Origin of the sequence: Caulobacter sp. AP07 (assembly GCF_000281955.1) — a bacterium.
GTDB lineage: Bacteria > Pseudomonadota > Alphaproteobacteria > Caulobacterales > Caulobacteraceae > Caulobacter.
The window spans coordinates 1-189,850 of record NZ_AKKF01000122.1; the positions used below are offsets into that span (position 1 = coordinate 1).

The 189,850-nt window shown below is 69.7% G+C and carries 191 protein-coding genes; 98 read left to right on the forward strand and 93 right to left on the reverse strand.

The window, feature by feature from the left end:
• The coding region (locus PMI01_RS06460; RefSeq protein ID WP_007665839.1) for a cytochrome b at positions 1–776 on the reverse strand (776 nt) is incomplete at its 3' end.
• A 40-nt stretch (positions 777–816) separates the two neighbouring features.
• On the reverse strand, positions 817–1,446 hold the full coding sequence (locus tag PMI01_RS06465) for a YceI family protein (RefSeq protein WP_007665840.1): 630 nt from the start codon (positions 1,444–1,446) through the stop codon (positions 817–819).
• Positions 1,447–1,616: 170 nt separating this feature from the next.
• Between PMI01_RS06465 and PMI01_RS06470 the strand changes: the two genes are divergently transcribed.
• The gene (locus PMI01_RS06470; protein ID WP_007665841.1) at positions 1,617–3,389 is read left to right on the forward strand and encodes an acyl-CoA dehydrogenase; all 1,773 of its coding nucleotides are present in this window, start codon (positions 1,617–1,619) and stop codon (positions 3,387–3,389) included.
• 163 nt (positions 3,390–3,552) lie between these two features.
• Here the strand turns inward: PMI01_RS06470 and PMI01_RS06475 are convergent, their stop codons facing one another.
• Positions 3,553–4,035: a peroxiredoxin gene (locus PMI01_RS06475; protein ID WP_007665842.1), complete on the reverse strand. Its 483-nt coding sequence runs from the start codon at positions 4,033–4,035 to the stop codon at positions 3,553–3,555.
• 111 nt (positions 4,036–4,146) lie between these two features.
• Between PMI01_RS06475 and PMI01_RS06480 the strand changes: the two genes are divergently transcribed.
• From PMI01_RS06480 to PMI01_RS06490, 3 genes are all read left to right on the forward strand, one after another.
• Complete coding sequence (locus tag PMI01_RS06480; RefSeq protein WP_007665843.1) at positions 4,147–4,746, forward strand: YqgE/AlgH family protein; 600 nt, start codon at positions 4,147–4,149, stop codon at positions 4,744–4,746.
• A gap of 112 nt (positions 4,747–4,858) precedes the next feature.
• Positions 4,859–5,752: a slipin family protein gene (locus PMI01_RS06485; RefSeq protein WP_007665844.1), complete on the forward strand. Its 894-nt coding sequence runs from the start codon at positions 4,859–4,861 to the stop codon at positions 5,750–5,752.
• A 210-nt stretch (positions 5,753–5,962) separates the two neighbouring features.
• Positions 5,963–6,961 carry a hypothetical protein gene (locus PMI01_RS06490; protein WP_007665845.1) on the forward strand — a complete coding sequence of 333 codons (999 nt, stop codon included), beginning with the start codon at positions 5,963–5,965 and terminating at the stop codon, positions 6,959–6,961.
• Here PMI01_RS06490 and PMI01_RS06495 read toward each other — a convergent pair.
• The 3 genes from PMI01_RS06495 to PMI01_RS06505 all read right to left on the reverse strand — a co-directional run bounded on the left by PMI01_RS06495 (position 6,912) and on the right by PMI01_RS06505 (position 9,692).
• Positions 6,912–8,579 carry a putative bifunctional diguanylate cyclase/phosphodiesterase gene (locus PMI01_RS06495; RefSeq protein WP_007665847.1) on the reverse strand — a complete coding sequence of 556 codons (1,668 nt, stop codon included), beginning with the start codon at positions 8,577–8,579 and terminating at the stop codon, positions 6,912–6,914. The genes PMI01_RS06490 and PMI01_RS06495 overlap by 50 nt on opposite strands.
• Before the next feature lie 72 nt (positions 8,580–8,651).
• Positions 8,652–9,239: a GNAT family N-acetyltransferase gene (locus PMI01_RS06500; protein WP_007665848.1), complete on the reverse strand. Its 588-nt coding sequence runs from the start codon at positions 9,237–9,239 to the stop codon at positions 8,652–8,654.
• An 87-nt stretch (positions 9,240–9,326) separates the two neighbouring features.
• Positions 9,327–9,692, reverse strand: a complete 366-nt coding sequence (locus tag PMI01_RS06505; RefSeq protein ID WP_007665849.1) for a GFA family protein — start codon at positions 9,690–9,692, stop codon at positions 9,327–9,329.
• Between the two features lie 139 nt (positions 9,693–9,831).
• Here PMI01_RS06505 and PMI01_RS06510 point away from each other — a divergent pair, with 139 nt between their 5' ends.
• From PMI01_RS06510 to PMI01_RS06520, 3 genes are all read left to right on the forward strand, one after another.
• The gene (locus PMI01_RS06510) at positions 9,832–10,371 is read left to right on the forward strand and encodes a DUF1993 domain-containing protein (protein ID WP_007665850.1); all 540 of its coding nucleotides are present in this window, start codon (positions 9,832–9,834) and stop codon (positions 10,369–10,371) included.
• 114 nt (positions 10,372–10,485) lie between these two features.
• Complete coding sequence (locus tag PMI01_RS06515) at positions 10,486–13,800, forward strand: ATP-binding protein (RefSeq protein ID WP_007665851.1); 3,315 nt, start codon at positions 10,486–10,488, stop codon at positions 13,798–13,800.
• Positions 13,801–13,805: 5 nt separating this feature from the next.
• Complete coding sequence (locus tag PMI01_RS06520; RefSeq protein ID WP_007665852.1) at positions 13,806–14,195, forward strand: response regulator; 390 nt, start codon at positions 13,806–13,808, stop codon at positions 14,193–14,195.
• A 98-nt stretch (positions 14,196–14,293) separates the two neighbouring features.
• Here PMI01_RS06520 and PMI01_RS06525 read toward each other — a convergent pair whose 3' ends face one another.
• Both PMI01_RS06525 and fdxA read right to left on the reverse strand, forming a co-directional pair.
• Positions 14,294–14,809: a CarD family transcriptional regulator gene (locus PMI01_RS06525; RefSeq protein WP_007665853.1), complete on the reverse strand. Its 516-nt coding sequence runs from the start codon at positions 14,807–14,809 to the stop codon at positions 14,294–14,296.
• A gap of 314 nt (positions 14,810–15,123) precedes the next feature.
• Positions 15,124–15,465, reverse strand: a complete 342-nt coding sequence (gene fdxA / locus PMI01_RS06530) for a ferredoxin FdxA (RefSeq protein ID WP_007665854.1) — start codon at positions 15,463–15,465, stop codon at positions 15,124–15,126.
• Positions 15,466–15,765: 300 nt separating this feature from the next.
• Between fdxA and PMI01_RS06535 the strand changes: the two genes are divergently transcribed.
• Positions 15,766–17,820 (forward strand): putative bifunctional diguanylate cyclase/phosphodiesterase, encoded by a 2,055-nt coding sequence (locus tag PMI01_RS06535; protein WP_051989921.1) that lies wholly within the window; start codon positions 15,766–15,768, stop codon positions 17,818–17,820.
• A gap of 124 nt (positions 17,821–17,944) precedes the next feature.
• On the opposite strand, the gene PMI01_RS06540 is transcribed toward PMI01_RS06535, so the two are convergent.
• The gene (locus tag PMI01_RS06540) at positions 17,945–18,226 is read right to left on the reverse strand and encodes an RNA-binding S4 domain-containing protein (RefSeq protein ID WP_007665857.1); all 282 of its coding nucleotides are present in this window, start codon (positions 18,224–18,226) and stop codon (positions 17,945–17,947) included.
• Entirely contained in the window at positions 18,223–20,781 is a 2,559-nt protein-coding gene (locus tag PMI01_RS06545; RefSeq protein WP_007665859.1) for a helicase-related protein, read from the reverse strand. Before PMI01_RS06545 ends, PMI01_RS06540 begins: the two co-directional genes overlap by 4 nt.
• Positions 20,782–20,876: 95 nt before the next feature.
• Here PMI01_RS06545 and PMI01_RS06550 point away from each other — a divergent pair, with 95 nt between their 5' ends.
• From PMI01_RS06550 to PMI01_RS06560, 3 genes are all read left to right on the forward strand, one after another.
• Positions 20,877–21,116 (forward strand): antitoxin, encoded by a 240-nt coding sequence (locus PMI01_RS06550; protein ID WP_007665861.1) that lies wholly within the window; start codon positions 20,877–20,879, stop codon positions 21,114–21,116.
• Between the two features lie 12 nt (positions 21,117–21,128).
• Positions 21,129–21,515: a type II toxin-antitoxin system VapC family toxin gene (locus PMI01_RS06555; protein ID WP_007665863.1), complete on the forward strand. Its 387-nt coding sequence runs from the start codon at positions 21,129–21,131 to the stop codon at positions 21,513–21,515.
• Between the two features lie 75 nt (positions 21,516–21,590).
• Positions 21,591–22,190, forward strand: a complete 600-nt coding sequence (locus PMI01_RS06560) for a hypothetical protein (protein WP_007665866.1) — start codon at positions 21,591–21,593, stop codon at positions 22,188–22,190.
• Here PMI01_RS06560 and PMI01_RS06565 read toward each other — a convergent pair.
• Positions 22,187–22,825, reverse strand: coding sequence for a DUF1349 domain-containing protein (locus tag PMI01_RS06565; protein WP_007665868.1), 639 nt, complete (start codon positions 22,823–22,825; stop codon positions 22,187–22,189). The two genes, PMI01_RS06560 and PMI01_RS06565, sit on opposite strands and share 4 nt — an antisense overlap.
• A gap of 7 nt (positions 22,826–22,832) precedes the next feature.
• Positions 22,833–24,470: an amidohydrolase gene (locus PMI01_RS06570; RefSeq protein ID WP_007665872.1), complete on the reverse strand. Its 1,638-nt coding sequence runs from the start codon at positions 24,468–24,470 to the stop codon at positions 22,833–22,835.
• Between the two features lie 77 nt (positions 24,471–24,547).
• Here PMI01_RS06570 and PMI01_RS06575 point away from each other — a divergent pair, with 77 nt between their 5' ends.
• On the forward strand, positions 24,548–25,120 hold the full coding sequence (locus PMI01_RS06575) for a methylated-DNA--[protein]-cysteine S-methyltransferase (RefSeq protein ID WP_007665873.1): 573 nt from the start codon (positions 24,548–24,550) through the stop codon (positions 25,118–25,120).
• Positions 25,121–25,131: 11 nt separating this feature from the next.
• Here the strand turns inward: PMI01_RS06575 and PMI01_RS06580 are convergent, their stop codons facing one another.
• Positions 25,132–26,052 (reverse strand): LysR family transcriptional regulator, encoded by a 921-nt coding sequence (locus tag PMI01_RS06580; protein WP_238537013.1) that lies wholly within the window; start codon positions 26,050–26,052, stop codon positions 25,132–25,134.
• A 71-nt stretch (positions 26,053–26,123) separates the two neighbouring features.
• Between PMI01_RS06580 and PMI01_RS06585 the strand changes: the two genes are divergently transcribed.
• Positions 26,124–26,540: a nuclear transport factor 2 family protein gene (locus tag PMI01_RS06585; protein WP_007665877.1), complete on the forward strand. Its 417-nt coding sequence runs from the start codon at positions 26,124–26,126 to the stop codon at positions 26,538–26,540.
• 139 nt (positions 26,541–26,679) lie between these two features.
• Here PMI01_RS06585 and PMI01_RS06590 read toward each other — a convergent pair whose 3' ends face one another.
• From PMI01_RS06590 to PMI01_RS06600, 3 genes are all read right to left on the reverse strand, one after another.
• On the reverse strand, positions 26,680–27,000 hold the full coding sequence (locus PMI01_RS06590; RefSeq protein ID WP_007665879.1) for a hypothetical protein: 321 nt from the start codon (positions 26,998–27,000) through the stop codon (positions 26,680–26,682).
• A 1-nt stretch (position 27,001) separates the two neighbouring features.
• Positions 27,002–27,385 (reverse strand): RebB family R body protein, encoded by a 384-nt coding sequence (locus PMI01_RS06595; protein WP_007665881.1) that lies wholly within the window; start codon positions 27,383–27,385, stop codon positions 27,002–27,004.
• A 107-nt stretch (positions 27,386–27,492) separates the two neighbouring features.
• On the reverse strand, positions 27,493–27,942 hold the full coding sequence (locus tag PMI01_RS06600) for a DUF3617 domain-containing protein (protein ID WP_007665884.1): 450 nt from the start codon (positions 27,940–27,942) through the stop codon (positions 27,493–27,495).
• A gap of 220 nt (positions 27,943–28,162) precedes the next feature.
• Between PMI01_RS06600 and rpmB the strand changes: the two genes are divergently transcribed.
• Both rpmB and PMI01_RS26990 read left to right on the forward strand, forming a co-directional pair.
• Entirely contained in the window at positions 28,163–28,468 is a 306-nt protein-coding gene (gene rpmB / locus PMI01_RS06605) for a 50S ribosomal protein L28 (RefSeq protein ID WP_035035111.1), read from the forward strand.
• Between the two features lie 143 nt (positions 28,469–28,611).
• Positions 28,612–29,133, forward strand: a complete 522-nt coding sequence (locus PMI01_RS26990) for a hypothetical protein (protein ID WP_157223700.1) — start codon at positions 28,612–28,614, stop codon at positions 29,131–29,133.
• A gap of 129 nt (positions 29,134–29,262) precedes the next feature.
• Here the strand turns inward: PMI01_RS26990 and PMI01_RS06610 are convergent, their stop codons facing one another.
• The 5 genes from PMI01_RS06610 to PMI01_RS06630 all read right to left on the reverse strand — a co-directional run bounded on the left by PMI01_RS06610 (position 29,263) and on the right by PMI01_RS06630 (position 34,568).
• A complete protein-coding gene (locus PMI01_RS06610) occupies positions 29,263–29,553 on the reverse strand; it encodes a hypothetical protein (protein ID WP_007665912.1) in 291 nt (96 codons plus the stop codon).
• Positions 29,554–29,777: 224 nt separating this feature from the next.
• On the reverse strand, positions 29,778–30,854 hold the full coding sequence (locus tag PMI01_RS06615) for an esterase-like activity of phytase family protein (RefSeq protein WP_007665915.1): 1,077 nt from the start codon (positions 30,852–30,854) through the stop codon (positions 29,778–29,780).
• Entirely contained in the window at positions 30,851–32,779 is a 1,929-nt protein-coding gene (gene cobT, locus PMI01_RS06620) for a cobaltochelatase subunit CobT (protein ID WP_007665919.1), read from the reverse strand. Before cobT ends, PMI01_RS06615 begins: the two co-directional genes overlap by 4 nt.
• Positions 32,780–32,901: 122 nt before the next feature.
• Positions 32,902–34,068, reverse strand: coding sequence for a DUF3089 domain-containing protein (locus PMI01_RS06625; RefSeq protein ID WP_007665922.1), 1,167 nt, complete (start codon positions 34,066–34,068; stop codon positions 32,902–32,904).
• Between the two features lie 185 nt (positions 34,069–34,253).
• On the reverse strand, positions 34,254–34,568 hold the full coding sequence (locus PMI01_RS06630; RefSeq protein WP_007665924.1) for a hypothetical protein: 315 nt from the start codon (positions 34,566–34,568) through the stop codon (positions 34,254–34,256).
• Positions 34,569–34,669: 101 nt separating this feature from the next.
• Between PMI01_RS06630 and PMI01_RS06635 the strand changes: the two genes are divergently transcribed.
• Positions 34,670–35,647: a nitrilase family protein gene (locus PMI01_RS06635; protein WP_007665927.1), complete on the forward strand. Its 978-nt coding sequence runs from the start codon at positions 34,670–34,672 to the stop codon at positions 35,645–35,647.
• Between the two features lie 9 nt (positions 35,648–35,656).
• Here the strand turns inward: PMI01_RS06635 and PMI01_RS27770 are convergent, their stop codons facing one another.
• The 3 genes from PMI01_RS27770 to groES form a co-directional block, all read right to left on the reverse strand.
• Positions 35,657–35,785, reverse strand: coding sequence for a hypothetical protein (locus PMI01_RS27770; protein WP_007665929.1), 129 nt, complete (start codon positions 35,783–35,785; stop codon positions 35,657–35,659).
• Between the two features lie 407 nt (positions 35,786–36,192).
• Entirely contained in the window at positions 36,193–37,839 is a 1,647-nt protein-coding gene (groL, locus tag PMI01_RS06640) for a chaperonin GroEL (RefSeq protein WP_007665931.1), read from the reverse strand.
• A 60-nt stretch (positions 37,840–37,899) separates the two neighbouring features.
• On the reverse strand, positions 37,900–38,190 hold the full coding sequence (gene groES, locus PMI01_RS06645) for a co-chaperone GroES (protein WP_007665932.1): 291 nt from the start codon (positions 38,188–38,190) through the stop codon (positions 37,900–37,902).
• 205 nt (positions 38,191–38,395) lie between these two features.
• Here groES and PMI01_RS06650 point away from each other — a divergent pair, with 205 nt between their 5' ends.
• The 3 genes from PMI01_RS06650 (at position 38,396) to PMI01_RS06660 (ending at position 39,760) form a co-directional block, all read left to right on the forward strand.
• Positions 38,396–38,800, forward strand: a complete 405-nt coding sequence (locus tag PMI01_RS06650) for a protease inhibitor I42 family protein (protein ID WP_007665934.1) — start codon at positions 38,396–38,398, stop codon at positions 38,798–38,800.
• Positions 38,800–39,210 carry a VOC family protein gene (locus PMI01_RS06655; protein ID WP_007665936.1) on the forward strand — a complete coding sequence of 137 codons (411 nt, stop codon included), beginning with the start codon at positions 38,800–38,802 and terminating at the stop codon, positions 39,208–39,210. Before PMI01_RS06650 ends, PMI01_RS06655 begins: the two co-directional genes overlap by 1 nt.
• A 118-nt stretch (positions 39,211–39,328) precedes the next feature.
• Entirely contained in the window at positions 39,329–39,760 is a 432-nt protein-coding gene (locus PMI01_RS06660) for a DUF4345 family protein (protein WP_007665938.1), read from the forward strand.
• Between the two features lie 124 nt (positions 39,761–39,884).
• Here the strand turns inward: PMI01_RS06660 and PMI01_RS06665 are convergent, their stop codons facing one another.
• The 3 genes from PMI01_RS06665 to PMI01_RS06675 all read right to left on the reverse strand — a co-directional run bounded on the left by PMI01_RS06665 (position 39,885) and on the right by PMI01_RS06675 (position 45,816).
• Positions 39,885–43,286, reverse strand: a complete 3,402-nt coding sequence (locus PMI01_RS06665; protein WP_007665939.1) for an error-prone DNA polymerase — start codon at positions 43,284–43,286, stop codon at positions 39,885–39,887.
• A gap of 165 nt (positions 43,287–43,451) precedes the next feature.
• Complete coding sequence (locus PMI01_RS06670) at positions 43,452–45,002, reverse strand: DUF6504 family protein (protein WP_007665941.1); 1,551 nt, start codon at positions 45,000–45,002, stop codon at positions 43,452–43,454.
• Between the two features lie 34 nt (positions 45,003–45,036).
• A complete protein-coding gene (locus PMI01_RS06675; protein ID WP_007665942.1) occupies positions 45,037–45,816 on the reverse strand; it encodes an ImuA family protein in 780 nt (259 codons plus the stop codon).
• A 108-nt stretch (positions 45,817–45,924) separates the two neighbouring features.
• Here PMI01_RS06675 and PMI01_RS06680 point away from each other — a divergent pair, with 108 nt between their 5' ends.
• The 6 genes from PMI01_RS06680 (at position 45,925) to PMI01_RS06705 (ending at position 52,115) form a co-directional block, all read left to right on the forward strand.
• Complete coding sequence (locus tag PMI01_RS06680) at positions 45,925–49,140, forward strand: acetyl-CoA carboxylase family protein (RefSeq protein WP_007665945.1); 3,216 nt, start codon at positions 45,925–45,927, stop codon at positions 49,138–49,140.
• Entirely contained in the window at positions 49,137–49,730 is a 594-nt protein-coding gene (locus PMI01_RS06685; RefSeq protein ID WP_007665947.1) for a DNA-3-methyladenine glycosylase, read from the forward strand. The genes PMI01_RS06680 and PMI01_RS06685 overlap by 4 nt, the downstream gene beginning before the upstream one ends.
• Entirely contained in the window at positions 49,731–50,273 is a 543-nt protein-coding gene (gene mug / locus PMI01_RS06690; RefSeq protein ID WP_238537014.1) for a G/U mismatch-specific DNA glycosylase, read from the forward strand.
• Positions 50,270–51,040 (forward strand): crotonase/enoyl-CoA hydratase family protein, encoded by a 771-nt coding sequence (locus PMI01_RS06695; protein ID WP_007665952.1) that lies wholly within the window; start codon positions 50,270–50,272, stop codon positions 51,038–51,040. Before mug ends, PMI01_RS06695 begins: the two co-directional genes overlap by 4 nt.
• A gap of 123 nt (positions 51,041–51,163) precedes the next feature.
• A complete protein-coding gene (locus tag PMI01_RS06700) occupies positions 51,164–51,373 on the forward strand; it encodes a hypothetical protein (protein ID WP_007665955.1) in 210 nt (69 codons plus the stop codon).
• Between the two features lie 64 nt (positions 51,374–51,437).
• A complete protein-coding gene (locus tag PMI01_RS06705; RefSeq protein WP_007665959.1) occupies positions 51,438–52,115 on the forward strand; it encodes a peptidylprolyl isomerase in 678 nt (225 codons plus the stop codon).
• Here PMI01_RS06705 and PMI01_RS06710 read toward each other — a convergent pair.
• Both PMI01_RS06710 and PMI01_RS26020 read right to left on the reverse strand, forming a co-directional pair.
• The gene (locus PMI01_RS06710) at positions 52,112–53,458 is read right to left on the reverse strand and encodes a surface lipoprotein assembly modifier (RefSeq protein ID WP_007665966.1); all 1,347 of its coding nucleotides are present in this window, start codon (positions 53,456–53,458) and stop codon (positions 52,112–52,114) included. The genes PMI01_RS06705 and PMI01_RS06710 overlap by 4 nt on opposite strands.
• A complete protein-coding gene (locus PMI01_RS26020) occupies positions 53,455–54,471 on the reverse strand; it encodes a transferrin-binding protein-like solute binding protein (RefSeq protein ID WP_157223701.1) in 1,017 nt (338 codons plus the stop codon). Before PMI01_RS26020 ends, PMI01_RS06710 begins: the two co-directional genes overlap by 4 nt.
• Before the next feature lie 177 nt (positions 54,472–54,648).
• On the opposite strand from PMI01_RS26020, the gene uvrB reads away from it, so the two are divergent.
• Both uvrB and PMI01_RS06730 read left to right on the forward strand, forming a co-directional pair.
• Positions 54,649–56,934, forward strand: a complete 2,286-nt coding sequence (gene uvrB, locus PMI01_RS06725; RefSeq protein WP_007665970.1) for an excinuclease ABC subunit UvrB — start codon at positions 54,649–54,651, stop codon at positions 56,932–56,934.
• A 920-nt stretch (positions 56,935–57,854) separates the two neighbouring features.
• On the forward strand, positions 57,855–58,046 hold the full coding sequence (locus PMI01_RS06730) for a helix-turn-helix domain-containing protein (RefSeq protein WP_007665971.1): 192 nt from the start codon (positions 57,855–57,857) through the stop codon (positions 58,044–58,046).
• Positions 58,047–58,050: 4 nt separating this feature from the next.
• Here PMI01_RS06730 and PMI01_RS06735 read toward each other — a convergent pair whose 3' ends face one another.
• The gene (locus PMI01_RS06735; protein WP_007665973.1) at positions 58,051–58,272 is read right to left on the reverse strand and encodes a helix-turn-helix domain-containing protein; all 222 of its coding nucleotides are present in this window, start codon (positions 58,270–58,272) and stop codon (positions 58,051–58,053) included.
• 80 nt (positions 58,273–58,352) lie between these two features.
• On the opposite strand from PMI01_RS06735, the gene PMI01_RS06740 reads away from it, so the two are divergent.
• The 3 genes from PMI01_RS06740 (at position 58,353) to PMI01_RS06745 (ending at position 59,487) form a co-directional block, all read left to right on the forward strand.
• On the forward strand, positions 58,353–58,781 hold the full coding sequence (locus tag PMI01_RS06740) for a helix-turn-helix domain-containing protein (protein ID WP_007665976.1): 429 nt from the start codon (positions 58,353–58,355) through the stop codon (positions 58,779–58,781).
• Complete coding sequence (locus PMI01_RS26995) at positions 58,765–58,938, forward strand: hypothetical protein (protein ID WP_007665978.1); 174 nt, start codon at positions 58,765–58,767, stop codon at positions 58,936–58,938. Before PMI01_RS06740 ends, PMI01_RS26995 begins: the two co-directional genes overlap by 17 nt.
• Before the next feature lie 78 nt (positions 58,939–59,016).
• Positions 59,017–59,487, forward strand: coding sequence for a Rid family hydrolase (locus PMI01_RS06745; protein WP_007665981.1), 471 nt, complete (start codon positions 59,017–59,019; stop codon positions 59,485–59,487).
• A gap of 45 nt (positions 59,488–59,532) precedes the next feature.
• Here the strand turns inward: PMI01_RS06745 and PMI01_RS06750 are convergent, their stop codons facing one another.
• The gene (locus PMI01_RS06750) at positions 59,533–60,402 is read right to left on the reverse strand and encodes a dienelactone hydrolase family protein (protein ID WP_007665983.1); all 870 of its coding nucleotides are present in this window, start codon (positions 60,400–60,402) and stop codon (positions 59,533–59,535) included.
• Positions 60,403–60,510: 108 nt separating this feature from the next.
• Positions 60,511–61,107, reverse strand: a complete 597-nt coding sequence (locus PMI01_RS06755; RefSeq protein ID WP_007665985.1) for a hypothetical protein — start codon at positions 61,105–61,107, stop codon at positions 60,511–60,513.
• A gap of 229 nt (positions 61,108–61,336) precedes the next feature.
• Here PMI01_RS06755 and PMI01_RS06760 point away from each other — a divergent pair, with 229 nt between their 5' ends.
• The 5 genes from PMI01_RS06760 (at position 61,337) to PMI01_RS06780 (ending at position 65,653) form a co-directional block, all read left to right on the forward strand.
• Entirely contained in the window at positions 61,337–61,837 is a 501-nt protein-coding gene (locus tag PMI01_RS06760) for a bactofilin family protein (RefSeq protein ID WP_007665992.1), read from the forward strand.
• A gap of 80 nt (positions 61,838–61,917) precedes the next feature.
• Entirely contained in the window at positions 61,918–62,418 is a 501-nt protein-coding gene (locus PMI01_RS06765; protein ID WP_007666000.1) for a hypothetical protein, read from the forward strand.
• Between the two features lie 223 nt (positions 62,419–62,641).
• Complete coding sequence (locus PMI01_RS06770; RefSeq protein WP_007666011.1) at positions 62,642–62,956, forward strand: hypothetical protein; 315 nt, start codon at positions 62,642–62,644, stop codon at positions 62,954–62,956.
• 178 nt (positions 62,957–63,134) lie between these two features.
• Positions 63,135–64,217, forward strand: coding sequence for a glycerophosphodiester phosphodiesterase (locus PMI01_RS06775; protein WP_007666013.1), 1,083 nt, complete (start codon positions 63,135–63,137; stop codon positions 64,215–64,217).
• Between the two features lie 125 nt (positions 64,218–64,342).
• Positions 64,343–65,653, forward strand: a complete 1,311-nt coding sequence (locus PMI01_RS06780; RefSeq protein ID WP_007666015.1) for a hypothetical protein — start codon at positions 64,343–64,345, stop codon at positions 65,651–65,653.
• Positions 65,654–65,688: 35 nt separating this feature from the next.
• Here the strand turns inward: PMI01_RS06780 and PMI01_RS06785 are convergent, their stop codons facing one another.
• Both PMI01_RS06785 and PMI01_RS06790 read right to left on the reverse strand, forming a co-directional pair.
• Positions 65,689–66,744 carry a DUF2855 family protein gene (locus tag PMI01_RS06785; RefSeq protein ID WP_007666017.1) on the reverse strand — a complete coding sequence of 352 codons (1,056 nt, stop codon included), beginning with the start codon at positions 66,742–66,744 and terminating at the stop codon, positions 65,689–65,691.
• A gap of 176 nt (positions 66,745–66,920) precedes the next feature.
• On the reverse strand, positions 66,921–68,306 hold the full coding sequence (locus PMI01_RS06790) for a carotenoid oxygenase family protein (RefSeq protein WP_007666019.1): 1,386 nt from the start codon (positions 68,304–68,306) through the stop codon (positions 66,921–66,923).
• A gap of 145 nt (positions 68,307–68,451) precedes the next feature.
• On the opposite strand from PMI01_RS06790, the gene PMI01_RS06795 reads away from it, so the two are divergent.
• Together PMI01_RS06795 and PMI01_RS06800 are read left to right on the forward strand one after the other, a co-directional pair.
• A complete protein-coding gene (locus tag PMI01_RS06795) occupies positions 68,452–69,009 on the forward strand; it encodes a TetR/AcrR family transcriptional regulator (RefSeq protein ID WP_255348030.1) in 558 nt (185 codons plus the stop codon).
• A 47-nt stretch (positions 69,010–69,056) separates the two neighbouring features.
• Positions 69,057–69,953, forward strand: coding sequence for an EamA family transporter (locus PMI01_RS06800; RefSeq protein ID WP_007666022.1), 897 nt, complete (start codon positions 69,057–69,059; stop codon positions 69,951–69,953).
• A 4-nt stretch (positions 69,954–69,957) separates the two neighbouring features.
• Here the strand turns inward: PMI01_RS06800 and PMI01_RS06805 are convergent, their stop codons facing one another.
• Entirely contained in the window at positions 69,958–71,766 is a 1,809-nt protein-coding gene (locus PMI01_RS06805; RefSeq protein ID WP_007666024.1) for a PD40 domain-containing protein, read from the reverse strand.
• A gap of 139 nt (positions 71,767–71,905) precedes the next feature.
• On the opposite strand from PMI01_RS06805, the gene PMI01_RS06810 reads away from it, so the two are divergent.
• The 7 genes from PMI01_RS06810 (at position 71,906) to PMI01_RS06840 (ending at position 79,020) form a co-directional block, all read left to right on the forward strand.
• Entirely contained in the window at positions 71,906–73,063 is a 1,158-nt protein-coding gene (locus PMI01_RS06810) for an epoxide hydrolase family protein (protein WP_007666026.1), read from the forward strand.
• A gap of 92 nt (positions 73,064–73,155) precedes the next feature.
• Positions 73,156–74,874: a serine hydrolase domain-containing protein gene (locus PMI01_RS06815; protein ID WP_007666027.1), complete on the forward strand. Its 1,719-nt coding sequence runs from the start codon at positions 73,156–73,158 to the stop codon at positions 74,872–74,874.
• Between the two features lie 94 nt (positions 74,875–74,968).
• Positions 74,969–75,376, forward strand: a complete 408-nt coding sequence (locus PMI01_RS06820) for a GFA family protein (protein ID WP_007666029.1) — start codon at positions 74,969–74,971, stop codon at positions 75,374–75,376.
• A gap of 7 nt (positions 75,377–75,383) precedes the next feature.
• Positions 75,384–76,430, forward strand: a complete 1,047-nt coding sequence (locus PMI01_RS06825; RefSeq protein WP_007666031.1) for a beta-eliminating lyase-related protein — start codon at positions 75,384–75,386, stop codon at positions 76,428–76,430.
• A 57-nt stretch (positions 76,431–76,487) separates the two neighbouring features.
• Positions 76,488–77,180, forward strand: coding sequence for a hypothetical protein (locus PMI01_RS06830; RefSeq protein ID WP_007666032.1), 693 nt, complete (start codon positions 76,488–76,490; stop codon positions 77,178–77,180).
• Complete coding sequence (locus PMI01_RS06835) at positions 77,180–78,430, forward strand: M48 family metallopeptidase (protein WP_007666034.1); 1,251 nt, start codon at positions 77,180–77,182, stop codon at positions 78,428–78,430. Before PMI01_RS06830 ends, PMI01_RS06835 begins: the two co-directional genes overlap by 1 nt.
• On the forward strand, positions 78,427–79,020 hold the full coding sequence (locus PMI01_RS06840) for a hypothetical protein (protein ID WP_007666036.1): 594 nt from the start codon (positions 78,427–78,429) through the stop codon (positions 79,018–79,020). The genes PMI01_RS06835 and PMI01_RS06840 overlap by 4 nt, the downstream gene beginning before the upstream one ends.
• Before the next feature lie 29 nt (positions 79,021–79,049).
• On the opposite strand, the gene PMI01_RS06845 is transcribed toward PMI01_RS06840, so the two are convergent.
• The 5 genes from PMI01_RS06845 to PMI01_RS06860 all read right to left on the reverse strand — a co-directional run bounded on the left by PMI01_RS06845 (position 79,050) and on the right by PMI01_RS06860 (position 84,222).
• Positions 79,050–81,254: a putative bifunctional diguanylate cyclase/phosphodiesterase gene (locus PMI01_RS06845; RefSeq protein ID WP_007666038.1), complete on the reverse strand. Its 2,205-nt coding sequence runs from the start codon at positions 81,252–81,254 to the stop codon at positions 79,050–79,052.
• Positions 81,255–81,413: 159 nt separating this feature from the next.
• Positions 81,414–82,391 carry an NAD(P)H-dependent flavin oxidoreductase gene (locus PMI01_RS06850; protein WP_007666040.1) on the reverse strand — a complete coding sequence of 326 codons (978 nt, stop codon included), beginning with the start codon at positions 82,389–82,391 and terminating at the stop codon, positions 81,414–81,416.
• 150 nt (positions 82,392–82,541) lie between these two features.
• Positions 82,542–82,976, reverse strand: a complete 435-nt coding sequence (locus PMI01_RS06855; RefSeq protein WP_007666041.1) for a carboxymuconolactone decarboxylase family protein — start codon at positions 82,974–82,976, stop codon at positions 82,542–82,544.
• Between the two features lie 71 nt (positions 82,977–83,047).
• Positions 83,048–83,257, reverse strand: a complete 210-nt coding sequence (locus tag PMI01_RS27000; RefSeq protein ID WP_157223702.1) for a hypothetical protein — start codon at positions 83,255–83,257, stop codon at positions 83,048–83,050.
• A gap of 2 nt (positions 83,258–83,259) precedes the next feature.
• Complete coding sequence (locus PMI01_RS06860; protein WP_007666043.1) at positions 83,260–84,222, reverse strand: acetyl-CoA carboxylase carboxyltransferase subunit alpha; 963 nt, start codon at positions 84,220–84,222, stop codon at positions 83,260–83,262.
• 254 nt (positions 84,223–84,476) lie between these two features.
• Here PMI01_RS06860 and PMI01_RS06865 point away from each other — a divergent pair, with 254 nt between their 5' ends.
• Both PMI01_RS06865 and PMI01_RS06870 read left to right on the forward strand, forming a co-directional pair.
• Positions 84,477–84,674: a hypothetical protein gene (locus PMI01_RS06865; RefSeq protein ID WP_007666045.1), complete on the forward strand. Its 198-nt coding sequence runs from the start codon at positions 84,477–84,479 to the stop codon at positions 84,672–84,674.
• Between the two features lie 86 nt (positions 84,675–84,760).
• Positions 84,761–85,177 (forward strand): OsmC family protein, encoded by a 417-nt coding sequence (locus PMI01_RS06870; RefSeq protein ID WP_007666047.1) that lies wholly within the window; start codon positions 84,761–84,763, stop codon positions 85,175–85,177.
• 138 nt (positions 85,178–85,315) lie between these two features.
• Here PMI01_RS06870 and PMI01_RS06875 read toward each other — a convergent pair whose 3' ends face one another.
• The 4 genes from PMI01_RS06875 to PMI01_RS06890 form a co-directional block, all read right to left on the reverse strand.
• Positions 85,316–86,365: an HpcH/HpaI aldolase/citrate lyase family protein gene (locus PMI01_RS06875; protein ID WP_007666049.1), complete on the reverse strand. Its 1,050-nt coding sequence runs from the start codon at positions 86,363–86,365 to the stop codon at positions 85,316–85,318.
• Between the two features lie 68 nt (positions 86,366–86,433).
• Complete coding sequence (locus tag PMI01_RS06880) at positions 86,434–87,612, reverse strand: hypothetical protein (protein ID WP_035035131.1); 1,179 nt, start codon at positions 87,610–87,612, stop codon at positions 86,434–86,436.
• Positions 87,613–87,704: 92 nt separating this feature from the next.
• Entirely contained in the window at positions 87,705–88,733 is a 1,029-nt protein-coding gene (locus PMI01_RS06885; protein ID WP_007666054.1) for a mechanosensitive ion channel family protein, read from the reverse strand.
• A 209-nt stretch (positions 88,734–88,942) separates the two neighbouring features.
• Positions 88,943–89,947 carry an aldo/keto reductase gene (locus tag PMI01_RS06890; RefSeq protein ID WP_007666058.1) on the reverse strand — a complete coding sequence of 335 codons (1,005 nt, stop codon included), beginning with the start codon at positions 89,945–89,947 and terminating at the stop codon, positions 88,943–88,945.
• A gap of 138 nt (positions 89,948–90,085) precedes the next feature.
• On the opposite strand from PMI01_RS06890, the gene PMI01_RS06895 reads away from it, so the two are divergent.
• Positions 90,086–90,970 (forward strand): LysR family transcriptional regulator, encoded by an 885-nt coding sequence (locus PMI01_RS06895; RefSeq protein ID WP_007666061.1) that lies wholly within the window; start codon positions 90,086–90,088, stop codon positions 90,968–90,970.
• 795 nt (positions 90,971–91,765) lie between these two features.
• Here PMI01_RS06895 and PMI01_RS06900 read toward each other — a convergent pair.
• Positions 91,766–92,380, reverse strand: a complete 615-nt coding sequence (locus PMI01_RS06900; protein WP_007666065.1) for a glutathione S-transferase family protein — start codon at positions 92,378–92,380, stop codon at positions 91,766–91,768.
• A 114-nt stretch (positions 92,381–92,494) separates the two neighbouring features.
• Between PMI01_RS06900 and PMI01_RS06905 the strand changes: the two genes are divergently transcribed.
• Complete coding sequence (locus PMI01_RS06905; RefSeq protein ID WP_007666066.1) at positions 92,495–92,965, forward strand: Lrp/AsnC family transcriptional regulator; 471 nt, start codon at positions 92,495–92,497, stop codon at positions 92,963–92,965.
• 6 nt (positions 92,966–92,971) lie between these two features.
• Here the strand turns inward: PMI01_RS06905 and PMI01_RS06910 are convergent, their stop codons facing one another.
• Together PMI01_RS06910 and PMI01_RS06915 are read right to left on the reverse strand one after the other, a co-directional pair.
• A complete protein-coding gene (locus PMI01_RS06910; RefSeq protein WP_007666067.1) occupies positions 92,972–94,039 on the reverse strand; it encodes a ThuA domain-containing protein in 1,068 nt (355 codons plus the stop codon).
• Positions 94,040–94,173: 134 nt separating this feature from the next.
• A complete protein-coding gene (locus tag PMI01_RS06915) occupies positions 94,174–94,671 on the reverse strand; it encodes a TetR/AcrR family transcriptional regulator (RefSeq protein WP_007666070.1) in 498 nt (165 codons plus the stop codon).
• 179 nt (positions 94,672–94,850) lie between these two features.
• Between PMI01_RS06915 and PMI01_RS06920 the strand changes: the two genes are divergently transcribed.
• Positions 94,851–95,081, forward strand: coding sequence for a hypothetical protein (locus PMI01_RS06920; RefSeq protein WP_007666072.1), 231 nt, complete (start codon positions 94,851–94,853; stop codon positions 95,079–95,081).
• Here the strand turns inward: PMI01_RS06920 and PMI01_RS06925 are convergent.
• Positions 95,078–96,223 carry an aminotransferase class I/II-fold pyridoxal phosphate-dependent enzyme gene (locus PMI01_RS06925; RefSeq protein WP_007666074.1) on the reverse strand — a complete coding sequence of 382 codons (1,146 nt, stop codon included), beginning with the start codon at positions 96,221–96,223 and terminating at the stop codon, positions 95,078–95,080. The two genes, PMI01_RS06920 and PMI01_RS06925, sit on opposite strands and share 4 nt — an antisense overlap.
• A 58-nt stretch (positions 96,224–96,281) precedes the next feature.
• Positions 96,282–96,983: a glutathione S-transferase family protein gene (locus PMI01_RS06930; RefSeq protein WP_007666076.1), complete on the reverse strand. Its 702-nt coding sequence runs from the start codon at positions 96,981–96,983 to the stop codon at positions 96,282–96,284.
• 119 nt (positions 96,984–97,102) lie between these two features.
• On the opposite strand from PMI01_RS06930, the gene PMI01_RS06935 reads away from it, so the two are divergent.
• The 3 genes from PMI01_RS06935 (at position 97,103) to PMI01_RS06945 (ending at position 98,594) form a co-directional block, all read left to right on the forward strand.
• Positions 97,103–97,438 carry a winged helix-turn-helix transcriptional regulator gene (locus PMI01_RS06935; RefSeq protein ID WP_007666080.1) on the forward strand — a complete coding sequence of 112 codons (336 nt, stop codon included), beginning with the start codon at positions 97,103–97,105 and terminating at the stop codon, positions 97,436–97,438.
• Positions 97,439–97,689: 251 nt separating this feature from the next.
• On the forward strand, positions 97,690–98,016 hold the full coding sequence (locus PMI01_RS06940) for a DUF1330 domain-containing protein (RefSeq protein ID WP_007666081.1): 327 nt from the start codon (positions 97,690–97,692) through the stop codon (positions 98,014–98,016).
• Positions 98,017–98,120: 104 nt separating this feature from the next.
• Positions 98,121–98,594 carry a VOC family protein gene (locus PMI01_RS06945; RefSeq protein ID WP_007666084.1) on the forward strand — a complete coding sequence of 158 codons (474 nt, stop codon included), beginning with the start codon at positions 98,121–98,123 and terminating at the stop codon, positions 98,592–98,594.
• Between the two features lie 38 nt (positions 98,595–98,632).
• On the opposite strand, the gene PMI01_RS06950 is transcribed toward PMI01_RS06945, so the two are convergent.
• Together PMI01_RS06950 and PMI01_RS06955 are read right to left on the reverse strand one after the other, a co-directional pair.
• The gene (locus PMI01_RS06950; RefSeq protein WP_007666085.1) at positions 98,633–98,854 is read right to left on the reverse strand and encodes an alkylphosphonate utilization protein; all 222 of its coding nucleotides are present in this window, start codon (positions 98,852–98,854) and stop codon (positions 98,633–98,635) included.
• 69 nt (positions 98,855–98,923) lie between these two features.
• On the reverse strand, positions 98,924–99,856 hold the full coding sequence (locus tag PMI01_RS06955; RefSeq protein ID WP_007666088.1) for a LysR family transcriptional regulator: 933 nt from the start codon (positions 99,854–99,856) through the stop codon (positions 98,924–98,926).
• Positions 99,857–99,951: 95 nt separating this feature from the next.
• Between PMI01_RS06955 and PMI01_RS06960 the strand changes: the two genes are divergently transcribed.
• On the forward strand, positions 99,952–100,824 hold the full coding sequence (locus PMI01_RS06960) for an NAD(P)H-dependent oxidoreductase (protein ID WP_007666113.1): 873 nt from the start codon (positions 99,952–99,954) through the stop codon (positions 100,822–100,824).
• A gap of 177 nt (positions 100,825–101,001) precedes the next feature.
• Here PMI01_RS06960 and PMI01_RS06965 read toward each other — a convergent pair whose 3' ends face one another.
• Together PMI01_RS06965 and PMI01_RS06970 are read right to left on the reverse strand one after the other, a co-directional pair.
• Positions 101,002–101,919, reverse strand: a complete 918-nt coding sequence (locus PMI01_RS06965; protein ID WP_007666114.1) for a site-specific tyrosine recombinase XerD — start codon at positions 101,917–101,919, stop codon at positions 101,002–101,004.
• Positions 101,916–103,373, reverse strand: coding sequence for a hypothetical protein (locus PMI01_RS06970; protein WP_007666115.1), 1,458 nt, complete (start codon positions 103,371–103,373; stop codon positions 101,916–101,918). The genes PMI01_RS06965 and PMI01_RS06970 overlap by 4 nt, the downstream gene beginning before the upstream one ends.
• Before the next feature lie 121 nt (positions 103,374–103,494).
• On the opposite strand from PMI01_RS06970, the gene PMI01_RS06975 reads away from it, so the two are divergent.
• The 5 genes from PMI01_RS06975 to PMI01_RS06990 all read left to right on the forward strand — a co-directional run bounded on the left by PMI01_RS06975 (position 103,495) and on the right by PMI01_RS06990 (position 107,563).
• Positions 103,495–104,124, forward strand: coding sequence for a shikimate kinase (locus PMI01_RS06975; RefSeq protein ID WP_007666116.1), 630 nt, complete (start codon positions 103,495–103,497; stop codon positions 104,122–104,124).
• Positions 104,121–105,230 carry a 3-dehydroquinate synthase gene (aroB, locus tag PMI01_RS06980; RefSeq protein WP_007666117.1) on the forward strand — a complete coding sequence of 370 codons (1,110 nt, stop codon included), beginning with the start codon at positions 104,121–104,123 and terminating at the stop codon, positions 105,228–105,230. The genes PMI01_RS06975 and aroB overlap by 4 nt, the downstream gene beginning before the upstream one ends.
• Positions 105,231–105,352: 122 nt before the next feature.
• Entirely contained in the window at positions 105,353–105,517 is a 165-nt protein-coding gene (locus tag PMI01_RS27450) for a hypothetical protein (RefSeq protein WP_007666118.1), read from the forward strand.
• 53 nt (positions 105,518–105,570) lie between these two features.
• A complete protein-coding gene (locus tag PMI01_RS06985; RefSeq protein ID WP_085954848.1) occupies positions 105,571–106,854 on the forward strand; it encodes an HlyC/CorC family transporter in 1,284 nt (427 codons plus the stop codon).
• Between the two features lie 340 nt (positions 106,855–107,194).
• On the forward strand, positions 107,195–107,563 hold the full coding sequence (locus PMI01_RS06990; RefSeq protein WP_007666121.1) for a response regulator: 369 nt from the start codon (positions 107,195–107,197) through the stop codon (positions 107,561–107,563).
• Positions 107,564–107,809: 246 nt separating this feature from the next.
• On the opposite strand, the gene PMI01_RS06995 is transcribed toward PMI01_RS06990, so the two are convergent.
• A complete protein-coding gene (locus tag PMI01_RS06995; protein WP_007666123.1) occupies positions 107,810–110,878 on the reverse strand; it encodes a TonB-dependent receptor plug domain-containing protein in 3,069 nt (1,022 codons plus the stop codon).
• Positions 110,879–111,201: 323 nt separating this feature from the next.
• On the opposite strand from PMI01_RS06995, the gene PMI01_RS07000 reads away from it, so the two are divergent.
• On the forward strand, positions 111,202–113,232 hold the full coding sequence (locus PMI01_RS07000; RefSeq protein WP_007666127.1) for an alpha/beta hydrolase family protein: 2,031 nt from the start codon (positions 111,202–111,204) through the stop codon (positions 113,230–113,232).
• 67 nt (positions 113,233–113,299) lie between these two features.
• Here the strand turns inward: PMI01_RS07000 and cdd are convergent, their stop codons facing one another.
• Both cdd and PMI01_RS07010 read right to left on the reverse strand, forming a co-directional pair.
• Positions 113,300–113,716, reverse strand: a complete 417-nt coding sequence (cdd, locus tag PMI01_RS07005; protein WP_035035135.1) for a cytidine deaminase — start codon at positions 113,714–113,716, stop codon at positions 113,300–113,302.
• A gap of 89 nt (positions 113,717–113,805) precedes the next feature.
• Complete coding sequence (locus PMI01_RS07010; RefSeq protein ID WP_007666131.1) at positions 113,806–114,078, reverse strand: BolA family protein; 273 nt, start codon at positions 114,076–114,078, stop codon at positions 113,806–113,808.
• Between the two features lie 59 nt (positions 114,079–114,137).
• On the opposite strand from PMI01_RS07010, the gene PMI01_RS07015 reads away from it, so the two are divergent.
• Positions 114,138–114,788: a J domain-containing protein gene (locus PMI01_RS07015; RefSeq protein ID WP_007666133.1), complete on the forward strand. Its 651-nt coding sequence runs from the start codon at positions 114,138–114,140 to the stop codon at positions 114,786–114,788.
• Between the two features lie 19 nt (positions 114,789–114,807).
• On the opposite strand, the gene PMI01_RS07020 is transcribed toward PMI01_RS07015, so the two are convergent.
• Positions 114,808–116,256, reverse strand: a complete 1,449-nt coding sequence (locus PMI01_RS07020; protein WP_007666135.1) for a serine hydrolase domain-containing protein — start codon at positions 116,254–116,256, stop codon at positions 114,808–114,810.
• Positions 116,257–116,374: 118 nt separating this feature from the next.
• Complete coding sequence (locus PMI01_RS07025) at positions 116,375–117,142, reverse strand: phosphatase PAP2 family protein (RefSeq protein WP_007666137.1); 768 nt, start codon at positions 117,140–117,142, stop codon at positions 116,375–116,377.
• Positions 117,143–117,343: 201 nt separating this feature from the next.
• On the opposite strand from PMI01_RS07025, the gene PMI01_RS07030 reads away from it, so the two are divergent.
• The 4 genes from PMI01_RS07030 (at position 117,344) to PMI01_RS07045 (ending at position 123,290) form a co-directional block, all read left to right on the forward strand.
• Positions 117,344–117,727 carry an RcnB family protein gene (locus PMI01_RS07030; protein ID WP_007666139.1) on the forward strand — a complete coding sequence of 128 codons (384 nt, stop codon included), beginning with the start codon at positions 117,344–117,346 and terminating at the stop codon, positions 117,725–117,727.
• A 123-nt stretch (positions 117,728–117,850) separates the two neighbouring features.
• Entirely contained in the window at positions 117,851–118,858 is a 1,008-nt protein-coding gene (cobS, locus tag PMI01_RS07035; RefSeq protein ID WP_007666140.1) for a cobaltochelatase subunit CobS, read from the forward strand.
• 459 nt (positions 118,859–119,317) lie between these two features.
• The gene (locus tag PMI01_RS07040; protein WP_007666142.1) at positions 119,318–122,560 is read left to right on the forward strand and encodes an autotransporter outer membrane beta-barrel domain-containing protein; all 3,243 of its coding nucleotides are present in this window, start codon (positions 119,318–119,320) and stop codon (positions 122,558–122,560) included.
• 4 nt (positions 122,561–122,564) lie between these two features.
• Complete coding sequence (locus tag PMI01_RS07045) at positions 122,565–123,290, forward strand: response regulator (RefSeq protein WP_007666146.1); 726 nt, start codon at positions 122,565–122,567, stop codon at positions 123,288–123,290.
• A 96-nt stretch (positions 123,291–123,386) separates the two neighbouring features.
• Here the strand turns inward: PMI01_RS07045 and PMI01_RS28115 are convergent, their stop codons facing one another.
• The 6 genes from PMI01_RS28115 to PMI01_RS07075 form a co-directional block, all read right to left on the reverse strand.
• Positions 123,387–127,424 (reverse strand): beta strand repeat-containing protein, encoded by a 4,038-nt coding sequence (locus PMI01_RS28115; RefSeq protein WP_007666148.1) that lies wholly within the window; start codon positions 127,422–127,424, stop codon positions 123,387–123,389.
• 150 nt (positions 127,425–127,574) lie between these two features.
• Positions 127,575–128,471 (reverse strand): flagellin, encoded by an 897-nt coding sequence (locus tag PMI01_RS07055; protein ID WP_007666150.1) that lies wholly within the window; start codon positions 128,469–128,471, stop codon positions 127,575–127,577.
• Positions 128,471–130,195, reverse strand: coding sequence for a flagellar hook-associated protein FlgK (gene flgK / locus PMI01_RS07060; protein WP_007666152.1), 1,725 nt, complete (start codon positions 130,193–130,195; stop codon positions 128,471–128,473). The genes PMI01_RS07055 and flgK overlap by 1 nt, the downstream gene beginning before the upstream one ends.
• A gap of 5 nt (positions 130,196–130,200) precedes the next feature.
• Positions 130,201–130,500: a hypothetical protein gene (locus tag PMI01_RS07065; RefSeq protein WP_007666154.1), complete on the reverse strand. Its 300-nt coding sequence runs from the start codon at positions 130,498–130,500 to the stop codon at positions 130,201–130,203.
• 5 nt (positions 130,501–130,505) lie between these two features.
• Positions 130,506–131,783, reverse strand: a complete 1,278-nt coding sequence (gene flgE, locus PMI01_RS07070) for a flagellar hook protein FlgE (protein WP_007666156.1) — start codon at positions 131,781–131,783, stop codon at positions 130,506–130,508.
• Positions 131,784–131,792: 9 nt separating this feature from the next.
• The gene (locus PMI01_RS07075; RefSeq protein WP_007666157.1) at positions 131,793–132,086 is read right to left on the reverse strand and encodes a flagellar hook assembly protein FlgD; all 294 of its coding nucleotides are present in this window, start codon (positions 132,084–132,086) and stop codon (positions 131,793–131,795) included.
• Between the two features lie 225 nt (positions 132,087–132,311).
• On the opposite strand from PMI01_RS07075, the gene PMI01_RS07080 reads away from it, so the two are divergent.
• The 8 genes from PMI01_RS07080 (at position 132,312) to PMI01_RS07115 (ending at position 139,552) form a co-directional block, all read left to right on the forward strand.
• On the forward strand, positions 132,312–133,136 hold the full coding sequence (locus PMI01_RS07080) for a flagellin (protein ID WP_007666158.1): 825 nt from the start codon (positions 132,312–132,314) through the stop codon (positions 133,134–133,136).
• A 109-nt stretch (positions 133,137–133,245) separates the two neighbouring features.
• On the forward strand, positions 133,246–134,940 hold the full coding sequence (gene fliD, locus PMI01_RS07085; protein ID WP_007666160.1) for a flagellar filament capping protein FliD: 1,695 nt from the start codon (positions 133,246–133,248) through the stop codon (positions 134,938–134,940).
• Positions 134,927–135,298, forward strand: a complete 372-nt coding sequence (locus PMI01_RS07090; RefSeq protein ID WP_007666162.1) for a flagellar protein FliS — start codon at positions 134,927–134,929, stop codon at positions 135,296–135,298. The genes fliD and PMI01_RS07090 overlap by 14 nt, the downstream gene beginning before the upstream one ends.
• Before the next feature lie 129 nt (positions 135,299–135,427).
• The gene (locus tag PMI01_RS07095) at positions 135,428–136,078 is read left to right on the forward strand and encodes an RNA polymerase sigma factor (RefSeq protein WP_238537015.1); all 651 of its coding nucleotides are present in this window, start codon (positions 135,428–135,430) and stop codon (positions 136,076–136,078) included.
• Positions 136,026–136,253, forward strand: coding sequence for a hypothetical protein (locus PMI01_RS07100; RefSeq protein WP_007666166.1), 228 nt, complete (start codon positions 136,026–136,028; stop codon positions 136,251–136,253). The genes PMI01_RS07095 and PMI01_RS07100 overlap by 53 nt, the downstream gene beginning before the upstream one ends.
• A 54-nt stretch (positions 136,254–136,307) precedes the next feature.
• On the forward strand, positions 136,308–137,030 hold the full coding sequence (locus PMI01_RS07105) for a response regulator (protein ID WP_007666169.1): 723 nt from the start codon (positions 136,308–136,310) through the stop codon (positions 137,028–137,030).
• The gene (locus PMI01_RS07110; protein ID WP_007666170.1) at positions 137,027–139,108 is read left to right on the forward strand and encodes a sensor histidine kinase; all 2,082 of its coding nucleotides are present in this window, start codon (positions 137,027–137,029) and stop codon (positions 139,106–139,108) included. The genes PMI01_RS07105 and PMI01_RS07110 overlap by 4 nt, the downstream gene beginning before the upstream one ends.
• Positions 139,109–139,306: 198 nt before the next feature.
• Positions 139,307–139,552 (forward strand): DUF2188 domain-containing protein, encoded by a 246-nt coding sequence (locus PMI01_RS07115; RefSeq protein WP_007666172.1) that lies wholly within the window; start codon positions 139,307–139,309, stop codon positions 139,550–139,552.
• Positions 139,553–139,555: 3 nt separating this feature from the next.
• On the opposite strand, the gene PMI01_RS07120 is transcribed toward PMI01_RS07115, so the two are convergent.
• A complete protein-coding gene (locus PMI01_RS07120) occupies positions 139,556–139,771 on the reverse strand; it encodes a hypothetical protein (RefSeq protein ID WP_007666174.1) in 216 nt (71 codons plus the stop codon).
• 273 nt (positions 139,772–140,044) lie between these two features.
• Here PMI01_RS07120 and ychF point away from each other — a divergent pair, with 273 nt between their 5' ends.
• From ychF to PMI01_RS07155, 7 genes are all read left to right on the forward strand, one after another.
• The gene (ychF, locus tag PMI01_RS07125) at positions 140,045–141,145 is read left to right on the forward strand and encodes a redox-regulated ATPase YchF (protein WP_007666175.1); all 1,101 of its coding nucleotides are present in this window, start codon (positions 140,045–140,047) and stop codon (positions 141,143–141,145) included.
• A 4-nt stretch (positions 141,146–141,149) separates the two neighbouring features.
• A complete protein-coding gene (locus PMI01_RS07130) occupies positions 141,150–141,686 on the forward strand; it encodes a L,D-transpeptidase family protein (protein WP_007666177.1) in 537 nt (178 codons plus the stop codon).
• A gap of 26 nt (positions 141,687–141,712) precedes the next feature.
• Positions 141,713–142,393 carry a dienelactone hydrolase family protein gene (locus PMI01_RS07135; protein WP_007666179.1) on the forward strand — a complete coding sequence of 227 codons (681 nt, stop codon included), beginning with the start codon at positions 141,713–141,715 and terminating at the stop codon, positions 142,391–142,393.
• 74 nt (positions 142,394–142,467) lie between these two features.
• Positions 142,468–143,157, forward strand: coding sequence for a hypothetical protein (locus tag PMI01_RS07140; RefSeq protein WP_007666181.1), 690 nt, complete (start codon positions 142,468–142,470; stop codon positions 143,155–143,157).
• On the forward strand, positions 143,150–143,854 hold the full coding sequence (locus PMI01_RS07145) for a dienelactone hydrolase family protein (protein ID WP_007666183.1): 705 nt from the start codon (positions 143,150–143,152) through the stop codon (positions 143,852–143,854). Before PMI01_RS07140 ends, PMI01_RS07145 begins: the two co-directional genes overlap by 8 nt.
• Positions 143,855–143,939: 85 nt before the next feature.
• The gene (locus PMI01_RS07150; RefSeq protein ID WP_007666185.1) at positions 143,940–144,554 is read left to right on the forward strand and encodes a peptidylprolyl isomerase; all 615 of its coding nucleotides are present in this window, start codon (positions 143,940–143,942) and stop codon (positions 144,552–144,554) included.
• Between the two features lie 91 nt (positions 144,555–144,645).
• Positions 144,646–145,329: a hypothetical protein gene (locus PMI01_RS07155; protein ID WP_035035140.1), complete on the forward strand. Its 684-nt coding sequence runs from the start codon at positions 144,646–144,648 to the stop codon at positions 145,327–145,329.
• 105 nt (positions 145,330–145,434) lie between these two features.
• Here PMI01_RS07155 and PMI01_RS07160 read toward each other — a convergent pair whose 3' ends face one another.
• On the reverse strand, positions 145,435–146,013 hold the full coding sequence (locus PMI01_RS07160) for a hypothetical protein (protein ID WP_007666189.1): 579 nt from the start codon (positions 146,011–146,013) through the stop codon (positions 145,435–145,437).
• Positions 146,014–146,147: 134 nt separating this feature from the next.
• On the opposite strand from PMI01_RS07160, the gene PMI01_RS07165 reads away from it, so the two are divergent.
• On the forward strand, positions 146,148–146,930 hold the full coding sequence (locus PMI01_RS07165; RefSeq protein ID WP_007666191.1) for a hypothetical protein: 783 nt from the start codon (positions 146,148–146,150) through the stop codon (positions 146,928–146,930).
• 22 nt (positions 146,931–146,952) lie between these two features.
• Here PMI01_RS07165 and PMI01_RS07170 read toward each other — a convergent pair whose 3' ends face one another.
• Genes PMI01_RS07170 through petA form a run of 3 tightly spaced genes read right to left on the reverse strand, consistent with a single transcriptional unit; the run spans position 146,953 to position 149,704 of the window.
• Positions 146,953–147,822 (reverse strand): cytochrome c1, encoded by an 870-nt coding sequence (locus PMI01_RS07170; RefSeq protein ID WP_007666193.1) that lies wholly within the window; start codon positions 147,820–147,822, stop codon positions 146,953–146,955.
• Positions 147,823–147,827: 5 nt separating this feature from the next.
• Positions 147,828–149,147: a cytochrome b gene (locus tag PMI01_RS07175; RefSeq protein ID WP_007666195.1), complete on the reverse strand. Its 1,320-nt coding sequence runs from the start codon at positions 149,145–149,147 to the stop codon at positions 147,828–147,830.
• A gap of 5 nt (positions 149,148–149,152) precedes the next feature.
• Positions 149,153–149,704: a ubiquinol-cytochrome c reductase iron-sulfur subunit gene (petA, locus tag PMI01_RS07180; protein WP_007666197.1), complete on the reverse strand. Its 552-nt coding sequence runs from the start codon at positions 149,702–149,704 to the stop codon at positions 149,153–149,155.
• 204 nt (positions 149,705–149,908) lie between these two features.
• Between petA and PMI01_RS07185 the strand changes: the two genes are divergently transcribed.
• Both PMI01_RS07185 and hemF read left to right on the forward strand, forming a co-directional pair.
• Positions 149,909–150,370: a tRNA (cytidine(34)-2'-O)-methyltransferase gene (locus PMI01_RS07185; protein ID WP_007666199.1), complete on the forward strand. Its 462-nt coding sequence runs from the start codon at positions 149,909–149,911 to the stop codon at positions 150,368–150,370.
• Between the two features lie 259 nt (positions 150,371–150,629).
• Positions 150,630–151,502, forward strand: coding sequence for an oxygen-dependent coproporphyrinogen oxidase (hemF, locus tag PMI01_RS07190; protein WP_007666201.1), 873 nt, complete (start codon positions 150,630–150,632; stop codon positions 151,500–151,502).
• A gap of 87 nt (positions 151,503–151,589) precedes the next feature.
• Here the strand turns inward: hemF and PMI01_RS26395 are convergent, their stop codons facing one another.
• The 7 genes from PMI01_RS26395 to PMI01_RS07225 form a co-directional block, all read right to left on the reverse strand.
• Complete coding sequence (locus tag PMI01_RS26395) at positions 151,590–151,964, reverse strand: DUF559 domain-containing protein (RefSeq protein ID WP_238537016.1); 375 nt, start codon at positions 151,962–151,964, stop codon at positions 151,590–151,592.
• A gap of 173 nt (positions 151,965–152,137) precedes the next feature.
• Positions 152,138–152,785, reverse strand: coding sequence for a hypothetical protein (locus PMI01_RS07200; protein ID WP_007666202.1), 648 nt, complete (start codon positions 152,783–152,785; stop codon positions 152,138–152,140).
• A gap of 41 nt (positions 152,786–152,826) precedes the next feature.
• Positions 152,827–153,540, reverse strand: a complete 714-nt coding sequence (locus tag PMI01_RS07205) for a type 1 glutamine amidotransferase (RefSeq protein WP_007666204.1) — start codon at positions 153,538–153,540, stop codon at positions 152,827–152,829.
• Between the two features lie 120 nt (positions 153,541–153,660).
• Entirely contained in the window at positions 153,661–154,914 is a 1,254-nt protein-coding gene (locus tag PMI01_RS07210; RefSeq protein WP_085954846.1) for a CCA tRNA nucleotidyltransferase, read from the reverse strand.
• 97 nt (positions 154,915–155,011) lie between these two features.
• A complete protein-coding gene (locus tag PMI01_RS07215; protein ID WP_035035202.1) occupies positions 155,012–155,650 on the reverse strand; it encodes a CoA pyrophosphatase in 639 nt (212 codons plus the stop codon).
• A gap of 2 nt (positions 155,651–155,652) precedes the next feature.
• Positions 155,653–156,243 (reverse strand): DUF1285 domain-containing protein, encoded by a 591-nt coding sequence (locus tag PMI01_RS07220; RefSeq protein WP_035035204.1) that lies wholly within the window; start codon positions 156,241–156,243, stop codon positions 155,653–155,655.
• A 46-nt stretch (positions 156,244–156,289) separates the two neighbouring features.
• On the reverse strand, positions 156,290–156,808 hold the full coding sequence (locus PMI01_RS07225; protein ID WP_035035206.1) for a GNAT family N-acetyltransferase: 519 nt from the start codon (positions 156,806–156,808) through the stop codon (positions 156,290–156,292).
• Between the two features lie 261 nt (positions 156,809–157,069).
• On the opposite strand from PMI01_RS07225, the gene PMI01_RS07230 reads away from it, so the two are divergent.
• Positions 157,070–158,356, forward strand: a complete 1,287-nt coding sequence (locus tag PMI01_RS07230) for an MFS transporter (protein ID WP_007666211.1) — start codon at positions 157,070–157,072, stop codon at positions 158,354–158,356.
• Between the two features lie 51 nt (positions 158,357–158,407).
• Here the strand turns inward: PMI01_RS07230 and PMI01_RS07235 are convergent, their stop codons facing one another.
• Positions 158,408–158,899 carry a GNAT family N-acetyltransferase gene (locus tag PMI01_RS07235; RefSeq protein ID WP_007666212.1) on the reverse strand — a complete coding sequence of 164 codons (492 nt, stop codon included), beginning with the start codon at positions 158,897–158,899 and terminating at the stop codon, positions 158,408–158,410.
• Between PMI01_RS07235 and PMI01_RS07240 the strand changes: the two genes are divergently transcribed.
• Positions 158,898–159,230 (forward strand): TfoX/Sxy family protein, encoded by a 333-nt coding sequence (locus PMI01_RS07240; RefSeq protein ID WP_051989920.1) that lies wholly within the window; start codon positions 158,898–158,900, stop codon positions 159,228–159,230. The two genes, PMI01_RS07235 and PMI01_RS07240, sit on opposite strands and share 2 nt — an antisense overlap.
• On the opposite strand, the gene PMI01_RS07245 is transcribed toward PMI01_RS07240, so the two are convergent.
• The 7 genes from PMI01_RS07245 to PMI01_RS07275 all read right to left on the reverse strand — a co-directional run bounded on the left by PMI01_RS07245 (position 159,231) and on the right by PMI01_RS07275 (position 165,162).
• The gene (locus PMI01_RS07245; RefSeq protein ID WP_007666215.1) at positions 159,231–160,334 is read right to left on the reverse strand and encodes a Fic family protein; all 1,104 of its coding nucleotides are present in this window, start codon (positions 160,332–160,334) and stop codon (positions 159,231–159,233) included.
• Between the two features lie 88 nt (positions 160,335–160,422).
• The gene (locus PMI01_RS07250) at positions 160,423–161,280 is read right to left on the reverse strand and encodes an SDR family oxidoreductase (protein WP_007666218.1); all 858 of its coding nucleotides are present in this window, start codon (positions 161,278–161,280) and stop codon (positions 160,423–160,425) included.
• Between the two features lie 49 nt (positions 161,281–161,329).
• Positions 161,330–162,307 carry an SDR family NAD(P)-dependent oxidoreductase gene (locus PMI01_RS07255; RefSeq protein ID WP_007666219.1) on the reverse strand — a complete coding sequence of 326 codons (978 nt, stop codon included), beginning with the start codon at positions 162,305–162,307 and terminating at the stop codon, positions 161,330–161,332.
• Between the two features lie 37 nt (positions 162,308–162,344).
• Positions 162,345–162,755 (reverse strand): DUF3995 domain-containing protein, encoded by a 411-nt coding sequence (locus PMI01_RS07260; RefSeq protein WP_238537017.1) that lies wholly within the window; start codon positions 162,753–162,755, stop codon positions 162,345–162,347.
• A 4-nt stretch (positions 162,756–162,759) separates the two neighbouring features.
• Positions 162,760–163,542 (reverse strand): enoyl-CoA hydratase, encoded by a 783-nt coding sequence (locus tag PMI01_RS07265; RefSeq protein WP_007666223.1) that lies wholly within the window; start codon positions 163,540–163,542, stop codon positions 162,760–162,762.
• Positions 163,539–163,982 (reverse strand): MarR family winged helix-turn-helix transcriptional regulator, encoded by a 444-nt coding sequence (locus PMI01_RS07270; RefSeq protein ID WP_007666225.1) that lies wholly within the window; start codon positions 163,980–163,982, stop codon positions 163,539–163,541. The genes PMI01_RS07265 and PMI01_RS07270 overlap by 4 nt, the downstream gene beginning before the upstream one ends.
• A gap of 97 nt (positions 163,983–164,079) precedes the next feature.
• Entirely contained in the window at positions 164,080–165,162 is a 1,083-nt protein-coding gene (locus tag PMI01_RS07275; RefSeq protein ID WP_007666227.1) for an MBL fold metallo-hydrolase, read from the reverse strand.
• Between the two features lie 133 nt (positions 165,163–165,295).
• On the opposite strand from PMI01_RS07275, the gene PMI01_RS07280 reads away from it, so the two are divergent.
• Complete coding sequence (locus tag PMI01_RS07280; protein WP_007666229.1) at positions 165,296–166,636, forward strand: hypothetical protein; 1,341 nt, start codon at positions 165,296–165,298, stop codon at positions 166,634–166,636.
• Positions 166,637–166,756: 120 nt separating this feature from the next.
• Here PMI01_RS07280 and PMI01_RS07285 read toward each other — a convergent pair whose 3' ends face one another.
• From PMI01_RS07285 to PMI01_RS07300, 4 genes are all read right to left on the reverse strand, one after another.
• Positions 166,757–167,299, reverse strand: coding sequence for a hypothetical protein (locus tag PMI01_RS07285; RefSeq protein WP_007666231.1), 543 nt, complete (start codon positions 167,297–167,299; stop codon positions 166,757–166,759).
• Positions 167,300–167,499: 200 nt separating this feature from the next.
• Positions 167,500–168,282, reverse strand: a complete 783-nt coding sequence (proC, locus tag PMI01_RS07290; protein ID WP_007666234.1) for a pyrroline-5-carboxylate reductase — start codon at positions 168,280–168,282, stop codon at positions 167,500–167,502.
• Between the two features lie 183 nt (positions 168,283–168,465).
• Complete coding sequence (locus PMI01_RS07295) at positions 168,466–168,972, reverse strand: YbjN domain-containing protein (RefSeq protein WP_007666236.1); 507 nt, start codon at positions 168,970–168,972, stop codon at positions 168,466–168,468.
• 128 nt (positions 168,973–169,100) lie between these two features.
• Positions 169,101–169,367 carry an accessory factor UbiK family protein gene (locus tag PMI01_RS07300; RefSeq protein WP_007666239.1) on the reverse strand — a complete coding sequence of 89 codons (267 nt, stop codon included), beginning with the start codon at positions 169,365–169,367 and terminating at the stop codon, positions 169,101–169,103.
• 115 nt (positions 169,368–169,482) lie between these two features.
• Here PMI01_RS07300 and lgt point away from each other — a divergent pair, with 115 nt between their 5' ends.
• From lgt to PMI01_RS07340, 8 genes are all read left to right on the forward strand, one after another.
• Complete coding sequence (gene lgt / locus PMI01_RS07305; protein WP_007666242.1) at positions 169,483–170,391, forward strand: prolipoprotein diacylglyceryl transferase; 909 nt, start codon at positions 169,483–169,485, stop codon at positions 170,389–170,391.
• Positions 170,378–171,547, forward strand: a complete 1,170-nt coding sequence (locus tag PMI01_RS07310) for a class I SAM-dependent methyltransferase (RefSeq protein ID WP_007666245.1) — start codon at positions 170,378–170,380, stop codon at positions 171,545–171,547. Before lgt ends, PMI01_RS07310 begins: the two co-directional genes overlap by 14 nt.
• Before the next feature lies 1 nt (position 171,548).
• Positions 171,549–172,340 carry a peptidoglycan editing factor PgeF gene (gene pgeF / locus PMI01_RS07315; RefSeq protein ID WP_007666248.1) on the forward strand — a complete coding sequence of 264 codons (792 nt, stop codon included), beginning with the start codon at positions 171,549–171,551 and terminating at the stop codon, positions 172,338–172,340.
• 101 nt (positions 172,341–172,441) lie between these two features.
• Positions 172,442–173,380, forward strand: coding sequence for a ribose-phosphate pyrophosphokinase (locus PMI01_RS07320; protein WP_007666251.1), 939 nt, complete (start codon positions 172,442–172,444; stop codon positions 173,378–173,380).
• A 135-nt stretch (positions 173,381–173,515) separates the two neighbouring features.
• Positions 173,516–174,592, forward strand: a complete 1,077-nt coding sequence (locus tag PMI01_RS07325) for a hypothetical protein (protein WP_007666254.1) — start codon at positions 173,516–173,518, stop codon at positions 174,590–174,592.
• A 178-nt stretch (positions 174,593–174,770) separates the two neighbouring features.
• On the forward strand, positions 174,771–175,370 hold the full coding sequence (locus PMI01_RS07330; protein ID WP_007666257.1) for a 50S ribosomal protein L25/general stress protein Ctc: 600 nt from the start codon (positions 174,771–174,773) through the stop codon (positions 175,368–175,370).
• Positions 175,371–175,466: 96 nt separating this feature from the next.
• Entirely contained in the window at positions 175,467–176,087 is a 621-nt protein-coding gene (gene pth / locus PMI01_RS07335; RefSeq protein ID WP_007666260.1) for an aminoacyl-tRNA hydrolase, read from the forward strand.
• Positions 176,088–176,153: 66 nt separating this feature from the next.
• Entirely contained in the window at positions 176,154–176,891 is a 738-nt protein-coding gene (locus PMI01_RS07340) for a tetratricopeptide repeat protein (protein WP_007666263.1), read from the forward strand.
• On the opposite strand, the gene PMI01_RS07345 is transcribed toward PMI01_RS07340, so the two are convergent.
• Positions 176,888–177,244: a phage holin family protein gene (locus tag PMI01_RS07345; RefSeq protein ID WP_007666266.1), complete on the reverse strand. Its 357-nt coding sequence runs from the start codon at positions 177,242–177,244 to the stop codon at positions 176,888–176,890. The genes PMI01_RS07340 and PMI01_RS07345 overlap by 4 nt on opposite strands.
• Before the next feature lie 371 nt (positions 177,245–177,615).
• Here PMI01_RS07345 and rpoH point away from each other — a divergent pair, with 371 nt between their 5' ends.
• The 3 genes from rpoH (at position 177,616) to PMI01_RS07360 (ending at position 181,799) form a co-directional block, all read left to right on the forward strand.
• Positions 177,616–178,503 carry an RNA polymerase sigma factor RpoH gene (gene rpoH / locus PMI01_RS07350; protein WP_007666268.1) on the forward strand — a complete coding sequence of 296 codons (888 nt, stop codon included), beginning with the start codon at positions 177,616–177,618 and terminating at the stop codon, positions 178,501–178,503.
• A gap of 58 nt (positions 178,504–178,561) precedes the next feature.
• Positions 178,562–179,263 (forward strand): alpha/beta fold hydrolase, encoded by a 702-nt coding sequence (locus tag PMI01_RS07355; RefSeq protein WP_007666270.1) that lies wholly within the window; start codon positions 178,562–178,564, stop codon positions 179,261–179,263.
• A gap of 238 nt (positions 179,264–179,501) precedes the next feature.
• Positions 179,502–181,799 carry a TonB-dependent receptor plug domain-containing protein gene (locus tag PMI01_RS07360; RefSeq protein WP_007666273.1) on the forward strand — a complete coding sequence of 766 codons (2,298 nt, stop codon included), beginning with the start codon at positions 179,502–179,504 and terminating at the stop codon, positions 181,797–181,799.
• A 211-nt stretch (positions 181,800–182,010) separates the two neighbouring features.
• Here PMI01_RS07360 and PMI01_RS07365 read toward each other — a convergent pair whose 3' ends face one another.
• Together PMI01_RS07365 and PMI01_RS07370 are read right to left on the reverse strand one after the other, a co-directional pair.
• Positions 182,011–182,811, reverse strand: a complete 801-nt coding sequence (locus PMI01_RS07365; RefSeq protein WP_007666274.1) for a response regulator — start codon at positions 182,809–182,811, stop codon at positions 182,011–182,013.
• 351 nt (positions 182,812–183,162) lie between these two features.
• On the reverse strand, positions 183,163–184,305 hold the full coding sequence (locus PMI01_RS07370) for a hypothetical protein (RefSeq protein WP_007666275.1): 1,143 nt from the start codon (positions 184,303–184,305) through the stop codon (positions 183,163–183,165).
• A gap of 265 nt (positions 184,306–184,570) precedes the next feature.
• Between PMI01_RS07370 and PMI01_RS07375 the strand changes: the two genes are divergently transcribed.
• The gene (locus PMI01_RS07375) at positions 184,571–185,233 is read left to right on the forward strand and encodes a peroxiredoxin (RefSeq protein ID WP_007666276.1); all 663 of its coding nucleotides are present in this window, start codon (positions 184,571–184,573) and stop codon (positions 185,231–185,233) included.
• 59 nt (positions 185,234–185,292) lie between these two features.
• Positions 185,293–186,321, forward strand: a complete 1,029-nt coding sequence (locus PMI01_RS07380) for an MBL fold metallo-hydrolase (protein ID WP_007666277.1) — start codon at positions 185,293–185,295, stop codon at positions 186,319–186,321.
• A 16-nt stretch (positions 186,322–186,337) separates the two neighbouring features.
• Here PMI01_RS07380 and PMI01_RS07385 read toward each other — a convergent pair whose 3' ends face one another.
• Together PMI01_RS07385 and PMI01_RS07390 are read right to left on the reverse strand one after the other, a co-directional pair.
• A complete protein-coding gene (locus tag PMI01_RS07385; RefSeq protein WP_007666279.1) occupies positions 186,338–189,328 on the reverse strand; it encodes a VIT domain-containing protein in 2,991 nt (996 codons plus the stop codon).
• A gap of 134 nt (positions 189,329–189,462) precedes the next feature.
• A partial coding sequence (locus PMI01_RS07390; protein WP_007666280.1) for an adenylosuccinate synthetase occupies positions 189,463–189,850 on the reverse strand: 388 nt, incomplete at its 5' end.

Sequence of the window (189,850 nt, forward strand, 5' to 3'; positions counted from 1 at the left end):
GGCTCGACGCTCGGCGCCGGGGCCTGGACGTCGGCGATCTCGGCCGGGGCGGCGGTCGGGCGCTTGACGGCCGGCTTGTAGAGATAGCCGGCGGCGATCACCGCGATCAGGCCGGCGGCGGCGAGCCAGGCGCGCGGCTCCTTCCAGCCCGGCTTGGCGCCGGGGGCCATGTGGCCCAGCACCTCGTCGCGATCGAGGACCTGGTGCTTGGCCACCGCGCCCAGGTGCAGGGCCAGCAGCAGATAGGTCGTCTTGACCAGCAGGCCATGGCTGATCTCGCCGGCCTTGTACCAGAGGTGCTTGGGCCCCGTGGCCAGTTCGGGCAGGAACGGCAGGTGCGGCCAGGGGACGGTTCCGTACAGCAGGGTCGGGATGTTCAGCTTGCTGGCCGAGACCATGATCCAGCCGGTGACCGGCAGGCCGATCATGATCACGTAGAAGGCCACGTGCACGATGTGCGAGGCGATCGTCTCCCAGCGCGGCTGCCCGACCGGGTGCGGCGGCGGCTTGTTGAACAGCCGCCAGGCCAGCCGCGCCAGGCTGAGCAGCAGGATGGTGATGCCGATCGACTTGTGCAGCTGGAAGATGGCGTAGGTGGCCGGGCCCTTGGGCTCGTCGCCCATCCGCCAGCCCAGGATGACCTGGAAGATGATGGCGGCGGCGATCAGCCAGTGCAGGATGATCGCCACCGTCGTGTAGCGTTTGCGCGCATCTGGGCGCGCGGGATTCGGAGCGGCCGCCGCCGAGGCGGTCTCGTGGGTCGTCTCGGCGGTCATGGCCGTCCTCGTCTCTGAAGCTTACTGGCTCGGCCGAATCTTACTTCTTCGGATTGAACTCGGCTTCGATCGCCAGGTCGACATCGTCGCTGACCATCGGCACCAGGTGGGTGAAGCCGAAGTCCGAGCGCTTGATCTTGCCGGTCGCCGAGAAGCCCATGATCTGCGAGCCGAACGGGGTCTTGGCGAAGCCGTTATAGGTGACGTCCAGGGTCACCGGCTTGGTCACGCCGCGGAAGGTCAGGTCGCCGGTCAGCTTGCCCGGCTCGACCTTGGTCGAGACGAAGGTGATCTTCGGGAACTGGGCGCCGTTGAAGAATTTCGGGTCCGTGCCGATTTCCTTGTCGAAGTCCGGCAGGCCGGTGTCGACCTTGGTCGCGTCGATGGTGATCGACACCTTGGTGGCCAGCGGCTTGGCCGGGTCGTAGGCGTAGGACCCGTCGATGGCGCCCTGGGCGAAGCGGAAGGTGTAGTGCGACGTGCCGAAGTGCGTGACCTTCATGGTCAGGCTGGCGTGGCGCTTGTCGAGCGTCCAGTTGCCGGCCGGAGCCTGGGCCGGATCGGTCGCGACCTGGGCGGAAGCCACGGCCGGGATGGTGACGGACGCGGACAGAAGCGCGCCGGCCAGGATGGCGCCCCTGAAGAGCGAGGGGGCGAAACGGCGGTTCATGAAAGTCTCCAAATTGTTACAGCTGCAGTTGCTGAACCCCCGACTTAAGAAGCTTGGCGTGTAGAAGAAGGGGGCGGGGTTCACGAAGCCGTGATCACCCTCACTTTGCACGCCGGCCGCATGTCTCTAAACGAGGGCCATAAACTCAAGAGTCGAGATCGGAAACGACCATGTCCTACCGCGCGCCCGTTCGTGACCTAGCCTTCACCCTGCGCCATGTGGCCGGCTTCGACAACCTGGCCGCCGCCTTTCCGGAGGCCGACGCCGACACGGTCGAGGCGGTGCTGGAAGCGGCCGGCGTGTTCGCCGGCGAGGTGCTGGCCCCGATCAACCGGGCCGGCGACCTCAACCCCGCCAAACTGGAAAACGGCGTGGTGCGCACCTCGCCGGGGTTCGCCGCCGCCTACAAGGCCTTCGCCGAAGCCGGCTGGAACAGCCTGGCGGCCGATCCCGAGCACGGCGGCCAGGGCCTGCCCAAGTCCCTGGAGATCGCGGTTTTCGAGATGGTCCACGCCGCCAACATGGCGTTCGGCCTGTGCCCGATGCTGACCCTGGCGGCCATTGAGGCCCTGGCCCACCATGGCTCCGACAGCCAGAAGGCCAACTACCTGCCCCGGCTGGTGTCGGGCGAATGGACCGGGACCATGAACCTGACCGAGCCCCAGGCCGGTTCGGACCTGGCGGCCCTGACGACGATGGCCACGCCGGACGGCGCGGGCGCGTACACGCTGAACGGCCAGAAGATCTTCATCACCTGGGGCGACCACGACGTCGCCGACAACGTCTGCCACCTGGTGCTGGCCCGCACGCCCGACGCCCCTCCGGGCGTCAAGGGCATCTCGCTGTTCCTGGCCCCGAAGGTGCTGGTCGACGCCGACGGCAAGCTGGGCCAGGCCAACGCCCTGCGCGTGGGCAGCCTGGAGCACAAGCTGGGCATCCACGGCTCGCCCACCTGCGTGATGCTGTACGAGGGGGCCAGGGCCGAGCTGGTCGGCGAGCTGGGCAAGGGCCTGGCCCACATGTTCACGATGATGAACGCCGCCCGCCTGCAGGTCGGGACGCAGGGCGTGGCCATCGCCGAGCGCGCCTACCAGCAGGCCCTGGCCTTCTCGCTGGAGCGCGCCCAGGGCCGGTCGGCCTGGACGGGCGCCTATCCGGCCCGGCTGTTCGACCATCCCGACATCCGCAAGACCCTGATGCTGATGAAGGCCCGGATCGAGGCGGCGCGTGGCGTCTGCCTGTCGACCGCCGTGGCCGCCGACCTGTCGCGCCACGGGGCCAACGAAGCCGAACGCGCCGCCGCCAAGCTGCGCGAGGAACTGCTGACCCCGATCGCCAAGGCCTGGTCCACCGACATGGGCGTCGAGGTCGCCTCGATGGGCGTGCAGATCCACGGCGGCATGGGCTTCATCGAGGAGACCGGCGCGGCCCAGCACTATCGCGACGCCCGCATCAACCCGATCTACGAAGGCGCCAACGGCATCCAGGCCATCGACCTGGTCGGCCGCAAGCTGATGCTCGGCGAGGGCCAGGCGATCGGCGACCTGATGGACGACATGCGCGACACCGTCGAGGCGATCGAGGCCGCCGGCGACCCGGCCCTGGACCTGGTGGCCTCGCGGCTGAAGACCGCCCTGGACGCCGCCAGCGGGGCCACCGCCTGGCTGATCGAGCGCCGGGCCCGGGCCATGCCGGACGCGCTGTCCGGCGCGACGGCCTATCTGAAGCTGCTGGGCGACGTGGTCGGCGGCTGGATGCTGGCCAAGGGGGCGCTGGCGGTGTTGGCCATGGAAGGCGGCGACGCCGACTGGAAGGCCGTGAAGATCGCCCTGGCGCGGGTCTACGCCCAGAACGTGCTGGCGGGCGTACCCGGCCAGGCGGCGGCGGTGACGGCGGGGGCGGAGGATCTGGCGGCGGTGACGGCGGAAGCGCTGGGGGCGTGATCAAAAAAGGCGGCGGAGTGATCCGCCGCCTCTCAAAAATCACGTCATCCCCCGACTTGTTCGGGGGACCCAAGCGGCGCCAACCGATAGTCCTCGATCAACTCTGCTTGGGTCCCCCGCATAAAGCGGGGGATGACGAAATTGGGTTGTGGCTGAACAGCCCCTACAGCTGGCCCAGCATGTAGTCGGCCGACGACACCTTGAACTCACCGCCCTCTTCGACGTTCAGCGTCTCGACCACGCCGTCCTTGGCGATCAGCGAGTAGCGCTGCGAGCGCAGGCCCATGCCGAACTTGCTGCCGTCGAACTCCAGGCCCAGGGCCTGGGTGAAGGCGCCGTTGCCGTCGGCCAGCAGCAGGACCTCGTCGGTGATGCCCTGGTCGGCGGCCCAGGCCTTCATCACGAAGACGTCGTTGACCGAGACGCAGGCGATCGCATCCACGCCCTTGGCTTTCAGGTCCGCCGACTTCTCCTTGAAGCCCGGCAGATGCTTGGCCGAGCAGGTCGGGGTGAAGGCGCCGGGCACGGCGAACAGGGCCACGGTCTTGCCCTTGAACAGCTCGTCGCTGGTCAGCGGCGCGGGGCCTTCGGCCGTGAAGGTCATGAAAGTCGCCGAGGGAAGGGTGTCGCCAACCTTGATCGCCATGTGCGGGATTCCTGTTCGTTGAGGGAGCCGATCGGAGATAAAGCCCCGAAGGCCGATCGCCAAGGAAAGGTTGGACTTGAAACCGGCGCCTTCCAGCCTGATCCTCTCCTTATGGACCCGACCCACACTGACCTTGGCGTGAAATCCGAGCCCGCGTTTCTTGCCGGACAGATGCTGGTGGCCATGCCGGGTATCGAGGATCCCCGTTTCGAGCGCGCGGTGCTCTATCTGTGCGCCCACGACGCCGAGCAGGCCATGGGCCTGGCGGTCAACCGCCCGGTCGAGGGCCTGACCCTGTTCGAACTGCTCAACAATCTGGGCGTCCATCCCGACACCGGGGCCCTGAGCGACCTGGTGATGCTGGGCGGACCGGTCGAGCGCGAGCGCGGCTTCGTCCTGCACACCGACGACTTCGTCTCCCCGGACTCCACCGTGCCGGTGGCCGACGGCCTGGCCCTGACCGTCACCCGCGACGTGCTGGACGCCCTGGGCAGCCGGCTGCGGCGGCCGCGCCACGCGATCCTGGCCCTGGGCTATTCCGGCTGGGGCCCGGGACAGCTGGAGCAGGAACTGCGCGACAATGTCTGGCTGATCTGCGAGGCCGACGAGACCCTGCTGTTCGGCGACGACTACGAGAACAAATGGACCCGCGCCCTGGCCAAGATCGGGATCACCGCCGATCACCTGTCGGCTCAATCGGGGCGGGCCTAGGCGGCGAAACCCCTCCCCGCCGCAACCTTCGCTTTGGATGAGCGTTTAATGGGGTGATGCAAGTCGCGGCGCGCCGCGCCGGGGCCTCCGCATCCATCACGGGAGCAGGCCCATGCGCCAGCCCAGTGCTATTCCCCTCACCCTCTTCTTCCTCGTCGCCGGCGTGGGCGCGGCGATATCCTGGCCGTTCCGCGACGACGCCACCACGGCGGGCGCCCTGATGGCCATGTTCGTCGTCGCGGCGACCTTGCTGGCGGCGGCGATCAAGGTCGCCAGCCAGTGGGAACGGGCGGTCGTCCTGCGCCTGGGACGGTTTCGCGCCCTCAACGGCCCGGGCCTGTTCTGGATCATCCCGATCGTCGACGTCATCCCCTACTGGATCGACGTCCGGGTGATCACCTCCACCTTCAAGGCCGAAAAGACCCTCACCAAGGACACCGTGCCCGTCGACGTGGACGCGGCGCTGTTCTGGCGGGTGGTCGATCCGCAGCGGGCGGCGCTGGACGTCGAGGACTACCACAGCGCCATCGCCTGGGCGTCCCAGACCGCCCTGCGCGACGTCATCGGCAAGACCGTGCTGGCCGCCATGCTGGAGGGTCGCGAACAGATCGGCAAGGAACTGCGCAGGATCATCGACGAACGCACCGAACCCTGGGGCGTCGAGGTCATCTCGGTGGAGCTCAAGGACGTCCTGATCCCCGAGGCCCTGGAGAACGCGATGTCCATGCAGGCCCAGGCCGAGCGCGAGCGCCAGGCCCGGATCATCCTGGGCGATTCCGAACGCCAGGTGGCCGAGAGCTTCCAGGAGGCGGCCCGCGGCTATGCGGGCAATCCCACCGCCCTGCACCTGCGGGCGATGAACATGCTCTACGAAGGGCTGAAGCAGAACTCGACCTTCGTCATCGTGCCCAGCACGGCGCTGGATTCGATGCAGTTGGGCGGCATCGCCGGCCTGGCTCGCGAACCGGTGGTCGCGCAGGTTCCGGTCTCGGCGGCCGCTCACTAGTCCGGCCGAAACGCCGCGGCGCGGGTCGTCGACATCGTCGCGATTCGACGCCGCGGAAGCGCGTCCGGAGCCCACGCTGCGGCCAATCTTCGCGTCCGATCAAACACTCACGGCAACGCTTGCATTCCCCGGAATACGGGCTTTTCATTCTTAAGCTGGGTTCAGGTCTGCTGTTCGTTCGCGCGGGCAGGTGACCCCTGGCTGACGCTCATGACCTCCCTGCGCGTGATATCGCCGGACGTGGAAAACTGGGCCCCGCGGCGCCGTGAGCCGTCGCCCGCGCGGCCCCCGCTTCCGATCCTCTCGCTGTCGATCGCCGTCCTTTTGGGGCTCTACGGCATGCAGTTGATGCTCAGCGAGGCGCGCGACGTTTCGCCGGCCGTCCCTTCGGTTCGCGAGCCCGAACGCTTCGAACCCGATCCGCCGCCGACGTCGGCGCAGCGCCTGAAGATCGTCCTGACCCCGTCGGCCGCCATCACCACCCATCCCGAGACCTGGGCCGTGCTGCCTACCGCCCTCGACGGCCCGGTGGTCGCCACGCCCCTGGCCGACCCCCGCACGGCGACGCAACAGGCCGCCGCCTGCCGCGAGGCGCACGGCATGGCCACCCAGATGGTCTGCGTCGATCCCATGCTGGCCGCCGCCGACCGTCAGGCCTCGGACGCCTACGAAGCGGTGCTGGCGGCGGGTGCGTCGCAAGCCGCCCTGGGGCGGTCGCAGGCGCGCTGGATGCTGGTGCGGGAGGCGGCGGCGCGGTCTTCGCCGGAGGATCTTCTGGCGGCCTATCAGGAGCGGATACGGCGCCTGCGGGCGACCGCGACGGCGCTGCTGTTGCAGGATGAGGCGCTCACGAACCCTCCCCCCGAGAGCGAGCCGATCGTCCGCCCATCGGCGAGCCCCGTGAAGGCGGCGATCACGCCACCGTCGGCGGGCCCTGTGAAGGCGGCGATTGCGCGGCGCCCGGCGCGCCTTGTGAAGGAGACGATCGTGCGGCGACCGGCGGGCCCTGCGAAGGAGACGATCGTGCGACGGCCGACGCGCCCCGCGAAGGAAGTGATCGCGCGGCGACCGGCGGAGGAGAAAATGGGCGTGAGGGGGTCCCGTTCCCCCCGGTCGCCTTCGGCGACACCGCCCCCACGGAAGAAGGCGTCGGGAGTGTCTAGCCCCGCGCCTTCACCGGCGCCGCGCCGTCCACATAGGCCTCATTGAGATAGACCTCGGCCTCCTGCGGCGACAGGGCCGGCGCGTAGCCGAAGCCCTGGCCGTAGTCGCAGCCCAGCGACTGCAGGGCCCGGGCCATCTCGGCGTTCTCGACGCCCTCGGCGACGACTTCCAGGTCCAGGTCCTGGCCCAGCTTGACCACCGAGCGGACGATCTTGGCCGAGCCGGCGTTGGCGCCCATGGTCCGCACGAAATAGCGGTCGATCTTCAGCGTGTCGAACGGCAGACGGGTCAGGTAGGACAGCGACGAGAAGCCGGTGCCGAAGTCGTCCAGCGCCAGGCCGGCCCCGGCGTCGCGCAGGGTCTTGAGGATCACCGCGGCCCGCTCGGGGTCGCGCATGATGTCGCTCTCGGTGACTTCCAGCTTCAGCGCGCCGCGCGGCAGGCCGTTCTCGCGCAGCACCTGGGCGACGTCCTGCACCAGGCCCGGACGGTCGATCTCGCCGGTCGACAGGTTGACGCTGACGGTCAGGGCGCCGACCGCCGGGTGGCTGGCGCGCCAGGCGGCCAGTTGCCGGGCCGAGGTGCGCATCATGTGCTCGCCCAGCTCGCTCATCAGGCCCATTTCCTCGACCAGCGGCAGGAACTCGTCGGGCGGCAGCATGCCGCGACGCGGATGGATCCAGCGGGCCAGGGCCTCGAAGCCCGACAGGGCGCCGGTCGACAGGCGCACCACGGGCTGGAAATAGGGAGTGATCTCGCCGCGGCCGATGGCCCCGCGCAGGTCGGCCTCCAGGGCCAGGCGCGACAGGCCGTCGGTCTCCATCGAGCGGCCGTAGGCGGCGGCCCCGCCGCGTCCGCCGGCCGCGGCGGCCTCGACAGCCAGCTCGGCGCGGCGCAGCAGTTCGGCCGCCTCGGGGGCGTCCTCGCCGCCCTCGGCCGCCACGGCGCCGATCGACAGGGTGGGATGGATGTCGAAGCCGGCCACCCGCAAGGGCTGCTCCAGCGACGCGCGCAGCAGCTCGGCCGGCTCGAAGCCGGTGGGGTCGCACAGCACCGCGAACTCGTCCTCGCCGATCCGGCCCAGCAGGGCCTCGGACGGGAAGGCGGCGGCCAGGCGCGAGCCCAGGGCGGCTAGCACCAGGTCGGCGCGCTCGTGGCCCAGGGCCTCGTTCAGGCGGCGCAGGCGGTCGACGTCGGCGACCACCAGCTCGTGGACACCAGGCCGCGCCAGGCGCTCGCGGGCCTGGGCGATGAAGCTCTTGCGGTCGAGCAGGCCGGTCAGGCTGTCGCGCTCGGAGGCGGCGAACTTGGTCTCGGGCACCGCCACGCCGGCGGCGCGCACGCCGTCCTCCAGCCAGACGCCGCGCCAGATGCAGGTGCCCGCGCCGCGCAGGCGCAGGCGGGCGACGATCTCGCTGCCCGGCTCGCGGACCTTGAGGATGTCTTCGGCCTGGGCGCGGTCCTGGGGCAGGGTCAGGGCGCGGAAGGCGGCGGAGGAACAGTCGGGGGCCAGCGGCCCCATGCCCAGGGCGCGCGCCGCGCCGTTGACCCGCAGCCGGTCGAGCTCGGGCTCCCAGAGCCACAACGCCACCTCGGCGGCGCCCAGCGCCTCCAGCGTGGCCGTGGCGTCCCAAACGCGTCGCTGACTAATCTTAAACGACATGCCCTGATCCCGCGCCCGAGGGCGCAATGTCCGGGCCCGCGCTAGGATTCCTCCCCGAAGGGTAAGACCGGCCTAAACAGCCGGAGGGGGCGCGACCATCCCGAACAGACGATGATCTCGCCATTCGCCGTTAATTTTCAGATAAGCGGGCGCGTATCCCTCCTCGACGAAGCCAGATTTCAGCAAAAGCGCCGCCGACGGGCCGTTTTCCGGCATGCAGGCCGCCTCCAGCCGATGGAGCGCCAGCTCGCCGAACGCGAAGGCGATGGTCGCCTTGACCCCGTCCAGCATGTGGCCGCGGCGGGCGTGGGGCTGGCCGATCCAGTAGCCCATCACCGCGCTCTGGGCGACGCCGCGGCGGATGTGGAACAGCCGGACGCCGCCGATCAGCGCCCCGTCGTCGCGGCGGAACATGAAGAACGGAAAGGCCTCGCCGGTCTCCAGCTCGCGGGCGTAGGCGGCCAGCCGGGCGCGGAAGGCGGTCCGGGTCAGGTCGTCCTCCGGCCAGGTCGGCTCCCAGGGCCGCAGGAACGGGGCCGACTGGGTGCGCAGCTCCGACCACGCCTTGTAGTCATGCAGCCTGGGCAGGCGCAGGAACACCTTGTCGCCCTCGAGACGCGGGCCGGGATCGGTCTGGAAAAGGCGAAGGAAGGCGGACAAGACAGGTTCCTGGGCAACACCGCACCTTTGAGCCTCCCGCGCCGCAAGACAAGAGGGCGGTCTCGCCAAGCGCGCCCCGGCGAAGGATCAGTAGCTTCGCCCGTCGGTCTTGCGCACCGGCACGGCGCCCAGGTCGAAATCCTCGAACAGGCGGGCGTTCAGGCTGATGCGGGGGGCGTCGTAGTCGACGACGCCGTTCTCGAAGCTGGGGAACTGCGAAAAAGTGCCGCAGCCGCAGACCCCGCAATGGTGGTGCGTCCCGAAATAGCCGCCCCACTGATAGGTCGAGACCCGGTCGCGGGCCGTCGTCAGCTTGAACTGGTCGGGCGTGTAATAGGCCCACAGGGCGCCCCGCTTCGAGCAGAACGAGCAGTTGCAGTCCGACACCCACTCCGGAGCGTGGGTGACTTCGAACTGGGTCGCGCCGCAGTGGCAGCGGGCCTTGAGGGTCATGGGAGAACTCCGTTCGGTGGGACGATGCGGCGTGTCTAGCGCCACCCTGCTGACAGCCTGCTGTCAGCAACGGGACCAGGCGTTGTCGCCACCGATCCGCTCGGGTTAGGAATGAACGCCGTTCTCACGAGGCCTTGAGATGAACCTCCACACCCTGGCGATCCCGACCTTCACCCAGATGCTGCGGGCCCTGTCGGCCCAGTTGGACAAGGGGGTCGAGCTGGCCCGCGCCAAGGGCTTCGAGCCTTCGGTGCTGCCGCAGTCGCGCCTGGCGCCCGACATGTTCCCGCTGGCCGCCCAGGTGAAGTTCACCTGCTTCCAGGCCAGCGACGCGGTGGCCCGGCTGACCGGCCAGGCGCCGCGGGTCATGCCCGGGGACGAGACCACGATCGAAGGGCTGAAGGCCGTCATCGCCGGGACGATCGCCGACCTGGAGGCCACGCCCGAGGCGGCCTTCGCCGGCGCCGAGGATCGGATGATCGAGCTGAAGATGGCCAACGGCCTGATCTTCGACATGAACGGCCTGCAGTTCCTGCGCGACTGGTCCCTGGCCCAGTTCTATTTCCATCTGGTGACCGCCTACGACATCCTGCGCCACAACGGCGTGCCGCTGGGCAAGCCCGACTACGTCCCCCACGCCCTGCCCTATCTGCGCCCGGGGACGGCGCCGGGCGCCTGACCACCGCCATGCCCGCCATTGCGGCCTGCGCACAACTCTGCGTAGACTCTCAAGTTCAGGCTATCGCCACGCACATCGGTTTTTGACGACCCAACGAGTCAAGGGCTTGCCGTCATGAACAAGCGGATCGACGCTCCGGCGTTCAGGAATTCCGACTTTCTGTCCGGTGGCGGCGAAATGGCGGAGCTGATCGCCGCCAGCGACTGGTCGCAGACCCCTCTGGGCCCGATCGAATCCTGGCCGCAGAGCCTGCGCACGACGGTGAGCCTGTGCCTGGCCTCGAACTTCCCGATCAACATCATCTGGGGCCCGCACTACAACCAGATCTATAACGACGGCTATCGGGTGATGTGCGGGGCGGCCCACCCCCAGTCGCTCGGCGAGCCCTATGACGTGACCTGGGCTTCGGCCTGGCCGGCCATCGGCGATCCCTTCCATCAGGCCCGGGCGGGCGCGACCTCGTTCCTGGATAACCAGCGGATGTTCCTGTTCCGCAACGGCTATCTCGAGGAAGCCTTCTTCACCTTCTCCCTCAGTCCGATCCGCGACGAAAGCGGCGGTGTCGGCGGCGTCTTCCTGCCGGTCATCGAGACCACGGCCAGCACGCTGTCGGAGCGACGGACGCGGTTGCTGCGCGACCTGAACGCGCGATTGGGCGAGGCGCGCACCACGGCCGAAGTCTACGCCCGCGCCATCGAGACCTTCGCCGAGCACCCGTTCGACCTGCCGTTCGTGCTGCTCTACGAAGCCGGTCCGGACGCCGAGACCTATCGCCTGGTCGGTCATGTCGGCCTTGCGGCGGAAACGGCCGGCGCGCCGGCCGTCCTGTCGTCGGCCCCTGGCGAGCCCTGGCCGGTGGCGGCGCTTTGCGAGACGCGCGAACCGATCCTGCTGGAGGATGTTTCGGCGCGTCTGGGCGGAGCGCCTTGCGGGCCCTACGAGGAGCCGCCGGCCATCGGCCTGGCCTTTCCGATCTTCGTTCCCGGTTCGCCACGACCGACGGCGCTGCTCATCGCCGGCGCCAGCCCGCGATTGCCGTTCGACGCGCCCTATCGCGATTTCCACAGCCTGCTGGCGGCGGCCCTGGCCGCGGGCCTGGCCAATGCCAAGACCTTCGAGGAAGAGCGCCGCCGCGCCGAGATGCTGGCCGCCCTCGACCAGGCCAAGACCGCGTTCTTCTCCAATGTCAGCCATGAATTCCGCACGCCGCTGACCCTGATGCTGGGGCCGATCGAGGACGCCCTGGACGAGGCCGCCGGCCTGCCGCTGGCCCAGCGCGAGCGGCTCGACGTCGCCCATCGCAACGCCCAGCGCCTGCTGAAGTTGGTCAATTCCCTGCTCGACTTCTCCCGTGTCGAGGCGGGCCGGATCCAGGGCCGCTTCGAGCCGACCGATCTTGGCGCGCTCACCGCCGAGCTGGCCAGCAACTTCCGCTCCGCCTGCGAGCGGGCCGGCCTGGCGCTGGTCGTCGACTGCGAACCGTCGATGGCGCTGGTCCATGTCGACCGGAACATGTGGGAGAAGGTGGTCCTCAACCTGATCTCCAACGCCTTCAAGTTCACGCTCGAGGGACAGATCACCGTGGCCTTGCGCACCGTCGCGGGTTTGGGGGCGGGGGCGGAGGCGGTCGAGCTCACCGTCAGCGACACCGGCCTGGGCATCGCCGAGGCCGAACTGCCTCGGGTCTTCGAGCGCTTCCATCGGATCGAGGGGCAGAAGGGCCGCACCCACGAGGGCACCGGTATCGGCCTGGCCCTGGTCGATGAGCTGGTCAAGCTGCATGGCGGCGCCGTGGGGGTGCGCAGCCGCCTGGGCCAAGGCTCGACGTTCCAGGTGACGATCCCGCGGGGGACGGCCCACCTGCCGCCGGAACGCCTGTCGGCCGCAGGCGTCCCGGCCTCCACCACCGTGCAGGCCAGCGCCTATGTCGCCGAAGCCTTGCGCTGGTTGCCCGACGCCGACCTCCAGGGGCATGAGGCCACCGAAGCGACAGCCCCGATCGACGGCCAGCCGCGCGTGGTGCTGGCCGACGACAACGCCGACATGCGTGGCTATGTGAAGCGGCTGCTGGAGGATGGCGGCTACCAGGTCGAAGCCGTGGCGAACGGCCAGGCGGCGCTGGCCGCCGTCCAGCGGGGACCGCCGCCCGATCTGGTGCTGAGCGACGTGATGATGCCCGAGCTCGACGGGTTCGGCCTGCTGGCCGCCCTGCGCGCCGACCCCGCCCAGGAGGGCCTGCTGGTCATCCTGCTGTCGGCCCGGGCCGGCGAGGAGGCCCGGGTCGAGGGCCTGGCGGCCGGAGCCGACGACTATCTGGTCAAGCCGTTCAGCGCCCGCGAGCTGCGCGCCCGGGTGGACGGCGCCGTCAAGCTGGCGCGACAAAGGCGCGAAGCGGCCAAGCGAGAGCAGGATCTGGGCGCGCGACTGGTCGCGGAGCAGGGCAAGGCCGCCCTTCGCCAGACCCAGCAGCAGCTGGAATTCGCGCTCGACGCCGGGCGCCTCGGGAGCTGGGAATTCGACGTCGCGTCCGGGATGTTCTCTTCATCCGCCCATGCCCGCGCGATCTTCGGGCTTGGCCCGGACGATCCGTTCGAGCGCCTGGAAGACGTCGTCGCGCGGGTTCACCCCGATGACCGCGAGCGGCGCCAGGCGGCGATCGATCGGACGCTCTCCACGGGAGAGGATTTCGAGATCGAATATCGCACGCTCAAGCCGGACGGCCGGATCGGCTGGATTCTCGCGCGCGGCCGGGCGGCGTTCGAAGATGGAAGCGCCGTGCGGCTGGCGGGCATCTCCCTCGACATCACCGCCCGCAAGTCCGCCGAACAGCGCCAGCAGCTGCTTCTCGACGAAGTCGACCATCGTGCGAAGAACACCCTGGCCAGCGTCCAGTCCATCGCCATGCAGACGCTGCGGCACGCCGAGCATCCCTCGACCTTCACCACCGCCTTCGTCGAGCGCATTCAGGCCCTGGCCCGGGCCCACGAGCTGTTGACCGAGGCGTCCTGGCAGGGCGCGGCCCTGGCCGACGTCATCGATCGCACCTTGAAGGTTCACGCGCCCCCCGGCTCGGGTGCGCGGGTCTCGCTGTCGGGGCCGGCGGTTCGACTGGGACCCAACGCCGCCGTCACCCTCAACATGGCGTTTCACGAGCTGGCGACCAACGCGATCAAATACGGCGCGCTGTCGACGCCGGACGGCCGCGTGGACGTCGAATGGACAGCCGACGCCGGAGCGATCACCATAAACTGGCGGGAGTCCGGAGGACCGAAGGTGGCGGTCCCGTCGCGGCGCGGCTTCGGTTCGCGATTGATCGAGCAGGCCCTGGCGCGGGAAATGGACGGCGAGGCCCGATTGGTCTTCCTGTCGGAGGGCCTGTGGTGCCATCTTCGCCTGCCGCTTTCGGCCAAGCTGAGTCTGGTGACGTGAACGCGATGACCGCTTCCTTGACCGGCGTCCGGCTGCTGCTCGTCGAGGACGAGGCGATCGTGGCGATGATGATCGAAGCGATGCTGACCGATCTTGGCTGCGTGGTGGTCGACGTCGCCGCCACCCTGTCGCGGGGCCTGGCGCTGGTCGACAGCACGGCCGGCGCGCTCGACGCGGCGGTCCTCGACATCAATCTGGGCGGGGAGAAGGTCTATCCGGTCGCCGAGCGGCTCGCGGCCGGCGGCGTGCCCTTCGTGTTTTCCACCGGCTACGGGCTGGCGGGAATCTCGCCCGACTTCGCCGACGTGCCCGCCCTGGCCAAGCCCTATACGCCCTACGCCCTGGAGCAGGCCCTGCTGTCCGTTCTGGGCGCCGCGCCATCCAGGACCCAATAGGACCAGGACCGATCGCCGGCGGCGAGGATGACGGCCAGAACGAAAAACGCCCCCGGACCGGGGTCCGGGGGCGCTTCGTGTAGCTCGGCCGATAAGGCTTAGGCGGCGGCCGCCTGGGTCTTGACCAGCGACTTGGTCAGGATGCCGATGGCGGCTTCGCGGTCGATGCGCTCGATCGCGGCCACTTCGCGGGCCATGCGGTCCAGGGCCGATTCGTACAGCTGGCGCTCCGAATAGGACTGTTCCGGCTGGTTCTCGGCGCGGTGCAGGTCGCGCACCACCTCGGCGATCGAGATCAGGTCGCCCGAATTGATCTTGGCTTCGTATTCCTGGGCGCGACGCGACCACATGGTGCGCTTGACGCGGGCCCGGCCCTTCAGGGTGGTCAGGGCCTGGCTCACGACATTGCCCTCGGCCAGCGGACGCAGGCCGGCCGTCTTGGCCTTCTTGGTCGGAACGCGCAGGGTCATCTTTTCGTGGTCGAAGGTGATGATGTAGACCTCGAGCGACATCCCGGCCACTTCCTGGGTCTCGACGCCCTGGATGCTGCCCACGCCGTGCGCGGGATAAACGACGTGATCGCCGACCGAGAATTCCAGACCGCTCTTGCTCATTCGTTCGTCCTCAATAAGTTCGGGCCGGGGCCCAAAACACCATTCCACTCAGGCTTCCAAAGGGTGTCCAAACGGCGATAAGGACCCGACCGCGAAAGAGGTGCGGGGCCAAGACCGTTCGGATTTGGAAATAGCTGCTAAGTCACCCTTCGCCTTCGATCGGGCGCGCCGGATTAACGGCTGACATCGTCCACATGACGGGCAGGCGCGAGCAATCGCGACCGTTACGTCGAAAACGACAATATCATAAAATTCAGCTTGATGAAAGGCTTGCGGCCTGTTTAGCCGCCTGAGTCAACGCGATATGGAGGCGACTAGGAGCCTTTTCCGGGCTTTTCGCTGAAATATTTCTCGAATTTGCCGGTCTCGCGCTCGAACTCTTCGCGGTCCGCCGGGGGCACGCCCTTGACCGTGATGTTGGGCCAGATCTTGGCGAATTCGGAGTTGATCCGCAGCCACTTGCCGTCCGGCTCGTCCTCGGTGTCGGGCTTGATGGCGTCGATCGGGCACTCGGGTTCGCAGACGCCGCAGTCGATGCACTCGTCCGGATTGATCGCCAGGAAGTTCTCGCCCTCATAGAAGCAGTCGACCGGGCACACCTCGACGCAGTCCATGAACTTACATTTGATGCAGGCGTCGGTAACGATGTAGGTCATCGAGGGCTCGGCAGTTTTCGACTTAAGCGCGGAGGCCGCGTTTTCGAAGCCATGGGCCCGCTTGTCAATGCGGCATGGCTGCGCGCGGGGCGAGGAATTCTCACAGCGGGCCTCAGCATATCATCTTGCCTGGCAAGGCGCGTGCGACGGATCGTCGGAGACCGTTGTTACGTTACCAATTCTTATCGAAGCTAGGTCACAACCAAGTCGAGGAAAATAAACAAGAAGTCGGGAACCCGACACAGGATGAGAGCGGCCGTGCGAACCCAGGTCTCGACCCCGATCGGACATGCCGACCCGATGCGGGACGCCCAGGCCCCGCACCTGATGATGGACGCCTTCGAGACGTTCGTGCGCCACGCGCCGTTCGCCGCGGCGCTGGTCGACAGCGCCTTCCGGCTGACCGCCGTCAGCCCCGACTGGGCCGCCCACGGCGTGATCCCCGACATTGAGATCGGCGACGACTTCCGCCGCGCCCTGGTCAATCCCGAGGACATCGACAGGCTGGAGCGTTGCGTGGCGTTCGGGGAGGCGTTCTCGCGCTACCGCTCGGTCAGCGTCGCCGGGGCCGCGCCGCGCATCTGGCGCACCGAATTCGCCGCCACCCGCGCCCCCGGGGAAGCGGGGGAGCTGGGCCGGACCCTGGCGGTGATCGTCACCGCCCGCGACGTCAGCGGCTTCGCCGAGACCGCCCTGAAGGCCGAGCGCGACCAGCAGCGCCTGAAGATGGCGCTGGAGCTCGACGACCTGATGGTCCGCGAATACGACCTGCGGACCGGCGAGATCTATTGCTCCAACACCTCTCCCGAGCTGGAGAAGTGGTGCATGTTCAAGGACGATCCGCTGGAGATCGTCCACCCCGACGACCGCGAGAGGATGGCCGAGCTGGTCCGCAACCGTAAGGACGGCGAGGCCCAGGTGTTCGAGTTCCGGCTCAATCGCGACGACGGGGTCGAGACCTGGGTGCGCTCGGTCGGAAAGAAGTTCCTCGGGGCCGACGGCAAGCCGGAACGCCTGGTCAACCTGTTCAAGGACATCACCGACCGCCGCCGCCAGACCGAAGCCGTCGAGAACCTGGCCTTCCGCGACCCGCTGACCGGGCTTCCCAACCGCGCCTATTTCCAGCGCAAGTTCCAGGAGGCGGTCGACGCCTCGGAGCTGATGGGCGAGCTGTTCGGCCTGATCATGATCGATGTCGACCACTTCAAGGACATCAACGACACCCTGGGCCACGACGCCGGCGACGCCCTGCTCAAGCGGCTGTCGGAGATGCTGCACGCCGCCTTCCGCGCGGGCGACACCGTGGCCCGACTGGGCGGCGACGAGTTCGCGGTGATTCTGCGCGGCCTGCATTCCGAGGCCGACATGATGCGGCCGGTCAGCGCCCTGCAAGAGCTGCTGCGCCGGCCGATCGAGCATGGCGGCCGCAGCTTCTCGGTCAGCGCCAGCATCGGCGCGGCCCTGCATGGCGACCTCGACGCCGACCCCAGCCACATGATCAAGAACGCCGACATCGCGCTCTATCGGGCCAAGGACGAGGGCCGCAACCGCAGCGTGGTGTTCGATCCCTCGATGCGCTCGGCCCTGGAGCAGCGGATCGAGCTGCTGCGCGACGTGCGCGCGGCGATCACCGCCAAGGAGTTCGTGCTCTACTACCAGCCGGTGGTCGATATCGACTCGCACACCGTCGTCGGCTTCGAGGCCCTGATGCGCTGGGACCATCCCGAGCAGGGCGTCCTGACCCCCGACCGCTTCATGGCCGCCTTCGAGGACCAGGACCTGTCGCTGAAGCTCGGCGACCTGGCCTTCGAGAGCGCGCTCAAGCAGATGCGCGATTGGATGGACGCCGGGGTCGAGTTCGGCCGGGTGGCGGTCAACATCTCGGCCGCCCAGTTCCGCAGCGGCCAGCTGGCCGAGGAGGTGCAGGCGCGCCTGGCCCGCTGGAACGTGCCGTGCGACCGCCTGACCATCGAGGTCACCGAGAACGTCTATATGGGCTGGGGCTCGGAGATGGTCAGCGACACCGTCCGCCAGCTGCACACGGCGGGGGTGATGATCGCCCTGGACGATTTCGGCACTGGCTACGCGTCCCTGGCCAACCTGCGCCAGTTCCCGATCGACCGGCTGAAGATCGACAAGTCCTTCGTCCAGAACGTCGAGGACGCCGCCATCGTCAAGGCGGTGATCACCCTGGGCTCCAGCATGGGCATGAAGGTGGTCGCCGAGGGCGTCGAGGACCAGAGCCAGCTGGACGCCCTGGCCGGCTACGGCTGCGACCAGATCCAGGGGTATCACTTCTCGCGGCCGATGCCGGCAGGGATGGTGCCGGAGTATTTGCGGGGGTTTGGGCGGTAGCGGCGCACTTGCCCCCTCCGCGCCTTCGGCGCTCCTCCCCCATAGGGGGAAGAGCCTCGCGGTTTAGGCTCCGCCCCCTATGGGGGCGGACAGACCGCGAAGCGGTCAGGTGGGGGCAAGTGCGTCACCCCTCCACCGCCTCGTACAGCTCCCGCGCCTCGCTCGCCGGCCCGCGCCGCTCCCCGAACCCCATGATCCGTACGTTGATCAGCCGCCCGCCGATCGCGAACACCAGCACGTCGCCGGTCTTCAGCCCGCGCGACGGTTTGTCGACCCGGCTCTCGGCCCCGGCCCGGGTCAGGCGGATGCGGCCTTCGTCGACGAAGCGGCCGGCCAGGGAGCGGGTCTTGAAGAACCGGGCGCGCCACAGCCAGACGTCGGCGCGGCAATGGCCTTCGTCGGTCACGAGACGGCCTTCATGGGGTCGGGCTTCCTCCGGCGCGGACGCTTGCGGCGCGGCGGCGGCTCGGTGAGCTGGGCCAGGGCGGCGAACGGCGAGTCCGGGCGGGCCACGACCCGGGGCTCCGGCTTGGCCGCCCCGCGCCGCTTCCAGACGATCGGGTCGCCCTCCTTGGGACGGATGGCCGGGGTGTAGTCCAGGGCCCGCAGCACCGCCGCCGCCTCGGCCGCGGTCCAGCCCAGGGCGTCGCGCGCCGCGTCGGTCAGCACCACCCCGCCGGGCCTCTGGCCCTCGCGCAGCAGAGTGTCGAGCCGCTCGAGCATCTCGACCGGCGCCACGTAGCGGCCGACCAGCCGCAGGCCGTTGGCGGCCAGGGCCCGCGCGTCGGGGGCCGGGTCGGGGGCCAGGGCCAGCCGCTCGGACTGGCCTCGCCAGCCGCCTGGGGTCAGGGCCCGGACGCAGGCCGTCGCCTCGTCGCGCAGGACCGACGGCAGGAACAGGCTGAACGCCCCGATCCGCACGCCCAGGGCCTTCAGGGTTCGGCGCTCGGCCTGGCTCATGGCCTTCAGGTCGGTGTCGAGGCTGCGCTTGTCGAGCACGCCGCCGGCCTCCAGCAGCCGGTGGGCCAGGCCGCGCGGCAGGCCCTTCAGCGCGCCGCCGGACAGGGCCTGCTCCAGCCTGCGCAGGCCGGGCAGCTTGCGGTCGACCTCGCCGGCGAGAAAGGCGTCCAGCCGCCGCTCGGCCCGCTCGCGCGCCGAGGCGTCGCCCAGCTCGCCCAGCAGCCGGGCGCGGGGATGCATCAGGTCGCCGCCCCCGCCTCCAGAAAAGGCCCGCACCGCCCCGGCCGCCTCGCCGTTCCACAGCACCGCGCCGTCGGGGGTCAGGGTGAAGGCGGTGTCCGGTTCGCTGGCCAGCTTGCCCAGGCGCCGGGCGATTTCGGGGGTCACGGCCCGCTGGGCGGTATTGCGCAGGGCCTTCTCCTCGAGCGCGCTGGCGCCCTTTTCCGGGACGAAAGTCACGCCGGTCAACCGGCCGACCACGTGCCCCTCGACCGTTACCGCCCCGTCGGCCCCGACCCCGGCCAGCAGGGTCGAGCGGTCGCCCAGCGAACGCATCAGCACGCTGGTGCGCCGGTCGATGAACCGGGCCATCAGCTTCTCGTGCAGGGTGTCGGACAGCCGGTCCTCCAGCTGCCGCGTCGCGCCCTGCCAGAGGGCGGGGCTGGCCAGCCAGTCGCCGCGGTTGGCGATGTAGCTCAGCGTCCGAACCCCCGACAGCCGGGCCGCCAGGCTGTCGATCTCGCCGTCGGTACGGTCCAGGGCCTTGAACTGGCCGGCGATCCAGTCCTCCGGCAGGCGCTGGCGGCCGGTGGTCAGGTCGTCGAACAGGGTGCGGACCATGCGCTGGTGGTCGTCGTCGGTGGTCTTGCGGAAGTCCGGCGTCTGGCAGACGTCCCACAGCCGGATCAGGGCCGAGCGGTCGGCCTTGCAGCGGGCGACCACGTCCTCCTGCTGGGCCAGCTTGCGCAGGGTGCGCTCGTCCAGCGCCTCGGCCGACAGCTTCAGGCCCGCGCGGTTCGGCGGCTCGGCCAGCGAGCGCAGAAGGCTCGTCAGGTTGCCGAAGTCGAGGCGAGCGTTGCGCCACTCCGCGCCCAACACCGGCTCGAACCGGTGATTGACCACGCTCTCGACCAGGTCCTCGTCCATCTCCTCGCAGTCGCCGGTCACCCCGAAGGTGCCGTCGCGGGTGTGGCGCCCAGCCCGGCCGGCGATCTGGGCCACCTCCTGCGGATAGAGCCAGCGGGTGCGGCGGCCGTCGAACTTGCGCAGGCCGGCGAAGGCCACATGGTCGACGTCCATGTTCAGGCCCATGCCGATGGCGTCGGTGGCCACCAGGAAATCGACCTCGCCGCTCTGGTAGAGGGCCACCTGGGCGTTGCGGGTGCGGGGGCTCAGCGAACCCATGACCACCGCCGCCCCGCCCCGCTGGCGGCGGATCAGCTCGGCGATGGCGTAGACGGCGTCGGTCGAGAAGGCGACCACGGCGCTGCGGCGCGGCAGGCGGGTCAGCTTCTTGGACCCGGAATAGGTCAGGCTTGAGAACCGCTCGCGGGTGACGATCTCGGCGTCGGGCAGCAGGCGGCGGATCAGCGGGGCCATGGTCCCGGCCCCCAGCAGCATGGTCTCGTACCGGCCCCGGGCGTGCAGCAGCCGGTGGGTGAAGATGTGGCCGCGCTCGGGGTCGGCGCACAGCTGGATCTCGTCGACGGCCAGGAACTCGACCTCGCGGGTCAGGGGCATGGCCTCGACGGTGCAGACGAAATAGGCGGCGCGCGGCGGGGCGATCTTCTCCTCGCCGGTGATCAGGGCCACCGAGGCCTTGCCGCGCAGCTTGACGATGCGGTCGTAGATCTCGCGGGCCAGCAGCCGCAGCGGCAGGCCGATCATCCCCGAGGCGTGGCCCAGCATCCGCTCGACGGCCAGATGGGTCTTGCCGGTGTTGGTGGGGCCGAGAACCGCCGTGAGCTTGGAGGGGGCCAGTCCGGTGGAACGGTCGCTCATGATCTAAAGGTGGGATGGGAATCGGGGCGAGGCAAGCGGCGGCGTGGACGGCGAATGTCAATAGATGTATATACACGTGATGACGGAGGATCGAGATGACGATCGTGACCAGCCGCACCTTCAAGAGCGGCAATAGCGAAGCGGTTCGCCTGCCGCGCGATGTCGCCTTCGGGGCCGATGTCGAGCTTACCCTGGTGCGCTCCGGCGATGTGCTGACCATCTACCCCGCCCGCGTATCGGTCGGCGATCTGGTCAGTCGTCTGGCGGCCTTGCCCCGGCCCGCCGCCATCGAGGCGCGCGACGAGGAGCCGCCGCCAGAACGGCCCGGTCTCTAGGCGGTCCAGCCGGTGACCTACATTCTCGACACCAACGTCGCGATCCACCTGCGCGACGGCGACCCGCTGGTCACCGCGAAGATCGCGGAACTCGACGGCGCCATCCTGCTGTCGATCGTCACGCGCGTCGAACTCGAAGGCGGGGTCTATCGCGAGCCGTCGGAGGCCGGGCTTCGGCGGGCCCGCCTCGACGTCATGCTGGACGCCCTGCCCGTCCTGGCCTTCGACGCCGAGGCCGCGGACGCCTACCGCACGATCCTTGAGACGGCGGGCTATTCGCGACGCAAGATCCTCGACCGGATGATCGCCGCCCAGGCGCTGGTTCACCGCGCGACGTTGATCACCCGCAACGCCGCCGACTTCCGGGATGTGCCGGGCCTGTCGCTGCTGGAATGGTGAGCGGGCGCGGGGAGGACTTCAGAGCGGTGGCGCCGTAGCGAGCTCGGGCGTACCGTGGCCCTCGCGGAGGACGCGATGGGCGACAGGCCATCCACGGCCGTCCTGGGATTTCGGCCCCACACCTATTGGACCGCGGTCGTCGCGCTCGCGGGACCGTTTGACGCGCCGCGCGTCGTCGCGCGTCGGCGGGTCGTCTTCGCCGCCGGCCGGGAACGCTTCGTCTATCACCAGGCCGCGACGCTGGAGCCGGCCCGGGCCCACGCCCTGATCGCCGAGGTTCACGCGGCGACGCAAGCCAACGCGGCGCGTGAAATCGGCGACCTCGTCGCCGACCTGCGGCGCGACGGCGTCGAGGTCCGCGTCGCCGTCGCCCCGACCGGAACCGCGAAGCTTCCACAGGACCTGGAGGACATCCTGCGGGTCCATGCCCGCATCCACGCCGCCGAGGGCGAGTTCTATCGCGAGGTCGTCGCCTCGGCGTGCGCCGGGCTGGGGCTGGAGGTCCGCCGGGTGGTCGAGCGCGACCTGCCCGCCCGGCTGGGCCAGGCGCTGCGGATCGACGGCGCGACGCTGGAGGCGCGGCTGAAGGCCCTGGGCGCGGCGCTCGGCCCGCCGTGGAACGCGGACTACCGGCTCGCCACCCAGGCCGCCTGGCTACACCTCGGCGCGCCCTAGCCGGCCTTCAAACCCAGGTCGGTGAACCGCGCCTCGAACCCCTTGCCGGTCGGGGCGGCGCACATCAGTCCGACCTCGACGCCGGCGCCCATCGGCAGGTGGCCGATCCGGCTGTCGACGAACTTGCCGTCGGCCAGGGCGTAGGCGCAGGCCAGGGTCTGGCCCTTGCGGCTGATCCGGACCCGCACCGGGCCGGCCTGTCCATCCAGGGGCTGGGACGAGCCGTCGGACCAGTCGCGGGTGAAGACGCTGGCCGCGTGCAACCGGCCGCCCAGCCATTCGACGCCAGTCTTCATCCAGTTGGCGGCGTCGACCCGCACCATCAGCCCCGTCTGGTCGGCGTCGGCGGCGTAGTCGCCCGCCAGGGTCACCGACGCCTCGAAATCGCCCCCCACCAGGCAGTGGAAGAAGTGGCCGCTGTCGATTCGCCCGGCCCCGGCCGTCAGTCGCCAGAAGTCCGAGCCGGGCTCGGCGGCGCAGACCAGGCCGTCGGCGGTCCGCCGCCAGGTCTTCGGCGCGTTGAGCCAGCGCCACCCCTGAGCCTGGGCCTCGGCCTGGGCGCGGGCGGTCAGGGGCGTCGCGGCGGCGGCAAGGGCGCCGGCCAGGACGGCGCGGCGATCGGGAAGAAGGGTCATGGCGGCCTCAGCGCTTCTCGAACACGATCTTGCCGTCCACCACCGTCAGCACGGCGTCGGCCTTGAGAATCTCGGCCGGGGCCACCGTCATCAGGTCCTTGCTGAACACCGTCACGTCGGCCTTCTTGCCCGCCTCCAGCGTGCCGCGATGCTGCTCGGCGAAGGCGGCGTAGGCCGGCGCCCAGGTCAGCATGCGCAGGGCCTGTTCGCGGCTGACGGCTTCTTCCAGATGCCAGTCGGCGTTGGCGAAGCCGTCCAGGCCGTGGCGGTAGACGGCGGCGTAGAACTCGATGCGCGGGTCGCCGACCTCGACCGGGGCGTCCGAGCCGGCGGCCACCACCGCGCCGCTGTCCAGCATGTCCTTCCAGCGATAGCCCTCGTGCAGGCGGTCCTTGCCCAGGCGGGCAGGCGCGAAATAGAGGTCGCCGATGGCGTGGCTGGGCTGCATCGAGGCGACGACGCCCATCTGCGAGAAGCGCGGCAGGTCCTGGTCGGCGACGATCTGCGCATGCTCGATGCGCCAGCGGGCGGCCGTGTCGCCGCCCAGCGCCTCGCCGAACCAGTCCAGCACCATGCGGTTGCCGCGGTCGCCAATGGCGTGCATGGCGACCTGGGCGTTGACCTTGCGGGCCGCCTTCATCAGTTCCAGCCCCTTGTCGTGCGGGGTCAGTTGCAGGCCCAGGCCCTCGGCGTCGCTGTAGGGTTCGAGCAGGGCCGCGCCGCGCGAACCCAGGGCGCCGTCCATGTAGAGCTTGATCCCCCGCACCCGGATCAGGCCGGTGGGGTCGGCGCTCGGCCCCTTGGCCAGCACTTCGGCGGCGCCGCTGGGGTCCATGTAGTTGTCGACCCGCAGGCTGAACTTCCGCTCCGCCGCCAGCGACAGCAGGATCGCCAGGTCCGGCGCCTCGACGCTCATATTGCCCAGGCCGGTCCAACCGCGCGAGGCGTAGAGGGCGCCGGCCTTCTCCAGGGCCTGGCGCTTGATCATCTCGGACGGCGGCGGGATGACCCCGGCCACCAGGCTCTGGGCGTGATCGACCAGCATGCCGGTGGGCTGGCCGTCGTCGCCCTTGAGGATCTGGCCGCCGGCCGGGGCGGCGGTGTCCCGGGTGACGCCGGCCTTGGCCAGGGCGGCGCTGCTGGCGACCACGGCGTGGCCGTCGGCGCGCTCCAGCACCACGACACGGCCGGGCGCGGCGCGGTCGAGGTCGGCGCGGCCGGGGAAGCGCTTCTCCGGCCAGTGGGTCTCGATCCAGCCGCGACCGTAGATCGGACCGTCGGGATGGACGGCGGCATAGGCCTTCACGGCCGCGACCAGGTCTTCCACCGAGGCGGTCCTGTCGAGATTGAGGGTCAGTTCGCGCAGGCCGATCCCCGTCAGGTGGGCATGGGCGTCGACGAAGCCGGGAAAGGCGGCGGCGCCCTTCAGGTCGATGTCGCGAGCGCCCTTGGCGGCCTTGGCCCGGGCCGCCGCCAGGTCGCCGACGAACAGGACGCGGTCGTCGCGGATCAGCACCGCCTGGGCGGCGGGGGCGGCGGCGACGCCGGTGTGGATCGGACCGCCGTGGATCAGCAGGTCGCCGGCGGTCGCATGCGCCAGGCTGGTGGCGGCAAGCAGGGCGGCGAGGGCGAGGGTGCGGCGCAAGGCGATCTCCCGACAGCAAGAAACGGAAATCGTAGGGCGCCGCTCGAACTCCGCAACAGCGATGCTATGTTTAAGGAATGGAACAAGGGTTCGCGCTCTTCGAAACGCCGATCGGGCTGTGCGGCCTGGCCTGGGGCCCGCAGGGGCTGGTCGGGGCCCAGCTGCCCGAGGCCGCGCCCGGCGCCGCCTGGGCCCGCCTGCGTCGCCGCTATCCGGACGCCGCCGAGGCCCCGCCGCCGCCGTCCATCCAGCGGGCCATCGAGCGGATCAACGACCTGCTGGCCGGCGGCCGCGACGACCTGACGGACATTGTCCTGGACTTCAGCATCGTCGCCCCCTTCAACCGCCGGGTCTACGAGATCGCTCGCGCCATCCCGCCGGGCGAGACCTCGACCTACGGCCAGATCGCCAAGGCCATGGGCGAGCCCGGCGCGGCCCGGGCCATCGGCAAGGCGCTGGGCGAAAACCCCTGGCCGATCATCGTGCCCTGCCATCGGGTGCTGGGGGCCGACGGCAAGCCCGGCGGCTTCTCGGCGCCCGGCGGGGTGGAGACCAAGGCGCGGATGCTGACCATCGAGCGGGCGAAGACCAGCGCGGTCCCGACGCTGTTCGACATGGATTTCTCGGTGGCGCCGGCGCGGGGACGCTGACCCGAGGGGGTCTACAGCCCCCGCCCCACCTTCAACACCAGCTCCCGCAGCCACGCCGCGCCCGGGTCGAACTGGGCCAGGACCGGGTGGAACAGGTACTGCCGGTCCTCGCCCGGATCGATCGGCGGTTCCACGGTCACCAGGTCCAGCGGCTCCGCCAGCGCCGCGATCAGCCGGCGGGGCACGAAGGCCACCAGGTCGGTGCGGGCGGTCATCCGCAGGGCCTGCAGGTAGCTGGGCACGGCCAGGGCGATGCGGCGCTCGATCCCGGCCTGGCGCAGGAACGGCTCGATGGCGTCGTCGCGCTCGCCCGCCCCGACCACCGCCACGTGGCGCGCGGCGTTGAACACCGCCAGGTCCGACAGCCGCCTGGCGTCCGGATGGCCGCGTCGCACGGCCAGGGCGTCGCGGTCGACATAGAGCGACTGGCGGTGGAAGCCGGGATAGGCCTCGCCGGTCCAGGCGATCACCAGGTCGACCGTGCGGGCGAAGTCGGGCGTCATCACCGCCGGGCCGCGCCAGGGGATGACGTCCAGCCGCACGCCGGGCGCGGCCGCCGCGACCTGTTGCAGCACCGTCGGCATCAGCAGGTCGACGCAGAGGTCGGGCATCATCAGCCGGAAGCCGCGCGGGCTGGTCGCCGGGTCGAAGCCCTCGGCCACGAACAGGCCGCGCACCTGGTCCAGCGCCTGGGCCAGAGGCGCGCGCAGGGCCTGGGCCCTCGGCGTCAGTTCCATGCGCGGCCCGATCCGCACCAGCAACGGGTCGCCGGTCGCCTCGCGCAGCCGGCGCAGGGCGTGGCTGACCGCCGGCTGCGACAGGTTCAGCCGCAGGGCGGCGCGCCCGACGCTGGCCTCGGCCAGCAGGGCGTCCAGGGCGACCAGCAGGTTGAGGTCCAGGCCGGCGAGGTTCATCTGGAGAATATAGATCATCATCAGCATCGATTGGATGAATGATCGTCATCGGCGGAGGATGAGGCTCCACTTCAACGGAGACAGCCGCCATGAGCGCGCACGACAACAAGCTTCTGATGCAACGGATCTTCGATGGCCTGGCGCGCGGCGACGCCCGCCCGTTCCTCGACGCCCTGGACGAGACCACCGTCTGGACCCTGGGTGGCACGAACGCCTGGTCGGGCGCCTATGTCGGCAAGACGGCCATCCGCCGCGACCTGCTGACCCCGCTCTTCGCCCAGTTCGCCGACCCGTACCTCAACGTCGCCGACACGATCATCGCCGAGGGCGACACGGTGGTGGTCGAATGCCGGGGCAAGGTCACCACCAAGGCCGGCCAGCGCTACGACAACCACTACTGCTGGGTATGCCGGGTGGCGGGCGACAAGATCGTCTCGCTGACCGAATACATGGACACCGAACTGGTGGCCAAGGCCCTGGCGGCGCCGGAACGGGTAACGGGTTAACGCAGCTTCACCGTTCGCCGAACACGAGCGAAACGAATCATGACCGAATCAGCGACTTCGCCGGATTCGGGATTTGTTCCCTACTATCCATGGTAGCTTAATTCGCATTAACCACAAACGGGGTTGTCGGGGCGGCGGTTCAGGACCTCGCCGCCCCGGTCAGGTCGCCCACGACGGCGGAAACCTCCTGAAAGGCCTCGATGGCCCCGCGCATGGCCTGTTGCGAGGCCCGCAGGCCGCCGGACCAGTCGTCCGGATCCGCCCCCGGCCGCAGCGCGCGGACCAGGCTGGCCGCCATGGCGGCCTCCACCAGGACCGTGGTGCGCTGCAGGTGCTGGACGGCGTTCAGCAGGGCCAGGCCGGCGGCCTGGGCCGAGGCCGCCTTCAGGACGCCGTCCAGCATCGGATCGTTCCCGGCGGGGGGCTCGGGCGGCGCCTCGGGCGAGCGCTTGAAGGCCATGTCAGGCGGCCGGGCCCGACTCGGCAGGCTTGGCCGCCGGGGCCGCGGCGAGGTCGACCGGCGAGGCGGTGATCGGGCCGGTGGCGGCCCGCAAGGCGGCGAGCAGGGACAGCAGGTTGTCCGGGACGTCGGACTGGGCGATCTTGCCCGCCTCGGCCGCGCTCATGCCGTAGAGCTGCATGACGCCGACATTGGTCGCCGCCTGGGCCAGGATGGCCTGCTGCTGCTGGGCCGCCACCGCGTTCTCGAACAGCAGGCCGGTCGAGTGCGCCAGGCTTTGATAGATCGAGCCCATGGCCATGGCCGGGGCCTCGCCCATCACCTTGACGTTCGACTGGGTGACGGCGTCGGTGATCTGCGGATTGACGGTGGTGTGGTCAGACATGAGTGCTTCCCCCCGCATCGATCGGGAACCATCCCCGCCGACGGCGCGAACAGTCTTCGCAGCGCCCGCCAGGGTTGGCAATCGACGTTCAGCGAACGCGCGAGCGCCTATCCCGCCGTGCAGGTGGCGCTGAGCCGCTTGGCCTCCACGGTGGCGACCATCGGGATGCCGTTGACGGTCTTGCCGTTGACGTTCAGCCGGAAGCTCTCGGGGGTGTAGGAGCCCTTGGCGGTCACCGGGGCCACTCGGCCCTTCTTGTCGGTCCAGGTGCCCTTCAGGGCGATCTTGCCGTCCTGCACCACGCGGGTGTCGTAGTCGCAGGTGTAGCGCTTGAGGCAGATGCCCCGGTTGAAGTTGTCGACGTCGACCTGCTTGATGCAGTGCTGGTCGCTGCCGATCGGGATCGGCCCGAAGCGGGTGTTGTATTCCCATTGGCCGGTCAGGATGGTTTCGGCCTGGGCCGGCTTGGCGGTCGCCACGGAACTGGCGGCTCCGGCCGCGGCGAGGCTCGCGGCGGTCAGGGCTCCGGCGGTCAGAACACGGGCGAGCAAGCGCATGCGGTCGGTCTCCTTGTGAGCCGTCTCTATATAGGGGGCAGATGAACCCGGCTTGAAGGCGATGTTTGGGCGGCGCTCAAGCCCCTCGGATCTGTCGGGGCGGCTTGACTCGGCAAGCCGCCTTCGCCTATATCGCCCGCTCTCGCGCGGCGGTCCGTCCCTCGCGTGCCCGAATTTATGTTTGCGGAGCCGTCGGCTTCGCCCAGCCAAGGTATCCGCCATGTCGCGCCGTTGCGAACTCACCGGGATCGGTCCGATGGTCGGCCACAATGTGAGCCACTCGAACATCAAGACCAAGCGCCGCTTCCTGCCGGCCCTGTCGCCCGCCACCCTGCAGTCCGAGTCGCTGGGTCAGACCTTCAAGCTGCGGATCAGCAACGCCGCCCTGCGCACCCTGGACTTCCGTGGTGGCCTGGACGTGTTCCTGCTGGGCGCCAAGGATGAGCAGCTGTCGCCGCGCGCCCTGAAGATCAAGGCGCAGGTCAAGGCCAAGGCCAAGGCCGCCGCGACCGCCGTCGCCGCCTAGGACTTTCCAGCTTCGGCTGAACGGCAAGGCCCGCGAGGTTCGCCTCGCGGGCCTTTCTGCGTCTGGAGCCAAGCGCCCTTACCCACACAGCTGCTCTTGATCGGCAACTCTACTGAACGGGCAACTTATGCTACGCCCTTCACATGGACCTGCTAAACGAACTTCAGAAGAACTGGTCGGTAATCACCGCAGCACCGTGGGCGGTACTAAGCCTTATGGCTCTGTCGGCCGCTGCGGGATGGGGCGGCGCATACTTTCTGCTGCGCCATCAGATCGATACGCTCAAAGAGCGCCTCACGCTAAAGGACGATAAGATCACCGATGCCGAGAAGCGCATTGCATCGTTCACCGGAACTGCCGTTGATAAGAAACGCGAAATTAGAATTAGATTGGCCCAGCTCCTCTCGGAGGGCGAGAGCCTCCAAAGCGAATGCACAGCCGCCAACAAAGATATTCCTGAGGATAGGATCAATCTTTGGGCCCAAAATGCTGGCGAATACCTGAAAAATTCCCTGGATGAATCATACAGCAATCGCCTGTTCAGCGACTCTGGCGTTCCAAATATGGTGGCTGTTGGGTTCTTGACGGAAAACCAGCGGAACGCATGGAGATGGGTTTACGCCAGAACCTTTCGCCTAGAACAGTTCCTTCAGGAACTCACGTAGTCCACTAAAACGCGCTGCACTTGGCCCCATCTAGCGCCAACGAAGAAGCCCTCCCCGTTTCCGGAGAGGGCTTCCTGTATTCACCGAAAAGGCGGGAGAGGGCCGGTACGCCGCCCCCTCGAACAGGCCTTAGCGCGAATAGACGACCGGGGTGGCGGCGTTGTAGGCGACCAGTTCCGGGTTGTTCAGCTTGCTGACCGCGTCGTTGACCGAGGCGCGGACGCACGCCGGGTACAGGTAGGTGGCCAGCGACTCGCCGCGCACGTTCTGCCAGCAGACGCTCGAGGCGGCCTTGACGATTTCGGCGCGCAGCTCGGCCGGGGCCTTGCCAGCGGTCTTGATGCGGATTTCGGCGGCGCCGGCCGGAGCGGCGGCGAACAGGGCGATGGCCGAGGCGGCCAGGACGAACGAGCGGATCATGGGACGGATTCCAGGATAGCGGTTGAATTTTCAACCCGATCCCGACGCGTTCCCCCTCAAGCGACTGGTCCGGGATCTCGCCCGCTCTGCCGCCTTGTCCAGCATATAGCTTTCCGCCGGTTACTTATCAACGGTTATGTTGCGGCGCACGCATTGACTCATCAAACCCCACCCGACCCCTTCGGGGCCACCCTCCCCACAGGGGAGGGACATCGGGGTCAGGGTCAGCGTCTCCGCGCCGGCTTCTTCGGCGGGGCCGGCGGCGCGGGCGGCGGCGGGGTCCAGTCGAAGGCCATCAGCAGGGTGCGTTGGCCGGCGATGGCGTTGTCATCGGTCAGCAGATAGATTCGCGTAGCCCCAGTCGGCGACTTGACCAGGGCGATCCCCTCGAAATTGTCGCGGGTGGTCGCGCCGTCGAGGTTCAGGGTCGCGGCCACCGCCTGCCTGGCGGCGGGCGCGCGGGGGTCGACCACGAACCGCACCTGGCCACGCCAGCCACGGATCGGGTCGAAGGCCCGGTAGAGGGCGGCGATCGCCTGGCCGTCGAAGGCGGCGAAACCGGTCAAGCCCCAGGTGAAGTCGGGCGGCGACTGCGGGGCCAGGCTGGCGCACGGCGCCGACAGCCTGCACAGCCAGACCTCGCCCTCCTCGCCGCCCACCAGATAGGCGTCGGGACCGGCCACCGGATAGGCGGTCAGGGCCTCCATGCCCTCGTTCTCGGGGAAGGTGGTGGCCGGCTTGTTGACGGCGCGCGGATTGCCGAAGCTACCATCGGCCAGTTTCGGATAGAGCCAGATGCGGTGGTCGCGCTCGAAGCTGACCAGGCGGTCGCCGTTGGGCAGGATCGCCAGGCCCTCGGCGTCGCCCTGCTCCTTGCCCTGCAGCGGCTGGCCGTCCAGACCCTTGAGCGGCGAGAGCTTCCCGTCGGTCAGGCCGACCAGGCGACCGGCCTCGTCCAGCTTCAGCCGCGCCTCGAACAGGTCGCCGTCGTCGCTGACCGCGATCAGGGCCCCGTCGCCGCCGATCCTCAGGTCTGACAGGCCGTGCAGGCGGCTGGTGTCGGCGCTGGTGATGGCGACTCCACCGGCATAGACGAAACGGCCGATGGCGCCCCCAGCCAAGGATGGCGGGGGTGGGTTGGTCGAGCTGAGCGGCACGGGCGTGGTGGTCAGCGAAATCTCGGGCCCGACCTTGACCGGCGCGACCGGCAGCACGGCCGGCTGCGGCGGGGCCTTGGCGCACTGGCCCAGCATGGCGGTCGCCAGGCCCAGGACCAGCAGCGACCGCAGACCTCCGATCACGCGGAAACCTTGCGGACGGCTTTCGGCGCGGAAGGCTGCACGGTGGGCAACGGGCCCAGCAGCCCCCGCGCCCGCTTCACCGCCTTGGGTTCCTCGTCGAACAGGTCGGCCAGCTGGTCGACCAGGGCGCCGCCCAGTTGCTCGACATCGACGATGGTCACCGCGCGGCGGTAATAGCGCGTCACGTCGTGGCCGATGCCGACGGCGATCAGCTCGACGGGGCTGCGGGTCTCGATCTCGGCGATGACCTGACGCAAGTGGCGCTCCAGATAGTGGCCCGAATTGACGCTGAGGGTGGAGTCGTCCACCGGCGCGCCATCGGAGATCACCATCAGAATGCGGCGAGCTTCGGACCGGCCGATCAGCCGCTGATGGGCCCACATCAGGGCCTCGCCGTCGATGTTTTCCTTCAGCAGCCCCTCGCGCATCATCAGGCCCAGGTTCTTGCGGGCCCGCCGCCACGGGGCGTCGGCGCTCTTGTAGATGATGTGGCGCAGGTCGTTGAGGCGGCCCGGCGCGGGCGGCTTGCCGGCCTTGATCCACTCGTCGCGGGCGCTGCCGCCCTTCCAGGCGCGGGTGGTGAAGCCCAGCACCTCGACCTTGACCGCGCAGCGCTCCAGGGTGCGGGCCAGGATGTCGGCGCAGACGGCGGCCACCATGATCGGCCGGCCGCGCATCGAGCCGGAATTGTCGATCAGCAGGGTGACGACGGTGTCGCGGAACTCGACATCCTCCTCCTGCTTGAACGACAGCGGGGCGGTGGGGTCGATGATCACCCGGGTCAGGCGGGCGACGTCGAGCATCCCCTCCTCCAGGTCGAAGGTCCAGGCGCGGTTCTGCTGGGCCAGCAGCCGGCGTTGCAGCTTGTTGGCCAGGCGCGAGACCACGCTGGAGAACGCCGCCAGCTGCTGGTCCAGATAGGCCCGCAGCCGGGTCAGCTCGTCAGCGTCGCACAGCTCCTCGGCCGGCACCACCTCGTCATAGGCGGTGGTGAACACCTTGTAGGCCGGCTCGAAGGCCCCGCCCTGGCCGGTGTCCGGACGGGCCGGCTTGGCGCCGTCGCCCATCTCCGGGGCCTCTTCGGTGTCCTCGGCCTCGCCCTGCTCCTCGGACTGGACCATCTCCTCGTCGCCGGCCTCGCTCTCGCGGTCGGAGCTCTCGGCCTCCTCGGGCGAGGCGCCGTCGGCCTGCTCGCCCTCGCCTTCGCCCTGGTCGTCCTCGGAGGCCTCGGTGTTCTGGTCTTCGTCGCCGGTGTCCTCGTCCGACTGCTCGGTGGCCTCGGACATCTCCTCGCCCAGGTCGAGGTCGCGCAGGATTTCGCGGGTGACCCGGGCGAAGGCGGTCTGGTTGTCGATGGCGGCGGCCAGGCGGTCGAGGTCCTTGCCGGCCCGGGCCTCGATGTCGGCGCGCAGGATGTCGACCAGGGCCTTGACGCCCTCGGGCGGCGCGTCGCCGGTCAGGCGCTCGCGGACCATCAGCGACAGGATCTCGGCCATCGGGGCCGACTGGCGGTCGGTGGCGATGTTGCGGGTCAGGCCCTGCTTTTCGAGGCGGGCCTCCAGGGCGGCGGTCAGGTTGAGGCGGACGCCGCCCAGGGCGTTGGAGCCGATGGCTTCCAGCCGCGCCTGCTCGATGGCCTCGAAGGCCGCCTGGCCGTCGGGCGAGCTGGGGCGGGCCCGGGCGTGGGAGGCCGCGTCATGGTGGGCCAGGCGCAGGGCCATCTGGTCGGCCAGGCCCCGGATGCGGCTGGCTTCCTTGGGGTTCAGGTCGCGCGGCGGATGCGGCAGCACCGCCCGGTTGCCGACCAGGCTGGGGCCCTCGCCGGAGAACACCACCTCGAGGTCGGGCGTCTCGGCGAGCGAACGCGCCGCGTGGGCCAGGGCGCGCTTGAAGGGTTCGGTCGGGCTTTCGGGCTTGGACGCCATGGGAATGGGTTACCGAGCCAGGGCGGCGGTGACAAGGGCGACCGAAGGGAAGTCGTTTGGGCGCGCCGTTTGGAGGCGGCCGGGGACATGCACATGTGCATGTCCCCGATCGTGAACGCCGGCTATTTCGCCGCCGCGTAAGCCTTCGACTGCGTCCCCACCACGCTCACCAGGTCGCCCATGGTCAGGTTGACGTCCACCAGGTGCAGGCCCCAGTCCTTCAGCGGCACGCCCATCACCAGCAGGTCGCCGGGGATGTTGTCGGCGCGGGGGTCGGCCGGGTCGGGGCGCACGGTCACGGCCAGGTAGTCGAACGCGCCGTTGCTGACGCACTCGGCGGAGACCAGACCCGGCAGCTCCACATAGGGGGTCGCCACCTCCACGCCCTTGGCCCAGACCGTGGCCGGACGCATCGCCGTGCCCATGATCGTCCGATCACTGAAATAGCTCTTCACCGTCGCCGAGCCGCCGGCCAGGGCCGCCGGGTTGACGCAGGCGGCGCGCATTCCGGGCTGGTCGACCTTGCCGAACCGACTGGTGGCCGGGGGCGGGACGTCGGCGCGGAACGAGACGTAGGAGATCACGCAGCCGACCTGGCCGGCCTTGCGGCACAGGGGCAGCGAGCCGTAGGCGTCCTTGGCCGGGTCGACGGGCGTGTTCATGCCCAGGATCAGGGCCGAGACGATCTGCTTCTGCACCGGCTTGCCGTCGATCTCCTTGGCGATCAGCTCCAGCAGGATGTGCGAGCCCTGCGAATGGCCGATCAGCACCACGCCGCGGCCGTGGTTGTCGCGGGTCAGGTAGTCCTTCCAGGCGGCCAGCACGTCGGCATAGGCCAGGGCGCCGTCGCCGGGCGAGGCCTGGCCCATCATCACCTTGCGCAGGGCGGCGATGGTCACCTGGCGGTAGCTGGGCGCGTAGAGCTTGCAGACCTGGCCGAAGCGGGCGAACTGCTGGTCGGCGACGGCCTTCTCCGGCAGGTCGGGGGTCATGTCGCTGTTGCCGCCGGGGTCGCTGGACACGGTGGGATAGACGTAGAAGCAGTCGATCGGCGCGTTCGGATCGGCCTTGAAGGCCTCGACGCTGGCCTTGCCGTCGGCCTGGATCACCGTGGCGGTCTGGTCCCGGGCGCAGGCGTCCTGGCGGCCGGGACGGCACAGCCAGTTCTCGTCCTTCGTATAGTCGTTCGGCGTCGGCGGCGCGGCGGGGGCCGGCTGCTGCGCGCAGGCGCTCGCGCTCAAGCCCAGCCCCATGACCAGGCCCAACGCGGCCCACAGCTTGCGTGACATTCTTGCCCCCGTCCGAACGCTTGTTTCGCGGGAGGATGACGTGGCGGCGGTGAGAAAGGAAGGGGGCTTCCAAAACGGTCGTCATCCCCCGCTTTATGCGGGGGACCCAAGCCGAGTTCATCGAGTGTTATCGGTCAGCGCGGCTTGGGTCCCCCGAACAAGTCGGGGGATGACGGAGGAGGGGTTCAGCTCGGCAACCACCGCCGCGGGAACTTGTCGCCCAGCGCCCGCGACTCCCCGACCTTCAGGCCCAGTTCGCGCATCCGGTAGGCGACCAGTTCCCGCAGGGCCTCGACGGGCTCGCGGCCGCCGGACGGGCTGGAGGCGACGGGGCCGGTCTGCATGGCCAGGTCGACGGCCGCCCATTCGGCCTGGGCGCGGTCGGGCCGACCGACGGCGAAGTAGTGGCGGATCGGCAGCCGCTCGCCGGCGATCTCGACCATCACGCCGACCACCCAGCCTTCGACGAGTAGATCGGAGTCGGGGCGCTGGCGGAACATGGCCGCCTGTCTAGCCCCCGGGCGCTCCGGCGCAAAGGCCTGACAGAATCGGAAACGCCTTGTGACCCCAGCCTCGCGGCCGCTGCGTCTAGAAGGGCCCCATGACCTCCCTTCGCGCCGCCACCGTCCAGTTCCACCACGCCGCTGGCGACAAGGCCGCCAACCTGGCCACCGTCCAGGCCTTCGTCGCCCGGGCCGCCGCCCGGGACGTCAAGATCCTGGCCTTTCCCGAGATGTGCCTGACCGGCTACTGGCACTGCCGCGACCTGTCGCTGGACGGCTGGCGGGCCCTGGCCGAGCCCGTGCCCAGCGGGCCGTGCAGCCAGGCCCTGCTGAGCCTGGCCCGCGACCACGACATGGCCATCGGGGCCGGGCTGGTCGAGGTCGCCGACGACGGCCGGCTCTACAACACCTATGTCGTCGCCCTGCCCGACGGCCGGGTCGAGCGGCACCGCAAGCTGCACGCCTTCGAGAGCCCGCACGTCAGCAGCGGCGACGGCTTCACGGTGTTCGACACCCCGTTCGGCGTGCGCCTGGCCGTGCTGATCTGCTGGGACAACAACCTGGTCGAGAACGTCCGCGCCACCGCCCTGCTGGGGGCCGACGTGCTGCTGGCCCCGCACCAGACCGGCGGGACCGCCTCGCGCAGCCCGCACGCCATGGGGGTGATCGATCCGGCCCTGTGGCGGAACCGGGCCCGCGACCCGGAGGCCCTGCGCGCCGAATTCCAGGGCGACAAGGGGCGCGGTTGGCTGTTGCGCTGGCTGCCGGCCCGGGCCCACGACAACGGCCTGTTCGTGCTGTTCAGCAACGGCGTGGGCGAGGACGCCGGCGAGGTGCGCACCGGCAACGCCATGATCCTGGACCCCTACGGCCGCATCGTCGCCGAGACCGACGCCATCGACGACGCCATGGTCGTCGCCGACCTGGATCTGGACCTGTTGCCGCTGTCGACCGGGCGGCGCTGGATCCGCGGCCGCCGGCCCGAACTCTATGGCGTGCTGACCCAGCGCCAGGGCCACGAGCTCTCGCCGCTGGAGGCGCGGTTCTCGACCGAGCCGGTGGCGCGTTCGTTCTAGCCCAGCGGCCTAGCCCAGCAGCTGGAACGCCGCCTGGCTGACCAGGCCCAGGGCCAGCCACAGCCCAAGCCCGAGGATGATGAACACCGGGCGCGGCGGCCGTCGGCCCCGGTAACCTTGAAGTTCATGTCGCGCCATGCCCAACCCTCCGGGAACGCCATCGCGTTCAACGGAGTCAGCAACGAGCGCGGCCACAAAAAAGCTGCAAGTGTTAACGCGACCGTGATCGGTTATCCCCAACTGGGGGTAGATGCTCGGCGCGCTTTGAGGCCGCCCCACACGCGCTCCCCCCCTTTTTCACCGTCATCCCGGGCCTTGTGCCCGGGAACCCTGGTTCAGCCGACGGTGAAGTAAATTGGCGCGCCAGCGCCCACCCCTCCGCACCTGCGGCGGAGAGAGGGTTCCCGGGCACAAGGCCCGGGATGACGGTCGTTGAGGGGGTGAGAATGACTTCGAATCTCTCCGCCCTTGCCGCGGACAAAGAAAAAGGGCGGGACCTCGCGGTCCCGCCCTCTCTTTGTTTCAGCCTAAGCCGACAGGACTTCTTAGAAGTCCATGTCGCCCATGCCGCCCATGCCGCCGCCGGGAGGGCCGCCAGCGCCGCCGCCCTTCTTGGGGGCTTCGACGATCGCGGCTTCGGTGGTGATCAGCAGGCCGGCCACCGAGGCGGCGTCTTGCAGCGCGGTGCGGACCACCTTGGCGGGGTCGATGACGCCGTCGGCGATCAGGTCGACATACTGCTCGGTCTGGGCGTTGAAGCCGAAGGTGGCCGAGTCGTTCTCGAGCACCTTGCCGACCACGATCGAGCCTTCGACGCCGGCGTTTTCGGCGATCTGACGGATCGGGGCCTGCAGGGCGCGACGAACGATCGCGATGCCGGCGGTCTGGTCGTCATTTTCGCCGACCAGGGTCGCCAGGGCCTTGGAGGCCTTCAGCAGCGCCACGCCGCCGCCGGGGACGATGCCTTCTTCCACGGCCGCGCGGGTCGCGTTGAGGGCGTCGTCGACGCGGTCCTTCTTTTCCTTCACCTCGACTTCGGTCGAGCCGCCGACGCGGATGACCGCGACGCCGCCGGCCAGCTTGGCCAGACGCTCTTGCAGCTTTTCCTTGTCGTAGTCCGAGGTGGTGTCTTCGATCTGCTTCTTGATCTGCGAGATGCGGGCCTCGATGGCGTCCTTCTCACCGACGCCGTCGACGATGGTGGTGTCGTCCTTGGTGATGGTGACCTTCTTGGCCTTGCCCAGCATGTCGAGCGACACGTTCTCGAGCTTGATGCCGAGGTCTTCGCTGATGACTTGAGCGCCGGTCAGGATGGCGATGTCTTCCAGCATGGCCTTGCGGCGATCGCCGAAGCCCGGAGCCTTGACGGCGGCGACGCGGAGACCGCCGCGCAGCTTGTTGACCACCAGGGTGGCCAGGGCTTCGCCCTCGACGTCCTCGGCGATGATCACCAGCGGACGGCCCGACTGGACGACGGCTTCCAGCACCGGCAGCAGCGGCTGCAGCGACGAGAGCTTCTTTTCGAACAGCAGGATGAGCGGCTCTTCGAGCTGAACTTCCATCTTGTCGGCGTTGGTGATGAAGTACGGCGACAGGTAGCCGCGGTCGAACTGCATGCCTTCGACGACGTCGAGTTCGGTCTCGGCGGTCTTGGCTTCCTCGACGGTGATGACGCCTTCGTTGCCGACCTTGTCCATGGCCTTGGCGATCATCTCGCCGACGTCCTTGTCACCGTTGGCCGAGATGGTGCCGACCTGGGCGATCTCGGTGTTGGTGGTGACCTTCTTCGACGACGCCTTGATGGAGTCGACGACGACGTGGACGGCCTTGTCGATGCCGCGCTTCAGGTCCATCGGGTTCATGCCGGCGGCGACCGACTTGAGGCCTTCCTGCACGATGGCTTGCGCCAGGACGGTGGCGGTGGTGGTGCCGTCGCCGGCCTTGTCGTTGGTCTTCGAAGCGACTTCGCGGATCATCTGCGCGCCGAGGTTCTCGAAGCGGTCAGCCAGTTCGATTTCCTTGGCGACCGAGACGCCGTCCTTGGTCGAGCGCGGGGCGCCGAAGGACTTTTCGATCACGACGTTGCGGCCCTTGGGGCCCAGGGTCACCTTCACCGCGTTGGCGAGGATGTTGACGCCGCGCAGCATCTTGTCGCGCGCGTCCGAGGAGAAATAAACGTCTTTAGCGGCCATGTGAGAGCCCTTCTAAAAGAGAAACTTAGGAGTCGAGAGCGGGTCGAACGGGAGAGGCGGTTAGGCCTCGATCACGCCCAGGACGTCGCTTTCCTTCATGATCAGCAGGTCTTCACCGTCGACCTTCACTTCACTGCCCGACCACTTGCCGAACAGGATCTTGTCGCCGGCCTTCAGGTCCAGAGCGACGACGTCGCCCTTGTCGTTGCGGGCGCCGGGGCCGACGGCGACGACTTCGCCTTCCTGCGGCTTTTCCTTGGCGGTGTCGGGGATGATGATCCCGCCCTTGGTTTTGGTTTCTTCTTCGACACGCTTCACGAGGACGCGGTCGCCAAGAGGACGAAACTTCATTGGGGTCTTCTCCGTCGGGACGGTTAGAATTACGGTTCGCCGGCAGGGGGAGCGTTGCTGTTAGCAGTCGCTCCCGCCGAGTGCCAGCGCCGGGCAGGAGTTAGGACCGGGGGTTGGGGGAGTCAAGGACGACGCCTGCCGATTTGCTGTGGGTGAATCACACCCGCCCGAACCGACCATCAGGATAGGGATCAAAGAAGACGCCATGAAGACGCTCCGCCCCTTCGCCATCGTCGCCCTGGCCTCGGCCGGCCTGCTCGCGCTGAGCGCCTGCGCCACGCCCGGCGCCCCTCCGCCGGCCCGGACGGTCACCGACACCGACGCCGGCCCGATCGAACTGACGCCCGGCCAGGGGCTGGAGATCGCCCTGCCGCTGAACGCCGGCACCGGCTACGCGTGGCGGCTGGACCGCGAGGCTCCGGCCTGGATCCTGGCCGGCGGCTCCAGCCGGGTGACCGACGCCAAGATGCCCGGCGGGCCGGTGACGACCCTCTACAGCTACCACGCGGCCGGGCGCGGCAAGACCGACCTGTCGTTCACCCTCAAGCGCCCGTGGGAACCCGACAAGCCGGACGACCGCAAGGTGGTGTTCCAGGTCAAGGTGCGGTGATGATCGACCATGTCAGCCTGACCGTCCGCGACATCGACGCCAGCCAGGCCTTCTACGACGCCGCCTTCGCCCCGCTGGGGATCGCGGTCGTCTATCGGGTCAGCGCCGAGGAAAGCGGAAGCGTCGCCTATATGGGCTATGGCCCGGCCGCCGACGGCCGCGACGTCCAGGCCGGCAAGCCCAGCTTCTGGATCGCCGGCGGCGCCGAGCAGGTCGGCCCCATGCACATCGCCTTCGTCGCCAAGACCCGGGCGGCGGTCGACGCCTTTTACGCCGCGGCCCTGGCGGCCGGCGGAACCGACAACGGCCCGCCCGGCGTTCGGCCTCACTATCACCCCAACTACTATGGAGCCTTCGTGCTCGACCCGGACGGCCGCAACGTGGAAGCGGTCTGCCACGCGCCCGCCTAGAGCATTTTCGAGTGAAGTGGATTCCGGTTCGCGTGAAGAAAATGCGCCAAAACAAAAATCTAGAGCCCCGGCCTGATGCAATCAGGTCGGGAAACGCTCTAGTGGGCATGGAGAGATGATGTCGAGCTACGGTCTTTCGCTCGTCCTGGCGGTGGTCGCCTGCGTGATCGGCGGCGTGTTGGGCGGGCTGGCCCTGGCGCGGCCGGGCTCGGCGCCGGGCCTGGCCGGCGGCGACGCTCCCCCGAGCGCTCCCGACGCCGGCGCCCTGGCCCAGGGCCGGGCGTTCGGCGGCCTGCTGATCCTGTCGCACGCCACGGCGGCCCTGTTCCTGGGCTACCAGTCCAGCGTCGGGGCGGCCATGGCCTTCGCCCTGGCCATGGCCTGGCTGGGCGCGGCGCTGGGTCGGACCGCCTCGCTGCTGATCGACAAGGCCGGCGGCCGCCTCAACCTTAGCAACCTGGCCTTCGAGGTGCTGATCGCCGCCACCCTGTCGCTGCCGTTCTTCAACGCCGGCCGCCTGGTGGTGCGCGGCTCGGGGATGCTGGTGTAGGGCGCCAGATTCACCATCGTCGTCATCCCCCGCTTTATGCGGGGGACCCAAGCCGAGCCGGCCCCAGCCTTATCTTGCACGGCCACTTGGGTCCCCCGAACAAGTCGGGGGATGACGGCGGAGGTCAGTGAAAATCCCGACTCCTCTGCAGCCGCCCCGACACCTTCTGGCGCATCGTCGGGGCCGGCGCGTCGGGGGCCTCCTTCATCCGCGCCAGCTGCGCCGACAGGTCGGTGAAGCCCTCGGCGACCACGTGGATCACCCCGTCGGCGGCCTGGACCTTGCCGTGGACGACCAGGAACGAGGCGCTCATCACCGTGCGGCGGTGGGCGTCGAAACAGTCCTTCCAGACCACCGCATTGGCCACGCCCGTCTCGTCCTCCAGGGTCAGGAACACCACGCCCTTGGCGGTGCCCGGCCGCTGGCGGATCAGCACCAGCCCGCCGACCGACACCTTGCGGCCGTTCCGGATCCCCGCCAGCCGCTCGGCCGGGACCGCGCCCAACTCGCTCAGCATCGGTCGGAAGAAGCCGCAGGGGTGGGCCTTCAGCGACAGGCTGGTGGTGCGGTAATCCTCGGCCACCTGCTGGGGCAGGCCCATGGCCGGCAAGGCCACGGCGTCCTCGAACAGCGGCAGGCCGGCCAGCAGCGGGGCCTGGGCGTCGACCTTGACCTCGCCCTTCAGCCCCTTGACCGCCCACAGGGCGTCGCGCCGCGACAGGCCCGTCGAGGCGAAGGCGTCGGCCTCGGCCAGCAGTTCCAGGGCCCGCTGCGAGACCCCGGCCCGGGCGAAGTCGGCCGGCGCGCGGGCCCCGGCGTCGCGGGCGGCCATGATCAGATCGGCGTCGAGATCGGCGCCCTCCGGCTTTTCCTTCTTCTTCAGCCCCTTGATCTGACACAGGCCCAGGCGGACGGCCTTCCAGCGCGGGCGGGTCTTGGGGTTGAACAGCTTGTCGGAGGCGATAGGGCGCTCCGACGGACCTGATGTTTCAAAAGCCCTGTCATCCCGGACGAGCGCGGAGCGCGAAGATCCGGGACAGCCGGAAGCGCGGCGCTCCGGATCGGTCCCGGATAACGGCTGCGCCGTTTCCGGGATGACAGATCTGGTTTGGGCCCGCTCTTCTCGATCTTCCAGCGTGCAGTCCCAATCGCTCCTCAGCACGTCCGGGGGCCGCACCTCGACCCCGTGCTCGCGCGCGTCGCGCACCAGCTGGGCCGGCTGGTAGAAGCCCATCGGCTGGGAGTTGATCAGGGCCGCGCAGAACACGTCCGGCCAGGCCCATTTCATCCAGGCCGAGACATAGACCAGCTTGGCGAAGCTGGCCGCGTGGCTTTCCGGGAAGCCGTAGGAGCCGAAGCCCTCGATCTGCTTGAAGCAGCGGGTGGCGAAGTCGCGCTCATAGCCGCGCGCCACCATGCCCTCGACGAACTTGTCACGATATTGGCCCGGGTCGCCGTCGTGCTTGAAGGTGGCCATGGCCTTGCGCAGGCCGTCGGCCTCGTCGGGGGTGAACTTGGCGGCCTCGATGGCCAGGCTCATGGCCTGCTCCTGGAACAGCGGCACGCCGTAGGTGTTGCCGAGGATGCTCCGCAATTCGTCCGGCGGCCCGTGCTCGGGCGACGGCGCGGGGAACTCCACCGGCTCCTCGCCGTTGCGTCGCCGCAGGTAGGGATGGACCATGTCGCCCTGGATCGGCCCGGGCCGGACGATCGCCACCTCGATGACCAGGTCGTAGAACCTGTTGGGCCTCAGCCTCGGCAGCATCGACATCTGGGCCCGGCTCTCGACCTGGAACACCCCCACGCTGTCGGCCTTCGACAGCATGTCGTAGACGCCCTTCACCTCGGTGGGCACGTCGGCCAGGTCGGTGATCGGCACGCCGTGGTCGGCGCGCAGCATGCCGAACCCGCGCTGGATGGCGGTCAGCATGCCCAGGGCCAGCACGTCGACCTTCATCAGGCCCAGGCTGTCGATGTCGTCCTTGTCCCACTCGATGAAGGTGCGGTCCTTCATCGCCGCATTGCCGATCGGCACGGTTTCGTCCAGCCGCCGCTTGGTCAGCACGAAACCGCCGACGTGCTGCGACAGGTGGCGCGGGAACTGCAGCAGCTCGGTGGCCAGGGCGATGGCCCGCTGGATCTGCGGATTGGCCGGGTCCAGCCCCGTCTGCCGGATGTGCTCGTCGGGCAGGCCGTCGCCCCAGCTGCCCCAGACGGTGTTGGCCAGGATGGCGGTGATGTCCTCGGTCAGGCCCAGGGCCTTGCCGACGTCGCGGATGGCGCTGCGTGGCCGGTAGTGGATCACCGTGCCGCAGATGGCGGCGTATTCGCGGCCGTAGCGCTCGTAGACATATTGCATCACCTTCTCGCGATGCTCGTGCTCGAAGTCGACGTCGATGTCGGGCGGCTCGCCGCGGTTCTCGGAGATGAAGCGGGTGAACAGCAGCCGGTGCTCGGTGGGGTCGATCGCCGTCACCCCCAGGCAGAAACAGACCGAGGAATTGGCCGCCGAACCCCGCCCCTGGCACAGGATGCCCATCTCCCGCGCCTCGCGGACGATGTCGTGCACGGTGATGAAGTAGTTGGGATAGTCCATCTTGGCGATCAGCCGCAGCTCCTCGCGCAATTGATCAGCGACCTTGTCGGGCACGCCTTTCGGATAGCGCCGGGCCGCACCTTCCCAGGTCAGGTCGGTCAGGTGCTGCATGGCCGTCTTGCCGGGCGGCACCGGCTCGTCGGGATATTCCTCCTTCAGGTCGCCCAGGTCGAAGCCGATGCGCTCGACGATCTCGACCGTACGCTCGACGGCGGCGGGCCAGCGCTCGAACAGCCGGGCCATCTCGGCCGGGGTCTTGAGGTGGCGCTCGGCGTTGGCCTCCAGCCGGAAGCCGGCCTCGGCGATCGTGCAGCCCTCGCGGATGCAGGTCAGCACGTCCTGCAACGGCCGCCGCTCGGGGCCGTGATAGAGCACGTCGTTGGTGGCGACCATCGGCGCGCCGGCCGCCTGGGCCAGTTCGGCCAGGCGCGCCAGGCGCTTGAGGTCCTGGGCGGCGTAGGGCCGGCTGGCGGCCAGCCAGACCCGGCCGCGCAGGTCGCCGGCCATGCGGACCAGGTCGGCCTCGAAGGCCGCGTCCAGCCGGGCCGGCGGCGCGACCAGGGCCAGCTGGCCGTCGGCGTGCTCCAGGAAGTCCTTCCAGAACAGGTGGCACTCGCCCTTCTTGGCCCGTCGCTGGCCGACGGTCAGCAGCCGGGTCAGGCGCGCGAAGGCCTCGCGGTCGGACGGGTAGCACAGCAGGCTGGGCGTGCCGTCGGCGAAGTCCAGGCGGCAGCCGGTCAGGGCCCGGACCTTCAGTTTCTTGGCCGCCGTCCAGGCGCGCACCACCCCGGCCAGGGTGTTGCGGTCGGCGACCCCGACGGCGGCCAGGCCCAGACCCTCCGCGGTCTCCATCAGCTCCCAGGCCTGGGACGCGCCGCGCAGGAACGAGAAGTTGGTGGTGGTTTGCAGTTCGGCGTAGGCGTGGGTCATGGATCGACACCTGCCCCCACCTGGTCGCTACGCGACCTGTCCGCCCCCATAGGGGGCGGAGCCCTATGGGGGAGGAGGGCCGAAGGCCCGGAGGGGACAAGTGCGCGGGAACGCGATTGGGGACAGGCACATGTGCCTGTCCCCGTCCGTGGCCCGAGCGCGCCATTACCCAAACAGGCCATGCAACCACCACTTCGGGGCGTCATCCCCGCCGTACAGCCCCTGCCGATAGATCCAGAACCGTCCCCCCGCCTCGTCCTCCACCCGGTAATAGTCGCGGATCTTGCCCGGCCCGACGCCGTCGAAGGCCTTGCGCCACCATTCCTGGCCGATGCGCTCGGGACCCTCGGCCCGGCGCACGCGGTGGCGCTGGCCGCGCCAGGTGAAGTGGGCCGGCGGCTCGTCGGGCAGCTGGGCCAGCACGGTGATCGGTTCGGGACGGCGAAACAGCCGGGTCGGCCGGGGCCGTTCGGGATCCCAGCTCGCCTCGACCGCCGGGGCCAACGGCGCGCGGCGGACCACCGAGCGTTCGGGCACGTGGCTCTCGTAGGGATCGGCCCGCCAGACCCGGTCCTCGCCCAGGCGGTTGACCAGCCGGTCGACCAGCGGCGCCAGCCCCTCTTCCAGGCTGACTCCGCCGCCGGTCTCCAGGCTACGCTGCGCCACCGACAGCGGCTCGACGTCGGCGGCCCACAGGGTGACGACCTCGATGCCGAAACCGGGGTCGACGGTCTCCAGCTTGGGCTTCAGCAGGCGGGTGATGCGGGCGGCGTCGCGGCCGGGGCGCGACAGGCCGATGCGCACCGGATAGTCGCGGCCGTCCAGGCGGTGGAACACCAGCTCGAACCGCCGCGCCCCCTGCCCCTCGGCCTCCAGCCGGGCGCACAGCAGGGCCGTGATGTCGCCGGCCGCCCGGCCCAGGTCGTCCAGCACGCTGATCGGCTCGGCGAAGGCCAGGCGGTCGAACCACGGGGTGACCGGCCGGCGGAAGGCCAGGGCCTCGCGCGACGCCCCCAGGGCCTGGTCGATGCGCAGCACCGTGCCCGCCCCGAACCGCCGGGTCAGCTGAGCGCGGGGCAGGGCCAGCAGCTGGCCGACGTGGAACAGGCCCAGGCGCGGCAGCTGGGCCTGGGCGGCCTCGTCCAGCCGCAGGGCCGCGACCGGCAGGGTGGCCAGCAGCGGGGCCTGGCCGCCGGGCGGGGCGATGGTGCGGTCGGGGGCGAAGCGGGCCAGGGCCCAGGCCGCGCCGGGGGTGTCGGCGATCGCCCCCCGGGCCGGCGCGCCCCAGCGCGCCAGCCGGGCCAGCAGGTCGTCCAGCATCGCGCCCTCCCCGCCCCACAGGTGGGCGACGCCCTCGATGTCGAGGAACAGCCCGTCCAGCCCATCGATGGCCACGGCCGGCGAGAACCGCACGCACCAGTCGCTCAGCACCTCCAGGGCGGCGCGGTCGCCGTCGGGGTCGTGGTCGGCGGTGACCAGTTCGGGGCACAGGGCCGCGGCGTCGGCGGCCTTCTGGCCGACGTGCAGGCCGAAGGCGGCGGCCGCGTCGTCGACGGCGGCCAGGCGGCGGGTTCCGGCCTCGGAGGCGACCAGGGCGACGGGAACAGGTCCTCCCCCTGTGGGGGAGGTGTCGGCGAAGCCGACGGAGGGGGGAGGATTAGGCTTCTGGCGAGTGGCGGGATCAACCTTCCCAAGACTCCCCCCACCGATCGCCACGCGATCGCCTCCCCCAGAGGGGGAGGACCTGACGTCACCCGGCCTGTCGGAGCTCGAACTCTTCCGCAACCACGTCGTGATCGGCCAGTTGCGACACCAGACGGAAAGGATGCGGGCCATGGTCGGCCTCCGATTGCTCCAAGATCCAGGCGCCGGGACGTCCGCCCCGGCAGCGTTCGAGTTCCACCCGCCAGCGCGGCGGGCCCAGGCCGGGCTCGCCCGGCGGCGGCTGGCTGGGGGCGGCGGCGATGCGCCAGCGGGTGTGGGCGGCCGAGCCGGAGACCTCGCGGGCTTTACCCACCGGACCGCCATAGGGCCGCCGGCGCAGCAGGATCCCCGTCGCCCCGCGCCGCTCGCAGGCCAGTTGCAGGCGGCGGCCGGCCTTGAGGTCGGGGGTCTCCGCCTCGCCCACCGCCGCGACCACACCCACCGTGGCCAGGGCGTCTTCCAGCACCGCCAGCACCTCGGCCTCGTCGCGGGCCTTGACCAGGATCAGCCGGCCGGCCGGAAAGCCCAGGCCCGCCAGCCCCGGGACATGCAGGTCGTCACGCCGCATCACCCAGACCACCGCGCCCGAAGCGGCCAGCGGCCGCAGCAGCAAGGCGGAGAACGCCGCCAGAGCCGCGCTGGTCTCGTCCTCCAGCCCGGCGCCGCCCACCTCGTGCCAGCCGCCGCGTTGCAGGCCGCCGGCCGGGAAGCAGCCGTCGATGCGCGGATCGCCGAACGGCAGGACGGCGGATGGAGTCCGAGTCCCCGCCTGCATGGCGGCGATCTGGGCTCTCAAAGCCGGAAGGGCGGTGGTCGCCCCGGCCATCTTCTCATCTCCAATGTTCCACTTTTGTTCTGATCTTCCAGGCTTGGAGAGTCAAGCGGAGCCCGTCATGGTGCGTCAAACGGCCGTATGAAGCCGCCGGGAGCCCCCATGCCCATCACGCGCGTCCTGATCGCCAACCGCGGCGAGATCGCCATCCGCATCGCCCGGGCGGCGGCCGAGCTGGGGATCGCCAGCGTGGCGGTCCATGCGACCGACGAGGCCGGCGCGCCGCACGTCCTGGCCGCCGACGCGGCGGTCGCCCTACCCGGCGCGGGGCCCCGGGCCTATCTCGACCTCGCCGCCGTCATCGCCGCCGCCCAGGCCGCCGGCTGCGACGCCCTGCATCCCGGCTACGGCTTCCTGGCGGAGAACGCCGCCCTGGCCCGGGCCTGCGCCGCGGCCGGGATCATCTTCGTCGGCCCCAGCCCCGAACATCTGGAGACCTTCGGCGACAAGGCCGCCGCCCGGGCGCTGGCCGAGGCGCGCGAGGTCCCGCTGCTGGAGGGAACCGGCGCCCTGGACCTGGCCGGGGCCCAGGGCTTCTTCGCGCGCCACGGGCCGATGATGTTGAAGGCGGCGGCCGGCGGCGGCGGACGCGGCATGCGACCCGTCCGCGACGCCGACGCGGTCGAGGCCGCCTTCGCGACCTGCGCCCGCGAGGCCCAGGCGGCGTTCGGCGACGGCACGCTCTACGCCGAGCGGCTGATGGAGCACGCCCGCCACATCGAGGTGCAGGTCGCCGGCGACGGGGCCCACGTCGTGGCGGTCGGCGACCGCGACTGCTCGCTGCAACGCCGCCGCCAGAAGCTGGTCGAGATCGCCCCCGCCCCCCACCTGCCCGACGCCGTCCGCGCCGCCCTGTTCGACGCCGCCACGCGCCTGACTGCCGGCTACCGCACCCTGGCGACGGTGGAGTTCCTGGTCGGGCCAGATGGCGACTACGCCTTCATCGAGGTCAACGCCCGCCTGCAGGTCGAGCATACGGTCACCGAGGAGGTGACGGGCGTCGACCTGGTCCGCGCCCAGTTCGAACTGGCCGGCGGCGCCAGCCTGGTCCAGGTCGGGCTGGCGACCACGCCGCACGCCCAGGGCTATGCGGTCCAGGGCCGGGTCAATCTGGAGAGCCTGGCCGCCGACGGCGCGCCCCGCCCCTCGACCGGCACGATCACCGCCTATCAACCGCCGGGCGGCCCCGGCGTGCGGGTCGACGGCTGCGGCGCGGCGGGGCTGGCGGTCACCGGGACCTATGACAGCCTGCTGGCCAAACTCATTGGCCGCGGCCGAACCGCCGCCGAGGCGGCGGGCCGTACGGCGCGGGCCCTGGCCGAGTTCCGCATCGACGGCGTCGACACCACCATCCCACTGCTGCGCGCCCTGCTGGCCGAGCCGGCGACGCACGAGGGGACGGCGACCACCGACTTCATCGACCGCGAGGCCGGGCGGCTGTTCGCGGCCGCTTCGGCCCTGGCCCCGGCGCGCACGATCGCCGAACCCGTCTTCGCGATCGAAGAGGGCGCGATCGCCGCCCCGCTCCAGGCCCTGGTCGGGGTGATCGAGGTGGCGGTCGGCGACCTCGTCCGGCCCGGCCAGGCGGTGATGGTGCTGGAGGCCATGAAGATGGAGCACCTGGTCCACGCCGAGGCCGGCGGCCGGGTCGTGCGCATCGCGGTGGCGACCGGCGACCCGGTCCAGGCCGGCCAGCCCCTGCTCTATCTGGAACCGGCGCAGGTCGAGGCCGGCGCGGCCCTCGCCGCCGAGGCGGTCGACCCCGACGCCCTCCGTCCCGACCACGCCGAGGTGGTCGCCCGCCACCGCTTCACCCTCGACGAGGCCCGGCCCGAGGCGGTGGCCAAGCGCCGCAAGACCGGCCACCGCACGGCGCGCGAGAACATCGACGACCTGGTCGATCCCGGCAGCTTCCTGGAATACGGGGCCCTGGCCATCGCCGCCCAGAAACGCCGGCGCTCGACCGAGGACCTGATCCAGGCGACGCCCGCCGACGGCCTGATCACCGGGATCGGCAGCGTCAACGGCGCGCTGTTTCCGCCGGACAAGGCCCGGGTCGCGGCCCTGGCCTACGACTTCACCGTGCTGGCCGGCACGCAGGGGGCGATGAACCACCGCAAGAGCGACCGGCTGCTGGCCATCGTCGCCGAGCAACGCCTGCCGGTGGTGTGGTTCGCCGAGGGCGGCGGCGGGCGGCCGGGCGACACCGACACCACGGCGGTGGCCGGGCTGGACGTGCCGACCTTCCGCAGTCTGGCCGCCCTGTCGGGCCTGGTCCCCAAGATCGCCGTCGTCGCCGGCCGCTGCTTCGCCGGCAACGCCGCCATCGCCGGCCTGTCGGAGATCATCGTCGCCACCCGGGACTCCAACCTCGGCATGGGCGGCCCGGCGATGATCGAAGGCGGCGGGCTGGGGGTGTTCAAGCCCGAACAGATCGGTCCGGCGACCCACCAGTGGGCCAACGGGGTCATCGACCTGCTGGCCGACGACGAGGCCCACGCCACCCGGCTGGCCAAGCAGGCGCTGTCCTATTTCCAGGGCGCGGTGAAGGACTGGACCTGCCCCGACCAGCGGCTGCTGCGGCGGGCGGTGCCGGAGAACCGGCTGCGCGTCTACGACGTCCGCGCCCTGGTCGCAGGGCTGGTCGACGACGGGACGTTCCTGGAACTGCGCGGCGGCTTCGCGCCCGGCATGGTCACCGGCCTGGTCCGCGTCGAGGGGCGGCCGATGGGCCTGATCGCCAACGACCCGCGCTGGCTGGGCGGGGCGATCGACGGCGACGGGGCCGAGAAGGCCGCGCGGTTCCTGCAGCTGTGCGACGCCTTCGGCCTGCCGGTGCTGAGCCTGTGCGACACCCCCGGCTTCATGGTCGGCCCCGAAAGCGAGGACGCCGGGGCGGTGCGCCGGGTCAGCCGGCAGTTCATCGCCGGGGCCAAGCTGCGCACACCGCTGCTGACCGTGGTCACCCGCAAGGGCTACGGCCTGGGCGCCCAGGCCATGGCCGGCGGCAGTTTCCACAGCCCGCTGTTCATCGCCGCCTGGCCGACCGGCGAGTTCGGCGGCATGGGCCTGGAGGGCGCCGTGCGGCTGGGCTACCGCAAGGAGCTGGAAGCCGAGAGCGATCCGGTGAAGCAGAAGGCGCTGTACGACCAGCTGGTGGCGCGGCTCTATGCGGCCGGCAAGGCGACCAGCATGGCCAGCGCGCTGGAGATCGACGCGGTGATCGACCCGGCCGACACCCGGCGGTGGATCATCGGCGGGCTGGACGCGGCGGCGGGAACGGTGAGGCCGTGGGAAGTGCGGGTGGACAGCTGGTGACGTCGCGACTCGCGCGGGCCGAACTGCCGGTCGACACCGCCGCCCTCGCCCGCTTCCTGATCGGCAAGACGGTCGTGCGCGAGACGCCTGAGGGCATGATCAGCGGGCGCATCGTCGAGACCGAGGCCTATGTCGTCGGCGACGCGGCCAGTCACACCTTCCGGGGCATGACGCCCCGCACCCGCCCGATGTTCCTCGAGCGTGGACACGCCTATGTCTATCTCAACTACGGCACGTCCTGGATGCTGAACGTATCGAGCGAGGCGGCCGGGATCGGGGCCGGCGTCCTGATCCGGGCGCTCGAACCGTTGGAAGGGATCGCGATCATGCGGGCCAATCGCGGGACCGACCGGCTGCGCGACCTGGCGCGAGGCCCCGGCCGGCTGGCCAGGGCGTTGCGGATCGCGGCCTGGGCCGACGGGCTGGACCTGTGCGCCGAGGGGCCGCTCTGGCTCGGACGAGGCGACGCCGATCCCGACGACATCGGCCAGGGCGTCCGGATCGGCATCACCAAGGATGCGGACCGGCTCCTGCGCTTCTATGTACGCGGCAACCCCTTCGTCAGCGGGCCGAGATCGCTGAATGTCTGAATGCCCATGACCATCGCAAAACCTCTGCCAGACATCGCCGGTCCCGGTCTGTCCGTCATCTTCTGCGGGCTGAATCCGGGGCTGTCCGCCGCCGCCTCGGGTCACCATTTCGTCGGTCGCGGCAACCGGTTCTGGCGCGTGCTGCACTTGGCGGGGTTCACCCCCGGCCAGATCGCCCCGGAGGATGACGCGAGCCTGCTGGCCCATGGCCTCGGCGTCACCAGCGTGGTCGGGCGGCCGACCGCTGGGGTCGATGACCTGGCGCGCGCCGAGTTCGTGGCCGCCGCCGCCCGCTTCGAGCCCTGGATCCGGCGCCATGCGCCACGCCATGTCGCCTTTCTCGGCAAGGCGGCCTATGCAGCCATGATGGGTCGCCGGTCCGTGCCTTGGGGCCAGCAGGTCGACCCCTTTGGCGGAGCCGTCGCCTGGGTTCTGCCCAATCCGAGCGGCCGCAACCTCGCCTTCAGCCAGGACGCCCTGGTGGCGGCCTATCGCGAACTGCGCTTGTCCGCCGAGCACGACGCCGCTGGGAGATTGAAATGACCGAAGTCGAAGTCGTCACCGAAGGCCCGGTCTGGACCGTGACCATCAACCGCCCGGAGAAACGCAACGCGGTCGATCCCGACACCGCCCTGCAGCTGCGCGCGGCCTTCGACGCCTTCGAGGCGGATCCGGAAGCCGCCGTGGCCATCCTGACCGGCGCGGGCGGGACGTTCTGCGCCGGCTTCGACCTGGCGGTCGCCGCCTCGGGCGGGGGCGAGCGCTACGACCCCGAGGCCGAGGGCCCGATGGGGCCGACGCGACGCCTGCTGTCCAAGCCGGTGATCGCCGCCGTCGAGGGCCACGCGGTGGCCGGCGGGCTGGAGCTGGCCCTGTGGTGCGACCTGCGGGTGGCCTCCGAGAGCGCGGTGTTCGGGGTGTTCTGCCGGCGCTGGGGCGTGCCGCTGATCGACGGCGGCACCGTGCGGCTGCCGCGCATCGTCGGCCAGGGCCGGGCGCTGGACATGATCCTGACCGGCCGGGCGGTCGAGGCGGCCGAGGCCCTGGCCTGGGGCCTGGCCGACCGGGTGGTCGCCGCGGGCCAGGCCCTGGCGGCGGCGCGGGAACTGGCCGCCCAGATCGCCGCCTTCCCGCAGATCTGCCTGCGCGCCGACCGCGCCTCGGCCTTCGCCCACTGGGACTTCACGCTGGACGAGGCCCTGCTGGGCGAGGCGCGCGGCGGGGTCGAGCCGCTGCGCAAGGAGGCCCGGGCGGGCGCGGCGCGGTTCCGGGACGGGGCCGGGCGTGGCGGGACGTTCGAGGACAGCTGATCCCGAAACCGCGTCCGGCGCCAAGGCTTCGCCCTTCACGGAGAAGTTCCCTGTCTTGGCTCAAACCGCATAGCCATCCGCTCGCTCAGGTGGAAAGCTCCACATATAACGCGGGAGGCGATCATGTGCCGGCGAACCTGGGACGGTATCGAGCATTTCGGGACCCTGGACGGCGAGGGCGCGCCCTGGCCCGGCGTCGAACGCTGGACGACGGCCCAGCTCGAACTGAAGGCCGAGATCGAGGGCGAACGCCGACAGGACCGCCAGATCTCCGACAGCACCGGACGGCTGGTGGCGCGGCTGGTGGCGTCGCGACGGACGCAAATGGCGTAGAAACAGGGTCCTCCCCTGTGGGGATGCGCCTTGCGTCCCCCTTCCCCCGCGCTAGTCTCGCGCCATGACCCATCGCCTCCTCGCCCGCCGCGCCCTGCTGATCGGCGCCGGTCTGCTGGCCGCCTTCCCGGCCGCCGCCCAGGTCGCCCCGGCCCCGGCGCCCCAGCCCGCCCCGAAACCCGTGGCCAAGCCGCCCGTCCGGGTCGCCCTGGAGACCCCGCAGGGCCGCATCGTCATCGAACTGGCCGTCGCCCAGGCCCCGCTGACCACCGCCAATTTCCTGCGCTATGTCGACCGCAAGCTCTATGACAAAGCGACGTTCTTCCGCGCCTCGCGCGCGCCCGGCGCGGTGGAGTACGGCCTGATCCAGGGCGGGCTGCAGAACGTCGGGGCCCTGCCTCCCGTCGCCCACGAGCCCACCACCCAGACCGGTCTCAAGCACCTGGACGGCACGGTCTCGATCGCCCGCACCGCGCCCGGCACCGCCACCTCGGATTTCTTCATCTGCATCGGCGACGCGCCCTATCTCGACGCCAACCCGGCCGCGCCCGGCGACAACCTCGGCTTCGCCGCCTTCGGCCAGGTGGTCGAGGGCATGGACGTCGTGAAGAAGATCCTGGCCCTGCCGACCCCGGGCGTGGCGATCAACCCGGTGATGAAGGGCCAGATCCTCGACCCGCCGGTGCCGATCACCTCGGCGCGACGGGTGGCCCTGCCGCCCGTCGCGGCTCCAACCGCCTAGAACTCGCGCGTCAAGCCGACCTCGACCCGACGCCGGGTGAAGCTGTTGAGGACGATCGTCGAGTCGTTGCGGGCCATCGACAGCGCGACAAACGGGAAAGCGCCCTTCAGCGTCCAGTCGCGCTTGGAAAGCCGGGTGACCACGCCATACTCGCTGTCGATCCGCCGCTTTCCGAACGCCGGCGCCAGGCCGTCGAACCGTCGATGCATCACATAGGGCTCGACATAGGCCAGGGTGGTGAACGGCAGGGGATACAGGCGCCCCGCCGCCAGCTGGACCTGGTCATAGGCCTCGGTCGACGACCGAGCCTCGCGCGCCGTCAGCGAACCGCTGGCCCGCCACAGCGAGGTTGGCCCCAGATACCGGGTCCGCGCCAGCTCCAGCCCGTAGAGTTCGCCGTCGCGACCGTCGTTGATCCGCGCATCGACCAGGTCGAAGCGCGCCGCACCCACCCAGCGGATGTTGTCGCGGGTCGACAGCTCGCCCTCGACCCTCAGGCCCCGGCTGGTCTCCAGCAGCGCGCCGCCGTACCAGCGGCCGTTGACCGCCGCCTGCAGGGTGACCTGGGCGCGGGGTGACAGCGTCCATTCGGGCCCGGCGCGCAACGACAGGAAGGCGTCGTCGAAGTCGCCGCCGGGAGCGTCGGTCACCGCTCCGACCAGGGCCGCGCGCACCGCCCTCCGCCCGTCCAGCCGAAAGCGCCGCTCCACCCCGCCCTGGGCCGAGACCGTGACGCCGCTGCGGCGGCGGGCCTTGTCGTCCAGCTCGAACGGCAGACCGAACAGCTCGATCCGCGAGGCGTTGGTCGCGCCGTTGACGTTGCTGTCGGGGGCGACCGACGCCCCCGCCCAGAAGCGCCAGCGCCGACGCTGCTGGATCTGCTCCAGGCGAAGATTGGCGATGCGGGCCCGTCCCGGGTCCAGGGCGCCGGCCAGGGACAGGCGATAGGCCAAGGCGGCCGAGACGTCGCGCCCGGCGGCGAAGTGCAGTTCGGCGACCTGGAAGCGGGCCAGGGCGTCGGCCGCGTCGCGGGTCAGATGCCCTTCCAGAAGGGCCAGGGCCTCGGGCTCGCGACCGGTCAGCGCCATCAACTGGGCCCGCAGGCGCACGACATCGGCCCGGTCAGCCAGGTCGGGGCGGGTGTCGATCAGGTCGAGCGCCTGGCGATAATCGCCGGCCCGGATGAACAGTTGCAGCGCCGTCGCGAAGGCCTGGTCGCCGGAGAGCGTCACGACGCCCGCGCCGGCCTCCCGCGCCTCTTCGGATTGGGCCCGGGCTGGGCCGGGCGCCAGGACGATCGCGGCGGCCAGGGCGGCGAAGGCCGCCCGACCGCCGAGTCTCAAGGCTTGCGGCCCATCACCGCCACGCCCTGCATCCAGGCCGCGCTGGTCGACATGTTCAGGTCATAGGCCAGGCCAACCTCGTCGGCGTTGGGACCGAAGAACGTGCCCTGCACCGTGCCGCTCAGGCCCGGCCCGCCGCTGCCGGGGGAGATCGGGGCGTTGAACGGGGCGGTGGCCGTGCCGCTGAAATTGGCCGTGCCGCTGATGATTGAGGCGGTAAAGCTGAAGCTAGGGTCGTTGCCCAAAGAACTTGCAGGGTTGCCCGTCAGGCTGTGATTGCGGAAGTTCGAGGTCGATCCGCTCAATGCGCCGGACGCGAAGTTGGCGGTCATCTGGATGTCGCTGGTGGTGCCATACAGGTTGTTGGAGGCCGTGGAGACTAGGCCGCGCGTCTCGCCCTCGAACCGCGCCGTGCCGGTGGTCGGTATCGAAGCGCGCGGCGTCTGCAGTCCGACCGTCAGATAGGCCAGCTGGACCTGGGTGGCGCTGACGTCCCGCTCGAACGACACCATCTGCACATAGTCGAGACTGTTGGCGAAGGCGTTGCTGATATCCAGGACGTAGAAAGCTTCGCCCCGACCGCCAACGGTCTGGGTCGCGACGCGGTAGGTCCCGTAGACGTCGCCGCCCGCCGTGAAGCCGCCGAAGCCGCGCTCGTAGCCGTCGGGGCCGTAGCGGACGGTGTAGCGGTCGTCGGCCGTGCTGGCCGTGCCCTGGCTGTCGTAGACCACGGAGATGTCCGAAGCGACATTGTTGAGGCGGCGCACGGTCGTGGTCCCGCTACCGGCGGTGACCGCGGCCGACGGGCCGATCCAGACCACGGCGCTGGCGCTCGAACCGGCCGGCGGTCCAGGCGGGGTCGGCAGGGCGGGCGGGGCCGGCGGGACCGGCGGGACCGGCGGCGTGACCACGCCGCCTACCGGTCCGCCACCACCACCGCCGCCGCCGCCACAAGCTGTCGCCACGCTCGCCATCAACAGGATGGCGGCGGTCACCAAGACCCGATTACGCAAGACAACCCCCAAGTATAAATTACAGATCTAATCTAGCTTCACCGTAGGCGCGACCGCAAGTTGATCTTCGAAAAGTTCTTGTGACGCCTCCCTCCCGCCACCTCCCGCCAGCCTGCTGACACCAGCTGTCAGCAGACCCTCTAGCCGCCGGGCCCGCCAGCCCTTACCTTCCAGGACATGGCCCGCTCCCCCAAGACCGACGCCCCCCCGGAAGACCTGGGCGGTGTTTCAGACGTCTCCGCGCCCTTCATCCATGACACCGCCCTGGCGATGGAGGGCGTGCCCACGCCGGCGCTGTGGCAGCCGCACCGTCCCGCGCGCCCGGAAAAGTCCGAGGGCGGCCGCCGCTTCAAGCTGGTCAGCGACTACCAGCCGGCCGGCGACCAGCCGACCGCCATCGCCGAGCTGGTGGCCGGGCTGGACGGCAAGGAAAACGATCAGGTGCTGCTGGGCGTCACCGGCTCGGGCAAGACCTTCACCATGGCCAAGGTCATCGAGGCCACCCAGCGCCCGGCCCTGATCCTGGCCCCGAACAAGACCCTGGCCGCCCAGCTCTACAGCGAGTTCAAGAGCTTCTTCCCCGACAACGCGGTCGAGTATTTCGTCAGCTATTACGACTACTACCAGCCGGAAGCCTACGTCCCGCGCACCGACACCTATATCGAGAAGGACTCGTCGATCAACGAGCAGATCGACCGCATGCGCCACTCGGCGACGCGGGCGATCCTCGAGCGCGACGACGTCATCGTGGTGGCCTCGGTCTCCTGCATCTACGGCATCGGCTCGGTCGAGACCTACACGGCCATGACCTTCAGCCTCGAGGTCGGCCAGGTCATCAACGAAAAGCAGATGATGGCCGACCTGGTCGCCCAGCAGTACAAGCGCAACGACGCCGCCTTCGAGCGCGGCACGTTCCGCCGCCGCGGCGACACCATCGAGATCTTCCCCGCCCACTACGAGGACCGCGCCTGGCGCGTCAGCCTGTTCGGCGACGAGGTCGAGTCCATCGCCGAGTTCGACCCGCTGACCGGCAAGAAGACCGGCGACCTGCCGTCGATCAAGGTCTACGCCAACAGCCACCACGTGACGCCGCGCCCCACCCTGCGCCAGGCGATCATCAGTATACGGCAGGAACTGAAGGAACGCCTCGACTGGCTGGTCGCCAACGGCAAGCTGCTGGAGGCCCAGCGCCTGGAGCAGCGCACCACCTTCGACCTGGAGATGATCGAGACCACCGGCTCCTGCGCCGGCATCGAGAACTACAGCCGCTACCTCTCGGGCCGCAAGGCCGGCGAGCCGCCGCCGACCTTCTTCGAATACATCCCCGACAACGCCCTGCTGTTCACCGACGAGAGCCACCAGACGGTCCCGCAGATCGGCGCCATGTACAAGGGCGACCGCAGCCGCAAATGGACCCTGGCCGAGTACGGCTTCCGCCTGCCCAGCGCCCTCGACAACCGCCCGCTCAAGTTCGAGGAGTGGGACGCCATGCGGCCGCAGTCGGTGCACGTCAGCGCCACCCCGGCCAAGTGGGAGCTGGAGCGCGCCGGCGGGGTGTTCGCCGAGCAGGTGATCCGCCCCACCGGCCTGATCGACCCGCCGGTCGAGGTCCGCCCGGTCAGCAAGGACGGCGCCTCGCAGGTCGACGACGTCATCGACGAGATCCGCCAGACCTCGGCCAAGGGCTACCGCACCCTGGTCACCGTCCTGACCAAGAAGATGGCCGAGGACCTGACCGAATACATGAACGAGCAGGGCATCGGCGTGCGCTACATGCACTCCGACGTCGACACCATGGAGCGCATCGAAATCATCCGCGACCTGCGGCTGGGCAAGTTCGACGTGCTGGTCGGCATCAACCTGCTGCGCGAGGGCCTCGACATCCCCGAATGCGGCCTGGTGGCCATCCTCGACGCCGACAAGGAAGGCTTCCTGCGCTCGGAGACCAGCCTGATCCAGACGATAGGTCGGGCAGCGCGCAACCTCGACGGCAAGGTCATCCTCTATGCCGACCGGATCACCGGCTCGATGGAGCGGGCGATGGGCGAGACCGAGCGCCGCCGCGAGAAGCAGCACGCCTACAACCTCGAACACGGCATCACCCCCGAGAGCGTCCGCCGCGACATCAAGGACATCATGAACTCGCCCTACGAGCGCGGCGACCGGGTGACGGTGCCGATCGGCGGCATGGGCGAGGGCGACGACAAGCCGTTCACCGGCGACAACTTCAAGTCGGCCCTCAAGGACCTCGAGGCCCGCATGCGCGAGGCCGCCTCCAACCTCGAATTCGAGACCGCCGCGAGACTGCGCGACGAGATCAAGCGCATGAAGCTGATGGACCTGGAATTCGCCAACGAGGCGCTGACGGGGGCCGGCGAGGCGGTCGACAAGTCGATGCCGGCCCGGGTGCGCAAGGAGCTGCGGGCGGAGCAGGCGGAGGCGTTCCGGAAGGCGCGGTTGTAGGGCTAGGCTTAGAATTGAAGAAGAAGCGCGGAAGAGCGATTTGTCGCGAGCGAGCTTCACACGACAGGCCCAGCAAATGAGTTCCTGAAGATAAACCCGATAGCGAGATGACTACGAGTGCAACTCGTGATGAGCCTTAATAAGGCTAGACCGAAAAGCTGCTAAAGACGCGGGCACGGCGCGCTTCAAATCGCGAGCCACGCCGCTCCTGGCGATGGCGGCGGAAATCGAGATGCTATCGCTCTCGCGATAGTCTGGGCATTTAGCTGCTGCAGGTCCGACCGGTCGTAGGGCCTCTCTTAGACGCTCCTTCGCTGCCACAATATAGCCGGCCTTTGCGGCTTCTATTTTGAGCTTACGCCAGCAAGGCCTGACAGCGGACACCTCATCCGGGAAAGCCAAAGGACTGGCCTGCCACGAGATGAAAGGCCGCCCCCCCCTTTTTGCGAGGAAGGGCGACAAGAGGGGCTGGGCCGTCACCCTTCAGGGCCCTTTACGAAGGGGCCCCTCACCTAAAGAGGTCATACTGATGCGGCTCCGATCGCCAGTGCGCGCGAACGTGCTCCAGCCGCCGAAACCTTGTCCGGGTATAGGCTCGGACATGCACCGTCTTCCTCGGCTCGATGGCGTTGGCCATGAGCATTCTCCATTCACCGAATAACGGGTTTGGCCCGCCGCCAGACTCGCAAGCGAGCCGCTCGCGTTGGTGGCTCCGGCAAAGCCGGTTAGGTGAAGAAGTGGGTGACGACCCGCGTTCATGTTTAGTTCGAGTCGGTTGGCGCGCAAAATCCGTAGCCTATAGCCCGTGGTTTGGCGCTGCCGAATGCGTTTCCATCACGGCATGGAAATCGACCGCCTAGCTCCAAATGAGACTCATAGTCTGTGGATCAGCGCCCTCGGTCGCTGGCAGGCTCGCGCTCATGGATAGGATCGCGCTCAAGCAGTTAGGCCGGCGGATCGCGGCGCGCCGCGAAGCCCTGGGCTGGACCGAGGATCGCCTCCTGGCCATCGAGGCCGGCGAGCACGACCCGGCCTTCACCACGCTCTGCCGGATCGCCCGCGCGCTGGCCTGCCCGGTCGCCGCCCTGCTGGAGGGCGACCTTGCGGACTGAACGCCTACCCCACCCCCGCCACCAGCTCCGAGACCCGCACGCCCAGCGTCCGGGCCAGGCCGAAGATCGTCGTGGCGCTGGGGTTGCGTTCGCCGCGTTCGAGGAAGCCGACATAGTTGCGGTGCAGGCCGGCGCGCTCGGCCAGGGCTTCCTGACTGAGGCCCAGCGCCTTGCGATGGCGGCGGATTTCGCGCCCCAGGGCGATGAGATCGTCTTTGTCGGCCACGCCGGACCGTTGCCTTGGTCGGCGTCACGTTCTACATACTGACAGTGTGTATTTTCAGCCTCGGAGCAAAGACTGCAACGATGAGACGCACTGGCGACACCCACCCCGTCGACCGCCACGTCGGCCAGGCCGTGCGGCTGCGGCGCAAGGTGCTGGGCGTCAGCCAGCAGGCGCTGGCCGAGCGGCTGGGGCTGACCTTCCAGCAGGTGCAGAAGTACGAGACCGGCGCCAACCGGATCAGCGCCTCGGCGCTGCACGGCATCGCGCAGGCGCTGGCGGTCCCGGTGTCGGCGTTCTTCGACGGCCTGCCGGCGGCTCCGGCCCGCGACGGCGGCGACGACGAGGCCATGGGCCGGGCGCTGGTGACGCGGATGCTGACCGCGCCCGGCGGCGTCGCCCTGGCGGCCGCCTGGCTGGACCTGCCGCCCGGCCCGCTGCGCGTGCGTCTGGCCCGCCTGGCGGAGGCGGTGGCCGAGGTCCTGCGGGCGCACCGTGCGCCGGTGGCCTGACGTCCTGCTGCTGGTCCCCGCCGGCCTGGTCGCGGCGGGGGTCGTGGGCCAGGCGGCGCTGGCCGAGCCGCGCGCGGCGACCCTGCTGTGGACGGCGCTGGCGGCCCTGTCCTGCGCGGCGCTGCTGGCCGCCCTGGCGCTGGGGCGGCGGGGCTGAGGGGGCCGCCCCCTTTAAACGGCGACGGCGAAGCGCCACCTGGGGCGGCCACGCCTCGGCGTTTTCACAGGCTTTCCCATGCGCACCGCTCCGGACCACGACTTCGACGCGTTTCCCACCCGCACGGGGAAGGTGGTGGTTCCCGCCGCGCTGCGCGCCGACGTCGAGCAGTACCACTACGCCCCCGCCCGCCGGGCCGGCGACTTCGTCTTCCTGTCGGGCCTGGTGGCGATCAATCCCGAGCCCGGCGCGATGAGCGCCGAGGCGTTCCGCGACGTGCTGCGGGCGGTGTTCCGGGGCATGGAGCGCCTGCTGGCCGCCTGCGACGCCGGCCTGGCCGACGTGGTCGAGCTGCAGATGTTCCACGTGTTCGACAGCGGCCGGCTGGCGCTGGACAAGGCCGGGCAGCTGGCGGCGATCGCCCAGGTGCGCGACGAGTTCTTCCCGCCGCCCTATCCGGCCGCGGTCGAGCTGGCGGTCGCCGACCTGAACCCGGACGGCGGCCTGGTGGAGATCAAGGCCGTGGCGTTCGCGCCGCTGGCGCGGTAGGCGGCGGGCGGTCGGGAACCCGCCCCGACCGCCGCGCCCGCGCCCCTAGACCAGCGCCCGCTTGTACAGCGCCAGCAGCTCGGCCCAGGCCTTCTCGGCGGCGGCCTCGTTGTAGACCTCGCTGCCCTTGACGGTCCAACCGTGGGCGGCGCCCGCATAGACCTCGACCTTGGACGGGCGATGGGCGGCGTCGAGGGCGGCCTTGAGCTTGTCCTTGCCGGCCGGGTCCTTCTGGTCGTCGTTGTCGGCGACGCAGATCAGGTATTCGGCCTTGGTCCCGGGCAGCAGCAGGTGCGGGCTGTCGGGGGCGTCGGTGACCAGGCCGCCGCCGTGGAAGCTGGCGACGGCGCCGATGCGGCCGGGGACGGCGGCGGCGGTGCGGAAGGCCAGCGGGCCGCCCATGCAGTAACCCTGAACGCCGGCCTTCTTCTTGCCGGCGGTCTGGGGCTGGGCGTCGAGGAAGGCCAGGTAGGCGACGGCGTCGCGGGCCGTGCCCTCCGGGGTGACGGTGGCCCGCAGCGGCGTCAGCTTGGCGCGGTCGTCGGGATTGGCGAAGCTGAAGGCGCCGTCGATCACCGGGGCCCGCTTGGCGCGGTAGTAGAGGTTGGGGACCAGCACCACGTAGCCGGCCGCCGCCAGCCGGCGGCCCATCTCGCGGAAGGCCGGGCGCAGGCTGAGGATGTCGGGCCAGATCAGCACCGCCGGCCAGGGGCCCTTGCCCTGCGGATGGTAGAGGGCGGCGTCGGCGGTCCCGTCGGCGGTCTTGATCTCGACGTCGGTCTCGACCACGGCGGCGTCGGCCGCGTGGGCGGCGCTGGCGGCCACGCCGGCGACGGCGGCGGCCATCAGGCCGAAGCTCCGGCGCGAGACGGTCGGGTCGACGATCAGGCCCGGATGGATGTCATCGTCACACATGGCGGCGTTCCCTCGCTGGTTGCGGCGGCCGGACTGTCGCCGGGTTTTTCCGGGAAGGGAAGAGCCCCCTCCGTCCGCTGCGCGGCCACCTCCCCCAGAGGGGGAGGATCATTCCCCCCGCTTCAGCCGCTCGCGATAGGCGCCCGAGCTCTTCACATAGCCCTCGGCGTCGCCATAGGCCTGGAAGGCGGCGTAGCGCTCGTGGCTGCCCTTGACCTTGAGGGCGTGCTTGATCGGGCACCAGTACTGCTCGGTGCGGGCGGTGATCTCGCGGGCGTAGGCGATCACCCCGTTGCCGTAGCCGCAGAACACGCAGTTGAGCTTCTGCACCAGGTTCAGATAGCCCAACCGGTGGCGGTCGATGACCACGTACTCGCTGCGCTTGACCCGGACGATGCCCCAGGCGGTGAAGCAGCCCAGCTGGTAGACGCTGACGCTGACGTCGAGCAGGAACAGCGGCAGGGCCATGCCGTAGATCAGCGGCATGGTCACCAGGGTGGGCCACGGCACGCGGGTCAGGCCCAGGCCCTTGCGGTGGGCCTTCTGGCGGCGCAGGGCGTCGGCCTTGAAACAGGGCTGGCCGGCCGGGTCGCGGACGACCTCGTGCTCCACGGCGTGGGTGGCGGCCCGCGCGGCGAAGGCGGCCTCGACCTCGGCTTCCACCTGGCGCAGGCGGTCGATCAGCTGTTCGAGGGTTTCGGCCATGGGGGGACTCGCGGGGTTGGGGGTCGAGCATGGAGCGAGTCGGGGCGCGACAGGCCCCCTCAGTCGCTTCGCGACAGCTCCCCCAACGGGAGAGCATCCGGCACGACGCGATCCTCCCCCTTTGGGGGAGGTGGCCCGGAGGGTCGGAGGGGGTTTCCACAGTCCAGCTTCGGCCCCCTTCTTGCTCAGCTTCACCCACAACGCACCATTTCGAGACAAGGCCGCCGCCATGTTCGCCAAGAAGAAAGACACCGTCCCCGCCCCGGCCTTCACGCCGCTGGCCCAGATGGAACCCGCGCCGGCCTCGGCCGCCCCCGCGCCGCCCCCGCGTCCCAAGCCAGCCTCGATGATCGCCCAGGGCGTGGCCATCAAGGGCGACGTGGCCGGCGACGGCGAGTTGCACCTGGACTGCGTGCTGCAGGGCGACATCCGGGTGGGCAAGCTGGTGCTGGGTCCCAACGCCCGGGTCGAGGGCGCGATCCACGCCCAGGTCATCGAGATCCACGGCCGGGTGACCGGCGCGGTCTCGGCCAAGCAGGTGCGCCTCTACGGCACGGCCATGGTCGATGGCGACATCACCCACGAGCAGCTGGCCATGGAGACCGGCGCCCAGTTCCAGGGCCGCAGCCTGCGGTTCCAGCGTCCAGCGCCGGCGCAACAGGCGCCCGCCGCCGCACCGGTCCCGTCGGCCGCCGGCCATGTGCCGGCCGTGCCAGTCTATCCGGGCTGACGTCACGAAGCCCTTAACCACGCAACGATCGCGGGGTATTGGGTCTTAATGTAAGCGTCATCCGCCGACAGAGTTTACCGATGCGTCTTCGTCTCCTCCGCCCGGTCGCGATCCTGGCCCTCGTGGCCGCAGCCGGCCTGACGGCCTGCTCCCGCGCCGACGACCGCGCCAAGGCGCCCCCGGCTTCGCCGCCCGCCGCCACCCCGGTCGACGGTCCCCGCACCCTGAAGCCGGGCGCCTGGAAGACCGTCGCCAAGACCCCGACCGGCGAGGAAAGCTCGGTCCAGTGCGTCGGCGAAGGCTACGACCCCGGCGCCGAGGCGGCCCGCAAGGTCACGCCCTGCGGCCAGCCCACCCTGACCCGCACGGCCGACGGCTTCCACCTGGACCAGGTCTGCGAGAAGAACGGGATCAAGTACGACCTGGCCGGCGCGGTCAGCGGCGACTTCACCACCACCGCCACCACCGACCTGGCCCTGACCCTGTCGGCTTACGGGCGCAAGCAGACGATGCACATGCGGGCGGTCAGCACCTATCAGGGTCCCTGCGAGGCGGCGGCCAAGACCCGGGCGGCGCGCTAACCCTTCGCGGCGGAGAGGCGTCCGCGGAGCGTCCATAATCCATATGGAGGAAGGCTTTCGCAGCGCCTACCCCATATCGGGTAGCATTCCGTGACCTCCGCGCCACAGGGCTTCAGCGATCGTTCGGCGGCCGCGAAAACTCCGGGAACATCCGGAGTTTTAGGAGCCTTCTAGTCCTAGGGGCCAATGCCCGTCGAACGTCACCAAAGGAGCCGCCAAGACCATGAGTGGGCCACATCTGACCGTAGCGCCCGACACGGGCGCCGGAACGGCCGAGGTCTATAATCTCAGCCGCGATCCGGAGACCATCAGCCAGCGCGTCCAGCGCCTGCAGCACGAGGCCCGGTCGTTGGCCCGTGAGCAGATCGAGGCCATGGAGCGCGATCTGGATAGCCTGGCCCGGCGCGCCCAGGAGATCGCCGACGGCGGCGAGGCCTATGCGGTCGGGGTGCGCGAGATGGCCTCGCGCCTGGCCGCGGACCTGCCGCAGAAGGCCCAGGGCCTGCGCGCCATCATGGAACGCTCGTCCAGGGACTAGGGCGCTCGACAAGGCGCCTTCCGCCGCCGACGCGAGAAGGCGGCGGAAGGGTCCGGGCCTGGCCGCCGGCCGGATTGGGACACCCCCGATGCGGAGCCGCCCGGAAAATATCCACGGCCGCGCGCGGGCTCGCTGGAGCCACGGGGACGCTGGTCAAACCGTCACATCGGCGCGCTAAATGGCGGCCATGACCCTGCTGACCCGACGCGCCTTGACCACCGCCGCCCTGGCCGGGACCCTGCTGCCCGCCATGAGCTTCGCCGCCACGCCCCGGAAGCCGATCGTCATCGCCCACCGCGGGGCCTCGGGCCTGCGTCCCGAGCACACCGCCCTGGCCTACGACCTGGCCATCGACGAGGGCTGCGACTTCATCGAACCCGACCTGGTGCCGACCAAGGACGGCCACCTGATCGTCCGGCACGAGAACGAGATCGGCGGCACGACCGACGTGGCCAGCCGTCCCGAATTCGCCGACCGCAAGGTCACCAAGACCATCGACGGCCAGAGCCTGACCGGCTGGTTCACCGAAGACTTCACCCTGGCCGAGATCAAGACCCTGCGGGCCCGCGAGCGCCTGCCGAAGCTGCGTCCGGCCAACACGAAGTACGACGGCCAGGCCCAACTGCTGACCTTCGACGAGGTGGTGGCCATCGCCAGGGCGGGCAGCCAGCGCTCGGGCCGGACGATCGGCGTCTATCCCGAGATGAAGCATCCCAGCTACTTCGCCTCGATCGGCCTGCCCCTGGAGGACCGCCTGGTCGCCCGGCTGAAGGCCCACGACCTGGACTCGGCCGCCGCCCCGGTCTTCGTCCAGTGCTTCGAGGTGACACCGCTGAAGACCCTGCGCGGCAAGACCAAGGCCCGGCTGGTGCAACTGACCGCCGGCGAGGGCGGCCCGGCCGACCTGCCGAACGTCAAGTACGCCGAGATCTGCAGCGCCGCCGGCCTGAAGGACCTGGCGCTGTACGCCGACGGCCTGGGTCCGGAAAAGACCCAGGTGATCCCGCAGAGCGCCGACGCGCTGCTGCCGGCCACGTCGCTGGTGAAGGACGCCCATGCCGCCGGCCTGGTCGTCCACCCCTGGACGGTGCGGGCCGAGAACTACTTCCTGCCGACCGCCCTGCGCCGGGGCGAGCCCACGGCCGCCGACTACCTGGCCCAGCCGGGCGAGGTCAGCGCGGTGTTCAAGGCGCTGTACGCGGCCGGGGTGGATGGGCTGTTCAGCGACTTTCCGGGGCTGGCGGTCGCGGCGCGGGGGTAACCCCTTCCGCCACATAAGAACGCCGTCATCCCGGGATGACGGTGGGATAGAGAGAGCAGGGATCGCTTGCCACCCTTCCCGCCCCGATGCAGCGTGCGCCCCTTCTCCGCTTCGAGGCGCCCTTCATGACCCTCCGCCTGACCGGCCTGGCCGCCGCCTTCGCCCTGCTCGCCGCCCCGGCCCTCGCCGCGCCCGAAGGCTCCCAGTTGCCCGAAGCCGGCAAGCTGAACGTCATCGCCAAGGACTTCGTGCGCCTGACCCTGGAGGCCGGCGAGCGCGAGCCGGGCTATGTCGACGCCTATTACGGTCCCGAGGCCCTGGCCAAGGCCGCCAAGGCCGCGCCGCGCGACGTGCCCGCCCTGCGCGCCGAGGCCGATCGCCTGGCCGCCGCCGTGGCCGGCGTGGACGACCAGGCGCTGCCGCCGGACCAGGTCCGCCGCAAGGCCTTCCTGGCCGGCCAGCTGAAAGCCGCCCAGACCCGGCTGGCCATGCTGTCGGGCCAGAAGTTCAGCTTCCGGGACGAGGCCGAGGGCCTGTTCGGCGTGCGGCCGGAGCTGAAGCCCCTGGCCAGCTACGATCCCGTCCTGACCCGCATCGAGATCCTGCTGCCGGGCGACGGCGACCTGGCCGCCCGGGTCGACGCCTTCCAGGCCCGGTATGTGATCCCGGCCGACAGGCTGGAGCCGGTGATGCGCGCCGCCATCGCCGCCTGCAAGGCCGCCACCCAGGCCCACATCGCCCTGCCCAAGGGCGAGCGCTTCGACATGGAGTTCGTCACCGACAAGCCGTGGAGCGGCTACAACTGGTACAAGGGCCAGGCCCACAGCCTGATCCAGATCAACACCAGCCTGCCGGTCTATATCAGCCGCGCCTTGGACCTGGGCTGCCACGAGGGCTATCCCGGCCACCACGTGCTCAACGCCCTGCTGGAAGAGAAGCTGACCAAGGGCAAGGGCTGGGTGGAGTTCAGCGTCTATCCGCTGTTCTCGCCGCAATCGCTGATCGCCGAGGGCAGCGCCAACTACGGCATCGGCCTGGCCTTCCCCGGGGCCGAAAAGCTGAAGTTCGAGCGCGAGAAGCTCTATCCGCTGGCCGGGCTGGATCCGGCGACCGCCGACGCCTACGACGCCTTCACCAAGGCCAAGGCCGACCTGGCCGGGGCCGAATACACCATCGCCGACGACTACCTGTCCGGCCGCGTCGACCGCGCCCAGGCCGTGGCCCTGCAACGCAAGTACGGCCTGATGACCCAGGCCCGCGCCGAGCAGCGGATGAAGTTCGTCGACGCCTACCGCAGCTACGTCATCAACTATGGCCTGGGCCAGGACATGGTCCGCGCCCATGTCGAGCGGGCCGGGCCATCGCAGGACGCGCGCTGGCAGCGGATGGAAGCGGTGATCTCGCAGCCGACGACGCCGGCGGATTTGGCGAAGTAGGGGCTATTTGACCCCTCTCCCGGAGGGGAGAGGGGTCAAGGTTGGAGGATATGCCCCGCTTCCGGCCCGGCCCGGCCTTCCAGCACCGCCTGGTAGACCTCGGCGATGGCCGATGCCCCCACGCCATGCGCGACCGTCATCCACCTCGGCGCGTCAGCGACGAACGGGGCCCAGGCCGCGTCGTGGCGTTGGTCCAGGCCGCCCGGCCCCCAGTCGGCGGCGCGCTTGCGGATGCGGTCGGGGGCGAAGAAGAAGATCGGCTTGGGGCCCGGCAGGTCGCCGCCGCCACGCTCGGCCTCCCAATGGGTGCCGCCGACCAGGCAGGAATAGGCCAGGGCGTCGCCGAACCGTTCGTGCACGGCGCGCAGCAGCGGCGCGTCGCCGGCGAAATCGACGACCACCACCGGTTCCTCGATCGGCGCCGTGGGAACCGCGTCATAGGTCACCACCTGGTCGTAATAGCCCAGGGCCTCGACGAAGGCGGCGTTGCGGGACGAGGTCAGGCCAACCACGCGCGCCTTGCCGCGCTGCTTGAGCCGGAAGGCCAGGCTGATCGCGGTCTTCGACGAGGCGCTGGTCAACACGACCGACCGCGCGCCGAACAGCTCGTTCTCATCGAGAAAGTCCTCGATCAGGAAGCCGGTGATGAACAGCGGCCGCAGCAGCGCCTGATGGTCGTCCAGCGGCGCGGGCGCGGCCAACTGGTACTGGTTGTAGACCGGCGGCAGGTCGACGCGGTGCGGCGCGACATCGGCGAAGCCGCCGCGCGTCTTGCGCGGCGTCACCGTCAGATGGGTCGACATCGGATAATAGCCGTAGAAGCGCTGGCCGACGGCGAGATCGGGATGGTTCGAGGCCTCGACCGTCGCATAGCCCCAGACCGGGATCCGCCCCTGCCCCTCGACCGCCGGGAAGAAGTCCCAGTAGCGCATGGCCTGGCCGAACACCGCGTAGGTGATGTTGTTGGCGGTCAGGGCGAAGCGTTCGATCGCCAGCCGCGCCTGGCCTTCGCCGAGGTCGGCAACGACGGCGGGCGCGATGCTCGCCCGCCGCAGGTCGCTCTTGTCGATCAGGAGATCCCAGCTGGCCATGGTCGTTGCTCCCCTAGAGCGTTTTCAAGCGAAGTGGATACCGGTTCGCGTGAAGAAAACGCGCCAAAACACGAAGCTAGAGCGCCTGGCCTGATGCAATCAGGTCGGGAAGCGCTCTAGCGCCGCGCCCAGCTAACCGCGTTTCGTGACAAGACGTCAAACGTTCGTTTGAATTCTTATCCGTTCACCCAGTTGCCATGGAACCCGAACGGCACCCGGCGCGGCAGTCGCGCCAAGGCCACCGGTCCGGCCGCGACGTCCTGGGCGTCGAACACCACGAACTCGCTGACGTCGTCGCGGCCGCGATAGATCACCGCCGTCAGCCAGCCTTGACCCTCCGGCGCCTCGGAAGACGCGGGGGTGAAGACGGCTTCGGAGATCGCGTCGCCCTCCGGCAGGACGAAGGTCGCGCGGGCGCCGGTCTCCAGGTCGATATGGGCCAGGACGTTGGCCCGGAAGTCGCCCGGCTTCAGCGACTGGCCGACGAACCAGCCGTGACGATACGGCAGTCCGGCCAGGCGCTCGTCAAAGCGCGGGAACTCGCCGGCCAGGTCGTCGAGCGGGGTCTCGCTCACGGTTCCGGCCGCCAGGTCGAAGGTCCAGCGCACCAGATAGGCCGCCGCGTTCTCGCCCCGGGCTCCGTCGGCGCGCGGGAACAAGGGGGCCGAGGCGTAGCGCATGACGTCGGCGACCACCGTCCCGTCATGGTCATAGGCGTTCATCACGTGGAAGACGTAGCCGGGCGGGGCGTCGAACCAGCGCAGGCCGGCCACGCCCTCGTCGCGGCGCATCACCGCCACCTGGCCCTGCTTGTCGGGTTCCCAGGCGAACACCGGGCCACCGCTCATCGCCCGCTGCAGGCTGCCGGTCAGGGGCAGGACCGGGATCAGCACATGCTCGCGGGTCACCGCGAAGTCGTGGATCATCGAGCAGTAGGGCGCCTCGAAGGTCTCGCGCTTGACCAGCTTGCCGCCCGCGTCGACCACGCCCCAGCTGACCTTGCTGGACAGCGGCATGGGATCGTCGGCATAGGCGAAGAACACCATCTCGCCGGTCAGCGGATCGGTCTTGGGGTGGGCGGTGACCTTGCCGCCGAAGTCGACGAAGCCGCGCGGATCCAGGCCGTGTTCGCTGATGGCGAAGGGCGCGGCGGACTCCACCAGGGCCATCAGCCGGCCGGCGTGGTGGACGATGTTGGTGTTGGCCACCGCGCTGTCGACCTTGCCCAGCACCGACGGGTCGGTGGTCATCGGGTTGCCCCAGCTGCCCCACAGGGCGTGGCCGGCCGCGTGCTCGGCTTCCCACTTGGGCGTGCGGACCCAGCGGTTCCTGTAGCTCAGTTTTCCGTCGCCCACCGTGAAGGCGTGGATCATGCCGTCGCCGACGAACCAGTGGTAGTTGCCGTCGCGCGGCTCGAACTGCGGGTTGGGCCCGTTGCGGTAGAGCATGCCCGATAGGCCCGGCGGCAGGACGCCTTCGACCTGGAGCTCGAAATCGTCCTCGCTGCGCACCGGCGCGAAATTGCCGGCCAGATAGGGATTGATGCGAACCTCGCCGTCCATGACGGACCTCCCACGTTTCGAGCCTGATGGCTTCGTTTGATTTACGTTGTAAATTTATGCTGTAAGAGATGATCGTCGTCAACCGGGATTCGCCCACCTGCCCCGCGTTCTCTCCTCCGCCGATGTCGAAGACTTCCGCCGCCGGCTGTGCGCCGCGGCCGAAGGGCTGTTCGCCGAGCACGGGCCAGACGCCGTGACCATGCGCCAGCTGGCCCAGACCCTGGGGGTCAGCCCGATGACCCCCTATCGCTACTTCGCCGACAAGGACGCCATCCTGGCGGCGGTGCGCACCGCCGCCTTCACCCGGTTCGCCGAGGCCATCGAGGCGGCCCTGGCCGCGCCCGGCGACCCGGTCGCCCGCTCGCGCCACGCCGGCCAGGCCTATGTCGCCTTCGCCCTGGGCCAGCCCCAGGCCTACCGGCTGATGTTCGACCTGACCCAGCCGACCGAGAAGGCCTATCCCGAACTGACGGCCGCGGTCGTCCGGGCCCGCCGGACCATGACCGTCCATGTCGAGGCGATGATCGCCGCTGGCCAGATGAGCGGCGACGCCGAGCTGATCGGCCACCTGTTCTGGACCATCCTGCACGGCAGCCTGATGCTGCAGCTGTCGGGCAAGCTGTCGCCGTCGATCGACCCGGAAAAACTGCGGATGACGGCCATTTCGGCCCTGTCGCGCGGCCTTGCCCTTGCGGCGGACTGAAACAGGGTTCAAGTCCGGGTCAGTCTAGCTTCCGTGGATCCTTCGCCATGACCGACGCGCCCCTGCCCCTGCGCCACTTCTTGCTGGCGCTGGCCGTGGTGGCGGTGTGGGGCACCAATTTCGTGGTCATCCGGGTGGCGCTGGACCACCTGCCGCCGCTGCTGTTCGCCACCCTGCGCTTCACCCTGGTGCTGCTGCCGATGGTGTTCCTGGTCAAGCGGCCGAAGGTTCCGTGGACCAACCTGGCGGCCTATGGCGTGCTGATCGGGGCGGGGCAGTTCGGGCTGCTGTTCGTGGCCATGAAGGGCCACATCTCGCCGGGCCTGGCCTCGCTGGTCATCCAGACCCAGGTGTTCTTCACCATCGGCATGGCCATGAAGATCAGCGGCGAGAAGGTGCGCGGCTTCCAGATCGTCGCCCTGCTGCTGGCCGCCTCGGGCATCGTGCTGATCGCCGCCCACGGCGGCGGGGCCGCGACGCCGCTGGGCGTGCTGCTGATCCTGCTGGCCGCCGCCAGCTGGGCCGGCGGCAATATCGTCGCCCGCCAGGCCGGGACGGTGAACATGCTGGCCTATGTGGTCTGGGCCAGCCTGTTCTCGATCCCGCCGCTGTTTGTGATGTCGCTGTGGCTGGAGGGCTGGCCGGCCATGGTCGCGGGCGTGCGCCACGCCGACGCCCTGACCTGGGCCGCCGTGGCCTGGCAGGCGGTGGGCAACACCATGTTCGGCTACGCCGCCTGGGGCTGGCTGCTGGCCCGCCACCCGGCCGCGACGGTGACGCCGATGGCCCTGCTGGTGCCGGTGTTCGGCATGGGGGCCTCGGCGATCCTGCTGCACGAGAGCCTGCCGGGCTGGAAGCTGCTGGCGGCGGCGCTGGTGCTGACCGGGCTGGCGGTCAACATGCTGTGGCCGAAGGTGCGGGCGCGGTTCATCGCGGCGGCCTAGACCGCTACCGGCGTCCGGCGGTCCTTCCCGTCGGCGCCCAGGCCGGAGTGCCCTTCTCGAAGGGCTCGTCGGTGAGGGCGTGCGCCTCCGAGCCATCGGCCCGCATGACGTAGATCTCGCCGTAGGGCTGCGGGTTGGCCGGGTGAAGCAGGGCCTCGTCCTTGAAGCCGCCGCGCGCGCTGGCGAAAGCGATCCATTTACCGTCGGGCGACCAGGCGTTGTGGGCGTCGTTGCCGGGCGACCGGGTCAGGCGCTTCAATCCGGAGCCGTCGGCGCGGATCGAATAGATCTCGTAGTCGCCATCGATGTCGGCGGTGAAGGCGATGACATCGGCGGTCGGCGACCAGGCGGGGAAGTTGTAGTGCGCCGGGCCGGCCAGGAGAACGTGGGACTCGCCACTGTCCAGGTCGACGACGTCCAGCGCGTTGGCGGCCCCGGCCTGGCGATAGACGATGTGGCGACCGTCGCCGGACCAGTCCGGGAAACCGAAGTTCCCCGTCCCTTTCGTCAGCAGCTTCAGGCCGCCGCCCTGGGCGTCGATCACCGCGATGTCGGCCTGGGCGGGCCCCTTGATGCCCTGGAAGAACTGGCCCAGCCCGAACGCGATCCGATCGCCCTGACGCGACCAGCTGGGAGCCAGCGCGCTCTTCTCGGCGTCGCCGAACAGGACGGAAGCGCCCGATCCGTCGGCGTTCATCATCAGGACGCTGTTGTGCAGGATGCCGGCGGTCTTGTCGTTGCTGACCCGGCGATCTCCGGTGGGCGAATAGGAGGGGAAGATCCCGACCCGCCTCAGCCCGAACCTGGGATCGAGGGAAACCCAGCGGCGATCCGGCGGCCAGGTGGAATCGACCTCGCGATGAAACAGCATGTGGCGACCGTCCGGCGACCAGCTCGGACTGTTGAACTCGCCCCGAGCGCCGGAGGGCCCCGCCGTCGCCTCGACGCCGCCTTCGGGCCCGCCGCTGACATAGCCGATCCTGTCGGGCGCCAGCCAATGCGGCGACCATTTCTCGCCGGCCCCCGAGGTCAGGACCTGGCTCGCGCCGGTTCCCAGGTCGACGGCTTCGATCTGGGTGACGCCGCGCAAGCGCCGCGCGGCGGTGATGTTGCGGACCTCCGGGAGGGTGGCCGCATAGAAGGCGAGCTTCGAGCCGTCGGGCGACCATGTCGGACTGCCGGCGAACTGGCCGTCGCGGGTGACGCGGCGCAGCTCCGTGCCGTCGACTTTCACGATGTAGATTTCCGTCGAGTGCCGGAGCGTGAAGTCACCCTCGGGAATCCGGGGATGCTCGGAAACCCGATCCGACGAGAAGGCCAGCCACCGTCCGTCCGGCGACCAGGATGGGCGAAAGTCGCCCGCCGGATCGTGGGTCAGGTTGCGTAACGCCTTGCTGGCGAGGTCCAGGATCCAGATGTCGGCTTGCCCGCCACGGCTGGAGACGAAGGCCAGCGACCGTCCGTCCGGCGACAGGGCGGCCTGGTCGTCATAGGCGGGCGAGGCCACCAGGCGCTCCAGTCCGGAGCCGTCGAGATGGGCGCGGTAGATGTCCGAGGTTCCCGCCCGCCGGGAGGTGAAGAGGACCCACTGCCCATCACTTGAAAAACTGGCGTTTGAGTCGAGTTCCGCGTCGGGAAGGAAGGCCGTCGCATGGCTTCCGTCGGCGTCGGCGATGAAGATGTCGCTGTTGACGGGCGCGAAGCTCGCGAAGGCGATTTCATAGGCCGGCTGGTCCGCCAGGACGTGATGGGCGGTCGCGAAGACGCCGCAGGCCAGGACGACGGCGGCGATGGCGCGCGCGAACGTTTTCATTGGGCATGTCCCGAAACCTTGGGGCGAGTATCAGGCGCCGCTCCAAGGGAGTCCATGGATGCGTCTTCGGGAAAGTCCTGGCGCTTGACCGCCCCGACGTCACCCGCGTCACCCTCCTGAAAACGGACGGGAGGACGTGATGCCGAAACCCTTCGAGGTGGCCTGGAGCGACGCCGCGATCGGCAAGGTCCTGGACCAGGTCCGCGCCTACGACTTCCCGCCCGCGCCAGAGGGCGGCGGCTGGGCCTATGGCTGCGACGCCGATTTCCTGCGCGAGATCTGCGCCTACTGGACCGACGGCTACGACGTCGCCGCCGCCATGGCCGACCTCAACCGCTTCCCGCAGTTCACCGCCCGGGTCGAGGACTTCGACCTGCACTTCGTCCACGTGGTCGGGGAAGCCCAGGGCAAGCGGCCACTGCTGCTCAGCCACGGCTGGCCGGGCAGCCACTACGAGTTCTGGGCGGCGGTCGAACCCCTGGCCTTCCCGTCGAAGTTCGGCGGCGACCCGGCCGACGCCTTCGACCTGGTGATCCCGTCGCTGCCGGGCTTCGGCTTCTCGTCCAAGCCGGCGCGGCCGATCGGCCAGCGCTCGACGGCTCGGCTGTTCAACGCCCTGATGACCGACGTGCTGGGCTATGACCGCTACCTGGCCCAGGGCGGCGACTGGGGCGGGCTGGTGACCTCGTGGCTGGGCCTCGACCACGGCCAGCACGTCAAGGCCATCCACCTCAACATGTTCGGCCTGCGTCCACCGGGCCCGCCGCAGAACGCCGAGGAGGTCGCCTGGCTCACCCGGTTCGGCGGCATGATGGACCTGATGGGCGCCTATTTCCGGCTGCAGGCCAGCAAGCCGCAGTCGGTCGCCTGGCTGGGGGCCAACAACCCGGTCGGCCAGGCCGCCTGGATCCTGGAGCGCTTCCACGACTGGGCCGACCTGCGGAGCAAGCCGTTCGACCAGGTGTTCAGCCGCGACCAACTGCTGACCAACATCATGCTCTATGTGATGACCGGCAGCTTCACGACCGGGGCCTGGTACTATCGCGGCCTGCTCGAGGAGGGCGGGGTCGTTCTGGCCGAGGGCCAGCGCTGCGAGACGCCCACCGCCTTCGCCGCCTTCCCGGGCGAGCCGATCTACGCCCCGCCGCCGCGCTCCTGGGCCGACCGGGCCTACAACATCGTCCGCTGGACCGACCCGCCGCGCGGCGGCCACTTCGCGGCGATGGAGGAGCCCGGGCTGTTCGTCGACGACGTGCGCGCATGGGGCCGGGACGCGTCTGTCCGAAAGGTAATTTGACCCGGAGAAGCGCCCCACCCTAGCTGCTGCCTGGGGGACATCTCACGCTGCGCACGCTGGCGGGACGATCTGTCCGACAGCGGAGCTTCAACTTGCCAACCTGCCTCGACCACGCCCCGCGTCGCCCCAGCCTGGCCAAGGCCGCGGCCTTCGGTTGCCTGCTGCTGGCCGCAGCCCTCGCCGCCATGCCCACTGGGGCCCTCGCGCAGGCCGCCAAGCCTGCGCCCGACCTCGACAGGCTCTTCGGATCCATCGCGCCCACCGGCCCCGGATGCGCGGCGGGCCTGGCGGTGGCGGGCGCGCCGCCGCTGATCAGGACCTATGGCCTGGCCGACCTGGAGCATCCGGAGCCGATCACGGCGCGGACCGTCTTCGAGAGCGGCTCGCTGGCCAAGCAGTTCACCGCCGCCGCCATGCAGCTGCTGGTCCAGGACGGCAAGCTGACCCTGGACGACGACATCCGGCGCTACCTGCCCGAGATGCCGGACTTCGGGACGCCGATCACCATCCGCCACCTGCTCAACCACACCAGCGGCCTGCGCGAGCAATGGAGCCTGCTGGCCCTGGCCGGCGATCCGCCGGGAACCCAGGTGCACGGCCAGGCCACGATCCTCGACCTGGCGTCGCGCCAGAAGGGTCTGAACTTCGTTCCGGGCACGGAATTTCTCTACACCAACACCAACTACGTCCTGGCGGCGACCATCGTCGAGCGGGTCAGCGGCCAGACCCTGCAGGCGTTCACCGACCAGCGCCTGTTCCGGCCGCTGGGCATGGGCCAGACGCGTTGGCGGGAGGACTTCCGCACCGTCGTTCCGGGCCGGGCCACGGCCTACGCCCCGGCCGACACCGGCTTCATCGCCAACATGCCGTTCACCAACGTCTACGGAAACGGCGGCCTGCTGACCACGGTCGGCGACCTGCTGCGCTGGAACGCCTTCCTCGACAAGCCGTCCGACCTGCCCGGCGGCCCGGCCCTGGTGGCGGCGCTGGAAACCCCGGGACGCCTGAAGGGCGGCGCGCCGCTCGAGTACGGCCTGGGCCTGGAGCTCGCCCCCGACCACGGCCGGCGGCGGGTGTCGCACAGCGGCTCCACCGGTGGCTACAAGACCTGGCTGGGGCGCTATCCCGACCAGGGGATCTCGGTCGTCGTGCTGTGCAACAACGGCGGGATCGATCCGGTTTCGCTGGGCGGGGCCGTCGCCCAGCAGGCGCTCGTCGCGACCGGCCGCGCCACGGCCGCCTCCGCCGTATCGGCGCCACGGGTGGTCGCCGCGGCGCAAATGGCGATCGCCGACCTCTCACCGTACGAGAGCCTGTTCCGCAACCCCGTCACGGGCGAACTGGTCCAGACGGAGGCCGCCAACGGCCAGCTGACCCTCACCCAGGGCGCGCGCCAGGTGCTGACGCCCGTGGGCGACGACCGCTTCCAGCGCGCCGACGGCGACGCCGTGCGGTTCGTCCGGACCGACCGGGCCCCGGCCGAACTCACCGTGAGCCACGGCGGCGTGACCCAGAGGTTCGTCGCCGTGCGGCCCGCCAGGAGCGACGCCGCCGCGCTCGCCGCCTATGTCGGGACCTATTACAGCGCCGAACTCGACACCCGCATCACCGTGGTCCAGCAGGGCGACGCCCTGGTCATGCGCCAGCCCTTTGCAGTCGAATGGCGCCTGCAGCCGCGCTTCGCCGACGGGTTCACCACCCGCCTGCGGGGCACGACCACCTTCGTCTTCGCGCGCACGGAAGGCGGACAGGTCAGCGGCTTCGCCGCCTGGGCGAACGGGGCGCGCAACATCGCGTTCGTCAGGCAGTGAGCGGGCTTGGCGGCGGTGGCCTCGCCCAAGTTGTTCGTGCAGGATGTCCGGCAACAGGGCCGCGCGCTTCAAGGCGGCCATAAGGGGAAACGTCATGACCAAGCTCGAAGGCGGCTGCCAGTGCGGCGCCGTCCGCTATGAGATCACCGAAGATCTGATGGGCGTCGGCGTCTGCCATTGCCGGGCCTGCCAATACGCCTCGGGCGGCGGCCCCAACTATGTGGCCCTGGCCCCCAAGAGCGGCTTCAGGATCACCAAGGGCGAGCCCAAGCGCTTCGTCCGCGCGGGCGGCAGCGGCGCCGACGTGGCGCGGGTGTTCTGCGCCGAATGCGGCACGCCGCTGTGGTCCGAGGCGGCCCTGCCGTTCCTGCCGGTCAAGGCCGGCAGCCTGGACGACAACTCGACGCTGGAGCCGGCCGTCCACCTCTGGACGAGCGCCGCCCCGCCGTGGCATCCGATCGATCCGGCCCGCCCGGCCTTCCCCGAGAACCCGCCCCGCTAGGATCCACATGGCCGCCCGCTACGACTTCGCCTCCGACAACGTCGCCGGCGCCATGCCGGAAGTGATGGAGGCGCTGGTCGCCGCCAATGCCGGGACCGCTTCCGGCTACGGGACCGACCATGTCAGCGCCCTGGCCGCCGACCGCATCCGCGCCCTGCTGGACATCGACGCCGAGGTGCGGTTCACGGCCTCGGGCACGGCGGCCAACGCCTTCGCCCTGACCTGCCTGGCCCGGCCGCACGAGGCGGTGCTGGCCCACGAGCACGCCCACATCTGCACCGACGAGACCGGCGCTCCCGGCTTCTTCGGCCAGGGCGTGGGCCTGATCGGCCTTCCCGGCGCCTCGGGCAAGATCGCCCTGCCGAGCCTGGAAGCGGCGCTGGCCGAACCCGACGTCTCCTACCGTCAGCCGGCCGCGGCCCTGTCGCTGACCACCGCCACCGAGTACGGCACGGTCTATGGCGAGGACGACCTGGCCGCCCTGATCGCCCCGGCCAAGGCCAAGGGCTACGGTGTCCACCTGGACGGCGCCCGGCTGGCCAACGCCGTGGCGGCGGGCTTCGACCTCAAGTCGGTGGCCAGGATCGGCGTCGACATCCTGGTGATCGGCGGGACCAAGGCCGGCTCGACCCCGACCGAGGCGGTGGTGTTCCTCGACAAGGCCCTCGGTCGCCGCCTGGACGCCAGGCTCAAGCACGCCGGCCAGCTGGTCTCCAAGGGCCGGTTCCTGGCCGCCCCGTGGCTGGGCCTGCTGGGCGAGGGGAACGACGGCGGCCCCTGGGCGGCGCGGGCGGCGCACGCCAACGCCATGGCGCGCAAGCTGGCGGCCCTGATGCCCTTCCCCCTGCGCCACCCGGTCGAGGCCAACGGCCTGTTCGTCGACATGGACGACGCGGCGCTGGCCCGGCTGCGGGACAAGGGCTGGTTCGTCTACCGGTTCCTCGACGGCACGGCGCGGTTCATGTGCTCGTGGGCGACGACGCCGGAGATGGTCGAGGAACTGGGCGCGGCCCTGGCCGAGATTGCGCTCGACGAGGCCCCACGGTCACGCTAAGCGTGTACTCATCCATGACGAGAACCGCCGTGGATGGGGGAAACGGGGGTTTCTATCTTGATCTTGCGTAACATCGCCATCGTGGCGTGCCTGTTCATGGCCGCCTGCACCACCACCAGCACCCGTCTGGCCGACAAGTCGCCGACCGCCGCGCGTCCGGCCACCGGCGCGCGCGTGCTGATCGTCCAGCCCGACATCGAGCTGTCGTTGCTGACTGTCACCGGTCTCTCCGAACCGCGCGCCGACTGGTCGGGCCAGGCCCGCGACAACATCAAGCAAGAGCTGAAGGCCGCGACGATCGGCAAGTCGCACACCTTCCGCGAACTCGACCCCGCCGCCGTCGAGGAACCCAGGATCGCCCAACTGCTGCGCCTGCACGAGGCTGTCGGCTCGTCGATCCAGGGCTTCAACTACGGGCTCTACAAGCTGCCGACCAAGAAGAGCTTCGACTGGACCCTGGGCTCCGGCGCCCAGACCCTGGGCCAGACCTATGACGCCGACTACGCCCTCTTCACCTTCAGCCGGGGCGCGTTCTCGAGCGGCGGGCGCAAGGCGGCGATGGTCGGCGCGGCCCTGCTCGGCGTCAGCATCCCGACGGCGCACCAGACCGCCTTCGTCTCGCTGGTCGACCTGAAGACCGGCAAGGTCGTCTGGTACAATTTCGCCGTGGCCGGGACGGATTCGGACATGCGCGACCCGGAAGGCGCCAAGACCTTCGCCAAGGCCCTGCTCAAGGACGCGCCGCTCTAATGCCGCGCCTCGCCCGCCCCCTGGCGGGCGCGAGGGCGCTGGCCGTCGCGGCGACCCTGCTGGTCGCCCCAGCGCAGGCCGAACCTCGCGCGCCCAACCTGCGCCCCGCCGAAACCACCGACGAAGGCGGCATCTGGTCGGTTTCCGACAAGACCGAGCTGAAGGCCAAGGCCTCGGCCGAGCGCAACCGCGACCCGGCGCTCAACGCCTATGTCAGCGGCCTGGCCTGCAAGCTCGCCGCCGAATATTGCGGCGAGATCCGCGTCTATGTGATGGACCGGCCGTTCCTCAACGCCAGCATGGCTCCCAACGGCTACACCGAGGTGTGGTCGGGCCTGCTGCTACGGGCCCAGAGCGAAGATGAGCTGGCCTTCGTGCTGGGCCACGAGATCGGGCATTTCGTCGAGAACCACACCCTGGAATCCTGGCGCGCGACCAAGTCGCGGGCCGCCGGCGCCCTGGCCCTGCAGGTGGTGGTGACCGTCGCCGCCGCCGGCGCGGCCGTCAATTCGGGCTCCTACCAGGGCGCCAACGACATCATGCGCGCCGCCGGTTCGATCAACGACATCATCTATCTCGGCACGGTCGCGGCCTATTTCAGCTATTCGCGCGACAACGAGAGCGAAGCCGACGCCCTGGGCTTCCGCCGCATGGCCAAGGCCGGATACGACCCGACCGCTCCGGCCGGCATCTGGCGGGCGCAGATCGCCGAAACCGAGGCCTCCAGCTTCAAGAAGGTTCGCGAGCAGCCGGCCCGGGCCAGCATCTTCAACTCCCATCCCCTGAGCATCGAGCGCGTCAAGGCGCTGGACACCCTGGCGGCGGGCGCGCCGGCCGGGCGCGCCGGGGACCGCAAGGCCTATCGCGCCGTGATCCGCCCGCACCTGGCCGCTTGGCTGAAGGACGACCTGCGCCGCCGCGACTACGGCGAAAGCCTGGCCCTGATCGGCCGACTGGAGGACCTGGGCGAGGACCAGGGCGTACTGGCCTTCTATCGGGGCGAAGCCTATCGCCAGCGACGCGAGGGCGACGACCTGGTCAAGGCCCGTGAGGCCTATGTCGCCGCCGGCGCCCATGCCGACGCCCCGCTCGCCACCTGGCGGGTCGTCGGCGACCTCGCCCTCCAGGCCGGCGACACGGCCGCCGCCAAGACCGCCTACGAAACCTATCTGGTCCGCGCGCCCGCCGCCCAGGACCGCTGGCTGGTCGAGGCCAGCCTCAAGAAACTCTCCGAAGGAAGCGCCATATGAAGACCTCGTCGATCGGCTCGACCCTGGCCCTGGCGGCCATCGCCCTGACGCTGGGCGCCTGCGTCAGCGTCACCAGCGCCCCGGCCGGCGCCTACAAGGTCGGGGCGTCCCAGGTGACGCTCGGCCACGAATGGTCGGACATCAGCGCCATCATGTACCAGCGCCCCGCCAAGGTGCGGCTGCTGTCGATGGACGGCCCGCTGCTCAACCGCCTCTACGTCACCGACGGCCTCGCGCCGGGCGAGTTCATGGTCAAACCGCTGGCCAAGGAGCGTCCGACCCCGACCTACCGGGCCGGCATGGCGCCCAACGAGCTGGTCGAGTTCGTGTCCGACAGCGTCGCGGCCCTGGACTACCAGCGGGTCGAGACCGAAGACCTGCGCCCCGCCAAGTTCGCCGGTGGCGACGGCCTGCGCTTCGACCTCAAGGCCAAGTCGAAGGAAGGCCTGGACGTCTCGGGCACGGCGCTGGTCGCCGAGAAGGCGGGCAAGCTCTATGTCGTGCTCTACATCGCCCCGACCGAGCACTATTACGCCGTCGAACTGCCCGAGGTTGAGACCGTGATCGGCTCGGTGAAGCCGGCGGCCTAAGGGACCCGACCGCGAAGCGGTTGGGAGGGTTACGCCCCCAACCGCCTTGCCCCCTCATCCCCCCACGCCTGCAGCGTGAGCCCCTCCTTCTCCCCTTGGGAGAAGGTGAGGATGGGGCCGCCCTGCTGGGCCACCGCCACCCCCAGCATCGCCGCGATCTCGGCCGCCGGCTTCGGCCGGCTGATGAAATAGCCCTGGATCTCGCCGCAGCCCTGGCGGCGCAGTTCGTCCAGTTGCTCCACCGTCTCCACGCCCTCGGCCGTGGTGGTGATACCCAGGCTGGCGCCCAGGTCGAGCACGGCCTTGATGATCGCCAGGGCGTCGGCGTCGTCGAGGATGTCGCGGACGAAGGTCTGGTCGATCTTGATCTTGTCGAACGGGAAGCTGCGCAGGTAGCTCAGCGACGAATAGCCGGTGCCGAAATCGTCCATCGAGATCCGCACGCCCAGGGCCTTGAGGTCGTGGAGGATCGACATGTTGCCGACGCTGTCCTGCAACAGCACCGACTCGGTGATCTCCAGCTCCAGCCGCTCGGCCGGCAGGCCCGAGACGGCCAGGGCCGAGACCACGGTGCCGACCAGGTGCTTGTCACGGAACTGGGCCGGCGACAGGTTGACCGCCAACCGCACATGCTCGGGCCAGCCGGCCGCCTCGCGGCAGGCCTCGCGCAGCACCCACTCGCCCAGCGGGTTGATCAGGCCGATCTCCTCGGCCAGCGGGATGAAGTCGGCGGGCGAGACCATGCCGCGGGTCGGATGGTTCCAGCGCAGCAGCGCCTCGCAGCCCATCACCCGGTCGGCGCCCAGGCTGAACAGCGGCTGGTAGTGCAGGGTGAACTGACCCTCGGCCAGGGCCAGACGCAGGTCCAGCTCCAGGGCCCGACGGGCTTGCAGTTGCTCGTCCATGGCCCGTTCGAAGAAGTGGAAGGCGCCGCGGCCGTCGGCCTTGGCGCGGTAGAGGGCCATGTCGGCCTTCTTCAGCAGCTCGTCGCTGTCGGAGCCGTCATTGGGCGACATGGCGACGCCGACGCTGGCCCCGATCATCACCTGGTGGCCCTGCAGGTCGAAGGTCTGGGCCAGGGCCTCGACGATGCGGCTGGCCAGGCGGGTGGCGTCCGACAGGTCGGTCAGGCCGGTCTGGACCACCGCGAACTCGTCGCCACCCACCCGGGCCACGGTGTCGCCTTCGCGCACGCAGCCGCGCAGGCGCTCGGCGGCGGCCCGCAGCAGGGCGTCGCCGATCGGATGGCCCAGGGTGTCGTTGACGGTCTTGAAGCGGTCCAGGTCGATGCAGTGCACCGCCACCAGGTCCTCGCGCCGCGCGGCGCGGGCGAGGGCCGAGGACAGGTCCTTCTGGAACAGCAGGCGATTGGGAAGATCCGTGAGCGGATCATAGTGGGCCAGGCGGGCGATCTGGGCCTCGGCCCGCTTGCGCTCAGCGATGTCCTCGGAGACGCCCAGCAGGTATTCGGCCTGGCCGTCGGGGCCGGGGATGGCGATCTTCTTGGTGCGCAGCAGGGCGATCGAGCCGTCCTTGCGCGGCACATGGTCCTCCTCGATCACCCGCACCTCGCCCGACGAGATCACCTCGGCGTCGCGCTCGCGATAGATCGCCGCCTGTTCCGCCGGGTAGAAGTCGGCGTCGGTGCGACCGATCATGTCGGCGCGGGCGTGACCCAGGATCTTCTCGCCGGCCCGGTTGAGCAGCACATAGGTGTGGTCGTCGGCCCGCTTGACGAACACCATCGACGGGATGGCCTCGACCACCGCGGTCATGAAGGTATGGGCCTGGTCGGCGCTGGCCTTGGCCGCGGCCAGGGCCTCGACACCCCGGCGGTTGGTCTCGTTGGCGGCCTGCAGCAGGCCCAGCACCGTGCCGACCCCCAGATAGCGCCCGCCATCGGTGACGATGAAGCCGCGCAGCAGGTCGCTGGCCCGGTACGACAGGCTGTCGCTGGTGAAGGCCGCCAGCTCGACATCGGCCTCGACCATCAGCGGCGCGGGGTCCATCAGCACCGAGATCGGTCGCAGGGCGTAGAGGGCGCGGCCGTATTCGGCGGCCATGCGCAGGAAGAAGGCGTTGCGCTCGACCAGGCCGATCGGCCGGTCCTCGTCGTCCAGCACCGGCACGATCAGGGTGTCGGGCTCCTCGCGGAACCGCTCGTACAGCGTCTTGCCCAGGTCGTCGGCGCGGGCCGGGGCCAGGGACGACACGGTGTCTCGCAGGGTGAACATGCAACGCCTCCACTTGACCCTGGAGGGACCATTTCTCGCCTAACGCTGTGCTAATTCGGGCCGCGCGGGCCGCTATTTCGTGAAAACTTCACGCGGACGTCACAGTGTTTGCCGGGGTGTTTACCGTGACCCAACTGGCGCCGCTGACGCCCGCTCCGCCTACCCCGCCATCGCCATCAACCGGCCACGGATGATCCCCTCGGCCTCGTTCATGATCCGGTCGATCAGCTCGCGCACGGTCGGCACGTCGTGGATCAGGCCCTGGACCATGCCGGCCGACCAGACGCCGTGGTCGGTGTCGCCGCTGAGCAGGCCTTCGCGGCCACGCACGCCCTTCACCAGGTGGGCGACGTCCTCGAACTTGGCCCCGCCGGCCCGTTCGATGGCCACGACCTGCTGGCTGACGGCGTTCCGCGCCACCCGGGCGGTGTTGTGCAGGGTGCGGAAGATCAGGTCGGTGGCGCGCTCGTCATTGGCGACCATGGCCTGCTTGAAGTTGTCGTGGATCGGCGCCTCCTGGGTGGCGCAGAAGCGGGTGCCCATGTTGACGCCGTCGGCGCCGAGCGCCAGGGCCGCCACCAGGCCGCGCGCGTCGCCGAACCCGCCCGAGGCGATCATCGGGATCTTCACCCTGGCCGCCGCCACCGGGATCAGCACCAGGCCGGGGATGTCGTCCTCGCCCGGGTGGCCGGCGCATTCGAAGCCGTCGATCGAGATGGCGTCGACGCCCATCCGCTCGGCGCTCAGGGCGTGGCGCACGGCGGTGCACTTGTGGATCACCTTGATGCCGTGGGCCTTGAGGTCGTCGACATGCTCCTGCGGCTTGTAGCCGGCGGTCTCGACGATCTTGATCCCGGCCTCGATGATCGCGGCGCGATACTCGGCGTAGGGCGGCGGCTTGATGGCCGGCAGGATGGTCAGGTTGACGCCGAACGGCTTGTCGGTGAGGTCGCGGGTGCGGGCGATCTCCCTCGTCAGCTCTTCGGGGGTCGGCTGGGTCAGGGCGGTCAGGAAGCCCAGGGCCCCGGCGTTGGCCACCGCCGAAACCAGCGGCGCCGTGCCGACCCACTGCATGCCGCCCTGGGCGATCGGATGCTCCACGCCGAACAGCTCGGTGAAGCGGGTCTTGATGGCCATGGGCGGCTCCCTCTGATTTTTCGGGAGTATGGCCGGATGACGTTAGGGGGAGGCAAGGGGCAAAGAGTTCGCAGTTGGGGACACACACTCACGGCAAGGCCGCGCCAATGCTGGCAAGGGGGTGGAGTGAGTGTGTGTCCCCGACCGTGCCTAGTGCCCGGAAACCTGCAGCCGGTTCCACAGGTTGATCATCGCCACCGCCGCGGTCAGGGCGCTGGCCTCGGCGTCGGTGAAGTGGGCCCGCAGCTCGGCGCGCAGCGGGGCGTAATCGGCCGTCGGCGACAGCGTGGTCACGGCTTCGGTCCAGGCGAAGGCGGCCTTCTCGCGCGGCGTGAAGTCCGAGACGTGCCGCCAGACGATCAGCCGGTCCAGCCGGTCATTGGTCTCGCCGTCGTTGCGAGCCTCCTTGGTGTGCATCTTCACGCAGAAACCGCACTGGTTGATCTGCGAGGCGCGCAGCTTGACCAGGTGCAGCAGGCCCGGCTCGATGCCGGTGGCGACCACCGCGCCCTCGGCGGCGATGAAGGCCTGATAGACGGCCGGAACGTTCAGGTCGTGGCGGAAGGCGGCGGTGTCGGCGGTCATGGTCTTGTCCTCGTCTGGGCCCGGTCTCGGGGCTTCGGGGACATGACGAGGCGGCTAGGGGCGGCGTGACATCAGCCGAGATTTTTCTTTTCGGTCGGCCGCGCCAGGCCCTTCCAGGCAAGAAAACCCAGCAGGCCCACCCCCGCGATCACACCACAGGCCACGGCGATGGGGGGAAATTCCGCGAGCGCTGAAAATCCGGCTTCGACACCGACCTCCGCACCGACGCCGACGACGTCGCCGAGGAGCTCATCACGCTTACGCCGATGTTCCTCGTCCACGCCTACTGCAGCCCCTCGCGGCCGATGGCGTAGAACCGCGCGGCGCGCTGCTTCTTCAGCTCGGCGGCCGACAGCTTCATCAGGATCTTCAGCTCGTCCTCGACCGCGTCGCCGACCGCTTCGATGGCGGCGGCCGGGTCGGAATGGGCCCCGCCGGCCGGTTCCTCGACGATGCGGTCGACGATCTTCAGCTGGATCAGGTCCTGGGCGGTGATCTTCATGTTGGCGGCCGCGTCCTTGGCCCGGGCGCCGTCGCGCCACAGGATCGAGGCCGCGCCCTCCGGCGAGATCACCGAATAGATCGAATGCTCAAGGATCAGCACCTTGTTGGCGCCGGCCAGGGCGATGGCCCCGCCGGAGCCGCCCTCGCCGACGATGGTGGCGACCATCGGGGTGCCCAGCACCAGGCCGCGCTCGGTCGAGCGGGCGATGGCCTCGGCCTGGCCGCGCTCCTCGGCGCCCAGGCCCGGATAGGCGCCGGCGGTGTCGACGAAGGTGATGACCGGCAGGTTGAAGCGCTCGGCCATGTCCATCAGGCGCACGGCCTTGCGGTAGCCCTCGGGCCGCGCCATGCCGAAATTGTGCTTCAGGCGGGTGGTGGTGTCGTGGCCCTTCTCGTGGCCCATGACCACGACGGGGATGCCGCGGAACCGGCCCAGGCCGCCGACGATCGCCTGGTCGTCGGCGAACTTGCGGTCGCCGCGCAGCTCGACGAACTCGTCGATCAGGCCAGCGATGTAATCCTTCAGGTGCGGGCGCTCGGGATGGCGGGCGACCATGGTCTTCTGCCAGGCGTCCAGGCCGGCATAGGCTTCTTTCCGCAGCTGCTGGGCGCGGTCGCGCAGGGCCTGGATCTCGCTTTCGAACGCGCCTGGTCCAGCCGTCTCGGAGAGCTTGGACAGCTCTTCGATCTTGCTTTCCAGATCGGCGATGGGTCGCTCGAAGTCGAGATAATGCGCGGCCATGAGTCTCTTAACGTCGCCGTTGCGGAAAGGTGGCGAACCTAGAGCGAAGGAACCCGAAGGGGAAGCCGCTTTGGAACCATCCCTGTTTTGGGGGATTCGCCCACAGGAGAGTCCGGATTAAAAACCCGCGATCTATGGTTAAAACCGCCCGGATCGCTTATATCCTTTCTGGTCGGCCAGGAAATGGAGCCGACGCCCGCGGCCCCGCCCATCGAATATGGACCCGGTCCCGCCTGATGCGAACGGACGTTCCCATGCAGGTGTTCACCTTTTTCTGTGTCGAGTCGGATGGCTCGGTGCCGCGTTTCGACGTCACTCCCTGCCTTGACGAGAACGCCGCGCGTCGCCGCGCGGAAGAGCTGGTCGGCGTGCATCGCGGCTGCGACACGGTCGAGGTCTGGCGCGGCGCGACCATGCTGTTCGACGTCACGGCGCGGCAAGCGGCGGCCTGACCCACGATTGGGGACAGGCCCATGGGCCTGTTCCCGCCCGCCGATTTCGGGGTAGCTAGGGTCGCCTATCCTCCGGAGCCCCAGCCATGACCCCAGACCTCGCCCGCCCCGCCGCCAGCGCCGACGACAGCGGCCATGGCGGCGTGCAGATCCTGGTCACCGCCGGCCCGACCCGCTTCGCCGGCGACCTGCCGCCCGCCCAGGGCGGCCTCGACCTCGGCCCCACCCCGCATGACCTGGTGGCCGCCGGCCTGGCGGCCTGCACCACCCAGACCCTGCGCCTCTACGCCAAGCGCAAGGCCTGGCCGCTGGGCGCGGTGCATGTGGAGGTGACCTGGCGACGCGATCCGTCGGCCCAGCCGGTCGACGTCTTCGACCGCGTGCTGCGGCTGGAGGGCGATCTGGATGAGGAACAGCGCCAACGGCTGTTCGAGATCGCCGAGCTGTGCCCGGTGCACAAGATGCTGACGGCGGGGTCGACGGTGGTGACGACGGTGGTTTGATCCGGCTCACTTGCCCCCCACGGGTCGCTTCGCGACCGTCTTCCCCCATAGGGGGAAGAGCCTCGCGCTTTAGGCTCCGCCCCCTATGGGGGCGGACAGGCGGCGAAGCCGCCAGGTGGGGGCAAGTCCGTGAGCCCCCTAAAACCCATACAGCGCCGCATACTCCGCATCCTTGCCCGCGATCTGCCGCGCGCAGTCGACCATCACCTTGGCCTGTTTCCAGGTGGCGTCGTCCTGCATCTTGCCGTCCAGCATCGCCACGCCCGTGCCGTCGGGCATGGCCTCCAGGATGCGCTTAGCGAAGATCACCTCGTCGGGGGCCGGTGAGAACACCCGCTTGGCGATCTCGATCTGGCTGGGGTGCAGGCTCCAGGCTCCGGCGCAGCCCATCAGGAAGGCGTTGCGGAACTGCTGCTCGCAGGCCACCGGGTCGTCGATCGCCCCGAACGGGCCATAGAACGGCTTGATGCCGTGGGCGGCGCAGGCGTCGACCATCTTGGCGAAGGTGTAGTGCCAGAGGTCCTGCTGCACCGAGACGCGGGGGCTTCCGTCGGCGTGGGGGTCCTCGATCACTCGATAGCCGGGATGACCGCCCCCCACCCGGGTGGTCTTCATGGCGCGGCTGGCGGCGAGGTCGGCCGGGCCCAGGCTGATGCCCTGCATGCGCGGGCTGGCCCCGGCGATGGCCTCGACGTTCATCACCCCCTCGGCGGTCTCGAGGATGGCGTGCAGCAGGATCGGCCGGACGACCCCGTGCTTGGCCTCCAGCGAGGCCAGCAGCTGGTCCATGTAGAAGATGTCCCACGGCCCCTCGACCTTGGGGACCATGATCACGTCGATGCGGTCGCCGGCCTTCTCGACCAGGGTCGCCACCTCGTCCAGGTGCCAGGGCGAGTTGAGGCAGTTGATCCGCACCCACAGGCCGACGCCCAGGGCCTTGAAGTCGACCTCGCGGGCCATGGCGATCGTCCCGGCCAGGGCCCCGCCCTTGGCGTCGGCGGGGATGGCGTCTTCCAGGTTGGCCAGGATGACGTCGACGGTCGGGGCGATCTCGGGGACCTTGGCCCGCACCTTGTCCAGGTGCGGCGGCACGAAGTGGATCATCCGTTCCACCCGGGCCGGCGGCTCGCGGTACGGGGTCGGCGCCCCGATGGCCAAGGGTTTGAAAAATCCTCGCGGCGTCTTCATGCGCTTACTCCCGGCGGCCGTTTCTTATTTCGCAGTTGCGAGAAGATTGCGGCGGCGCGGTAGCGGGGTCAAGGGCGACGGAGCGTCATGCCCTGGTCGGGCAGCTCAAGCAAACCATGGCCGTCGCCGTCCGCCGTCAGCACGCTGGCATAGGACTCTCCCGTCCGCGTCACGGTCAGGCGGTGGCCCCAGAGCGGAAACACCGCGCGGCCGGCGTCGTTGATCGGCGCCAGGCCCCACCAGATGATCACCGCCTCGCCATCGCGCGCCGCCGTGGCCTGCAGGGCGATCGTGGTCTCGCTACCGCCCACCACGCGCAGCGCCACCGTCATCGGTCCGATCAGGTCGGTATCGCTGGGCGCCAGGTCGATCGCGCCGTCGATGCTGCCCAGCGAGCCGCGGACAACGCCCTCCGGCCCCGCCAGCCAGGTGCTCAGATTGCCGCTCGGGCTCATCTCGTAGCCACCCGGGACATTGACGAAACAGGTCGCTCCCACCCGCTTCATCAGCATGCTCTTGAGCGAGATCGGCCCGCACCAGGCCGCGCCACGCGGCGCGACGGGCGTCGCGCCGGGACCATAGTCGATCAGGTGAAACACCGCGCCGGCCGGGGCCACCAGGCGCCCCATGCCCAGCTTGAGGTCCATCGGGGTCTTCAAGGTCGCGGTCCGCAGATGCGCGGCGGTGGCGGTCAGGACGATATTGTTGACCCCGTCCGCCTGGGCCAGGCCCGTGGCGGCCTTCAGGCTCGCGGGGTCCAGCCGGACGCCGCCCACGCCGTAGGGCTGCGGCTCGGACGGCGGCAATGGCGGCGTCAGGGCCTGAACCTGGGCGATGCGGACGCTGAAGTCCTGGGCCAGGAAGGCGTCGAACCAGGCCTTCTTGCCGACGTCGCCCTTGGCCTGTTTCAGGCCGGTCGTCTCGGCCGGCGTCAGATCGATCTTGCTGTAGCCCAGCGCGCCCATGCAGTCGTCGACATAGGCCTGGCGGGCCTTTTCCTTGGCGTAGCCCTGCATCATGCCGACGGCGAGACTTGCTCCAGCCTGGGCGGCGACCGAGGTCTGGGGCAGAGGCACGTTCGGCGGCCGAGACGTCGGGTCCACGAACGCCTTGTTGCAGGTCCCGTAGTCCGCGACGATGGCGTCATAGGTTCCGCCGGACTTGACGTGCGCCGTCATCGGCTTGGCCGCCTGGGCGGGCGAGGCCACCAGGCCCGCGGCCAGCGTCAGCCCCGCGGCCCACCGCATCCTTGATTTCGACATCGTCCCGTTCCCCACCCGTGCCCAAGCCTCACTGCCAGAAGCAGCGCGCGGGGGGAAGCACCACCTAGCGGTGAGCTCTACGCCGTCTTGTTCGGCGGTCCCTGCATGGGCAGCGGCGGCTCTTCCGGATCTTCGCGGGTCAGGTCCAGGGCGGCGTCGTTGCTGGAGGGCTGGGCGGCCTTCGCCTTGGCGCGGCGGGCGGCGCGGGGCTCCAGGCGCAGGGCGGCGCGGGCGTCCTCGCCCTCCTCGCCGAACAGGTCGCGCAGGCGCAGCTCGCGCTGCGGATAGGGAATCTCGACGCCCGCCCCGCGCAGGGCGTCGTCGATCGCCCAGGTATAGGCCGCGAAGATCGCCGCCGGCCGCCGCACCGACTCGATGGTCGGCCAGACGATCAGCTCGAACTTCAGCGCCGACTCGCCGTAGCCCACTAGCCAGACCTGCGAGCGGCGGGTGGAATCGTCGGGCGAGGTGAAGGGCACGGAATGGGCCGCCTTCAGCACCGCCTCGCGCACCTTCTCCTTGTCGACCCCGAAGGCGGTGACGAACGGCACGCGGATGCGGCGGGTGCTGTTGTGCAGGGTCCAGTTGACCACCTGCTCGTTGACCAGCACCGAGTTGGGCACGATGACGTCGGTGCTGTCGTTGGTGCGGATGCGGGTCGAGCGGGGGCCGATCTCGTGGACCACGCCGCGCGAACCGTTCGACAGCTCGACGAAGTCGCCCACCGCCACCAGCCGCTCGAACACCAGCGAGATGCCCGAGGCGAAGTCCTTGACCAGGCCTTGCAGGCCCAGGCCCGCCCCAACGCCCAGGGCCCCGGCGAACACCGTCAGCGAGGTCAGGTTGACCCCCATCACCGACAGGGCCAGCAGCAGGCCGAACACCCGCAGGCCGTAGGTGGCCAGCTTCTCGACGATGTACAGCGACGGGGCGGCGCCGACCGAGCGCTGGCGCAGCCGGCGCAGGCCCGACCCCACCAGCCGCGAGGCGTAGATCGTGACGATGACCACTAGGATGGCCGCGCCCAGCCCGCCCAGGGTGATGGTGGTCTTGCCCAGCTTGACCAGCTCGACGGCGTCCAGGCGTTGCAGCGGGTTGTCGGCCATGGGGACGAGTGTGGGCTGGTCGGGGCGGCGCGATCAAGCCCTCTCCCGGAGGGAGAGGGAGGGGCCCATGCGCAACATGGGAGGGTGAGGGGTTTAGACGTCCGACGGCGTGCCGGCAGGGCGTTTGGGGAGAAAGGGTGAGGGCGTAATCCCTCACCCTCCCACGCTTTCAGCGCGGGCCCCACCCTCTCCCGCCGGGAGAGGGTGTTTTATCTGCCCACCATCGACAGCTGGGCTTCCGAGTACCGCGCGCCCTCGATCGCCGTTTCCGGCACCGCCGCCGCGATCTTGGCCAGGTCGTCGACCGACAGCACGACGTCGACCGAGCCGATGTTCTCCTCCAGCCGGCTGATCTTGGTGGTGCCCGGGATCGGCGCGATGTTCGGGCCCTGGTGGAGGATCCAGGCCAGGGCCAGCTGGGCCGGGGTGACGCCCTTGTCGGCGGCCAGGGCGGTCAGGGCCTCGACCAGCGACAGGTTCTTGCTCAGGGCCTCGCCCTGGAAGCGCGGCAGGCCGCGGCGGAAGTCGTCCTTGGCCAGGCCGGCGTCGCTGGTCAGGGTTCCGGTGAGGAAGCCCCGGCCCAGCGGGCTGTAGGGCACCAGGCCGACGCCCAGTTCGCGCAGCACCGGCAAGGTGGTCTTCTCCAGGTCGCGGAACCACAGCGAATACTCGCTCTGCAAGGCCGCCACCGGCTGCACGGCGTGGGCCTTGCGGATGGTCTCGGGACCGGCTTCCGACAGGCCGAAGTGCTTGACCTTGCCCTCGGCGATCAGGTCCTTGACCGCGCCGGCCACGTCCTCGATCGGCACCTTGGGATCGACGCGGTGCTGGTAGAACAGGTCGATGACCTCGACGCCCAGCCGCTTGAGCGAGGCCTCGGCGACGGCGCGGATGTGCTCGGGCCGACTGTCGACGCCGCGCATCCGGCTGGTGCCCTGGGCCTCGGCGGTCGGGGCGATGTCGAAGCCGAACTTGGTGGCGATGACGACCTTGTCGCGGAACGGCTTCAGCCCCTCGCCGATCAGCTCCTCGTTGACATAAGGGCCGTAGACCTCGGCGGTGTCGAAGAAGGTGACGCCCAGCTCGACGGCGCGGGCCAGCACCTTGAAGGTCTCGGTCTTCTCGGGGGCGGGGCCGTAGGCCCAGCTCATCCCCATGCAGCCCAGGCCGATGGCCGAGACTTCCAGGCCGTCGCCGAGTTTGCGCGTCTTCATGGGCTCATTCCTTTTTTCGGATCGTGCGCCGCGGCCCCGCCGATCCCGTCGGCGTCTCGCGGCCCGACGAAGATGGGCGCGCGGTCCCCCGGCGATAAGCGCTTGAAGTCTCAACGCACTCCTGAGCAGAATTCAGCAATGGACCAACGCCCCCTGCCCGACCTGGCCGTCTTCGCCCTGGTGGCCCAGCACCGCAGCTTCCGCGCCGCCGCCCAGGTGCTGGGGGTCTCGGCCTCGGCGCTGAGCCACACCCTGCGCAACCTGGAGACCCGGCTGGACGTGCGGCTGCTGCATCGCACGACCCGCAGCGTCGCGCCGACCGAGGCCGGCGAGCGGCTGCTGGCCCGGCTGGCCCCGGCCCTGGCCGACATCGACGCCGCCCTGGGCGAGATCGCCGCCTATCGCGACCGGCCCGCCGGCCGCCTGCGCCTCAACCTGGCCCGCTCGGCCGCCCGCTGGCTGTTCGCGCCGCGCATCGGCGGGTTCCTCAAGGCCTATCCGGAGGTGCGGGTCGAGATGGTCTGCGACGACGGCCTGTCCGACATCGTGGCCGGCGGCTTCGACTGCGGCGTGCGGCTGGGCGAGAGCCTGCAGGCCGACATGATCGCCGTGCCGATCGGCGGCGACCTGAGCCAGGCCCTGGTCGCCTCGCCCGAGTACCTGGCCGAGCACGGCGCGCCGGCCCGGCCCGAGGACGTCCCCCACCATCGCTGCCTGCTGAACCGCCGCCTGACCGGCCAGACCTGGCCCTGGGAGTTCGAGCGCCAGGGCCGGGTGGTGGTGGTCAATCCGCCCGGCGTGCTGGTCTCCGACGAGAACGAGGTGCTGCGCCGCGCCTGCCTCGACGGCGCGGGCCTGGCCTTCCTGCTCCGCGACCAGGTCGAGGGCGATATCGCCGCCGGCCGCCTCACGGCCCTGCTGGAGGACTGGTGCGAGCCGTTCGCGGGGTTCTTCCTCTACTACCCCAGCCGGCGGCAGCTCTCGCCGGCCCTGCGGGCGTTCATCGACTGGATGCGGGATTAGCGGAGCTCCTCTCCCATGGGTTTCGTCGTCGGGGACACGCCCATGGGCGCACCGCACCTACTTGCCCCCTACGGGCCTTCGGCCGTCTTCCCCCATAGGGGGGAGGAGCGCGCGGCTCCGCCCCCCATGGGGGCGGACAGACCGCGAAGCGGTCAGGTGGGGGCAAGTGGGTGTGATCCCACGCCATCGGCTGTGAGGTGATCGGAAAGGGTCGCGGAGCGCCGGACATCGTCCGGAGAAGTAGAAGAATAACCGTTTCGACGAAGCCCGAGCGCTCCGCGCGGTCGTTATCCGGAAGCGCGCGGCGCTGAGCCCTGTTGGAGCCTCGCCGCCTTGAAGCCTCCGACGGGCGGGCCAGGTCAACGAAACCCGGTCCCGGACCGCGGGCGCGTCACCGCCCGCCTGTTGCTGGGTCAGCCCTCACGTCACGCTGTATCCGTGTTCCGAGCCCAGCCGGCACCAGAGACATGAGGTCGCCGCGATCCCCACGCATGGGAACCCCGGCCGCCGACCAAGCTTCCCGCTCGATCGCCCCCCGCCGCCGCATCGGTCGCTGGCCATGCGCCCTTTCCCTGCGGTGAGGTGAGAGAAGCATACGGCGGGTTTTGGAGGGGAGGACGGGCGGGGTGTGGGCTGAGGGATTTCAGCCGGTTGGGCCAGATCAGCGTGCGGACCTGAACGCGAAACCCTCTCCCGGAGGGGAGAGGGTTCAGGACCGCGCCACCCCTCAAGCGCCCTGCACCGGCCCCTCCCCGCAGGGGGGAGGGAATTTCCGGGAGGGATTGAGAGGGTGTCCTAAGCGATCGGCGTGGCCAGGAACGCCGGCGTCGCCTCCGCCCGCCGCGCCAGGTCCGCCAGGGCCGGATGGTCGCCCGCCTCGACCGCCCCCGGCAGGGCGAAGGCCGTGAAGCTCCAGGCCACCGCCGCCGTGACGCCCGCCTGCGAGGGCCGGGACCCAAGCAGCCACGACGTCTCCCCGGCCACCGCCGCCTCCAGCAGCCGATAGGCCTCGCCAAGTTGCCCGCGCACCCGGTCGACCCACGGCGCGTGCTGCTTGTCCTGCGGTCGCAGGTTGAACTCGTAGACCAGCTGGACGGTCTTCTCGCAGGCCGCCAGGGCCAGGCCGATGATCCGCTGGGCGCGGGCGTGGCCTTCGAGGTCGGCCGGGTTCAGCGTCCGCCCCGCCGGGGCCAGCCGTTCCAGGTGTTCGAGGATCAGGCCGGAGTCCATCAGCACCACGCCCGCCTCGGTGACCAGGGTCGGGGCCTTGACCACCGGATTGATCGCCGCGAAGGCGTCGTAGTCACGGAACACCGAGACCGGTTCGTGGTCGAACGGCAAGCCCATCAGCCGCAGCGATATCGCCACCCGCCGCACATAGGGCGAATCCAGCATTCCGATCAGTCGCACCCGTCACCTCCGAGGTTCATCGGCGCAGAATGGCGGAGGTTGGCCGTGAACGGCATGGCCAGTCATCGGCCAAAGCGCGATAATACCGATGAACTCAAGGCCAGGAGGCGAGACATGACCAGCACGAACGGACTGGACGCCAAGGACATCGCCATCCTGGAATTGCTGCAGCAGGATGGCCGCACGCCGCTGTCGGAACTGGGCCGCAAGGTCGGGCTGTCGCAGCCGGCGATGTCGGAGCGGGTCAAGCGGCTGGAGGAGCGCGGGGTCATCACCGGCTACGGCGCGCGGATCGATCCCCAGGCCCTGGGCCTGGGCATGGCCGCGATCATCCGCCTGAAGACCACCCACGAGCATATCCGCCCTTGCCTGGAAACCTTCGCCCGCCTGCCCCAGGTGGTCGAGGTCCACCGGGTGACCGGCGACGATTGCTTCGTGCTCAAGGCCGTGATGCCCACGCCGAGCGACCTGGCGACGATCATCGACACGATCGGCCGGTTCGGCGCGGTGACCACCTCGGTGGTGCTGCGCAGCGAGGCGGCCAAGCCGATCGGCAAGGCGCTGCTGGCGTCGGGGCGGACCTAGGACGGGCTACCGGACGCCGCCCCGCGCCAGCACGTCCGCCAGCACCGCGCGGTAGGCGGCTTCGAACGGCGCGCGGTCGCTGTCCGGCTTCTTCGGATAGACCTCGCGCAGGCCGGCGATGCGCTCCGCCGCGGCGTTCTGCCAGACCGGGTCCATCTTCGACACCCGGGCCAGGATCGCCCGGTCGTCGCGGCCGGCGACCGGTTCGTAGGCCAGCAGCGCCTTGAACTGCCACATCGTCTGGCGGAAGACGTCGGGTGTCGCCGAGCCGGGCGTGCGCCCGGCCGTCCACTTCACCGCCTCGGCCACCTGCTTGCGAAAGCGCGGATCGTCCCAGGTCGAGGGCGTGTGGCCCAGGTTGGTGAAGAACAGCCGGCCCTTGCCGACCTGGCGCGCCCAGGTCACCGGCACGGCATAGGGCCGCCTCAGCGGCGTGCCGGCGAAATCCAGGGTCTGCAGCACCCGCACGCGGGCCGGGTCGAAGTCGGAATGCTGGTAGATCTCCTCGGCGTAGTCGAAGCTGACCGGCCACATGGCGACGGCCGGGAAATCCGGGTCCAGGGTCTCGATCCGCACCGGCGTGCCTTGCGTCCACGGATGGCCGGCGAAATGGCCGTTGATGAACCGGGTGTAGGGCTCGCCCGGGCCGGTGTAGTCCCAGCCCGTGTCGGTGGCGCTGTGCAGGCCGACGAAGCCCAGCTTGCCAGCCGCCACCCGCTGCTGCACCGCGGCCCAGGCCTGGGGCGAGATCGGCAGGGCGCCGGTGGTGTAGAACACCAGCACGTCGATCCCGGCCAGGCGCTCGGGCGTGATCTCGCGGGCGTCCTGGGTGACCTCGGCCTGGAAGGCGCCGCTCTCCTGGCCGATGGCGATCATCGCCGTTTCCGAGGGCGCCAAGTTCGACGAGGAAGGGCCGCCGCCAGCGGGCCTGGCCACCGGGGCGTGCTTCCAGCCCACCGACTGGTCGAGATAGAGCACCCGCAACGGCCTGGCGGCGGCCAGGGCGCTGGTGGGGAGGGCGGTCAGGGCCGCCAGGGCGACCAGCAGGGCGAGGGCGACGCGGCGACGGGCCATGGAGACTCTCTCGGAAAGGGCGTGCAGCCTAGCGGCAAGCCATCCACCGGCCCAGCCCTGCGCCAAGCTTTGTTCTCGCCCCATGACGGCCCCCTCCGTCATCGAAGGACCGGCGCGATCAAGCGACCCAGAGCCTACGCCACCACCGCCGCCAGCAGCAGCGCCGACATCCGCTCGCGATATTCCGCGTCCGTCCACCCTCGCCTCGCCACCAGATCGTCCCACGCGCTCACCGAGGTCAGGGTCCAGACGAGGTCGGCGGCGGCGGCGGAGTCGAGGCCGGGGCGCAGGCGGCCTTCCGCCGCGAGGCGCGCGACGACGACGCGGCAACCCTCCAGGCGGTCCCCCTGCCGGTCCCGCCACGCCTGCTCGACCGCCGGGTCCTGGCGGCGGAGCAGTTCGAAGGTGTCGGCCAGGGGCTTGAAGTCGGGATTGAGCCGGGCCTGCCGGTCGACGATGGCCAGCAGCGCGTCGACCCCGGTGGGCGCGTCGCGGATCTTCGCCTGTTCCTTGACGATGCCCCGCTGTCCGTCGACGTAGCGCAGCAGGGCGACGAACAGGTCCGCCTTGTCGGCGAAGACCAGATACAGCGCCTGCCGCGACAGCCCCGCCTCCTTGGCGATGGCGCCCATGGCGATCGGCCCCTGCGCCCGTCGGACCAGGGCGAGGGTGGCGGTCAGGATGCGGGATCGGGTGGTCGGGGGGTCGCTTGACAGGGTGTAAAGTCCGAGGCTATACGCATGGTCGGTTGACACACTGTCAAGTGCGTCGAGACGGCTGACAAGCCCCCCACCCCGCGAGGAGAGCCGCCATGCAAGTTCATGCCTTCAGAGGAACGGGCCGGGTCTTCGGCTTCACCGAAGCGGCTGGCGGGGAAAACCTGCCGGCGTCATACGGGCCCTGGACCGCGTTCAAGTCCCTCGACATGCACCGCGACGAACCCCACGCCGGCGTGGACGTCAACACCTGCCTCGACGACATCGCCGCGCACGGCCTTCACCTGACCGATGCGCATGTCCGCATCGCGCCGGAAACCCTCTAGGCCGCGCGGGTCTCGCGCGCCGCGAACCACGGGATGATGCGCCGCAGCGCCTCCTCCACCTCGGCGGTCGAGACCGCGAAGCTGAAGCGGATGAACCGGCCGCCGTCCACCGGGTCGAAGTCGACGCCCGGCGCCGTCGCCACGCCGGTGTCGCGCAGCAGGGCCTCGCAGAAGGCCAGGCTGTCGTCGGTCAGGTGGCCGATGTCGGTGTAGATGTAGAACGCGCCGTCCGGCGGGGCGATCGAGGCCAGGCCCAGGGCCGGCAGGGCGTCGAGCAGCAATTGACGGTTGGCGCGGTAGACGGCGACGTGGCCTTCCAGCTCCTCCGTGCAGCCCATGGCCACCAGGCCGGCGTGCTGGCTCAACGACGGCGGGGTCAGGAACAGGTTGCCCATGAAGGCCCGGGCGCGGGCCACGTGCTGGGGCGGACAGACCAGCCAGCCCAGCCGCCAGCCGGCCATGCTGAAATATTTCGAGAAGCTGTTGACGATCAGGGCCTGGGGCTCGAACTCCAGCATCGAGCGGGCCGGTTCGCCATAGCTGAGGCCGTGATAGATCTCGTCGGAGACCACGGCGATCCCGCGCGCCCGGCAGACCTCGGCGATCGCCTTCAGCTCCTCGGCCGGAATGATCGTGCCGGTGGGGTTGGCCGGGCTGGCGATGATCACCCCGGCCGGAGCTGGGTCAAGCGCCGCCAGGTGCGCGGCGGTCAGCTGGAAACCGCTCTCCGCCCCGCAGCCGATCTCCACCGGGACCAGGTTCAGCGCCTTCAAGGTGTTGCGATAGGCCACGTAGCCGGGCCGGGCGATGGCCACCCGGTCGCCGGGCCGGAAGGTCGAGGCCAGGGCCATGACCAGGGCCGGCGAGGCGCCGCAGGTCAGGATGATCCGCTCGGGATCGACCGCCACGCCGTTGTCATCGGCGTAGCGCCGGGCGATCGCCGCCTTCAGGCCGGGGCTTTCCCAATAGCCCATGCCGTCGGTGTCGAGCACGTCATGGGCCCGGGCGATGGCGGCCTTCGGCGCGCCGGTCGAGGGCTGGCCGAACTCCATGTGGATCACCGACCGCCCTTCCGCCTTCATCTGGTGGGCCAGGCGGCTGATGGCGATGGCGTGGAAGGGTTCGATTTCGGAAGCGGACATGCTCCGTTCCTAGTCCGCCGGGGCCGCCACGACAATCGCGGCGGCCCTTCGTCGCCCTCTAGGCCGCCAGCCGCGGCTTCAGGGCGTCCAGCGTCACCTGCCCCAGGAAGCCGCCGGCCGAGACCGCCGGGGCGGCGTCCTCGACGGCGTGGGCGAAGGCCACGGCCGGGTCGGCGTCCAGCTTGCGCAGGTGGGCGTGGACGCGCGGGAAGTCGCGGGCCAGGTCGAACAGTCCCAGGTCCGCGCCCCAGCGGGCCACGCCGGCGAAATAGGCGTCGGCGACGCTCTGGCGGTCGCCGGCCAGCCAGTCGCGCTCGGCCAGCCGGGCCTCGAGCCGACCATAGCCCAGGGCGGCCTTGGCTCGGGCCTTGTCGAGGGCGTTGGCCTGGGCGGCCGGGTCGTCGACATACTTGCCGGGCTGGAACAGCACGCCGAACACCGGGTGGAAGTCGGCGTGCAGGAAGGCCAGCACATAGTTGAGGTCGTCGAAGGCGGCCGTGCCCTGGGCGAAGCCCAGCGGGCGCCGCAGGTCCCGCGAGGCCAGGTGGTGCAGGATGGCCAGGCTCTCGTTGATCACCCGGCCGTCGGCGGTCAGCAGGGCGGGCGTCGCCCCGACCGGGTTGACCCCCAGATAGGCGGGGTCGCGCGTCTCCAGCATCTCCACCCGGCTCAGGCGGTAGGGCTGACCCAACCACTCCAGGGCGACGATCGCGCCAAACGAGCAGCCATGCGGCACGCCGTAGAAAAGCACCGGTTCCATATTTTCATTCCTCTTGCCGCGCCGAAATAGCGACAAGACGGATATGCTTACGCCCCTCAATACTGTAAAGACGGCACAATATTGTGGCATGGTTACATATTTTATACTGAGGCTACGCGATGAAAGACACCGTCACCGGCTGTTCGATCGAGGAAGCCATGCGACTGCTCAGCGGCCGCTGGCGCGGGGTGCTGATCTATTACCTGAAGGACGGCGACAAGCGGTTCAGCGACCTGCGCCGCGACATGACCGGTATCTCGCAGCGCATGCTGACCCTGGACCTGCGCGAGCTGGAGGCGGCCGGGGTGGTGACGCGCACCGTCTATCCCGAGGTTCCACCGCGCGTGGTCTACGGCCTGACCCAGGCCGGCCATCGCCTGCTGCCGCTGATCGACGCCCTGGGCGCGTGGTTCGACACCCTGGAGCCGCCAGCGTCGGACGAGGCGGCCGCCTGAGGCGCGGATGTCAAAGCCCTCACTTGGGCTGTCATCCCGGACAACCCCGGCGAAAGCCGGGGGCAGATCCGGGACCGCCGGAAGCGCCTGCGTTCACGCGTCGGTCCCGGATCTTCGCGCTGCGCGCTCGTCCGGGATGACAACAAGGGTTGGGCCCCAAATGAGCCCCCTCCGCGCGCCCTTACCTCCCACGTAATCGATCCCCCGCCGCCGATGCGCGAGGCTGCCTCGTCAACAACGAGGAGCCCGCCATGTCCGCCTACGGTATCGCCCATCTGCGCAGCGTCGATTTCGGCCCCGCCATCGTCGAATACCTGCAGCGCATCGACGCCACCCTGGAGCCCTATGGCGGCAAGTTCCGCGTCCATGGCGGCAAGGCCGAGGTGATGGAGGGCCAGTGGCCCGGCGACATCGTCGTCATCGCCTTTCCCGACATCGCCACGGCCCGCGCCTGGTACGCCTCGCCGGCCTACCAGGCCATCCTGGCCCTGCGCGCCGACCACTCGGTGGGCGACCTGATCCTGGTCGACGGCTGCGACGACGACCACAAGGCCACCGACCTGCTGGTCGCCGCCTGAGAACGGCGGCTGGCAGAAAATCCGCCGCCGATGTCGGAACGGGCGGCCATGGTCCGTCCTTTGACGGAAGGCCGGGACATCCAGGCCGGCGCGGAGGACGACCCATGCAGACGATCAGCCCGTTCCTGTGGTTCGACACCCAGGCCGAGGAGGCGGCGAACTTCTACGTCTCCATCTTCCCCAATTCCAAGATCACCTCGGTGTCGCGCTACGGCGAGGCCGGCCCTGGCCCGGCCGGCGGCGTGATGACCATCGGCTTCGAGCTGGACGGCCAGGCCTTCACCGGCCTGAACGGCGGCCCGCACTTCAAGTTCACCGAGGCGGTGTCGTTCGTGGTCCATTGCCAGGGCCAGGCGCAGGTCGACCACTACTGGGACGCCCTCACCGCCGACGGCGGCCAGGAGTCGCACTGCGGCTGGCTGAAGGACAGGTACGGCCTGTCCTGGCAGATCGTGCCGCAGGAATTCCTCGATCTGATGAGCGACCCCGACAAGGCCAAGGTCGGCCGGGGCATGGCGGCGATGATGCAGATGGCCAAGCTGGACATCGCCAAGCTGAAGGCGGCGGCGGAGGGGTAGGGTGCGATAGAACCTCCCCCACGGGGGGAGGACCGGCCCTACGCCTTCTTCACGAACTCCACCCGCAGCACCAGGCCGCGCACCTTCTCGACATTGGCCTCGATCTCGTCGGTGTCGCCGGTCAGGCGGATGTTCTTGACCAGGGTCCCGCGCTTCAGGGTGACGCCGCCCGAACCCTTGACCTTGAGGTCCTTGATCAGGGTGACGTTGTCGCCGTCGGCGAGGATGTTGCCGTTGCTGTCGCGGGTTTCGTCGGCCATGGGCTATCTCCTGAAAGTGCGGCTGCATAGCAGCGCGCGCGTCCAATTCAAAACCGCGCCGGTAGCCGACTAACGCTCCGGCCGCGGCTTCTCGATCCCCGGGACCTCGCCGATCCGCGCGGCGAGGAAGTCGACCAGCAGCCGGACCCGGGCGACCCCCGCGCGCTCGGGGACGATCAGCATGTTCAGCGGGACGGACGGCGGCGCGTAGTCCGGCAGGATCGTCTCCAGCCGGCCCGCCGCCAGGAGATCGTCGACCAGCCATCGATGGGCGGGCCCCACGCCACGCCCGGCGACAAGGGCCTCGCGCGCGGCCAGCCCATGGTCAACCCGGAAACGCCCTCCAAAGGGCGTCGCGTGATGTTCGCCGCCCGGCCCCCGCAGGACGAGCGTTTCACTGCCCGCCACGTTCGACATCCGGACGCCTTCGTGGCCAGCCAGGTCTTCCGGGACAGCCGGCCGCCCGCGCGTCGCCAGATAGTCCGGCGCCGCCACCAGCAGACGCCGGCTCTGGCCAAGGGCCCGCAGCTTCATGGCGCTGTCGGTGAGCGGACCCAGGCGCAGCGCGACGTCGACGCCTTCCCGCACCAGGTCGACGCGCTCGTCGGTGAGGTTGAGGTCGATCCCGATGTCGGGATAGGCGTCCTGGAACGCAAAGATCAGCCGGCTGAGGTGCAGGACTCCGAAGGCCGCCGTGCAGGAGATCCGGATCGTGCCGGCCGGCGCGCCGCGCGCGCCGCGCGCCTCGTCCCCGGCCTGTTCGACGAGACGCAGGATCTGGATGCAGTCGGCGTAGTAGCGGCCGCCTTCGTCAGTCATGGCGACCCGCCGGGTGGTCCTGCTGAGCAGGGGCGCGCCGACGGCCTCCTCCAGCTCGCGCAGATGCCGCGTGATCGTCGACTGCCCAACGCCGAGCTCCCGCGCGACGGCGGACAGACTCCCCCGCTCAGCCACCCGGACGAAGGTGCGCATGCGCTCCAGCGTGACGTCCGATCTATCCATTATTCGGCATTATCTTATACATTATCCACATGTAGTGGATCGCGGCGGCGCCGCCTACCTGGAGGATCGATTTCCACCGATAGGATCGCCGCCCCATGAAAGTCCTGCTCGTCTTCGCCCATCCCGAACCACGCTCGCTCAACGGCGCGCTCCGCGACGTCGCCGTCCAGGAACTCGAGGCCCAGGGCCATGAGGTGCGGGTAACCGACCTCTATGCCGACGGCTGGAAGTCGCAGGTCGACCGCGCCGACTTCCCCGTCCTGGCGCCGGACACGCGCTTCAAGCCCGCAGCCGCCTCCGGAGACGCCTTCGTCGCCGACGCCCTGACCGCGGACGTCAAGGCCGAGCAGGAGAAGCTGCTGTGGGCCGACGTCCTGCTCCTCCAGTTTCCCCTCTGGTGGTTCACCATGCCGGCGATCCTCAAGGGCTGGGTCGATCGAGTCTACGCCTACGGCTTCGCCTATGGCGTCGGCGAGCACAGCGACGCGCGATGGGGCGACCGCTACGGCGAGGGGACCTTGGCGGGGAAGCGCGCCATGCTGCTGGTGACCGCCGGCGGATGGGAGGAGCACTATGACGCCGACGGGATCAACGGTCCGATCGACGACCTGCTGTTCCCGATCAACCACGGGATCCTCTATTATCCCGGCTACGACGTGCTGCCGCCGTTCGTGGCCTACAGGGTCGACCGCCTCGACGCGGCCGGCTTCGAGCCCGTCGCCGAGCGCCTGCGCCAACGGATGCGGACACTGGGCTCCACCCCGCCCATCCCCTACCGGCGGCAGAACGGCGGCGACTATCTGATCCCGAGCATGAAGCTCAGACCTGGCCTGGAGACCCCGGGCGCGACCGGCTTCGCGCTGCATCAGAACGGGGCGGAACCAGCCGTCCGAGAGACTTCGCCACCGAACCTCGCGGCCAATGTGACGGCGAAGGGCCTCCGTTCCGGTTCGCGCCAGGAAGCCTAGCACCTGCGGATCGTTGGCCCGGGGGAGCGATTTCACGTCCCCACCCACAGTCGTCATCCCCCGACTTGTTCGGGGGACCCAAGCGGAGTCCGACGCCGTACCCAAGGCCGCTTGGGTCCCCCGCATAAAGCGGGGGATGACGGATGATGGGAACGGAAACCTGTCGAGGTCTCACACCTAGCGCTTCCGCCCCAGCGGATGCTTGCTCTTCACCACCTGGGCCAGGTGGTCCCCCGCCACATGGGTGTAGATCTGGGTCGTGGCGATATCGGCATGGCCCAGCAGGGTCTGGATCACCCGCAGGTCGGCGCCGCCCTCCAGCAGGTGGGTGGCGAAGGCGTGGCGCAGCACGTGGGGGCTGACGGTGTCGCGATCGAGCCCGGCGGCGATCGCCGCGTCCTCCAGCAGCTGCGACACCCGCCGCGCCGTCAGCCGCCCGCCCTTGCCGCGTGACGGGAACAGCCACGGGCTATCCTTCACGCCCTTGGGAAGAAAGCCGGCGCGGACCTCCAGATAGGCCTTCACCGCCGCGCGGGCCGCGTCGTTCAGCGGGGCCAGCCGCTCCTTGCCGCCCTTGCCCTTGACCATCAGGAAGGCCGGGTCGCGGGCGATCGTCGCCAGGGGCAGGTTCAGCAGTTCCGAGATCCGCAGGCCCGAGGCGTAGAGCAGCTCGACCATGCAGGCCAGGCGCAGGCCCTGGGCTCCGTCCTTGGCGGCGGCCGCCGCGATCAGCCGCTCGACCGCGTCGCGCGACAGCACCTTGGGCAGGGGTCGGCCGGCCTTGGGGGCCTCGACCCGGCGCGAGGGGTCGTCGGCCCGCCAGCCCTCGCCCAGCACGAATCGGTAGAACTGGCGCACCGCCGAACGGCGGCGGGCGGCGGTGGCCGGCGACAGGCCCTTGGCGCCCAGGTCGGCGAAATAGGCCTCGATGGTCTCGGCGCTGGCGGTGTCGAGGTCGTCCTGGCGGCCGGCCAGGAAGGCGCGGGCGTCGGCCAGGTCCTTCTCGTAGGCGGTCAGGGTGTTGCGGGCCGCCGCGCGCTCGACGGCCATCATCTCGAGGAAGGCGTCGATCCAACCGGAAGCCGAGATGCTCATTTCACCTGCAGCGCCAGCAGCCCCTCCACGGCCAGGGCGCGGGCGTCGGCCTCCAGCCCGGCCTTGGCCAGGGCGCGGACCAGGCGGGCGCGATCGACGGGACCGGGACCGCTGGCGCCGGCGTCGGCCGCCACCGACAGGGCCAGCAGCGCCGCCTCGCCCTGCCGGCCGGCCGCCGCCGCGTCGTCCATCACCACCAGGCGGGCCGGCGAGGCCGCCGACTTGCCGGGATCGAAGGTCGCGAACTGGGCGCGGGCCTCGGGGCCCATGGTCCCGCCGAGCGCGGCCAGGATCAGGGCGGCCGGCTGGACGGGCGACTTGACGCCGGCCTGGGCGCCGCGCTCGATCAGCCGGTCCAGGGTCTGGCCGTCCTTGCGCCCTTCGGCGGCGGCCAGGGCGGCGTCGAGCAGGGCCAGGTCAATGGGGCCGGCGTTGGGGATCGTGTCGCCCGTCAGCCTGGCGCGGATCGCCTGGGCGGTGGCCAGGTCGCCGGCCGCCAGGGCGGCGCGGGCCAGCAGCACCGGGTCCTGCAGCGGCGCGTCGGCCCGGGCCAGGGCGGCGATCGAGGCGGCCGAGGCCTTGGCGGCGTCGACGAAGGCCGGCAAGCCCTTGGCCTGGCGCAGGAAGGCGATGTCGGCGGCCTGGGCGGCGGTCAGGTCGGCGCCGCCAGCCAGGGCGGCCACGTCGCCTGAGGGCTTGAGGACCGGCTTCAAGGCCGGCGAGGCCGTGGCGGCGGCCGCCTGGATGTCCAGGCCCAGCTTGCGCGAGAGGGCGTAGTTGACGCCGTTCTTCAGGTTGGCCGCGCCCCCCGGGGCGCCCGTCAGCAGGGCGGTCATCAGGCGGGCGTAGTCGGCGTCCTTGGCCTGGGTGGCGGCGAGGTTGAGGGTCAGCTGGGCGGCGTCGGTCTGGCCGGCCAGAGCCTGGCAGAAGGCCCGCAACCGCAGCCAGTAGAGCGCGCCGCGATCGACGCTCAGCGCCTCGCCGATCTTGCAGGCCTTGTCGTCGCCGCCGGTGATCAGGGCCGCCTCGGCCGCGGCCGCTGACAGCTGCGCACTGTCGGCGACGCCGGGCGCGCGATCCAGCACCGCATTGGCCCCGGCCGCGTCGCCCAGGGCGATCAGGGCCATGGCCCGGGCCGCGCCCATCTCGGGATCGCCGCCGACTCCCGCCGGGCCGTTGGCGCCGGTGGCCAGCACCCGCCGCGCCAGGCCGGCGCTGGCCGGCGACAGCGGCTTGGCGGCCAGCTTGGGCAGCACCTCGCGGGCGATGCCCGGCGCGGTGTCCTTCCACAGGCCGGCGGACAGGCCGGTGTCGCCCGCCGGGGTCGAGAACAGGTCCGGCGGAGCCAGGGTCTGGACCTGCACCTGCCCGAACGCGGGGACAAAGGCGGAGGTCGACAGCAGGGCGGCCAGGACGAGGGCCGAGCCGGTCGTGAGTCGCTGGGAAAGGGCCATGGATCAACTATGCCGCAGGATGGAGGTTGGCGAAACTTTTCGCCCCCAGGAACAGCTTGGACGCCGCCTTGGTCCAAACCTTGGCGGGAACGGCTGGGCTCGTGTAAATGCGGAGGTGGCCATGACCGACGATCCCGCCCATCCTCGCCCTGACTTGGGGGCTCGCCCCGACCTGGGGGCCAGCCCCGACCCGAGGGCCGCCCTGCGCCTCCGGACCATCGTCCTGGTGGGGCTGATGGGCGTGGGCAAGTCCAGCGTCGGCCGCCGCCTGGCCACCGCGCTGGACCTGCCGTTCCGCGACGCCGACAACGAAGTCGAGGCCGCCGCCGGCCGCACCATCCCCGAGATCTTCGCCGAGATGGGCGAGCCCGCCTTCCGCGACGGCGAGCGGCGGGTGATCGCCCGGCTGCTGGACGAGCCGCCGCACGTGCTGGCCACCGGCGGCGGGGCGTTCGCCAACGCCGAGACCCGCGCCCTGATCAAGGACAAGGCCATCGCCGTCTGGCTGAAGGCCGACCTGGAGCTGCTGGCCCGCCGCGTCAGCCGCAAGGAAGGCCGGCCGCTGCTGAAGGGCCGCGACCCGATGGCCGTGCTGCGCGAACACGCCGAAACCCGCTACCCCGCCTATGGCGAGGCCCACCTGACGGTCGAGACCGGCGACACCGCCCACAGCGTGGCGGTCGAGGCGGTGATCCAGGCGCTCCACGCCTATCTGGCCCGCCCCCTGCACTCCGAAAGCGAACCCCAGTGATCCAGATCATTCCCGTGGGCCTGGGCGCGCGCGCCTATGACGTGGTCGTCGGGACCGGCCTGATCGACCGGGCCGGCGAGCACATCGCGCCGCTGCTCAAGCGCAAGCGCGTGGCCATCGTCAGCGACACCAATGTCGGCGACCACCATGGCGAGCGCCTGGCCAATTCGCTGGAGCACGCCGGCGTCGCCACCGACGTGATCCTGGTCCCGCCGGGCGAGGAGACCAAGAGCTTCGAGGGCCTGGCCGAGCTGTCCGACCGCCTGCTGGCCCTGGGCCTGGAGCGCGGCGACATGGTGGTGGCGTTCGGCGGCGGGGTGGTCGGTGACCTGACCGGCTTCGCGGCGGCGATCTACAAGCGCGGCATCGACTTCATCCAGATCCCCACCACCCTGCTCGCCCAGGTCGACAGCTCGGTCGGCGGCAAGACCGCCATCGACACCCCGCGCGGCAAGAACCTGATCGGCGCCTTCCACCAGCCGCGCCTGGTGCTGGCCGACCTCGACGTGCTGGCCACCCTGCCGGCTCGCGAACTGGCCTGCGGCTATGCCGAGATCATCAAGTACGGCCTGCTGGGCGACTTCGCGTTCTTCGAATGGTTGGAGGCCCACGTCAAAGCCGTGCTGGAGCGCGACACCGGCGCGCTGGTCCGCGCCGTCGGCCGTTCGGTGGAAATGAAGGCCGAGATCGTCGCCGAGGACGAGAAGGAGGCCGGCCGCCGGGCCCTGCTCAACCTCGGCCACACCTTCGGCCACGCGGTCGAGGGCGAGATGGGCTTCGGCGACGCGCTCAAGCACGGCGAGGCCGTGGGGCTGGGCATGGCCCAGGCCTTCCGGTTCTCGGTGCGCCAGGGCCTGTGCTCGGCCCAGGACGCCGCCCGCGCCGAGGCGGCGATCAAGGCGGCGGGCCTGCCGACCAGGCTGTCGGACGTGCGCGCCGAACCCTTCAGCGCCGACGCCCTGATCGCCCACACCGCCCAGGACAAGAAGGCCGAGGGCGGGACCCTGACCTTCGTGCTGGTCCGCGCCATCGGCGACGCCTTCGTGGCCAGGGACGTCGACCGGGACGCGCTGCGGGCGTTCCTGCTGGAGGAAGGGGCGGTCTAGAGCGCACGGGTTTGCCATCGGGGGAGTGACCGGAGGCGTTGGCGCTCAGCGACTTCATGCGATCGTCACGGGTCGCCACATAGTCTTCACTCGATCCCGGCTCGGCCGGTTGAGGAAAACACATGAAGCCTCCCATCAAGCGCCTGGCCGATCTCAAGCCCTCGCCAGCCAAGGCCTACGCGCGGCCCACGCCGATGGTGGCGAGGCGGAAGACCGCGAAGGTCATGACCGATGAAGAGCGGTCGGCCTTCCTCGCATCCCGGCCGGACCTCGCCCCGAAATCCTGAGCGGACCGTCGCCCCTCCCGCGCGACGCGTCGCTGGCGTACAACCTCACCATGATCCTCACCGCCATCCTCGGGCTCGCGCCCATCGTCATCGCCCTGCTGGCGATCTCGGCCCTGTTCTCGGCCGCCGAGACGTCGCTGACCGCCGCGTCGCGGGCGCGGATGCATCAGCTGGAGCGGGAGGGCGACCGGCCGGCCAAGCGGGTCAACAAGCTGCTGTCCGACCAGGAGACGATGATCGGGGCGGTGCTGCTGGGCAACAACCTGGTCAACATCCTGGCCTCGGCCCTGGCCACCCAGGTGCTGACCGCCGCCATCCCCGGCCCCTGGGGCGTGGCCGCCGCCACCGCGACCATGACGGTGCTGGTGCTGGTGTTCGCCGAGGTGTTGCCCAAGACCCTGGCGATCCTCAAGTCCGACGACGTCGCCCGCTTCCTGTCGGGGCCCACCCTGGTGGTGGTGCGGCTGTTCGGGCCGATCATCTACGCCATCCAGTGGATCGTCCGCCGCACCCTGCGGCTGTTCGGCGTCAAGCTGACCATGGAGGTCGACGTGCTGGCCGCCCACGAGGAGATCCGCGGCGCGGTCGAGTACCACCACTCCGAGGGCGGGGTCGAAAGCGGCGACCGGCGGATGCTGGGCGGGGTGCTGGACCTGTCGGACATGGACGTCTCGGAGATCATGGTCCACCGCAAGTCGATCACCCTGATCGACGCCGACCTGCCCGCCCGCGAGCTGGTGGCCGAGGCCCTGGAGGCCCAGCACACCCGCATCCCGCTCTATCGCGACAACGCCGACAACATCGTCGGGGTGCTGCACGCCCGCGACCTGCTGCAGGCCCTGGCCGCCGCCAACGGCGACATCGACGCCATCGACGTGGCCACCATCCAGCGCGAGCCCTGGTTCATCCCCGACACCACCAACCTCAAGGACCAGCTCAACGCCTTCCTCAAGCGCCGCAGCCACTTCGCCCTGGTGGTCGACGAGTACGGCGCCCTGCAGGGGCTGGTCACCCTGGAGGACATCCTCGAGGAGATCGTCGGCGAGATCGAGGACGAGCACGACACCAGCGTCGAGGGCCTGCGGCCGCAGCCCGACGGCTCGGTGCATGTCGACGGCCACGTGACGGTGCGCGACCTGAACCGGGCCATGGACTGGCGCCTGCCGGAAGGCGACGCGGTGACCATCGCCGGCCTGGTGATCCACGAGGCCCAGACCATTCCGGAGCCGGGCCAGATCTTCATCTTCCACCACCACCGCTTCCAGGTGCTGCGCCGCCAGCGCAACCAGATCACCGGCCTGCGGATCAGCGGCCGACTGGACGAGGGCGCCCGCTAGGCGGAATGTCGAGATTCCGCCCTAAGCATTTGATTCAGCGTCCCATCCTGACGATTCCGTTTGAGAAGCACCGTTGACGGCGGCAGGATGCGGCAAGCTGGAACCGTCACCATGGCGGCGCGTTGTCAGCACGCCGGACGTTCGCACGCCCGACGTTCGCACGGGGGGAAAGCAGCTTGGCCAAGGCAATGCGCCGCGCCGAGGACGACGGGATCGATGATCTCGCCGACCGTCCGGAGACCTCCAGGGCGACCTGTCCGCCGGGGCCGACCTACCCTATGATGGCCTTGGCCTCGCCCACACCGAGAGGTTGTCGATCCGTGCCCTGGAGCCCTGAACAATGAAGACCCTCGTCGCCCTGAAGGTCCTGGTGGTCGAAGACGAGGCTCTGGTCTCCATGCTGGTGGAGGACATGCTCAGCGACCTCGGCTGCCTGGTCGTCGGCCCCGCCGCCGAGCTGGAGGAGGCCCTGCGCCTGGCCGCCAGCGCCGACATCGACGCCGCCCTGCTGGACGTCAATCTGGGCGGCCGCCCGATCTTTCCGGTCGCCGACGTCCTGAAGGAGCGCGGCGTGCCGTTCGCCTTCGCCAGCGGCTATGGCGAGGCCGGCCTGTCGGAAGGCCACAAGGGCGCCACCGTGCTGCAGAAGCCGTTCCGCGAAGCCGACCTGCGGCGGGTGCTGGAAGGGCTGGCGGCCCAGGCGGTCTAGCCGGCGTGGACAATTAACCGACCCAGGCCCGCGAGTACTTCTTCAACTCAAAAGTTCCGTCATCACCCGCTTTATGCGGGTGACCCAAGCGGCCGCAGACATAGCGTCAGACTCTGCTTGGGTCCCCCGAACAAGTCGGGGGATGACGAATGTGGGTGGGCGCGACACTCCGCGGAGGCCGAACCGACAAAAGAAAAAGGGCGGACCCGGCGGGTCCGCCCTTTCCTGTGTTCAGGCCACCAAGGACTAGAACCGGCGGGTCAGGTTCACGAACACCTGGCGACCGATATAGTCGTACTGGCTGGCGAAGGCATAGCTGCCCGCGCGGCTATAGGTGAAGTTGCCGCGGTCCTGCAGGGCCGGCGACACCTTCGGCGGGTCTTCGTTGAAGATGTTAGTCACCCCCACGACGCCTTCCCACTTGTCGGCTTCGTAGCGAACCGACAGGGCGTGGTACCACATCGCCTCGGCATGGTTCTTGGCCTTGTAGCGCGAACCCTGCGGGGTGGTGAGGTTGGACGGCGCCGAGATGTCGGTGCCGAACTGGTAGTCGTAGTTCGACTGGTGGCCCACGAACTCGGTCGACCACTGGAAGGTGACGTCCTGCCAACGGTAGCGGAGCTGGGTGTTGCCCACGACCTTCGGCTCGCCGATCACGCCGTTGAAGTCGTCGGTCGAACCGGGGAACAGCTCCTGGGAGTCTTCCAGGGTGTAGCTGAACTGGGCGTCCAGGGTGAGCTTGCCCGGGCCGACCTCGCGGTTGTAGCGCATCGTCAGGTCGATGCCGCGGCTGGTCTGGCTGACGATGTTCCGGTAGCTGCCGTCGATGTCGGTGATGCCGAGATAGGTCGACGAATCCGGATCCAGATCACGCGTGAAGAGCGCGCAGAACGGGTTGTTCGGGAAGTCGGCCGAGGCGTAGCACTGGCCGATGACGGCGGCGCCGTTGCTGGTGACCTGGTTGTTCACGTCGATTTCGTAGTAGTCGATCGCGACGTTGATGTCGGCGAAGTCCGGCGTCCAGATGAAGCCGGCGCTGAACGCCTTGGACTTTTCGGGCTTCAGGTTCTTGCCGCCGCCGGTGACGATGAACGCCGACGGATTGGCGCCGTTGTAGTCGCCGGGAATGCCCTGGGCGGCGCAGTTCTTGGCGATGGTCGGGTTCGACACGCCGCCGCCTTCCGGCGGAGCGTAGCGGATGCAGGGGTCGACCGAGGCCTGGCTCAGGAAGCCGCCCTGGTTGCCCAGGTTCAGCTCGAACAGCGCCGGGGCGCGGAACGAGGTGCCGTAGCTGGTGCGCAGCCGGTAGGCGCTGGTGATCTGCCAGTTCAGGCCGGCCTTGTAGGTCGAGTTCGAACCGTAGGAATCATAGTCCGAATAGCGGCCCGACAGGTTGACGGTCAGGGCTTCGACCAGCGGCACCGCCTTGATGATCGGCGCTTCCAGTTCGCCGTACAGTTCCTTGACCGTGTCGCTGCCCTTGGTGCGGCTGGCGGTGGCCAGGTTGTAGAAGTTCTGGCGGGTCATTTCCGGACCCGGCTGGTCGTCAAGCTTGTCATGACGATAGGACACGCCGAACGCGCCCGCCAGCGGGCCGGCCGGCAGGTTGAACAGATCGCCCGACACCTGGAATTCGGCGACGGTCTGCTCGTATTCGGTGACGCCCTTGTCGACCAGCTTCAGGTAGGCGTAGTCCGAGGCCGTCAGGTTGCCCGACTTCAGCACTTCGTCCGAGAACAGGTCGATGTGACGGCCGACGATGGGCGTGAAGTCGCTGCTCGCCCAATCCCCGCCGATGCCGGCCAGGAACTTGTCGCTGTCAATACCGGTCTGGGTGTATTTGCCGCGGTTCTTCGAATAGCTGACATAGCCGTCCCAGGCCCAGCCCTTCAGGAAGCCGAAGTTGTCGTTGAACTTGCCGCGCAGGCCGGCGACGCCGCGATAGACGGTGATGTCCTGGGCGAACTTGAACGGGGTCAGCACCAGGGCCTGCGGCGCGAACAACCCCACGCCATTGGGGTTGGCGCTAGCCCAGCCCGGGATCGTGTGGGCCGCGTCCTGATAGGACGCGCCGACGCAGTTGAACGGGTTCACGTCGCAAGGCGCTTCCGGCGCGATGGTCGGGAACAGCTGCTGGACCTGGGTCTGCGACGACTTGCGCTGGTGGCCCAGGAACTCGCCGTAGACCTCGCCGAAGCTCAGGTCGTACTGGCCGTCGGCATAGAGCGTGTAGCGCTTCACCGGCGACAGGAAGTCGACGTCCCTTTCAAGGGCGTTGACCGTGTCGCGGTCGTTGAGCGGCGCGAAACGGTAGCCGGGCAGGCGGGCGTCCGGGTTCGAGGCGGCGACGATCGGCGGATTGGCCGGATAGCCGGGGCCGTCGGTCGAGATCCGCGCGCGGCTGCCGTAGAAGGCGCCCGCCGGGCCCAGGGCGCTGGTCCGGCCAAGGCTCACCGGGATGTAGTTGAACAGGGCGCCGGACGGACCCGTGCACTTGAAGGTGCCGGTGTCGACGTCGATCCAGTCGTTGCGCGCGCCCGTGGTCGGATCGAAGGTGTACTGCTCGTCGCACATCAGGTCCTTGCGGTTCCCGAACTTGAGCGCTTTCTGCTCATAGTACTGGCCGCTGATCTGGAAGCGTCCGCGATCCAGGACCTTACCGTAGGCGCCGCTGAAGGTGTATTCGTTGCCGCCGTCGCCGCCGCCGCCGAACTTGCCCGAGGCTTCCAGTCGGCCGCCGTCCAGCTTGTTGCGGGTGATGACGTTGACGACGCCGGCCACGGCGTCGGAGCCGTAGATCGACGAGGCGCCGTCCTTCAGGATTTCATACCGATCGACGATCGCGTCGGGCAGGATGTTCAGGTCGACGGCCGCCACCGCGCCCTGCGTGCCTGCGGGCGGCAGGCGCCGGCCGTTCAGCAGCACCAGGGTGCGCTGGTCGCCCAGGCCGCGCAGCGAGACGGTGTTCACGCCGCCGCCGCCGTTGACGACGAAGCCGCCGAACTGGTTGTTGATCTGGGTGGAGCCGGCCGAGACCGACGAGCCCTGCAGGATCTCGCTGCCGCTGACCAGGCCGGCCAGGGTCGAACCCTCGGACGTGATCACCTGAACCGGCGAGATGCTGTTGAACTCGTTCCGCCGAATCCGCGAACCGGTGACGACCAGTTCTTCGACCTCGGTGCCGGCCGGAGTGGCCGCCGGGGCGGCGGCCGGCGGGGCGGAAGAGGCGTCCTGCGCCAAGGCGACGGACGGCGCGCCCATGGCGACGACCCCGACGATCATGGTCGTGCACAGAAGGCTATTACGTAACAACATATCTACTCCCCGCAGCGCTGATGGGCATTGTGACTCACTCCCCCGAGGCTCACCGGACAACTTAGGCAGGTCAAAACACGGGCCACAACGCGATAGACGGAGCCGGGCTTTTTCTTGCGCCTCCCGTTACAATATAGTCACACCGCGGTCGCAATATCGCCGCTTTGCAAACGAGACGTGCCCTTTCCAGCCTTGAGCGCCCACCCCACCGCGCTTTTCGGCCATAACCCTCAAAAGTTGCGCCACGCCGAAGCCACATTGCCGAACGGGGGCAAGTGTCGCTACCGTCGGGCGAACGTCGGTTCTCTCGTGAGGGGTTTAAGGTGAGTTCTCGCTTCAAGAAATTGCTGCTGACCATGGCCGCGACGGCCTGCCTGGGCATGGTCTCGGCGATGACCGTTGGGGCCGCGCCCGCCATCGCGGCGGCGCCCAGCGCCAAGGACCTGACCCGCTACCCGGAACTGTCGGACGTGAGCCTGTCGCCGGACGGCAAGCACATCGTCGGCCTGATCTCCAACGACGGCGAGGAGCAGATCATCGCCGTCTGGGAGACGGCCCATCCGGACAAGCAGCCGTTCACGATCGGCTCCAAGCACATGCGGCTGATGAGCGTCCAGTTCATCAAGGACGACCGGCTCGGCGTGGTGGCCCAGCAGACCCTGACGATCGGGTCGTGGAAGGGGCATCTGGGGAAGTTCTACATCACCGACCTGAAGGGCGAGAAATGGACCTCCGCCCTGCCCGAGGAGCGCGCGACCAGCGACCAGGCCGACCTTGAGAAACGGGCCGGAAACCCGGCGCTGCTCAGCCGCCTGCCGGGCGATCCGCAGCATATCCTGGTGATGGACACCAGCACCGAGGGCGAAGGCGACATCTACCGCACCAATGTCTACACCGGCACGGCCGAGCGCGTTGAGCGGGGCTCGGACAAGTTCGGCGACCTGCAGGTGGACAACAAGGGCGAGGTCCGCGCCAAGGTCGAGCTGGACTACGAGGACGGCAAGGCCGTCTACGTCCAGTGGATCAAGGCCCCCAACGGCCAGTGGGGGCCGCACTTCCGCTCCTACGTGAAGGACCGCAACATCTTCGGGATCATCGGCTTCAGCGAGGACCCCAACATCGTCTATGTCACGGGAACCCGGAACGGCGACAAGACCGGGATCTACGAATACGACGTGACCACCAAGACGTTCCTGGAACCGGCTTTCGAGCACAAGCTGTTCGACGCCAGGGGGATCGTCGAGGACGACGCCGGCCACCTGGTGGGCTTCCGCTACGAAGGCGCCCGCAACAGCACCTACTGGACCGATCCGCGACTGGCGGCGATGGACAAGAGCGTTCGCGCGGCGCTGGGCGTCAGGACCACGCCCCTCGACTGGGTCGATCCGGGCACCGGCCAGAAGGCCAAGATCAACGTCGCCGACGGGGCCGACCTGGTGGTGGCCTCGTGGTCCAGCGACCTGACCTCCGCGATCATCGCCAAGACCGGCCCCAAGGAGCCGGGCGAGTACTACCTGTTCAGCAAGGACGGCAAGCTGACCCTGCTGGGCAAGCAGCGGCCGTGGGTCAAGCCCGAGAGCCTCGGCGACACGCGGCTGGTGCAGTACACGGCGCGGGACGGGCTGGTCATCCCGGGCTTCCTGACCACGCCCCCCGCCTCGGCCGGTCCGGGCCCCCACCCGACGATCATCCTGCCGCACGGCGGACCGTGGGCGCGCGATTCACTCGACTGGGACGTCGGGGGCTGGACCCAGTACTTCGCCAGCCGCGGCTACGTCGTGCTGCAACCCCAGTTCCGCGGCAGCGAAGGCTGGGGCCGCAAGCTCTGGGTCGCCGGCGACAGCGAGTGGGGCCAGAAGATGCAGGACGACAAGGACGACGGCGCTAGGTGGCTGATCGACCAGAAGATCGCCGATCCCAAGCGGATCGCGATGTTCGGCTATTCCTACGGCGGCTATTCGGCCCTGGCGGCGAGCATCCGGCCCAACGGGCTCTACCAGTGCGCGGTGTCCGGCGCGGGCGGCAGCCTGGCGGACATGAAGCGGGTCACCGCCGACAGCCGCCTGGGCCGTGAGTTCCAGCGGCCGTTCGTCGGCGGACTGGACGCCATCCAGCACGCGGGCGACGCCCAGATCCCGATCTTCCTCTACCACGGCGAACGCGACACCAATGTCGACATCAAGGATTCCAGGCGCTTCATCGCCGGGCTGAAGGCGGCCGGAAAGCCGTACAAGTGGCTGGAAATCAAGGACATGGGCCACCCCTACCTCACCATGACCCCCGCCATGATGGAGCTGCAGCTGGTCGAGATCGAGAAGTTCTTCCAGAACGAGTGCAAGCCCGGCGGTCTCTGAGGGGCCCGGCGACACGATCCAGGGGCGACGGCGACGTCGCCCCGTTTTCCGGGCTCCGCGCCGGACCTCAGTCGAGGTCGCGGGGGCCGAACGAATCAGGCAGCAGGCTCCAGAACGGCGTGCGACGGGTCGCCCGGCCGTCCTGCACCGAGATGATCTCGCAGGTGTCGCTGGCGAATTCGGCGATCCGCTGGCGGCAGGCCCCGCAGGGCTGGACCACGGTGTTCGAGCCGCCGGCGATCAGCACCTTGGCGATCTTGCGCCCGCCGGCCGTGACCATCGCCCCGATCGCCGTCTGTTCGGCGCAGGTCCCCGACGGATAGGCCGCGTTCTCGACATTGACCCCCAGATGGGCGACGCCGTCCTCGTCGATCACCGCCGCGGCGACCGTGAAATTCGAGTAGCGGGCATAGGCCCTGGTCAGCAGCGCCGGCATGGCCGCCGCCAGATCTTCCTCGAAAGTTGCAATTTCTCGCGCGCTCATGCCTCGATCCGCCTCTCCGGCAGGTCGCGCCGGGTAGAGAGGCAATCAGTCGCGGGGCCCGCTTGCAAGCCCGTTTTCGCCCTCTAGCGTCAAGCTTCCCCAGGCGCCTTGGCGACGATCGACAGGGCGTGCACCGGGCCCGCCAGCTCCTCGGCCAGGGCCTGGTGGATGAGTCGCTGGCGGACCACCCGCCCCTTGCCGGCAAAGGCCTGCGCCTCGATCAGCAGGTTGAAATGGCTCTCCCCGCCCTCGCGGTGACCGGCATGGCCGTGGTGGCGGTCGCTGTCGTCGACCACCTCGAGTCGAGTGGGCGAAAAAATGGTGGTCAATTTCGCGGCGATGGTGTCTGCGACGGCGCCCATGACGGCTTCCTTGCTTGTCAATCCTTGAACGGAAATAGCTGCGGCTTACTCTAAGCGCCATGAGCGCCGACTTCGAATATCGACCCAAGTTTTTTGACATCCGCGTCCGCCCGCCGAAAACGGCGGAGGAGAAGGCGCGGGAGAACGACGTCTTCGCCCTGAAACCGGGCGAGGTTCGCTGCGACCATCCCGAGTGCCGCCTGGCCGCCACGGCCAAGGCGCCCAAGTCGCGCGACATGCCGGGCGTCTACTACAATTTCTGCGTCAAGCACGCGGCCGAATATAACAAGAACTGGAACTTCTACGCCGGCATGAGCGAGGGGCAGATCCGCTCGCAGCAGGAGCAGGAGAAGATGACCGGCGGCCGGCCCACCTGGAGCATGAAGGCCGACGGCCGCTCGCGCGAGGCCGCCGCCATGGCCGCCCGCGACGCCCGCCACCTCAACGACCCGTTCGGCCTGTTCCGCGCCCAGCAGCGCAAGGCCGAGGCCGCCGCCGTCAGCCGCAACCTGGGCAAGCTGGAACGCCAGGCCCTGGCCGACCTCGACCTCGAGGCCGACGCCGACGGTCCGGCCATCCGCGCCAAGTACAAGGACCTGCTCAAGCGCTGCCACCCCGACATGAACGGCGGCGACCGCAGCGCCGAGCACAAGCTGCAGCGGGTGATCAAGGCCTACAAGACCCTGCAGAAGTCGGGCCTGACGGGGTAGGCGCGCGCCCGCCCGGGCCTCACGGTCCGGCCACCCGCGCGACCTCGCTCTGGATCGCGCCGATCAGGGTCGTGGCCCCGGCGTCCTGGTTCGACAGCGCGACCGCCACGTAGCCACGGTCCAGATAGATGTCGAGCTGGCTGCTGATGCCGGCGAAGCTGCCGTCGTGACCCACGATCCTGCCCGCCGCCGAGGCCTGCACGGTGAAGCCGGCCCCGTAACCGTTCGGCGGATGATCGGTCCACAGCGTCTTCAGCCCGGCCGGCGAGACCAGCTTGCCCGCTTGCAGCGCCGTGGCGAACCGCAGCAGGTCGCCGACCGTCGAGAAACCGCCGCCGGCCGGGCTGCCCCGGAACGTGTGGTCGAAGGTGTTCTCCCGCCAGCCATAGGGCTGGTCCGGCGCATAGACGTAGCCGACCGCGAGGTTCTCGACCGGCTGGTCCATCGGGTAGCTGTCGGTCCGGGTCATGCCGGCGGGCTTGTAGATATGCTCGCGCACATAGTCGAAATAGCTGACGCCCGAGGCCTTCTCGATCACCACGCCCAGCATCAGCATGCCCGTGTTGCTGTAGGCGTACTGCGTTCCGGGCTTGAACTCCGGCGCTTCGCCCTGGACCAGCGGCTTGTAGTCGTCCAGTTGGCCGTAGAGGGCCCGCGAACTGCCCCGGAACCGATCGCCCAGATAATTGCCCAGGCCGCTGGTGTGGGTCAGCAGCTGGCGCACGGTGATCGGGTCGGAGACCGCGCGCGGCAGCCAGGTTTCGTCGGCGTAGCGGCTCAGCGGATCGTCCAGCGAGACCTTGCCCGCCTCGACCAGCTGCAGCACCGCCACGGCGGTGAACATCTTGTTCATGGAGCCCAGGTTGAAGCGGGTCTCGACGGTGTTTCTGGCGTGATAGCGCCGGTTGGCCTCACCGCAGGCCTTCTCGACCAGCACCGCGCCGTCCTTGGCCACCAGCACCGCGCCCGAGAAGACGTCGCTCTCGCACCCCCGAGCCACCATGCGCTCAATGCTCGCCGCCAGGGCTTTGGCCGGCAACGGCGACGCCAACTCCGCGCTCCAGGCCGGCGTGGCGCCGGGTTCGACCGAGGTGATCCGGCGCTCCCCCGTCGTCTCGAACTCCAGCGCCAGGCCGTGCAGGCCCCCATACAGCCGATCCTTCAGCACCACCTCGACGCGGGAAGCCGTCGGGTCGGCGGGGCGGACGGCGACCAGATCGATCCCGCCCGTCGCCCGGCGCTGGTTACGGGAAAACCGCTGGAAGGACCGCAGCGACACCTGCTTGTTGAACGCCTCGCTGAAGTCGCGATCGCGAATGTTCGACATCTCTGTCGGGTCGGCGCTGTTCACCGAGGCGACATAGGCCCGGACGTGGTCGCCGACCGGTCCCGCCGGCGGCGACTGCGCGAAGGCGGGCGCGGCGCCCGACAGGCACAAGGAAAGCAGGGCTAGGCCGAACCGACGCATTCTGATGGATCCCCCGTCCGCTCACCCTGACGAGCGACGACGCCTGAGCTTAGGCATGGGCGAGGCGGTTCTCAACCGTACGTCGCGTGACCGAACACCCGTGAGCAAGACCTGGGCCTCAACTTGGGTCCCGGCATTCGTCGGGATGAACGGTGTCTTGTGGGCGGACAGGCCCGCCCCACCGCCCCCACGCCCAGGCCGCCAGCCAGCAGGCCATGGCCCAGGCCGCGCCGACGCTCCAGCCCGCCAGCACGTCGCTGGCCCAGTGGACGCCCAGATAGACCCGCGACGCCCCGACCAGCAGGCTGAGCAGCACCGCCGCGCCCAGGGCCAGGGCCTTGACCCGCCGGCGGGGCGAAAACCGCGCCGCCAGGGCGCCCAGGGTCAGGAACACCACGGCCGACAGCATGGCGTGGCCGGACGGAAAGCTGGGATTGGCCGCCTCGACGGCGCGGTAGACCATTTCCGGCCGCTCACGCAGGAACAGGTGCTTGAGGGCCTGGCTGATCGCCACCCCGCCGACCGCTCCCACCAGCACCACCACCGCCTCGCTCCAGCGCCTCAGGCACAGCATCAGGGCGACGGCCAGGACGACGACCAGGCCCAGCACGGTCACCGAGCCCAGGGCGGTGACGTCGGCGGCGGCGACGTGCAGCCACGGGGGGCCGACCAGGCCGCTGGGGTCGCCCGGCAGGCGCAGGGCCCGCAGCACGGCCATGTCGAAGGCCTTGGTGTCGCCCTCGGCCACCGCCTCGGACAGGTCCAGGAACGCCAGGGCCCCGCCGGCCAGCACCAGCAGGGCGGCCAGAACCCCCAGTTCGCCCCGCGCGGCGGCGAGCAGGCGCGCCCAATCCCGGCGAGGTTGAAGGTCTGAAAGGCGCCTCATGGACAAGTGAACGCACCAATATCGGATTGGCGCCGGTCAAATATTCCCAGGATGAGCGAAATGTTTCCGCGACGAAATGTGATGAACCATTCCTGACGAGCGCCGTTCATCCCGAGTCCAAATCGCCTTCGCTAGGGTCGGACTTGCGAAGAAGAGGTTCGGCGGTGTCGGACCGCCACACAATCAGGAAAGGATCTCGCCATGAAGCGTCTGATCATCACCACCCTGGCCGCCACCCTGCTGGCCGGCACGGCCCTCTCGGGCACGGCCATGGCCGCCGGCCAACGCTATGACGACCGTCGCGACGATCGCTACGAGCAACGCCACGACCAGCGGGACTACCGCCATGACCGCCGCGACTATCGCCACGACCGCAAGGACGAGCGCAAGGCCTACCGCCACTGGCAGCGCGGCCAGCGGCTGGACGCCCGCTATCGCGACAACCGCTACTATGTCCGCGACTACCACCGCTACGGCCTGCGCGCCCCGCCCCGCGGCTACCGCTGGCAGCGGGTCGACGACAGCTACATCCTGGCGGCCGTCGCCACCGGTGTGATCATGTCGGTGATCATCGCCAACAACTAGGCCTGGTTCGGGTCCAAGCTGATCGCCCCGGATGGCTCCCGCCGTCCGGGGCGTGGTGTTTTTTAGGGTCGGAAGCGCCCTCGCCCCTTCCCCTCCCCCACGTCAAGGCGGTAATCGGAAGTCATGCCCGACCTGACCGACGCCCACGCCTCCGATCCCCTGATCACCCTGGCCCCCGACAAGTGGGTCACGCTGCGTGACGCCTTCGGCGTCGACAGCGACATGAAGGTTCCGTACTTCAGCCACCGCGACAGCCACGTGCCGGAGATCGACACCGCCTACCGGTTCGATCCCCAGACCACCAAGGCGATCTGCGCGGGCTTCGCCCATGACCGCCGGGTGATGGTCCAGGGCTATCACGGCACCGGCAAGAGCACGCACATCGAGCAGATCGCCGCCCGGCTGAACTGGCCGCTGGTGCGGGTCAACCTCGACAGCCACGTCAGCCGGATCGACCTGGTCGGCAAGGACGCCATCGTCCTGAAGGACGGCAAGCAGGTCACCGAATTCCGCGAAGGCATCCTGCCCTGGACCCTGCAGCGCCCGATCGCCCTGGTGTTCGACGAATACGACGCCGGTCGCCCTGACGTGATGTTCGTCATCCAGCGCGTGCTGGAGGCCGGCGGCAAGCTGACCCTGCTCGACCAGAACCGGGTGATCCGCGCCAACCCCTATTTCCGGCTGTTTTCCACGACCAACACCATCGGTCTGGGCGACACGACGGGCCTCTATCACGGCACCCAGCAGATCAACCAAGGCCAGATGGACCGCTGGAGCATCGTCACGACGCTCAACTACCTCGACCACGACGTCGAGGCCGGCATCGTCCTGGCCAAGAACCCGTCCTACGACACCCCTGAAGGCAAGCGGACGATCGCGGCCATGGTCCGCGTCGCCGACATGACCCGCAACGCCTTCATGAACGGCGACATCTCGACGGTCATGAGCCCGCGCACGGTGATCACCTGGGCCCAGAACGCCGAGATCTTCGACAAGGACATCGGCCTGGCGTTCCGCCTGACCTTCCTGAACAAGTGCGACGAGCTGGAGCGGCCGACCGTGGCCGAGTTCTTCCAGCGGGCGTTCGGCACGGACCTGCCCGAGAGCGCGGCGCGGGTGAAGGTGGCCTAGGCGGATGCGGGCGGCGTTCGCCCTGATCGCCGCCACCGCCGATTAACCGATCAAGGCGGGAATCGATCTCCCAGCGCCGCGCCGCGACAGTGCGCCAGGCGACCCATGCGGCTGCTCTCCCCACATCCCGGGGCTATCGCATATGACCCAAAACGGTTGTCATCCCGGACGAGCGTGCAGCGCGACGATCCGGGACCGACGCGCGAACTCGGCGCTTCCGGCGGTCCCGGATCGGCGCTTCGCTTGTCCGGGATGACAGCTTTTTTCGCGGCGAGTCCATATGCGATGGCCCTGCCCGCACCCAGCGACACCTGAAGGTATCTCGAACCGCGCGTTTCGCCGCGATACCGAAACATTGTTCCGATCCTGACAGCCGAGCTTATCGGGGTCGATACGTCCGGGTCATGCGGCGGCCATGGCCAAGATCTAGCGAAAGGGGACACGCATTACAGGTCGTTCATGTCCCGCCATCTCCTCACCACGGCCGCCCTGGCCCCGTTGCTGCTGTACGCCGGCGGGGTCCGCGCCGAGACCCAGGTCACCAGCAGCTCGCGGACGACGCCGATCGCCACCTCCACGGCCAACGCCGGCGCCGCCGACGATGTGAAGATCACCGCCGACGGGGCGATCAAGCCGACCGCCTCGGGCGCCATCGCCACCGTCGACAGCGACAACACCCTGACCAACAACGGCGTGCTGTCGACCAACAACGTTTCCGATTCCATCGGCATGCTGGTGCTGGGCGGCCATACGGGGACGGTGCTCAACAGCGCGACCATCAGCCTGGTCGAGGACTACGACTACACCGACGACGACAGCGACGGCGACTATGACGGCCTGTTCGCCAAGGGGTCGGGGCGCTACGGCGTCCGGCTGACCGGCAGCAGCCCGTTCGTCGGCGCGATCACCAACGACTCGACGGGCTCGATCAGCATCGAGGGCAACGACTCGGCCGGCGTCAGCCTCGAGGCCGCCCTGACCGGCTCCCTGCTCAACGCCGGCACGATCAGCGTCACCGGCGATCGCGGTTACGGCATCCGCAACACCGGGACCATCAGCGGCGACCTGACCAGCACCGGCTCGGTCAGCGTGCTGGGCGCGGGCAGCGTCGGGGTGGCGGTCGACGGCGACGTCTCGGGGGTCCTCAAGATCCAGGGCTCGGTCTATGCCACCGGCTATCGCGTCACCAGCCGCTACGCCGACCCCGACGACGAGGCGCTGCTCGACGCCGACGACCTGCTGCAGGGCGGCGGCGGGGTGCGGGTCACCGCCGACGTCGGCGGCGGCGTGCTGCTGGACGCCCCGCCCACCGACACCAACGACGACACCAGCGACGACGAGGACGGCGACGGCGTCACCGACAGCAGCGAGGGCACGGCCTCGATCACCGCCTACGGCTCGGCCCCGGCCCTGCTGATCGGCTCGGACAGCCGCGCGGTGACGGTGGGCGCGGTGGGGACCGGCGACGACGCCTACGGCCTGCTCATCAAGGGTTCGGTGACCGCCGCCGGCGTCCACGACGGGATCACCGCCACCGGCGTGCAGCTGGGCGGGGCGACGGGGCAGTCGACCCTGATCACCGGCGGCGTGCGGCTGGACGGGTCGATCTCGGCCAGCGCCTACGAGGCCGACGCGGTCGGCCTGAAGCTCAACGCCGGCGCCGTGGCCGACACGCTGTGGAACAAGGGCTCGCTGGCCGCCTCGGTCACCGGCGACACCGCCGTGACCGCCACCGCCCTGAACATCGCGGCCGGCGCCAGCATGGCCAGCGTGACCAACGCCGGGATGATCAGCGCCACCGTCGCCGGCGAAGGCGGCTCGGCCTACGCCATCGTCGATCAGTCGGGCGGGCTGAAGACCATCACCAACACCGGCACGATCGCCGCCTATGTCTATGCCACCGACGACGAATACGACACCGACGACAGCGACACCGACGCCGCCAACGAGGTGGTCAAGGGCGTCGCTGTCGCCATCGACCTCAGCCGGAACACCACCGGGGTGACGATCGTCCAGTCCGGGGTCAATGACGGCGACGACGGCGACGACGGGGTGGCCGACACCGATACCGACGGCGACGGCGTGGACGACGCCGACGAGCCGCTGATCCGCGGCAGGGTGCTGCTCGGTTCGGGCGACGACAGCCTGTCGATCCTCAACGGCGGGGTGATCGGCGACGTGGCGTTCGGCGACGGCGCCGACAAGCTGACCATCGACGGCACGGGCTACATGATCGGCGCCCTGACCGACAGCGACGGCAAGCTCGACGTCACCATCGGCAACGGCAAGCTCTACCTGACCAACGCCGAGACCATCAAGGCCACCAGCCTGACGCTCGGCGCCGACAGCACCCTGGTCTTCACCGCCGATCCGGCGGCCGGGACCCAGACCAAGCTGGTGGTCGACACCGCCACCATCGCCTCGGGCGCCACCCTGGGCCTGAACCTGACCAGCCTGCTGACCACCCCGACCACCTACACGGTGATCGAGGCCGGCAGCCTGACCGCCGGGACCATCGACCAGGACCTGCTGGGCAACGCGCCCTACCTCTATGTCGCCAAGGGCTATGCCGAGGGCAACAACGTGCTGATCGACGTCCGCCGGCGCACGGCGACCGAGGCCGCGATGTCGCGCAGCCAGACCAGCGCCTATGACGCGGTGTTCGCGGCCCTGTCGAACAACACCGACATCGCCGGCGCCTTCCTGGGCCAGAACACCCGCGACGGCTTCTTCAACCTCTACGACCAGATGCTGCCCAGCCAGGGCGAGGGCCTGTTCGCGGCGCTGCAGACCGTGCAGCAGCAGATCTCGGCGGCGACCGCCGTGCGTCCCGACGGCGCCGAACGCTACGGCCCCGACAGCGCCTGGGTGCAGGAGATCAACGCCCTGATCCGCCGCGACGACGGCGACACCCAGGGCTCCGACACCCAGGCCCTGGGCGTGGTGGCCGGCTACGAGGCCATGGGCGACGCCGGCGGCGCGCTGGGCGTCACCCTCGCGGCGGTCAGTCTCGAGGAACACGACACGGTGGCCAAGCTGGGCGAGAAGACCACGGCCTCGATCCTCCAGGCCGGCCTCTACTGGCGCCGGGCGCTCGGCGGCTGGCGCTTCAACCTCGGCGGCGGCCTGGGCTACAGCCGTTTCAACGGCGACCGCGCCTTCCTCGCGGGGGACACCGACGGCGACGGCGTCGCCCAGGCGTCCATCACCAACACCGCCGCCTGGAACGGCATGGTCGCCAACGCCTTCGCCGGCCTCGCCTACGAGGCCAGGCTGGGCCGGGCCTATCTGCGTCCCGAAGGCCGGCTGGACTATGTCTGGCTGTGGGAGGGCGAGCGCAAGGAGCACGGCGGCGGCGCGGGCTTCGACCTGACCGTGGCGTCGCGCAACGCCAGCAACCTCAGCGGCGACCTGGGCCTGGTGCTGGGCACGCAGTACGGAACCGACGTCTGGGTGCGGCCCGAGGTGCGGGTCGGCTACCGCCAGACCCTGGCCGGGGCGATGGGCGACACCATCGCCAGCTTCGCCGGCGGCGCGCCGTTCACCCTGGCCTCCAGCGCCGACAAGCAGGGCGCGGTCACCCTGAACCTCGCCCTGCGCACCGGCACCGCCCTGTCCTATTTCGCCGTCGAGGGCGGGGTCGAGGCGTCGCGCAAGCAGACCAAGTACTCCGCCCGGCTGGTCGGACGGGCGATGTTCTAGACCCGTGGAAAAGCGCATCCTCATCCTCGACGGCGACGCGGCCGTCCGCCAGCAGATCGGGACCCTGCTGACGGGCTACGGCCTGAACGCGATCGAAGCCGGCAGCGCCCGCGAGATGGAGCACATCCTGCGCGAGACCCAGGTCAGCCTGGTGATGCTGGACATGCTGCTGCCCGACGCCTCGGGCCTGTCGGTCTGCGCCCGGCTGCTGGCCCTGCCCTCGCCGCCGGCGATCATGGTGGTGTCCGACGCCGGCGACGAGTGCGACGTGGTGGTCGGCCTGGAGATCGGCGCCGACGACTATGTGGTCAAGCCGTTCCGGCCGCGCGAACTGCTGGCCCGGGTGAAGGCGGTGCTGCGCCGGAGCGAGGAGGCCAGGGTCGACACCCCGGCGGCGAAGGCGTCGGTCGCCTACCGTTTCGACGGCTGGCGCTTCAACGCCGCGACCCAGGAGCTGTTCGACCCCCGCGGCGTGGCCGTCACCCTGTCGACCGCCGAATTCCTGGTGCTGTGGGCCCTGGTGGCGCGGCCCAACGAGGTGCTGACCCGCGACCAGCTGCGCCAGGGGCCGCCCGACGCCTATTTCCGGTCCGCGCCGCAGCAGGTGAACGTCGCGATCAGCCGCCTGCGCGGCAAGCTCGACCGGGCCGGCGGCGGACAGATGATCCGCACCGTCCGCCATGTCGGCTACATCTTCGCGGCGCGGGTGGATCGGGTGCAGGCGGATTAGGGCGGCGGATTTCGCAGCGCGGTTTCCAGGCCGGCCTGTGGACTACGGCCTACCGCCGCGACGAGCGCCCTGAGGCGCCCGTCGCGGCGTCGCGGGCTAGAGGATGAAGTCGGTCGTGGCGAGCGAACTGACGCCGTTGATGAGGAGGTGGAAGTCGGCGAGGCCGTCTCCGTTCACGTCTCCCTGCACCGTGCAGACCCCTCCCGAGACGTCATAGCGGAGTTGGCCCGAAACGCCGCTGAAGGCCGAGGTCCCGATGAGGGTGAAGGCCTGGTCGTCGTTCACGTTGGTCCGGGCGTCGATCGTAGAAAGATCGATCTTGTCCGTGCCACCGGCGAAATCGATGATCGTATCGAAGTCGATCTCCGCCACCGCGTTGAAGTCGAAGACGTCGGCGCCGCCTCCGCCGGTCATCTGGTCACGGCCCATACCGCCGATGATGCGGTCGGCCCCGGACGATCCCACGAAGATGTCGTTGCCGGCCTTCAGGTCGATGAAGGTGATCCCCGAGACCGCGATCGCCGAAAGGTCGAAATTGTCGGCGTTGTCGGTGAAGGCCAGGCCGGCGTGGCTGAGACCGCTGGCGGTCTCGACCGTGATGGCCTCGATGCTGGTCATCGAGCTGACGCCGATGATCGCATACTCCGTGGCGGCGACCAGGGTGTCGTAGCCGGCGCCGCCGTCGACCGCGTCGGTTCCCTCGCTTTGGTAGAAGCTGATCTTGTCGTTGCCGCCCTCGCCGTAAATGGTGTCGTTGCCGCCGGCCCCGAACAGGGTGTCGGCGCCTTGAGAGCCGTAGATGGTGTCGTCGCCGACGCCGCCGTTGATCCATCGGATCTGGCTGAGGACGATGTTGCGCATGTCGATCACGTCGGCGTTCGCCGTGCCGACGATCTGCGTGTCGGACAGGTTGTTGCCCTGGATCTCCTCGATCCCCTGGAAGCTGCTGAAGAGGATCTGCGCGGTGGTCTCGACCGCCACCAGCTTGTCGTAGCCGTTTCCGCCCCGGATGTCGTCCAGGCCCGGGATGAAGCCGATCTGGATGATGTCGTTGCCGTCCCCCGTGTCGATGAAGTCGGCGCCGGTCCCCCCGGCGACGATGTCCGCCCCCGCGGTCCCGTAGAAGGTGTCGTCGCCGCTGTTCAGGTTGATGACGCTGAAGGTCCCCGTGACGACGACGGAACGCAGGTCGATCGTGTCGGCGAGGGTGGAGCTGACGAGGCTGACGTTGCTGAAGCCGCCGGTGGAGATTTCCTCGATGCCGGTCATCGACGCCAGTTCGATGGTGGTTCCGTTGGCGTTGGCCAGCAACTTGTCCCAGCCGGCCCCGCCATCGACGGTGTCGAAGCGCAGCTGGGGATCGGTGACCCCGTAAAGGAAGGTGTCGTCGCCCAGCCCGCCCTTGAGATTGTCCGCGCCGGGGCCGCCGTAGATCACGTCCGCGCCCTGGCTGCCGATGATGGTGTCGGCCGGGATGCCGCCGGAGATCATCGCGATCCCGCTGAGCTGGATGTTGGTGAAGTCCCAGAAGAGAAGGTTCTGCAGCGCGATGATGACGTTGGAGAAACCGCCCGAGCTGATCTTTTCGATCCCGGTCATCGACGAGAACAAGATGGTCGCGTTGTTCATGCTCGCCCGGATCTCGTCGAAACCGGTTCCGCCGTCGAAGGCGTCGGTGCCGGTGTATTCGCCGATCAACAGGATGTCGTCGCCGCCGCCGCCGATCAGGCTGTCGTTCCCATCGCCGCCGTCGAGGATGTCGTTCCCGTTGCCGCCGCTGAGGGTGTCGGTCCCGGCCTCGCCCTTGATGATGTCATTCCCGCTGGTGCCGGTGATGTTGTCGTTGCCGTCGCCGGCGTTGATGGTGATCGCGCCGGTGCTGGTCATGCCGCCGAAGTTCAGGGTGTCGTTGCCACTGGTCGCGGCGAAGCCAACATTGGTGAAGCCCCCGCTGGAGATGGCCTCGATCCCCGTGATCGAACTAGCGCTGATGATCACGTTGTTGGCGGCGAACTTGAGGGTGTCGGTCCCGGCGCCGCCATTGAAGCTGTCGACGCCCGCTCCCGCGCCGACCAGGAAGGTGTCGTTGCCGCCGCCTCCGGCCAGGGTGTCGTTTCCAGCTCCGCCGATGATGATGTCGTCGCCGCCGCCGCCGGTCAGGACATCGTCGCCGCCGAGGCCGTCGAGCTGCCAGTCCTGGACGTCCGGCACGGTGAAGGTGTTGGCCGCCGAGGTCCCGGTCCAGTAGCTGTCGATCTCGTCGATCAGGTTGATGACGATGTCGCCCGTGCTGGTCAGCACGCCGTCCGACGCCTGGATGGTGATGGTGTGGCTGGCCTGGGTGTCGTGGTCGAGGGCGCCGGCCACGGTGACCACGCCGGTCGTGGCGTTGATGGCGAAGCGACCGCCGGCGTCGTTGGTCAGGCTGAAGGTCACGGTCCCGCCGTGCGGGTCGGGCGCGGCGACGGTCAGGCCGCCGACCACGGTTCCGACGGTGGCGAGCTCGGACACCAGGTTGGCGGCGCCGTTGGCGTCGGACGGGGCGGCCGGCGCGGCGTTGCTCACATCGATGGTGAAGCTGGCGCTGGCGGCCTCCGCCCCGCTGCTGGCCTGGACGATGATCTGGTGCGAGGTCGCCGCCTCGTAGTTCAGCAGGTTGGCGTTGGCCACGGTGACCACGCCGGTGGAGGCGTTGATGGCGAACCGGCCGCCGGCGTTGTTGAGCAGGCTGTAGACCAGCGGACCGCCGTTGACGTCGGAGGCGCTGATGGCCAGGCCGGCGACCACGGCGCCGTTCGTCGCGCCCTCGGAAATGGTGTTGGCGGCGCCGTCGCTGTCGGTCGGCGAGTCGTTGGCGACGTTGGTCACCGCGATGGTGAAGACCTGGCTGCTGAAGGCGCCCTGGGCGTCCGTGGCGCGCACCGTGATCTGGTGGGAGGCCGCGGTCTCGAAGTTCAGCCGGGTGGCGTCGGCCACGGTGACGACGCCGGTGGCCCCGTCGATGGCGAAACGGCCGCCCGCGTCATCGGAGAGGCTGTAGGTCACCGTTCCCGTCTTCGGCTCCGTCGCCGAGGCCGTGACGCCGACCACGGCGCCGTTGGCGGCGCCCTCCGAGACGGCGTTGGCGGCCGTGTCGGTGTCCGCCGGCGTGGTCGGCGCGGCGTTGACCACGTCGATGGTGAACGTGGTGTCGGCGGCCGAACTCGCGGTCCCGTCGCTGGCGCGCACGGTGATCTGGTGCGAGGCGGCGACGTCGTGGTCGAGCAGGCTGGCGTCGGCCACGGTGACGACGCCGGTCGCGGCGTCGATGGCGAAACGGCCGCCCGCGTCGTCGACCAGGCTGTAGGTGACGCCGCCGCCGTTCGGATCCGCGGCGCCGATCGTCAGGCCGGCCACGACCGCGCCGTTGGCGGCGTCCTCGGACACCGTGTTGGCGGCCGCGTCGGAGTCCGCCGGGGCGGCGGGGGCCGCATTGGTCACGTCGATGGTGAAGCTGGCCGACGAGACGGCCGTCCCATCGCTGACCTGCACGGTGATCTGGTGCGAGGACGCGGTCTCGAAGTTCAGCTTGGACGCGTCGGCGACGGTGACGGCGCCGGTGGTCGGGTCGATGACGAAGCGGCCGCCGGCGTCGTCCAACAGCGACCAGGTCAGGGTCTGGCCGGCGTCCGGATCGATGGCGCCGAGCACGAGGCCGGCGATGGCGGCGCCCGTGACCGCGCCCTCGGCGACGGTGTTGGCGGCGCCGTCGCCGTCGGTCGGCGCGCCGGGGGCGGCGTTGGGCGCGGGCAGGTCGATGACGGTCGAGCCGAACTTCAGATGCTCGATATTGGTCAGGATGTCGGTTCCGTCGGGACCGGTGATGGTCGCCGAGACGTTGTCGCCGCTCCAGACATAGTCGCCCGCCGCGCCGGAGAAGACCGCGGTGTCGTCGCCGTTCCCACCGTCGAGGATGTCGTCCCCAGCGCCGCCGTCGAGGAGGTCATTGTCGTCCTGGCCGTTCAGGGTGTCGGCGTCGAGGCCGCCGGCCAGGTCGTCGTCGCCCGCGCCGCCATTGACCAGATCGGCATTGTCGGGCGCGCCTTCGTCGCCAGCATAGATGTCGTCACCGGAGCCGAGATTCTTCACGTACATGACTGCACTCCAACACCGAAAGCGTCACGCCCCGGTTGTGTGGCTTGAGGTTGCATACGGGCCGGAGATTGCCTAGGGCGTAGCCGCCCGGTTCCGGAAAACGCCTGTGGAAATAGGCCGCGCCGACTGCCCCGGTCGCGCGCCCGCCCCCTACAGATACTTCGTCAGGCTCAGCGACGAGAGCGTGCTGATCATCGAGAACAGCGCCTCCAGCTGGGTCTGGTACTGGGTGGTCAGGACGGCCGCCTGGGTCAGGTCGGCGTCCTTCAGGGTCGAGACCAGGCTGTCGATGGCGTCGATCCTGGCGGTGTTGTGGGCGGTCGTCGCCTCCAGGGACGCGGCCTGGATGGCGACCGTCTCCTGCAGGGTCCCGACGCCGGTCAGGGCGGTTCCGGCCAGGCCATAGGCCGAGGCGATCGCGCTGGCGTCGGCGGGGTTGGCGGCGACGGTGGCGATGGCCCGCGCCAGTTGTTCGAAGGCCGAGGCGTCGGCGCGAACCGACAACCCCAGCTTCTGGCCCTCGGAGCTGGCATAGGTCCGGCCGGCCGCCGCGCCCTGGTAGTAGGTGGTGTCGGCCCCTGCCGAGGGCGCATAGCCGGCGGCCGTGAAGTCGACCGGCGCGACGTCGGTCGACTGGCCGGAGAACAGGTAGGCGTCGCCCTGCCGGCTGTTGAGCAGGGCCTGCAGGTCGGTCAGCCAGTCGGCCGCGTATTGGCCGGTGGTGGCGGCGTCGAGGGTCGAGCTGCTCATCATCGAGGCCAGCTGGGTCTTGATGGTGGTCGCCAGGTCGGCGATCTCACCCACCGCCGAGTAGGAGGCCTGGACATAGGCCGCCGCGGAGGTCGCGGCCGTGTTGTCGGCGGCCAGGCGGGCGCTCTGGTTGGACAGGGTCAGCACGCTGGCGGTGCTGGTCGCCATGCCGCCATAGGTCTGGGATTTGACGCCCGAGGCGGTCTGGGCCTGCTGGTCGGCCAACCGGGCCTGGACCTTGAGGCTGGCGGCCAGCATGGCCCCGCCATGGGCGAAGCTGGAGATGCGGCTGATCATCAGTTCACCATGCTGACCAGGGCGTCGAACAGGTCGCGGACCATCGAGATCAGCTGGGCGTTGGCCGTGTACTGGCTCTGGTACTGGGTCAGCAGGGCCAGCTCTTCGTCGATGTTCACGGCCGTCAGGTTCTGCAGGCGCGAGGTCGCTGCGTCGCTGGCGGCGGTCGAGGTCGCGCTCTGGCCGGCGGCGTCGGCGATCATCGTGGCCGCGCCGGCCACGAAGCTCGACGCATAGGACGACAGGCTGGTGGTCCTGGCCCCCTGCCCGCCGGTCGCGGCGAAGCCGACCCTGGCGGTTAACAGGCTCGACAGGGCGCCGGCCACCGTGCTGTCGCCGGTCGACAGCGCCCGGTCGCCGGCCGCCAGGGTCCCGGTCGCCGGCAATGCCGCCGTGACCAGGCCGCCGGGGTCTCCCGCCAGGCCGGACGCCACGCCGATGTCGGCGGCGCTGCTTCCCGAGAACAGGTCGTTGAAGCCGAAATAGGCCGAGACACCCGCGCCCGTGCTTCCCACCCCCGCGCCGAGATCGGCCAGGGCCACGCCGTTGGCGCCGTTGGTCGCGGTCACCGACAGCTTGCCGTCGGCCCCGATGCTGGCCGACAGGCCGCCGACGCCGTTCAGGGCGGTGACCAGGTCGCCGACGGTGGACAGGGTCGAAAGGTCCAGGTCCTGGGCCCCGACCACCGTCCCACCGGAATCCACGACCGCCACCCGCAGGCTGCCCGTCGCGGCGAAGGCGTCCGTCGCGCTGACTGCGCCGGCGCTGGTCAGGGTGGTCGGGGCGGGCACGGCGGAACCGGCGTTGGTCACCGCGTTGACCTGGGTGATCAGGGTCGCGGCCAGGGCGTCCAGCTTGTCCTGCTCGCCGGGCAGGGTGGTGTCGCGCAGGGTGACCAGCGCGCCCAGCTCGCCGTCGCCCAGGCTGGCGGTGACGTCCTTGCCGTTCAGGGTGATCCCGGCGATCCCGCCCGGATAGGTCGCCCCGGCCCCCAGCTGGCTGGACGCGGCATAGCTCAGCGTCGCCGCCGTCGTGCCCAGCAGTGGGTCGCCGCCGGTGGCGTAGACCCGCAGCTGGTTGTCGGACGTGACATAACTGCTGACCCCGATCAGGCCCGACAGCGTCGCCAGCTGGGCGTCGCGCTGGTCCTCCAGGGTGGTGACGTCGCCGCCCTGGGCGGTGACGGTGGCGATCTGGTCGTTGAGCGAGGCCAGGGCCTTGAGCGACTGGTTGACGCCGCCCACCGTGGTCTCGATCTGGCTGCTCGCCTGGGTGCGCAGGGCCTGGACCTCGTCCGACAGGCCCTTGATCCCCTGGGCCAGGGCCGAGGCGTCCGAGACCAGCTGGGCCTTGCTGGTGTCGTCGGCGCTGGAGGCCAGGGCCGACAGCGCGGTGGCGAAGGCCGACATCAGGCTGGAGATGTCGTCGCCGCCGTCGGTCGAGCCCAGGGCGGCGTCGTAGGACTGCAGGTAGCCGTCGATCACCGCGTCGTGGCCGGCGGCGGCGGCGGTCTTCAGCACGGTCTTGCTCAGGAAGGCGTCGGCGGCCCTCTGCACGACGGTGTCCGACACCGCCACCGTCGCGGTGGTCGGCGCGGCGGTGACGGTCTTGCGCGTGTAGGTCAGGTCGTCGGCGTTGGCGACATTGGTGTTGGCGACCGCGATCCGGACCTGCGAGGCCGTCAGGGCCGAACCCGCTGCGCCGAGGATCGAGGACAGCGACATGGCGGTCAGCCCCTCCTTGGTCTGTAGCTGGCATGGGCCGACAGGCCGCGATTGACCGCCGCGATCCGCGCCCGGGCCTCGCCGATCTCGCCGTCCAGCCGCGACAGCCGCGACGACAGCGCCGCCTGGACGTCGTGCAGGCTGGACAGCAGCAGCAGGCGGTCCTGGTCCGACGCCGCCGCCAGACCCTCGGCCACGCTGAGCGCCAGGGCCCGGGCCTCCTCGACGGTGGCGACCAGCGGCGCGTCGGCGCCGTGGCGGCGGGAACGTTCGGCGCGCAGCCGCAGGCGTTCGATGGTTCCCATGGCGCTCACCGCATGGCCTGGATCAGGGTGTCGAACATGCCGCTGGTCGTGCTGATCACCTGCGAGGCGGCCGAATAGGCCTGCTGGGCGATGATCATCTTGTTGAACTCGCTGGCGATGTCGGTGGTCGAGCCCTCCAGGGCGCTGGCCACCAGCGTGCCCGAGCTGCCGTCGCCCGGCAGGTTGACGTGGACCTGGCCGGCGTTGGTGTTCTCGTCATAGACCGTGCCCGAGATGTGGGTCAGGCCGCCCGGGTTACTGAAGGTGGCGACCGGGATCTGGTAGATCGCCAGGCTGACCCCGTTGTCGAAATTGGCGGTGACCAGGCCCTGGGCGTCGATGGTGATCCCGGCCAGCTCGCCGTAGTTGGCGCCGTCCTGCTCGAAGGTCGGGGTGATCGACAGGGTCGAGGAGGTCGAGGCGAACTGGGTCAGGCCGTCGGTGCCGCCGGCCGCGCCGAGGTCCAGGGTGATGGCGCTGGTCGCCGCCCCGGTCGAGAAGCCGGTGACGCCGATCGCCACCGGCGAGGGGTTGGTCGAGGCCAGGCTGCCGTCGGTGTTGAAGGTGACGTTGACGCTGGAGGGCGAGATGACCCCTGAGGTCGTCGTGGTGTCCGAGGTCAGGGTCGGGTTGGCCAGGGCCAGCGACCAGCTGTTGTCGGCGGTCTTGGTCCAGGTCTGGCCGACCGTGTGGCTGACGCCCAGCGAGTCGATGATCTCCATGCTGGTGGTGAAGGCCTGGCCGATCGTGGCGTCGGCGGGCAGGTTGGCGGCCATGCCGACATTCGCTGTCGCCTTGGCCGTGCCGCCGATCGAGTCGAGATTGATGGTCTCCAGGCTCGACAGGTCGCTGCTGTTGGAGGCCAGGACATTGCCGTCGGCGTCGGTCGGCAGGCCCTTGAGGTAGTAGCCCTCGCTGTTGACCAGGTAGCCGTCGGCGTCGGTCGAGAAGCTGCCGTTGCGGCTGTAGGCCAGGTCGGTGGCCGCGTCGTCCGGATGGGCGGCGACCACGAAGAAGCCCGCGCCGTCGATGGCGACATTGGTCGAGGTCGCGGTGGTCGAGATCACCCCGCCGACGCTGAGCGCCTGATTGGTCTTGGCGATCACCGAGCTGGTCGACTTGGCCGAGCCCATGGCCCCGCTGACCAGCGACTGGAAGTCGACCTCCTTGGTCTTGTAGGCGGTGGTGGCCGAGTTGGCGATGTTCTCGGAGATGGCCGACAGGGCCAGGCTCTGGGCGGTCAGGCCCGACACCGCGGTGGAAAGCGCCGAGGAAAGGCTCATGGCGCGGCCCTATTCCGAGGCCGAGGCGAGCATCTGGACCTGGGTCAGCAGCGACGACAGGCTGTCCGACATCGTCGTCAGCGTGTCGTTCATGTTGATCTGCTGCTCGAGGCCCGAATAGGTCGCCAGCTGGTTGGTGAACTCGGTCGGGTCCTGCGGATCGAGCGGGTTCTGGTTCTGCAGCTGGGTCATCAGCAGCTGGAGAAAGTCGGTCGTGCCCAGGGCCAGCGTGCCGGTCGACGACGATGTGGCGGTCGTCGCGGCGCTGGTGGTCGCGCTCTGGGCGGACGTGATGGCGGTCATTGGAAAACCCTCCGGTGACGCCGAGCGGCGCCGATCGGAGGGTTCAACGGAGGCGGGGCGGCGGATGGGGCGGTGTTTTTTGCGCCGTGCGCCCGCCGAAAAAACACCGCCCCATCCGGCGGGCGCCCCTCGTTCAACGCTCGAAGCCTGGCCGCGCAGAACGGCGGGAGGCTTCCCGCTCCGGGCGTTCCGGCAGCGGCCTCAAGCAGAGAGCCGGATTAGAAAATGCCTGTCATCTCAACCAACACAGCGGCCAACACCGCCCTGCGCTACCTGAACAACAACTCAGCGGCGCAGAGCGAATCCCTGGCCAAGCTGTCGAGCGGCTCGCGGATCGTGAGCGCCAAGGACGACGCGTCCGGCCTGGCCATCGCGACGTCCATGAACGCTGACATCACCGTACTCAACCAAGCCGCCACCAACGTCACCAGCGGCACGTCGGTGCTCAACACCGCCGATGGCGCCCTGTCCAACATCGCCGACATCCTGCAACGGATGAAGTCGCTGACGGCCCAGGCGCAGTCGGGCAGCTCCAGCACCGACGACCTCAGCTACATCGACGCCGAGTACCAGCAGCTGCTGGGGGAAATCGACGACATCGCCACGACCACCGCCTTCAACGGCGTGGCCCTGTTGGACGGGACCAGCGCCTATTCCACGGGCGTCGACTTCCTGGTCGGCACCGCCAGCACCGACACCATCACGGTGACGATGGGCGGCGCCGACACGACGACCCTGGCGCTGAACGGCACCGCGATCACCGACGCCACATCGGCGGCGACCAACATGGACCTCATCGACACCGCGATCACCACGATCTCGGCGGCGCGGGCCAATGCGGGCGCCACCCTGTCGCGCTTCGAGTATCGCGGCGACGTGATCTCGACCTCGCTGGAGAACCTGCAATCGGCGAAGTCGGCGATCTCCGACGTCGACATCGCCGCCGAGCAGACCAACTTCACCAACGCCCAGACCCTGACCAGCGCAGCGATCGCCGCCCTCGGGCAAGCGAACTCGATGAGCCAGTCGCTTCTGAAGTTGCTGCAGTAGTCGGCTCATCGGCGGACGGCGCCGCGCCCGCGCCGCCGCGCGTCGCTCTGGGCGGGAGGGCCCTTGCGTCCTCCCGCCGCCTTTTCCGGCGATCCCCCGAAGGCCTGCCATGACCACCACCAGCGCCGTCTCGACCTCCGGCTCGACCAGCCATGTGACCGGCACGATCTCGGGCCTCGACACCGACGCCCTGATCGAGGCGGCGGTGGCGCAGAAGACCGCCCGCGCCGACACCATCGACGTCAAGGTCACCGCCAACCAGGCCAAGGTCGCGGCCTACCAGACCCTGCAGACCCTGCTGCAGGCGGTGTCGGACTCGATGTCCAGCCTGGCCGCGGCGGCCTACAGCTCGGTCTCGACCACCACCAACGCCTTCGACGAGAAACAGGCCTACCTGACCGCCTCGGACGGCAGCGACGCCACCGACATCCTCGCCATCAGCGCCGACAGCGACGCCATCGCCGCCGCCTACGACATCTCGGTCACCCAGCTGGCCAAGGCGATGAAGGTCGCCTCCGCCGCCCAGGGCGCGACCGCCGCCCTGGGGCTGGACGGGGTGATGTCGCTGAGCGCGAGCGGCGGGACGGCGGTCGAGATCACCGTCACCGCCGACATGACGCTGGGCGGCCTGGCCTCGGCCATCAACGCCCAGGCCACCGCCAGCGGGGTCACCGCCACGGTGATCACCGGCGCCGCCGGGGCCCAACTGGTGCTGTCGACCAGCGGCGCCAACCAACAGGTCACCCTGTCGACCGTGTCCGGCGACGACATCGGCCTGGGCGTCGGCCTGACGGACGCCGGCGGGGCCTTCGCCTCGGTGCTGCAGGCCGCCCAGCCGTCGATCGTGGTCATCGACGGCCTGACCGTGCAGGGCGACAGCAACGAGCTGACCGACGTCGTGCCCGGCCTGTCGATCTCGCTGCTGCAAGCCACGACCGCCGGCCAGAGCGTCACCCTCGACATCGAGGCCAACTACGACGACATCAAGACCTCGATCACCGACTTCGTCAGCGCCTACAACGCTCTGCGCGCCTTCGTGACCACCAACCAGACGGTGGGGTCGGACGGCGCGGTGGCCGACGACGCGGTGCTGTTCGCCGACAGCATCCTGCGCGACGCCGGACGCCAGCTGAACGCGGTGCTGTCGGGCGCGCCCAGCTCGGCCGGCGACGAGGTGGCCAACCTCGCCGACCTCGGGATCAGCTTCGACGCCGACAACCAGCTGGTGCTGTCCAGCGAGACCACCCTGGACAACCTGCTGCTGACCGACCTCGCCAGCGTCGCCAGCTTCTTCGAGACCCGCTTCACGGCCGACAACGCCAACCTCAAGCTGCTGAAGAACGCCACCGCCCTGTCGTTCGACTTCGCCCTGGACGTCACCGCCGTCGACGGGACCATCGCCGGCGTGTCGGTGAACGGCGACTCCAGCCTGTTCACGGTCTCCGGCAGCCTGATCACGGGCGCCAAGGGCACGATCTACGAGGGATTGTCCTTCGCCCTGGCCTCGGCGACCAGCGGGACGATCGCGGTGAAGATCGACCAGGGCTTCGCCAACAGGATCACCAGCCTGCTGAACGGTTTCGCCAACACCACCAGCGGCGTGATCCAGACCCAGATCGCCAGCCTGGAGGACATCGACGCGTCGCTGACCACCAAGGCCGACGAGATCCGCGGCGACGCCGAGGACTACCGGGCCCGCCTGGTCGCCAGGTACGCGGCCATGGAGACCGAGCTCTACGCCGCCCAGACCCTTCAATCCCAGATCGAGGCCATCCTAGGAGCCAGCAGCGATGACGACAGCTAACAGCCGGGCGCTCGGCGCCTACGCGGCCGCCGGCCGCCTCAACCAGAGCCCGCGCGACGTCCTGGCGGCCGTGCATGAGCAGCTCTACCGGGCGATCGCCTCGGCAAAAACCGCCCACGAGGCCGGAGCGCTGGATCAAATGTGCCGTCACGCGGCGCACGCCACCCAGATCCTGATGGTGCTGTCGACCAGCCTGGATTTCGCGGCCGCCGGTCCCGACGGCGCGATGTTGCGGCGCTTCTACCTTTTCTTGCTGGAGGCGCTGACCGACGCATCCCGCCGAAGCAGCATGTCGCCTTCGTATCAGAAATCTCTTGAATTATTACAACCCTTCTGCAAGTCATTGAGAATGAAATAATGAGAATATGAAAGATTACAGGTAAATATCCGCATGCATTGATGATGTATAAAGTCGAAATATGGCACGCCATTTGCCTTGGTTCATTTCAAGATCACTCTGAATTGGACTGAGACAATGCCAGGCTCGATGAACATTGATGTCGCCGACCAGCGTTCCGACGAAGACCTGTTCATGGCGTGCGCCGACGACGAGCCGGGGGCCTTCCGCCAGCTGGTCGACCGGCACCTGCGGATGGTGCGCCGCCTGGCGCTGAACGTGCTGGGCGACGTCCACGAGGCCGAGGACGTCGCCCAGGAGGTCTTCGTCTCGGTGTGGAAGGCGCGGATCGACTGGCGGCCGGACGCGCGGTTCGCGACCTGGCTGCACCGGATCGCCATCAACAAGGCCATCGACCGGCGGCGTTCGTTTCGGGGTGCGCTGCGGATCTCGCCCGAGCCGCAGGACGTCATCACCCGCCTGGCCGACGCCGATCCGCGCGCCGCCGCCCCGGAAGACGCTCAAGGCCGCCTCGAGCGGATGGAAAGCGCCAAGGGGTTGCGGCGGGCCCTGGAGCGGCTTCCCGCCAGCCAGGCTCAGGCCCTGACCCTGTTCTATTTCGAGGAGCTGGACGTTAGTAGAATCGCTGACGTCATGGACTGTTCGGAACAGGCGGTGCGGTCGCTCCTCAAACGGGGGCGGCAGGCGCTGAAATCAACTCTCCAGAAACAGAAGAAGATCTGTAGCCATGGACATCGCCCGGTTCAAAGCCAACCTCAACGCCCTGGGAGCCGATCTTGAGCGCTGGCCCCCGGACGAGGCCGAGGCGGCCGTCGCCCTGCTCGCCGCCTCCACGCCGGCCCAGGACCTGTTCGCCCGCGCCACCGCCGATGACCTGCTGCTGTTCGGCGACGCGGGGCCGGACGTCGACGGCCTGACCGACGCGACGCTCCAGCGCATCGACTCTGAAACATAACGGCCATGTTCCCGCCCTGACTCGCAAGCCTGGCCTGTGGCATAAATCGTCGCCATGACCGTGCCCGCGCTCGCCGACAACACCACCGTTCTGCTGGTCGAGGATGACGACGTCCTGCGGCAGGAAATGGCCGGCTACCTGACCGCCCAGGGCTATGCCGTGCGCGAGGCCGACACCGCCGCCGCGGCGCGCGCCGTGCTGGACAGCCGTCCGGTCGACGTGCTGGTGCTGGACGTCAACCTGCCGGGCGAGAGCGGCCTGTCGCTGTGCCGCCAGATCTCGGGAACCGACGGGCCGGCCATCCTGCTGCTCAGCGCCCTGGGCGACCCGGTGGACCGCATCGTCGGGCTGGAACTGGGCGCCGACGACTATGTCGTCAAGCCGATCCCGCCGCGCGAACTGCTGGCCCGGGTCAAGGCCCTGCTGCGGCGCCGGACCGGCGGCGGCAAGAGCGCCCGGAGCACCGTCCACGTCTTCGCCGGCTTCCGGCTGGATGTGGCGGCCCGGCAGCTGACCGCGCCCAACGGCGTGCTGCTGCTGCTGACCCCGGGCGAGTTCACCATCCTTTCGGTCCTGGTCGAGAACGCCCGCTCGGTGGTGTCGCGCGACGAGCTGATGAGCATCATCGCCGGCGAGGCGGTCGAGACCTTCGGCCGCCGGGTGGACCTGCACATCAGCCGCCTGCGCCGCAAGATCGAGGCCCAGTCGGACCAGGAGCTGATCCGCACCTATCGCGGCCTGGGCTACATGCTGGACGCCAAGGTGTCGGTCGAGTGACCGCCGTCGGCCGCCCGCTGCGCCGATGGCCGAGCCCGCCGATCGCCTTCCAGATCCTGGCCCTGCTGCTGGCCGGCCTGATGGTGGCCCAGACCGTGACCCTGATCCTCACCGTGCTGCTGCCGCCGGCCCCGGCCACGCAGCACAGCCTGGCCGACATCGCCGCCGGGCTGCGCGGCGCCGTCCCCGACGACGGCGACGATGACGACCGCCCCCTGGTCCGCACCGTCGAGACGCAACCACCCAGCCTGCAAAGCCCGGGCTGGGTGGCGTCGGAACAGGCCAGCGCCGACCTGGCCCGCCTGCTGAAGGTCGACCGGCGCGACGTCCGCCTGCTGTTCTACGCGCCGCCGCCCTTCGCCGGCACCGAGAGCCGGCGCGGTCACCGCCCGACGCCCCTGGCGGCCCTGCTGACCTCGACGGCCTACGCCCAGACCCCGGCCTCGGGGCCGACGGGCGCCATCCTGCAACGCGACGCCGGCGCCGGCCTCCCCGGTGCGCCGGGCGGGTGGGGCGGCCCCGGCCCGGGGGTCGTCATCGGCGGCATGAGCGCGCGATCGGGCGTCCAGGCCTTCCCGTCCGGAGGGTTCGCCGGGCCGTCGTCCGCCATGCGCTCGCTCGGCGACGGCCCGCGCCAGCGCGCCTTCGTCCGCTCCGGCTTCGGCGGGCCGGTCGGCGTCCCCGGCGGCGCGGGCGGCGGCGTGGTGATCGGCGGCCGGACCTTCGATCGCGCGCCCGCGACCGCGTCCCGCTTCGTGATGACGAAACCCGCGGCCCGCTTCAGCGACCCGCTGTTCAACGCGCCGTTCCGCAGTTCGACGCCGGTGATCGCGCCGGCCAGGCCCGCCCCCCTGGTTCTCGATCCGGTCGCCGACGCGGCGGCCCGCGAGCCCACCCTCAGCCCGCTCGGCCCCGGACCGGTGGTCCGCCTGACGCCGGCCGACGAACCGGTGCGGACCGCCCCGCCGACGCTTCCGCCACCGCCGCCGGCGGCGGCGCGCGCGGCCCCGGCCGAGCCCGACAACGCCGTCACCGGTCGCGCCCTGGCCCCGCCCGTCGCCCGCAGCCTGTTCGGCCTGGCCCCGGCCCCGTTCATCGAGGGCGACTTCGTGGCCGCCCTGAAGGTCGGTCCCGACCGCTGGGTGACCCTGCGGCCCGAGCCCGAGGCCTTTCCCAACAGCTGGCAGCGCCGGGTGCTGATGTGGTTCGCCCTGTCCCTGGCCGTGGTCGCGCCGCTGGGCTGGGTCTTCGCGCGCCGCCTGGCCGCGCCGCTGGCCGGCTTCGCCGCCGCCGCCGAGCGCCTGGGCCGCGACCCGTCCTCGCCGGTGATGGTCAGCGACGGCCCGGCCGAGGTCGGACGGGCCGCCCGGGCGTTCAACGCCATGCAGGCCCGCCTCACCCGCTACATCACCGACCGCACGGCGATGATCGGGGCCATCTCGCACGACCTGCGCACGCCGCTGGCCCGCATGCGCTTCCGGTTGGAGCGGGCCTCGCCCGCCCTGCGGCGCGAGATCGGCCAGGACATCGACCAGATGGAGGCGATGATCAGCTCGGTCCTGGCCTTCATGCGCGACGACGCCGAGGCCGGCGCCCGGCAACGGGTCGACCTGCGCTCGCTGCTGGAATGCGTGATCGACGAGGCCGAGGTCACCGGCGCGGCAATCGAACTGGAGTCCGGCGAACCGGCCGAGGTCGAGGTGTCGGTGCTGGGGCTGCAGCGGGTGTTCGCCAACCTGGTCGACAACGCGGTCAAGTACGGCGACAGCGCCAAGGTGCGGCTCTATGTCGAGGGCGACGAGGCGGTCACCGAGATCCGCGACCAGGGCCCGGGCCTGTCGCCCGACGACCTGGAGCGGGTGTTCACGCCGTTCTATCGCAGCGTCGGGGCCCGCACCTCCAGCAAGCAGGGCGTCGGCCTGGGCCTGTCCACCGCCCGGTCGATCGTCCGGGCCCATGGCGGCGACATCCGCCTGGACCTGCCGGGCGACGGGCTCCGCGTCCAGGTGCGGCTGCCGGTCGCCCGGCCCGGTCCGGCGCGCGCGCGTCCGCCCGCCGAGATGCAGGCCGCCGAATGATCCTGCTGGGAAGCGGCGCCTCTGTGCAAGACACCCGGGCCGGAACCGTGCTTTGCTCCAACCCGTTTCCTAGAGCGCTTCCCGATCTGATGGCATCGGGCCGGGGCGCTCTAGGTTTTTGTTTTGCGCATTTTCTTCACGCGAACCGGTATCCACTTCGCTCGAAAATGCTCTGGTCACGCCCCTTGGAGTTCGCCCATGACCGACATCACCTACACCATCGTCGAACATGACGGCGGCTGGGCCTACAAGCTGGGCGACGTGTTCTCGGAAACCTTCAGGACCCATGACGCGGCCCTGCACGCCGCCCAGCGGGTGGCCGGCGAGCAGCGGGTGGCCGGCGACGAGACGGGCATCGTCTACGAGGACTCCCGGGGCCAATGGCATGAAGAGCTGTCGGCCGGCGACGACCGCCCGACGACGCACGTGGTCGACAAGGCGTAGAGCCTAAGGCCTGGCCGGCGCGGCGTCGGCGGCCTCGCGTTCGACGACGCTCACCCGGACGCTGGTCGACCAGATCTCGACCCGATCACAGCTGCGATGTTCGGCCAGCAGCGCCTGGGCGTAGCGGGCGGCTTCGCTTCGGTTCCCGACGTCGCGCAGGTCGAGGAACGACGCGCGACCGTCGAGGCTGGAAGCGACAAAGGTGTAGGTCTGCCCCATGGTTCGTCACCATCCGTGGGCCGGAAGGATCGCCGGATTGGCGACCGAGCGACATGGGGCGATCTTAGCACAAATCGCGCCAAGCGTCGCCATTAACTATTCTCGCCGTTGGTTTTCCTCGCCACGTCGAGGAGCTGGCGGAGGGCGTGGGCGTGATCGCCGACACTGGCCCCCACCTGACCGCGTCGCGGCCTGTCCGCCCCATCGGGGGCGGAGGGGGACTTCCCCCGCGATACGTGCTAAGCGCGCGCCAACGAAATTCACGAGAGATCCATGGCCCTTAAAGTCGCCATCGTCGGCCTGCCCAATGTCGGCAAGTCCACCCTGTTCAACGCCCTGACGCAAACCGCGGCGGCGCAAGCCGCGAACTATCCGTTCTGCACCATCGAGCCGAACACCGGCGAAGTGGCGGTGCCCGAGCCGCGCCTGGACGCCCTGGCCAGGATCGCCGGCTCCAAGGAGATCATCCCGGCCCGGATCACCTTCGTCGACATCGCCGGCCTGGTGCGCGGCGCCAGCAAGGGCGAGGGCCTGGGCAACCAGTTCCTGGCCAACATCCGCGACTGCGACGCCGTGGCCTTCGTGGCCCGCTGCTTCGAGGACGGCGACATCGTCCACGTCGAGGGCCGCATCGACCCGATCAGCGACCTCGACATCATCGAGACCGAGCTGATGCTGGCCGACCTCGAAAGCCTGGAAAAGCGCGTCCCCGCCCTGGAGAAGCGCGCCAAGGTCGGCGCTGACAAGGAAAGCGCCAACACCCTGCGCCTGGCCAACATCGCCCTGGCCCTGCTGCGCGAAGGCCGCCCGGCCCGCGCCGCCAAGATCGACGCCGACGACGAGAAGGCCTGGCACATGCTGCAGCTGCTGACCGCGCTGCCGGCCCTCTATGTCTGCAATGTCGACGAGGGCAGCGCCGACAAGGGCAACGGCTATTCCGACCTGGTCGCCGCCCGCGCCGCCCAGGACAACGCCAAGGCCGTGGTGATCTCGGCCCAGATCGAGAGCGAGATCGCCCTGCTGGCGTCCGACGAGCGCGCCGAGTTCCTGGAGACCCTGGGCCTGGTCGAGCCGGGCCTCAACCGCCTGATCCGCGAGGCCTACAACCTGCTGGGCCTGCAGACCTATTTCACGGTCGGCCCCAAGGAAGCCCGCGCCTGGACCATCCACGTCGGCGACACCGGCCCGCAGGCGGCCGGCGTCATCCACACCGATTTCGAGAAGGGCTACATCCGCGCCGAGACCATCGCCTTCGACGACTTCGTCAAGCTGGGCGGCGAGAACGGCGCCAAGGAAGCCGGCAAGATGCGGGCCGAAGGCAAGGACTATGTCGTCAAGGACGGCGACGTGATGCACTTCCGGTTCAACGTCTAGCGACGTGATCCGCCGCCGCTCCCGCGCTTCCTTCGGAACCGCCCTGGGGGCGGCGGCGCTGCTGGCGTTCGCCGCGGCCACGCAAGGCCAGGCCGTATCGCCGCCAGCAGCCACGGGCTCCGCCGACCGCATCGTCATCGAGAAGGCGGCGCACCGGATGACCCTGTTCTCGGGGTCGCGGGCCATCGCCCGCTATCGCGTCTCGCTGGGGCGCGGCGGCCTGGCGCCCAAGGCCCGCGAAGGCGACCGGCGCACGCCCGAGGGCGACTACCGCATCACCGGCCGCAATTCCAACAGCGCCTATCACCGGTCGCTGCGCATCGGCTACCCGACCCCGGCCCAGGCCGCCGAGGCCCGCCGGCGCGGCGTGAAACCCGGCGGCGACATCATGATCCATGGCCTGCCCAATGGTCGCGGCGCATTCGCCAAGCTCTTCGCCGGCCAGGACTGGACCGACGGCTGCATCGCCGTCACCGATCCCGAGATGGACGAGATCTGGCGATTGACCCGGGACGGCGCGGCCGTCCACATCGCTCCCTAGTCACAAGACCCGCACAAGGCGCTCCCATGACCGACACCGTGACCCTGACCTCCGCCGTCGACGGCTTCGTCTTCACCGCCGGCCACGCCCAGCCCCAGGGCGCGCGCAAGGGCGGGATCGTGGTGGTGCAGGAGATCTTCGGCCTCGACCAGTACATCCAGGCCGACATCGCCCGCTGGGCGGCCCTGGGCTTCGAGGTGCTGGCCCCGTCGCTGTTCGACCGCGCCGTCCCCGGCTACCTCGGCGGCCGCGAGCCGCAGGACTTCCAGACCGGCGTCGCCCACGTCGGGACGGTGGGCCTCGACAAGATGCTGTCGGACATCCAGGCCTGCATCGACGACCTGGCCCCGCGCGGCCCGGTGTTCGCGGTCGGCTACTGCCTGGGCGGTTCGCTGGTCTGGCTGGCGGCCAGCAAGCTGAAGGGCCTGGCGGCGGGTTCGGCCTATTACGGCAGCATGATCGCCGCCAACGCCGACCTGCCGCTCAACGCGCCGGTCATCGTTCACCTGGGCCGCAAGGACGGCCACATCCCGGCCGACGCGGTGAAGGCCAAGCTGGCCGACGCCCATCCCGAGGTTCCCGTCCACATCTACGAGAACAGCGGCCACGGCTTCAACAACGACGGCCGGCCCGAGTCCGACCTGGACGACGCCAAGCTGGCCCGCGAACGGAGCCTGGCGCTGTTCGCGGCGAACGGCGCGGGATGACGCCCCCAGCCTTGCATTGCCGCCGCCACTTCGTGCAACCTCCGGCCTAGTCCATATCCTTGGGGGGTTACACGATGCGGAAGATAATCGGCCTGGCCCTGAGCGCCGGGATCGCGATGCTGGGCGGGGCCGCGCTGGCGCAGACCGTGCCGCCGCCGCCCGCCGCGCGAGCGGCCATGCAGCAGTACGACCAGATCAAGCTGTATGAGGCCATGCGTCCGAACGCCCGGCTGGTACCGCGCGAGTCGGGCAATCCGCTTCAGGTCAAGGCCGCCGCCAAGATGGCCGCCGACCTGCGGGCGCCGTGCGAGGTGGTGGACGCCGCGCCCCTTTCGACCCGGCCGACCAAGTCCCCGGAGTTCGAGATCGTCTGCAAGGACGCCTTGGGCTGGATCATCAGCAAGTCCGCCGATGGCAAGCCGCAGCTCAACGACTGCCTGGCGCTGGACACCGCAGCCTTCGCGGCGGGCAAGGCGTGGCCCCTGGGCATGGTCTGCTCCTTGCCGGGCAACGCTGCGCCGGTGGCCGGGCTTCGGCCGATCGCGGCCAAGGTCGCGCCGGGCTGCGCCCTGAGCAACGGGACGTTCCTCGGCGGCGGCGGTCAGCCGGCGATCCTGCGCTACGAGATCCGCTGCAAGAGCGGCGCGGGCTATATCGTCGACACGCCGGCCCCGGGCTCGGCCGCGCCCCTTTCGTCGCTCACCTGCGACGAGGCCAAGGCGGCGGGCGTGGCTTGCACCCTCGCCGGCAAGACGCATGGCTGAGGCGGGCGAGCGCGTCACCCTGACGGCGGCCGACGGCTCGCCCGTTGCCGCCTACCACGCCACGCCCGGCGACGCCCGGCGCGGGGGGCTGGTGATCCTGCACGCCATCTGGGGCGTCACGCCCCACATCCGGGCCCTGTCCGACGGCCTGGCCGACCAGGGTTACGAGGTGATCGCCCCCAGCCTGCTGGACGACGCCGAGACCCCCTTCCCCGAGGTCGACGTCGATCCGCCTGGGCTGGACGCCCGCATGGCCCTGGGCGAGGCCGGCGGCTGGGGCGTCGCGGCCCTGCCGCGCGTCCAGGCGGCGATCGACGCCCTGGCCGGCCCCGACGGGCTTGGGGGCCCGGTGTTCGCCATGGGCTTCTGCTTCGGCGGCACGACGGCCTGGCTGGCGGCCGGCCGGTGCGAGGGCCTGAAGGCCGTGTCGTGCTTCTACGGCGGCGACATCGTCCGCTATGTCGACGACACGCCGAAGGTCCCGACCATCCTGCATTTCGGCAAGACCGACCCGCTGATCCCGCCCGCCGACGTGGCGGCCATCACCGCGGCCCACCCCGACCTGCCGGTCTGGCTGTACGAGGCCGGCCACGCCTTCGTCGCCCCGAACGGCCACCACCCCGACAGCGCCAGGCTGGCGATGCTGCGGACGTTGCAGCTGTTCCAGCGGGCGGGGGGATCGAAGGGCGAGGTCTAGGCGGGATCGACCGGCGCTTGCCCGTCACGCCGCTTGGCTCGATAGTCCGCGCTCCGGCCGACGGGGCCCGCCAAGAAGGACGACGATGGACAGCGCGAAGATCGGACGTCGAAGCCTGCTGGGAGCCGCCGGGCTGCTGGTGGCCAGCCCCCTTCCCGCCTGGGCGGCGGCGCGAAAGCCCCGGGTGGTGATCCAGACCGACCATGGCGCGATCGTCGTGGAGCTGGAGTCCGAGAAGGCCCCGATCACCTCGGCCAATTTCCTGCGCTATGTCGACGCCCGCAAATATGACGGCGGCACGTTCTATCGCGCCTCGCGCACCAAGGGCGTCAAGGGCGCCGGCTCGATCCAGGGCGGCCCTCCCGTGCGGGTCCGGCGCTTCGCCCCGATCGCCCACGAAAGCACCCGGATGACCGGGCTGAAGCACCGGGCCGGGACGATCTCGGTCGCCCGCAACGCCCCGGGCACGGCGACGGCGGATTTCTTCATCTGCGCCAGCCCAGCCCCCTATCTGGACGCCCACCCCGGCGCGCCCGGCGACAACCAGGGCTTCGCGGCCTTCGGGACCGTGGTCGAGGGCATGGCTGTGGTGAAGACGATCCTCGCCCTGCGATCGGACGGTCCGGCGCCGTTCCCGGTGATGAAGGGCCAGATCCTGAACCCGCCGGTCCAGATCCTCGGCATGAAGCGCCAGGCCTGAGACGCCCACGGCGGCCGCGCCCGTCCGACCCGCCTTGCGCTCCGGAAAAATTCCCGCCTAGGTATAGCCGACACGGACGGGGATGACGCGTATGACCGAGACGGGATCGAAGGCCTGGACGGCGCTGGGCGAGGGTCCCGCGTCCGACCAACTCCTCCCCCATGTCGACCGGCCTCCTTGGCCCGAGGTGACGGACGAGACGCTTCGCTATGGCTTCGTCAGCTATACGCCGGCCGCCGCCCCGAGCGCCTTCTTCGCCGCGCTGGTCGCCGCCCGATCCCGGAGGGATCAGGCCCAGGCCGAGGCGCTGAAGTTCGTCGAGGGCCAGGAGCCCTATGCGGGCGCGTTCGTCGCCCGGCTGGGCGACCTTGCGGGACCGGTCCGCGACTTTCCGCGGGTGGCCGCCGCCCTGCAAGCCGACGCGGTCAAGCCCGCGAGCTGGCTGAAGGCGGTCAAGGTCGACCTGGACGCCCTGCTGGCGCGCCATGGCGGCGAACCCGGATACTTCGCCAGTCCCGGCTATCGCGAGGCCATCGACCGGATCTGGCAGAGCTATTTCGCGCTGGTGGTGCTGCCGGGCTACGACCAGGCCCTGTTGGCGGACCTGGCGCGGAGCCTGTGGCTGGCGCACCTCGTCGACCTGGCCGTGGCGCCTGGCGCCTCCACGTCCAAGGGCGTGACCGTCCTCGACCTGACCCCAGGGCAGGTCACCCAGTTGGCCAACGCGACCATCGTCCTGCCCAGCGCGGTCTTTCCCCTGTCGCCGTCCCGCTGATCAACGATCTCGAGCTCTCGCCGCGCGACGGCGGCGAGGAACAGGCCGGGGCCACTTGGGAGGTGGTCGCGCCGGCCGCGATGCCGGCGCCGGACGACGCGCCCGCTAGTTCGGCGTGATCGCCCCCGCCGCCGGCCAGGGGCTGTCACCGACCCGCTTCAGGGTCATCTCGAAGAACGCCATCGGCGGCTGGCCCTCGACCACGCGCTCGCCGACCTCGTGCCAGACGCCGTCCTGGGCGGTGATCGTGTAGCGGATCGTCGCCGGGCCGGCCGGGATGGTCCAGACCGCCCCCGTGGGGGTCAGGGTCATCGGGAAGTCGCCGACCTGGCCCATGGCGTAGGAGCGCATGCTGTAGGCGGCCTTGTCGGGATCGTAGGAGATGATCCCCAGGGCGTTGAAGCCGGTCGAGCCGTCGGCCCTGTAGCTGCGCCCCTCGACCACGTGCACCGCGCCGTCCAGCAGCGGACCGCTGCGTTCGGTCTGGATGACCTCGATCTTGCGGCCGCCGGGACCGGTGGTCACGGCCGGGCCGCGCCAGACGCCGTCCATCCAGGCCAGGGCCTTCATCGCCGCCTTCTGCTGGGCGATCCGCGCCGTCGGGTCCGGCGGGCTCTGGGCCAGGACCGAACCGGCGCAGGAGGTCAGGGTCAGGGTGAGCGCGATCACGGACAACGGACGCATGGGATGCCTCGGCGGAAGGTTGGCGTTGAATTCAGATAACTCTGCAATACAGAGACCTCTGAGTCAAACGTCGTTCTGCGAAACCGTCGCCGGGATGGGTCGCCCGGCGGCGAAACCTTGGCTAGGATCGCGCCATGCGTCGCCCCGTCCCCCTGCTGGCCCTGAGTCTCCTGGCGGCCAGCGGCGGACCCGCCCTGGCCGGGCAGACCGCCTGCTGGTTCGAGAACGGCGCCGTGGTCGTCCCCGCCGCGATCGGCGAGGTGGCCGGCGACTATGTGCTGGACCTGTCGGCGCCCCACACCCTGCTGCACGAAACCGCCGCCCAGCGCGCGGGCTTCGCGGAGACGTCCCTGTCCCTGCCGGTGCGGCTGGCCGGCCAGCGGACGGCGGCGGCGCCGGTGGCGGTCCAGGACCTCGACTATCGCGGCGTCGGCTTCGTCACGCCGATCGCCGGGGTGATCGGGGCCGATATCCTCGACCGCTATGTGGTGACCCTGGACTTCGCGCCGTGCCGCCTGACCCTGGAACCGCTCAAGCGGCGCGGGGAGCCGCCGCCCGGGGCCCTGGCGGTCGCCATGGTCGGCGGCGTGCCGACCGTGCTGGCGGCGGCCTCCAACGGCCTGAGGGGCGTCTCCGGCCCCTTCGCCCTCGACACGGCCTCCCGGGGCGGCGTCCGGGCCCGCGGGGCGGCCGACGCGCCGCGGCAAAAGCCGGCCGGAACCCTGCGGGGACTGTCGCTGGACGGCGTCCTGCGCCAGGACGTCCCGGCCGTGGTGGCGGGCGCCCTGCCGGACGGGGTGGTGGGGGCGATCGGCGTCGAGGTGCTGGCCGCCTACCGCCTGAGGCTCGACCCCGAGGCGCTGCGCCTGTGGCTGACGCCGCAAGAAAAAGGGCCCGGCGTTTCCGCCGGGCCCTGATCTTTTCCGCGGGTCGAACCGATCAGTGGGACTCGTTCTTCCAGACCTTGCGGTAGCTGACATAGAGCAGGCCCGAGAACAGCAGCAGGTACAGGATCACGGCGAAGCCGGTCTGCTTGCGTTCGTCCATCTTCGGCTCGGCGGCCCACATCAGGAAGGCCGAAACGTCCTTGGCCTGCTGGTCCAGCGTCGACGGCGTGCCGTCGTCGAAGGTCACCTGGCCGGCCTTGAGCGGCGGGGCCATGGCGATGAAGCCGCCCGGGGGCACGTGCTTGTGGTCGCCCGACCAGTAGGAGGTCAGGTCGCCCGGCATGTACGGGTTGTAGTGCTGGCCGGGGCCGATCTTCAGGCCGGCCGGCGCGTCCTTGTAGCCCGTCACGATCGAATAGATGTGGCGGGGGCCTTCCTCGCGGGCCTTGGCCAGCAGCGACATGTCCGGCGGCAGGGCCCCGCCGTTGCTGGCGCGGGCCGCGGCCTCGTTCGGGAACGGCGAGACGAAGCGGTCGGCCGGGGTGGCCGGACGCTTGATCGGGTCACCGGTCTCGCTGTCAATATCGGCGACCTCGTAGTCCTTGGCGATCGCCTTGACGTACGGGTTGTCGTTCGAGGTCTTGCCGTGCTTGGCCGAGTATTTCTCGTCGTAGAACGGACCGCCCTTGTCGCCGAGGTTGCGGAAGCTGACCAGGCTCATCGCGTGGCAGGCCGAGCAGACCTCGCGATAGACCTTGTAGCCGCGCTGCAGCTGGGCCTGGTCGAACTTGCCGAACGGGCCGTCGAAGGACCACTTGACCTCCTTGGCCGGCAGCGGGTGACCGCTGGCCAGGGCCGGTCCGGCGACGCCGGCCGTCAGGAGACCCGCGACCGCTGCGATGACGGAGAGTTTGCGCAGCATCGAGATCAGCCCTTCATTTCAGGCGCGGCGGTCGCTTCGGCCGGAACGGTGGCCGGATGCGACAGGGCGGGAGAGGCGATGGAGTCCGGCACCGGCAGGGTCTTTTCGGTCAGGCCCAGCACCGGCAGGATCACCAGGAAGAAAGCGAAATAGTAGAGCGCGGCCAGGCGCGACAGCCAGACGAAGCTGTTCAGGTCGGCGTCGCCGGCGTTGAACGTCGTCAGGCCGGGGATGACCGGGTCGGCCGGCAGCTTGGCGCCGCACAGGCCCAGGATGCAGCACGCCACCACGAAGATGAAGAAGTGCACCTTGGCGGTCGGGCGGTAGCGCATCGAGCGCACCTTGGAGGTGTCCAGCCACGGCAGGGCGAACAGGCAGGCGATGGCGCCGAACATGGCCAGCACGCCCATCAGCTTGTCCGGCACGGCGCGCAGGATCGCGTAGAACGGCAGGAAGTACCATTCCGGAACGATGTGCGACGGCGTCACCAGCGGGTTGGCCGGGATGTAGTTGTCGGCGTGGCCCAGGGCGTTGGGCATGAAGAAGACGAACCAGGCGAAGAGGATCAGGAAGACGCTCATCGCGAAGCCGTCCTTCACCGTCGCGTACGGGGTGAAGGGCAGGACGTCGGCCTTCGACTTGGGCTCGACGCCGGTCGGGTTGTTCTGGCCGACCACGTGCAGGGCCCAGATGTGCAGGATCACCACGCCGGCGATCATGAAGGGCAGCAGGTAGTGCAGCGAGAAGAAGCGGTTCAGGGTCGGGCTGTCGACGGCGAAACCGCCCCACAGCCAGGTGGTGATGGCCGGACCGACGACCGGCAGGGCCCCGAACAGGTTGGTGATCACGACCGCGCCGTGGAAGCTCATCTGGCCCCAGGGCAGCACGTAGCCCATGAAGGCGGTGGCCATCATCAGCAGGTAGATCACGCAGCCCAGGATCCACAGCACTTCGCGCGGGGCCTTGTAGGACCCGTAATAGAGGCCGCGGAGCATGTGCACATAGACGGCGATGAAGAACATCGACGCCCCGTTGGCGTGCATGTAGCGGATCAGCCAGCCGTAGTTCACGTCGCGCATGATGTGCTCGACGGAGGCGAAGGCGTGGTCCGCGCCGGGGTTGTAGTGCATCACCAGGATGATGCCGGTGATCAACTGGGCGGCCAGGCACAGCGACAGGATGCCGCCGAAGGTCCACCAGTAGTTCAGGTTCCGCGGCGTGGGGTAGTCGACGAAGCTGTCGTAGCCCAGGCGCACGATCGGCAGACGAGCGTCGAGCCAGCGCTCGATACCGGTCTTGGGTTCGTAGGTCGAATGTCCGCTCATCTCTCTTAGCCGATCTTGACCTTGGTGTCGGAAAGGAAGGCGTACTCCGGAACCGCCAGGTTCTTCGGAGCCGGGCCCTGACGGATACGACCCGAGGTGTCGTAGACCGAGCCATGGCACGGGCAGAACCAGCCGCCGTACTCGCCGCCGCCGAAGGTCGGGACGCAACCCAGGTGGGTGCAGCTGCCGATCAGGACCAGCCAGTTGGCCTTGCCGGGCTTGACCCGTTCGGCGTCGGTCTGGGGATCCTTCAGCGCCGCGTGGTCGTCCTTGACCGCCGCGGCGATCTCGGCCGGCGTGCGGTTGCGGACGAACAGCGGCTTGCCGCGCCACTTCACCGTCACCTGCTGACCGGCCGCGACCTTGGACAGGTCGAACTCGATCGAGGCGAGGGCCAGCGTGTCGGCCGACGGGTTCATCTGGTCGATGAACGGCCAGGCGATCGAGGCCGCGCCGCCGGCGGCGACCGCGATCGTCGCGATGTAGATGAAATCCCGGCGGCTGGGGTCGGACCCCTGCGCCGGATCAGTTTTTGCGCCCACGGCGGTGTCGGCCACCCAAGTCACCCTTCGATGCCGCCGCGCCGTCAAGGACGGCCCGGCCTGGAGAAACGCCTGTCGGCGCATACTGTCTGGACCCGCGAACGGGTCCTCGTCACAAGTAGCAAAAGCGGACCGTCCTATCGGACCTGCGGACGAAGTCCGCAAGCCCTTTCGATTCGCAGCAAATGCCCCTGCTGGCTCTATGGTGGTTCGCTTAGAATGCGGCTCGCGCTTTTTCAACCCGGCATTCCTCAGAACGTGGGCGCCGCGATCCGATTGGGCGCCTGCCTGGGGGTGGGGCTCGACGTCATCGAACCCTGCAGTTTCCCCTTGGACGACAAGAGCTTGAAGCGCGCGGCCCTCGACTACGGCCCGCTGACTCACATGACGCGGCACGCCTCGTGGGAAGCCTTCCTCGCCGCGCCGGAGCGCCGGCAAGGCCGTTTGCTGCTGTTCACGACCAAGGCGACGGCGCCCTTCCACAAGTTCACCTTTCAGGCAGGCGACACCCTGTTGTTCGGCAACGAGAGCCGCGGCGCGCCGCCGGAAGTCCACGACGCCGCCTTCGCGCGGCTGACGATTCCCTTGCGGCCGGAAGCGCGGTCGATGAACCTGGCGACCACGGCGGCCATGGCCCTGGGCGAGGCGCTGCGGCAGACGGACGGGTTTCCGGGGGACTGACGGCCGGGGACATGCACTCACGGCAGAGAGTTTGGGGACCTTCCGAGACGACCGCGTGAGTGCGTGTCCCCATCCGCATCCAGGGCGTTTCAAGCCGTCCGTGTTCCGAACAGGTAACGCAGCGGATGACGTTGGGGACACGCACTCACGGCAAACACCCTGCAACCCGGCCAAGGCCGTGGCGTGAGAGCATGTCCCCTCCCCCCTACGCGCTCTTCCCTATTTGCGCCTCGGCCGCCAAACGCCTAATCCGCCTGCCATGACCGACGCACCCGACCTCGACCGCAAGAAAGCCGCCGCCCGCGCCTGGTTCGAAAGCCTGCGCGACCAGATCTGCGCGGAATTCGAGCGGCTGGAGGACGAAGCCCCGGCCGACCTCTATCCGGGCCAGCCCGGCCGCTTCGTCCGCAAGCCGTGGGACCGCGAGGCCGGCGGCGGCGGGGTGATGTCGATGATGCACGGGCGCCTGTTCGAGAAGGTCGGGGTCCATGTCTCGACGGTGTTCGGGACCTTCACCCCCGAAATGGCCAAGTCCATGCCGGGCGCGGGCGACGACCCCCGGTTCTTCGCCACCGGCGTCAGCCTGATCGCCCACATGCGCAGCCCGCGCGTGCCGGCCGTGCACATGAACACCCGCTTCATCGCCACCACCCAGAGCTGGTTCGGCGGCGGCGGCGACCTGACCCCCCTGCTCGGCTACCAGCGCCAGCAGGACTTCCCCGACGCCATCGACTTCCACGCCGCCTACCAGCGGGCCTGCGACGCCCACAACCCGGCCTGGCACGCCAAGTACAAGGCCTGGTGCGACGAGTACTTCTTCCTGCCGCACCGCAACGAGCCGCGCGGGATCGGCGGCATCTTCTACGACCACCACGACAGCGGCAGCTGGGATCGCGACTTCGCCTTCACGCAAGACGTCGGCAAGGCGTTCCTGGAGATCTATCCGCAACTGGTCCGCCGACGGATGGGCGAGGCGTGGACGGCCGAGGAGCGCGAACAGCAACTGGTGCAGCGCGGCCGCTACGTGGAGTTCAACCTGCTCTACGACCGGGGCACGATGTTCGGGCTGAAGACCGGCGGCAACGTCGAGTCGATCCTCAGCTCGATGCCGCCCGAGGTGAAGTGGCCTTGATCTGAACCCTTCTCCCCTTGCGGGAGAAGGTGGCGGCCGAAGGCCGACGGATGAGGGGTCGATCGCTCCATCCGCGCCCGTCTCGTACTAAGATCGCCCACAGGCTTTCAGGATCTCGGCGAGAACAGCGTCGGGAAAATCCTGGATCGCCTTGTTCGCAAAGCGCATCACCCGGAAGCCCTGATCCCCTAGCCACGCGTCGCGAATGACATCACGCGAACTGCCCTCATGGTGCGGACCGTCCGCTTCGATGATCAAGCGGTGGCGCAGGCAGAGGAAGTCCGCGACATAGCGGCCGAGTGGGACTTGGCGGCGGAATTTCAGACCATCAAGCTTGCGATCGCGCAGCAGCGTCCAGAGCATCCGCTCGGTCGCGGACGGTTCGCGACGTTGAGCGCGAGCGAAGGCGAGTTGTCGGGCGCGATCCACCATAAATAGAACAATACAAGAACGCATCCGCATGGCAATCCCTCTCCCCTTGCGGGAGAGGGTGGCCCGCGAAGCGGGTCGGGTGAGGGGTTGATGAACGCAAAAGCCGCGCTCGGCCTATCGGCTGGGCGCGGCTTTCGATGTTTGAGAGACCCCTCATCCGGCCCTTCGGGCCACCTTCTCCCGCAAGGGGAGAAGGATTCGGACTACGCCTTCGGGCACTTCGCTCCCGTATCGATCCACGCCTGCACCAGCTCCCCGAACGCCGCCTGGGTCCCTGGCGCCGGCTGGCGGCCCGCGCCCGGATTCCAGGCCCAGCCGACCAGGTGATCGCTCGCCAGGTGCTCGTGCAGTTGCGCCAAGCCCCGGCCGCCGTTCCTCGCCGGGTCCTTGATCTGGGCGCAGATCGCGCCGAGCGACTTGCCCTGCCAGGCCATCTCGGCCGGGGCCAGGGCCCATTTCGCGTCGCCGGGGATCGACTGGATGTCCTGGCCCCAGGTGGCGACGTTGGCCGGGCCGTGGCACGCGGCGCACGGCAGGCCGGCCGGGCCGTGGCCGCCCTGGCCGGCCACCATCGGCGGATTGTGCGGATGGCGGTCGTCGCCCTGGGTGGGGGCGCGCTGGACCGGGTGGCAGTTCAGGCAGCGCGGGCTCTGGATCACCTTGCCGGCCTCGGTGAACAGGGCCACCGAGCGGGCGGTCGGGTCCTTGATCGACACGAAGCTGGCGGCGGTCTTCAGAGTCTGGGCGGGCGGTGGCGGGGTGGCGGCCGGCGCGGCGGCCCAGACGGCGGAGATCAGGGCCCCGCCCGTCAGGGCGCAGCCGGCGACGAGCAGAAGCGTGACGGCGCGCATGTGAACCTCCCGGGTTTCAGCGGGAACGGCCGCCTCGCGGCTTAGGTTGCCTCCACCGGGCCATTTTGGGCCAGAAAAGATTCGATCCAGCCGGCCACCCGCGCGCGGTCGTTCTGGCCCCGCAGGGTGGAGATCGCCGCGTCGGCCTGGGCGTCGGTATAGCGGTCGCCGCGCCGGGCCTCGATCAGGGCCGCGGCGTAGGCCGGGTCGAACTCGGGGTGGAACTGCATCGAGATCGCCGCCTGGTCGTCATAGACCAGGACGCCGGCCGGGGTGAAGGCGCTGCCGGCCACGGCGCGGGCGCCCGGCGGAAGCTCGACCACCTGGTCCTGGTGCGAGGCCGGCACGGCGACCTTCGCGCCGGGGTCCATCCACGGCTGGGGTTCGACCACGTCATAGGCGTGCAGGCCGACGCCCCAGCCCTTGTCGGACTTCACCACCTTGCCGCCGAACGCCTCGGCCATCACCTGGTGGCCGAAACAGACGCCGACCAGCGGGGCCTGGCCCCGGGCGGCGCGCAGGAAATCCTTCAGCGGCGCGATCCACGGCAGGTCGTCATAGACCCCGGCCGCCGAGCCGGTGACGATATAGGCGTCGCACTCGGCCGGATCGTCCGGCAGCACGCCGGCCTGGACGTCGTAGGCGACGTAGTCGTGCCCGGGGCCCAGCAGGTCCTGGAACATGCCGCCATAGCGCCCGAAGGCCGGTTGCAGGGCTTCCGGCGGTTCGCCGGTCTCGAGCAGGCCGATCTTCATGGACGGGTCTCCTGGCGCATCAGGTGCTGACCGGCATTTGTGGGCAGGCGCGGCCGAGTTCAAGGCGAAGGCGCCCCCCAGAACCCCTCTCTCAAAGAGAGAGGGATCAAGAAGCCGCCCCTAAAACACCATCCCCTGGGCCACGGCCTTCAGCCGCTCGATGGCCGAGAACTTGTCCTCGATGAAGTCCTGGTCGATCCACCAGATCTCGACCTCGCGCATCACCTCGCCGACCATCGGGCCCTTGGGCACGCCGGATTTCAGGATGTCCTCGCCGGTCAGCGGGAAGGCCGGCGGGGTCCAGCTTTCGCCCAGGGCCAGCAGGCCGCGCCACTGCGGGGTGGTGGCCGTGCGTTCGGCCCCGGCCCAGGCCAGCTTGACCCGGTCGCTGAAGGTCTTGATCCCCAGGGCGTAGACCGCCCGGCGAGCTTCGCGCGGGCTCATCCAGCTGACGATGCGCGGCGACTTGCCCACCGCCTCGACCAGCCGCTCCTTGAGGGCGTTGGACAGCCGCAGCCGCTCGGCCATCTGGGCGGCGATCTTCGGATCGTCGGGGATCAGGGCGGCCAGGCGCAGTTCGGGATCGTTCTCGAACAGCTGCTCGGTCTCGATGGTCATCAGGCCCTCGAAGCGGGCCAGCGACTTCACGAACGGCAGGATCGACGACAGCACGCTGGTGGCCGCCATCAGCCGCAGGGCGGCGCGCGGATCGTCGGCGGCCAGCAGCTTGAGCAGCTCTTTCTGGGTGCGCTCGGCGGCCCGGCCCTCGACCATGCCCTTCAGCGCCTTGCAGGCGGCCAGCGCCTTCTGGTCGGCCTCGCCCTTGCCGTACCAGGCCTGGAAGCGGAAGAACCGCAGGATGCGCAGATAGTCCTCGCGGATGCGGGTCATCGGGTCGCCGACGAACACCACCCGCCCCTCGCGCGCGTCGTTCACCCCCTCGCCGGTCGGGTCGTAGAGCCGGCCCTGCGGGTCGACATAGAGGGCGTTGAAGCGGAAATCGCGGCGCTCGGCGTCCTGGTCCCAGTCCTGGGTGAACGACACCACCGCCCGGCGGCCGTCGGTCGAGACGTCGCGGCGCAGGGTGGTGACCTCGTAGGGCCGGCCCTTGGCGATCGCCGTCACCGTGCCGTGGTCGACGCCGGTGGGAATGGCCCTCAGCCCGGCCTCGTGCAGGGCCTCGATCACCTGGTCGGGGGTCAGGGTGGTGGCGATGTCGATGTCGTCGATGGGCTTGCCCATAACGGTGTTGCGCACGCAGCCGCCGACGAACCGCGCGCAGCCGGGGAAGCCCCGCGCCTCGAGCGCCGCGATCACGGCCTGGGTCTCCGGCAGCGCCATCCAGGGCGCCACGCCTATGGTCTCTGTGTTCACGCTACTCCCCCGTACACGCCACGCCCCCCGTCTGCGCGGGGGCACGCATTTCAAACGAATATCTCGAACCAGCAAGCCCAAGGCCGGGGTTCGATGCTCAGGCGACGGCCTCTTCGCCATGCAGGCGCTCATAAAGCGCCCGCAACATGCCCGCTGTCGCGCCCCAAATGAAACGCTCGTTCCACGGCATGGCGTAGAAGAACCGCCGCTCGCCGTCCGGCAGGTCGCGATGCTGGCGCTGATGGTTGCCGGGGTCCATCAGGAACGAGAACGGCGTCTCGAACACATCGGCCACCTCGTCGGGGCTGGCCTCGAAGGTGGCGGCCGGGTCGATGAAGCCGACCACCGGGGTGACGTGGAAGCCGGTCACCGTGCGGTAGCCGTGCAGCAGGCCGGCCAGGGTGACGAACGACGGGTCCAGGTTCACCTCCTCCCGGGCCTCGCGCAGGGCGGTCTCCCACGGCGTCTCGCCCGGGTCGCAGCGGCCGCCGGGAAAGGCGATCTGGCCGGTGTGGCTGCGCAGGGTGTCGGCGCGGCGGGTCAGCAGCACCGTCATGCCCGCGTCGTGCTCGACCAGCCCGACCAGCACGGCGGCCGGGCGCAGGGCATGGGGATTGTCGGGCCGCATGTCGGGATTGAGGTCGTAGTCCGAGCGCGCGGCGTCGAGGCTGGGGTCGTAGGCGTCGATCGGGTCCAGACGGCTGGAAATCCAGGCGCGGCGCTCTTCCCGGGTCAGGCTCATCGGTGCGCCCCCGCCGGGGCGATCGGGAACCAGGCGCCGTTCGAGGCGACGCCCAGGCGCGGGCCCTCGGGGGTGTCCCGCTCGGCCGCCAACTCGACCAGTTCGTAGAACACCGGCCGGGCGATCAGGGCCTCCAGGCCGCGCCGCACGTGCAGATAGGGCCGCGGCTCGCCGCTCGCGGCGTCGGTCTCGACGCGGATGGCGTTGCCGGGCCCCGCCTCGACCACATCGCCGACATTGGTCTCGAAGCGCAAGATATCGCCCACCCCATCCTTGCCTGGGAGGACGTCCACGCGAGTGGCGATAAAGGGCGCGTCCTCGACCTGGATCTTCAGCTTCTCGACCGGGGTGACCAGGTGGTAGCCGTCCGGATCCAGCCGCAGCACGGTCGAGAACAGCCGCACCAGCGCCTCGCGGCCGATCGGCGAGCCTTCGTGGAACCACACCCCGTCCTTGCGGATGCGGATGTCGATCTCGCCGCAATGCTCCGGATGCCACAGGTGCACCGGCGGCAGGCCGCGCGCGCCAGCCACCTTGGCGGCGGCGGTGACGCCCGCGAGGCCGGAGGGGGCGGGATCGTCGGTCATGGGCTTCAGGTAGGGCAAGTGGGGCGCCGGCTCAAGCGATGGCTAATCACCCGATCAGGATCGGCCCCACCAGGCCCGCGTCGCCGCCCTCGACCAGCGCCTTGACCAGCACCCGGCGCTGGTCGGCGGGACCGGGCATGGTCGCCCGGGCCGCCGGCGCGGCCGAGAAGCCGATCCGGCCGAAATAGGGCGCGTCGCCGACCAGCAGCACCGCGCGCCATCCCGCCTTGGCCGCCGCCGCGCAGGCCGCCTCGACCAGGGCCTGGCCCAGGCCGTGGCTGCGCTCGGTGGCGTCGACCGCCAGCGGACCCAGGAAGGCGACGGGCTGGCCGCCCACGCTGACCGGCCACAGGCGGACGCTGCCGATCACCCGGCCTTCGTTGAGGGCGACGAACGAGCAGTCGTCCAGCTTGCGGTTGCCCTCGCGCAGGCGCTCCGACGACTTGGCGAAGCGGCCGGGACCGAAGGCGCGGTCGACCAGCACCTCGACAGCGCGGGCGTGCTCGAGCCGTTCGACGAGGATCAAGGGCGGAACGATGGAAGGGACGACGACGGAAGACGGCATGAACTTGGGATATCCGGACACGAAAGGGGACATAGCCCCGGTTCGTGACGCGGCCGAGACGGCCGCCGACACCAGGGCGGTTAGTCGCGGACTCCGGTCCGCGCGGCGCAGGTTCGTCGCAGGCGTCGCATCGGCGGCGCATCCCTCGTTTCCAGAGGGGCGCGAAATAGGGCCTGGGGCGCGCTGCGTCAATAAATTCAACGGCCGCATGAGAGAAACGCGATTGCGGCAGCGCTCCGTGGAGGACATGGTCCCGCCCCGATGACCGACCTTCCCCCCGACCCCGACTCCGTCCCGTCCGCCCTCGAAGCGCCGGACACCTCGATGCGCGCCCTGCTCAGGCAGAACGACTTCCTGTTCTTCTGGGCCGCGCGTTTCGTCTCCACCCTGGCGGTGCAGATCCAGGGGGTGACGATCGGCTGGCAGGTCTATGTGCTGGCCCGCGAGACCGGCCACAGCGAGGGCCAGGGGGCCTTCCTGCTGGGCATGGTCGGCCTGGCCCAGTTCATCCCGCTGTTCTTCCTGGCCCTGACCGCCGGCGAGACCGCCGACCGCCACGACCGCAAGGCGATCATGACCGCCGCCATCGGGGTCGACATCCTCTGCGCCGCCGCCCTGGGCTTCCTGGCCTGGTCCGGCCACACGACCCTGTGGCCGATCTTCGCCATCGCCGTGCTGTTCGGGGCCGGCCGCGCCTTCCTGTCGCCGGCCTCCAGCGCCATGGGCCCGATGCTGGTGCCCCGCCCGCTGCTGCCGCGCGCCATCGCCTGGAACTCGCTGTCGTGGCAGAGCGCCTCGATCATCGGCCCGGCCCTGGGCGGCCTGCTGATCGCCGTCTCGACGGCCACGGCCTTCGGGACCTCGGTCGCCCTGTTCCTGGCCGCCGGCCTGCTGCTGCTGGGCATCAGGGGCTCGACCAAGCCGGTGGTGCAACCGGGCTCGCGCTGGACCCTGATCAAGGAGGGCCTGGTCTATACCTGGCGCAACAAGATCGTCTTCGGCTCGATCTCGCTGGACCTGTTCGCCGTGCTGCTGGGCGGGGCCACCGCCCTGCTGCCGGTGTTCGCCCGCGACGTGCTGCACGTGGGACCCGACGGCTTCGGCATGCTGCGCGCCGCCCCGGCCGTGGGCGCGACCCTGGTGGCGATCTATCTGGCCAGCCACCAGATCCGCCGGCGGGCCGGGATGCTGATGTTCGGCGCCGTGGCGGTGTTCGCGACCGCCACCATCGTCTTTGGCCTGTCCAAGCTGGTCTGGCTGTCGGTCGGCGCCCTGGCCGTGCTGGGCGCGGCCGACATGGTCTCGGTCTATATCCGCCAGACCCTGGTGCAGTTGGTCACCCCCGACCCGATGCGCGGCCGCGTCGCCGCCGTCTCGGGCCTGTTCATCAGCGCCTCCAACGAACTGGGCGAGTTCGAGAGCGGCGTCGCGGCCCGGTTCCTCGGACCCGTGGGCGCGGCGGTGTTCGGCGGGGTCGGGGCGCTGGTGGTGACGGGCGCGTGGGCCCGGATGTTCCCGGCGCTGCGCAAGGCGGACCGGCTGGAGTAGGACCGTTCGCGGGACGGGGACAGGCACATGTGCCTGTCCCCAACGGAACCCCTACGCCCCCGCCAACCTGACCAACGCCTCTCCCGTCATCCGCCGCACGATCCAGTCGTCCAGCGCCGCCGCTCCAAGGCTGTCGTAGAACGCGATCGACGGGGCGTTCCAGTCGAGCACGGCCCACTCCAGCCGGCCCAGCTTCTCGTCGACGCAGCGCCGCGCCAGGCCCGCCAGCAGCGCCTTGCCGGCCCCGCTGCCCCGCGCCGAGGGCCGCACGAACAGGTCCTCCAGATAGATCCCGTGCCGGCCGACGAAGGTCGAATAGTTGTAGAACCACAGGGCGAACCCCACCGGCTGGCCGTCGAGCTCGGCGATGTCGCAGAAGGCCCTCGGATTTTCGCCGAACAACGCGGCGGTCATGTCGTTTTCCGTCGCCTCGACCGCGTCGAGCAGCTTTTCGTATTCCGCCAGGTCGCGAACGAACCGATAGATCAGGGCGCTGTCGGTCGGGACGGCGGGCCTAACAGTGACTTTGGTGGTGACGGGCATGGCGGTCTCTTCGGACTATCTGAATTTCGTGCTCGAACAGCTGGCCCCGCTCGGACCGCTGACCTCGCGCAAGATGTTCGGCGGAGTCGGGCTCTACGCCCAAGGCCTGTTCTTCGCCCTGATCGACGACGACACGCTGTACCTCAAGGGCGACGAGGCCCTGCGGCCGGACTTCGAGGCGGCGGGCAGCCATGCCTTCTGTCCGTTCGCCGACGCCAAGCCCATGGCCTACTGGTCGGCGCCCGCCGAGGCGCTGGACGAGCCGGATCTGCTGGTGGACTGGGCGAGGCGCTCGATCGCGGTGGCGGCGGCGCGGAAGGCGCGGAGATAGCTATCGGGCCGTCTGGGTATCCGACATGCGAAGCAGAAGCCCGACCAGCGGCCTGTTGACGTAGTAGTTGTTGCGTCCCTGGCTGTGTTTCTCCAACAGCCCCGACGCCGCCAACTCATCGAGATAGCGAGCCGCGGTCTGTCGCACGACGCCCAGTTCGTTCTGAACAAACTCGATGCGCGTATAGGGGTGACGAAACAGGTTGTTGAGCAGGTCCTGCGAGTAGAGTCGCGGATGCTCCGTTCTCAGGCGACGCTTGTAGTCGATCATCAGATCGCCCACCCCCTGGACCAGTTCCAGTGTCTGCCGCGATGTTTCCGAAGTGGCCCGCAGCATGTAGAGCAGCCACTCCTCCCAAACGCCGGTGTCGCGCACGGCCTGCAGCAGTCGGTAGTATTCGGCCTTGTGGGCGTTGATGTAGCGGCTGAGGTAGAGGATCGGAATGTCGAGCAGACCCGCCTTGGTGAGGTAGAGCACGTTCAGGATACGCCCGATCCGCCCGTTGCCGTCGGGAAACGGGTGGATGCTTTCAAACTGGTGATGGATCAGGGCCATCTTGACCAACGGGTCCAGATCACTGGCGGCTTCGTCGTTCAGGAAACGCTCCAGCGCCGTCATGTGGGTGACGATCGCGGTGCGGTCTTGCGGCGGCACATAGACGACCTCGCCCGACGCGTCGTTGCGTAGCGCCGTCCCCGGCGTCGCCCGAAACTCGCCCGTCGTGCGCTTGAGCACCTGAAACATCTCGATGATCATGTTGTTGGTCAGCAGGCCCTGGTTTTCGGCGAGCCGGTCGTAGCCACGCTTCAATGCATCGCGATAAAGCGCGACCTCCTTGGCCGGCCCGCCATCAGGACTGTCGGGAAAGAGCGTCGCCTGGAACATCTCGTCCTGGGTCGTGACGATGTTCTCGATTTCGGAGCTCGCGCGCGCCTCCTGGAGCGACAGGGTGTCGATCAAGATGCCCTGGTTGGGGATAGCCGTGGCCCGCCCCTTCAACTCCGCCAAGTAGCGGTGAGCCCGCGCGGCTTCACGAAGCACCGCCACGGTTTCGAGTTCCGCCGCTGGCGGCAGAACGGGAATGTCGTAGATCGACTTTAACACGCCGCACCCTTCATGTTAAAGGATCGCTTTTTTTTTAACACGATGAGCGCGACATGTAAAAAAGTTCGCTATTTGCGAACTTGGGATCCTACCCGATCACCACCCCCGGCGGCGGCACGCTGTCCTCGGGCACGAAGAAGTCCGGCATCAGGGTCGCGGTCGGATCGACCCGGTACTGATCGAAATCCCGCACGCCCTCGCCGTACAGGAAGGTGTCGTCGATCATGAACTGGCCGGTGAACTCGCGCGACGGCTTGAGGAACATCGCGTGGGCGGCGTCGGCCATGATCTCGACCGTGCGGCAGTGCTTGAGGCCTTCCGCGCCGGTCAGGGCGAACTGGATGGCGGCGGTGGCGATGGCGGTGCGCGGCCACAGGGCGTTGAAGGCGACGCCGTCGGCCCGGAACTCCTCGGCCATGCCCAGCATGCACAGGCTCATATTGTACTTGGCCATCGAATAGGCGACGTGCGGGGCGAACCAGCGCGGCTTGATGTCCAGCGGCGGCGACAGGGCCAGGACGTGCGGATTGGCCGCCTTCTTCAGGTGCGGCAGGCAGATCTTCGAGGTCAGGAACGTGCCGCGCCCGTTGATCTGGTGCATCAGGTCATAGCGCTTCATGTCGGTCGCCAGCGTGCCGGTCAGCGAGATCGCCGAGGCGTTGTTGACGCAGATGTCGATACCGCCGAACGTCTCGACCGCCTTGTCGACGGCCGCCTGAACGCTGGCCTCCTCGCGCACGTCGACGATCAGCGGCAGGGCCTTGCCGCCGGCCGCCTCGATCTCGGCGGCGGCGGTGTAGATGGTGCCCGGCAGCTTGGGATGCGGGTCGGCGGTCTTGGCGGCGACCACGATATTGGCGCCGTCGCGGGCGGCCCGCAGGGCGATGGCCAGGCCGATGCCGCGCGAGGCGCCGGTGATGAACAGGGTCTTGCCGTTCAGGCTCATGGCTGTCTCCAGAGGTTCGATCAGGTTCTACGCCGAGATCCGGGGCCGGTCATCCCGCACCCGTGGTCTCCACCGACAGCGCCCACAGCCGGTCGGCCTGTTCCGGGTCGAGGGCGTAGGGCATGACGCCGGACCAGCCGGCCTCCTTGGTCCAGGGCGCGGCCTGGGCGAGGTCTTCCAGATAGAGGCCGCCGACGCCTTCCAGCTCGTCGCCGACCGCCGCCCAGACGCTGGTCGAGGCGCCCTGCTCGGGCGTCTTGAAGCCGTCGCGGACCTTGCCGTTCTCGTCGATCCAGCCCATCGCCCGCTGCTCCTCGATCGGCAGGTGGCGCTGCAGCGGGGTCATGATGCCGCCCGGCATGACGGCGTTGGCGAACACGCCCCCATCCTGCGCCAAGCCCTTGAAGCGCTGGGTGAAGCCGACCGCGAACAGGGCGTTGGCGGTCTTGGCCTGGCCGTAGCTTTCCCACTTGTCGTAGGGGTGGGACCGGAAGTGCGGGTCCTCGAAGTTCATCGGCGCGCGGCGGTGGCCGATCGACGACAGCGACACGAGGCGCGACGGCTTTCCGGACGCCTTGGCGCCGGCCACCAGGTTGGGCGCCAGCAGCACCGACAGCAGGAAGTGGCCGAAGTGGTTGGTGCCGATCTGCATCTCCAGCCCGTCCTCGGTATAGGCGAGCGGGCAGGCCATGACGCCGGCGTTGTTGATCAGCAGGTGCAGCGGCCGGTCGCCCCAGCGCTCGGCGAAGGCGCGGATCGACTTGAAGCTGGCAAGGTCGAGCATCGACCACGAAACCTTGCCTTTAGCCGTCCTGGCGATGTCGGCGACGGCGGCTTCGGCCAGGTCCGGCTTGCGCACGGCGATCACCACCTCGGCCCCGGCCTCGGCCAGGGCGCGGGCGGTCTCGATCCCGATGCCGGTGGCGCCGCCGGTGACGATGGCGACCTTGCCGCTCAGGTCATGGCCGGCGACCACGTCGCGGGCCGGCGTATAGGCCCCGAAGGGCGATTTGATGCGGTCGGCCATGATGTTCGCTCCCAGACTTTTCTCGTTGCGGTCGACGCTACAACTGCAGGACCAGAATCCCCAGGGCGATCGCCAGGCACAGCGGTCCGTAGGCGCGGCGATTGAGGGTCGCGAACGGCGTACCCTCGGCGTAGCGGAACACCGGCGGCACATAGGTCGCCAGGCCGCGCCCGGCGAACACCGCCAGCAGCCCCCAGCGCGCGGCCTTCAGCCAGCCGTCCCAGGCGGTCGGCGCCAGGGTCGCCAGAACCAGCGCCCCGCCTGTCGCCAGGGCCAGGGCGACGGCGACGCCGGACAACAGGCTCGGAGCCCGCATGCCCCGGGTGCGCCCGACCACGTGCTCGACCATGGAGGCCTCGTCATGGCCCGGCCAGCGGCCGCCGAACGCCCAGTAGAGATGGATCCCCGCCAAGGCGAACAGCGTCGCCGCCAGGAGCACGGCCAGCACGACCTCAGCCGACCTTGCTGAAGTCAGGGGCCCGGCGCTCGGCGAAGGCCATGAAGGCCTCGCGGGCCTCGGCGGTCTGCAGGCGCTGGGCGAACAGCTCGCCCTCCTTGTCCATCAGGGCCGAGATCGCCTCGGCGTCGCGCATCAGCCGCTTGGTGACGGTCAGGGCCCCCAGCGGACGCTTGGCCAGTTGGTCGGCGGCGGCGCGGGCCCGGGCGCGGAGGTCTTCCAGCGGCACGACCGCGTTGGCGATGCCCCAGGCCACGGCCGTCGTCCCGTCCACCGCCTCGCCGAGGGCGAACATGGCGTAGGCGCGGGCGTGGCCGATGCGGGCCGGCAGCAGCAGGCTGGAGGCGGCCTCAGGCGCCAGGGCCAGGTTGACGAACGGCACGGTCAGGCGCGCGTCGGGGCTGGTGAACACCAGGTCGCAATGCAGCAGCATGGTGGTGCCGACGCCCACGGCCTGGCCGTGCACGGCGGCGACCAGCGGTCGGGTGGCCTTGGCCAGGTTCTTCAGGAACCGCATCACGTGACGCTCGCCCTCGAAGGCGCCGGTGGCCTGGGCGGTGAAGTCCTTCAGGTCGTTGCCGGAGCTGAAGCTGTCGCCGTCGCCCTGGAACACCACCACCCGGATCGCGGGATCGGCCTCGGCCCGTTCCAGGCTGTCGGCCAGCACGCCGTACATGGCGTTGCTCAGCGCGTTCTTCTTGTCCGGACGGGCCAGGGTAATGGTCATCACGCCGGCGTCGACGGCGACCTGAACGTGCCCAGAATCGAGGGTGCTCATGCGGGATCTCCTTTGGGGAACTTGGCTTGCAGGCTGGACAGCCAGCGGGACACCACGGCGATCTCGTCGTCCGTGAAGCCGTCGGTGAGGTGGGCGTTGAGGCCTTCGACGCCGGCCTTGGCGGCCTCGCGGGCCTCTCGGCCCTTGTCCGTGAGATAGAGGCGCAGGGCGCGGCCGTCCTTGGGGTCGGGGCGGCGCTCGACCAGCTCGGCGCGGGCCATGCGGTCGATCAGGCCGGTCATGGCCGAGGGGGCCAGGTCCAGGGCCTCGGCCGCCTCGCCGATCAGCGTCCCGTCGCCCTGGCCCAGCACGAACAGGGCCCCGGACTGGGCGGCGGTCAGCCCGCCCTTGGCGGCCATCTTGGCCTCGACATAGCGCTGCACCCGTCGGTGGGCGACGTTGAGCAGGAACACCAGGCGGCGGTCGGGAGGCGTGGTCATGGCGCGACAATATGGTTCGCGCACGAAATATCAAACGATTGTTTTGTGAATCACCAACTGCCGGGGACAGGCACATGTGCCTGTCCCCATCCAGTGGTCAGACCGCCCGGTACCAGTTCACCCCGTCGGCGTCCGCCTCGCGCACCGCCAGGCCACGCCCGATCAGGCAGTTGAGGTGGGCCAGGGCCTCGCCGGTGGCCATGCCCAGCAGGTCGGGCCCGATCGGCCGGGCGAACAGCGCGCCGAACACGTCGACCGCCCGCCGGGGCTCGTCCAGCTTGCCCTGCAAGCGTCCCAGGCCGCGCTCATGGCCGTTGATCAGGTGGTCGATGCGGGCGTGCAGTCCCCGGAACGGGTCGTTGTGGGCCGGCAGCACCAGCACGCTGTCGGGCACCGTCGCCTTGACCTTGGCCAGCGAGGTCAGCCAGTCGGTCAGCGGATCGGCGTCGGGTTCGGTGGGGAACACCGAGACGTTGGACGAGATCTTCGGCAGCACCTGGTCGCCCGAGATCAGCACCCCCAGGTCCTCGCACCACAGGCAGGCGTGGTCGGGCGAATGGCCCTGCCCGGTCACCACCCGCCAGGCGTGGTCGCCGATCATGAAGGCCTCGCCGTCGACCATCCGCCGATAGCTGTCGGGCAGTTGGTAGATCGCCTTGCCGAAGCCGCCGAACCGGGTCCGGTAGCTCTCGATGCCGTCCTCGTTCCAGCCGGCGGCCCGGAAGAACCGCACCCCGTCCTCGGGCGCCTCGCGGCCGGTGTCGGCCACCAGCATCCGGCACTGGAAGTATTCCAGGCGGGTCATCCACAGGCGGACGTCGAACTTGCGGGCGATCCACCCGGCCAGGCCGACATGGTCGGGATGCAGGTGCGTGACGATCACCCGGGTGACCGGCGCCCCGCCCAGGGCCAGGGCGAAGGCCGTCCGCCAGGCCTGCGAGGTCTCCTTGGTCTGCATGCCGGTGTCGACCACCGCCCAGCCCTCGCCGTCCCGGATCGCCCAGACATTGATGAAGCCCAGCGACCCGCCCAGCGGCTGGCGCAGCCACAGCACGCCCGGCGCGACCTCGACCGCCTGGCCCGAACCGGGCTCCGGCGTCTGCTCGAACGGATAGACCAGCCGCGGCCTGCGCGCCTCCGGCGCCTCGTCCGTAGGCGTCTCTTCGATCCCGTCGCGCATCCCGCGTCCTCCGGTCGCGGCCCGTGCTCCGGGCCGTCGTCATCATTGCGCCCCCGTCGGACGACATCTTGACCCTCGATGCAAGCGGGCCTTAAGTCCGCCGCGAGGAAATTTACCCAGGAGACGTACCCCCATGAGGCCCTTCGCGATCGGCTTGACCGCCGCCCTCGCGCTCGCCGCGCTCATTCCGGCCGCCGTGATCTCGGCGCCGAAGGAGAAGGATAAGCCCGCCGCGGTCGACGCCAAGGCGCGCGAAGCGGGCATGAAAGACGCACCGGCCCTGGTCACGGCCGCCAGCCTGGCCTGCACCGTCTCCGACGCCCGCTTCATCGGCGAGGACAAGAAGACCGCCACCAAGTATTACGAAGTGGCCTGCCAGCAGGGCATGGGCTTCGCGATCTCGGCCAAGAAGGACGTCGCGCCGCTGGCCTATACCTGCCTCGAAAGCAGCGCGCCCGGCCCCGACGGCAAGACCGGCGGCCTGGCCTGCGTGCTGCCGGCCAACCTCGACCCCAAGGCCGGCCTGGCCCCCTTCATCAAGAAGGCCGGCGTGCCCTGCGAGCTCGAAAACGCCCGGGCGATCGGCGCCGGCGCCAAGAACAGCTACTTCGAAATCGCCTGCAAGGGCGGCGTCGGCTACATCCTCACCGCGTCCTCGCCGGTCAACCTGGACCAGGACGTCACCGCCAACAGCTGCCTGCTGTACGAAGACGGCGGCAATGTCAGCTGCAAGCTGACCGACAAGGCCACCCAGCTGGCCATCGTCGACACCCTGGCCGCCGGCTCGGGCAAGAACTGCGCGATCAAGGACAAGCGCTACGTCCTCAGCACCAAGACCGACAACTATTTCGAAGTCGCCTGCCAGGACGGCAAGGGCTACATGCTGCAACAGGCCGCCGCCACCGGCGCCCTGGCCAAGACGATCGACTGCGCCCAGGCCAGCTTCGTCGGCGGCGGCTGCACCCTGACCGACAGCGTCGCGGCCCAGACCGAACAGGCCGGCCTGTACACCAAGCTGGCCACCAAGGCCGGCTTCGACTGCAAGGTCGAGAAGTACGGCATGCTGCCCAGCCAGGATCCGCGGAAGGAAATCGTCGAGCTGAAGTGCGCCAACCGTCCCGACGGCGGCATCGGCGTGTTCACGGCCACCGAAAACCACGTCTATGACTGCGTGGCCTCGGAGATCAACGGCTACCGCTGCAGCTTCACCAAGGCCGACGCGGTCTATCCGCGCCTGACGGCCAACCTGAAGTCGCTCGGCAAGGGCAGCTGCACGGTTTCGGGTTCGCGGGTCATCGGCCAGACCGCCACCGACGGCTATGTCGAGGTCGCCTGCTCCGACGGCCTGCCCGGCTGGGTCATCGCCTATCCGCTGGGCGCCGGCTCGACCACCCCCAAGGAAGTCATGTCCTGCCTGCAGGCCAAGGGCGTGGGCGGCGGCTGCAAGCTGCCGACCAACACCACCAAGAGCTAGATCGGGTTCAAGCCCGAACGAAGAAGCCCGCCGGGAGCGATCCCGGCGGGCTTTTTTGTTGGGGCGTGGGTGGTCCGCGGGAATGCCGGCTGAAAGAAATATGCGCGTTGGAGCGGCGCCTTACAGACCCGCCCCGACCTTCTCCAGTCCGGTGGCCAGCTGCTTCAGGCGCTTGTCCAGCTCGGCCATGGTGCGGTTCAGCGCCCCTTCGTCATCGCGCCAGACCTGCAGGGTCCGGGCCCAGACCGCCGTCATCGCCGTCAGGCGGGCGGGCGTGGCGTCGACCCCGGCCGCTTCCAGGATGGCGCGGGCGGTCCTGGGGAACCGCAGGGCCGAAATGACCAGGCGCTCGGAGCGGCTGATGGCGATCAGGGCGGCGCGGTGCGGCTCCATCGCCTCGATCCGGGCCATGGCGGCGTCGAACAGGCGGTCGTGCGTTGTGGCGTCTTCCGCCGACGCCGTGCCCAGGGCGGCGCGGTCGAAGCGGGCGGCCAGGTGGTTCAGCACCGCGGCCTTGCCGTCGGCCCGGGCATAGAGCTCGGCGAACGGGATCTCGGCCTTCACGGCGATGTCACGCAGGGACACCTGCGTCCACGGCCGGTCGGCGGCCAGGGCCAGGGCCGCGGCGGCGGCGCGATCGAGGATGTCTTCGGCGGCGGTCATGCTTGTTCAGATGGCGGGTTGAGCGTCGCCTGACAAGCACCCTCTCCCATGGGGAGAGGGAGGGGCCCGCGCCGAAGGCGTGGGAGGGTGAGGGGGTAAGACGCCTGACGGCGCGCCGGCAGGACGCCGAGAGAAATCGGTGAAGGCGTAATCCCTCACCCCCCCAAGCTTCGCTTGGGCCCCTCCCTCTCCCGCTGGTTCTAGGAACCCAACGCCTTCGACCGCGCCACCGCCGCCTCCAGCGCCCGGGGCAGCAGGTCGCCGAAGCCCCCCTCGCCCATCAGCACCGCCAAGGCCGCCGCCGTGGTGCCGCCCGGCGAGGTCACCTGCCTACGCAGCTCGGCCGGCTCCTCCCCGCCCCGCCCCAGCAGGGCGGCGGCGCCGACGATGGTGGCGCGGGCCAGGGTGGCCGAGGCGGCGGGGTCCAGCCCCTGGCCGGCCCCGGCCGCCTCCAGCGCCTCGATGAGGGCGTAGAGATAGGCCGGGGCCGAGCCCGAAACGGCGGTCGCCGCATGCATCAGCTCTTCGTCGTCGAGATCCACCACCGTGGCGACCGGCGCGAACAGGGCGTGGGCGCGGACCCGGGCCCGCACGGTGTCGGCGTAGATGCTGGCGGTCCCCCGCCCGATGGCCACGGCGGTGGTCGGCATCACCCGGGCCACGCGGCGACCGCCGAACACCTCGGAGATGTCGGCGGCGCGCACGCCGGCGGCGATCGAGACGATGACGGCGTCGGGGGCCAGGTGCGGCACGACGTCGGCCGCCGCCTCGCGCCAGATCTGCGGCTTGACGGCCAGCAGCACGGTACTGGCGGCGGCCAGGGCCTCCAATGGCGGATTGACCACCGCGCCGGGGAAGGCGGCGGGGTCGGCATAGGGGTCGCGGATGATCAGGTCGGCGGCGGCGAAGGCCCCGGCCTCGCGCCAGCCGGCGATCAGGGCCCCGCCCATGCGTCCGGCGCCGAGGAGGAGGATGGGGGTCATGGCAAGGGCTCCCGAGACATCGTCCTTCTCCCCTTGCGGGAGAAGGTGGCCTGCGTAGCAGGTCGGATGAGGGGTCGCACGTGCGTATTCGAGCGGGCCTGACGGCGCGGCGGCGCCTTCCATCGACCCCTCATCCGTCAGCTTCGCTGACACCTTCTCCCGCAAGGGGAGAAGGATTTGAATCTAAGCCTGGCCCACCGTTTCGAACATGCAGGCGGCCATCGCCTCGTCCGGGGTCTTGGCGCTGTGCAGCAGGAAATCGAAGGCCGGATAGAAGCGGTCGGCGGCTTCCACCGCCGCGTCGATCATCGAGGCCGCCTGGGCCATGGTCGGGCGCTCGCCGGCCGGCAGGGCCAGGGCGTGGCGGAACACCACTTCGCCATCCTCGGTCCAGACCTCGAAATGGCCAAGCCAGACGCGCTGGTTGATCATCGACAGCAGCTCATAGGCGCTGGGGCGTTTGGTCTTGCTGGCGCGCAGGTCCAGCGACAAGCACAGCTGCAGGCAGTCGGCCTCGGGCCGCCACGCGAACCACAGCTCGTAATCCTTCCAGTCGCCGGTCAGGGCGAAGGCCAGGTCGCCGTCCTCGGTGCGGTCGAAGGTCAGGTTCTCGGCCGCCAGGACGTGCTCGACGACCTCCAGGGGATCCATCGCCAGCAGGACGTCGTCTTCTTCGGGTTGGGTGTCCATAAGAACCTTTGGCCCCCGGGGGAAAACGGGTCGGTGGGACCCGTTCAAATCACCCACTCGGAGGACTCTAAGCTGCTTCGCGGGCGGCGTCACAACCGCCTTCACGTCGAACGGGAAACGAAACTCGCCTATTTGGCCGCTTCGTCGCCTTTGGGAGACACCGGCTTGGCCGCGGTTTTCTTGGCCTTCAGGGCCGCGACTTCCTCGCGCAGCGCCGCGACCTCGGCCTTCAGGGCCTCGAAATCGTCGCGGCGGATCAGGTCGAATTCGGCGGCCAGCCGGTCGGCCTGGGCCCGCATCGCGGTCTTGGCTTCCTCGCCGGCGGTCTGGGCGATGCCCATGGCGGCCTGGGTCAGCTTGGCGAATTCGTCGAGGAAGGGGTTTTGGCTGTGCATCGAGATTCCAGGGGCGCGGCGGGTTCGTCGCCGGCCTTATATGGGAAACGGGAGATGAAAGCGAAGGAGGAACGCGCTAGAGGTTCCTGCCTCTGTCCGCCAGGAGCCATTCGGCGTGATCTTTCCCGACATCGACCCCATCGTCCATATCGGCCCCTGGGCGCTGCAATGGGGCCCGCTGGCCCTGCGCTGGTACGCCCTGGCCTATGTGGCCGGCATCCTGCTGGGCTGGCGCTACGCCGTCGCCCTGGCGCGCGACGCCAAGCTGTGGGGCGGCCGCAAGCCCACCGCCACGCCGCTGCAGATCGACGACCTGGTGCTGTGGATCACCCTGGGCATCATCCTGGGCGGCCGGATCGGCTACGTGCTGTTCTACATGCTGCTCAACGCCGACCAGCGGGCCAACCTGGCCGACAACCCGATGGACGTGTTCAAGGTCTGGGAGGGCGGCATGTCCTTCCACGGCGGGTTCCTGGGCGTCTGCGCGGCGATCCTGCTGTTCGCCCGCCGCAACCGGATCGACATTCTGAAGCTGGGCGACCTGGTGGCCCCGGTCGCGCCGATCGGCCTGTTCTTCGGCCGCTGCGCCAACTTCATCAACGGCGAGCTGTGGGGCCGGATCACCGACCATCCGTGGGGCATGGTGTTCTGCAACGCCACCATCCAGAAGGCCAATGGCGGGATCTGCCCGGCCGGTCCTCTGCCGCGCCATCCCAGCCAGCTGTACGAGGCGGCGCTGGAGGGGGTGCTGCTGTTCCTGATCCTCGGCTTCGCCGTCCATCGCCTCAAATGGCTGCAACGGCGCGGCGCGCTGGTGGGGACCTTCCTGCTGGGCTACGGCCTGTTCCGGGTGGCGCTGGAGGGCGTGCGCAATCCCGACCATGGCATGCCCGACTTCCCGTTCGGCCTGACCATGGGGATGATGCTGTCGATCCCGATGCTGCTGGTCGGCGCCTGGCTGCTGTGGAAGGCCCTGCGCGAGCCGGTTCCCGCTCCGCTCGCGGAAGACCATGAGCCTGCTTGACCGCCTGAGGGCGCAGATCGCCCAGGACGGCCCGATCAGCGTCGCCGAATACTTCACCCGCTGCCTGCACGACCCGCGCGACGGCTATTACGCCACGCGGCCGGCCATTGAAGGCGCGGGGGGCGAGGGGGGCGACTTCCTGACCGCGCCGGGCGTCAGCCAGATGTTCGGCGAGTTGATCGGCCTGTGGCTGCTGGAGACCTGGACCCGCCTGGGCCGGCCCTCGCCGGTGCGGCTGGTCGAGATGGGGCCCGGCGACGGGACCCTGATCAGCGACATCCTGCGGGCCGCCAGGCTGCTGCCGGAGTTTCTCGCGGCCGCCGACCTGTGGCTGGTCGAGGTGTCGCCGCCGCTGCGCGCGCTTCAGGCCGCCCGGCTGGAAGGCGCGGCGCCGGCGCCGCGCTGGGCCGACCGGCTGGAGGCCGTGCCGGCCGGGGCGCCGCTGCTGTTGGTCGCCAACGAGGTGCTCGACTGCCTGCCGGCCCGCCAGTTCGTACGCACCGAAGGCGGCTGGGCGGAACGGGTGGTCGGGCTGGACGCGGCGGGGGAATTGGCGTTCGGGCTGCGGGCCTTAGGCCCTCCCCCCGTGGGGGAGGCGGCCCGCAGGGCCGGTGGGGGGAGTGCTCCCCACCTCGGCCAACTCCCCCCTCCGATCGCGACGCGATCGCCTCCCCCACAGGGGGAGGACCTGCCCCCCGGAACCGTCGTCGAATCCTCCCCCGCCCAGGCCGCCCTCGGCGCCGAGATCGGCCACCGGGTGGCCCGCGACGGCGGGGCCGCGCTGCTGATCGACTACGGCCGCGACGCGCCGGGACCGGGCGACACCCTGCAGGCGCTGAAGGCCCACGCCAAGGTCTCGCCCCTGAGCGCGCCCGGCCAGGCCGACCTGACCGTCTGGGCCGACTTCCCCGCCGTGCTGGCCGCCGCCGTCGAGGCCGGGGCCGCCACGGGCCCGATCCTGCCGCAGGGCGCGTTCCTGGAGGCCCTGGGCATCGAGGCCCGGGCCCAGGTCCTGGCCGCCGCCCGCCCAGACCAGGCCCAGACCCTCGCAAGACAGCTTGATCGCCTGACCGGAGCGGCGCAGATGGGCGGTCTGTTCAAGGTCGTCTGCATCCATGCGCCCGACCTGGCCGTTCCCCTGTTCGAGGACGCTTGAGATGACAGACCTCCCCCCCGATCTTCCCACCGTCCAGTCGCCGCTGCTGGCCGCCGTCGGCGGGGTGCGGCACGCGTTCTTCACGCGCCAGGGCGGGGTCTCGACCGGCCTCTATTCCAGCTTCAACGTCGGACGCGGCAGCGGCGACGAGCCGGCCGACGTCGCCGAGAACCGGGCGCGCGCCGCCGCCTGGTTCGGGGCCGCGCCGGAAGATCTCAACACCTGTTTCCAGATCCACTCGACCATCACCATCGTCGCCGACGGCTCGTGGGGCGACGTGCGCCCGGAGGGCGACGCCGTCGTCACCAGGACGCCGGGCGTGGTGTGCGGGGCCCTGCACGCCGATTGCGCCCCGGTGCTGATCGTCGACCCCGTGGCCCGCATCGTCGCCGCCGCCCATGCGGGCTGGCGCGGGGCGCTGGACGGCGTCGTGCAGTCGGCCGTCGACCAGATGGTCGTCCTGGGCGGCGATCCGTCCCGCATGGTCGCCGCCGTCGGCCCCTGCATCGGCCCCCAGTCCTACGAGGTCGGGCTGGAGTTCCTGCGCCGCTTCGAGGACGACTGCCCCGGCTCCAAGCGATTCTTCACGCCGGGCGCGACCGACGACAAGCGGATGTTCGACCTGCCGGCCTTCGTGCTGGATCGTCTGGACACGGCGGGAATCCAGCAGCGCGAATGGGTCGGCCGCGACACCCGGGCCGAGCCGGACCTGTTCTTTTCCAACCGTCGCGCCGTGCTGAGCGGCGAGTCCGACTACGGACGGCTGCTCTCGGCGATCGCGATCGAGGCATGAACGCGCCAAATAACCCCGATCGATCGCGACTCAGCCTTGTTCCCGCGCCCGAGACTGCTAGAAGCCCCCGCAACGGCGACACCCCTCCGCGAGACAAAACCATGAAGCTGCTGTCCGGCAATTCGAACCGCACCCTGGCCCAGTCCATCGCGGAGTACCTGGACATGCCGCTGACCCGCGCCCAGGTGCGCCGGTTCGCCGACCTCGAGGTTTTCGTCACCATCGACGAAAACGTGCGCGGCGAGGACGTCTTCGTCATCCAGTCGACCAGCTATCCAGCCAACGACAACCTGATGGAGCTGCTGATCTGCATCGACGCCCTGAAGCGCGCGTCGGGCAAGCGGATCACCGCCGTCCTCCCCTATTTCGGCTACGCCCGCCAGGACCGCAAGACCGGCGGCCGCACGCCGATCTCGGCCAAGCTGGTGGCCAACCTGATCACCCGTTCGGGCGCCGACCGGGTGCTGACCATGGATCTGCACGCCGGCCAGATCCAGGGCTTCTTCGATATCCCGACCGACAACCTGCTGCCCTCGCGCCTGCTCGCCGACGACATCCACAAGCGCTACACGATCAAGGACGACCTGATGGTCGTCTCGCCCGACGTCGGCGGCGTGGTGCGGGCCCGGGCCCTGGCCAAGCGCCTGAACGACGCCGACCTGGCCATCGTCGACAAGCGCCGCTCGGCCCCCGGCGAGAGCGAGGTCATGAACATCATCGGCGACGTCGAAGGCCGCCGCTGCATCCTGTTCGACGACATCGTCGATTCGGCCGGCACCCTGTGCAACGCCGCCGCCGCCCTGATCGCCCAGGGCGCCACCTCGGTCAGCGCCTATGTCACCCACGGGGTGCTGTCGGGCGCGGCCGCCGAGCGGGTGGCCAATTCGGTGCTGACCGAGCTGGTGGTCACCGACTCGATCGAGGCCTCCGACGTGGTCAAGGCCTGCCCCAAGATCCGCTACGTCTCGTGCGCGCCGCTGATCGGCGAGGCCATCCGCCGGATCGCCAACGAGGAATCGGTCTCCAAGCTGTTCGACTAGGCCGGAACCCCGGCGATCGCCGGGGCTTTTCGAAGGCGGCGCTTGTCAAGATGTGGTTAACGGGCTGACTGTCACAATGTCGCCCGTTCGCCGATGGTATGGCGGGCGCTCTATATCATTGGGGATGTTTTCGGGATGCTATCCACCACGCGCAAGCGCGCCGCTCTGACGGCCATGGCCGTGGCCGTCGCCACGGTCCTGGCCAGCTGCAGCACCCCGCCCCCGCCGACACCGGTGGTCGTCGCGCCGCCCGCCCCGCCGCCGATCACCCTGTCCTCGACCATCGTCGAGCGGGCCAGCGCCTTCCGCGGCTACATGCAGCGGGCCGGCGCCATCAGCCCCAACTTCCAGGACGCCGCCCAGATCCAGTCGTCCCTGAAGGTCGCCGTCGCCTACGAACCCAAGCAGTTCCTGTCGGGCGCGACGTCCTACGCCGCCATCCTGGCCCTGCAGGACCCCACCTTCGTGGCCTCGGTGCGCGCCTTCGCCGCCGACCCGACCCAGCGCCAGCAGGTCATCAACCAGCTGATCGCCGACCCGGCCTACGCCGTCGGCTTCAAGGGCAGCGACACCGCCGCCGCCCGGATCATCGACACCCTCAACGGCGACGGCGTGAAGGTCTACACCGCCGGCAAGGCCGTGAAGCAGGCGGCCTACGACGTCCAGCGCTCGGCCTGGTCGAAGACCACCGTGCTCGATCGCGACGGCCGCCTGGCCTACGCCAAGACCATGTCGGCGACCCCGGCCCTGGCCGACAGCGCCGACGTGGCCGCGCTGCAGCAGGCCTGGAACGGCTCCGCGCCGCTGGTCGCCGCCCCGGACGCCGCGCCGGCCGCCGCCCCCCGTTCCGAGCCGCCGCCCTACAAGCCCCTGGTGATCCGCGGCCTGGCCGTGGCCGCCCTGGCCGCCCTGGGCGCGGCCGGCGACAACAACCTGGCCACCATCGACGCGGTGATGGCCGAACCGGCCAGCGCCATGTGCCTGAACATGGCCAAGCTGAACCTCTACCAGTGCCTGGCCGTCGCCAAGCCGCACTACGAAGACGTGTTCTGCCTGGGCCAGCACATCATGATCGACACCGGCATGTGCGTGATCAAGGCCTCGGGCGCCGCCCTGCCCTACGAGCCCCCGCCCCCGCCCAAGCCGACCCCGGCGGTCACCAAGAAGAAGCCCGTCGCCAAGAAGGCGGGCTCGGCCAAGAAGAAGAGCTGATCGGAAGCCCTCTCCCGGAGGGGAGAGGGTGACTCTTGGGGCGACATTCGCGCCCGTTGCCATGGGCGGCCGTTCTGTGTATTGAGCGCGACCTCAAAAACGTCGACCGGGCGGGACAATTCAGTCTTGTGCGGCGGCTTCGCATTCCGAGAGCATCCGGCTCTCCAGAGAGACAGACATGGCCGACATCATTCTCAACGTCGAAGTTCGCGATCGCGCCGGCACCGGCGGTTCGCGTGAAACCCGCCGCGCCGGCAAGATCCCCGGCATCCTGTACGGCGGCGAAAAGGCTCCCGTGAACATCGCGGTGAAGTCGAACGAATTCCGCAAGGCGCTCTACACCGGCAAGCTGCTCGGCCACCTGGTCACGCTGCAGCACGGCGAAGACAAGCAGTCGGTCATCGCCAAGGCGATCCAGTTCCACCCGGTCACCGACGAGCCGATCCACTTCGACCTGTTCCGCGTCGGCGAGCACCAGCTGATCAAGATCCAGGTTCCGGTCCACTTCAAGAACCACGACATCTCGGTCGGCATGAAGAAGGGCGGCTCGCTGGAGATCGTCCGTCACACCGTCGAGCTGGCCTGCCCGGCCGACGCCATCCCCGAAGAGCTGGTCATCGACCTGGCCCACCACGACATCGGCGACACCATCCGCATCTCGGAAGTGAAGCTGCCGGAAGGCGTGCGTCCGGCCCAGGACCGCGACTTCGTGATCGCCAACCTGAAGGCCTCGGCCGCCGCCCAGTCGGGCGAAGGCGACACCACCACCGAAGCCTAAGGGCCGGTGGTCGGGTTTCCGATCTGAGCTATCGAAACGGGCGGGCTTAACGGCCCGCCCGTTTTGCGTTTAGGCGTTCAGTCTAGGTCTCATGCGATGCTGATCCTCGCCGGTCTCGGCAATCCCGAAGCCAAGTACGAGAAGAACCGGCACAATGTCGGGTTCATGGCCGTCGACGCCATCGCCCGCAAATGGGGCACGGCGCCGTGGCGCTCGCGCTTCCAGGGCCTGGCCTGCGAGGGCCAGGTCTCGACGCCGGACGGCCCGGTCAAGCTGCTGCTGCTCAAGCCCAAGACCTTCTACAACGAGAGCGGCCGCGCCGTGGGCGAGGCGATGAAGTTCTTCAAGCTGGCTCCGACCGACGTCATCGTCTTCCACGACGAGATCGACATGGCCCCCGGCCGCTTCCGGATGAAGGCCGGCGGCGGGGCGGCGGGCAACAACGGCGTGCGCTCGATCACCAGCCAGGTGGGCGACACCTTCCGGCGCGGCCGCATCGGGGTGGGCCACCCCGGCCACAAGGACGCGGTGATGCACTACGTGCTGGGCGACTTCCACAAGGTCGAGCACCAGTGGCTGGACCCGATGCTGGACGCCATCGCCGACGCCCTGCCCTTCGCGGCGGCCGGCGACGACGAGCGCTACCAGGCCGAGGTCCTGCGCCTGGCCCCGGCCCCCAAGGCCGATCCGAAGAAGGCCGCGCGACAGGCCGACTGAGGGGGCGGGCGATTGACGCCGGCCCACCGACGCGACAAACACCCAAGGTAGAGCTTGGAGTTCTCGATGTTCCCCGCCATCGGCCTTTCGCTGATCTTCTCGATCGCCCTGTGCGTCCACGTGGTCCGCACGCACCAGCAGATGTACTGGCTGTGGATCATCCTGGCGTTCCAGCCGCTGGGCGGGCTGGTCTATCTGCTGGCCATCGTCGCGCCGGAATTCCTGGGCGGCAGCAAGGCCCAGCGCATGGGCCAGGCGGCCCGCAAGGCGCTGGACCCGCAACGGGAATATCGCGAGGCGACCCAGGCGGTCGACGACGCCCCGACCGTGGGCAACCGCGCGCGCCAGGCCGCGGCCGCCACGGGCCTGGGCCGGCACGAGGAGGCCGAGCGGCTGTATGCCGAGGCGCTGCAAGGCCTGTACGCCGACGATCCGCAATTGCTGCTGGGCCGCGCCAACGCCCTGATCGAGCTGAACCGCCCCGCCGAGGCCCTGCCGCTGCTGGAAACCCTGAGCGCCCAGTCCAACGCCGCCCGCACCCCGCAGGTGGCCCTGGCCATGGGGCGCGCCTACCACGCCCTGGGCCGCGAGACCGAGGCCGACACCGCCCTGCGCTGGGCCGCCGCCCACCTGCCGGGCTTCGAGGGCATGGCGCGCTACGCCGTGTTCCTGGCCCAGGTCGGCCGCAAGGACGAGGCCCGCGAGGCCCTGGCCGAGATCGACAAGCGCCTGGCCAAGACCCACGCCCACTTCCGCAAGGAAGCCCGGGGCTGGCGCGACCTGGCGGCCGGGGCGATGGGTTAGGTCCGCTCGCGCCCGTCGCCCAGGAACAGGTGGCCCAGCCAGCTGACCACCCCGACCACGACCGAGCCGAGGATGCCGGCCCACAGGCCATCGACCACGAAGCCCTTCAGCAGCAGGCCGACCAGGCCCAGCATCGCGGCGTTCACCACCAGCAGGAACAGCCCCAGGGTCACCAGGGTCAGCGGCAGGGTGAGCAGGAAGACCACGGGCCGGACCACGGCGTTGACGATCCCCAGCAGGACGGCGGCGGCCAGCAGGCTGCCCCAGCTGCGCACCTCGATGCCCGGCACGATCTCGGACGCCAGCCAGAGGCCCAGCGCCGCGATCAGGGCGCGGATGATGAAACGCGTCATGCGACGACTCCGTGGTTCTTCAAGCGCGGCCATTAGAGGAGCACGACGCGGACGCGGGCAAGGCCTCCGTTTTCGACCGGCCGGAACGGCGCGCTGCGCGTCGCGGATTCCGCGCGGCCGAGGGGCGGTTTCCCGAACGTAAGGCGCGCCCCAGCAGCTCTGACGGCCTCCATAGAATTTTGGCCTTGAAAAAGTGAGAATGAACGTTCATTCTCACTTTCGGAAGGTCCAATACCCGAGTCCGGGTGTCGGACATTACAAATGCGTTATCGACCTTACCTTCGCCGCAACGCGTTCCTATCTGACCCATTGTAGATGGGGATGGTGGCGCGCGGTCCGCGTGCGGGTCCGTACCAAGGGGATAGTTTTCTATGGCCGTGAATTCACTATCGGTGATGTCGCCGGATGGCGGCCTGTCGCGTTACCTCACCGAAATCCGCAAGTTCCCGATGCTGCCCAAGGACGAGGAGTTCATGCTCGCCCAGCGTTGGAAAGAGCATCAGGACAGCGAAGCCGCCCACAAGATGGTGACGAGCCATCTGCGCCTGGTGGCCAAGATCGCCATGGGCTATCGCGGCTACGGCCTGCCGATCGGCGAGGTGATCTCCGAGGGCAATGTCGGCCTGATGCAGGCCGTCAAGAAGTTCGAGCCCGACAAGGGCTTCCGCCTGGCCACCTACGCCATGTGGTGGATCCGCGCCTCGATCCAGGAATACATCCTGCGCTCGTGGTCGCTGGTGAAGATGGGCACGACGGCCGCGCAGAAGAAGCTGTTCTTCAACCTGCGCAAGGCCAAGAGCCAGATCGCCGCCTTCCAGGACGGCGACCTGCGCCCCGACCAGGTCGACTACATCGCCACCAAGCTGGGCGTGCTGGACAGCGAGGTCATCTCGATGAACCGCCGCCTGTCGGGCCCCGACGCCTCGCTGAACGCCCCGCTGCGTTCGGACAGCGAGAGCGAGTGGCAGGACTGGCTGGCCGACGACAACCAGGTCAGCCAGGAGACCGCGGTCGCCGAGAGCCAGGAAAAGTCCATGCGCATGGGCCTGCTCGAGGAGGCCATGGTCGAACTCACCGACCGTGAGCGCCACATCCTCACCGAGCGGCGCCTGAAGGACGACCCGACCACCCTGGAAGACCTGGCCACCGAATACGGCGTCAGCCGCGAGCGGGTGCGCCAGATCGAGGTCCGGGCGTTCGAGAAGCTGCAGAAGTCGATGCGCGAAGCCGCCATCGCCAAGAACATGGTCGAAGCGTAAACCGCTTGGATCTGAACGACTGGAGCGCCCCGGATCGCAAGGTCCGGGGCGTTTTTCGATGACCGATCCCCGCCCTCAACTGATCCTCCTGCCCGGCCTCCTGAACGATGCCGAGCTTTGGCGCGACCAGATCGCGGGCCTGGCCGACGTCGCCCGCTGCGCGGTGGCCGATCTCACCCAGGGCGCGACCCTGGCCGAACTGGCGGAGTCGGTGCTGGCGAGGGCCGAGCCGACCTTCGCCCTGGCCGGCTTCTCGATGGGCGGCTATGTCGCCCAGGAGATCGCCCGCCAGGCGCCCGAGCGCATCGAACGCCTGGCCCTGCTCGACACCTCCATCCGCGCCGACACCCCCGAGCGCGCCGCCCAGCGGCGGGCCCTGAACGCGGCGGCCCAGCGCCCGGGCCAGTTCCTGGGGATCACCGAGCGCATCCTGGCCAGCTACATCGACCCTTCGCGGCTCGACGACGAAGACCTGACCAGCCGCATCCAGGCCATGACCCAGCGCCTGGGCCGCGAGGTCTTCCTGCGCCAGAACGCCCTGGAGCGCTTCGACGGCGCAGCGGCGCTGCGGGCGCTGAACAAGCCGATCCAGATCATCTGCGGCGAGAACGACGCCATCACCCCGGTCGAGGGCCATCGCGAGATGGCCCGGGCGATCGGCTGCACGCACCTGCTGGTCATCCCCGGGGCCGGCCACATGACGCCGATGGAGGCCCCCGAGGCGGTCAACCAGGCCCTGCGCCGGTGGCTGGCGCGCTAAGGGTTCGAACGCGTTTGGAGTCCCCTACCCGTGTCATCCCGGCTGGCGCGGCCGCTGAACCGAGACGCCGCCACACTGACGATTCACGCACGGTTCTTCCGCCCCGGGCAGCAAAACCGCCACAAAACTGTCAGCGAAACATCACTGGTCGCCGGATTGCGGCGAAACTATGCCCCTCCCCGTGATGACAACGTGCGGTCGATCCCGAATCCGGGACGCCCGCCTGGGGGATGTTCCGATGAAGAAGACCGCTCTGTTCGCCCTGGCGGCGTTCGCGCCCCTGGCCCTGGCCGTCGCGGCCCCGGCCGGCGTCTGGGCCGCCGAGGTCGATGCGCCGATCGCCACCGCCGCCGAAGCGCCGGTCACGGCCTCCGAGGTCGTCGTCCAGGCCCAGATCGCCTACCGCAACCGCACGGAAGGCGCCGCGCCGGTCCTCGACTACGGCCTGGACTACTTCCAGCGCTTCGAGCCGCTGACCGCCGGCGACGCCCTCAAGCGCGTGCCCAGCGTGGCCTTCCTGTCGGACGTGCTGGAATCGGACGGCGTGCGCCTGCGCGGCCTCGACCCCGGCTACACCCAGATCCTGATCAACGGCGAGAAGGTGCCGGGATCGAGCGTCGACCGCTCGTTCTTCGTCGACCGCATCCCGGCCGAGCTGATCGAACGCATCGAGGTGGTGCGCAGCGCCTCGGCCAACCGCAGCGGCGACGCCGTGGCCGGGGCTCTGAACATCGTCCTGCGTGACGCCTACTCCCTGAACGGCGGCTTCGTCCGGGCCGGCGCGCTGTCGTTCAACGACGGCCGCATCCGCGAAACCCTGGGCGGCGTGTGGGGCGGCCAGGTCGGCCCCGGCCGCCTGCTGCTGGGCGCCAACCTGCAGGGTCGGCGCAACCCCAAGGAAAAGACCAGCCTGCGCTACACCCAGCCGCCGGCCGGCGCGGCCAACTTCGTCAACCGCGAAGACCAGACCGACCTGCGCGACGGCACCGACTATTCGTTCAACGCCAGCTACAAGACCCCGCTGGCCGGCGGCGACCTCGACCTGAGCGCCTTCTACGTCAAGACCGACCGCACCCAGGACGAACGCTCGCTGGAATACAACACCGCCACCGGCGGCAATCCGGCCCCGATCGTGTTCGGCAAGACCACGGGCGGCAACCTGCTGACCGTCAACGCCCAGATCGTCGACATCGAGCAGGAAAACACCACGCTGTCAGGCAAGTACGCGCACGAGATGTTCGGCGGCCTGACCAAGTTCAAGCTCGGCTACGCCCGCTTCACCGAGTCGGATTTCGACCGCGAGGACGACACCGACTACAACCGGGCCAAGCCGCGCAACACCCTGGACCGTACGATCACCGACATCGAGGACAACGAGACCTCGGCCGCGATCGAGCACCAGCGCGACCTGGGCGCCGCCAAGCTGGAACTGGGCGTCCAGTACCAGAAGAAGGACCGCGACACCTCGATCACCTCGGTCCGCAACCGCTTCAACATCGGCGCGGTCAATCCGAACAACCCGTTCGTCCCGGTCGAGGGCGGCCTGAACACCGTCGAGGAAACCCGCATCGACCCCTATGCGATGCTGTCGGGCAAGTCGGGTCCCCTCAAGTGGGAGGCGGGCCTGCGCTATGAGACCACCGACGTCAGCATCGAGGATCGCAGCCCCAGTGTCGCCGCCGCCGACCGCGACAGCGACACCGACTACGCCGTCCTGCTGCCGTCGGCCCACCTGCGCTGGAGCCTGTCGTCCAGCGACCGGATCAGCGCCTCGGTGGCCCGCACCGTGCGTCGCCCCGGCTTCGACCAGCTGTCGCCGGCCCGACTGAACGAGGAATACGGCGACAACGATTTCGTCGGCAATCCCGACCTCAAGCCGGAAAAGGCCTGGGGCCTGGACGTCGGCTATGAGCGCCGCCTGGGCGCGCGCGGCGTGGCCGGGGTCAACGTCTTCTATCGCGACGTCACCGACCTGATCGAGCTGGCCAGCACCAACCTGGTCCCCTCGGCCGGCGCTCCGGCCCAGGTCCTGCAGCCGCGCAACGTCGGCGACGGCGGCGTCTGGGGCGTGGAGTTCGACCTCTCGACCCCGCTGACGGTGATCGGCCTGGAGAACACCGGCGTGTTCTTCAACTACTCGTGGCTCGACAGCGACATCGACGACACCTTCGGTAGCCGCCGGTTCAACGACCAGTCGAAATACGTGCTGAACGTCGGCTTCATCCAGGACCTTCCCGAGGTGGGCGGCGCCTTCGGGGCCAGCTACCGCAAGCAGGGCGAGGCCTATGGCCGCCTGATCGGCGAGGAGGTCACCACCACCTACGGCGCCGACCTCGAGATCTTCGTGGAAAAGCGCATCGGCGACCGCTTCACCCTGCGCCTGACGGGATCGAACCTGCTGAACGCCAAGAAGAAGGAAACCTTCGACAAGTTCGACAGCACGGCCGACCAGCGGGCGCGCAAGTACGCCGAATACGAGCTGGAGCAGGAAGAGGCCGGCCCGGTCTACCAGCTGATCGCCCGCCTGGCCTTCTAGGGCGACGGCGACGGAAACGCGAAAGGGCGGCGTTCGCGAGAACGCCGCCCTTTCAACATCCAGAGCCAAGAAGGCTGTCATCCCGGACGAGCGCGCAGCGCGAAGATCCGGGACCGACGCGTGAACTCGGCGCTTCCGGCGGTCCCGGATCGGCGGCCCTGCGGGCCTTGTCCGGGATGACAACGGTGAGTGCGGGTAGAAAGCTCGAACCCTACGCCACCCGCCCCGTGTCCTCGGCCATGAACACCATCAGCGAGTCGATGCGCTTGACCAGTTCCTGGCGGCCCAGGGTCTCGGCGGTGGGGCCGGCCGTGCAGGCTTCCAGAGCCTCGGCGGCCTGGACCAGGCGCGGTTCGTTGACCAGCACCCCGACCTTCTTGAGTTCGACCGCCTGGGCGGCCAGGGCCCGGCGGGCCTGGTTGGGGTCGGTGTCGAGCGCCGTGGCCGCCGACTTGACGATGCGCAGGGCCTGGGAAAGGCGGGCGGCGGGCGTGCCGGCCCCGTCGGCCTTGCGCTTGCGCGGGCCCTTGTATTCGGCCGAGTTGAACCGTCGCCGGTCGGGGCCGACATACTGCACCGCTTCGACCCAGTCGCGCGGCTTCAGCGTCACCGCCTCCAGCCGCCGCTCCAGGTCCTTGATCGTGAACGGCTTGCGCATGAACTCGTGAATGCCGGCGTCGCGCGCCCCGAAGATCGCCTCGGCGGTGGCCTCGGCGGTGCACATGACGATCGGGTTCTCGCGGCAGGCCAGGTCGCTGCGGCGGATCTTGCGGGCCAGGGCCAGGCCGTCGCAGCCGTGGGAGGCGTGCTCGACGAAGATCAGCAGCGGATCGACGGTCCGGGCCATCGACCAGCCGGCCTCGATCGACGCAGCGTGGAAGATCTGGACGTTGCCCACGTGGCGCAGTTGGTCGGCCAGCAGGCGCACGGCCGCAGTGTTCGGATCGACGACCAGCACGCGCTGCATCTTCGCCGCCACACGCTGCAAGGTGCGAATATTGCCGTCGAACACGGGACCGGGGACTCCAACTGTAACCGGCCGTCACATTAGGGGGACGATCGTAAAAATCCACTTGATGGCGCGCGGCCGCGACAGATTATCGTCGGGTCATGGCGTCGCAGGGGCGAAACCGGCCCCTGGATCGCCGTGGACGATTGGCTGCCCCAAGCGCTGGGAGCGCTTCTTCAACTCAAAAATTCCGTCATCACCCGCTTTATGCGGGTGACCCAAGCGGCGGTGGACATAGCGTCGGACTCTGCTTGGGTCCCCCGAACAAGTCGGGGGATGACGACTGTGGATGGGCTTGGGCGCCAGACTGTCCGCGGACGTGTAATCGCTCCATCGGGCCAACTGCCCACAGCCCTACACCGCCAGGCTGACGCTCAGGCCGGCGTCGAAGTCCTGCAGGATGTCGACCGCCTCGCCGATGTCGGCGACCAGCGGCTGGCCCAGCGGGAAGCGATAGCGCCAGAAGCTGGCGATGTGGGCGATCACCCCGACCTTCTCGCCCAGCGACAGGAACATCTCGGGCGCGCGCAGCAGGAAGGCGCGGAACGCCTGGGGCCGGCTGTTCTCGATCAGGTCCTCGAAGGCCCGGTCGTAGATGTCCAGTGAGCGCAGGATCGCCGTGCGCTCGATGACGATGCCGCGCCGCAGCCGCTTGCGGATCTCCTCGACATAGCGGGCGGTCTCGACGTCGCGATTGCCGGTGATCGTCAGCCGGGCGATCTCGCCGCCCACCGCGTCCAGCTCCGACCACAGCCGGGTCAGCATCCACTTGTAATAGAGGAAGCCCTTCCAGCTGAAGACGCCTTCCTTGAAGCTCTCGCCGTCCATGACCAGGGTCTCTCGCAGCGGCTCCAGGCGCCCGTCGACGTCGGTCGACAGCAGGGCCTCGACCAGGCGGGCGGCATAGGCGCCGGGCACGATCCGGCCGGTTTCCTGGAAGGCCAGGTCGATCAGGCGCGCAATCTGCACCGACACGAAACTGTGCATCTGTTCCAGGTCCGCGCCCGACAGCGCGAAGTAGCAGGGCGCCGCCATCAGCCCATGGCGGCGCAGGTGCTCGCGCAACAGGAACGGATCCAGCGACGGCAGCTGGTCGATCAGCCGCAAGGTCGCCAGGTCGCGCCCCATGTCGCTGTTTTCGTTGCAGGCCTCGCGCAGCAGGTCGACCCAGCCGCGCTGGCCGACGAAGAACGACTGGCCGCCCAGGGCCAGGTCGCTGCGCTCGAACGGGATGATGATCTTGGTGGCGGTGGGCCGGATCTCGTCGAACAGGAAGATGTCGTCGGCCCGCAGCCGGTGCTTGACCACCAGGGCGGAGTTGAGGACCCGGTTGCGGAACAGCGGCGCCTCGCCGTGCTCGGGCCGGTGGCCGCTCTGGGCCTGGATGGCCAGCAGGTTCAGCACCCGGCTGGTCGAGGCCGTACGCTCCAGCGCCCGCAGGCTGCGCGTCAGGCGGTCCGACTTGTGGACGGACTTCAACTTACGGCGCGCTGACAAGTCCCTGCGATCCCCCTCGTGGCGAAGGGTTTGTAGCGTGGCCACGCTAAACAAACGCTAACCGTGCCGGAGGGCCCGATCGGCGAGCGCAGTCCAAGGTGGAGCAGGCGTCCAAAACGTCTCCCGCGTGGCCCCAAGAGTGGGTATTTCGCACGGCCGCCCAAGCGCTTAGCCTAGTCCCGCGTGACACTCGCCGCTGACCGGCCGGCCAGGGCGACGCGCACGCTCCAATCGCGCGCAGTCCATCTGGAACGGAGACAGGGCGATGTCCTTGAGGATCAATTCCGAGGCGCCGAATTTCATGGCGCAAACCACCCAGGGCATGATCAGCTTCCATGACTGGATCGGCGACGGCTGGGCCGTCCTGTTTTCCCACCCCAAGGACTTCACCCCGGTCTGCACCACCGAGCTCGGCTACATGGCGGGGCTGAAGCCGGAGTTCGACAGGCGCGGCGCCAAGATCATCGGCCTCAGCGTCGACCCGGTGGACGACCATGCGCGCTGGGCGGCGGACATCGAGGAAACCCAGGGTCACGCGGTCAACTATCCGATGATCGGCGACACGGACCTGAAGGTCGCCAGGCTGTACGACATGCTGCCGGAGGGGGCCGGCGAAACGTCCGAAGGCCGCACGGCGGCCGACAACGCCACCGTCCGCGCGGTGTTCGTCATCGGCCCGGACAAGAAGATCAAGGCGATGCTGATCTATCCGATGACCTCGGGGCGTAACTTCGACGAGGTTCTGCGGCTGCTGGATTCCTGCCAGCTCACCGCCCGGCACGCCGTGGCCACGCCGGTGAACTGGCGCCCCGGCCAGGACGTCATCATCCCGACGTCCGTCACCGACGAGCAGGCCCGGCAGAAGTATCCGGACGGCTGGAAGACCCTGAAGCCCTACCTCAGGGTCGTCGCCCAGCCGCAGGGCTGACGGCGGGAGGGCGGCGGCGCGCCGACCGTGTCTTCGGACCCGAATGGGAGGAGCCTGCGATGCTGTTCGAACAAGTGACCACGGGCGGTTGCCAATCCTATCTGGTGGGATGCCCGGACACGCTCAGCGCCGTACTGATCGATCCCGAGATCAGCCAGATCGATCGCTACCGGGCCCTGGCCGCCAAGCACGGCCTGCGGGTCCGCTACGTCATCGACACCCATACCCACGCGGACCATTTCTCGGCCGCCAAGCAGATGGGCGAGATGCTCGGCGCGCCCACGGTCATGCATCACGCCAGTCCGGCGCCCCATGTCGGCCTGCGCCTCGACGACGACGACGTGCTGATCGTCGGGAACCTGCGCATCCGGGCGCTCCACACGCCGGGACACACAGGCGATTCCATGTGCCTGGTCGTCGAGGATCGCGTGTTCACCGGCGACACCCTGCTGATCGGCGGCGCCGGCCGGACGGACCTGCCGACCGGCGATCCGGACCAGCTGTACGACAGCCTGTTCGGCAAGCTGCTCACGCTCGACCCGGCGCTGCTGGTCTACCCCGCGCACGACTACAAGGGTCGGTCGCACTCCACCCTGGGCGCCGAGATCGCCGACAATCCGAGGCTGCAGAAGCGCGAGCGTGGCGAGTTCACCCAGATGATGCGCGAGCTGAGCCTCGCCGCGCCCACCCACATGACCGAGGCGCTGCGCACCAACATGACCGGCGGCAAGACGGTATGCCAGCTGCTGGCCGAGGCCTCGGCCGAGGTGCCCCACATCGGGCTGGAGGCGTTGCACCGACGGCTTGGCGACCGGCCCAACGACCTGCTGGTCCTGGACGTTCGCGAGGAGAGCGCCTTCAAGTCCGGCCACATCCCGGGGGCCCGCCACCTGCCGCGCGGACAGCTCGAACTGCGGGTGAACGAGGAAATCCCCGATCCGACCTTGCGTATCGTGACCTGCTGCGAATTCGGCAAGATCTCGATGCTGGCCGCGGCCACCCTTCGCAGCCTCGGCTTCATGCGCGCCACCGCCCTGGACGGCGGCATGAAGACCTGGCGGGAAGGCGGCTATCCCCTGGACTATTGAACGGGCCGCGGCCTGGCTATTGGCTCCGTCCGATCGCGAACCGCCCCACCTTCATCGCGCCGTCGTCGCCCTTCTTCAGCTCGATGGTGAAGGTCTCCTGCTTTTCGTTCCGACGGCCCCAGTCGCGGAACAGGCGCACCCGCACGGTGCTCGGGCCGTTGGGGTCCAGGACGTCGCCGGCATAGACATTGACCCGCAGCACATACTCGCCGTTCGGCGCGCGGCGCAGCAGGTACTCCTCGGGCCCGAAGCCTCGGGTCATGTCGTTGGACAGTCGCCCGCCGATGGCGGTGGCGGGGTTGCTGTAGATCGCCTGCTCGCCGGTCGGCTCGTCGACCCACAGGTCCATGTCGGTCTTGTCGGTGTTCCACTCCAGCACCGCGCGGATGTCGACGTCGAGCAGGGCGACCAGGCGTGGATCCAGCACCTCCTGGCCGAGACCCACGGCCTTCATCCGGGCGACCAGGTTGTTGGCCTCCATCAGGGCGATCAGTTCGATCCCGTCATAGTCGCCGCTCCAGGGACGGGTGACGATCATGTTCAGCAGGTCGAGCGCCCGGCGGTAGTCGGCCTCGCGGGCCTCGCCGGTCTCGCCGTCGCCCCGCGCGACCAGGGCCAGGGCCAGGTCGCGGCGCGGCTGCGGCCGGTCGGGCTCCAGGAACAGGACCCGCTCGCGCAGCCACACCGCCCGGTCCAGGGCGCCATAGGCCTGCAACCGGTCGGCGACGATGATCATGGTCTTGCCGTTGGCCCCCGGCACGTCGAGGGCGCTGACCACGACCTGGGCCGCCTCGGCCTTGCGACCGGACCGGAACAGCCATTCGGCGACGTCGAAATAGAAGGCCGGGGCGTCGCCGTAGGTCTTCTCCAGTTCGACGTAGCGCGCGCGCCAGGCCTCGCCCGACGTGGTGGCCAAGGCCTTCAGATAGGGCCGGTCGGGATTCCACGCGGCGGCCTCCACCGCGATGCGGCCGTCGTCCTCGGGCGCGGCGCCGATCACGGCCGGGGCCACCGGCACGGCCTGGCTGTGGCCGCTTCTGGTCCGTTCGGCCGTGACCACCACCTCTTCGAGCCCTTCACCGCCGCCGACATAGCCCATCTCCGGAGCAGGCGCGTTGGCTGGCGGCGCGGTCCTCTCCCGGTCCTCGCTGGGGGCCATGGCGAGCGGAGCCGGCGGCGGAGGCGGAGCTGGAGCCGGAATGGCGAACGCCGCCGGGCCGCCCCGCCCCGGCTTCACCGCCTTCTTCGGCTGGCGGACCTGCGCCCACCACGCCTTCTGCGCGGTCCAGGCCTCGACGATCCTGCCGAGACGTTCGGCCCGATCCTCGGCCTCCTCGGCCTTCCTGGCGATCACCGCCCGGCGGTAGTCGTCGCCCATGGCCTCGCCGGCCGAGGACGGCGGCGCGACCCCGGCCTCGACATAGTCGTGGGCGTTTTCCAGCACCACGAAACTCGCCTCCTCGGTGGCGATGTTGTAGCGACGCGCCAGGGCCAGGGCCTCGTCGCCGTCGGGACGGTCGGTGGCCAGCAAGCCGGCCACCGCGTCGCGGCCCCACAGGGCGCCGACCCCGTCGAAGGCGCGGACCGGTCCGTCCAGGGCCAGGGTGCGACGCGCGCCGTCGGGACCGGCGAACACCAGGGCGCGGGCCGCCGGGGTCTTGCCGATGATCCACCAGCGACCGCTGGGACCGGCGACCAGGCGATGCTCCACCGCCTGGCCGTCATCGGCGGCCAGGGTGAACAGCGGCGGTCCGGCCGAGGTCAGGCGCGCCAGGGCGGCCTCGGGATCGAGCGCCGAAAGATCGACATGCCGCCCGCCGCCGCGCTCGGCCAGCACCGACAGGAAGTTGCGGTCGGCGTCCTTGGCGCTGGAGAGCGTCAGGGTCCGGCAGGGCGGCGGCTGGGCGATCCAGCTGTCCACGGTCATGCGGCCGTCGGACACCAGGATGCAGGTGTCGGCCTGGCCGTTCCCGGCCGCGAACAGCCCCTTCAGCGAGCTGGCCCCGCCATAGGTCACCGCCTTCAGCGCCGCCTCGACGGCTTCGCCGGTCGGGGCCGACAGCACGACGGCGCGGGGACTGTCGTCGGCGAAGGTCACCAGTTCGACCGCCTGCGGCCGCGCGGCCTCGACATAGCGGCGCAGCACGGCGATCTCGGTCTTCAGGTCGTCGTCCGAGCGCGAGCGCGAGCGGTCCCAGTACAGGCGCAGGCGGCGCACGGTGGCGGCCTGGGCGTCGAACGGCAGCCGCAGATCGAAGAACCGCTCGCCATTGGCGTGGCGGCTGAGCTCCAGCGGCGCGACGGCGCGCCAGGGCCCGACCCCAAGCCCCCCGGACAATGCGATCTCCTTGGTCGCGATCGACGCCGTCAGGCCGCCGGCGTCCTGGGCCCAGACCAGCTTGAGGTCCGAGGGCGCCGTCACGGACGGCGGGGCGACGGCGCCCAGCACGGTCACGGCCATCCTGAACTCACCCACCGCCGCCTCGGAGGCGAGCGGCAGGACGAAGCTTCCGTCGGCGGCCAGGGGGCTGACATAGCTCAGGCGAATGGCGCGCCCTTGGCCGGGCAGGATCGGATAGATCTGGGTATGGAAGCTGTTGTCGGCCGTCACCTCGGCCAGGCCCGGATCGACCCCGGCCCGCACGCGGTTCTCGTAGACCAGCCGCGCCTGGCGCTTGCCGGTCAGCACCCCGTCGACCATCCGCCCGCCGACGTCCAGGGCGTAGCCGTTGATCACCGCCCCGGCGGGCAGGGCCAGGGTGAAGTCGCCTTCCATGGCGTCCTTCGTGGGGTTGTCGAAGCGCGCCTCGATCACGGTCTGGGCCAGGCCGCCGGACAGGGTCGTCTTGACGTCGAGGCGGGCGATCCGCAGGGCCCGGCCCTGCTCCGCCCCCACCGTCACGACGCCGCGCGGCCGAGCGATCAACACCGGATTGGCCGCTTCGGCCGCCCACGACGCCCCGCCGCTCAGCAGGGCCAGGGCGACCCCGAGCAAGACAACCTTCATGACACGACGCCTCCCCTTGCAACGGGAAGCCTAGGCGGAAATTACAGACGTGAACAGGGGCTCTCGCCAATAGGGGCGGGAATGATGGCGGCGCGTGGCGAGGGACGACCAGCATCCCCCGCCCGCCGGGCGCCCTACCCCTGGAACGGGTCGCGCATCAGGATGGTGTCGTCGCGCTCGGGGCTGGTCGACAGCAGGGCCACCGGGGCGCCGATCAGTTCCTCGACCCGGCGCACATATTTCACGGCGTTGGCGTTGAGGTCCTTGAACGAGCGGGCGCCGGCGGTGCTTTCGCTCCAGCCGTCCATCTCCTCGTAGATCGGCTGGGCGGCCTTCTGGTCGCGCATGCCGGCCGGCAGGTAGTCGACGACCTTGTCGCCGATGCGGTAGCCGACGCAGATCTTCAGGGTCTTCAGGCCGTCCAGCACGTCCAGCTTGGTCAGGGCCACGCCGTGGATGCCGTTGATGGCCACCGACTGGCGCACCAGCACCGCGTCGAACCAGCCGCAGCGGCGGGGCCGG

Coding starts and splice junctions, on each gene's coding strand:
- PMI01_RS06880 (WP_035035131.1), bottom strand. CDS start 87,612: ATGCGGTGGGCCGCGGGGCTGACGCTGGCCGCGGGCCTGGTGGCCTCG.
- PMI01_RS06650 (WP_007665934.1), top strand. CDS start 38,396: ATGAAGACGCTCCGCCCCTTCGCCATCGTCGCCCTGGCCTCGGCCGGC.
- PMI01_RS06515 (WP_007665851.1), top strand. CDS start 10,486: ATGAACAAGCGGATCGACGCTCCGGCGTTCAGGAATTCCGACTTTCTG.
- PMI01_RS06610 (WP_007665912.1), bottom strand. CDS start 29,553: ATGATCCGCTCGTTCGTCCTGGCCGCCTCGGCCATCGCCCTGTTCGCC.
- PMI01_RS07115 (WP_007666172.1), top strand. CDS start 139,307: ATGACCGACATCACCTACACCATCGTCGAACATGACGGCGGCTGGGCC.
- PMI01_RS07385 (WP_007666279.1), bottom strand. CDS start 189,328: ATGAAGGTTGTCTTGCTCGGGGTCGCCCTGGCCCTGCTGAGCGGCGGG.
- PMI01_RS07280 (WP_007666229.1), top strand. CDS start 165,296: ATGAGGCCCTTCGCGATCGGCTTGACCGCCGCCCTCGCGCTCGCCGCG.
- rpmB (WP_035035111.1), top strand. CDS start 28,163: ATGTCGCGCCGTTGCGAACTCACCGGGATCGGTCCGATGGTCGGCCAC.
- PMI01_RS06870 (WP_007666047.1), top strand. CDS start 84,761: ATGACCCCAGACCTCGCCCGCCCCGCCGCCAGCGCCGACGACAGCGGC.
- PMI01_RS06545 (WP_007665859.1), bottom strand. CDS start 20,781: ATGAGCGACCGTTCCACCGGACTGGCCCCCTCCAAGCTCACGGCGGTT.
- PMI01_RS07030 (WP_007666139.1), top strand. CDS start 117,344: ATGAAGCGTCTGATCATCACCACCCTGGCCGCCACCCTGCTGGCCGGC.
- PMI01_RS06660 (WP_007665938.1), top strand. CDS start 39,329: ATGTCGAGCTACGGTCTTTCGCTCGTCCTGGCGGTGGTCGCCTGCGTG.
- PMI01_RS06775 (WP_007666013.1), top strand. CDS start 63,135: ATGGCGGCCATGACCCTGCTGACCCGACGCGCCTTGACCACCGCCGCC.
- PMI01_RS07020 (WP_007666135.1), bottom strand. CDS start 116,256: ATGCGTCGGTTCGGCCTAGCCCTGCTTTCCTTGTGCCTGTCGGGCGCC.
- PMI01_RS06950 (WP_007666085.1), bottom strand. CDS start 98,854: ATGGCCGACGAAACCCGCGACAGCAACGGCAACATCCTCGCCGACGGC.
- PMI01_RS06470 (WP_007665841.1), top strand. CDS start 1,617: ATGTCCTACCGCGCGCCCGTTCGTGACCTAGCCTTCACCCTGCGCCAT.
- flgE (WP_007666156.1), bottom strand. CDS start 131,783: ATGAGCCTTTCCTCGGCGCTTTCCACCGCGGTGTCGGGCCTGACCGCC.
- PMI01_RS07015 (WP_007666133.1), top strand. CDS start 114,138: ATGAGCGCCGACTTCGAATATCGACCCAAGTTTTTTGACATCCGCGTC.
- PMI01_RS07250 (WP_007666218.1), bottom strand. CDS start 161,280: ATGAGCCTGAACGGCAAGACCCTGTTCATCACCGGCGCCTCGCGCGGC.
- PMI01_RS06475 (WP_007665842.1), bottom strand. CDS start 4,035: ATGGCGATCAAGGTTGGCGACACCCTTCCCTCGGCGACTTTCATGACC.
- PMI01_RS06760 (WP_007665992.1), top strand. CDS start 61,337: ATGTTCGCCAAGAAGAAAGACACCGTCCCCGCCCCGGCCTTCACGCCG.
- PMI01_RS07095 (WP_238537015.1), top strand. CDS start 135,428: ATGAACATTGATGTCGCCGACCAGCGTTCCGACGAAGACCTGTTCATG.
- PMI01_RS06820 (WP_007666029.1), top strand. CDS start 74,969: ATGACCAAGCTCGAAGGCGGCTGCCAGTGCGGCGCCGTCCGCTATGAG.
- fliD (WP_007666160.1), top strand. CDS start 133,246: ATGACCACCACCAGCGCCGTCTCGACCTCCGGCTCGACCAGCCATGTG.
- PMI01_RS06850 (WP_007666040.1), bottom strand. CDS start 82,391: ATGGCCATCAAGACCCGCTTCACCGAGCTGTTCGGCGTGGAGCATCCG.
- PMI01_RS28115 (WP_007666148.1), bottom strand. CDS start 127,424: ATGTACGTGAAGAATCTCGGCTCCGGTGACGACATCTATGCTGGCGAC.
- PMI01_RS07325 (WP_007666254.1), top strand. CDS start 173,516: ATGCTATCCACCACGCGCAAGCGCGCCGCTCTGACGGCCATGGCCGTG.
- PMI01_RS06925 (WP_007666074.1), bottom strand. CDS start 96,223: ATGTCCGCTTCCGAAATCGAACCCTTCCACGCCATCGCCATCAGCCGC.
- PMI01_RS06885 (WP_007666054.1), bottom strand. CDS start 88,733: ATGGCCGACAACCCGCTGCAACGCCTGGACGCCGTCGAGCTGGTCAAG.
- PMI01_RS07165 (WP_007666191.1), top strand. CDS start 146,148: ATGCGTCGCCCCGTCCCCCTGCTGGCCCTGAGTCTCCTGGCGGCCAGC.
- PMI01_RS06855 (WP_007666041.1), bottom strand. CDS start 82,976: ATGACCGCCGACACCGCCGCCTTCCGCCACGACCTGAACGTTCCGGCC.
- PMI01_RS06825 (WP_007666031.1), top strand. CDS start 75,384: ATGGCCGCCCGCTACGACTTCGCCTCCGACAACGTCGCCGGCGCCATG.
- PMI01_RS06740 (WP_007665976.1), top strand. CDS start 58,353: ATGAGACGCACTGGCGACACCCACCCCGTCGACCGCCACGTCGGCCAG.
- PMI01_RS26395 (WP_238537016.1), bottom strand. CDS start 151,964: ATGCGGATGCGTTCTTGTATTGTTCTATTTATGGTGGATCGCGCCCGA.
- PMI01_RS06675 (WP_007665942.1), bottom strand. CDS start 45,816: ATGGCCGGGGCGACCACCGCCCTTCCGGCTTTGAGAGCCCAGATCGCC.
- PMI01_RS06755 (WP_007665985.1), bottom strand. CDS start 61,107: ATGGCCGAAACCCTCGAACAGCTGATCGACCGCCTGCGCCAGGTGGAA.
- PMI01_RS06505 (WP_007665849.1), bottom strand. CDS start 9,692: ATGACCCTCAAGGCCCGCTGCCACTGCGGCGCGACCCAGTTCGAAGTC.
- PMI01_RS06995 (WP_007666123.1), bottom strand. CDS start 110,878: ATGTTGTTACGTAATAGCCTTCTGTGCACGACCATGATCGTCGGGGTC.
- PMI01_RS07360 (WP_007666273.1), top strand. CDS start 179,502: ATGAAGAAGACCGCTCTGTTCGCCCTGGCGGCGTTCGCGCCCCTGGCC.
- PMI01_RS06680 (WP_007665945.1), top strand. CDS start 45,925: ATGCCCATCACGCGCGTCCTGATCGCCAACCGCGGCGAGATCGCCATC.
- PMI01_RS07270 (WP_007666225.1), bottom strand. CDS start 163,982: ATGACCACGCCTCCCGACCGCCGCCTGGTGTTCCTGCTCAACGTCGCC.
- PMI01_RS07105 (WP_007666169.1), top strand. CDS start 136,308: ATGACCGTGCCCGCGCTCGCCGACAACACCACCGTTCTGCTGGTCGAG.
- PMI01_RS07225 (WP_035035206.1), bottom strand. CDS start 156,808: ATGCCGTCTTCCGTCGTCGTCCCTTCCATCGTTCCGCCCTTGATCCTC.
- PMI01_RS06790 (WP_007666019.1), bottom strand. CDS start 68,306: ATGGACGGCGAGGTTCGCATCAATCCCTATCTGGCCGGCAATTTCGCG.
- PMI01_RS06695 (WP_007665952.1), top strand. CDS start 50,270: ATGACCGAAGTCGAAGTCGTCACCGAAGGCCCGGTCTGGACCGTGACC.
- PMI01_RS07025 (WP_007666137.1), bottom strand. CDS start 117,142: ATGAGGCGCCTTTCAGACCTTCAACCTCGCCGGGATTGGGCGCGCCTG.
- PMI01_RS06875 (WP_007666049.1), bottom strand. CDS start 86,365: ATGAAGACGCCGCGAGGATTTTTCAAACCCTTGGCCATCGGGGCGCCG.
- PMI01_RS06805 (WP_007666024.1), bottom strand. CDS start 71,766: ATGAAAACGTTCGCGCGCGCCATCGCCGCCGTCGTCCTGGCCTGCGGC.
- PMI01_RS06525 (WP_007665853.1), bottom strand. CDS start 14,809: ATGAGCAAGAGCGGTCTGGAATTCTCGGTCGGCGATCACGTCGTTTAT.
- PMI01_RS06560 (WP_007665866.1), top strand. CDS start 21,591: ATGGGCGACAGGCCATCCACGGCCGTCCTGGGATTTCGGCCCCACACC.
- PMI01_RS27770 (WP_007665929.1), bottom strand. CDS start 35,785: ATGGCGCGACATGAACTTCAAGGTTACCGGGGCCGACGGCCGCCGCGC.
- PMI01_RS06635 (WP_007665927.1), top strand. CDS start 34,670: ATGACCTCCCTTCGCGCCGCCACCGTCCAGTTCCACCACGCCGCTGGC.
- flgK (WP_007666152.1), bottom strand. CDS start 130,195: ATGTCGCTGTCCTCGATCCTCGGCGCAGCGGGTTCGGCCCTGACGGCC.
- PMI01_RS06630 (WP_007665924.1), bottom strand. CDS start 34,568: ATGTTCCGCCAGCGCCCCGACTCCGATCTACTCGTCGAAGGCTGGGTG.
- PMI01_RS07275 (WP_007666227.1), bottom strand. CDS start 165,162: ATGCGCGACGGGATCGAAGAGACGCCTACGGACGAGGCGCCGGAGGCG.
- PMI01_RS06750 (WP_007665983.1), bottom strand. CDS start 60,402: ATGTGTGACGATGACATCCATCCGGGCCTGATCGTCGACCCGACCGTC.
- PMI01_RS06810 (WP_007666026.1), top strand. CDS start 71,906: ATGCCGAAACCCTTCGAGGTGGCCTGGAGCGACGCCGCGATCGGCAAG.
- PMI01_RS07100 (WP_007666166.1), top strand. CDS start 136,026: ATGGACATCGCCCGGTTCAAAGCCAACCTCAACGCCCTGGGAGCCGAT.
- PMI01_RS07200 (WP_007666202.1), bottom strand. CDS start 152,785: ATGCGCGCCGTCACGCTTCTGCTCGTCGCCGGCTGCGCCCTGACGGGC.
- PMI01_RS07055 (WP_007666150.1), bottom strand. CDS start 128,471: ATGATCAGCCGCATCTCCAGCTTCGCCCATGGCGGGGCCATGCTGGCC.
- PMI01_RS06905 (WP_007666066.1), top strand. CDS start 92,495: ATGACCAGCACGAACGGACTGGACGCCAAGGACATCGCCATCCTGGAA.
- PMI01_RS06700 (WP_007665955.1), top strand. CDS start 51,164: ATGTGCCGGCGAACCTGGGACGGTATCGAGCATTTCGGGACCCTGGAC.
- groES (WP_007665932.1), bottom strand. CDS start 38,190: ATGAAGTTTCGTCCTCTTGGCGACCGCGTCCTCGTGAAGCGTGTCGAA.
- PMI01_RS06780 (WP_007666015.1), top strand. CDS start 64,343: ATGACCCTCCGCCTGACCGGCCTGGCCGCCGCCTTCGCCCTGCTCGCC.
- PMI01_RS06840 (WP_007666036.1), top strand. CDS start 78,427: ATGAAGACCTCGTCGATCGGCTCGACCCTGGCCCTGGCGGCCATCGCC.
- PMI01_RS07295 (WP_007666236.1), bottom strand. CDS start 168,972: ATGGACACCCAACCCGAAGAAGACGACGTCCTGCTGGCGATGGATCCC.
- PMI01_RS06550 (WP_007665861.1), top strand. CDS start 20,877: ATGACGATCGTGACCAGCCGCACCTTCAAGAGCGGCAATAGCGAAGCG.
- cobS (WP_007666140.1), top strand. CDS start 117,851: ATGCCCGACCTGACCGACGCCCACGCCTCCGATCCCCTGATCACCCTG.
- hemF (WP_007666201.1), top strand. CDS start 150,630: ATGACCGACGCACCCGACCTCGACCGCAAGAAAGCCGCCGCCCGCGCC.
- PMI01_RS26990 (WP_157223700.1), top strand. CDS start 28,612: ATGGACCTGCTAAACGAACTTCAGAAGAACTGGTCGGTAATCACCGCA.
- PMI01_RS06520 (WP_007665852.1), top strand. CDS start 13,806: ATGACCGCTTCCTTGACCGGCGTCCGGCTGCTGCTCGTCGAGGACGAG.
- PMI01_RS07230 (WP_007666211.1), top strand. CDS start 157,070: ATGACCGACCTTCCCCCCGACCCCGACTCCGTCCCGTCCGCCCTCGAA.
- PMI01_RS06890 (WP_007666058.1), bottom strand. CDS start 89,947: ATGAAGACGCGCAAACTCGGCGACGGCCTGGAAGTCTCGGCCATCGGC.
- PMI01_RS07140 (WP_007666181.1), top strand. CDS start 142,468: ATGCGGAAGATAATCGGCCTGGCCCTGAGCGCCGGGATCGCGATGCTG.
- PMI01_RS07220 (WP_035035204.1), bottom strand. CDS start 156,243: ATGACCGACGATCCCGCCCCCTCCGGCCTCGCGGGCGTCACCGCCGCC.
- PMI01_RS07285 (WP_007666231.1), bottom strand. CDS start 167,299: ATGACCGCCGCCGAAGACATCCTCGATCGCGCCGCCGCCGCGGCCCTG.
- PMI01_RS06930 (WP_007666076.1), bottom strand. CDS start 96,983: ATGGAACCGGTGCTTTTCTACGGCGTGCCGCATGGCTGCTCGTTTGGC.
- PMI01_RS07345 (WP_007666266.1), bottom strand. CDS start 177,244: ATGACGCGTTTCATCATCCGCGCCCTGATCGCGGCGCTGGGCCTCTGG.
- PMI01_RS06940 (WP_007666081.1), top strand. CDS start 97,690: ATGTCCGCCTACGGTATCGCCCATCTGCGCAGCGTCGATTTCGGCCCC.
- PMI01_RS07155 (WP_035035140.1), top strand. CDS start 144,646: ATGACCGAGACGGGATCGAAGGCCTGGACGGCGCTGGGCGAGGGTCCC.
- PMI01_RS07355 (WP_007666270.1), top strand. CDS start 178,562: ATGACCGATCCCCGCCCTCAACTGATCCTCCTGCCCGGCCTCCTGAAC.
- cdd (WP_035035135.1), bottom strand. CDS start 113,716: ATGAGCGCGCGAGAAATTGCAACTTTCGAGGAAGATCTGGCGGCGGCC.
- PMI01_RS06770 (WP_007666011.1), top strand. CDS start 62,642: ATGAGTGGGCCACATCTGACCGTAGCGCCCGACACGGGCGCCGGAACG.
- PMI01_RS07380 (WP_007666277.1), top strand. CDS start 185,293: ATGCTGTTCGAACAAGTGACCACGGGCGGTTGCCAATCCTATCTGGTG.
- PMI01_RS07320 (WP_007666251.1), top strand. CDS start 172,442: ATGAAGCTGCTGTCCGGCAATTCGAACCGCACCCTGGCCCAGTCCATC.
- PMI01_RS06655 (WP_007665936.1), top strand. CDS start 38,800: ATGATCGACCATGTCAGCCTGACCGTCCGCGACATCGACGCCAGCCAG.
- PMI01_RS06945 (WP_007666084.1), top strand. CDS start 98,121: ATGCAGACGATCAGCCCGTTCCTGTGGTTCGACACCCAGGCCGAGGAG.
- PMI01_RS07150 (WP_007666185.1), top strand. CDS start 143,940: ATGGACAGCGCGAAGATCGGACGTCGAAGCCTGCTGGGAGCCGCCGGG.
- PMI01_RS06765 (WP_007666000.1), top strand. CDS start 61,918: ATGCGTCTTCGTCTCCTCCGCCCGGTCGCGATCCTGGCCCTCGTGGCC.
- PMI01_RS06580 (WP_238537013.1), bottom strand. CDS start 26,052: ATGATCTATATTCTCCAGATGAACCTCGCCGGCCTGGACCTCAACCTG.
- PMI01_RS07120 (WP_007666174.1), bottom strand. CDS start 139,771: ATGGGGCAGACCTACACCTTTGTCGCTTCCAGCCTCGACGGTCGCGCG.
- PMI01_RS06705 (WP_007665959.1), top strand. CDS start 51,438: ATGACCCATCGCCTCCTCGCCCGCCGCGCCCTGCTGATCGGCGCCGGT.
- PMI01_RS06920 (WP_007666072.1), top strand. CDS start 94,851: ATGCAAGTTCATGCCTTCAGAGGAACGGGCCGGGTCTTCGGCTTCACC.
- PMI01_RS06575 (WP_007665873.1), top strand. CDS start 24,548: ATGGAACAAGGGTTCGCGCTCTTCGAAACGCCGATCGGGCTGTGCGGC.
- PMI01_RS06665 (WP_007665939.1), bottom strand. CDS start 43,286: ATGACCCACGCCTACGCCGAACTGCAAACCACCACCAACTTCTCGTTC.
- PMI01_RS07235 (WP_007666212.1), bottom strand. CDS start 158,899: ATGCCCGTCACCACCAAAGTCACTGTTAGGCCCGCCGTCCCGACCGAC.
- rpoH (WP_007666268.1), top strand. CDS start 177,616: ATGGCCGTGAATTCACTATCGGTGATGTCGCCGGATGGCGGCCTGTCG.
- PMI01_RS06965 (WP_007666114.1), bottom strand. CDS start 101,919: ATGAGCATCTCGGCTTCCGGTTGGATCGACGCCTTCCTCGAGATGATG.
- PMI01_RS07340 (WP_007666263.1), top strand. CDS start 176,154: ATGTTCCCCGCCATCGGCCTTTCGCTGATCTTCTCGATCGCCCTGTGC.
- PMI01_RS06465 (WP_007665840.1), bottom strand. CDS start 1,446: ATGAACCGCCGTTTCGCCCCCTCGCTCTTCAGGGGCGCCATCCTGGCC.
- PMI01_RS06785 (WP_007666017.1), bottom strand. CDS start 66,744: ATGGCCAGCTGGGATCTCCTGATCGACAAGAGCGACCTGCGGCGGGCG.
- PMI01_RS07310 (WP_007666245.1), top strand. CDS start 170,378: ATGAGCCTGCTTGACCGCCTGAGGGCGCAGATCGCCCAGGACGGCCCG.
- PMI01_RS07090 (WP_007666162.1), top strand. CDS start 134,927: ATGACGACAGCTAACAGCCGGGCGCTCGGCGCCTACGCGGCCGCCGGC.
- PMI01_RS06485 (WP_007665844.1), top strand. CDS start 4,859: ATGCGCCAGCCCAGTGCTATTCCCCTCACCCTCTTCTTCCTCGTCGCC.
- groL (WP_007665931.1), bottom strand. CDS start 37,839: ATGGCCGCTAAAGACGTTTATTTCTCCTCGGACGCGCGCGACAAGATG.
- PMI01_RS07170 (WP_007666193.1), bottom strand. CDS start 147,822: ATGCTGCGCAAACTCTCCGTCATCGCAGCGGTCGCGGGTCTCCTGACG.
- PMI01_RS07205 (WP_007666204.1), bottom strand. CDS start 153,540: ATGAAGATCGGCCTGCTCGAGACCGGCGAACCGCCGGAAGCCCTGCAA.
- pth (WP_007666260.1), top strand. CDS start 175,467: ATGCTGATCCTCGCCGGTCTCGGCAATCCCGAAGCCAAGTACGAGAAG.
- PMI01_RS07185 (WP_007666199.1), top strand. CDS start 149,909: ATGCGGCTCGCGCTTTTTCAACCCGGCATTCCTCAGAACGTGGGCGCC.
- PMI01_RS06800 (WP_007666022.1), top strand. CDS start 69,057: ATGACCGACGCGCCCCTGCCCCTGCGCCACTTCTTGCTGGCGCTGGCC.
- PMI01_RS06510 (WP_007665850.1), top strand. CDS start 9,832: ATGAACCTCCACACCCTGGCGATCCCGACCTTCACCCAGATGCTGCGG.
- PMI01_RS06895 (WP_007666061.1), top strand. CDS start 90,086: ATGGACCAACGCCCCCTGCCCGACCTGGCCGTCTTCGCCCTGGTGGCC.
- PMI01_RS07330 (WP_007666257.1), top strand. CDS start 174,771: ATGGCCGACATCATTCTCAACGTCGAAGTTCGCGATCGCGCCGGCACC.
- PMI01_RS06835 (WP_007666034.1), top strand. CDS start 77,180: ATGCCGCGCCTCGCCCGCCCCCTGGCGGGCGCGAGGGCGCTGGCCGTC.
- pgeF (WP_007666248.1), top strand. CDS start 171,549: ATGACAGACCTCCCCCCCGATCTTCCCACCGTCCAGTCGCCGCTGCTG.
- PMI01_RS07075 (WP_007666157.1), bottom strand. CDS start 132,086: ATGACCGCCATCACGTCCGCCCAGAGCGCGACCACCAGCGCCGCGACG.
- PMI01_RS07300 (WP_007666239.1), bottom strand. CDS start 169,367: ATGCACAGCCAAAACCCCTTCCTCGACGAATTCGCCAAGCTGACCCAG.
- PMI01_RS06915 (WP_007666070.1), bottom strand. CDS start 94,671: ATGGGCGCCATCGCCAAGGAGGCGGGGCTGTCGCGGCAGGCGCTGTAT.
- uvrB (WP_007665970.1), top strand. CDS start 54,649: ATGGCCCGCTCCCCCAAGACCGACGCCCCCCCGGAAGACCTGGGCGGT.
- PMI01_RS07175 (WP_007666195.1), bottom strand. CDS start 149,147: ATGAGCGGACATTCGACCTACGAACCCAAGACCGGTATCGAGCGCTGG.
- PMI01_RS07145 (WP_007666183.1), top strand. CDS start 143,150: ATGGCTGAGGCGGGCGAGCGCGTCACCCTGACGGCGGCCGACGGCTCG.
- PMI01_RS07265 (WP_007666223.1), bottom strand. CDS start 163,542: ATGAGCACCCTCGATTCTGGGCACGTTCAGGTCGCCGTCGACGCCGGC.
- PMI01_RS07240 (WP_051989920.1), top strand. CDS start 158,898: ATGGCGGTCTCTTCGGACTATCTGAATTTCGTGCTCGAACAGCTGGCC.
- PMI01_RS27450 (WP_007666118.1), top strand. CDS start 105,353: ATGAAGCCTCCCATCAAGCGCCTGGCCGATCTCAAGCCCTCGCCAGCC.
- proC (WP_007666234.1), bottom strand. CDS start 168,282: ATGACCCCCATCCTCCTCCTCGGCGCCGGACGCATGGGCGGGGCCCTG.
- PMI01_RS07375 (WP_007666276.1), top strand. CDS start 184,571: ATGTCCTTGAGGATCAATTCCGAGGCGCCGAATTTCATGGCGCAAACC.
- fdxA (WP_007665854.1), bottom strand. CDS start 15,465: ATGACCTACATCGTTACCGACGCCTGCATCAAATGTAAGTTCATGGAC.
- PMI01_RS07010 (WP_007666131.1), bottom strand. CDS start 114,078: ATGGGCGCCGTCGCAGACACCATCGCCGCGAAATTGACCACCATTTTT.
- PMI01_RS06595 (WP_007665881.1), bottom strand. CDS start 27,385: ATGTCTGACCACACCACCGTCAATCCGCAGATCACCGACGCCGTCACC.
- PMI01_RS06910 (WP_007666067.1), bottom strand. CDS start 94,039: ATGGCCCGTCGCCGCGTCGCCCTCGCCCTGCTGGTCGCCCTGGCGGCC.
- PMI01_RS06970 (WP_007666115.1), bottom strand. CDS start 103,373: ATGGCCCTTTCCCAGCGACTCACGACCGGCTCGGCCCTCGTCCTGGCC.
- PMI01_RS06935 (WP_007666080.1), top strand. CDS start 97,103: ATGAAAGACACCGTCACCGGCTGTTCGATCGAGGAAGCCATGCGACTG.
- PMI01_RS06625 (WP_007665922.1), bottom strand. CDS start 34,068: ATGTCACGCAAGCTGTGGGCCGCGTTGGGCCTGGTCATGGGGCTGGGC.
- PMI01_RS06590 (WP_007665879.1), bottom strand. CDS start 27,000: ATGGCCTTCAAGCGCTCGCCCGAGGCGCCGCCCGAGCCCCCCGCCGGG.
- PMI01_RS07065 (WP_007666154.1), bottom strand. CDS start 130,500: ATGGGAACCATCGAACGCCTGCGGCTGCGCGCCGAACGTTCCCGCCGC.
- PMI01_RS06495 (WP_007665847.1), bottom strand. CDS start 8,579: ATGTCGTTTAAGATTAGTCAGCGACGCGTTTGGGACGCCACGGCCACG.
- PMI01_RS06745 (WP_007665981.1), top strand. CDS start 59,017: ATGCGCACCGCTCCGGACCACGACTTCGACGCGTTTCCCACCCGCACG.
- PMI01_RS06480 (WP_007665843.1), top strand. CDS start 4,147: ATGGACCCGACCCACACTGACCTTGGCGTGAAATCCGAGCCCGCGTTT.
- PMI01_RS07135 (WP_007666179.1), top strand. CDS start 141,713: ATGACCGACACCGTGACCCTGACCTCCGCCGTCGACGGCTTCGTCTTC.
- cobT (WP_007665919.1), bottom strand. CDS start 32,779: ATGGCGTCCAAGCCCGAAAGCCCGACCGAACCCTTCAAGCGCGCCCTG.
- PMI01_RS06990 (WP_007666121.1), top strand. CDS start 107,195: ATGAAGACCCTCGTCGCCCTGAAGGTCCTGGTGGTCGAAGACGAGGCT.
- PMI01_RS06865 (WP_007666045.1), top strand. CDS start 84,477: ATGCAGGTGTTCACCTTTTTCTGTGTCGAGTCGGATGGCTCGGTGCCG.
- PMI01_RS07160 (WP_007666189.1), bottom strand. CDS start 146,013: ATGCGTCCGTTGTCCGTGATCGCGCTCACCCTGACCCTGACCTCCTGC.
- PMI01_RS07080 (WP_007666158.1), top strand. CDS start 132,312: ATGCCTGTCATCTCAACCAACACAGCGGCCAACACCGCCCTGCGCTAC.
- PMI01_RS06490 (WP_007665845.1), top strand. CDS start 5,963: ATGACCTCCCTGCGCGTGATATCGCCGGACGTGGAAAACTGGGCCCCG.
- PMI01_RS06585 (WP_007665877.1), top strand. CDS start 26,124: ATGAGCGCGCACGACAACAAGCTTCTGATGCAACGGATCTTCGATGGC.
- PMI01_RS06565 (WP_007665868.1), bottom strand. CDS start 22,825: ATGACCCTTCTTCCCGATCGCCGCGCCGTCCTGGCCGGCGCCCTTGCC.
- PMI01_RS07255 (WP_007666219.1), bottom strand. CDS start 162,307: ATGGCCGACCGCATCAAATCGCCCTTCGGGGCCTATACGCCGGCCCGC.
- ychF (WP_007666175.1), top strand. CDS start 140,045: ATGGCCCTTAAAGTCGCCATCGTCGGCCTGCCCAATGTCGGCAAGTCC.
- PMI01_RS06845 (WP_007666038.1), bottom strand. CDS start 81,254: ATGTTCACCCTGCGAGACACCGTGTCGTCCCTGGCCCCGGCCCGCGCC.
- PMI01_RS06860 (WP_007666043.1), bottom strand. CDS start 84,222: ATGGCCGCGCATTATCTCGACTTCGAGCGACCCATCGCCGATCTGGAA.
- PMI01_RS06600 (WP_007665884.1), bottom strand. CDS start 27,942: ATGCGCTTGCTCGCCCGTGTTCTGACCGCCGGAGCCCTGACCGCCGCG.
- PMI01_RS06960 (WP_007666113.1), top strand. CDS start 99,952: ATGAAAGTCCTGCTCGTCTTCGCCCATCCCGAACCACGCTCGCTCAAC.
- mug (WP_238537014.1), top strand. CDS start 49,731: ATGCCCATGACCATCGCAAAACCTCTGCCAGACATCGCCGGTCCCGGT.
- PMI01_RS07040 (WP_007666142.1), top strand. CDS start 119,318: ATGTCCCGCCATCTCCTCACCACGGCCGCCCTGGCCCCGTTGCTGCTG.
- PMI01_RS06730 (WP_007665971.1), top strand. CDS start 57,855: ATGGATAGGATCGCGCTCAAGCAGTTAGGCCGGCGGATCGCGGCGCGC.
- PMI01_RS06975 (WP_007666116.1), top strand. CDS start 103,495: ATGACCGACGATCCCGCCCATCCTCGCCCTGACTTGGGGGCTCGCCCC.
- PMI01_RS06955 (WP_007666088.1), bottom strand. CDS start 99,856: ATGGATAGATCGGACGTCACGCTGGAGCGCATGCGCACCTTCGTCCGG.
- PMI01_RS06535 (WP_051989921.1), top strand. CDS start 15,766: ATGCGGGACGCCCAGGCCCCGCACCTGATGATGGACGCCTTCGAGACG.